This is a genomic window from Streptomyces sp. NBC_01445 (assembly GCF_035918235.1).
GTDB lineage: Bacteria > Actinomycetota > Actinomycetes > Streptomycetales > Streptomycetaceae > Streptomyces.
In genome coordinates, this window is record NZ_CP109485.1 from 2,516,332 (window position 1) to 2,747,017 (window position 230,686).

Annotated in this window: 189 protein-coding genes, 1 tRNA gene, 4 pseudogenes and 1 riboswitch (2 of these 195 running past the window's edge); of the genes and pseudogenes, 95 read left to right on the forward strand and 99 right to left on the reverse strand. The window is 70.6% G+C overall.

Annotated features, from left to right (window positions below; translation table 11 throughout):
- The 5 genes and pseudogenes from OG574_RS11745 to OG574_RS11765 all read left to right on the forward strand — a co-directional run.
- A protein-coding gene (locus tag OG574_RS11745; RefSeq protein WP_326773154.1) for an alpha-mannosidase crosses the window boundary here: on the forward strand, window positions 1-540 show its 3' end. 2,490 nt of this gene lie to the left of the window's left edge; 540 of the gene's 3,030 nt are visible here — the last part of the coding sequence; its start codon lies beyond the left edge, outside the window; its stop codon occupies window positions 538-540.
- Between the two features lie 148 nt (window positions 541-688).
- Window positions 689-1,097: pseudogene (locus tag OG574_RS11750) on the forward strand (helix-turn-helix domain-containing protein); the annotation flags it as partial.
- Between the two features lie 64 nt (window positions 1,098-1,161).
- Window positions 1,162-2,256 (forward strand): annotated as a pseudogene (locus OG574_RS11755) (integrase core domain-containing protein).
- Window positions 2,257-2,265: 9 nt separating this feature from the next.
- Window positions 2,266-2,487: a transposase domain-containing protein gene (locus OG574_RS11760; protein ID WP_326778438.1), complete on the forward strand. Its 222-nt coding sequence runs from the start codon at window positions 2,266-2,268 to the stop codon at window positions 2,485-2,487.
- Window positions 2,488-2,586: 99 nt separating this feature from the next.
- On the forward strand, window positions 2,587-4,272 hold the full coding sequence (locus OG574_RS11765) for a ribonuclease J (protein ID WP_116507058.1): 1,686 nt from the start codon (window positions 2,587-2,589) through the stop codon (window positions 4,270-4,272).
- Between the two features lie 343 nt (window positions 4,273-4,615).
- Here the strand turns inward: OG574_RS11765 and OG574_RS11770 are convergent, their stop codons facing one another.
- The 11 genes from OG574_RS11770 to OG574_RS11820 form a co-directional block, all read right to left on the reverse strand.
- The gene (locus OG574_RS11770) at window positions 4,616-5,368 is read right to left on the reverse strand and encodes a cysteine hydrolase family protein (protein WP_326773155.1); all 753 of its coding nucleotides are present in this window, start codon (window positions 5,366-5,368) and stop codon (window positions 4,616-4,618) included.
- Window positions 5,361-6,977, reverse strand: a complete 1,617-nt coding sequence (locus OG574_RS11775) for an amidase (protein ID WP_326773156.1) — start codon at window positions 6,975-6,977, stop codon at window positions 5,361-5,363. Before OG574_RS11775 ends, OG574_RS11770 begins: the two co-directional genes overlap by 8 nt.
- Window positions 6,974-7,402, reverse strand: a complete 429-nt coding sequence (locus tag OG574_RS11780) for a cupin domain-containing protein (RefSeq protein ID WP_326773157.1) — start codon at window positions 7,400-7,402, stop codon at window positions 6,974-6,976. The genes OG574_RS11775 and OG574_RS11780 overlap by 4 nt, the downstream gene beginning before the upstream one ends.
- Window positions 7,403-7,441: 39 nt before the next feature.
- Window positions 7,442-8,215, reverse strand: a complete 774-nt coding sequence (locus tag OG574_RS11785) for a creatininase family protein (RefSeq protein ID WP_326773158.1) — start codon at window positions 8,213-8,215, stop codon at window positions 7,442-7,444.
- 2 nt (window positions 8,216-8,217) lie between these two features.
- Window positions 8,218-9,615, reverse strand: a complete 1,398-nt coding sequence (locus tag OG574_RS11790) for an FAD-binding oxidoreductase (protein WP_326773159.1) — start codon at window positions 9,613-9,615, stop codon at window positions 8,218-8,220.
- Window positions 9,615-10,781 (reverse strand): hypothetical protein, encoded by a 1,167-nt coding sequence (locus tag OG574_RS11795; RefSeq protein WP_326773160.1) that lies wholly within the window; start codon window positions 10,779-10,781, stop codon window positions 9,615-9,617. The genes OG574_RS11790 and OG574_RS11795 overlap by 1 nt, the downstream gene beginning before the upstream one ends.
- Window positions 10,782-10,836: 55 nt before the next feature.
- Window positions 10,837-11,847: an ABC transporter permease gene (locus tag OG574_RS11800; protein WP_326773161.1), complete on the reverse strand. Its 1,011-nt coding sequence runs from the start codon at window positions 11,845-11,847 to the stop codon at window positions 10,837-10,839.
- Window positions 11,844-12,590 (reverse strand): ABC transporter ATP-binding protein, encoded by a 747-nt coding sequence (locus tag OG574_RS11805; RefSeq protein ID WP_326773162.1) that lies wholly within the window; start codon window positions 12,588-12,590, stop codon window positions 11,844-11,846. The genes OG574_RS11800 and OG574_RS11805 overlap by 4 nt, the downstream gene beginning before the upstream one ends.
- 101 nt (window positions 12,591-12,691) lie before the next feature.
- Window positions 12,692-13,894 carry an amidohydrolase family protein gene (locus tag OG574_RS11810; RefSeq protein ID WP_326773163.1) on the reverse strand — a complete coding sequence of 401 codons (1,203 nt, stop codon included), beginning with the start codon at window positions 13,892-13,894 and terminating at the stop codon, window positions 12,692-12,694.
- Window positions 13,891-14,778, reverse strand: a complete 888-nt coding sequence (locus tag OG574_RS11815; protein ID WP_326773164.1) for an MBL fold metallo-hydrolase — start codon at window positions 14,776-14,778, stop codon at window positions 13,891-13,893. The genes OG574_RS11810 and OG574_RS11815 overlap by 4 nt, the downstream gene beginning before the upstream one ends.
- Window positions 14,775-15,278 carry a flavin reductase family protein gene (locus tag OG574_RS11820; RefSeq protein WP_326773165.1) on the reverse strand — a complete coding sequence of 168 codons (504 nt, stop codon included), beginning with the start codon at window positions 15,276-15,278 and terminating at the stop codon, window positions 14,775-14,777. Before OG574_RS11820 ends, OG574_RS11815 begins: the two co-directional genes overlap by 4 nt.
- A 105-nt stretch (window positions 15,279-15,383) precedes the next feature.
- On the opposite strand from OG574_RS11820, the gene OG574_RS11825 reads away from it, so the two are divergent.
- Window positions 15,384-15,974, forward strand: coding sequence for a helix-turn-helix domain-containing protein (locus OG574_RS11825; protein ID WP_326773166.1), 591 nt, complete (start codon window positions 15,384-15,386; stop codon window positions 15,972-15,974).
- Between the two features lie 61 nt (window positions 15,975-16,035).
- Here OG574_RS11825 and OG574_RS11830 read toward each other — a convergent pair whose 3' ends face one another.
- Together OG574_RS11830 and OG574_RS11835 are read right to left on the reverse strand one after the other, a co-directional pair.
- Window positions 16,036-17,400 (reverse strand): nucleobase:cation symporter-2 family protein, encoded by a 1,365-nt coding sequence (locus tag OG574_RS11830; RefSeq protein WP_326773167.1) that lies wholly within the window; start codon window positions 17,398-17,400, stop codon window positions 16,036-16,038.
- 13 nt (window positions 17,401-17,413) lie between these two features.
- Window positions 17,414-18,436 (reverse strand): isopenicillin N synthase family dioxygenase, encoded by a 1,023-nt coding sequence (locus OG574_RS11835; protein WP_326773168.1) that lies wholly within the window; start codon window positions 18,434-18,436, stop codon window positions 17,414-17,416.
- Between the two features lie 416 nt (window positions 18,437-18,852).
- On the opposite strand from OG574_RS11835, the pseudogene OG574_RS11840 reads away from it, so the two are divergent.
- The 16 genes and pseudogenes from OG574_RS11840 to OG574_RS11915 all read left to right on the forward strand — a co-directional run bounded on the left by OG574_RS11840 (window position 18,853) and on the right by OG574_RS11915 (window position 41,391).
- A pseudogene (locus OG574_RS11840) lies at window positions 18,853-19,921 on the forward strand (integrase core domain-containing protein).
- 294 nt (window positions 19,922-20,215) lie between these two features.
- Window positions 20,216-20,845 (forward strand): LysE family translocator, encoded by a 630-nt coding sequence (locus OG574_RS11845; RefSeq protein WP_326773169.1) that lies wholly within the window; start codon window positions 20,216-20,218, stop codon window positions 20,843-20,845.
- A gap of 463 nt (window positions 20,846-21,308) precedes the next feature.
- Window positions 21,309-22,784 carry an amidohydrolase family protein gene (locus tag OG574_RS11850; protein WP_116507060.1) on the forward strand — a complete coding sequence of 492 codons (1,476 nt, stop codon included), beginning with the start codon at window positions 21,309-21,311 and terminating at the stop codon, window positions 22,782-22,784.
- The gene (locus tag OG574_RS11855; protein WP_326773170.1) at window positions 22,781-23,893 is read left to right on the forward strand and encodes a M20 family metallopeptidase; all 1,113 of its coding nucleotides are present in this window, start codon (window positions 22,781-22,783) and stop codon (window positions 23,891-23,893) included. The genes OG574_RS11850 and OG574_RS11855 overlap by 4 nt, the downstream gene beginning before the upstream one ends.
- 130 nt (window positions 23,894-24,023) lie before the next feature.
- Window positions 24,024-24,875 (forward strand): GNAT family N-acetyltransferase, encoded by an 852-nt coding sequence (locus OG574_RS11860; protein ID WP_326773171.1) that lies wholly within the window; start codon window positions 24,024-24,026, stop codon window positions 24,873-24,875.
- Window positions 24,872-25,978, forward strand: a complete 1,107-nt coding sequence (gene menC / locus OG574_RS11865) for an o-succinylbenzoate synthase (RefSeq protein WP_326773172.1) — start codon at window positions 24,872-24,874, stop codon at window positions 25,976-25,978. Before OG574_RS11860 ends, menC begins: the two co-directional genes overlap by 4 nt.
- Before the next feature lie 76 nt (window positions 25,979-26,054).
- Window positions 26,055-27,710, forward strand: coding sequence for a PucR family transcriptional regulator (locus tag OG574_RS11870; protein WP_266850917.1), 1,656 nt, complete (start codon window positions 26,055-26,057; stop codon window positions 27,708-27,710).
- Window positions 27,711-27,850: 140 nt separating this feature from the next.
- Window positions 27,851-29,143: an MFS transporter gene (locus OG574_RS11875; RefSeq protein ID WP_326773173.1), complete on the forward strand. Its 1,293-nt coding sequence runs from the start codon at window positions 27,851-27,853 to the stop codon at window positions 29,141-29,143.
- Window positions 29,144-29,212: 69 nt separating this feature from the next.
- Entirely contained in the window at window positions 29,213-30,106 is an 894-nt protein-coding gene (locus tag OG574_RS11880) for a serine hydrolase (protein WP_326773174.1), read from the forward strand.
- 140 nt (window positions 30,107-30,246) lie between these two features.
- Window positions 30,247-31,638: a serine hydrolase domain-containing protein gene (locus OG574_RS11885; RefSeq protein ID WP_326773175.1), complete on the forward strand. Its 1,392-nt coding sequence runs from the start codon at window positions 30,247-30,249 to the stop codon at window positions 31,636-31,638.
- Window positions 31,635-32,534, forward strand: a complete 900-nt coding sequence (locus tag OG574_RS11890) for a serine hydrolase (protein ID WP_326773176.1) — start codon at window positions 31,635-31,637, stop codon at window positions 32,532-32,534. Before OG574_RS11885 ends, OG574_RS11890 begins: the two co-directional genes overlap by 4 nt.
- Entirely contained in the window at window positions 32,531-34,120 is a 1,590-nt protein-coding gene (locus OG574_RS11895) for an ABC transporter substrate-binding protein (protein ID WP_326773177.1), read from the forward strand. The genes OG574_RS11890 and OG574_RS11895 overlap by 4 nt, the downstream gene beginning before the upstream one ends.
- Window positions 34,120-35,112: an ABC transporter permease gene (locus OG574_RS11900; protein ID WP_326773178.1), complete on the forward strand. Its 993-nt coding sequence runs from the start codon at window positions 34,120-34,122 to the stop codon at window positions 35,110-35,112. The genes OG574_RS11895 and OG574_RS11900 overlap by 1 nt, the downstream gene beginning before the upstream one ends.
- Window positions 35,112-37,043: a dipeptide/oligopeptide/nickel ABC transporter permease/ATP-binding protein gene (locus OG574_RS11905; RefSeq protein ID WP_326773179.1), complete on the forward strand. Its 1,932-nt coding sequence runs from the start codon at window positions 35,112-35,114 to the stop codon at window positions 37,041-37,043. The genes OG574_RS11900 and OG574_RS11905 overlap by 1 nt, the downstream gene beginning before the upstream one ends.
- A complete protein-coding gene (locus tag OG574_RS11910; RefSeq protein ID WP_326773180.1) occupies window positions 37,040-38,038 on the forward strand; it encodes an ABC transporter ATP-binding protein in 999 nt (332 codons plus the stop codon). Before OG574_RS11905 ends, OG574_RS11910 begins: the two co-directional genes overlap by 4 nt.
- Window positions 38,035-41,391, forward strand: coding sequence for a serine hydrolase (locus OG574_RS11915; RefSeq protein ID WP_326773181.1), 3,357 nt, complete (start codon window positions 38,035-38,037; stop codon window positions 41,389-41,391). The genes OG574_RS11910 and OG574_RS11915 overlap by 4 nt, the downstream gene beginning before the upstream one ends.
- A gap of 107 nt (window positions 41,392-41,498) precedes the next feature.
- Here OG574_RS11915 and OG574_RS11920 read toward each other — a convergent pair whose 3' ends face one another.
- A complete protein-coding gene (locus tag OG574_RS11920) occupies window positions 41,499-41,729 on the reverse strand; it encodes a helix-turn-helix domain-containing protein (RefSeq protein ID WP_326773182.1) in 231 nt (76 codons plus the stop codon).
- A 743-nt stretch (window positions 41,730-42,472) separates the two neighbouring features.
- On the opposite strand from OG574_RS11920, the gene OG574_RS11925 reads away from it, so the two are divergent.
- Window positions 42,473-42,958, forward strand: coding sequence for a hypothetical protein (locus tag OG574_RS11925; RefSeq protein ID WP_326773183.1), 486 nt, complete (start codon window positions 42,473-42,475; stop codon window positions 42,956-42,958).
- A 113-nt stretch (window positions 42,959-43,071) separates the two neighbouring features.
- Here OG574_RS11925 and dacB read toward each other — a convergent pair whose 3' ends face one another.
- Genes dacB through OG574_RS11940 form a run of 3 tightly spaced genes read right to left on the reverse strand, consistent with a single transcriptional unit; the run spans window position 43,072 to window position 46,881 of the window.
- Entirely contained in the window at window positions 43,072-44,853 is a 1,782-nt protein-coding gene (gene dacB / locus OG574_RS11930) for a D-alanyl-D-alanine carboxypeptidase/D-alanyl-D-alanine endopeptidase (protein WP_326773184.1), read from the reverse strand.
- A 7-nt stretch (window positions 44,854-44,860) separates the two neighbouring features.
- Window positions 44,861-46,201, reverse strand: coding sequence for an FtsX-like permease family protein (locus tag OG574_RS11935; RefSeq protein ID WP_326773185.1), 1,341 nt, complete (start codon window positions 46,199-46,201; stop codon window positions 44,861-44,863).
- Window positions 46,198-46,881, reverse strand: coding sequence for an ABC transporter ATP-binding protein (locus OG574_RS11940; RefSeq protein ID WP_240654141.1), 684 nt, complete (start codon window positions 46,879-46,881; stop codon window positions 46,198-46,200). The genes OG574_RS11935 and OG574_RS11940 overlap by 4 nt, the downstream gene beginning before the upstream one ends.
- A 454-nt stretch (window positions 46,882-47,335) precedes the next feature.
- On the opposite strand from OG574_RS11940, the gene OG574_RS11945 reads away from it, so the two are divergent.
- On the forward strand, window positions 47,336-48,238 hold the full coding sequence (locus OG574_RS11945) for a sensor histidine kinase (RefSeq protein WP_326773186.1): 903 nt from the start codon (window positions 47,336-47,338) through the stop codon (window positions 48,236-48,238).
- Between the two features lie 34 nt (window positions 48,239-48,272).
- Window positions 48,273-48,938, forward strand: a complete 666-nt coding sequence (locus OG574_RS11950; protein WP_116507097.1) for a LuxR C-terminal-related transcriptional regulator — start codon at window positions 48,273-48,275, stop codon at window positions 48,936-48,938.
- A gap of 334 nt (window positions 48,939-49,272) precedes the next feature.
- Here the strand turns inward: OG574_RS11950 and OG574_RS11955 are convergent, their stop codons facing one another.
- Complete coding sequence (locus OG574_RS11955) at window positions 49,273-49,767, reverse strand: hypothetical protein (RefSeq protein ID WP_326773187.1); 495 nt, start codon at window positions 49,765-49,767, stop codon at window positions 49,273-49,275.
- Between the two features lie 18 nt (window positions 49,768-49,785).
- The gene (locus tag OG574_RS11960; protein ID WP_326773188.1) at window positions 49,786-51,252 is read right to left on the reverse strand and encodes a hypothetical protein; all 1,467 of its coding nucleotides are present in this window, start codon (window positions 51,250-51,252) and stop codon (window positions 49,786-49,788) included.
- Window positions 51,253-51,470: 218 nt separating this feature from the next.
- Here OG574_RS11960 and OG574_RS11965 point away from each other — a divergent pair, with 218 nt between their 5' ends.
- The 6 genes and pseudogenes from OG574_RS11965 (at window position 51,471) to tgmC (ending at window position 55,359) form a co-directional block, all read left to right on the forward strand.
- A complete protein-coding gene (locus OG574_RS11965) occupies window positions 51,471-51,965 on the forward strand; it encodes a hypothetical protein (protein ID WP_326773189.1) in 495 nt (164 codons plus the stop codon).
- An 8-nt stretch (window positions 51,966-51,973) separates the two neighbouring features.
- A complete protein-coding gene (locus OG574_RS11970) occupies window positions 51,974-52,474 on the forward strand; it encodes a hypothetical protein (protein WP_326773190.1) in 501 nt (166 codons plus the stop codon).
- A 106-nt stretch (window positions 52,475-52,580) separates the two neighbouring features.
- Window positions 52,581-52,832, forward strand: coding sequence for a hypothetical protein (locus tag OG574_RS11975; RefSeq protein ID WP_326773191.1), 252 nt, complete (start codon window positions 52,581-52,583; stop codon window positions 52,830-52,832).
- A 92-nt stretch (window positions 52,833-52,924) separates the two neighbouring features.
- Window positions 52,925-53,218 (forward strand): putative ATP-grasp-modified RiPP, encoded by a 294-nt coding sequence (gene tgmA, locus OG574_RS11980; RefSeq protein ID WP_326773192.1) that lies wholly within the window; start codon window positions 52,925-52,927, stop codon window positions 53,216-53,218.
- Window positions 53,215-54,182 (forward strand): annotated as a pseudogene (gene tgmB / locus OG574_RS11985) (ATP-grasp ribosomal peptide maturase). The gene tgmA and the pseudogene tgmB overlap by 4 nt, the downstream one beginning before the upstream one ends.
- Entirely contained in the window at window positions 54,169-55,359 is a 1,191-nt protein-coding gene (gene tgmC, locus OG574_RS11990; RefSeq protein WP_326773193.1) for an ATP-grasp peptide maturase system methyltransferase, read from the forward strand. The pseudogene tgmB and the gene tgmC overlap by 14 nt, the downstream one beginning before the upstream one ends.
- Window positions 55,360-55,936: 577 nt before the next feature.
- On the opposite strand, the gene OG574_RS11995 is transcribed toward tgmC, so the two are convergent.
- Window positions 55,937-56,010 (reverse strand) — tRNA-Pro (locus tag OG574_RS11995).
- 150 nt (window positions 56,011-56,160) lie between these two features.
- Between OG574_RS11995 and OG574_RS12000 the strand changes: the two genes are divergently transcribed.
- Window positions 56,161-56,874 carry a transketolase gene (locus OG574_RS12000; RefSeq protein ID WP_326773194.1) on the forward strand — a complete coding sequence of 238 codons (714 nt, stop codon included), beginning with the start codon at window positions 56,161-56,163 and terminating at the stop codon, window positions 56,872-56,874.
- 59 nt (window positions 56,875-56,933) lie between these two features.
- A complete protein-coding gene (locus OG574_RS12005; RefSeq protein ID WP_326773195.1) occupies window positions 56,934-57,848 on the forward strand; it encodes a transketolase in 915 nt (304 codons plus the stop codon).
- Here the strand turns inward: OG574_RS12005 and OG574_RS12010 are convergent.
- Together OG574_RS12010 and OG574_RS12015 are read right to left on the reverse strand one after the other, a co-directional pair.
- Window positions 57,814-59,232 carry an MFS transporter gene (locus OG574_RS12010; RefSeq protein WP_398378010.1) on the reverse strand — a complete coding sequence of 473 codons (1,419 nt, stop codon included), beginning with the start codon at window positions 59,230-59,232 and terminating at the stop codon, window positions 57,814-57,816. The two genes, OG574_RS12005 and OG574_RS12010, sit on opposite strands and share 35 nt — an antisense overlap.
- 110 nt (window positions 59,233-59,342) lie before the next feature.
- Complete coding sequence (locus tag OG574_RS12015) at window positions 59,343-59,705, reverse strand: MmcQ/YjbR family DNA-binding protein (protein ID WP_100591733.1); 363 nt, start codon at window positions 59,703-59,705, stop codon at window positions 59,343-59,345.
- 619 nt (window positions 59,706-60,324) lie between these two features.
- Here OG574_RS12015 and OG574_RS12020 point away from each other — a divergent pair.
- From OG574_RS12020 to OG574_RS12045, 6 genes are all read left to right on the forward strand, one after another.
- Window positions 60,325-63,798 (forward strand): ThuA domain-containing protein, encoded by a 3,474-nt coding sequence (locus OG574_RS12020; RefSeq protein WP_326773196.1) that lies wholly within the window; start codon window positions 60,325-60,327, stop codon window positions 63,796-63,798.
- A 15-nt stretch (window positions 63,799-63,813) separates the two neighbouring features.
- A complete protein-coding gene (locus OG574_RS12025) occupies window positions 63,814-64,659 on the forward strand; it encodes a sugar phosphate isomerase/epimerase family protein (RefSeq protein WP_326773197.1) in 846 nt (281 codons plus the stop codon).
- A gap of 438 nt (window positions 64,660-65,097) precedes the next feature.
- A complete protein-coding gene (locus OG574_RS12030; RefSeq protein WP_326773198.1) occupies window positions 65,098-65,346 on the forward strand; it encodes a hypothetical protein in 249 nt (82 codons plus the stop codon).
- 240 nt (window positions 65,347-65,586) lie between these two features.
- Window positions 65,587-65,772, forward strand: a complete 186-nt coding sequence (locus OG574_RS12035; RefSeq protein ID WP_326773199.1) for a hypothetical protein — start codon at window positions 65,587-65,589, stop codon at window positions 65,770-65,772.
- Window positions 65,769-66,083, forward strand: a complete 315-nt coding sequence (locus tag OG574_RS12040; RefSeq protein WP_326773200.1) for a hypothetical protein — start codon at window positions 65,769-65,771, stop codon at window positions 66,081-66,083. Before OG574_RS12035 ends, OG574_RS12040 begins: the two co-directional genes overlap by 4 nt.
- Window positions 66,084-66,274: 191 nt before the next feature.
- Window positions 66,275-66,445: a hypothetical protein gene (locus OG574_RS12045; protein ID WP_326773201.1), complete on the forward strand. Its 171-nt coding sequence runs from the start codon at window positions 66,275-66,277 to the stop codon at window positions 66,443-66,445.
- A 518-nt stretch (window positions 66,446-66,963) separates the two neighbouring features.
- Here the strand turns inward: OG574_RS12045 and OG574_RS12050 are convergent.
- The 3 genes from OG574_RS12050 to OG574_RS12060 form a co-directional block, all read right to left on the reverse strand.
- Entirely contained in the window at window positions 66,964-67,785 is an 822-nt protein-coding gene (locus tag OG574_RS12050) for an ABC transporter ATP-binding protein (RefSeq protein ID WP_326773202.1), read from the reverse strand.
- Window positions 67,786-67,822: 37 nt separating this feature from the next.
- Window positions 67,823-68,851, reverse strand: coding sequence for an ABC transporter substrate-binding protein (locus tag OG574_RS12055; RefSeq protein WP_100591729.1), 1,029 nt, complete (start codon window positions 68,849-68,851; stop codon window positions 67,823-67,825).
- 61 nt (window positions 68,852-68,912) lie between these two features.
- The gene (locus tag OG574_RS12060; RefSeq protein WP_326773203.1) at window positions 68,913-69,776 is read right to left on the reverse strand and encodes an ABC transporter permease; all 864 of its coding nucleotides are present in this window, start codon (window positions 69,774-69,776) and stop codon (window positions 68,913-68,915) included.
- Between the two features lie 260 nt (window positions 69,777-70,036).
- On the opposite strand from OG574_RS12060, the gene OG574_RS12065 reads away from it, so the two are divergent.
- Entirely contained in the window at window positions 70,037-71,050 is a 1,014-nt protein-coding gene (locus tag OG574_RS12065) for a LacI family DNA-binding transcriptional regulator (RefSeq protein ID WP_326773204.1), read from the forward strand.
- Between the two features lie 20 nt (window positions 71,051-71,070).
- On the opposite strand, the gene OG574_RS12070 is transcribed toward OG574_RS12065, so the two are convergent.
- The 8 genes from OG574_RS12070 to OG574_RS12105 all read right to left on the reverse strand — a co-directional run bounded on the left by OG574_RS12070 (window position 71,071) and on the right by OG574_RS12105 (window position 81,985).
- Window positions 71,071-71,970: a LysR family transcriptional regulator gene (locus OG574_RS12070; protein WP_116507520.1), complete on the reverse strand. Its 900-nt coding sequence runs from the start codon at window positions 71,968-71,970 to the stop codon at window positions 71,071-71,073.
- Between the two features lie 189 nt (window positions 71,971-72,159).
- A complete protein-coding gene (locus OG574_RS12075) occupies window positions 72,160-73,374 on the reverse strand; it encodes a glycine C-acetyltransferase (RefSeq protein WP_326773205.1) in 1,215 nt (404 codons plus the stop codon).
- 49 nt (window positions 73,375-73,423) lie between these two features.
- On the reverse strand, window positions 73,424-74,452 hold the full coding sequence (gene tdh, locus OG574_RS12080; protein ID WP_326773206.1) for an L-threonine 3-dehydrogenase: 1,029 nt from the start codon (window positions 74,450-74,452) through the stop codon (window positions 73,424-73,426).
- A gap of 212 nt (window positions 74,453-74,664) precedes the next feature.
- Window positions 74,665-76,890 (reverse strand): right-handed parallel beta-helix repeat-containing protein, encoded by a 2,226-nt coding sequence (locus tag OG574_RS12085; RefSeq protein WP_326773207.1) that lies wholly within the window; start codon window positions 76,888-76,890, stop codon window positions 74,665-74,667.
- An 8-nt stretch (window positions 76,891-76,898) separates the two neighbouring features.
- A complete protein-coding gene (locus tag OG574_RS12090) occupies window positions 76,899-78,341 on the reverse strand; it encodes a M1 family metallopeptidase (RefSeq protein ID WP_326773208.1) in 1,443 nt (480 codons plus the stop codon).
- Window positions 78,338-80,011: an extracellular solute-binding protein gene (locus tag OG574_RS12095; RefSeq protein WP_326773209.1), complete on the reverse strand. Its 1,674-nt coding sequence runs from the start codon at window positions 80,009-80,011 to the stop codon at window positions 78,338-78,340. The genes OG574_RS12090 and OG574_RS12095 overlap by 4 nt, the downstream gene beginning before the upstream one ends.
- Before the next feature lie 65 nt (window positions 80,012-80,076).
- Entirely contained in the window at window positions 80,077-80,937 is an 861-nt protein-coding gene (locus tag OG574_RS12100; protein WP_326778440.1) for a carbohydrate ABC transporter permease, read from the reverse strand.
- 91 nt (window positions 80,938-81,028) lie between these two features.
- The gene (locus OG574_RS12105) at window positions 81,029-81,985 is read right to left on the reverse strand and encodes an ABC transporter permease (protein WP_326773210.1); all 957 of its coding nucleotides are present in this window, start codon (window positions 81,983-81,985) and stop codon (window positions 81,029-81,031) included.
- Between the two features lie 298 nt (window positions 81,986-82,283).
- Here OG574_RS12105 and OG574_RS12110 point away from each other — a divergent pair, with 298 nt between their 5' ends.
- From OG574_RS12110 to OG574_RS12135, 6 genes are all read left to right on the forward strand, one after another.
- On the forward strand, window positions 82,284-83,270 hold the full coding sequence (locus tag OG574_RS12110; protein WP_398380248.1) for a hydroxyacid dehydrogenase: 987 nt from the start codon (window positions 82,284-82,286) through the stop codon (window positions 83,268-83,270).
- Window positions 83,271-83,395: 125 nt separating this feature from the next.
- Window positions 83,396-84,490 carry a LacI family DNA-binding transcriptional regulator gene (locus OG574_RS12115; protein WP_326778441.1) on the forward strand — a complete coding sequence of 365 codons (1,095 nt, stop codon included), beginning with the start codon at window positions 83,396-83,398 and terminating at the stop codon, window positions 84,488-84,490.
- Window positions 84,491-85,008: 518 nt separating this feature from the next.
- On the forward strand, window positions 85,009-86,382 hold the full coding sequence (locus OG574_RS12120) for a M60 family metallopeptidase (RefSeq protein WP_326773212.1): 1,374 nt from the start codon (window positions 85,009-85,011) through the stop codon (window positions 86,380-86,382).
- A gap of 57 nt (window positions 86,383-86,439) precedes the next feature.
- Window positions 86,440-88,875 carry a polysaccharide lyase 8 family protein gene (locus tag OG574_RS12125; RefSeq protein WP_326773213.1) on the forward strand — a complete coding sequence of 812 codons (2,436 nt, stop codon included), beginning with the start codon at window positions 86,440-86,442 and terminating at the stop codon, window positions 88,873-88,875.
- A gap of 95 nt (window positions 88,876-88,970) precedes the next feature.
- Window positions 88,971-90,887 (forward strand): DUF2264 domain-containing protein, encoded by a 1,917-nt coding sequence (locus OG574_RS12130; protein ID WP_326773214.1) that lies wholly within the window; start codon window positions 88,971-88,973, stop codon window positions 90,885-90,887.
- A 162-nt stretch (window positions 90,888-91,049) separates the two neighbouring features.
- On the forward strand, window positions 91,050-92,243 hold the full coding sequence (locus tag OG574_RS12135) for an RNA-guided endonuclease InsQ/TnpB family protein (protein ID WP_326773215.1): 1,194 nt from the start codon (window positions 91,050-91,052) through the stop codon (window positions 92,241-92,243).
- A 29-nt stretch (window positions 92,244-92,272) separates the two neighbouring features.
- Here OG574_RS12135 and OG574_RS12140 read toward each other — a convergent pair whose 3' ends face one another.
- The 4 genes from OG574_RS12140 to OG574_RS12155 form a co-directional block, all read right to left on the reverse strand.
- Window positions 92,273-92,869, reverse strand: a complete 597-nt coding sequence (locus OG574_RS12140; protein ID WP_100591715.1) for a GTP-binding protein — start codon at window positions 92,867-92,869, stop codon at window positions 92,273-92,275.
- A complete protein-coding gene (locus tag OG574_RS12145; RefSeq protein WP_100591714.1) occupies window positions 92,847-93,218 on the reverse strand; it encodes a DUF742 domain-containing protein in 372 nt (123 codons plus the stop codon). The genes OG574_RS12140 and OG574_RS12145 overlap by 23 nt, the downstream gene beginning before the upstream one ends.
- A 2-nt stretch (window positions 93,219-93,220) precedes the next feature.
- Window positions 93,221-93,655, reverse strand: coding sequence for a roadblock/LC7 domain-containing protein (locus OG574_RS12150; protein ID WP_100591713.1), 435 nt, complete (start codon window positions 93,653-93,655; stop codon window positions 93,221-93,223).
- Between the two features lie 114 nt (window positions 93,656-93,769).
- On the reverse strand, window positions 93,770-95,791 hold the full coding sequence (locus tag OG574_RS12155) for a sensor histidine kinase (RefSeq protein WP_326773216.1): 2,022 nt from the start codon (window positions 95,789-95,791) through the stop codon (window positions 93,770-93,772).
- A gap of 343 nt (window positions 95,792-96,134) precedes the next feature.
- Here OG574_RS12155 and OG574_RS12160 point away from each other — a divergent pair, with 343 nt between their 5' ends.
- The gene (locus tag OG574_RS12160) at window positions 96,135-96,914 is read left to right on the forward strand and encodes an aminoglycoside phosphotransferase family protein (RefSeq protein WP_326773217.1); all 780 of its coding nucleotides are present in this window, start codon (window positions 96,135-96,137) and stop codon (window positions 96,912-96,914) included.
- Window positions 96,915-97,083: 169 nt separating this feature from the next.
- Here the strand turns inward: OG574_RS12160 and OG574_RS12165 are convergent, their stop codons facing one another.
- Entirely contained in the window at window positions 97,084-98,301 is a 1,218-nt protein-coding gene (locus OG574_RS12165) for an MBL fold metallo-hydrolase (protein ID WP_326773218.1), read from the reverse strand.
- A 387-nt stretch (window positions 98,302-98,688) separates the two neighbouring features.
- Between OG574_RS12165 and OG574_RS12170 the strand changes: the two genes are divergently transcribed.
- The 4 genes from OG574_RS12170 to OG574_RS12185 are packed head-to-tail and all read left to right on the forward strand — an operon-like array spanning window position 98,689 to window position 104,829.
- On the forward strand, window positions 98,689-99,846 hold the full coding sequence (locus OG574_RS12170) for an acyl-CoA dehydrogenase family protein (RefSeq protein ID WP_326773219.1): 1,158 nt from the start codon (window positions 98,689-98,691) through the stop codon (window positions 99,844-99,846).
- A complete protein-coding gene (locus OG574_RS12175) occupies window positions 99,843-101,471 on the forward strand; it encodes a 5-guanidino-2-oxopentanoate decarboxylase (RefSeq protein WP_326773220.1) in 1,629 nt (542 codons plus the stop codon). The genes OG574_RS12170 and OG574_RS12175 overlap by 4 nt, the downstream gene beginning before the upstream one ends.
- Entirely contained in the window at window positions 101,468-102,655 is a 1,188-nt protein-coding gene (locus tag OG574_RS12180) for a glutamate dehydrogenase (protein ID WP_326773221.1), read from the forward strand. The genes OG574_RS12175 and OG574_RS12180 overlap by 4 nt, the downstream gene beginning before the upstream one ends.
- The gene (locus OG574_RS12185) at window positions 102,652-104,829 is read left to right on the forward strand and encodes an acetate--CoA ligase family protein (protein WP_326773222.1); all 2,178 of its coding nucleotides are present in this window, start codon (window positions 102,652-102,654) and stop codon (window positions 104,827-104,829) included. The genes OG574_RS12180 and OG574_RS12185 overlap by 4 nt, the downstream gene beginning before the upstream one ends.
- Here the strand turns inward: OG574_RS12185 and OG574_RS12190 are convergent.
- Complete coding sequence (locus tag OG574_RS12190) at window positions 104,770-105,609, reverse strand: helix-turn-helix domain-containing protein (protein ID WP_326778442.1); 840 nt, start codon at window positions 105,607-105,609, stop codon at window positions 104,770-104,772. The two genes, OG574_RS12185 and OG574_RS12190, sit on opposite strands and share 60 nt — an antisense overlap.
- 130 nt (window positions 105,610-105,739) lie before the next feature.
- On the opposite strand from OG574_RS12190, the gene OG574_RS12195 reads away from it, so the two are divergent.
- Together OG574_RS12195 and OG574_RS12200 are read left to right on the forward strand one after the other, a co-directional pair.
- Complete coding sequence (locus tag OG574_RS12195; RefSeq protein ID WP_326773223.1) at window positions 105,740-106,180, forward strand: hypothetical protein; 441 nt, start codon at window positions 105,740-105,742, stop codon at window positions 106,178-106,180.
- 141 nt (window positions 106,181-106,321) lie between these two features.
- Entirely contained in the window at window positions 106,322-107,980 is a 1,659-nt protein-coding gene (locus OG574_RS12200; RefSeq protein WP_442816811.1) for an IS4 family transposase, read from the forward strand.
- Here the strand turns inward: OG574_RS12200 and OG574_RS12205 are convergent.
- Window positions 107,977-109,236, reverse strand: a complete 1,260-nt coding sequence (locus OG574_RS12205) for an RNA-guided endonuclease InsQ/TnpB family protein (RefSeq protein ID WP_326773224.1) — start codon at window positions 109,234-109,236, stop codon at window positions 107,977-107,979. The two genes, OG574_RS12200 and OG574_RS12205, sit on opposite strands and share 4 nt — an antisense overlap.
- 266 nt (window positions 109,237-109,502) lie before the next feature.
- Window positions 109,503-111,071: an APC family permease gene (locus OG574_RS12210; RefSeq protein WP_326773225.1), complete on the reverse strand. Its 1,569-nt coding sequence runs from the start codon at window positions 111,069-111,071 to the stop codon at window positions 109,503-109,505.
- Between the two features lie 192 nt (window positions 111,072-111,263).
- On the opposite strand from OG574_RS12210, the gene OG574_RS12215 reads away from it, so the two are divergent.
- A complete protein-coding gene (locus OG574_RS12215; protein ID WP_326773226.1) occupies window positions 111,264-111,896 on the forward strand; it encodes a TetR/AcrR family transcriptional regulator in 633 nt (210 codons plus the stop codon).
- Window positions 111,897-112,034: 138 nt separating this feature from the next.
- On the opposite strand, the gene OG574_RS12220 is transcribed toward OG574_RS12215, so the two are convergent.
- Window positions 112,035-112,826 carry an SGNH/GDSL hydrolase family protein gene (locus OG574_RS12220; RefSeq protein WP_227298375.1) on the reverse strand — a complete coding sequence of 264 codons (792 nt, stop codon included), beginning with the start codon at window positions 112,824-112,826 and terminating at the stop codon, window positions 112,035-112,037.
- A 205-nt stretch (window positions 112,827-113,031) separates the two neighbouring features.
- A complete protein-coding gene (locus OG574_RS12225) occupies window positions 113,032-113,838 on the reverse strand; it encodes a M23 family metallopeptidase (RefSeq protein WP_326773227.1) in 807 nt (268 codons plus the stop codon).
- 3 nt (window positions 113,839-113,841) lie between these two features.
- Window positions 113,842-114,022, reverse strand: a riboswitch (cyclic di-AMP (ydaO/yuaA leader).
- A gap of 408 nt (window positions 114,023-114,430) precedes the next feature.
- On the opposite strand from OG574_RS12225, the gene OG574_RS12230 reads away from it, so the two are divergent.
- Window positions 114,431-115,228 carry a tyrosine-protein phosphatase gene (locus OG574_RS12230; RefSeq protein ID WP_326773228.1) on the forward strand — a complete coding sequence of 266 codons (798 nt, stop codon included), beginning with the start codon at window positions 114,431-114,433 and terminating at the stop codon, window positions 115,226-115,228.
- 30 nt (window positions 115,229-115,258) lie between these two features.
- On the opposite strand, the gene OG574_RS12235 is transcribed toward OG574_RS12230, so the two are convergent.
- The 20 genes from OG574_RS12235 to OG574_RS12325 form a co-directional block, all read right to left on the reverse strand.
- Window positions 115,259-115,432 carry a DUF6126 family protein gene (locus OG574_RS12235; protein ID WP_199841643.1) on the reverse strand — a complete coding sequence of 58 codons (174 nt, stop codon included), beginning with the start codon at window positions 115,430-115,432 and terminating at the stop codon, window positions 115,259-115,261.
- Entirely contained in the window at window positions 115,429-116,070 is a 642-nt protein-coding gene (locus tag OG574_RS12240) for a helix-turn-helix domain-containing protein (RefSeq protein ID WP_326773229.1), read from the reverse strand. The genes OG574_RS12235 and OG574_RS12240 overlap by 4 nt, the downstream gene beginning before the upstream one ends.
- Window positions 116,071-116,184: 114 nt before the next feature.
- Window positions 116,185-117,570 (reverse strand): aspartate aminotransferase family protein, encoded by a 1,386-nt coding sequence (locus OG574_RS12245; protein ID WP_100591702.1) that lies wholly within the window; start codon window positions 117,568-117,570, stop codon window positions 116,185-116,187.
- Window positions 117,567-119,480, reverse strand: coding sequence for a 1-deoxy-D-xylulose-5-phosphate synthase (dxs, locus tag OG574_RS12250; RefSeq protein ID WP_326773230.1), 1,914 nt, complete (start codon window positions 119,478-119,480; stop codon window positions 117,567-117,569). The genes OG574_RS12245 and dxs overlap by 4 nt, the downstream gene beginning before the upstream one ends.
- 25 nt (window positions 119,481-119,505) lie before the next feature.
- Window positions 119,506-120,672 carry a flavodoxin-dependent (E)-4-hydroxy-3-methylbut-2-enyl-diphosphate synthase gene (gene ispG, locus OG574_RS12255; protein WP_326773231.1) on the reverse strand — a complete coding sequence of 389 codons (1,167 nt, stop codon included), beginning with the start codon at window positions 120,670-120,672 and terminating at the stop codon, window positions 119,506-119,508.
- A 7-nt stretch (window positions 120,673-120,679) separates the two neighbouring features.
- On the reverse strand, window positions 120,680-121,702 hold the full coding sequence (hpnH, locus tag OG574_RS12260) for an adenosyl-hopene transferase HpnH (protein ID WP_100591699.1): 1,023 nt from the start codon (window positions 121,700-121,702) through the stop codon (window positions 120,680-120,682).
- Window positions 121,703-121,707: 5 nt separating this feature from the next.
- Entirely contained in the window at window positions 121,708-122,367 is a 660-nt protein-coding gene (locus OG574_RS12265) for a phosphorylase family protein (RefSeq protein WP_326773232.1), read from the reverse strand.
- On the reverse strand, window positions 122,367-124,376 hold the full coding sequence (shc, locus tag OG574_RS12270) for a squalene--hopene cyclase (protein WP_326773233.1): 2,010 nt from the start codon (window positions 124,374-124,376) through the stop codon (window positions 122,367-122,369). The genes OG574_RS12265 and shc overlap by 1 nt, the downstream gene beginning before the upstream one ends.
- Before the next feature lie 104 nt (window positions 124,377-124,480).
- On the reverse strand, window positions 124,481-125,611 hold the full coding sequence (locus OG574_RS12275; RefSeq protein WP_100591696.1) for a polyprenyl synthetase family protein: 1,131 nt from the start codon (window positions 125,609-125,611) through the stop codon (window positions 124,481-124,483).
- A complete protein-coding gene (gene hpnE, locus OG574_RS12280; RefSeq protein WP_326773234.1) occupies window positions 125,608-127,023 on the reverse strand; it encodes a hydroxysqualene dehydroxylase HpnE in 1,416 nt (471 codons plus the stop codon). The genes OG574_RS12275 and hpnE overlap by 4 nt, the downstream gene beginning before the upstream one ends.
- The gene (locus tag OG574_RS52755; RefSeq protein WP_442816816.1) at window positions 127,020-127,169 is read right to left on the reverse strand and encodes a DUF6380 family protein; all 150 of its coding nucleotides are present in this window, start codon (window positions 127,167-127,169) and stop codon (window positions 127,020-127,022) included. Before OG574_RS52755 ends, hpnE begins: the two co-directional genes overlap by 4 nt.
- On the reverse strand, window positions 127,169-128,119 hold the full coding sequence (gene hpnD, locus OG574_RS12285) for a presqualene diphosphate synthase HpnD (RefSeq protein ID WP_100591694.1): 951 nt from the start codon (window positions 128,117-128,119) through the stop codon (window positions 127,169-127,171). Before hpnD ends, OG574_RS52755 begins: the two co-directional genes overlap by 1 nt.
- Window positions 128,116-129,021, reverse strand: coding sequence for a squalene synthase HpnC (gene hpnC, locus OG574_RS12290; RefSeq protein WP_100591833.1), 906 nt, complete (start codon window positions 129,019-129,021; stop codon window positions 128,116-128,118). Before hpnC ends, hpnD begins: the two co-directional genes overlap by 4 nt.
- 426 nt (window positions 129,022-129,447) lie before the next feature.
- Window positions 129,448-130,245, reverse strand: a complete 798-nt coding sequence (locus tag OG574_RS12295) for an ABC transporter ATP-binding protein (protein WP_227298363.1) — start codon at window positions 130,243-130,245, stop codon at window positions 129,448-129,450.
- Entirely contained in the window at window positions 130,238-131,167 is a 930-nt protein-coding gene (locus OG574_RS12300; RefSeq protein ID WP_326773235.1) for an ABC transporter permease, read from the reverse strand. Before OG574_RS12300 ends, OG574_RS12295 begins: the two co-directional genes overlap by 8 nt.
- A 96-nt stretch (window positions 131,168-131,263) precedes the next feature.
- Entirely contained in the window at window positions 131,264-132,136 is an 873-nt protein-coding gene (locus tag OG574_RS12305) for a glycosyltransferase family 2 protein (protein ID WP_383081764.1), read from the reverse strand.
- An 8-nt stretch (window positions 132,137-132,144) separates the two neighbouring features.
- A complete protein-coding gene (locus OG574_RS12310) occupies window positions 132,145-132,924 on the reverse strand; it encodes a CDP-alcohol phosphatidyltransferase family protein (RefSeq protein ID WP_326773236.1) in 780 nt (259 codons plus the stop codon).
- The gene (locus OG574_RS12315) at window positions 132,902-133,966 is read right to left on the reverse strand and encodes an iron-containing alcohol dehydrogenase family protein (protein ID WP_100591691.1); all 1,065 of its coding nucleotides are present in this window, start codon (window positions 133,964-133,966) and stop codon (window positions 132,902-132,904) included. The genes OG574_RS12310 and OG574_RS12315 overlap by 23 nt, the downstream gene beginning before the upstream one ends.
- Complete coding sequence (locus OG574_RS12320; RefSeq protein WP_326773237.1) at window positions 133,954-134,706, reverse strand: phosphocholine cytidylyltransferase family protein; 753 nt, start codon at window positions 134,704-134,706, stop codon at window positions 133,954-133,956. The genes OG574_RS12315 and OG574_RS12320 overlap by 13 nt, the downstream gene beginning before the upstream one ends.
- Window positions 134,703-136,529: a DUF5941 domain-containing protein gene (locus OG574_RS12325; RefSeq protein WP_326778443.1), complete on the reverse strand. Its 1,827-nt coding sequence runs from the start codon at window positions 136,527-136,529 to the stop codon at window positions 134,703-134,705. Before OG574_RS12325 ends, OG574_RS12320 begins: the two co-directional genes overlap by 4 nt.
- Window positions 136,530-136,800: 271 nt before the next feature.
- Between OG574_RS12325 and galE the strand changes: the two genes are divergently transcribed.
- The 4 genes from galE to idi all read left to right on the forward strand — a co-directional run bounded on the left by galE (window position 136,801) and on the right by idi (window position 141,043).
- Window positions 136,801-137,784, forward strand: a complete 984-nt coding sequence (gene galE, locus OG574_RS12330) for a UDP-glucose 4-epimerase GalE (protein ID WP_326773238.1) — start codon at window positions 136,801-136,803, stop codon at window positions 137,782-137,784.
- Between the two features lie 156 nt (window positions 137,785-137,940).
- Window positions 137,941-138,873 carry a cation diffusion facilitator family transporter gene (locus tag OG574_RS12335; RefSeq protein ID WP_100591687.1) on the forward strand — a complete coding sequence of 311 codons (933 nt, stop codon included), beginning with the start codon at window positions 137,941-137,943 and terminating at the stop codon, window positions 138,871-138,873.
- A 207-nt stretch (window positions 138,874-139,080) separates the two neighbouring features.
- Window positions 139,081-140,334, forward strand: a complete 1,254-nt coding sequence (locus OG574_RS12340; RefSeq protein ID WP_326773239.1) for a bifunctional class I SAM-dependent methyltransferase/N-acetyltransferase — start codon at window positions 139,081-139,083, stop codon at window positions 140,332-140,334.
- Window positions 140,335-140,449: 115 nt separating this feature from the next.
- Window positions 140,450-141,043, forward strand: coding sequence for an isopentenyl-diphosphate Delta-isomerase (gene idi, locus OG574_RS12345; protein WP_116507592.1), 594 nt, complete (start codon window positions 140,450-140,452; stop codon window positions 141,041-141,043).
- A gap of 9 nt (window positions 141,044-141,052) precedes the next feature.
- Here the strand turns inward: idi and OG574_RS12350 are convergent, their stop codons facing one another.
- Both OG574_RS12350 and OG574_RS12355 read right to left on the reverse strand, forming a co-directional pair.
- Window positions 141,053-141,559 (reverse strand): ATP-binding protein, encoded by a 507-nt coding sequence (locus OG574_RS12350; RefSeq protein WP_442816923.1) that lies wholly within the window; start codon window positions 141,557-141,559, stop codon window positions 141,053-141,055.
- A gap of 174 nt (window positions 141,560-141,733) precedes the next feature.
- On the reverse strand, window positions 141,734-142,366 hold the full coding sequence (locus OG574_RS12355; protein ID WP_326773241.1) for an HdeD family acid-resistance protein: 633 nt from the start codon (window positions 142,364-142,366) through the stop codon (window positions 141,734-141,736).
- A 65-nt stretch (window positions 142,367-142,431) separates the two neighbouring features.
- Here OG574_RS12355 and OG574_RS12360 point away from each other — a divergent pair, with 65 nt between their 5' ends.
- Window positions 142,432-143,190 (forward strand): enoyl-CoA hydratase/isomerase family protein, encoded by a 759-nt coding sequence (locus OG574_RS12360; protein WP_326773242.1) that lies wholly within the window; start codon window positions 142,432-142,434, stop codon window positions 143,188-143,190.
- Window positions 143,191-143,262: 72 nt separating this feature from the next.
- On the opposite strand, the gene OG574_RS12365 is transcribed toward OG574_RS12360, so the two are convergent.
- Window positions 143,263-143,898 carry a DJ-1/PfpI family protein gene (locus tag OG574_RS12365; RefSeq protein ID WP_326773243.1) on the reverse strand — a complete coding sequence of 212 codons (636 nt, stop codon included), beginning with the start codon at window positions 143,896-143,898 and terminating at the stop codon, window positions 143,263-143,265.
- A gap of 14 nt (window positions 143,899-143,912) precedes the next feature.
- The gene (locus OG574_RS12370) at window positions 143,913-144,920 is read right to left on the reverse strand and encodes a GlxA family transcriptional regulator (protein WP_326773244.1); all 1,008 of its coding nucleotides are present in this window, start codon (window positions 144,918-144,920) and stop codon (window positions 143,913-143,915) included.
- Window positions 144,921-145,081: 161 nt separating this feature from the next.
- On the opposite strand from OG574_RS12370, the gene OG574_RS12375 reads away from it, so the two are divergent.
- The gene (locus OG574_RS12375) at window positions 145,082-145,951 is read left to right on the forward strand and encodes an SCO6745 family protein (protein WP_326773245.1); all 870 of its coding nucleotides are present in this window, start codon (window positions 145,082-145,084) and stop codon (window positions 145,949-145,951) included.
- A 100-nt stretch (window positions 145,952-146,051) separates the two neighbouring features.
- Window positions 146,052-148,538 carry a Tex family protein gene (locus OG574_RS12380; RefSeq protein ID WP_326773246.1) on the forward strand — a complete coding sequence of 829 codons (2,487 nt, stop codon included), beginning with the start codon at window positions 146,052-146,054 and terminating at the stop codon, window positions 148,536-148,538.
- A 142-nt stretch (window positions 148,539-148,680) separates the two neighbouring features.
- Here OG574_RS12380 and OG574_RS12385 read toward each other — a convergent pair whose 3' ends face one another.
- Both OG574_RS12385 and OG574_RS12390 read right to left on the reverse strand, forming a co-directional pair.
- Window positions 148,681-150,324, reverse strand: coding sequence for an ABC-F family ATP-binding cassette domain-containing protein (locus OG574_RS12385; protein ID WP_326773247.1), 1,644 nt, complete (start codon window positions 150,322-150,324; stop codon window positions 148,681-148,683).
- 68 nt (window positions 150,325-150,392) lie between these two features.
- Window positions 150,393-151,418, reverse strand: a complete 1,026-nt coding sequence (locus OG574_RS12390; protein WP_326773248.1) for an oxidoreductase — start codon at window positions 151,416-151,418, stop codon at window positions 150,393-150,395.
- A 66-nt stretch (window positions 151,419-151,484) separates the two neighbouring features.
- Here OG574_RS12390 and OG574_RS12395 point away from each other — a divergent pair, with 66 nt between their 5' ends.
- Window positions 151,485-152,444, forward strand: a complete 960-nt coding sequence (locus tag OG574_RS12395; RefSeq protein WP_326773249.1) for an FAD-dependent oxidoreductase — start codon at window positions 151,485-151,487, stop codon at window positions 152,442-152,444.
- 24 nt (window positions 152,445-152,468) lie between these two features.
- Here OG574_RS12395 and OG574_RS12400 read toward each other — a convergent pair whose 3' ends face one another.
- The 3 genes from OG574_RS12400 to OG574_RS12410 all read right to left on the reverse strand — a co-directional run bounded on the left by OG574_RS12400 (window position 152,469) and on the right by OG574_RS12410 (window position 157,456).
- Entirely contained in the window at window positions 152,469-154,082 is a 1,614-nt protein-coding gene (locus tag OG574_RS12400) for a BCCT family transporter (protein WP_326778444.1), read from the reverse strand.
- Window positions 154,083-154,190: 108 nt separating this feature from the next.
- Complete coding sequence (locus OG574_RS12405) at window positions 154,191-155,492, reverse strand: M14 family metallopeptidase (protein WP_326773250.1); 1,302 nt, start codon at window positions 155,490-155,492, stop codon at window positions 154,191-154,193.
- Window positions 155,489-157,456, reverse strand: a complete 1,968-nt coding sequence (locus OG574_RS12410; protein ID WP_326773251.1) for a Xaa-Pro dipeptidyl-peptidase — start codon at window positions 157,454-157,456, stop codon at window positions 155,489-155,491. Before OG574_RS12410 ends, OG574_RS12405 begins: the two co-directional genes overlap by 4 nt.
- A gap of 204 nt (window positions 157,457-157,660) precedes the next feature.
- On the opposite strand from OG574_RS12410, the gene OG574_RS12415 reads away from it, so the two are divergent.
- Window positions 157,661-159,151 carry a M1 family metallopeptidase gene (locus OG574_RS12415; RefSeq protein ID WP_326773252.1) on the forward strand — a complete coding sequence of 497 codons (1,491 nt, stop codon included), beginning with the start codon at window positions 157,661-157,663 and terminating at the stop codon, window positions 159,149-159,151.
- Window positions 159,152-159,188: 37 nt separating this feature from the next.
- Here OG574_RS12415 and OG574_RS12420 read toward each other — a convergent pair whose 3' ends face one another.
- From OG574_RS12420 to OG574_RS12430, 3 genes are all read right to left on the reverse strand, one after another.
- Window positions 159,189-160,052, reverse strand: coding sequence for an oxygenase MpaB family protein (locus OG574_RS12420; RefSeq protein ID WP_326773253.1), 864 nt, complete (start codon window positions 160,050-160,052; stop codon window positions 159,189-159,191).
- 67 nt (window positions 160,053-160,119) lie between these two features.
- Window positions 160,120-160,440 (reverse strand): hypothetical protein, encoded by a 321-nt coding sequence (locus tag OG574_RS12425; RefSeq protein ID WP_326773254.1) that lies wholly within the window; start codon window positions 160,438-160,440, stop codon window positions 160,120-160,122.
- A 165-nt stretch (window positions 160,441-160,605) separates the two neighbouring features.
- Complete coding sequence (locus OG574_RS12430; protein WP_326773255.1) at window positions 160,606-162,078, reverse strand: amino acid permease; 1,473 nt, start codon at window positions 162,076-162,078, stop codon at window positions 160,606-160,608.
- A 345-nt stretch (window positions 162,079-162,423) separates the two neighbouring features.
- Here OG574_RS12430 and OG574_RS12435 point away from each other — a divergent pair, with 345 nt between their 5' ends.
- Window positions 162,424-163,155 (forward strand): MerR family transcriptional regulator, encoded by a 732-nt coding sequence (locus OG574_RS12435; protein WP_326773256.1) that lies wholly within the window; start codon window positions 162,424-162,426, stop codon window positions 163,153-163,155.
- 25 nt (window positions 163,156-163,180) lie between these two features.
- Here the strand turns inward: OG574_RS12435 and OG574_RS12440 are convergent, their stop codons facing one another.
- From OG574_RS12440 to OG574_RS12465, 6 genes are all read right to left on the reverse strand, one after another.
- On the reverse strand, window positions 163,181-165,352 hold the full coding sequence (locus tag OG574_RS12440) for a 3-hydroxyacyl-CoA dehydrogenase NAD-binding domain-containing protein (RefSeq protein WP_326773257.1): 2,172 nt from the start codon (window positions 165,350-165,352) through the stop codon (window positions 163,181-163,183).
- Window positions 165,353-165,393: 41 nt separating this feature from the next.
- On the reverse strand, window positions 165,394-166,608 hold the full coding sequence (locus OG574_RS12445) for an acetyl-CoA C-acetyltransferase (RefSeq protein WP_326773258.1): 1,215 nt from the start codon (window positions 166,606-166,608) through the stop codon (window positions 165,394-165,396).
- Between the two features lie 66 nt (window positions 166,609-166,674).
- Complete coding sequence (locus tag OG574_RS12450) at window positions 166,675-167,817, reverse strand: acyl-CoA dehydrogenase family protein (RefSeq protein ID WP_100591666.1); 1,143 nt, start codon at window positions 167,815-167,817, stop codon at window positions 166,675-166,677.
- A 19-nt stretch (window positions 167,818-167,836) separates the two neighbouring features.
- Window positions 167,837-168,862, reverse strand: a complete 1,026-nt coding sequence (locus OG574_RS12455) for an LLM class F420-dependent oxidoreductase (RefSeq protein WP_326773259.1) — start codon at window positions 168,860-168,862, stop codon at window positions 167,837-167,839.
- The gene (locus tag OG574_RS12460; protein WP_100591664.1) at window positions 168,862-169,998 is read right to left on the reverse strand and encodes a CaiB/BaiF CoA transferase family protein; all 1,137 of its coding nucleotides are present in this window, start codon (window positions 169,996-169,998) and stop codon (window positions 168,862-168,864) included. Before OG574_RS12460 ends, OG574_RS12455 begins: the two co-directional genes overlap by 1 nt.
- A gap of 191 nt (window positions 169,999-170,189) precedes the next feature.
- Window positions 170,190-170,510, reverse strand: coding sequence for an MmcQ/YjbR family DNA-binding protein (locus tag OG574_RS12465; protein WP_326778445.1), 321 nt, complete (start codon window positions 170,508-170,510; stop codon window positions 170,190-170,192).
- A gap of 211 nt (window positions 170,511-170,721) precedes the next feature.
- On the opposite strand from OG574_RS12465, the gene OG574_RS12470 reads away from it, so the two are divergent.
- On the forward strand, window positions 170,722-171,924 hold the full coding sequence (locus tag OG574_RS12470; protein WP_326778446.1) for a saccharopine dehydrogenase family protein: 1,203 nt from the start codon (window positions 170,722-170,724) through the stop codon (window positions 171,922-171,924).
- 302 nt (window positions 171,925-172,226) lie between these two features.
- Here the strand turns inward: OG574_RS12470 and OG574_RS12475 are convergent, their stop codons facing one another.
- Entirely contained in the window at window positions 172,227-172,931 is a 705-nt protein-coding gene (locus OG574_RS12475; protein WP_326773260.1) for an endonuclease V, read from the reverse strand.
- Window positions 172,932-172,986: 55 nt separating this feature from the next.
- Between OG574_RS12475 and OG574_RS12480 the strand changes: the two genes are divergently transcribed.
- The gene (locus OG574_RS12480) at window positions 172,987-173,286 is read left to right on the forward strand and encodes a YciI family protein (protein ID WP_326773261.1); all 300 of its coding nucleotides are present in this window, start codon (window positions 172,987-172,989) and stop codon (window positions 173,284-173,286) included.
- 16 nt (window positions 173,287-173,302) lie between these two features.
- On the opposite strand, the gene OG574_RS12485 is transcribed toward OG574_RS12480, so the two are convergent.
- Complete coding sequence (locus tag OG574_RS12485) at window positions 173,303-174,397, reverse strand: WD40/YVTN/BNR-like repeat-containing protein (protein ID WP_326773262.1); 1,095 nt, start codon at window positions 174,395-174,397, stop codon at window positions 173,303-173,305.
- 264 nt (window positions 174,398-174,661) lie between these two features.
- Between OG574_RS12485 and OG574_RS12490 the strand changes: the two genes are divergently transcribed.
- Window positions 174,662-175,078: an SsgA family sporulation/cell division regulator gene (locus tag OG574_RS12490; protein WP_326773263.1), complete on the forward strand. Its 417-nt coding sequence runs from the start codon at window positions 174,662-174,664 to the stop codon at window positions 175,076-175,078.
- 21 nt (window positions 175,079-175,099) lie between these two features.
- Here the strand turns inward: OG574_RS12490 and OG574_RS12495 are convergent, their stop codons facing one another.
- Window positions 175,100-175,945, reverse strand: coding sequence for an isocitrate lyase/PEP mutase family protein (locus tag OG574_RS12495; RefSeq protein WP_326773264.1), 846 nt, complete (start codon window positions 175,943-175,945; stop codon window positions 175,100-175,102).
- Between the two features lie 90 nt (window positions 175,946-176,035).
- A complete protein-coding gene (locus OG574_RS12500; protein ID WP_326773265.1) occupies window positions 176,036-176,725 on the reverse strand; it encodes a GOLPH3/VPS74 family protein in 690 nt (229 codons plus the stop codon).
- A 366-nt stretch (window positions 176,726-177,091) separates the two neighbouring features.
- Between OG574_RS12500 and OG574_RS12505 the strand changes: the two genes are divergently transcribed.
- The 3 genes from OG574_RS12505 (at window position 177,092) to OG574_RS12515 (ending at window position 180,777) form a co-directional block, all read left to right on the forward strand.
- Window positions 177,092-178,726: an ABC-F family ATP-binding cassette domain-containing protein gene (locus OG574_RS12505; RefSeq protein WP_326773266.1), complete on the forward strand. Its 1,635-nt coding sequence runs from the start codon at window positions 177,092-177,094 to the stop codon at window positions 178,724-178,726.
- Window positions 178,727-178,858: 132 nt separating this feature from the next.
- The gene (gene ddaH, locus OG574_RS12510; protein WP_326773267.1) at window positions 178,859-179,635 is read left to right on the forward strand and encodes a dimethylargininase; all 777 of its coding nucleotides are present in this window, start codon (window positions 178,859-178,861) and stop codon (window positions 179,633-179,635) included.
- A gap of 164 nt (window positions 179,636-179,799) precedes the next feature.
- Window positions 179,800-180,777, forward strand: a complete 978-nt coding sequence (locus tag OG574_RS12515; protein WP_326773268.1) for an acyl-ACP desaturase — start codon at window positions 179,800-179,802, stop codon at window positions 180,775-180,777.
- Window positions 180,778-180,819: 42 nt separating this feature from the next.
- On the opposite strand, the gene OG574_RS12520 is transcribed toward OG574_RS12515, so the two are convergent.
- Together OG574_RS12520 and OG574_RS12525 are read right to left on the reverse strand one after the other, a co-directional pair.
- A complete protein-coding gene (locus OG574_RS12520; protein ID WP_326778447.1) occupies window positions 180,820-181,059 on the reverse strand; it encodes a WhiB family transcriptional regulator in 240 nt (79 codons plus the stop codon).
- A 184-nt stretch (window positions 181,060-181,243) separates the two neighbouring features.
- Window positions 181,244-182,035 (reverse strand): VOC family protein, encoded by a 792-nt coding sequence (locus OG574_RS12525; RefSeq protein WP_326773269.1) that lies wholly within the window; start codon window positions 182,033-182,035, stop codon window positions 181,244-181,246.
- 311 nt (window positions 182,036-182,346) lie between these two features.
- On the opposite strand from OG574_RS12525, the gene OG574_RS12530 reads away from it, so the two are divergent.
- Window positions 182,347-183,573: a glycoside hydrolase family 64 protein gene (locus tag OG574_RS12530; protein WP_326773270.1), complete on the forward strand. Its 1,227-nt coding sequence runs from the start codon at window positions 182,347-182,349 to the stop codon at window positions 183,571-183,573.
- Window positions 183,574-183,585: 12 nt separating this feature from the next.
- Here the strand turns inward: OG574_RS12530 and OG574_RS12535 are convergent, their stop codons facing one another.
- Both OG574_RS12535 and OG574_RS12540 read right to left on the reverse strand, forming a co-directional pair.
- Complete coding sequence (locus OG574_RS12535) at window positions 183,586-185,175, reverse strand: GMC family oxidoreductase (protein ID WP_326773271.1); 1,590 nt, start codon at window positions 185,173-185,175, stop codon at window positions 183,586-183,588.
- A gap of 91 nt (window positions 185,176-185,266) precedes the next feature.
- Window positions 185,267-186,241 (reverse strand): multicopper oxidase domain-containing protein, encoded by a 975-nt coding sequence (locus OG574_RS12540; protein ID WP_326773272.1) that lies wholly within the window; start codon window positions 186,239-186,241, stop codon window positions 185,267-185,269.
- Between the two features lie 206 nt (window positions 186,242-186,447).
- On the opposite strand from OG574_RS12540, the gene OG574_RS12545 reads away from it, so the two are divergent.
- Together OG574_RS12545 and OG574_RS12550 are read left to right on the forward strand one after the other, a co-directional pair.
- A complete protein-coding gene (locus tag OG574_RS12545) occupies window positions 186,448-188,964 on the forward strand; it encodes a ThuA domain-containing protein (protein ID WP_398374866.1) in 2,517 nt (838 codons plus the stop codon).
- The gene (locus tag OG574_RS12550) at window positions 188,964-191,171 is read left to right on the forward strand and encodes an OmpL47-type beta-barrel domain-containing protein (protein WP_326773273.1); all 2,208 of its coding nucleotides are present in this window, start codon (window positions 188,964-188,966) and stop codon (window positions 191,169-191,171) included. The genes OG574_RS12545 and OG574_RS12550 overlap by 1 nt, the downstream gene beginning before the upstream one ends.
- Window positions 191,172-191,211: 40 nt before the next feature.
- On the opposite strand, the gene ligD is transcribed toward OG574_RS12550, so the two are convergent.
- Complete coding sequence (gene ligD, locus OG574_RS12555; protein ID WP_326773274.1) at window positions 191,212-192,237, reverse strand: non-homologous end-joining DNA ligase; 1,026 nt, start codon at window positions 192,235-192,237, stop codon at window positions 191,212-191,214.
- Window positions 192,238-192,317: 80 nt separating this feature from the next.
- On the opposite strand from ligD, the gene OG574_RS12560 reads away from it, so the two are divergent.
- On the forward strand, window positions 192,318-193,379 hold the full coding sequence (locus OG574_RS12560; RefSeq protein WP_326778449.1) for an ATP-dependent DNA ligase: 1,062 nt from the start codon (window positions 192,318-192,320) through the stop codon (window positions 193,377-193,379).
- Window positions 193,380-193,490: 111 nt separating this feature from the next.
- A complete protein-coding gene (locus OG574_RS12565; protein ID WP_326773275.1) occupies window positions 193,491-194,438 on the forward strand; it encodes a DUF3048 domain-containing protein in 948 nt (315 codons plus the stop codon).
- Window positions 194,439-194,467: 29 nt separating this feature from the next.
- Here the strand turns inward: OG574_RS12565 and OG574_RS12570 are convergent, their stop codons facing one another.
- Entirely contained in the window at window positions 194,468-194,929 is a 462-nt protein-coding gene (locus OG574_RS12570) for a MarR family winged helix-turn-helix transcriptional regulator (RefSeq protein WP_100591650.1), read from the reverse strand.
- 198 nt (window positions 194,930-195,127) lie between these two features.
- Between OG574_RS12570 and OG574_RS12575 the strand changes: the two genes are divergently transcribed.
- Genes OG574_RS12575 through pcaDC form a run of 7 tightly spaced genes read left to right on the forward strand, consistent with a single transcriptional unit; the run spans window position 195,128 to window position 201,598 of the window.
- Window positions 195,128-195,910, forward strand: coding sequence for a CoA transferase subunit A (locus tag OG574_RS12575; RefSeq protein WP_100591649.1), 783 nt, complete (start codon window positions 195,128-195,130; stop codon window positions 195,908-195,910).
- Complete coding sequence (locus tag OG574_RS12580) at window positions 195,910-196,554, forward strand: CoA transferase subunit B (RefSeq protein ID WP_100591648.1); 645 nt, start codon at window positions 195,910-195,912, stop codon at window positions 196,552-196,554. Before OG574_RS12575 ends, OG574_RS12580 begins: the two co-directional genes overlap by 1 nt.
- Window positions 196,551-197,753 carry a thiolase family protein gene (locus OG574_RS12585; protein ID WP_326773276.1) on the forward strand — a complete coding sequence of 401 codons (1,203 nt, stop codon included), beginning with the start codon at window positions 196,551-196,553 and terminating at the stop codon, window positions 197,751-197,753. Before OG574_RS12580 ends, OG574_RS12585 begins: the two co-directional genes overlap by 4 nt.
- Window positions 197,754-197,770: 17 nt before the next feature.
- Window positions 197,771-198,541 (forward strand): protocatechuate 3,4-dioxygenase subunit beta, encoded by a 771-nt coding sequence (gene pcaH / locus OG574_RS12590; RefSeq protein WP_100591646.1) that lies wholly within the window; start codon window positions 197,771-197,773, stop codon window positions 198,539-198,541.
- Complete coding sequence (gene pcaG, locus OG574_RS12595) at window positions 198,538-199,116, forward strand: protocatechuate 3,4-dioxygenase subunit alpha (RefSeq protein ID WP_326773277.1); 579 nt, start codon at window positions 198,538-198,540, stop codon at window positions 199,114-199,116. The genes pcaH and pcaG overlap by 4 nt, the downstream gene beginning before the upstream one ends.
- Complete coding sequence (pcaB, locus tag OG574_RS12600) at window positions 199,113-200,447, forward strand: 3-carboxy-cis,cis-muconate cycloisomerase (RefSeq protein WP_326773278.1); 1,335 nt, start codon at window positions 199,113-199,115, stop codon at window positions 200,445-200,447. The genes pcaG and pcaB overlap by 4 nt, the downstream gene beginning before the upstream one ends.
- Entirely contained in the window at window positions 200,444-201,598 is a 1,155-nt protein-coding gene (gene pcaDC / locus OG574_RS12605) for a bifunctional 3-oxoadipate enol-lactonase/4-carboxymuconolactone decarboxylase PcaDC (protein WP_326773279.1), read from the forward strand. The genes pcaB and pcaDC overlap by 4 nt, the downstream gene beginning before the upstream one ends.
- Before the next feature lie 19 nt (window positions 201,599-201,617).
- On the opposite strand, the gene OG574_RS12610 is transcribed toward pcaDC, so the two are convergent.
- A complete protein-coding gene (locus OG574_RS12610; protein WP_326773280.1) occupies window positions 201,618-204,290 on the reverse strand; it encodes an ATP-binding protein in 2,673 nt (890 codons plus the stop codon).
- 174 nt (window positions 204,291-204,464) lie between these two features.
- Between OG574_RS12610 and OG574_RS12615 the strand changes: the two genes are divergently transcribed.
- Window positions 204,465-205,526, forward strand: coding sequence for a DUF2510 domain-containing protein (locus tag OG574_RS12615; RefSeq protein ID WP_326773281.1), 1,062 nt, complete (start codon window positions 204,465-204,467; stop codon window positions 205,524-205,526).
- 191 nt (window positions 205,527-205,717) lie between these two features.
- Here OG574_RS12615 and OG574_RS12620 read toward each other — a convergent pair whose 3' ends face one another.
- On the reverse strand, window positions 205,718-206,338 hold the full coding sequence (locus tag OG574_RS12620) for a TetR/AcrR family transcriptional regulator (RefSeq protein ID WP_100591641.1): 621 nt from the start codon (window positions 206,336-206,338) through the stop codon (window positions 205,718-205,720).
- A 149-nt stretch (window positions 206,339-206,487) separates the two neighbouring features.
- Here OG574_RS12620 and OG574_RS12625 point away from each other — a divergent pair, with 149 nt between their 5' ends.
- Together OG574_RS12625 and OG574_RS12630 are read left to right on the forward strand one after the other, a co-directional pair.
- Window positions 206,488-207,543, forward strand: coding sequence for a phosphatase PAP2 family protein (locus OG574_RS12625; protein ID WP_326773282.1), 1,056 nt, complete (start codon window positions 206,488-206,490; stop codon window positions 207,541-207,543).
- Window positions 207,540-208,598 carry a hypothetical protein gene (locus OG574_RS12630; RefSeq protein WP_326773283.1) on the forward strand — a complete coding sequence of 353 codons (1,059 nt, stop codon included), beginning with the start codon at window positions 207,540-207,542 and terminating at the stop codon, window positions 208,596-208,598. The genes OG574_RS12625 and OG574_RS12630 overlap by 4 nt, the downstream gene beginning before the upstream one ends.
- 52 nt (window positions 208,599-208,650) lie before the next feature.
- Here OG574_RS12630 and OG574_RS12635 read toward each other — a convergent pair whose 3' ends face one another.
- A complete protein-coding gene (locus OG574_RS12635) occupies window positions 208,651-209,241 on the reverse strand; it encodes a TetR/AcrR family transcriptional regulator (RefSeq protein WP_326773284.1) in 591 nt (196 codons plus the stop codon).
- Between the two features lie 320 nt (window positions 209,242-209,561).
- Between OG574_RS12635 and OG574_RS12640 the strand changes: the two genes are divergently transcribed.
- A complete protein-coding gene (locus tag OG574_RS12640; protein ID WP_326773285.1) occupies window positions 209,562-211,046 on the forward strand; it encodes an MFS transporter in 1,485 nt (494 codons plus the stop codon).
- 27 nt (window positions 211,047-211,073) lie between these two features.
- On the opposite strand, the gene OG574_RS12645 is transcribed toward OG574_RS12640, so the two are convergent.
- The 4 genes from OG574_RS12645 to OG574_RS12660 all read right to left on the reverse strand — a co-directional run bounded on the left by OG574_RS12645 (window position 211,074) and on the right by OG574_RS12660 (window position 218,900).
- Complete coding sequence (locus tag OG574_RS12645) at window positions 211,074-212,003, reverse strand: phospholipid scramblase-related protein (RefSeq protein ID WP_326773286.1); 930 nt, start codon at window positions 212,001-212,003, stop codon at window positions 211,074-211,076.
- A 152-nt stretch (window positions 212,004-212,155) separates the two neighbouring features.
- On the reverse strand, window positions 212,156-214,213 hold the full coding sequence (locus tag OG574_RS12650) for a phosphocholine-specific phospholipase C (RefSeq protein WP_326773287.1): 2,058 nt from the start codon (window positions 214,211-214,213) through the stop codon (window positions 212,156-212,158).
- Window positions 214,214-214,385: 172 nt separating this feature from the next.
- Entirely contained in the window at window positions 214,386-217,466 is a 3,081-nt protein-coding gene (locus OG574_RS12655; RefSeq protein WP_326773288.1) for an alpha-mannosidase, read from the reverse strand.
- A gap of 105 nt (window positions 217,467-217,571) precedes the next feature.
- Window positions 217,572-218,900 (reverse strand): 6-phospho-beta-glucosidase, encoded by a 1,329-nt coding sequence (locus tag OG574_RS12660; RefSeq protein ID WP_326773289.1) that lies wholly within the window; start codon window positions 218,898-218,900, stop codon window positions 217,572-217,574.
- A gap of 57 nt (window positions 218,901-218,957) precedes the next feature.
- On the opposite strand from OG574_RS12660, the gene OG574_RS12665 reads away from it, so the two are divergent.
- From OG574_RS12665 to OG574_RS12675, 3 genes are all read left to right on the forward strand, one after another.
- Complete coding sequence (locus OG574_RS12665) at window positions 218,958-219,797, forward strand: hypothetical protein (protein ID WP_326773290.1); 840 nt, start codon at window positions 218,958-218,960, stop codon at window positions 219,795-219,797.
- A 51-nt stretch (window positions 219,798-219,848) separates the two neighbouring features.
- The gene (locus tag OG574_RS12670; RefSeq protein ID WP_442816817.1) at window positions 219,849-221,204 is read left to right on the forward strand and encodes an MFS transporter; all 1,356 of its coding nucleotides are present in this window, start codon (window positions 219,849-219,851) and stop codon (window positions 221,202-221,204) included.
- Window positions 221,205-221,305: 101 nt separating this feature from the next.
- Window positions 221,306-222,445: a lactonase family protein gene (locus OG574_RS12675; RefSeq protein WP_326773292.1), complete on the forward strand. Its 1,140-nt coding sequence runs from the start codon at window positions 221,306-221,308 to the stop codon at window positions 222,443-222,445.
- Window positions 222,446-222,542: 97 nt separating this feature from the next.
- Here OG574_RS12675 and OG574_RS12680 read toward each other — a convergent pair whose 3' ends face one another.
- Window positions 222,543-223,157, reverse strand: coding sequence for a hypothetical protein (locus tag OG574_RS12680; RefSeq protein WP_326773293.1), 615 nt, complete (start codon window positions 223,155-223,157; stop codon window positions 222,543-222,545).
- 398 nt (window positions 223,158-223,555) lie between these two features.
- On the opposite strand from OG574_RS12680, the gene OG574_RS12685 reads away from it, so the two are divergent.
- The 5 genes from OG574_RS12685 to OG574_RS12705 form a co-directional block, all read left to right on the forward strand.
- Window positions 223,556-223,783 (forward strand): type A2 lantipeptide, encoded by a 228-nt coding sequence (locus OG574_RS12685; protein ID WP_116507716.1) that lies wholly within the window; start codon window positions 223,556-223,558, stop codon window positions 223,781-223,783.
- Between the two features lie 101 nt (window positions 223,784-223,884).
- Entirely contained in the window at window positions 223,885-224,688 is an 804-nt protein-coding gene (locus tag OG574_RS12690; RefSeq protein WP_326773294.1) for an HlyD family efflux transporter periplasmic adaptor subunit, read from the forward strand.
- Window positions 224,673-226,928 carry an NHLP family bacteriocin export ABC transporter peptidase/permease/ATPase subunit gene (locus tag OG574_RS12695; protein ID WP_326773295.1) on the forward strand — a complete coding sequence of 752 codons (2,256 nt, stop codon included), beginning with the start codon at window positions 224,673-224,675 and terminating at the stop codon, window positions 226,926-226,928. Before OG574_RS12690 ends, OG574_RS12695 begins: the two co-directional genes overlap by 16 nt.
- Window positions 226,929-226,995: 67 nt before the next feature.
- Complete coding sequence (locus OG574_RS12700) at window positions 226,996-229,785, forward strand: NHLP bacteriocin export ABC transporter permease/ATPase subunit (protein ID WP_326778450.1); 2,790 nt, start codon at window positions 226,996-226,998, stop codon at window positions 229,783-229,785.
- 252 nt (window positions 229,786-230,037) lie between these two features.
- Window positions 230,038-230,686 carry the beginning of a glycoside hydrolase family 31 protein gene (locus OG574_RS12705; protein WP_326778451.1) on the forward strand. Its footprint extends 1,976 nt past the window's final position, so the window shows 649 of its 2,625 coding nt (coding positions 1-649); it begins with the start codon at window positions 230,038-230,040; its stop codon lies off the right edge, out of view.

The window sequence follows — 230,686 nt, forward strand, 5'->3', positions numbered from 1 at the left end:
TGGGGTGTCACCCTGGTGACCGCTTCGACGTACGGCCACGACGTGACCCGTACGGTGCGTGAGGACCGAGGGACGACCACGACCGTGCGCGCCTCGCTGCTGCGGGCACCGCGCTTCCCCGACCCGGAGACGGACCAGGGAACCCATCGCTTCCGGCACGCCCTGGTACCGGGCGCGGCCCTCGGGGACGCGGTCCGCGAGGGCGCGGCGCTGTCGCTGCCGGAGCGGGAGGTGACGGGCACGGCCCGCGCCGAGGTCGCGCCGCTGGTACACGTCGACCACGAGTCCGTCGTACTCAGCGCGGTCAAGCTGGCCGACGACGGCTCGGGCGATGTCGTCGTCCGCTTCTACGAGACGCGGGGCGGCCGGGCGACCGTGCGCCTCACTCCCGGGTTCGACGCGGCCCGTGCGGTCCGCTGCGATCTGCTGGAGCGTCCGGTGGCCCCGGCGGAGCCGGACGTCGCGGATCTGTCGTTCGCGCTCCGCCCCTTCCAGCTGGTCACGCTGCGGCTGGCACGGGCGGCCCTCACGGAGTCCTGAGCGTGCGGGGCGCCGTGGCGCCCCGCACCTGGTCGTCAGCGTGAACCGGCGAACCGCTCAGGTGGCTATCGTGTGCCGTTCGGAAACTCATCGCTACTGCTCGGAGGCGGTCTGGCGTGGCGCCACTGTCTGCTGGAACCCTGTCCGAGTGATCGCTTCACTGGAGTACCAGGTGGCGCGGAAACGGCCCGCGGTTCCGGCGGTGCTGCTGCGCCGGGACGTGGCGAAGGACGGGGAATTGCTGGTGCCACGGCACGAGAACGCGGTGCTGCGCAGGCAGCTCACGAAGCCGGTTCGCTACGAGCCAGCGGATCGGCTGTGGTTCGCAGGGCTGTCCTCGTTGATCCCCCGGCGCCAGTGGGCGCAGGTGTTCCCGGTGGCGCCCACGACGGCTGCTGGCGTGGCACCGCAGGCTGCTCGCCCTGAGGTGGGACTACAGCAAGCGCCGGAACAGGCCCGGCCGACCTTCGACCGGGCCTGCAGTGAAGGCTCTGGTGCTGCAGCTCGCCAAGGAGAATCCGCGCTGGGGCTGCCGACGGATCCAAGGGAACTCTGCGCCTGCCGAAAATGTCGTCTATGCAGCTCAGAAGCGTCTTCGACGGTGCGGCAGGATAAGCACTCGTGCTGCTTTCTCTCGCCTATTTAACCGTCACCAACCTGTTCGGCGCGCTGCGGTTGCTGCCGATGAGCGACCGCGACAAAGACGCGGAGATCCTCGCCCTGCGCCACCAGCTCACCGTCCTTGAGCGACAGCTCGGTACGGACCGGGTGAGACTCGCTCCGGAAGACCGGGCGTTGCTTGCCGCTCTGCTAGTGCCGCTGCCCCCGTCAGGTCCTACCCCGGTTACGGCTCCTGATACGGCTTGACACCGTGCTGCGATGGCACCGCGATCTGATGAAGCGGCGCCATGCCCGCACATGCCGGCCGAAATGGCCGGGCCGACCGCCCACGGCCCTCTCAATTCGCGCGCTGATCCTCCGCCTGGTCCGAGAGAACCCCTCGTAGGGCTACCGCAGGGCGCACGGCGAACTCACCACCCTCGGCATCCAGACCGCCGCCTCCACCGTCTGGGAAATCCTCACGGCCGAGGGCATCGACCCCGTACCCGACCGGGCCGGCACCACCTGGGGCGACTTCCTTCGCTCACAGGCCGACGCCCTCCTGGCCTGCGACTTCATCAAGACCGTCACCCTAACCGGCAGACGCCAGTACAACCTCGCGGTCATCGAGCACGCCACCCGCCGCGTCCGAATCCTCGGCGCCACCGCGCACCCCACCGCGGCCTGGTTGACTCAGGCCGCCCGCAACCTGGCCACGGACCTGACTGACACTAACTCCACCGTCACGTACCTGATCCGGGACCGGGACGCGAAGTACCCCCGCCCTCTTCGACGAGACACTGAGCGACGCTGGAATCCGAGTCGTCCTCACCGGCGTCCGGATACCACGCATGAACGCCATCATGGAACGCTGGGTCCAGATTTCTGCCACGAACTCCTGGCCCGCACCCTCATTTGGAACGAGCACCACCTGCGCCACGCGCTCCGCCGGTTCGAGTTGCACCACAACCTCCACCGGCCTCACCAAGCGATGCACCAGGCAGCACCCCTGCGCGCCGTCCCCGAACCGCTCCCCCTGCACAGACCTCCCACCTCGACGGACGCCGAAGAGACCGCCTCGGCGGAGTCCTCCACGAATACCAACATGCCGCCTGAACAGCATGGATAGACTTTTCGCCAGGCGCAGAGTTAACGCAGGTCGTCCCGCCAGAGTTGCTAGACGCCGTATTGGAGGAGACCGGGGCACGTGAGCAACGATTGCGGAGCCTCTCCTCTCCCGTCGGGGTGAACTTCGTGCTCGCGCTCGGGCTGTTCGAGCATCTGGGCGCCGGGCTGGTGTGGGGCAAGCTGCGCCTTCACCACTCCCTGTACCAGCCGCCGGCGTAATCCGATTGACCCGCGGCAGCCGCTGCGGGTGCCCCGCTCCGTCGGGAAGAAGAGATCACACAGGCAGTGGATCACCCCCGCCCCGGGTAACGTCAAGGTATGAGTCATCCGCACCCCGAGCTGAAAGCCGCCCCGCCCCTTCCCGAAGGAGGGCTGCGGGTCATCGCCCTGGGCGGCCTAGGTGAGATCGGCCGCAACATGACCGTCTTCGAGCACGCCGACAAGCTGCTCATCGTCGACTGCGGCGTGCTGTTTCCCGAGGAGACCCAGCCCGGCGTGGACGTAATCCTGCCGGACTTCACCTCGATCCGGGACCGGCTGGACGACATCGTGGCCGTGGTACTCACCCACGGCCACGAGGACCACATCGGCGGCGTGCCGTACCTGCTGCGCGAGCGGTCCGACATTCCCGTCGTCGGCTCCAAGCTGACGCTGGCGTTCCTGGAGGCCAAGCTCAAGGAACACGGCATCCGGCCGCGCACGGTGCGGGTGCAGGAGGGCGACCGGCGCGGCTTCGGGCCCTTCGACTGCGAGTTCGTGGCGGTCAACCACTCCATCCCGGACAGCCTCGCGGTCGCGATCCGCACCGGCGCCGGGATGGTGCTGCACACCGGCGACTTCAAGATGGACCAGTTCCCTCTCGACGACCGCATCACCGATCTGCGCGCCTTCGCCCGCCTCGGCGAGGAGGGCGTGGACCTGTTCCTCACCGACTCCACCAACGCCGAAGTACCCGGCTTCACCACCTCCGAGCGTGAGCTGAACCCGGCGATCGAGCAGGTGATGCGCACCGCGCCGCGCCGGGTCATCGTCTCCAGCTTCGCCAGCCATGTGCACCGCATCCAACAGGTCCTGGACGCCGCCCACCAGCACGGCCGCAAGGTCGCCTTCGTCGGCCGGTCGATGGTCCGCAACATGGGCATCGCCCGTGAACTGGGCTATTTGAAGGTCCCGTCCGGTCTGGTCGTGAGCACGAAGGAGCTGGAGAAGCTCCCGGACCACAAGATCACTCTGGTGTGCACCGGCTCCCAGGGCGAACCTATGGCCGCGCTGTCACGGATGGCCAACCGCGACCACCAGATCCGCATCGGCAAGGGCGACACCGTCCTGCTCGCCAGCTCCCTCATCCCCGGCAACGAGAGCGCCATCTACCGCGTCATCAACGGACTTACCCGGTGGGGCGCCCACGTGGTCCACAAGGGCAACGCCAAGGTCCACGTCTCCGGGCACGCCAGCGCTGGCGAACTCGTCTACTGCTACAACATCGTCAAACCCCGCAATGTCATGCCCGTGCACGGCGAATGGCGCCACCTGCGGGCCAACGGCGACCTCGCCATCCGTACCGGTGTCGACCCAGACCGGGTCGTCATCGCCGAGGACGGCGTCGTCGTCGACCTCGTCGACGGGCGCGCGTCCATCACCGGCAAGGTCCCCGCCGGCAACGTCTACGTGGACGGCATGGAAGTCGGCGGCGCCACCGAAGCGTCCCTCAAGGACCGCCTCACCCTCGCCGCCGAAGGCGTGGTCACGGTGGTGGCGATCGTCGACGCAGACACCGGCGCCCTCGCCGAGGCCCCCGACTTCCTGGCCCGCGGCTTCGTCCACGACGACACCACCTTCGAGCCGGTCGTCCCCGTCATCGAGAAGACCCTGTCCACCGCGGCTGAGGAAGGCGTCGGGGACGCGCGCCAACTCGAACAGCTCCTCGCCCGCGCTGTGGCGAACTGGGCGTTCCGCACCCACCGCCGCAAGCCCCTCATCATCCCCGTCATCATCGACGCCTGAGCCCCGGCAGCACGGTCCCCGGTTCCGGTCGCGGCCCCGCGAGCATCGAGGTCGGGCACGGAAGTCAGCAGCCACCGGAGCAGCCGGAGTGGCAACGCAGATTGCGCCGATCGGCAGCTCCCGAGCGGCGACAGTCGCCAGCGGCACGCTCGACTTTTGCTGGGCCGACCTGAACAAGGCAGAGATGCGGTTTGCCGATGGTGTCGAGGCTGACGATCACGCCAGAGGGGACCGAAAGGGCCGGCTTGGAGTGGGCATTGTGAAGCAGACCCCAGTGGGCCGCGGCTGGGTCTGCGGGCGGTATTGGTCGCCGTCGACGGGGCCCGGTGGGGTTGGAGGAGGGTCACAGGGCTTCCTCGAGGTCTGTGGCGGTGAGGGTGAAGCCGAAGCACTGGCGGACGTTGTAGACGGTGGCGTCCATGCAGTACGCGGGTGAGGTGGTGGCCACCGCGTCCTCCAGCATCAGCACGTCGTAGCCGAGGCTCGCTGCGTCCATGAGGGTGGCGAGGACGCACTGGTCGGCGTTTACTCCGGCGAAGAGGAGTGTGTCGGCGCGGAGATTGCGCAGGACGCTGTCGAGTTCGGTGTCCTGAAAGCCGCTCATGCGGTACTTGGCGATGTGCAGGTCACCGGGTACCGCGAAAAGGGGGGCGGTGATGTCGGCGGACTTGCTGTCGCGTTCCAGGACCTTTTCCCCCGTGGGCAGTTGGGATCCGAGGCCGCTTCCGGTTCCGTCCTGGTCGTAGACGTGGAGGACACCGGGCGGGAGGTTCGCGCGGTCGGGGCGGTTGCCCCAGTTGAGCCAGACGACAGGGACGTCGGCCGCCCGGAGGGCGGGGAGGAACCGCTGGAGTACGGGGATGGGGGCGCGGGCCAGGGACACGTCCACGCCGATCGAGGCCAGCCAGCCGTCGGGCGAGCAGAAGTCGTTCTGCATGTCGATGACGACGATCGCCGTTGAGGCCAGGTCGAGCGTCAGGATTTGGGGCCGAGCCTCCACGGTCACGGGGCGGGCCGGGCGTTGCAGGCGGCGGAGGTCGACGTGTGTGACGTCCGCGCGCCAGGAGTTGCGGGAGTTGGGGCCGATCTCATGCATGGGTCAGCTCCAGGAGGGCGTGGTCCGTGCCCGGTGCGCCGATCGCGCAGAGGCCGACCGGGAAGTCGCGGACCCGCAGCCGAGGCATGGTGACGGCGGGCAGCCCGGCGAGCGAGGCAAGGCAGGTGAGGCGGAGGGTTGCGGCTCGTACGGTCTCGACCTCAGCCGGCGTCGCGTCGGGGCGGGGGGCCGGGCTGCTCGTGGCGGGGAGAAGGAGCGCAGTACCGGGCGGGAGGGCTTCGACGATGACCGAACGGGCGGACAGGAGCCCGGAGGTGGCATCATGCAATTGACCCTCCGCGACCTGGCTCCCCCCGGCGAACCGGGCCTCGATGTCGGCCTCCAGCGCGCCTGGGTGCTTCTCGATCCACTCCCCGTGCGCGGCCCATGCCTCGGCCGCCTGGACGGTACGGAAGGCGGGCAGCCACTCCTCCAGGTGTGGGGCCACGCCGGTGTCGATCCGTACGAGGTCCAGGCCGATACGGAGGGAAAGCGCCCGGCATGCGGCCTCGAAGGATGCCTGGACCTCGGGTTCGGCGAGCGCGGTGAGGGCGTCGTCGACCAGAAGCGTGGTCATCTGGGCTTCGTCGTCCCGGGGCAGGAGCACCGTCGCCGCTGTACGCAACAGGTAGGGGTCCCGGGCGAGCAATCCCGCCGTGTCGAAGGACGGGGCCAGCGGGAGCAGGCCGCCGGTGGGGACGGCTCCGTGGGTGGGGCGCCAGCCGTAGAGGCCACAGTAGGAGGCGGGGACCCGGATCGAGCCCGCGGTGTCCGTGGCCAGCCCCAGATCCACCCAGCCGCGGGCGACCGCTGCCGCCGGGCCGCTGCTGGAGCCGCCGGTGATCCGGCCGGGGGCGGCGGGGTTGACGGGGGTGCCGTAGTGGATGTTGGTCCCCGCGAGGCTGAAGGCGAGTTCGTCGGTTTGGGCGATCCCGGCGAGCTGGGCGCCCGCGCCGATCAATTCCCTTACTGCGTCGGCATGTCGGTGCTCCACCGGCGCATCGGCCAGCCACTGCGGGTTGCCCCCGCCGATCCGCTGTCCGGCAACAGCGAAGAGGTCCTTGACGGCAGTACGTACACCGGCGAGCGGCCCCTCCTGCGCCCCGGCGACCAGCGGCTCGCCCACGACCCGCCACACCGCAGGGTCCGGAGCCTCGTCCGCCACCGGATCTGGCACCGCGCTGACGTGAGCGGCCGCGATCCGCCAGCCCTCCCCCGTCAGCCGCCACACCTGTGTCTGCATCCCGCGCGACCCTCCGGCCCGCAGCGTTTCGGCGGTCAGTACGGCGACGTCCTCGGCGATCCGCACCTCATGGACGCGCTCGACCGTTCGGGCCGGGGCTCCTCCGCTGCGGCCGCGACGGAAGTCCGAGATGGCCGCATGCCCGCTCAGCACCATGGAGCCCTCGGCGCGCACCGTGTCCGGGGCGTCCAGGAACCAGTGGTCGAGGCCCGCCAAGTCATTGGCGGCGAGGGCCTGTTCGTAGGACCAGAAGGCCTCGAGCAGATCGCTGTGGTTCGCCCCGTCAGGGGGCTGGGGCGTGGCGGTCCGGCCTGCTTGTCCGGCCGGAGGTCCGGGGGTTGCCCCCCGGGAGGGCACATAACTCATCGGACGGCTCCGAGGACGGCCAGGTCCGCGTCGTCGAGCACCACGAAGGGGCCGCGCTGGATCAGGTCGGCGAAGCCCTCGTCGGGGGACATGATCGTGAGGGTGTAGAGCCGCTCGGTGGCCGAGGTGTTGGTGATCCGATGCTTGGAGCCGACGGGCAGGACGAGTACATCACCCGGTGCGAGGTCGCGTTCGTGCTCATCGCTGACCGCGCGGCCCTCGCCCGCGAGCACCACGAAGGTCTCCACGGACTCGGGGTGCCAGTTGAGCGGCTGGGCGCCGCCCGGCTCCCACACCTCGAAGACGACGGTGGTCGGTGAGCCGTCAGCCGGTCCGGTGAGGACGGCGAGCTTGACCGTGTCGCCCGCGGTGATGTGGTGAGCGGTGATCTCGCTGAGCGGCTTGTGGAGCGGGGGGATGGCCATGGCAGGTGTCCTCGACGTCAGGCGTTCAGGAAGAGGCGGTCAGGCGGAAGGCAGGAAGCGGGCGCATTCGCGCAATGCGGCCGCGTTGTCGGCGATCGCGGTGTCCACGAGCTTGCGGCCGAGTTCGGGGGTGGCTCCGGTGGGGTCGCCGATGACGCCGTTGCCCGTACCGAAGTCGTCGCTCGTCCAGCCGAAGGAGACGGACTTGCCGAAGCCGATGTGCTCGTAGGCGGTCAGATGCTCGGGAACACTCCGCTCGGCCAGCGACATGTCCACAGTCTCCGGGTGGAGGTGGAGCATCGCCGCGGTCTCGTTCAGCCCGCCGTGCACCCCCAGACCCAGCTCGCCGGACGGGGACGCGCCGCCCTGGTCCGCGGGGAGCGCGGCGTGCAGCAGGAAGGTGAACAGACCGTATTTGGTGCGGAGTTCGCGCAGAGCGACTCCCAGCAGCGCACTGTTGCCGCCGTGTGCGTTGAGGAACGCGAGCCGCCGGACGGGCCCTTTGTCGAGGGACCGTCCGAGGTCGTCCAGTACCGCGAAGAGCGTCGAGGCACTGAGCCACAGCGTCCCGGGCGACCAGGCGTGTTCGTCGGACTTGGCGTACGCGAGGCCCGGCAGCAGCGTGATGTCGCAGCTGTCGGATGCGGCCAGGGCGGCGCCCTTCGCTATCGCCTCCGCCATGAAGTAGTCCGTGGCGACGGGAAGATGGGGCCCGTGCTGCTCGATCGCACCGACGGGAAGGACGGCCACGGTGTCGGCGGACAGGTCGGTGACCGACGGTCCGCTGAGGTCGGTGAAGCGGGTGAAAGTCACGGTCAGCGCGCTCCCAGGAGGTGGCCGGGGTTGAGGAGCCCCAGCGGGTCGGCGGTACGGGCGGTGGCACGGACGAGGTCGAGGCGCCGGTCGACGTACCAGTTGTGGACGTCATGGACGCCAACGCCCAGTGCCTCCAGAGCAGCGATCCCCTCGTACACGGTGGCTTCGTCCTGGTAGTGCGCCATCAGCATGCCGACCGTCCCCGAGCGCATCCCCTCCAGGTGCAGCACCGTGCCAGGGAAGACGGCCTTGACCGCCGCCGGGTCGCCGAGCAGTACGTCGCCGCCGATCTCCAGGTGGAAGTAGCCGTCCTGGGCCTTCATCAGGTGATACGTGGGGTGGTTGAAGGAGAGCGAGGAGATGAGGGCGGGACCGCGCGGCGCGGGACGTACCTCCGTCACCCGGCCGCCGTGCTTCTCGATGATCGCCCGAGCGTCGTCCCCGGCCTGCTCCTCTATGATCGCGCGGACGCTCAGCGCGGCCGGGTCGAGGGCCGGGTCCGCCTCGAAGGTCTCGACGAGGCCGCGCTCGTCGAGGGAGACCAGACGTGGGGCGGGCTCCAGGCGTACGAGGTCGCTGAGCGCGGCGGTGGCGGAGGTCCAGGTGTCGAAGGAGGCAAAAAGGCCGGTCCAGACGCGAGCCGGCTGAAGCGCGACGGTCGCGGTCGTGGTGATGCCGGTGGTGCCGTAGGTGTGGATGTACGGGAGTGCTTCCTCGCCGCGTACGGTGAAGGGCTCGGCCTCCGCTGTGCACGGGACGACAGTCAACTCTTGTACGAAACCGTCCCCGTTGGTGCCATTGGCGAGCGATCCCGTGCCGCCGTTCCCACCGGAGAGGAAGCCGCCGAGCGATGTCCCGAAGGTGGAGGGGAACATCCACAGCTCCTGGCCCAGCGTGCGCGCATGCGCCTCCAGATCGGACATCTTCGCGCCCGCCTCGGCCCGGATCCACCCGTCGCCCGCGCCCAGGATGCGTCCGCATCCGGTGAGGTCGAGGACGGCGCCGCCGTGCAGCGGGATCGCCTGGCCGTAGTTGCCGGTGCCTTTGCCGCGCGGGGTGAGCGGGATGCGCAGGCGATGGGCGAGGGCGACGAGGGGCTGGATCTGCTCATACGAGGACGGGCGCAACACCACCTCGGCGCGACCGGCAGGGAGCTTGGCGGCGAGGATCGGCGACATGTGCGCCCAGTCGCGGGACGCCTTGTCGAGGGCGGAGTCCTCGCGTACGACGGCATTCTCACCCAGCAGTGCGGCAGCCTCTGTACAGAATTCGTCGATGCCGGGGGTGCGGTGCGTGGCACCTGTGTCGGCGCCCAGCATCGCTTCGTCTGCGACAAGTTCGGTCATCCGGCGCAGTTCGGCGGCGGACAGGGTCGTGCCCTTGGGGTCGACGGCCATCACTTCATTCCGATCTTGGTGTCGATGAATTCGTTGGTCGCCAGGTCGTCGGCGCTCAGCCCGGCCGGGATCTTGACGCCGCCCTTGGTGAGGATCGGCCCGAAGGTCTTCAGGGAGTCGGCGACCCGCTTCTTGTCGAAGCTCGCGATCGATCCGTCGGCCTCGTTGCCGAGGATGCCGAGCTTGACCATCTCCTTGGCGGCGTACCGGCCGGTGCCCTTGGAGTAGACCCAGCTCGTGCCGTACTGCTTGACGATGTCGTCGATGAGCGTGATCGCTGTGTCCGGTGCGGCGGCGAAGTCGGCGGCCGACTGCTGGATGACGGGGACCAGCTTCTTCAGGCAGGGGCTGAGCTTCTTCAGTGCGCCGGTGCGGACGGAGAGTGCCTGCGGGTAGACGGTGTATCCGACATCGGCCAGCAGCCGGAACCTGACCGGCTTCTTCCAGGCGGCGATCTCGTGCTCGTAGAGGTACGGTTCCGCAGTCGCGAAGCCCTGCTGGGCGATGGACGGGTCGGCCACGAAGCGGGACGGCGCGCTGTCGTAACTCCCGTCCAGCTGGCTCTTCTTGATGAGGCCCTTCGACACCAGCATCGGGGCGAAGATCTCGCCGTCGCGGTAGACGACCTTGGCACCGCTCTTGCCGATATCGGCGACGCTCTGCCAGTCCGGGTGGGTCTTGGGGTCCCACATCAGGACCTGCGGGCTCTTCTTCATCAGCGCGGCAACCGCGGTGACGGGTTGCTTGCCGGACGCCTGGATGGCGCTGTCGGTGGTGACCATGCCGAGGGTGATGGACTGGTCGATGTACATCTGCGAGGCGGGGCTCTGGAACCCGACGGCCGAACCTCCCGCCCGCACCTGGATCTTGACGCCGGTGTCCTCGCCGCCGATGACGAGGGGGCCGGTGACCCGCTTCTTGTCGGTGTCGACGGTGTAGCCGGGACCGACCAGGTTGTAGATCGGACCGTGTTCGGCCTCGGGCTCCCAGTCGGCCTGGACGACGACGGTGGCGGGACAGACCTTGTCGAGGCGCTGGGCAGCGGGAGCAGGCTTGAGGTCGGCGGACGAACCGGCGGTGGTGGCGCCGGCGCCGCAGCCGGTGGCGGCGAGAAGGAGCGAGGCGCTCAGTCCCGCAACAAGGCTTCTTCTGGCGGCAATTGGCATGGCTGTCTCCCGGAAGGGGCTCTGACGAGGAAGCGGAGAGGGGGTGGGGGCCGGCTCAGCTGCGGCCCGACGCGTGCCAGGAACCGACGGCGAGGCGGGACAGGAGGGTGAAGAGCGCGAAGACGGCGACCCCGAAGAGGGAGGCGAGGATGATCGCGGCGAAGAGGTCCTCGGACTGGAGCCGTGAGCGGTAGACGTCGAGGAGGGTGCCGATGCCGGGCGCGCCCTGCTTGAAGAACATGTCGCCGACGATCGCGCCGATGACGGAGAGCCCGGAGGAGGTACGCAGTCCGGTAAAGATGGCGGGGAGTGCCGCGGGCAGTTCGAGCTTGCGCAGGCGGGCCCCGCCGCTGGCCTTCTGGAGGGTGAAGAGGTCGTGGTGGGCGCGGTCCACGGACTGCAGTCCGAAGAGGGTGTTGGCGATCAGCGGGAAGAGGGCGATGAGGACGCAGACGACGACCCGGCTGGTGAAGCCGAAGCCGAACCAGAGGCCGATGAGGGGGACGATGGCGAGGATCGGGACGGTCTGCAGGATGACGGCGTACGGATAGAGGGAGCGCTCCAGCCAGCGGGCGCGGCTCATCACGACGGCCCCGGTGATGCCGAGGACGGCGGCGATGGCAAGCCCCGCGAGAGCGACCTGCGCGGTGAGGGCGAGGGCCTGGAGCATGGGTTGCAGGTGGGTCCAGTCGAGGACGGCGACCTGGAGGACCTGATGCGGTGGCGGTACGAGGAAGCGGCGGGCGGGGGCGAGGAGCAGGTAGCTCACCGCGTACCAGAGGCCGATGGCGATGGCGAGCGAGCCGATGGGGGCGAGCAGGGCGACGGGGCTGCGGCGGGTGCGGGCGGGCGCCTCGGCGGCCGGGAAAATCTCGACTGTGGCGGCGGCAGCAGCATCGGACTGGCGCCCGGAGGCCTTCCCCTCGTGGGACGGAGCGGCAGCGCTCGAACCGGTGACGACCGGCTCGGAGGCGGCAGACGGTTCACAGCTCGAGCCGACTGTGACCGAAGCGGCAGGGGTTGCGTGGGCAGTCGGCACGTCGGCGGCCGGGGTGTTCGTGGTCACTGGGCGTCTCCTCGCAGGGCTGCGGAGACCGCGCCCGCGATCGCGGCGAACTCCGGTTCGTAACGGAGCGATGCAGGCCTGGGGTGAGCGAACGGCACCTCGAACTCGGCGGTGATACGTCCAGGTCGGGCCGACATCACCACGACCCGGTTGGCCAGGAACACCGCCTCGGTCACCGAGTGTGTGATGAAGAGACCCGCGAATCCCGTCTCCGCGAAGATCCGCTGGAGCTCCTCCTGCATACGAAGCCGAGTCATCTCGTCCAGCGCGCCGAAGGGTTCGTCGAAGAGGAAGAGCGCGGGGCGCATCATCAGCGCGCGGGCCAGCGAGACCCGCATCCGCATCCCGCCCGAGAGCTGTCCCGGCAGCTGCTTCTCGAAGCCGTCGAGGCCGACGAGACGGATAGCGTCCATGGCGCGCTCGTGCCGTTCGTTCTTGGGGCGGCCGGCCAGTTCGGCGGGCAGCGCCACATTGGCGAGGACGCTGCGCCAGGGCAGCAGGGTGGCATCCTGGAAGACGTAACCGACGTCCCCGCCCGGGGTGTCGATCTCCCCCGCACTGGGGGCATCCAGCCCAGAGGCGAGCCGCAGCAGTGTGGACTTCCCGCATCCGGAAGGGCCCACGACCGCCACGAACTCCCCTGCCCCGACGCGGAGATCCACACCCGAGAGCGCGGTGGTCCCGCTGTCGAAACGCTTGTCGACGGCTGCGAAACTCAGCGCCGTCTGCACTGCTGTCGCCACGTCGGCTCCTTCCGTCAGGACTGTGATGCGTTCACTGATGTTCGTAGCATCAACATTCATTGTTTCGCGGGGATGTCTCGGGCGTTTACGCCCTGGACCAGTCAGAGCGCTTCGCGGATCACCGTGGTACAGCTCACCGCTCGCCCGCCCTTGAAGACGATCCGGTCCGGGTACGAGGCCCCGACGGCCCCGGAAAGCGAGTCAGCCCGTACGGCGAGGAGGTCGGCGATCGCACCCTCGTACGGCCCTGCGGCGGGTAGCCCGAGGACCGTGCGGGCGCCGGCGGTCACCGCATGGACGGCCTCGCGCAGCGTCAAGTGACCTGCCGTGACGAGGAGTCCGGCGGTCTCCAACGGGTCGGCCCTGCCCACCGGGTTGAAGGGGTCGCGGATGTTGTCGCCACCCCCGGCCAGGGGCACGCCCGCGTCCAGGAGGGCGCGTACGGCGGTCAGACCGCGCGGGGTGCGGGCAGGGGTATCGCGGCCCTGGAGGTAAAGGTTGGTGAGCGGCAGTGCGACGACCCCGATCCGGGATGCCGCCGCCTCCTTGGCGATCCGGGCGGCCTCGGCAGGGTCCAGACCGCCCAGTCCCACGCAGTGGCTGGCGGTCGCACCGTGGGCGAAGCCCCGGTCCCGTACCTCCTGGGCGAGCAGCAGCAGATCCTTCGGGTCCGGACGGAGATGCTCGTCCGCATGCAGATCGACACCGACGCCATGCCGCTCGGCGATGGTCAGGGCCCGGGCGACAGCGGCCTGCGGGTCGTCGGAGAGGTGCGGGCAGCCACCGAGCAGGTCGGCCCCCAACTCCAGCGCCTGGTTGAGGACTTCGTCGGGCGCCTCGACGTGCAGTACGGCGATCTGCAGCGCGACCCGCTCACTCAGCTCCGCGCGCAGCCGCAGCAGCGCCCGCAGCCCTCGGAGCGGATCGGGGCCGGGCAGGACGTCGGCGTGGGTGCGGACGGCAGTCGCACCATTGGCGACCAACTCGTCCAGGGCATGGCCGGCTCTGACCAGCACGCCCTCCTCCGTCACCTGCTCCGCATAGCCGTGCCAGGCGGCGACCGCCCCCGGCAGGTCGCAGGGCGGTGCACCGGCCAGGTCCCAGGTGAGGGCCTTGTCGAGGTGGGCGTGGGGTTCGGCGGGGGCGGCCAGCAGCAGGAAGCCGGAGAGGTCCATCTCCTCACCCGCGGAAGGGAGTTGACCGGCCCGCGCAACGGCCGAAACCCGCCCGTCCTCGATCAGTACGTCCCGGACCTGCCCTTCGGACAGCCGCGCCCCGCGCAGCAGCAGTGCCGTCGCCGTCATCGCCCGTCCCCATTCTCCGGTGCGGTGAGTACCGCGAAGCCATCGAAGGCGTGCCACATCGCGGGCGCGCCGAACATGTCCTGGCGACGGACCGGGCGGGTCCGTCGGCGTGCCACCTGATCGAAAGCCTCGGCGACCCGTCCCACGAAGTAATGGCCCTCACGGTGGCGGAGGTTGTGTCCCAACAGGGCTGTTCTGACCGGGAGCTCGGCCAGTCGCCGAGTCGATGCGGCGAATGCGGGCACATCGGCGCCCGGCACATGGGCGAAGAAGGTGCCGCTGATCAGGGTGTCGCCGGCGAGGAGCTGGCCGCTCCCGGGCTCCCAGAGGCAGATGCCGTCGGGCGAGTGCCCGGGGGTATGCAGGACGTGCAGCCTCCGGCCGCCCAGATCGAGCTCCTCCCCTTCCCTGAGCAGCCGGGTCGGGCGCACCGCGTCGATACGCCACTGGGTCAGTTCGGGGACGGGCCGCACCTCGATCCGCGAGTCGGTGAGGAAGAAGCCCTCGGCGGAGAGTGCGCTCAGCTCGATGTAGCGCTGTCGCATGTCCTGGGCTATGTGCTCGTACGTCTCGAGCCACTCGCGCGGCGCGGGCTCGCCGTGCAGGTCTGCACCCGCCTCGTGGACGGCGAATTCCTTGGCCTCGCCCACGAGCGAGGCGTTGCCACCCCGGTGGTCGTAGTGGTGGTGGGAGTTGACGACGAGCAGCGGCAGCGAGGTCAGCGCGCGCACCTCGCGCCCGATGTCCCCGATGCCCATCCCGGTGTCGTACAGCAGGGCGAGGTCGTCGCCCACGACGAGATAGCTGTTGACGTGCCCGGGCTCGGCGATGAGGAAGGTCCCGGGTCCGGTCTCCCGTACCGAGAACCAGTCGCGCCCGCTCATGCGCCGATGCCGTGGTAGCGGCGGGCTTGGTGGACGAGAGCGCTGAACCCGCCCTGGCCGGGGATGATCTCCTCGATGTCGGCTATCAGCAGCAGGTGGTCCCCGGCCGCCACCTCTTCCCGTACACGGCACAGCACGGCGTACGCACTCTGCGCGAGCAGCAGCGGCACACCTCCCTCTCCCGTCGTCCACTCCAGCCCGGCGAATCGGTCGACGGCCGGATCGGCGAACCGCCGCGAGACGGGTTCGCCATCCGCGGCAAGTATGTTGAGGGCGAACCTGCCGCGGCCATGGAGCAGCGGCAGGGTGCGGCTGCCGCGCTGGACACCGATCGCGATCAACTGCGGCGCGCGGCTGAGGCTCATCACGGCGGTGCTGGTGAATCCGGCAGGTGTGCCATCGGCCGCGGCGGCGGTCACGACGCAGACGCCGCCCGCGAGGGCGGCCATGGCATCGAGGAACCCGGCCGTGGCGGGTCGGTCGGCGGTGGTCGCGGTCATTCGGGCTCCTCGCCTAGAATGTTCGTCACATCAACATCGAGCGTAAGAGACATGTGTTTCGCGGGAGTAAATCCCACTCCGAAGTGACCGCTTAGGATTTCCGCCATGGCAGACCGCCCCACCGAAACCCCCGCCGATCCGGACCAGCAGCTCGGCAACGCGATCCGTCGGCTACGCAAGAAGCGCGGCCTCACCCTTGTCCAACTCGCGGGCAGCGCAGGCCTTTCGCACCCCTTCCTCAGCCAGCTGGAACGCGGGCTGACCCGCCCGAGCATGCCCTCGCTGCACCGGATCGCCCAGGCGCTCGGCACCACCCAACAGGCCCTGTTGGCGCACTCGGCAACCTTCCCCGCCGACATCCATGTCGTACGGGAAGGGACCGGCACCCCCGTCGCCAACAGCGGCGGCTCGGCCCGGATGCTCGGAGCACCCCAATTCGCCGTCCATCCGGTCGAATACACGGGAGGACCCACCGACTTCGAGGAGTACTACGACCACCCGGGCGATGAGTTCCTCTATGTGACACACGGCGCGATCGAGGTCGACCTACTGGGCCCCGGCGGCCGCGAACTGCACCGCCTCCACACCGGTGACAGCCTGCTCTACCCAGGCGGAACCCCGCACCGCTGGCGGGTTCTGGAGGATCAGGACCCCTCCGGGGTGCACATCCTCACCGTACAGAACGCCCCTCGCTAGAACGCCGAGCAAAGAGCGACAGTTGTAGAGGTCGTTCAGTCGGCTCGACCACGGACCTGCGCTATGGGACGTATTCCGCCGGGGTGGTGGACGTCGGCCGAGTCTGCTTCTCTGCCACTGCCTCGTCGTGCGCCGTGCGTGCCGGGCGGGTCCGGTTGAAGGCCAGGTTCAGCCCGAACGCGATCAGGGTCGCGCTCGTCACCGGTGAGCCCAGCACGATGCGCACACCGTCCGGGAAACGGGAGTAGAGGTCCGGTGCCACATCGGGCGCCAGGCCCACGCCGATCGACACGGCGACGATCAGCAGATTTTGCGTTCCCTCGAACTCGACCTTCCGCAGTGTGCTGATGCCGACGGCAGCGACCGTGGCGAACATGACCAGTCCCGCCGCGCCCACGACCGGTCCGGGCAACCCGGCCACCACCGCCCCCAGCTTGGGAACAAGGCCCAGGACAACCAGGATGGCGCCCGCGACGGTGGCCACATGGCGGCTGCCCACCCGGGTCATCGACACCAGGCCCACGTTCTGGGCGAAGACGGTGTCGAGGAAGGCGTTCATCACTCCGCCGAGCACCCCGGACAGGCCGTCGGCGGCCAGCCCGCGTGCCATGTCAGCGGTCGTCAGCTCCTTGCCGGTGAGTTCGGCGACCGCGATCAGGTCCGCGGTCGACTCGGCGAACAGGACCAGCATCACGACACACATGGAGATGACCGCGACGGGCGGGAACTCGGGCGCGCCGAAGTGGAACGGAGTGCTCACCCCGATCCAGTCGGCGCCACGGGCGGCGGACAGGTCCACCAGACCCAGCGGTACCGCGACCGCCGTACCGGCCAGCAGCCCGAGCAGGACGCCGGTCTGGGCCAGAAAGCCCCGGCCGAACCTCGCCACCAACAGGATCACGATGACGACGAGGGCGGCGAGTGCGAGGCGCGACGGCGCCGCGTAGTCCGCCGCTTTGGGATCGCTGCCGACGACGAGGTTTACGCCGACACCGATCAGCGCCAGGCCGACCACAGTGATCACCACACCGCTCACCAGCGGCGGGAAGAAGCGCGCTGCCTTGGCGAACGGCCAGGCGACGAGCAGACCGAAGATCCCGGCGGCGAGCATCGAACCGTATACGGCCTGGAGCCCGTACTCACCGGCGATCAGGATCATCGGCGTCACAGCGGTGAAGGCCGCGCCGGCCATCACGGGCATGCGGACGCCGAGCACCCTCCCGACGCCCGCGCCCTGAATCATCGTGACGACGCCCGCGACCAGCAGGTCCGCGTTGATGAGCAGAGCAATGGTCGAGGCATCGAGCCCGGCGGCCGCGCCGAAGACGAGCGGCACCGTGACACAGCCCGTGTACATCACCAGAACGTGCTGGAGACCCAGCACCGCGAGCCGCCCGAACGGCACCCGCTTCCTCGCGGACATCATCACAAGAGAACCTCTATCGTGTGAAGTTGGCGGCGATGCGCTGCTGGATGTACTGCTCCGCCGTGATCGGCGGATATCGGCCGTCCGGCCCCTCGATCACCACGTCGCGGTCGGCCTGGGCGAAGAAGGCGATGCTGTAGCGGGCGCCTCGGTCCTCGCCGGGACCCGGTGACTTGACCCGGTGGAAGTTGGACGGAAGCCGGTCGTCGCTCCACCGCATCAGCATGTCGCCGATGTTGCAGGTGATGGCGTCGGCCGAGGGCGCCACGGGCGTCCACTCCTGGGCCTCGGCCTCTTTTCCCGGGCACACCTGCAGGCCGCCCTGCCCGTCCCGCTGGAAGAGCAGCGTCAGGCAGTCGAAGTCGGTGTGCGCACCGGCCCGCCACACGTTCGGGTCGGGCTCGGCCTCCTCGGGGATCGCGAAGTAGTGCAGCATTCGCAGGGTGGACTGGTGGTGCCTGCTCCGAGGGTCATGGGCGCGGATGAAGAAGTCGCCGGCGAAGCCCAGCTTGTCGGCGAAGCAGGACAGGACCCGCATCGCCACCTCGCGGCAGCACGTCTCGAAGTCGAGGGCGCGCAGCCGGAATTCGGGCAGGACGTCGTCGGGCCACAGCCCCTCCATGTGAGGGCGGGTGACCTGGTACGACTCCTTCTGGTCCGGTGTCCCGACGGACGGCCTGACCTGGGTCATGGACTCCCACCCGGAGTTGAGGCCCTTCTTCAGCCCATGCCGGGCCTTGTGGGCCTCGGGCAGCGCGAAGAATGCCTCGGCGTTCGTGAACGCCTCGTCCACCAGGGCCTGTTCGATGCCGTGGTTGACCAGCTGGAAGAACCCGATGTCCGTGGCCGCCGCCCACAGCTCCTCGGTGATCTCGGCCTTGCGGGCCTCGAAGTCGGAGAGGTCGATGCGGCGGATCTCCCGGGCCGTGGTCTCGGTTCCGGCCCCGCCCATGCGGGTTTCCTTGTCGAGTTCGGCGAGGCCGTACGTCGATCGGGGCCTCGTGTGCGGCACAGCACGCGTCGTGATGTCGTTCATCGCGGCAAGTACTCCTGAGTACGTCGAAGTGGTGTTCTCCGAGTCCTACGAGGTGCAGTCACCGCCCCTGCACCCCCACCGCGGACACTCAGAGGTCCGCGGGCACGGTCGGCCTCGGACCCGTCCGTGGGCCCGGCGCCGTGGGCTGGCATACGCCCCGTCGACAAGGGCCATGCGCGATGAAGTCAGCCTGGCGGCACCGTGTTTCATCCGAGAACCAGTTCTGTTACTGCGGCAGCACGTCCACGACGAACGGCGACGTGGGTGTGGCGGCAGTACGGCCGAAGTCGGGGCCATACCCCAGATGCTGTGCTCGGCGCCGCCCGCCTGTCCCGCTCGCAAATACGATTCCGGCTCTGGCGTGCAGCTTCTCCACGCGGGGCAACGGCCTCCACGGCGCTTGGGATGATCCTTCGATGTCGCTGTCGATCGTCACCACGCTGGTCCGGAATCTGATCAAGGTGCCCGCTGCCGTGTTCCGCAGCCACCTGGCCAAGGATGCGGAGGTGTTGGCGTTGCGGCACAACAACGCCGTGCTGCGCCGCCAGATCGCCCGGGTCCGCTACGAGCCCGCCGACCGGATCTGGCTCGCCGTCCTCTCCCGGCTCGTCCCGCGGGAGCACTGGCGTCAAGCCTTCGCAGTCACCCCCACCGCACTGCTGCGCTGGCACCGACCACTCGTTGCCCGGACGTGGACTTTCCCCCGACACTGCCGCCCGGGCAGACCCTCCACCGCATCCACCGTCAAACAGCTCATCCTGCGCCTGGCTCGGGAGAACAACAGCTGGGGCCACCGCCGGATACAAGGCGAACTCGCCCGCCTCGGCCACCGTATGGGAGATCCTGCATTCCTCGGGAGTTGGCCCCGCCCCGCAGCGCTCCGGCCCCACCTGGCGTCAATTCCTCACCACCCAGGCCCACGGCATCATCGCCGCCGACTTCCTGCACCTCGACACCGTGGCGCTCAAGCCCCTGTACGCCCTGATCTTCATCGAACACGGCACCCGCCGCGTCCACCTCGCCGGCGTCACCGCCCACCCCACCACCGCGTGAACCGTCCAGCAGGCCAGGAACCTTGCCATGACGCAGGGGCACCGGATGGACTCCCTGCACTTCCTCCTCCGGGACCGGGACAGCAAATACACCCGCACCTTCGACGCCGTCTTCGAAGCCAACGACGTGGAGATCCCGCTCAGCCCGCCGCAGGCGCCCAAAGCGAACGCGATCTGCGAGCGAGTCGTGGGCGCCCTCCGCCGCCAGCTCCTCGACCGCATGCTGATCTACAACGAGGCCCATGCTCGCGCAGTCCTGGCCGAATACATCAGGCACTACAACGGGCACCGCCCCCACCAGTCCCGGCAGCAACTGCCCCCGGACAGCGCCGAACCGGCCACCCCGGCCACCGTCACCGACCTCCAGGCCCACCGGATCCGGCGTCAACGCCTCCTCGGAGGCCTGATCAACCAGTACCAGAGAACCGCCTGACCTAAGGCCTCGCCGCAGCTCACAGCACCGGATCATATTTTCGAGCGGCGCAGGACCCGGCTCGAGCTGACGACCGCGGCCGAATGACTCTTCGGTCTTCGTGGTGGACCTGCTGGACTCGTATTCCAGCACAACCGGGTGGAGCAGCGCCTGGTGACCTTGGCCGCTCCTCCCCTACGACGTGCTGCGTCGTGCCCCGGGGTTGGCGCCGCAATGCTCCTCACTGCCGCTCCTGCTTCCGCCTCCGCAGCGTCCGAACGGTTCCGCTGCGACTCAGTGACCGCCGAAGGCCACATGCTGACCCATGTCGCAGCAGCGGTCGGTGTACTTGGCCTGCTGACCGTCGTGCCCGGCCCGGACATGGCCGTGGTGACCCGGCGCGCTCTCTCGGCGGGGCCCGCGGACGCATTGCGGACCGTGGGCGGGATCGCGTCCGGGCTGCTGGTCTGGGGCGCGCTCACGATGGCCGGACTCGCCGCCGTGCTGGCCGCCTCGCCCTCGACATATCTGACCGTCAAGCTCCTGGGCGCCGGCTTCCTGGTGTTCCTGGGCGCGCAGGCACTGTGGCAGAACCGCCCCGCCGCGCCCGCCATCGCAACCCGTCCCGGCAGTACCGGGGCCCGGCCCACGGGGAGCCCATGGCGGACGGGACTGATCAGCAACGTTCTCAATCCGAAGATCGCCGTCTTCTACACCGGGTTGCTCCCCACGCTGGCGCCGCCCCGACTTCCGGCAACCTTGGCCATGACGCTCCTCGTCGTCCTCCACGCCGCACTCACGCTCGCCTGGATGGGCAGCTACGTGTTCCTGCTGTCCAAGGGCGAGCGGACCCTCGAGAAGCCGCGGATCCGCCGCGCTCTGGGGCGGACCACAGGCGTCGTGCTGATCGGCTTCGGCCTCGCGGTCGCGACCGCCTCCGTCTGAGCTCGGACCGGGGTTTCCCCACCCTGTACCGGACTGGAGGAGCCGAGCACGATGCGCTGGGAAGCACTCCTGGTGGCCGCCACTGGTCTCCGGCTCGGCGCCGGCATCGCCTGGACCACGCTCATTCCCCTCGCCCGCGGCCTCACCGGTGCCGCACCTCAAATCTCCGCCGGCGCGGCGGTCGCCTTGGTGGCCGACACGGTCTTCCTCGGCCTGGCTGCCACCGGTCTGCCCACGCGTGCGCTGCTCCGCGGCCACCCCACGGAAGCGGCGGCCGGACGGCAGTGGCCGTTTACGTGCGACCCGGGGCATTCGCGGTGCTCCGGGCCGGGTTCGTCGGCGCGTATGAACAGGCGGCCACGGATTCGTCGGCATGGACCAACAGCGGTGCCTGATCCCCCTCCTAGGGTCGCACTGGAGACCAGCAGGTGCTCCAGTGCGTCCTCGACGAGGAGACGAAAGCGTGCAGACACTTTTGCGTGGCGGCCGTGTCATTGATCCGGGAACAGGGTTCGACGGCATCGCCGACGTCCTCGTGTCCGACGGCGTGGTCAGAGCTGTGGCCGCGGGGCTCGACGTGCCACCGGGATGCGAGGTCGTCGACGTCACGGGGTTGGTCGTCGGTCCGGGGTTCGTCGACCTGCACAGCCACGTGCACTCCGTCGCGGGGCAGCGGCTGCAGGCCATGGACGGTGTGACGACGGCCCTCGACCTGGAGTCGGGCCTCATGCCCATCGGGCGTGCGTACGCCGAGGCCGCCGCGGACGGACGCCCGCTGCACTACGGCTTTTCCGCCTCGTGGGGCGGCGCCCGGGCCCAGGTGCTCGCCGGTATTCAGCCCGACGCACAGATCGGGAGCGGCCTCGCGGTGCTGGGAAACCCCGCATGGCAGCGCTCCTCCACCGATCGTGAACTCGCCGAATGGCTGGCCCTGATCGAGGGTGAACTGGCCGCAGGAGCGCTCGGTATCGGAGTCCTCCTCGGGTACGCGCCGCACAGTGATCCGGCCGAGTTCCTCGCCGTCGCCCGGCTCGCCGCGAAGGCCGGTGTGCCGACGTACACCCACGTCCGTGAGCTGGTCGAGGTGGATCCCGGCACTCCGGCGGACGGCTCCGAGGAGATCGTCATCGCCGCGGCCGAGACCGGCGCCGCGATGCACCACTGCCACGTCAACAGCACGTCGGGCCACCACATCGACCGGGTACTCGGCGCGTTGGACGGCTCACGGCGGTCGGGATCCCGGGTGACGGTCGAGGCCTACCCCTACGGGGCGGGCAGCACCGCGATCGGCGCGGCCTTCCTCGACGCCGAACGCCTGCGGATGAAGGGCCTGTCCCCGTCGAGCGTCGTGATGCTCGAATCGGGGGAACGCATCGCCGACGAGGGGCGCCTGCGGCAGTTGCGCAACACTGACCCCGGGGCGCCCTGCATTCTGGAGTTCCTCGACGAGGGCAACTCGTGCGATCTCGCGATGCTGCACCAGGCGCTGGCCTTCCCAGACGCGATCGTCGCCAGTGACGCGATGCCGGTCTACTGGCCCGACGGCAGCAACGACAGCACCGAGTGGCCGCTGCCGCCCGGGGGAACGACGCACCCACGCACCGCGGGAACGTTCACCAAGACGCTGCGCGTGATGGTGCGGGAGAGCGGCGCCTGGGACTGGCCGGAGGCGTTCCGGCGCTGTGCCCACCTGCCGGCGCGCGTCCTCGACGACGTGGCGCCGGGCGCGCGGGGGAAGGGACACCTCGGCGTCGGCGCGGACGCCGACATCGTCGTCCTCGACCCGGTGACGATCACCGATTGCGCGACCTACTTCGACTCCACGCGGCCGTCCGTGGGCGTGCGGCACCTGTTCGTCGGTGGTGTTCCGGTGGTCAGTGCGGGGGAGCTTCAAGTCGACGCGCTCGCCGGACAGCCGCTGCGAGGTGAGCCGCGATGACGGCGACGCGTTCCGAAGCGACGGTGGAGGCGCTCCTCGCCGACATCGAGACCCTGGTGCGGTGCGAGTCGCCGTCCTCCGATCACGAAGCCGTCGCCCGCAGCGCAGACGTCGTGGCGGCGCTGGGGCGCAGGCTGCTGGACGCGGAACCGGACCGCGTGGTGATCGACGGGTGTACGCATCTGAGGTGGCGCTTCGGCGAGGCGCCGCGTGTGCTGCTGCTCGGGCACCACGACACCGTGTGGCCCGCCGGATCGCTGGAGACGCACCCGTACTCCGTCCTGGACGGAGTGCTGCGCGGGCCGGGCTGCTTCGACATGAAGGCGGGCGTCGTGATGGCGCTGCACGCCGCCGCGGCCGCCGGGAACCGCTCGGGTCTTTCGGTCCTCGTCACCGGCGACGAGGAGATCGGCTCCCCGTCGTCGCGGCGCCTGATCGAGGATGAGGCTCGCGGCTGCGAAGCGGTCTTCGTGCTGGAGGCGTCGGCCGACGGCGGAGCGCTCAAGTGCCGCCGCAAGGGCGTCTCCCTGTACCGGATCGACGTGGACGGCCGGGCCGCGCACGCCGGGCTCGAACCGGAGAAGGGTGTGAACGCCGGAGTGGAGGTGGCGCACCAGATCCTCGCCGTCGCCGCACTCGCCGACGCCGAACGGGGTACGACCGTCGTGCCGACGGCCCTGTCCGCCGGTACCACGACCAACACCGTTCCCGCGCGTGCCGGCGTGGCGGTCGACGTACGTGTGTGGGACGAAGCGGAACAGCGGCGGGTCGATCAGGCCGTGCGGGACCTGAGGCCCGTACTCGACGGCTCGCGGATCCGGATCTCGGGTGGCATCAACCGCCCGCCGCTGCAGGCGGACGCGTCCTCGGGGCTGTTCGACCTCGCCGCGACGCTCGCTGCCGAACTCGGTCTCGGAAATCTCACCGCCGCCGCTGTCGGCGGTGCCTCGGACGGGAACTTCACCGCCGGACTCGGGGTCCCCACCCTCGACGGCCTCGGTGCCGTGGGCGGCGGTGCGCACGCCGACGACGAACATGTCGTCGTCGCCGAACTGCCGCGGCGCACTGCCCTGTTGACCGCCCTGATCGACGCCGTGTCGGCGAAATGAGCTCCGTGCGCCACGACGAACGCGGCGGACAACCCTGGCGCGGCACCACCGTGGCCCGCCAGGCAAGCCCGGAAAGGACAGTCCCGTGACCCATCTTGCGACACATGAGTCAGCTCTGGTTTCCCCGGCTGTGAGTGCAGCCGCGCTGGCCGCCGCGACCGCTGCGGCCGCCGCCTCACGTGTGGAAATCCGGGACCTGACCGAGGTGTCCGACCTGACCGAGGTCTGCCGGCTCTTCGCCTCGATCTGGCAGCCGGGCGCCGGTGCCCAACCGGTGACGACCGAGCTGCTGCGGGCGATGGCCGCGGCGGGGAACTATGTCGCGGGGGCGTATGAAGGGGACGAGCTCCTGGGAGCCTGCCTCGGCTTCTTCGGTAGCCCGGCCAAGGCGAGCCTGCACAGTCACATCGCCGGGGTCGCGCCGCGAGGCCTCGGCCGGGGGATCGGGTTCGCCCTCAAACTGCACCAGCGCGCCTGGGCGTTGCGCCAGCACGTCTCGCTGATCACCTGGACGTTCGATCCCCTGGTCCGGCGGAACGCGCATTTCAACCTGGCCAAGCTCGGCGCCGGTCCGGCGCGCTACCTGCCCGACTTCTACGGGCCGATGCGCGACGGCATCAACGGCGCCGGTGACACCGACCGGCTGATGGTCCGTTGGGACCTGTCAGGCCCGGTGGCCTCCGCCGCCTCGCTCGGTGAGCCCGCCCGGGTCGATGCCGACGCGCTGCGGGAGCACGGTGCGGCAGCCGCCCTGTCCGTCGCACCTGACGGGGGCCCGCTGACCGCAGTGGCCGACGGGCCGGTCGTCCTGGTCGGTGTGCCGTCGGACATCGAGACACTCCGGCGCACGGACCCGGGCCGGGGCCAGGCGTGGCGCGTCGCGCTGCGGGAGGTGTTGGGAGGCCTGATGGCGGAGGAAGCCAGGGTCGTCGGATTCGATCGTGCCGGATGGTACGTGGTCTCAAGGGAGAAGCCGTCATGAAGCCCAGTGGTGTGGAACTTCTGCGTGTGCAGATGCCGTTGGTGGCACCGTTCCGGACGTCATTCGGTACGCAGGACGTACGGGAACTGCTGCTCGTACGCGTCGTGACGCCGAACGGCGAGGGCTGGGGCGAGTGCGTCACCATGGGAGGGCCGCTCTACTCCTCGGAATACGTCGACGGTGCCGAACACGTGCTGCGGAACTTCCTGGTCCCGGCCCTGATGGAGGCGGGCGAGGGCACCGCGAGCCGGGTCGCGCCCCTTCTGGCCAGGTTCAAGGGTCACCGGATGGCGAAGGCCGCGCTCGAAATGGCCGTGCTCGACGCCGAACTGCGAGCACACGACCTGTCCTTCGCCGCCGCGCTCGGGTCCGCACGGGACTCCGTTCCGTGCGGGGTCTCGGTCGGCATCATGGACTCCGTCCCCCAACTCCTTGATGTGGTGGGCGGCTATCTCGACGCCGGCTATGTGCGGATCAAGCTGAAGATCGAACCCGGTTGGGACGTCGAGCCGGTGCGAGCGGTGAGGGAGCGTTTCGGCGACGACGTGCTGCTGCAGGTCGACGCCAACACGGCGTACACCCTGTCCGACGTGTCCCAGCTCGCCCGTCTGGATCCCTTCGAGCTCCTCCTCATCGAGCAGCCCCTGGACGAGGAGGACCTCCTGGGCCACGCCGAGCTGTCCCGTCGCATCCGCACGCCGGTCTGCCTCGACGAGTCGATCGTGTCCGCCCGCTCCGCTGCCGACGCGATCACGCTCGGCGCCTGCCGCATCGTGAACATCAAGCCCGGCCGGGTCGGCGGGTACCTCGAGGCGCGGCGGGTGCACGATGTCTGCGCCGCCCATGGGATCCCCGTGTGGTGCGGTGGCATGATCGAGACCGGGCTCGGCCGGGCGGCCAACGTCGCGCTCGCCTCGCTGCCCGGGTTCACCCTGCCCGGAGACACCTCGGCGTCGGACCGGTTCTACCGGACCGACATCACCGAACCGTTCGTCTTGAAGGACGGACACCTGCCGGTGCCCCAGGGGCCGGGCCTCGGTGTCACGCCGATTCCCGACCTGCTGGCGGAGGTCACGACCTCGAAGGTGTGGCTCGGTTCGTAGCACGCGACGAATTCGCCGTGAAATCCGGTCGGATCCGACCAACAGGTTTCGGTGCGCCCGGAGTTACCTTTGGGCGGTGCTGACACCGACGTCTGGCAAGCCACACACAAGCCTGGCGCGCGTCCTCGACGACCTCGGGGACGTGCTGCTGGAGTCGATCGCCGGCGGCGGGAGCACGCGCCGGCAACTGAGCGGCGTAGTCATCCACGACCCGCTCGACGAGGCGCAGTTCCCGGCGCGGGCAGTCGTCCTGGGTGTGGGCGTCCACGAACCGGACGACGTGGTCCGCCTCCTGTACGACCTCGGCAGCAAGGGCGCGGCAGCGCTCGTCGTCCGGTCACCGTTCACCGCGACCGTGGAGATCCGGCGGGCCGCCGACGAGTCCGGCGTCGCCCTGCTCGGACTCACCCGCGGAGCCTCCTGGGCGCAGGTCGCCGCCATGCTCCGCACCCTGCTCGTCGAGGGAGACATCGGCGACATCTCACCGCAGACGCTGGGCGGCATGCCGTCGGGCGACCTGTTCGCGCTGGCCAACGCCGTGGCCGCGCTCCTGGACGCGCCGGTCACCATCGAGGACCGCAGCTCACGCGTGCTCGCCTTCTCCGGCCGCCAGGACGAGGCGGACCAGTCCCGCGTGGAGACGATCCTGGGGCGCCAGGTACCGGAACGGTTCACCCTGGGCCTGGCGCGCAACGGCGTCTTCGAGCGACTTCATCGCGGCCATGCGCCCGTGTACGTCGATCCGCTCCACGACGAGTCGATGACCGTTCCCCGGGTGGCGCTCGCTGTGCGGGCCGGCGACGAGATCCTCGGCTCGATCTGGGCCGCGGTGCCCGGGCCCCTGTCCAAGGAGCGGACGCAGGCGCTGATCGACGCCGGAAAGCTCGTCGCGCTCCACATGTTGCGCCTGCGCGCGGGCGCCGATGTCGAACGCAGGCTGCGCGCCGATCTGGTGAGCACCGCGCTGGAAGGCGGCACCGGGGCACCGGAGGCGATTGCGCGGCTCGGGCTCGTGGGACAGCCCGCGATCGTGCTCGCCCTGGGGCTGTTCGGCGGATCGGAAGCCGATCCGTCGACGGAGGACGGTCTGCGCCGGGTCGCGGACCGCCAGCGCGTCGCCGACGCGCTGGCCATGCATCTGAGCGCGGTCCAGGCGCGCTCGGCCGTGGCGCTGGTGGGCGACGTGGCCTACGGCATCGTGCCGATGCCGGGGAGCCAGACGGACTGCCGGGAGCGGTCGGTCCGCGTCGCGTCGACCTTCCTCGAGCGCACCGGGCAGCGCGTGGACGCGGCGATCGGCATCGGCCCGCCCGCTCCCGACGGCTCCGTGCTCAGCCGCTCGCGTGACGGCGCGGACCGCGCGCTGCGGGTGCTGCTCGCCAACGGGGGCGCCCGGCGCGTGGCCACGGCGGAGGAGGTCCACGTCGACGCACTCATGCTGGACCTCGCCGACCTGGCCGCCGCGCGCGGGGACGTGGCGACCGGGCCCGTCGCCCGCCTGCTCGACTACGACGCCCGGCACCAGTCGCAGCTCGTCCACACGCTCTCGTGCTGGCTGGACGCCTTCGGCGACGTCGCCGCCGCTTCCGCCGCGGCGTACGTGCACCCCAACACCTTCCGGTACCGGCTGCGACGGGTCGCGGAGGTCGGTGAGATCAATCTGGACGACCCCGGCGAGCGGTTCGCGGCGATGCTGCAACTCCGGCTCCACCCTGCTCGCCACCACGAGTAGAAGCCGGAGGCCGCACCAGGACAACGTTCGTCCGCACCGCCCGAACACCACCTGAAGGTTTGTGGAACTCCACGAACCCGCTGCGTCACCTGATGTCCAGGATGGGCCATCAACCCCGACGCAACGGTACGGAGGTAGCCATGACGGCGGTGATCACCGAGGACACCTGGACACCGAAGCGGGTCAACCGGACGGCAACGATCACGATGGTGGTCATGCTGTGCGCCTGGTCGATCGACTACATCGACCGTTTCTCGATCAGCATGGCTCTGCCGTCGATCGGAGAGGAGTTCCAACTCGGCAAGACGGCACAGGGCTCGCTCGTCACCGTCTTCGCGCTGGTCTACATGATCTGCCAGATACCCGCCGGTTTCCTGGCCGATCGGTACGGCTCCCGCGGACCCATGCTGATCACGCTCGTGCTGTGGTCGCTGTTCACCGCGCTGACCGGGATGGCCGGCACATTCGGTCTGCTCCTGCTGTTCCGCGGTCTGTTCGGTGCCTGTCAGGGCGCTTTCCCAGCGGCGTCGTTCAAAGCCATAGCGGAACGGACGACACCGGCGAGACGGGGGACCGCCACGAGCGTGATGCTGTCCGCCAGCGGGATCGCCGGCCTCGCGCCCCTGCTCATAGCCCCGCTGCTGACAGGCATCGGCTGGCGGCACACCTTCCTCTGGATGGCGGGTTGCGGCGCGGCCATCGGTATCGGTTTGTGGGCGCTTTTGCCCAAGGCGTTGCCGGACCGGCTGAGCCGGCTCCCGCAGACGACGGTGACGACGCCCGCAGTCTCGCGCGCACAAGTACTCAGGTCACCGGCGGTGTGGAAGTTCGCGGTGCTGTTCTGCGCGATGAACATGCTGGGCTACGGCCTGACCACCTGGGTGCCCAGCTATCTGCTCGAGGCCAGACACCTGTCGCTGAACGAGACCGGGGTGCTGTCGGCGATCCCGAGTCTGGTGGGCTTCGCGACGACCATCTTCGGCGGCTGGCTGTTCGACCGGTACTTCCATGACAAGGCCAGGTGGTACCTGGTGTCCATCGCGACGGTGACCGCGGTCCTGCTCGTTCTGATGGTGTCGGCGGGCAGCGCGGCGACGTTCACTCTCTACGAGACCTTGGCCGTCGGAGTGTTCGGGATGGCGACGATGTGCGTCTTCGGCCTTCCGCTGCGGGTCCTTCCCACGGCGGTGGCCGGCCTCGGCGCCGGAATGACGAACTTCGGCGGCCAGGTCGCCGGCGTGATCGCGCCGCTGGCGATGGGCTGGCTGGCGGACGCGTTCTCCTACACCGCCGCGTTCGGCTTCCTGATCTGCACCACGCTGCTCACCGCGGTGATCGCGTTCTGGGTCCCGCAGCGAGCCGAACAGTTCAACTTCCCGCCGGCCGGAACCAAGGAGTCTGCCGGCACCAAGGAGTCGACCGGCACCAAGTAGTCGACCGGTGTACCCGGGAAACAGATCCCGTCCGGACAGAAATCCACCCCGACAGAGAGAAGGGACCCCATGGTCACCGAATCGGAACTGGTCGAGACAATCACCGGGCGGGCGGCGGAAGCCGGCGTCCAGGTATGGCTGCACGCGGCCGATCTGGACAGCCCGCGACACGTGGGCATCGACGCCGACGAGCCGGTGGTCACCGCGTCCGTGTTCAAGGTTCCCGTAGCAGTGGAACTTGCCCGGCAGGCGGCCGACGGTGAACTCGACCTCGCCGAGCGGATCACGGTGCCACCGGGACATCCGACCGCCAGTCCGTACGGCCTCGCGACGTTCCGCCACGACGTCACGATGTCCTGGTACGACCTCGCCGTCCTGATGATCGGCATCAGCGACAACGTCGCCACGGACCTGATCCTCGGGAAGGTAGGAAAGGCCGCGGTCGCCGGGACGCTGCGCCGGCTCGGCCTCCCGCACACGGCCGTCCCCCACGACTGCGGGGACCTGTTGCGCACGATCGGCGAGGACCTCGGGATCGACTACCAGGACGACGAACGGATCCTGGCCGCGATGCCTGCCGAACAACTCGCCAAGCTGCGCGCGTTGACACCCGAAGAGACCTGCCGGACCACCGCCGCGGAGAGCACCCGCCTGCTGGGCCTGATCTGGCGTGACGAAGCGGCACCCGCGACGGCGTGCGCCGACGTCCGGCGCTGGCTTGAACTGCAGGTGTGGCCGCACCGGCTGCGCTCCGGCTTCGCGGACGACGACGTCACGATCAGCGGCAAGACCGGCACGCTGCCCTCACTGCGCAACGAAATCGGCGTGGTGGAGTACCCGGACGGTGGCCGGTACGCGGTCGGCGTCTTCACCAGGGCCGTCGACGCCCGTTCGAGGGTTCCCGAGCGTGACGCCTTCATCGGGTTCGCCGCCGCCCGGGCGGTGGACTGGCTCAGGCGGTAACCCACAGCGGCGGCCGGGCGTTTCGTCGGTCGCGATGAAGGTTTCGGCAATTCTCGTCGTTTCTCACGAATCGGCCATGAGCGCACAGGTCATACCCTCCCGGAATCACCCGTTCTCCCTCGCCGAGACAAGAGGTGCACATGTCCGAACTCAATGAACTCCGTGGCTGGTTGGAAAGTCGCCTTCCCGAGTTGCTGGCCGAACACAAGGTGCCGGCCGCGTCGATCGCCGTATACGCGCACGGCGAGATGATCGACCGTGCGGCCGGAGTGCTGAACAAGAACACCGGTGTGGAGGCCACCGCGGACTCCGTCTTCCAGATCGGTTCGATCACCAAGGTCTGGACGACCACGCTGGCGATGCAGCTCGTCGACGAGGGCGCGCTCGACATCGACGCCCCGGTCCGGGCGTACCTGCCCGAATTCGCCGTCGGTGACGAGACGGCCTCCGCGAAGATCACCGTACGCCAACTGATGTGCCACACCTCGGGGTTCGAGGGCGACGTCTTCCTCGACACCGGTCGCGGGGACGACGCGGTGCACAGGCTCGTCACCCTCCTCGCCGACGTGCCCCAGCTGTTCGCGCCGGGCGAGATGTTCTCGTACAACAACGCCGCTTTCTGCGTACTCGGTCGCATCGTCGAGGTGCTGCGCGACAAGTCGTACGACGACTGCCTGCGCGACCACCTGTGCACGCCGCTGGGGCTGACCCACGTCGCCCCCAGCCCGTACGAGGCCGTCAGGTTCCGCGCCGCGTCTGGGCACCTCACGCCCGACCCCGACACCGAGCCGCAACCCGCGCAGGTCTGGGCGCTGCCCCGGTCGAACGCGCCCGCCGGATCGATGCTGGCGATGCGGCCGCGGGACCTTCTGACGTTCGCCCGGATGCATCTCGACGGGGGCAGGGGGCCCGACGGGACGGCGGTGCTCACTCCGGAGAGCGCGCTCGCCATGCGGCGCCGCGAGGTGGAACTGCCGGATCTCGGTCTGATGGGCGACGCCTGGGGACTGGGCTGGTCGCTCTTCGACTGGCCCGGCGGCACGGTGGTCGGCCACGACGGAGGCACGCTCGGCCAGTCGGCCTTCCTACGGGTGGCTCCCGAACACGACATCGCGGTGGCGTTGCTGACCAACGGCGGCAACCCGCTCCCGCTGTACGTCGAACTCGTCGGACGCGTGCTGCGCGAGCTGGCCGGAACAGAGATGCCGGCGCTCCCGGTGCCGGACGCCGACGCCCCCCGTGTCGAGACAGCGAGGTTCGTGGGCACGTACGCGTCGTCCGTCGGCGACACCGTCGTCAGCGAGGACGCCGACGGCAGGCTGTGGGCCGTGCGGACCCCGAAGGGAGTGTTCGCCGAACTCGACGGCGGTCCGCCGGAAAGGATCGAACTGGTCGCGTACGACGGCGACAGGCTGATCCCCGTGAAGCCGCAGCGCGGCATGCACATGGTGCACGCGTTCGTCGGGGACGACGGGACCGGGCGGGCGCGGTTCCTGCACACCGGCCGGGCCGATCGGCGGGTGAGCCGGTGAACGCCATCGCCGAAGAGATCGCCGCGGTCTTCGCCGAGGCGGGAGCGCAAGGGTTCCTGCACGCCCGTGAGATCGGGGTGACCGACGGCCCCGAGGTCGCCGTCGGCGCGGACGCCCCGGTGGTCCTGGCGTCGGTCTTCAAGATCCCGGTCGCGGTCGCCTACGTCCGCGAGGTGGCCGCCGGACGGCTGGACGAGACCGAACGGACCCGGGTCACCGCGCGCTACCGCGTCGGCGGGATCGGCACGGCCGGGTGCGTCGACGACGTGGAGATGAGCTGGCGCGACCTGGCGCTGTTCATGCTGACCATGAGCGACAACGCGGCCACCGACGTCGTGTTCCACCGGGTCGGACAGGACGCCGTGGACCGCGTGCTCACCGACCTCGGGCTGTCCCGCACGCGTATCCGCGGCTGCTGCGAGGACCTGTTCGCGTCGTTGCTGTCCGACCTCGGTGCCGGCGAAGGCGACGACGCGGAGGCCGTGCTCGCCGCGGCCGCCCCGGAACAGCTGTGGAAGCTGGCGGTGCTGGACCCGGCCAGGACGACGTCGTCCACCCCGCGGGAGATCACCCGGCTGCTCGACGCGATCTGGACCGACCGCGCGGCCGATCCCGGGGCCTGCGAGAAGGTCCGCGCGATCATGGGACGGCAGATCTGGCCGCACAGGATCTCGTCCGGCCTCGACACCGGGGTCCAGGTGGCGGCCAAGACGGGCACGCTTCCCGCGATCCGCAACGAAGCAGGTGTGCTGACCTACCCGGACGGCAGGCAGTACGCCGTCGCGGTGTTCACCCGCGCGGACTCCCTGGAGGACCGCCGGCCCGCTGTCGATACCTCGATCGGCAGGGCCGCCCGGCTCGCCGTGGACCATCTCCGCCACGGAGTGACGTCATGAGGCGCCGGGTCGTGCTGCTCGGCGCGCTGGCGCTGACGGTCAGCGCGTGCGGGGGAGTCTCGCAGTCCACACAGGGGCGGACCGCACACCAAAAGCTGGCGGACGGCAGGACCTTCACGCAGGCGATCGCGTCCGACCCCGGAAGCCTCGACCCGCAGATGACGGTCCTCTCGGTCGCCATCCAGACCGATCGCTACCTCTACGACTCGCTGCTCAACGTCGACGCCGCAGGAAAGCCCGTGACGGGACTGGCGGAGAAGTGGCGCGCCACGACGACGAAAGCCACCTTCAGCCTGCGGCGCGGCATCACCTGCGCCGACGGCTCGCCGCTGACCGCCGCGGACGTCGCGGCGAACATCAACTTCGTGGGCGACCCGGCGAACAAGTCCCCGTTCGCGGGGGTGACCATCGCGCCCGGAACGAAGGCGACCGCCGACAACGCGAGCCGCACCGTCACGCTCACCAGCGGAGCGCCGGACGCGTTCCTGCTGCGCAACGCGGGCCGGCTGCCGATGGTGTGCGCCGCGGGCCTGCGGGACCGTTCGCTGCTGGCCAAGGGCGGCGCGGGCACCGGCATGTTCACCGTCACCGAGGCCGTACCCAACGACCACTACACGCTCACCCGGCGCAAGGACTACACGTGGGGGCCGGGCGCGTGGAAGACCAACCAGCCGGGGCTGCCCGACAAGGTGGTCGTGCGGGTGGTCCCGAACGCCACCACCTCGGCGAACCTGCTGCTCTCCGGCGGCCTCAACGCCGCGGCCACGGTCGGGCCGGACAAGAAGCGGCTCTCCGCGCAGAAGCTGTTCCACGCCGACTACCTCGCTCCGATGGGAGAGTTGTTCTTCAACGAGGCTCCCGGCCGCGCCGGCCGGGACGAACGCGTCCGCCGCGCCCTGGTCCAGGCACTCGACCTGACGCAGCTCGGCAAGGTGCTCACCAGCGGCACCGGCACACCGGCCACGGGGATGGTCACGGCCGAACCCCGGGCCTGTACGGGCGACACCGTGAAGGGCAACGTTCCCGCGCACGACCTCGCCGCGGCCAGAACTGCGCTCGACGCGGCGGGCTGGCGCGTGGGCCCGAGTGGCGTGCGCGTCAAGGACGGCAAGCGGCTCGCCCTCACCATGATCTACGCGACGCAACTCGGGCCGACCATGGCGCCCACCGCCGAGCTGGCGCAGCAGACCTGGAAGAGCATCGGAGTCGACGTCAAGCTGAAGGGCGTCGACAGCTCCGGGCTCAACCAGGCGCTGTTCACCACCGGAGCGTGGGATGTCTCGATGACTCCCTTCGGCTTCGAACTGCCCAGCCAGGCAGTGCAGTTCATGTCGGGCAGGACGCCGCCGCAGGGCACCAACTTCGCGCACATCGAGAACGCCGGGTACGACTCTCAGGTGCGCCGGGCGTCGGCGCTGGTCGGCGACGACAGCTGCCGCGCGTGGCTCGCGGCCGAGACGTCGCTGATCAAGCGCGTCGACGTCGTCCCCTACGTCCACTCGGTCATCCCGTTCTTCGGCACCGGAGCGCGGTTCGAGGTCAGCGCGGGCTCCATCACGCCGTCGTCGATACGGATGTACGGCTGATGGCCACCGCTGCAGTGGCGGCCGCCTCGCGTGCCGGAATCCGGGGCGGCCCGTGGCTGCCGTTCGCACGGCGCAGGCTGCGGCGATTCCTCGTCGCGCTGTGGGTGCTGCTGACCACGGCATTCCTGATGATCCACCTGGTCCCGGGCGACCCGGTCCGGGCGGCGCTGGGAATGACCGCACCCACCGACCTGGTCGAGGCCCGGCGCCAAGCACTCGGCCTGAACGACCCGTTGTGGGTGCAGTACGGCCACTACCTCAGCAACCTGTTCACCGGCGACTTCGGTACATCGATGACGAGCAACCTGCCGGTGGCGCAGGTGATCGGCGACCGTCTGCCCGCGACGCTCGCGCTGGCCGTGCCGGCGTTCGTGGTGGTGGTCGCCCTGGCGATTCCGCTCGGCGTGCTGTTCGCGGTGTTGACCAGGGGCGGCAGACGGCGGGGCGTCGAGCTGGGATTCACCTCGGTGAGCGTGTTCCTGGCCGCCGTCCCTGAGTTCCTCGTCGCCGTCGGCCTCGTCGCGTTCTTCGCCGTGCGCCTTGGCTGGTTCCCGGTCGCCGGGAGCGGCGGCGCGAGCACGTTCGTGCTGCCGGTGACGGCACTGGCGACCGGGGCGACGGCGGTGCTGGCGCGGATCGTACGGGTGGAGATGTTGTCTGTGCTCGGCGACGACTTCGTCCGCACCGCCCGGGCGAAGCGGCTGCCCGCCCGGCTCGTGTACGTCCGGCACGCCCTGCCGAGCGCGCTGACCGCCACGCTGACGTTGGGCGGGCTGATGCTCACCGCGATGGTCGCCGGGACGGTGCTGGTGGAGAACGTCTTCGCCTGGCCCGGGCTCGGCTCGACGATCGTGCAGTCGATTCTGGCGAAGGACTATCCGACGGTGCAGGGCATCGTGCTCGTCTACGGCATCGGGGTGCTGCTGGTGAACCTGGCGGTCGACGTGCTGCTGGCGCTGCTCGACCCGCGCTCGACCATCCGGGAGAGCTGATGACGTCGACATCGCAGTGGAGAAGGCGCGGCTCGGCCTGGTCGGCGGCCGCGCGCACCCCGATGGGGGCGTGCTCACTGGCGCTGTTGGTCGCGTTGGCCGCACTCGCCATCCTGGGACCGGTGCTGTGGGGCGAGCAGGCGGCCGCGGTCGACACGAACGCGATCGGCCAAGGCCCCTCCGGGGCACACCTGTTGGGCACCGACTCGCTCGGCCGCGACATCTTCTACCGCACGCTCGTGGCCACCCGGTTCTCGGTCGAACTCGCGGTGATCGCCACGGCGGTCGGCGTCACGGTCGGTCTCCTGCTGGGTACCTTGCCGTCGGTGCTGCCGCGCCGGGCCGGCAGGCTGATCACCTCCGCCGTGGACATCGCGGTGGCGTTCCCGGGGCTGCTTCTTGCGTTGTTCTTCGCGGTCATCTTCGGCGTGGGCACCCGAGGCGCGGTCCTTGCGATCGCGTTCGCGACGGCGCCGGGCTTCGCCAGGCTGGCGCAGACACTCGCCGCGTCGGTGGCAGGGCGGGACTACGTATCGGCGGCGCGCATCGCGGGCGTCGGCCGGCTCCGGCTGCTCGTCCGGCACGTCCTGCCCAACATCGGCGAGCCGCTGCTGGTGAACGCCACCATCAGCGCGGGCGGGGCACTGCTCGCCTTCGCCTCGCTCTCCTTCCTCGGCATCGGCGTCCAGGCACCCCGATACGACTGGGGGCGGCTCCTGGGCGAGGGACTGGACGGGATCTACGTGAACCCGGCGGCCGCGCTCGCTCCCGGCGCGGCGGTGGTGCTCGCCGGTCTCGCGTTCAACCTGGTGGGCGAGACCGTCGCCGCGGTGGTCGGCGTACGCACCCCGACCACGCGGATCCCCGCCCGGCCGGCGCCGCCCGCCCGTCCCGCCACGGCCGAGGAACCCACGGCGAAGCCGGTGCTGTTGGTGGAGAACCTGCACGTGGCGTTCCCGCGTGCGGACGGGTGGACGGTCCCGGTGCGCGGCGTGAGTTTCACCGTGCGCGACGGTGAGGCGATCGGTGTGGTCGGGGAATCCGGATCGGGCAAGAGCCTGACCGGACTGGCGGTTTCGCGGCTGATCGAGACGCCGGGTGTCGTGACCGCGGACCGGCTTGAGTTCGCGGGGACTCCGCTCCTGACGACCCCGGAGCGGGAGTTGCGCGAGTTGCTCGGCACGTCGCTGGCGATGGTCTTCCAGGATCCGACGAGCTCGTTCAACCCGACCCGGCGGATCGGCCGCCAGCTGGCTGAGGCATCGGAGCAGCACCACGGCCTCAACAGGCGCGAAGCCTTCGCCAGAGCCGTGGACCGGTTGCGCGAGGTGCGCATTCCCGCCGCGGAACGACGTGCCCGGCAGTACCCGCACCAGTTCTCCGGCGGGATGCGGCAGCGCGCGATGATCGGCATGGGGCTGATGGGCGAGCCGAAACTGATCATCGCCGACGAGCCGACGACGGCGCTGGACGTCACCGTGCAGCGCCAGGTGCTGCGCCTCCTCGCGCGGACGAGGGAGACCGAGAACGCGGCCATCCTCCTGATCAGCCACGACATCGCGGTCGTCGCGCAGACCTGTGACCGTATGCTCGTCATGTACGCGGGGCGCGTCGTCGAGGACCTCCCCACCGCCGACCTCATGTCTGTACCGAGACATCCCTACACCCGGGCGTTGCTGGCCGCGACGCTGGAACTGGACACCGACCGCGACGAGCCGCTGGCCGTGGTCCCCGGCCGCCCGCCCGAGCCGGACCAGGTGCCCGAGGGGTGCGCGTTCGCCGCCCGCTGCCCGGTGGCGACGGACCGGTGCCGGAGCGAGGACCCGGTACTGGAGCGGGTCGACCGGGCACACCGGGTCGCCTGCTGGCATCCGAAAGGCGCCGTCGCGCGGGAGTCCGGCCGGGAAGCCGCCTACGGAGGTGCCGAATGAGCGCGCTGGTGTTTGACGAGGTGAGCGTGCGCTACGGCGCCCGGCGCGGAGGCCTGACCGCAGTGGACCAGGTCAGCCTGACCGTGCCCAAGGGACAGGTGGTCGGGCTGGTCGGGGAGTCGGGATCAGGCAAGTCGACGCTGGCACGGGCCGCGGTGGGCCTTGCACCGGTGAGCGCGGGCCGCGTCCTGCTCGGCGGCGTGGACGTGAAGAGCCTGCCGCGAAGACGGCCGCTGCAGATGGTGTTCCAGGACCCGTACTCCTCGCTGGATCCGCGGATGAGCATCGGTGAGTCGATCACCGAGGCCCTGCCGCGCGGCGCCCACGCCGGGGCCGCGGGCCGGCGGGCCGAGGTGGCGAGACTGCTCGAACTGGTCAACCTCGACCCGGACCGGGCGGGGATGCTGCCGAAGCACCTGTCAGGCGGGCAGCGGCAACGTGTCGCGCTTGCCCGCGCGTTGGCCGGGCAGCCGCAGGTACTGATCGCCGACGAGATCACGTCCGCGCTCGACGTGTCGGTGCAGGGCGCCGTGCTCAACCTGGTCCGCGCACTGCAGCGACGACTGGACCTGTCGATGCTGTTCATCTCGCACAACCTGGCCGTGGTGCGCTATCTCAGCGACGTGATCGCCGTGATGTATCTCGGCCGCATCGTGGAGATGGGCCCCGCCCAGCAAGTCCTCGACGACCCGCAACACCCCTACACGCGCGACCTGCTCGCCGCGGCCCCGTCCGCCCGCACCGACCTGTTCGACGACCCCGGTGACGGCGACGGCATCGGAGACACGGAACCGCCCGACCCGCACCACCCACCCACCGGCTGCCGCTACCACCCCCGCTGCCCGATCGGCCCGCTCACGCACACCGAGCGCACCCTCTGCCTCAGCTCCGACCCGGCCGACGACGCGGTGACCCGCCGGCACCGAGCGGCCTGCCACTTCTCCCCGAGCGTCAGCGAACAGCCCGCAATCCCACGAGGAGGCCTCCTGCGATGACCCGACGCCTTGGCATTGATGATCTGTACGAGTTGACAGTCCCCGAGCAGCCGAGTGTTTCGCCGGACGGAAGCCGGATCGTGTACGTGCTGCGCGCCGCCGACCGCGACGGCGACCGGGACGTGCGGGCGCTCTGGCAGGTCGCCGCCGCGGGCGGCGAGGCGCGGCAGCTCACCCGGGGCACGACCGACACAGCACCGACATGGTCGCCCGACGGCACGCGTATCGCGTTCCTGCGTGCCCGGGACTCGGCCCCGCAACTGTGGTTCCTGCCCACCGCCGGGGGCGAGGCCGAGCAGGTGACAGAACTCCCGCTGGGCGCCGGCGCACCGGTCTGGAGCCCGGACGGCAACAAGGTCGCCTTCGCGGCGCCGGTCGACCTCGCCGCGGCGGACGGCGAGGACGCAACCGCACGCGCACGCTGGGCGCATGCCCCGGTCGTGGCGGACAGGCTGGACTTCAAAGCCGATGGCACAGGTCTGGTACGGACCCTGCGCAGGCACGTGCACGTCCTCGACGTAGGCACACGGGAGATCCGGCAGGTCACATCGGGGGACTGGAACGCGGGCGATCCCGCCTGGTCCCCCGATGGCACCCGGCTGGCGTTCCCCGGCGCCCGCGAGCCCGACGCCGACCTCACGCTGCGGTCCGCCGCCTACGTCCTCGACCTGAGCGAGCGCGCCGCCGAACCGCAGGCGACGGGCTCCGGCGACGGCACGGCAGCCACGGTCACCTGGACCCCTGACGGTCGGGCGCTGCTGGTCGTCGGGCGGGGGGACACCGAGATCGGGAACACCAAACTACTGCTGGTGCCGCTGGACGGCGGCGACACCATCGACCTGACGGCTGCCCTCGACCGGAACGTGATGCCGGGCGGCCCCGGCTATCCCGGCGCGGCGCCACGCCCGACAGCGGACGGCCGCGTGCTGTTCTGCGTGCGGGAGCGCGGCTGCACCCACCTCTACTCGGTCGACCTCGACGGCGGCGCGCCGCGACCAGTCGTCGGGGGCGCGGGGAACACCGTCGGCGACCTGGCCGTCGCGGGCGACACCGTGGCGATCCTCCTCGCCACGCCGTCCTCGTTCGGCGAGATCGCGACGGTCGGCCTCGCCGACGGGACGGTCGAGGCGCGCACACACCACGGCGAGAGCGTCGCCGACGTCGAGCTGTTCGCCCGTGAGGAGCGGGAGTTCACGATCTCCGACGGCACCGTGGTCCATGGCTGGCTGATGCGCGACCCGGCCCGTACCGGCCCTTCGCCTCTGCTACTGGACATCCACGGCGGCCCGCACAACGCATGGAACGGCGCGGCCGACGCCACCCACCTCTACCACCAGGTGCTCGCCACGCGCGGCTGGGCGGTGCTGCTGCTCAACCCACGCGGGAGCGACGGCTACGGCGAGAAGTTCCTCACCGCGGCGCTCGGCGCGTGGGGACAGGCGGACGCGCCTGACTTCCTCGAACCACTGGATCACCTCGTCGCCGAGGGGGTCGCCGACGCCGACCGGCTGGCCGTGTCCGGCTACAGCTACGGCGGCTTCATGACCTGCTACCTGACGAGCCGCGACAACAGGTTCGCGGCTGCGGTCGCGGGCGGGGTGGTCAGCGATCTGACCAGCATGGCGGGCACCTCGGACGCAGGCCACTACATGAGCGTGCGCGAACTGGGCGGCACCCCGTGGGCCGAGGAACAGCCGTACCCGCAGCAGTCGCCGCTCACCCACGTCGACCAGGTCCAGGTACCGACGCTCATCGTGCAGGGCGCCGACGACGTGCGCTGTCCCGTGGGCCAGGCGGAACAGTGGTTCACCGCGCTGCGTGAGCGGGGCGTCCCGGCCCGGCTGGTGCTGTACCCCGGCAGCTCGCACCTGTTCATCCTCGACGGCAGGCCCTCGCACCGGGCCGACTTCAACCGACGCGTCGTCGACTGGGTGGAGCGGCACGCAAGGCCCAAGGGAAGCGCGGCGCGGGTGCCGATCGACGCCGCGCACTGGCAGCGGCGGCTGAGCGAACTGGCTTGCGCACATCGGGTACCCGGAGCGGCGCTCGGCATCCTGCGCATCGGCGGCGACGGCGCCGACGAGCTGGTGCAGGCGAGCCACGGCGTCCTGAGCAAGAACACCCGCGTCGAGGTCACCGACGACTCGCTGTTCCAGATCGGCTCGATCACCAAGGTGTGGACGACGACCGTCGTGATGCAACTGGTCGACGAGGGGCTGCTCGACCTCGACGCGCCGATAGCGGACGTCCTGCCCGAGCTGCGACTGGCCGATCCGGGGGTGGCGAGGCAGGTGACCATGCGCCATCTGCTGACCCACACCAGCGGCATCGACGGCGACGTGTTCACCGACACCGGCCGTGGCGACGACTGCCTGGAGCGCTACGTCGACCAGCTCGCGGGCGTCGGACAGAACCACCCGCTCGCGGCGACCTTCTCCTACTGCAACTCGGGATTCGTCCTCGCCGGCCGGGTCATCGAGAAGCTGACCGGCAAGACCTGGGACCTCGCGATGCGCGAGCGGCTGTTCACCCCGCTCGGCCTGAGCCACACGATCACGCTGCCGGAGGAAGCGCTGCTGTTCCGCGCGGCGGTCGGCCATCTCTCGCCCGGCGGCGGCGAGCCGACGTCCGCGCCGGTCTGGGGGCTGCCGCGCTCGGTCGGTCCCGCCGGTCTGGTCGGCGCGGCGACCGCGGACGTCCTGGCGTTCGCCCGGCTGCACCTGACCGGCGGGCTGGCACCCAACGGCGAGCGCCTGCTCGCGCGGGCGTCGGTGGACGCGATGGCCGACAGGCAGACGAACCTGCCCGATCCGCACAGCATCGGCGACTCCTGGGGCCTGGGCTGGATACGTTTCGACTGGGACGGGCACCAGGTCATCGGCCACGACGGCAGCACGATCGGCCAGGCGGCGTTCCTGAGGCTGCTCCCCGAGCAAGGACTCGCGGTGGTGCTGCTCACCAACGGCGGCAGTCCACGCGACCTGTACGAGGAGCTGTACCGGGAGATCTTCTCGGAGCTGGCCGGGGTGGCCATGTCGCGTCCACTCGAGCCGGCCGCCGAACCTCCCGCCGTGGACGCGCGGCGGCACGCCGGTGTGTACGAGCGGGCCGGGGTGCGCGCCGAGGTTCTGCTGACCGGGGAAGGGCTGCGCCTGCGCCAGACCCTCACCGGTCCCCTGGCCGAACTCGCGCCGGATCCGACGCAGGAGTACGACCTGGTACCGGTCTCCGACAGCCTGTTCGCGTTCCTCGCGCCGGAATCACGGACCTGGACCCCGGTCACGTTCTACACGCTGCCCACCGGCGAGCCGTACGTGCACTACGGGGTGCGGGCGGCCCCGAAGGTGGCCTGACCGTTCACGGCCGGCGTCTGCGGCTGCGATGTGGAAGGGCCCGCTCGACCAGCCGTCCTGTCGACTGGTCGAGCGGGCCCGCGCGGACGCCCTGGGAGGAGGTGAACTCATGGAGAGTCCGCTCGCATGACGCGGAGTTCGAGCATCGCGGCGAAGCGTTTCCCGGGGTCGTTCAGGTCCGTCCCGGCGATCTCCGCGGCCCGCCGCAGCCGGTATCGGAAGGTGTTCGGATGCACGTCGAGCGAGGCGGAGGCGCCCAGAACATTTCCGAGACTGTCCAGCAAGGCGGTCAGAGTCTCGACCAGGGCGGTGCCGTTTTCTCGGTCGTAGGTGCGCACACACGTCTCCGACCAGAGCCGCCACGGATCCCGGGGTCACGACCGAGAGATGGAACGAGAGCGCGTCGGCAGTCCGCTCCAACAGTTGGCGGCTCGTCGGTGCGCCCGCAGCGGAGGCGGCGGTCATCCCGGAAACGGCCATGGCCATCACGGTGACCGGTCGGCCCGCCAACCGGAGGCGCTCGATCGCCTCCGGCGCTGCGGGACCTTCGGCGAGAGCGGTGGCGATGAGAATCGTGGGAGGGCTGGACGAAGCCGGGCCGCAGCGCGTACCCGTTGTGGAAGGCGGCGATGACCGCGTTCTTGGTGCGGCCCTTGACTCTCGTCCAGCGGCTGCGGCCCTTCTCGCTGCTGTCGGTGCCGCCGCCAGAGACGTAGCCGAACGTCAGCGCCGGATTGATGGCGGCGAGGGTGTGCGCTGCGGCCACGGTGTAGTCGTAGGTGCTGCGTTCGTAGTCCTGCGGGCTCAGACCGGCGGAGGAAACACCGAGGCCCCAGAAACAAGCATCCGCTCCGCTGAACTCCTCTGTGATAGCGCTGAAGTCGAGGAAATCGGCGTGCAGGACCTGTCACGGGCCCGCCACCCGCGTCGGCGTGATGATCAGTGGCGGCGGCTACCAGGGCAAGACGGAGACCACGTGCGAGGCCGTCGCCGCGTTCGAGGACTCCTGGCGCGAACTTCATCACCACCTGCTCCCGAACCGGCTCCGGGCGCCCGCGATGTGTGGGTGCCCGTCGCCTAAGTGCAGACGCCGGTGACTGCGAAACCGAAGCGCACCTGCAAGGCTATCCTCGACTTCTACGGTGCCCCCACCTGGCGCATGGACGTGCCCGACCTGATGCGCCAGACCGCGGCCTCGCTCGCCGATCACGGCACCAAGGTGCTGGTCCTGGATTTTGGCGATTGGTCGCGATGGGGTGAGACGGCCTTGATCGGGTGTCTCGCGGACTTCGTTCTTCTGCAGATGATCGAGGACCTCTGTAAGTATCCGCTCACCCTCCGCATTACCCGGTCTTACGAGCACAACGCCGACGCGGTCGCCAATGACATCGCCACACACCGGGACATCGTTCAGGCCGCGAGCGAGGGCGATCCGGACCGGCTGGCGGAACTCGTGACCGCCCACTGGCAGGGGCTCACCGAGTCCCTCCTGCGAGGCCGAGAAGCGGATGAGGTAACCCCAAGGCCGGATAGTCAGCGTTTCCGCCCGGGGCACAAGGGCTCGTAGCACGTATCTGTCAGGCCCAGAACATGAGCAACGCGGCTCCGTTGAGACAGGTAGTCAACCAAAACGTCCCTGCCGATGGAGCCGCGTTGTCCACTTGAGTTGGGTCGTGCTTCTCAGGGATTGGGGTTCCGGTAGATGCTTGCGGCCATGGCGCCCAACTGCTTGTTGGCTTTGAGTGCCAGGTCGATGGCACCGTTCACGGTGTTACCCGGTGCGGGGATGTCATTGACGTAGACGGCGAAGGCGTAGCGGCGGCCGTTCTCCGCATCGACATATCCGGCGAGTGCCTTGGTGGTCAGGGCCAACTTCCCGTTGACGGCACCGATCAGGGTGCCGGTCTTGGCTCGGATGTGGCCTGCGGCCGGGTCGGTGGGCTTGATGACGCCGGCCAGCGAGCCGTCTACGCCCATGGTCGGCATGGAGTCGTGCAAGACGCCGAAGTAGTTCTTCCCGGAGAGATTCCGCAGTAGTTGTGTCTGGGCGGCCGGTGTGGCCCTGTCACTGGTGAGGCCCTGGGCGTCCACGAGATCGAAGGAATCACGGTCGATGCCGGCACGCGTAAGAAATTCTCGTTCGGTCTTCATGCCGTCGGCGTAGGTGTGCTTGCCGTTGTGGACGGCCATCAGGGGCGGCAGAAGGTTGGCGCCGAGGTTGTGACTGACCTTGTTGATCAGTTTTGCGTATTCCTTGAAGGGGGGTGACGTGTAGCTTGCGGAGACGGGCAGCCTTTTGACCTTCTGCACCGGCGGGAGTTTGCTGCTGGGATTGTCCCCCAGGGTTGGAGAGGCGACGGAGACGCCATGCTTGGCGAGTGCTTCGATGAGTACCGTGCGGGCGAACGCGGCCGGGTCGGGCACTTGGTACGTCGCGATGAAGGGCGCGGTGGCGTCCGCCGGCACGGAACCCCGTATCCGGATGCGTCCGGCAGCGGGAGAGTCGGTCTTCACGGCCGGCTTCGTCCCGGCGGGAGTCGTGGTGACGCGCGAGTCGACGGTGAACGCGGCGGTCTTGGGGCGCCAGTCGACGGTTGCCTGCCGGCCGGGTGCTGCAGGGGTGATCAGCAGGTCAATGAGGTTGTCGTTGACGACTGTTGGCGTGATGGGTGTGCCTCCGATCGTCACAGGGGCCCAGAGGCGGTCGTCGATGACCACGTCTCCGTCGATGTGCCGGATACCGCTCGCCGCGACCTGTCGGGCGAGGTCATTGATGCCGGCGAGGGGGTCTTCACGCGTGAGGGTGGCCATACCAGGCACGGCATTTGCATCGGTGTGGTCGAAATCCGGGATGTCGACCTTTCCGAGCGCGTTGGTCCGCCCGCCGAGTGTCAGATCGCCGCTTCCCACCATGATGAGGTTTCCGGAGAGGCGGCCGTCGTGCGATACCGAACCGGAGCGAACAAGGGGGGTGCGGAACCGATGGCTGCTCCCGAGTGTGTCGAGCGCGGCGCCGACGGCGAAGGTCTTGGCGGTCGAGCCTGTCACGAACTTGGACGTGGCGTTCTTGGACTGCACGACCTTTCCGGATTTCAGGTCGGTGACCTGAAGACCCCACTGTCCCGAGGACCATGGGGCACCTCGCATGAGTTTCTGCAGCTCTGCGCTCACTCCAGCAGCGCTCGATGATCCTGGAGCCGAAGGATGCTTGTGGGTTGTGTCGGTGTGGCACGCGGAAGCGGTGAGCGCAGCGACCGTCGAGGCGGCGACAACGGCTACGGTGCGGGGCCGTCGGCGTCGTGCCTTCAGCTTGACGGCGTGTGCGCCGTTCATGAGAGTGCGCTCCTGCAAGGCGACGCCTTGGCGGTCCGACGGGGTATGACGGCGCACGAAGCCAGTGATCCTGGAGAACATTTGGGGTTGATCCTCATCTTGTTGCGCGGCGGTGACGCGAGTGGTCATGCCGGAGTTACGAACGCAGGGCCCGGGCAGCGACCGTGCGTGATGTACGGGCAGCCTGGAGGGCCAGGGCGAGGCAGGTGGTCAGGAGGGTCACAGCGGCGAGTGCGCCGAGCGTTTCCCACGGGAGACCGTTCAGAACGCGGGCGATACTGATCCTGGCTCCCGCGGCGATGGTGGCACTCGTGACGGCGATGGAGATCGCGCCGAAGAGGATTGCCGTCCCGGCGTAGATGGCTCCCTCATAGATCGTTGACCGGGTGACCACGCCCGGTCGTGCGCCGGCGACGGTCACGACGGCAGAGTCACGGGTGCGCTCCCGCCCGACCAGGGCGATCACGGCGAGGCCGCCGACCCAGGACACGACGAAGACCCAGCCCAGAACGACCATGACGTCACCCAGCCCGGCGGTGCTTCCGGGCATGACGTTCCCCATCACCATGAAAAGCCCGACAAACGACAGGGAGAGCGCGAAGGGCAGCACCGTAGTGACGCTTCGAGCTGCCCGTGCACGGCACGATTGCACGGCAAGGTGCCAGGTGACGCTGCGCGACGGTACGAGTGCGGTCCAGAGCTTCATCAGAGGCGTGAGAACCCACGGCCCCATCAGCAGCGCCAGGCAGATGAGGAACAGGTCGCCGGCGAAAGCGAAGGCCGTCCGCTGTTCGACGCCGCCTTCGAGTTCCAGTCCCAGCCCGGGAATCCACATGCCGACCACTCCGGCGAGGAGACACAGGGCGAGAACGCTGCGTGCGGCACCCGGCCGGGCCGGCGGATCCGAGAGGTCCCGGAAGGCGCGCATCTCCGGTGTCTTGGCGGCGCGGCGTGTGACTCCCCAGCCGCCGAGCAGACACGGAACCACCCCGAACAGCACAGCTACACCCACGTGCCAGAACTCGAAGCCGACCGTCGCTCCGTGCAGATCGAGTCCCGTGGCCGTCCACTGATCGAGGGCGATACCCGCGACCAGAGGAGCCAGCGGCACCGCCAGCGCACCGGCAATCGTGCCGAGCACCATCAGTTCGGTGCGCAGGATGCGCCTGACTCGATTGCGGGGGATCCCGAGGATCACCCACAGGGCGTGTTCGCGTCGCTGGGTCTTCAACGTCAGACCGACCGCGGACGCGACGATGCCCACGGCGGCGAACAAGGTGAAGAAGACGATGTTTCCGCCCAGCGCGATCGACGCCGAGGACATGCGTGTATCGCCTGCTGCGCGCGCCGCCGAGACAGCGGTGAACATGGCAATGACCGAGCCGGCTGAGCATGCCGCGCCGACCGCCGCACACACGAGCGTCCACAACCACATGGATGCCTGCATGCGGATGTCCGACAAGACGAGTCGCATCATGCTGCTTCGTCACCTGCCTCATCCACGGACTGCGCCGCGAGGACGGCATCGCTCACTGCGCGGGAGTCGCCGCCGGGAATGACGGCGTGAATGCGCCCGGACCCCATCACCACGACCTGGTCGGCCCGTGCGGCCGCGTGAGGGTCGTGCGTGACCATGAGAACCGTGGTCCCCTGCGCGGGGAGCGCCTGGAGCCAGTCGAGCACGACATGACCGGACTTGAGGTCAAGCGCCCCGGTCGGCTCGTCGGCGAAGACGATCCGCGGCTGATTCGCGACGACCCGGGCCACTGCGACGCGCTGGCGTTCCCCGCCGGAGAGGCGGTCGGGACGTCGCCGGGCGTGCTTGGCGATGCCGAGCCGCGTCATCGCGTCGTCAACACGGGACTTGGGCACACGGTGGCCGGCCAGCCGCGCCGGAAGGGAGATGTTGTCCTCGACGGACAGAGAGCTGACGAGGTTGTACTCCTGGAAGATGAAGCCGACGTTCTCGCTGCGGAATGCAGCCTGCTTGCGCGGCGAGAGCGAAAGGATGTCCGTCCCGAGGATCTCGATGGAACCTGCGGTCGCTCGCTCCAGGCCGGCCGTGCACAGCAGGAGCGTCGACTTGCCGGACCCGGACGGGCCGACGACGGCAGTCAGCCGGCCTTCTGGAACGTCAAGGTCGATAGCGTGCAGCACACGTGTTGTCTCGCGTCGACGACCCGGGACCGGAAAGTCCATCTGAAGGCCACGCAATCGAATACACGGAGCAGAAGAGGAAGCTGAAAAAAGCATGTCTCAAGCCAAGCAGGGCGCGAGGGCCGATGCACGGGTGCCTGCACTGCTTGAAGGTAGACCTGGGTCTACCTTCTGGCGGTGTGCGACAATGCTCGCCATGGCGCAGATTCGCTTGGTCCGGAGGGTACTGACAGAATTGGTCGCAGCAATAACCTTCCCGATTCTGCTGCTTTCTCTCCTCTTTGTTCCGGTAGCGGCCCCAGTGGTGGCAGAGGTAGACCGTTCACGAGCCCATTTGTGTGGCGCTGAGGCACTGCCCCTGAGGCCCGCTGCTCAGAGCTGGACGCGATGGGTGACACTCCGGCTGCGTTCAAAGTCAGTATGGAGAACCGATCTCCCTGTTTTCCTCGCCACGTTGCTCCTGTCCGCGCTGTCACTGTTGATCTCCTTCTTCGGATTCATCGGCGCCGCCGCCTTGGTTTTCTCTCCCGTACTCTGGGCCTTCGGTATCGCAGCGCAGGTCGGCCCGTTCACGCCGAAATCAGTACAGCAAACCCTTCTGGCCGTGCCCGCAGGAATCGCTTTGGGTGCAGTTACCGTGAGTTCGTTGACCGGAGTGTCCCTTCTTCGTGACCTTCTCCTGCGCGCTTTCTCGAGAAGCCGGGACTCGGACCTGCTGGCGAAACTTGAGGAGCTCCGCAGCAGCAGGGCGTCCCTGACCGCGGCCTTCGAGATTGAGCGACAGCGAATCGAACGCGATCTGCACGACGGAGCCCAGCAAGAGCTCGTCGCCGTCGTCATGCGCCTTGGGATGCTGGAGGCGCATGACGACGGCGACGAGCGAACCGTGCAGCTGGCACGCCAGGCACAGGCCCACGCGGAACGCGCCCTGGAACGGCTGCGCGAAACAGTGCGTGACATCCACCCCCGTGAGCTGAGCGACCTCGGCCTCATCGCAGCTGTCCGGGAACTGGCTGCGCGATCACCCCTGCGCGTCGAGTTGACCAGCAATGGCGACGACTCTCAGCTTTCGTCGCCAACAGCGACGGCGGTATACTTCACGGTCTCCGAAGCTCTGACAAACATCGCGAAACATGCAGGTGTGGGCACGGCGCAGATCGACATGAAATGCGCGAAAACTGGCGTGAAAGTGCGTGTTCGTGACGACGGTGCCGGCGGTGCGAGGCTCGACGCGGGTTCCGGACTCGCAGGACTGCGTGAGCGAATGCGGAGTGTCGGCGGGGATCTCGAAATCCTCAGCCCGGCCGGTGGCGGAACGAAGGTTACAGCGTCCGCCCCCAGCCAACCCCCATGGTAAAAGAAACAGATTGAGCAACCCGATAGGGGCGGGCATGAGAATTGTCCTGGCGGACGACAGTGTGCTGATTCGTGCGGGTATCCGAGAAATCTTGACCTCCAACGCCCATGACGTGATCCGCGAATGCGAAGACGCCGATGAGCTGGTGGCCGCTGTCGATGCATTGGCACATGCCGGGACCGCTCCAGACATCGTCATTACGGATGTTCGCATGCCACCGGGAAACACAGATGACGGGCTCCGTGCTGCAATCGATCTGCGCTCCCGGTACCGGGATCTGCCGGTGGTGGTCCTTTCCGCATATGTCACGGGACCATATGTGCGAGAGCTCCTCAACGGGCCAGGCGCTGACGGAGCCGTCGGGTACCTGCTCAAGGAGAAAGTGGGAAGAGTCGCAGACTTCCTACGGGCTCTCGAGACGGTCTCCAGGGGCGGAGTAGTGATCGACCCCGAGGTCGTCCGCCACGTCACGCGCGCTCACTCCCCTCAAGGGCCGCTTGCCCGACTCACCGCCCGCGAGCGAGAGGTGCTCGCCCTCATGGCTGAGGGGAGCTCCAACGCGGAGATCGCATCGAAGTTGTTCCTTTCGGGCGCTGCTGTCAGCAAGCATGTGGCGAATGTTTTCGCGAAGCTCGGCATGGCTCCCGGCGAAGACAACAGACGAGTCAAGGCCATTCTGACCTGGTTTGAATACAATTAACTCGACGGGTTGATTCCGACCTCGACCGGAATTCCCCTCGGCTCAGAGGGTGACGCGCGGACACATGGCACGGGCGCGGTGCGGTGGCCAGGCGGGCCAGCTACGACGCTGCCCTTGCCGATAACCTCATCCGCCCTGGTGGAAGTAGCTGTGCCACGACGCGTGGGATGTCGGCCGCGTCGCCCGACCCGGCGCTCTGGCAGGGCCGAAGATCACTGCGCCATGATGATCGGCTGTGCTGCTACGACTGGCGTACCGGGGTGTGACGAACGCGTTCGCGATGCTGCGACTGCTGCCGATGAGTGAACAAGAGAAGACCGTCGAGATCCTGGCGTTACGCCATCAGCTCTCGGTGCGCGCCTTCGGGCCACACCACGTCAACAGTGAGACCGCGGGCGCGAGCGTCCTCGACGACGTCGGCCGTTCCCCCGCCCTTGCCGGACGGCGGCCCACCGTTCCATACCGCGACGAGCCGGTCGGCGCGTTCGAGCACGGCCGTGTTCGCCGTCTCGTACGCCTGCCGGTTCGCAGTCTCGTGCGGCATCACGATTACCTCGTCGGCCGCCTCGACAAGCCGGTCGAACAGTGCGGCATGATCGGGCTTGACCTTGTTCTGCCGGTAGTCCTGTGACGGCAGCACGACGACGAGGCGGCCGCCCGCGTTCAACAGTTCCTCGGCGAAGATCGAATCCGAGCCCTTCGCGATGCACGAAACGCCGACGAGGCTGCCGTCGGAGTGCTCGGCGAGCAGTTTTCGCAGTGCCTCACGAACGAGCCCGACACTCTCGTCGGTGAGGTCCATATGCCCGGTAACGGCAAGAGTCGTCACGCTTGTCTCTCACTCTCGTCAGCTCGCCAACAACCCGCGCAGCCTATCCCGTGCCTCCCTAACTGCCGGAGACGCCGAGTGCCCCACCGTGTACGGGTAGAGGCTCCCGAGTTGCGTGCGGACACGGCTTGATTGCGTCTCCTGCGCCGCCTCGACCGCGCGGTGCGTCTGGCCTACCGCCTCGGCCAGATCCCCTTGCAGGAACGAGCACTCGGCAAGCCCGATCCAGTCCAGTGCATGACTGCGCCGCGCGTCCGCCCCACGCGTGGCGATCGCCGTCCGGATCTCGTCGGCGGCCGATTCCGCGTGGGCGCGAGGGTCCTTGCGGGCAAGGTCGAGCAAGCGCCCGCCGGTGACCCCGGCGAGCTCGGCCTCATCGAAGTACGCGATCCAATAAGGCTCTTCACCCGGAACGGCTTTCGTGAGTTCCTCGGCCGCCTGCGCTGTTGCACGACCGAACGCGGCCGACCGCCCGGTCGCGGCCAGTGCCCACGCTTCCCGTGTGTGCAGCATCGCGCGGACGCGGGGTCCGGCATGGCCGCGGGAACCGTCCTGCGCCAACCGCACGAGGTCGAGCGCATCGTGCGGACGGTCGCGGTAGAGCATCTGTCGAGCCATTCCTGCAAGGACGTTGGCTCCGAACGCCAGGTCGCCACCGGCGTGGGCGGCCCGCAAGGCAATGCGGAAATAGTCCTGTGCCCGGCGCTGCAACCCCGAATCCCATGCCATCGTGGCTGCAGTCCCGGCGAGTTGGGCCAGGACCCGATAGAGGCGTTCCTCGATCTCGGGTCGCTGATGTTCTTCGAGGGCGGCCGCAACTTCGTTGAGCTGCCCGACGACCGCCTTTCGGCGAAGTCCACCCCCAAACTTGTGATCCCACGCGCGGAACGCCCGTGCTGTTGTCTCCAGTTCCGCGACTTCCGCCTTACCTAGACGTCCTCGAAGCGGTTGCGATTCACCTGCGGCGGAAGGCTGCAACCAGCCTTCGAGCGGATCGAGCAGCCCGGCTCCCGTGGCCACAACGGCCGCAATCGCGCGGGATGCCGCGCGCCGATCCATCACTAGGTCACTCCTCGTCACGCGAGCGGCCATCGACACCGCTGTGCCGCGGTACCACGGGACTGCCGCCGACTCATCCTCGTTGGGTGAGTCGGCGGCCCTGTCTGTGTCCGGGTCGCCGGCGTCGTCCTCGCCGCTCCGCTCCCACGGGCGGCGTGCCAACCCGAGCATGTTTCCCGGGATGCGTAGACCGTCGGAGACTCGGCAGATCACCTCGAAGCTCGTAATCTGCTGCTGCCCGCTGACGATGTTGGAGACCTTGCCCGGTGTGAGTTGACATGCCGCCGCGATCTTGTTCTGCGACAGTCCGCCGTACTTCTTGATCAGGCCAAAAGCGGCGGTGAAGTCGTGCTCTGCAAGGGCGCGCCTCACGTCGTCCCGGTCAAGGATCTCGGAGGTCAGCGGTCCAGCGCTTTTGGCGTTCATGCAGGCCAACTCTCGCATCAGGATAAGCAGTTGACGTGGCGCTTAGCGCAACGAGTGTATTACCGCCTAGGTAACACCTGCCGGTCATCCCGCTATCTGGTTCGCCCCGCCAATCTCAAAGGGTGACAAGACCGAGCGGGCCCCAGGCCGAGTGGAGAACTGATGTGACCGACAGCAATGCACCTTTGCGGAACTCTCCGAAGCCGTCGACGCCTTACATGAACGACGCAGCGAACTCCCTGTACGAGGCGAACCCCGCCGATGCGTACCCGGTAATCGAATGGATCAAGCGCACCGGCGCGAGCGTCGACGAAACCCTCGCGGCGTGGAAGGACGGGAGGCTCGCTGAATTGCCCGTCGGCCGCGCATGGGACGTCGTCCGCATTCCCACGTTCGAAGGCTGGGAGGTGGTGCGGCAACTGTGCGCGCTGCGCGTGGCTCTCGGGCCTGTCCTGCACACGCAGCTCGGCGTCGAGGTACTCGTGCCCGTCGGGTCGGCCGAGGACTGGGACTGCCCCGGCTCTACCGTCCTAATCGTCGGTGACACGATCGATGTGCCGCACCCCGCGGTCGTCCCTCCGCACACGCAGAACGCAAGGTCGTGGATCAGTGCCCCGCGTAGTGAACCGACCCTCACCGATGCCGCTGACCTGTACGGCGCTTACCTGTCCGCCACGGCGACGATGACGCGCGCGAACAGGTCCGGCCGATGAGAACGTCCATGCCTGTCTCCACACCCTCCACGCCGCGGGTGCCGACACCTGGCCTGATTGCGTCGCTCTCGGTCCGCCCGTGGATCGACCACACCAGCGACGGAACCGGGTCCGCCCCGGTACTGATCACGCATCCGCCCGCGCGCCGGGACGCCGACACTGCGGCCGCGATCGGGCAGCGGATGCTCGGCGTCGCGCGAGCGCTGGGCGCCATGCCGCCGCGCGCCACGCTGCCGAACGTGGGCGCACGGGTCGCAGTGCACAACGGCGTCGTCCTCGTCCGCCTCGACGGCAGCGGGCACATGCTCACGATGCGCGCCGGTCGATGGGCGCAGGTGATCGTCGAGCTCGGGCAAGTGCTGCTCGCCGTCGGCCTGGACCCGCTGTCGCCGGGCGCGTGCGGCGCCGACGTCGACGAGTACATCGAGTGTTCGGGCAAGGCCGGCCGCCTGTACTTCGCGATCGCCGAAGTCGCCGAGTCGCCACGACACATGCAGGCGACCCCTTAGGCAGGGTCGACCGGCGGTCGAGTCTCCCCCGTGGCTCCCGCCGGGCGGCCCGATACAACGCCCCCTCATTGAAGGGCTTTTGCTGGTGCTCGCTGCATCCGAGTTAGTGACCCAATCGTGGTATCCGACCGCACAGACCAGCGACGGAAACGAGTGGATCACCGGCCGGTGCTGGCTGTACTGCCGCCGCGAAGGCATCCGCGTGACGTGGATCGGCCCCGCATGCACCCCCAACGGCGAACGGCCGATGTACGCCTGCGCCGTCTGCATTGCGGAGCTCGACTACATGGTGCGCGACGAGCAGCGTCGCATCGACCTCGGCGAGCCGCCCGCCCGGCCGGACACCGGCCACCCCTGAACCCCGTCCCCGCGGACTGAAAGAACGAGCAGTCGGCGGGGCGGTGCTCCATCGCACGATCCGACCGAACCCAACGAGAGGAACGACACGCGATGTTCAACCACGCAGACCGAATCCCGACCGGCAGCCCGCTCCCGCAGGGGCACCTCACGCCCGCCCCGTGGGGGCTGCGTCGACTGGCCGCGTACCCGACCGGCGAGACTCCGCAGCACAGCCGCGTCGAGATCGACCCGGTCACGCAGACCGGCCGCTACCTGAACGCCGACGGCGTCGTCGTCATGTCCCCCGGTCACGGCACGAGCAGCGGCACCAACCCGTCGACCGGCACGTCTCCCGACGGCCAGGGCGGCGGCGACACGGACACCGGGAACGACACCGACCAGTGACACACGATGCCCGCCCGGTCGCGGTCGTCACGAACGACGACGACCCGACCGCCGATTTCGTGATTGCCGAGCTGCACGGCCGGGGTGTTCCGGTCGTGCGATCGACTCCGGTCACTTCCCCGCGACCCTGTCGTGCTCCGCCCGCATCGGCGGCGGCACGGCACGGTGGCAGGGAAGCATCGCGACCCCAACCCGCGTCGCCGATCTCGACGGCATACGGGCGCTGTACTACAGGCGCCCGTCCGGGTTCGCGTTCCCGCACCTCGACGAGCAAGACGCCCGATTCGCTACCGCGCAGGCCCGGTACGGACTCGGCGGCGTCCTCATCTCGCTGCCCGACTGCCTCTATGTCAACCACCCGCACCGCATCGGCGACGCCGAGTACAAGCCAGCCGGGCTCGCCGCCGCGGCCGCGTGCCGGTTCACGCTGCCGCCGACGCTGATCACCAACCGGCCCGACGACGCACAGGCGTTCGTCAAGGAACACGGGCCGGTGATCTTCAAACCGCTGTCGGTGCCGCTGTACCTGGTCGATGGCGAGGCGCAGACCGTGCTCGTCGACCAGGTCGACACCGGCGAGATCGACGACAGCGTCGCCGGGACGATGCACCTGTTTCAGGCCCGCGTCGACAAAGTCGCCGACGTACGGGTAACCGTGATCGGCAGCCGCGCGTTCGCGGTGCGGATCCACTCCGGTCTGCTCGACTGGCGCACCGACTACCGCACCCACACGTATACGCCGGTCGAGACCCCGCCCGACGTTGAGCGCGCACTCTTCGCTTACCTGCGGCACTTCGGGCTCGTCTTCGGCGCGTTCGACTTCACCCTGTCCACCGGCGGCGAGTGGACGTTCATCGAGTGCAACCCGTCGGGACAGTGGGCATGGATGGAACCACCGACCGGGCTGCCCATGACCGCGGCGCTTGCCGATCTTTTGGAACGAGGCACCCATGACCGAACCTGATCTCGCCAAGGTGGCGTACGAGCTGCGGCACGAGCTCGCCGAGCACCTCGTCGGCGAGGGGTGGCTGCGCGCGCCCGAGTGGCGCGCGGCTATCGAGGACGTCCCCCGGCACGAGTTCGTGCCGCGGTTCTACGTCACGAGCGACACCCCCGGCGCGACGACGTACGTACCGATCACGCCCGAGCTCGTCGGCGACGAGGCATGGCTGCGGCAGGCGTACGGCGACGAGACGCTGCTCACGCAGTTCGACGGCCGGGAAATCGACTGGTCGGATCCGCAGCCAATCCGCAATGCGAACCCGACGTCGTCATCGACGCTGCCCTCGCTCGTCGTGCGCATGCTCGAAGCGCTCGAAGTCGACGACGGCATGACCGTGACCGAGTACGGCACGGGCACCGGCTACTCGACCGCGCTGATGTGCCGCCGCCTCGGCGCCGACCGGGTCACCTCGGTCGAGACCGACCCCAATGTCGCCGCCCGAGCCGCGGCCGCCCTCGAACGGTGCGGCCACCGGCCACAGCTCGTCGTCGGCAACGGACTCGACGGCGCCGGCCTCCACAAGCCGGCCGACCGCACGATCGCGACCATGGGCGTGCGGAACATCCCCGAGGCATGGGTACGGGAGACGCAGCCGACCGGGATCATCCTGGCGACGCTGCGCGGCTGGATTCGCTCGCTCGGGCTCGTGCGGCTCGTCGTCGAAGACGAGCAGACAGCGACGGGCCTGTTGATCGCGAGCGAGCCGCATTTCATGATCGCCCGGCAGCAGGACGCGCCCGAGAACCTCGGCATGCTGCCCGGCCTCGAAGACGGGAAGACCCGCGCGACGCCGCACGGGCCCGAGCTGCTGGGCATGCACGACAGCGGGTTCGTGGCGCAGCTCGCCATGCCGAACGCCCGGTTCTTCACCATGCCGGCCGACGACGGCACCGTGAACACGTTCGTGCTCGACTCGACGACCCAGTCGTTTGCGGTGCTGTCCCCGGACGGCGACGGGTGGACGGTCCGTCAGGGCGGCCCGATGCTGCTGTGGGACGAGGTCGAGCGGTCTCTCGCGCTCTGGCATGCAGCCGGAGCTCCGGACCCGTCCGAGTTCGGTGTGAGCGTCACAGCCGGCAGTCAACGGGTGTGGCTCGGTACGCCTTCCGGGCCGAGTTGGAGCCTGCCGATCGTCTGAGTCCCGCCCACGTCAAACGTCCTCGCCGCCCTGGCCCGCGCCACGGGTCGGGGCGGCGTTCGGCCGCTATCGAGGGATTGGTCCCTTGAAAGCCAACGAAACCCTGCCCACTTACTGCCGCGCCGCGCCCCTCCCACCTTGGTGGCACCTCCCAACCGCGTTCAACTTTTCGATGCCGCGCACAACGGGCCCGGACACGAATCCGGCATATGGGGTCCTGGAAATCGGACATGGGGCCAAGATTTCGCATGGCCCCATACCGTCGGTTCCCGTTATGGGGACGCCGCTCCCACCCTCGCTCCCACCGGGAGCGAGGGTGACCTGCGCGAAGAGCGCTAGCCCATACCCATAAGACCCCCCGAACGACGGGGAGCCAGCAGTCACAAAACGGACACGGATGCGAACGCGCGGGCAGGAAATCGAATATGTGCGCAGCGGCCCGAGTGGGAGCAATTCGTTAAGGGGACTGGGAGCGAGCGTGCTCCCTCCCATCGCTCCCAGGGAGCGGGCCCGGGAACAGAAAAAGGGCCGTTATGAAAACGGCCCTTCACCTGCGACGTTCGATACGTTCGAACTGTCGGGACGACAGGATTTGAACCTGCGACCCCTTGACCCCCAGTCAAGTGCGCTACCAAGCTGCGCCACGTCCCGATGCTCGTCTGACCTGGGCTTTCCCCTGGCCGAACGCGCACGGAAACCATACCGCACTCGGAGCGGTGGTCGCGCACCCCTTTCTTCCGCGGCCAGCGCGCGGCAGGTCAGTCTTGACCTCAAGTTGGCTTGAGGTTGCACGCTCCTGTCATGACAACGACAGCGGCACGTACAGCGGCGGGCTCCCACACCTACGAAGACCTTCCGGCCCTCATGGGACGCATGACCGGCGACGAGAAGCACGGCCCCGCGGCGACCTCCACCCTCGATGTCCTCTGGGTGCTCTACGACCGGGTGCTGCGGGTGGCGCCCGAGGGCGTGCGGGATCCGGAACGTGACCGGTTCCTGCTGTCGAAGGGCCATGGCCCCATGGCGTACTACGCGGTGCTCGCGGCGAAGGGCTTCGTGCCGGAGGAGTGGCTGCCCGGCTTCGGGTCGTACGACTCCCCGCTCGGGCACCATCCGGACCGGGTGCTCGTCCCCGGCGTGGAGATTGCGAGCGGGTCCCTTGGGCACGGGCTGCCGATCGCCGTCGGGACCGCGCTCGGACTCCGCGCGCAGGGCCTTGCGGGACCGGCGGTCTGGACGCTGATCGGGGACGCCGAGCTGGATGAGGGCAGCAATCACGAGGCCGTCGCCTTCGCCGGGCCTGCCGCCCTCGACCGGCTGCACACCGTCGTCGTCGACAATTCCTCGGCCAGCTACGCCAGGCCCGGCGGTATCGCGGCCCGCTTCGAGGCGGCCGGCTGGTCCGCCGCGACCGTCGACGGCCGCGATCACGAGGCCCTGTACGAGGCCTTCACCGCGCCGCACCCGGGAAGGCCGCGCGTGGTCGTCGCCCGCGTGGAGCCCAAGAGCGCCTGAGCCGCGCGCCGCCCCTCTCTCCTGTTCTCTTTTCTTTTCCCCGGAAGGACACCCGCGTCATGGACACCATGCGTGATCGATTCGCCCCTGTCGTCTCCCGGCTGCTCGACGAGGACCCCCGGGTCGCCGTCGTCCTCGCGGAGATCGGCAGGGACCGCTTCGTCGAGGCCGAGCGCCGGCACCCGGACCGGGTGATCAACGTGGGCATCAGGGAGCAGCTGCTCATCGGAACGGGCGCGGGGCTCGCGCTGACCGGGCTGCGGCCCGTCATGCACACCTTCGCCAGCTTCCTGGTGGAGCGCCCCTTCGAGCAGGTGAAGCTGGACCTCGGGCATCAGGACGTGGGCGGGGTCCTGGTGAGCGCCGCCGCCTCCTTCGACTGGCCGTCCGGCGGCTTCACCCACATGGCGCCGGGCGACGTGGCGCTGCTCGACACCCTCGACGGCTGGACCGTGCATGTGCCGGGCCACCCGGACGAGGCCGAGACTCTGCTGCGGCACGCGGTCGGCGCCGGTGACGACCGGGTGTACGTCCGCCTCTCGGTGCAGTCGAACAGGGAGGCACTCGCCGTCGACGGGGAGCGTTTCCTGACCGTCCGCGAAGGCCGGGGCGGCGTCGTGGTCGCGGTCGGGCCGATGCTCGACGCGGTCCTCGCCGCGACGGAGGGCCTCGACCTGACCGTGCTCTACGCGACGACAGTGCGTCCCTTCGACGCCGGGGCGCTGCGGCGTGCCGCGGGGGCGGCCGACGTCGCCGATGTGGTGATCGTCGAGCCGTATCTGGCGGGTACGTCGACGGCGGCCGCCAACGACGCGCTCGCCGACCTGCCGCACCGGGTGCTGGGGCTCGGTGTGGGCCGCCGTGAGCTGCGCCGCTACGGACAGATCGAGGAGCATGTGGCCGCGCACGGCCTCGACCCCGCGTCGCTGCGGGAGCGGATCAGCGGCTTCCTCGGCGGGCGGGCTCGCGGCTAGCGGGGGCCTTGCGCGGGCTCCCGCCGGGCACGGTGCTGTCGACCCGTATGAGGCCTCTGATCGCGGGTACGGAGAGCAGGGCCGCCGCCACGAGGACGGTCGTCACGCCGCCGGCGAGCAGTACGTGGCGGGTGCCGAAGACTCCGGCGGCGGGTCCCGCGAGGGCCTGGCCGACCGGTGTCATCGCGAGGGAGCCCGCGACGTCGTAGGCGTGTATGCGGTTGAGGACGTCGCGCGGGACCTGGGTCTGGATGCTGGTCGCCCACATGACGCCCCAGAACGACATCCCCGCGCCCGCGACGACCGCGCCCGCCGCCATCCACTCCACGCTGAGCCCGGCGCCCACCGTCGCCGGGAACAGGCTGAACCCGAAGAGGGCGACGGCCCCGGCGCGCAGCATCCGGCGGGGGCGCAGCCGCAGGGCGAAGACGCCGCCGATGACGGTGCCGAGGCCGAGCGCAGAGTTGACCAGGCCATAGACGCGCGGGCCGTGCTCCTGGACGACCTGCGTGGCGATGAGCGGGACGGCCGGGCCCCAGGCGGCGATCATCAGCACGCACCAGATCGCTATGACGCCCCAGAGCCAGGTGCGCGATCTGAACTCCCGCCAGCCCTCGACGAGATCGGCCCGGAACCCGCTGCCGCGAATCGCCTCGGTGCCGGGCTGGGCCGCGGGCAGCCGGAGCAGGAGCAGGCACAGTGCGCTCAGCCCGTACGTGCCCGCGTGGGCCGCGAAGACGACGCCCGGCGAGGCGAACGCGACGAGCAGGCCGGCGACGGCCGGGCCGGCGAGCTGCGCCACGGACTCGGCGACGCGTATCGCGCCGTTCGCCGCCTGTACGTCGGCGGCGAGGCGCGGGACGGTGCTGGCGACGCCGGGCTGGAAGAGGGCGGACGCCGCGCCGTTCACCGCGCCGATCACGCAGATCTCCCAGAGCACCACGTGCCCGGAGAAGAACATGACCGCGGCGAGGGACTGGGTGACGAGGCGCGTGACGTCGGCGCCGATCATCAGCAGTCGCGTGCTGAACCGGTCCGCGAAGACACCGCCGAAGATGACGAGCCCCGCGAAGCAGGCCACGGAGGCGGCCATCGCGAGCCCGACGGCGCCCGCGCCGTACCCGTGCTGGAGCAAGCCTGCGGCGAGCGCGACCGGGAGCATGGTGTCCCCCAGCTTGGCCACGGCACGCGCCGAGAAGAACAGTCCGAAGTCCCGCGACCAGATACCGCCGCGCGGCCGCCTCGATTCACCGGGACCAGGATTCGACCCCCCAGCCGAATCCCGCGGCCCCCTCGATTCACCAGGACCAGGAATCAGCCCCCCGGCCGAATCCCCGGCCCGCTCCCGCTCCTCCCCCGACCCCCGTGGCCCTTCCTTCGACATTCCGCCCATGCCTGCCCGTACCCTCCCCGGCGGCGCGGCGGCCCCAGCGGCTCCGCGTCCCCCACCCCCGCCGGATCATGCCACGCAGCACCGACATCGCCCCGCGAATATCAGTCCGTCGGCTCCGGGGGGCCCAACTCCGGGTGGGCGTCCAGGAGCCGGCCCGGGGCGGCCTGACGCCAGGAGTCCGTGAGGATGTCACGCAGCTCGTCACCGTCGTCGAGCGCGGCGAGCCTCACCCGCACCCACGCGAAGCCCGCCTCGTGGTCCGCGATCCAGAACTTCTTCGGCTCCGCGAGAACCAGTTCGTCGCGCTCCACCTTGGGGCAGCGCACCGCGATGGAGGTCTCCTCCTCGGGCATCGTGGCGAACATCTTCCCCGCGACCCGGAACGTCGGCATGCTCCAGGCGATCTTCTCCGTCACCTCTGGCAGGCCAAGTGCGATGGAACGTACGTCGTCGGCGTCTTGCATGGAGGAACCGTAACCAAGCCCACTGACAACCCGCCGGTCGGAGCGCATACGCAGGACAGCCGGCCCACCGGTTCGATTGTGAGGACGCCGGGTCCCCGCGAACAACGGCCAGCCGGCCCACCAGTTCAGGCGCCACCGGCGCCGGGCCCCCGCGAACGACTGCCGGTCGACCCACCGGTTCAAGCACCCCCGGCGCCGGGCCCCCGTCCCCGCGAACGAAGACCGGCCCGCCCACCCGTTCAAGCGCCACCGCCACCAGGCCCCGCGAACAACGGCCAGTCGGCCCACCACTTCAGGCGCCACCGCCGCCCCCGCGATCGGCAGCCAACCGTTCCACCGCTTCGACGGCGACCGCCACCCGATCCCCCGCGATCGCGCCGCCCTCTCCCCACCCCCTGGCCCGTTCCGACCCATTGCCCCCTCTCCGCCCGGAACCTACGCTGTGCGATGCCATCGGGAAAGCGCTTTCTAAGCTTCGGCTTCCAGGCGCTCCGGCATTCCCGCAGCACTCACCGCACGCCCGAGTCGGCCACCGGCCAACAGCCCAGGGAGCGCCATGAGTTCTACGAGTTCCGCCACACCCGTACCGTCCGGGAGACACGGTCCTCCCGCGCTCGCCATGCGAATCCCCCGCGGGCGACGCCGTCCATGCTCGCCCTGGACCGTCCTCCTCGCGCTGATCGCGCTCGTCGTCGGCCTCGGTCTGGCGGCCCCGCCGCGCGCGGAGGCCGCCGCCTCGTACCGCGTGCTCGTCTTCTCCAAGGTCACGAACTTCGCCCACGACTCGATTCCCGCGGGCATCGACGCGATCAAGAAGCTCGGCAGCGAGAACGGCTTCGAGGTCGAGGCGACCGACGCCGCCGCCGCGTTCACCGACGAGAACCTCGCCCGCTTCAAGGCGATCGTCTTCAACAACACCAACTCGACGACGGAGACGGGCGATCTGCTCGACGCCGACCAGCGCGCGGCCCTCCAGAAGTACGTCCGTGGGGGCGGCGGCTGGGTCGGGCTGCACTCCGCGTCGGCCAGCGAGCGGGACTGGGGCTGGTACGAGGGGCTCGTCGGAGCCATCTTCGACCAGCATCCCGCCGTGCAGACGGGCCGGATCAAGGTCCTCGATCACGCGCACCCGTCCACGAAGGGGCTTCCGGAGCTCTGGGAGCGTACGGAGGAGTGGTACAACTGGCGCACCAACCCCACCGGGAAGGTGCACACGCTCGCGCAGGTCAAGGTGCGCGACGGGGTCACCGGCCTCGACGAGGGCGTCGATCACCCGTGGTCGTGGTGCCAGAACTACGACGGCGGCCGCTCCTGGTTCACCGCGGGCGGGCACGCCAAGTCGGCGTTCGAAGAAGCCGGTTTCCTCCAGCACATCCTCGGCGGCATTCAGTGGGCGGCCGGCGACAAGCCGGGTGACTGCTCGGCGACCAGGACCGGCAGTTTCCAGCGCACCCCGTTGGCCACGGCCGATCTCGCCGACCCCTTCGAGCTGGCCGTCGCGCCGGACCGGCGTGTGTTCTTCATCCAGCGGACCGGCAAGCTGAAGATCATCGATCAGGAGACGCTGAAGGTCACCACGGCGCTCGACCTCGCCTACACGCCCGAGATGACGAGTCAGTCGGACGGTCTGCTGGGGCTGGCGCTCGATCCGAAGTTCGGAGACAACCACTGGATCTATCTGTTGAACTCCGACAAGACCGAGAAACGGATCAACCTCTCGCGGTTCACCGAGTCGGGCGGCAAGGTCGATCCGGCGTCGGAGAAACGGCTGCTCACTGTGCCGACCTGGCGGGGCGAGGGGCGCGCCAACTCCCATATGGCGGGCTCCATCGCCTTCGACAACAAGGGTGACCTCTACATCGCGACGGGCGACAACACCGACCCCTTCGCCTCGGACGGGTTCAACCCGATCGATGAGGGCGAGGGCCGTCGCGCCTGGGACGCGCAGGGCACCGCGGGCAACACGAACGACCTGCGCGGCAAGGTGCTGCGGATCACCCCGAAGGCCGACGGGACGTACGGCGTCCCCGAGGGGAACCTGTTCGAGCCCGGCACCGACAAGACGCGCCCGGAGATCTACGCGATGGGCATGCGCAACCCGTTCCGGATCACGACCGATCCGGTCAGCGGCGCGCTGCTCGTGGGTGATTACGGTCCCGACGCGCGCAACGCGGTGGCCGACCGCGGGCCTGAGGGAACCGTCGAGTTCAACCGCATCACCGAGGCGGGGAACTACGGCTGGCCGTACTGCATCGGCGACAACACCCCGTTCAACGACTACGACTTCGAGTCGAAGAAGTCCGGGGCGAAGTTCGACTGCGGCCACCTCGTGAACGACTCGCCGAACAACACCGGCCTGCGCGACCTGCCGCCCGCGCACGCGGCGTCGGTCTGGTACGCGTACTCCGCCTCGGAGCAGTTCCCGGAGCTCGGCACCGGCGGCGGTGGCCCGATGAGCGGTCCCGTGTACGCCTACGATCCCGCGAACCCCAACAAGGCCAAGTTCCCCGAGTACTTCGACGGGAAATGGTTCAACTACGAGCTGACCAGGCAGTGGTTCAAGACCTTCTCGATCCAGGAGAAGGACCAGACGTTCACGGATCCGCGGTTCGCGCCCGCCAAGGCCGGTGACCTGCAGTCCATCAACTCCGTGTTCGGCGACATGAAATGGAACCAGCCCTTCGACGCGGACTTCGGTCCCGACGGGGCGCTGTACGTCATCGACTTCGGGCTCGGCAGCGGCACGGGCCGCGGCGGCAGCAACGAGGGCGCCGGCATCTACCGGATCGACTACGTCGCCGACAGCCGCCTGCCGGACGCGCGGGCAGCCGCCGCGCCGGACAGCGGCTCGGCACCGCTCGCCGTCACGTTCTCCAGCGAGGGCTCGGGCCTGCCGGACGACAAACCGGTCACGTACGCCTGGGACTTCGACGGTGACGGCACCACCGACTCGACCGACGCGAACCCGAAGCACACGTACACGAAGAACGGCGTGTTCACGGCCCGGCTGACGGTGACCGGGCCGACGGGGCTCACCGGACTGGCCGTGCAGGACATCACTGTGGGGAACACGCGGCCCAAGGTGACGATCCAACAGCCGCCGAACGGTGGGACGTTCAGCTTCGGCGACACGATCCCGTTCAAGATCAAGGTGACGGACCGGGAGGACGGGCGTCCCATCGACTGCTCACGCGTCGTCGTCCAGTCCCAGCTCGGCCACGACTCCCATCTGCATCCGCTGGACAACTACACGGGGTGCGCCGGGGAGATCGTGACGGATGCCGGGGACAGCCACGGTCCCGGCCAGAATCTCTACTACGGCATCAGCGCCCAGTACGAGGACAAGGGCGGGGCAGGCGGCGTGCCCGCGCTGACCGGGTCCGCTTCACTCTCGCTGCGCACGTCGTTCCGTGAGGCCGAGCACTACACGAAGACGGGCGGCGCGCACGACGGTGTCGTGGTCGCGAGCCGCGCGGACGCCTCGGGCGGCAAGCGGCTCACCGAGATCGAGGACGGGGACTGGGTGTCCTTCGACCCCGTGCACCTGAAGGGCGTCGACTCGGTGACCGTGGGCGCCGCGTCGGGCGGGATCGGCGGCGACGTCGAGTTCCGCGTGGGCTCCCCCACCGGCAAGCTGCTCGGCAAGGTGTCCGTCCCGAACACGGGAGACTGGGGCAACGTGGTGTCCCCCACCACCCAACTCGCCGACTACGACGGCACGTTCCCGCTGTACGCCGTCTTCACCAACCCGCAGTGGAGCGCCGACAAGCCCGACCTGTTCGCGGTCGACTGGCTGCACTTCAACGGGCCCGGGGTCGAGAAGCACGCCGGCGCCAAGGTGAAGGTGACCTCGACACCGGAGAGCGGAGCCCCACCGCTCACCGTCGCGCTCAAGGGCACGGTGAAGCTCCCGGAGGGCCGTACCGCGGCCTCGTACCACTGGGACTTCGGGGACGACGTCAAGCCGGGCGGTACGGAGGGTGCCGACGCTCAGCACGCGTACGCGCGCGCGGGTGCGTACACGGCGCATCTGACCGTCACCGACGACAAGGGCGACACGACCACCGGCTCGGTCCGGATCACGGTGAAGTGAGGGGTGAGGAGTGGCATGAGAAGCAGTAGAAGAGCCTTTCTCGGTACGTCCTTGGGGCTCGCGGCGGCAGTCGGTACAGGGCTGCCCGCGTCGGCCGGGCAGCGGCGGCGCATCCCGCGCGGCGGCATCGGCATGCACCTCTACACGATGCGTGACGTCCTCGCGACGGACTTCGCCGGCACCGTGGAGCAGCTCGCGGAGATCGGGTACGCGACGGTCGGTGTGAGCGGGCGGCACGGCTACGGGGCGGCGGACATCCGGCGGATGCTCGACACTGTCGGCCTGCGCGCGGTCCTGGAGCATGTCGCGTACACGACGCTGACCGGCAGCGGCCTGCCGCAGGCGCTGGACGATCTGCACACCCTGGGCGCCAAGTGGCCGGTGGTGCCCAGCCTGCCCGGTTCGATGCACAGCACGGCCGGATACCGGGAAGCGGCAAGGGAGTTCAACCGGATCGGGGCCGCGTCACGCGAGGCGGGTCTCGGCCCGGTCCTGTTCCACAACCACGACGGCGACCACGACGTAATGGACGGGGAGAACCTGTACGACATCCTCGTCCGCGAGACCGATCCCCATCTGGTCGCCTTCGAGCTGGACGTGTACTGGGCGTCGAAGGGCGGCGCGGATCCCGCAGAGTACTTCGTGCGGCACCGGCGCCGCTTCCCCGCCCTGCACGTGAAGGACATGGCGCCCGACGGCGGGTTCGCCGACGTGGGGTCGGGGACGCTCGACTTCCCCGCCATGTTCGACAAGGCGCACGCCGGCGGCGTCAAACAGTGGCTCGTGGAGCACGACACCCCGAAGGACCCGTTCGCGACAGCCCGCAACAGCTACGAGTATCTGGCGGCGCTGCGGTACTGAGAAGGCCGGTGCAGGAAACCAGAAAAGGGACCCCGTGCCCCGTGACGCTTGCGGAACAGCGTCACGGGGCACGGGGATGCCGGCTGCTGGTTGTGCAGGTTGATGAGTGGGCGTAGCCGCGTGGGAGTGGGTGGCGTCACCAGCATGTGAATGGCCGCGGCTTCACGCCGAAAAGCGAGTCCCATTCTGGTGCGGCTGGACTCGTCAGACCACACCTTCACCACCAAGTTCCGCATCCCGCGCCACATGTGGGACGCCAACGCAACTGCCGCCGCACGCAAACGGGTTGATCGCAGTGCAGACCTCGTCGATCATGTACGCGAGTTCATCCGCCGCCCGCGGCAATATGCAGGAACTCACCGAGCTCGAATCGGCGGAGCAGAAACTCGCTGAGCGCCGCGCACGCGAGGGTGGCCGGCCGAAGAGGAAGTCAAACGCATGAGCATCTGGTCGAGCGTGCCGGGGCCGGACATCCTCGCCCTCAACGGGGCGGACGACGCAGCGAACTATCACGCCGAGGGTGAAGCCACGATCAACGTCGACGTGGCCACGAACGGCCTCCATGACCACATCCGGCTCGCCCTGTTCTTCGGCTGCCCCGAGGTGGATGCGCTGCTCTCACCGGCCGCCGCACGCATGCTGCGCGATCGACTGACCGCGGCACTCGGCGACGAATCCACCGCATGACCACGGCCCCGCACGGAACCACCAGGCGGGGCCGCTGCGTGAGGCCTCGCTACCCCTGCGTCGAGTCGTCCGTGATCTCCACAGACACCTTCGCACTCGCCATCGCCGTACTGATCACGGACGGCGTGTAGTTCAAGCTCGTCCGATCCGACAGCTCGGCAGTCTCGATAATCGGGCCGGACTCGTCGCCGTGGATCTCGTGCGGGCAGACGTTCCCGGGGTGTCGACCGCGATCAGGCGTTGCGCGCGCTCGCCGAGGGCGTCGCCGTCTGCCCGCGCTGCCGGCCGGACACGGAGCTCGGCGTCCTCGATCAGGGCCGTTCCGGCGGGTCACGGGGCCTGCGGAGCTATGGACGTGCGATGCGCCGGGTGCCATCATCACGCTGCCGTCGGGCATGGGCCCGGCACGCAGGGGAGAGACCGTGACGCTGTACATCGCTGTGCCTCTTGTGCTGTTGGCGTTGCTCTACGCTGCCTCCGGCGTTGCGGCGGTTACTCGCGGCTGGGTGCCCCCCATGAACCGCCGCCATGTTCACGCCCCGCGGATCTACGGCTGGGGACAGCTGACGGTGGCCTTCGCGCTGTGCTGGGAGGCGGCCTTTGGGGTGTTGATCAGCGATTCGGGCATTTGGCCGTCGGCACCGCTGGTCGGCAGCGCGATTCTCGTGGCCGGCTTCATCGTCATGATGGTGGGGCAGCGCGCCGGTGGTAAGCGCGAGCGCGGCGGTACGCCGTGAATCTTGTCCGAGCGGTCTCGTCGGGAGTCGGATGGCATGGGCTGCAGCTGTGGCGGTGCCGTTGAAGATGCAGCCGCACATGTCATAGCGGGCGGCTTGGCCCCTGTCATGGGAGAGCCCTTCCGGCGGTGCCCCACGGCCCCTAGGCTCGCCGTCGGATCACGGGGCATAGATGTCAACTGGGGGCGCAGATGGGCTTCTTGATAGGGATCCTGCTGATCATCGCAGGAGCGCCGCTGGTCGGCGTCATCGGCACCTGGATCGAGGACGCCGGACATGTCATGGCAGGCAAGACGATCTCCGTCGGTGGGTACCTGGCGGTGCTCGGCGTCGCGGCATGGCTGATCATCAGCTCTTTCTGACGCCCGTAACGCCGCGACACGTGTGCGGTGCGTCGCTAGGAGAGGCTTGCTCTCTTCGACGACATCGGGGACGGGTGGCGTCGCCGTGGATGCGGTGTGTACCTCCATGTGGGGCGGTGAGTAGTGGCGCAGGCCCCCACTAGCGCAACGCGCATGATGACTCGCTATGACGCCGCTTCGGTGGTGATCGGTAGGCGCGCCCTCGGCTACTCGATCCGGCGGCGGACGACACCGCCCGGCTACGACCGGAGCGATCGTCGTGGGCATCGGACCGTCCAGGCCGATCACCGTGTCTCAGTGCGTGAGGTACCCCCGCCGTCCCGTCATGGAGCGTGCACACGATGCGCCTCGCCTGACCTGGACAACGAGAACGCGGGAGACCAGCGCATCCAACACCGTTCGGGATGGGCGCAGTTCCAGGACATGAGTCCAAGACTCATGTCCTGGATGCTGTTCAGGAACGGTCGCTGCCGTGCGCGTAAGGCGTACGTGCACGTCGTAGGCGTGCCGGTGTGCGCTCAGTCGTGCGCCGAGACCGCCCCCAGGAGCTCGCGGATGCGGCCCGTCGCCGTGCGGAACTCGGGGGTCGCGAGCGTCTGCGCGTAGTCCCGCTCGGCCGGCAGGCCGACGTCGATGATCTCGGTGACGGTGCCGGGACGTGGGCTCATGACGACGACGCGGTCCGCGAGGTAGACGGCCTCCGGGATGGAGTGGGTCACCAGGAGGACAGTGGTGCGGGTCTGGCGCCAGATGCGGTTCATCTCGACGTTGAGCTGCTCGCGGGTGAGCGCGTCGAGCGCGCCGAACGGTTCGTCCATGAGGAGGACGGGCGGCTCGTGCAGCAGGGCCCGGCACAGGGCGACCCGCTGCTGCATCCCGCCCGACAGCTCGTGCGGATACGCGTCCTCGAAGCCGGTGAGCCCCGTCATCCGGATCAGTTCGTCGGCACGCGCGCGTGCCGGTTCGGTGGCCATGCCGCGCATCTCCGCCTGGAGGAGGATGTTGCGGCGCGCCGAGCGCCACTCCAGGAGGGCCGCGCGCTGGAACACGTACCCGATGTCGTGGCGCGGGCCGCGCACCTGCTCGCCGTAGAGGCTGACCTCACCGGACGAGGGCGAAAGGAGGCCCGCGACGAGCTTGAGGAGCGTGGACTTGCCGCAGCCGGAGGGTCCGACGATGGCGACGAACTCGCCCGAGGCGACGTCGAGCGAGACGTCGGTGAGGGCGGTGACGTCCTTCTTCTTCGTCCGGAAGCGGACGTCGACGTCCGCCACGCGCACGGCGGGCCCGACGTGTGCGCTCGCTGTACCGGCCTTCTTCAGTGTCGCGTCCTTCGGCATGGTGCAGCTCTCCTTGTGGGCTGTACGGGACGGGTGCTCAGCCCTTGATCCCGTTGGCCGAATCCCAGTAGTCCGCCACCGGCTTCGCGCTCTTGACCATGCCGGCCTGGGCGAAGACGTCGATGGTCTGCTGCCAGTCGGCCTCGGTGTTGGCGCCGGGCGCCTTGCCCTGCGTCGCGTCCGTGTGCAGGAGGGTCAGGGTCGTCTTGAACTGCTCGGACAGCACGTTCTCCGGCGGGAGTTGCTCGGACGCGCCCTTCATGGAGGCGACGGCCGGCTCGGGGCTCTTCTCCGCGGCGGCCCAGGACTCGCTGACGGCCTCGACCATGCGCTTGGCCAGATCGCCCTTGCCCTGAAGGGTCTTGGGGCCGGCGATGAGCCCGTTCGAGTAGAAGTTCAGGCCGTGCTCGGAGAAGCGGAGGTACGAGACGTCCTTCTTGGCCTTGTCCTGCATGGTGGGGCCCTGGTCGCTCGCGTAGCCGAGGAGGGCGTCGGTCTTGCCCGAGATGACGGCGGCGATCTTGCCGGCGGGGTCGGTGTTCTGGACCTTGACGTCCGACTCGGAGAGACCGTTCTTCTTGAGGAAGATGGGGAACGTCTTGGAGAGCGCGTCGCCCGCCGTCCCCGCGATGGTCTTGCCCTTGAGGTCCGACGGGGACTTGATGTTCTGGCTCGCGAAGGACTGCACCGAGGCGGGCGTCGTCTGGAGGAACACGCCGAGACTCTTCACGTTGACGCCCTGGTCCACGCCCGCGAGCACCGCTGGCGTGTCGGCCCAGCCGAAGTCGGTCTGGCCCGCGCCCGTGGCCTGCACGGTCTTCTGCGAGCCCTGTCCCGCACGGATCTCCAGGTCGATGCCGTGCTTCTCGAAGATCTTCTGCTTCTTGCCGTAGTAGAACGGCGCGTGCTCGCCGTACGGGTACCAGTTGAGCGTCAGCGTGACCTTGTCGAGCTTCTTGCCGGAGTCGCTGGTCGACGTGGAGCCGGAGTCGTCGCCGCAGGCCGTCACCGTGAGGGCGACGAGCGTCAGGGGGACGAGTCCGGTCAGGAGTCTGCGCGCGTGCATGGGGCGGCCCTTCTCGCGACGGTCGGTGAGTGGTCCGGGGAGGTTCCCGGGGTGCCGGCGTTCAGTACGCCGTGGTCGCCGCGACGTCGCGGCGGCTCGCGTGCCACGGCAGGAGCAGCTTCTCGGCGATCTCGACGAGGACGAACAGCACGACCCCGATCAAGGACATGACGAGCAGTCCCGCGAAGAGCATCGGGGTGTCGAGGTTTCCGTTGGCCTGGAGGATGACGTAGCCCAACCCCTCGTTGGCGCCCACGAATTCGCCGACGACGGCGCCGGTGACGGCGAGCGTGACGGCCACCTTGAGGCCGGAGAACAGGTGCGGCAGGGAGGCCGGGAAGCGGATCTTCCGGAAGGTCTGCCAAGGGCTCGCGCCCATCGTCGCGGAGAGCTGGAGCATCTCCGGGTCGACGGCCTTGAGTCCGGTCACCATCGAGATGACGACCGGGAAGAACGCGATGAGTACGGCGATGAGGATCTTCGGCGCGATGCCGAAGCCGAGCCAGACCACGAACAGCGGCGCGATCGCGATCTTCGGGACGACTTGGGCGAAGAGCAGGATCGGATAGAGGGTCTTCTCGACGGTCGACGAGTAGACCATGATCACGGCGGAGAAGATGCCGACGCCCACGGCGATGACGAAGCCCAGCAGCGTCTCGTACGTGGTCACCCAGGTGTGCTGCCAGAGGTAGTCCGGCTTGTCGAGGATGACGTCGAGGGTCCGGCCCGGCGACGGCACCAGATACGGCTCGACCAGCTCAGCCGCGGCGATCACCCACCAGGCGACGAAACAGACGACGAGCAGTGCGACCGGGCGCCAGCTCCGCTCGGCCATGTCCGCGGCACGCCGGCCGAGACCGGGCCCCTGCCGGTCGGCAACTCCCGCTGTTTTGGCGGGAGTTGCTGGCAGTGTGCTCTGACTCACGATGAACTCCTACGGAATCGGGAGGCAGTTGAGGAGAGCTGAGGTAACAGAATTCCCGAGGTAACGGAACAACAGGTGGGACGGTAACGAAGAGGGGAAATCGCTTTCAGAAAGCGCTTTCTGGTACGATGTCAGCCACGCTAATGACTCGTGGAGCACAGGGTCAATAGGCCGTTCCGAAGTTTCCTGCGACCGGTGCCGCGACCGGAATCCGAGGGGGCAGAGTGAGCGAACCGCACGGGCACCCGCAAGAACCGCACGTGACTCTCGACGCGGTGGCCCGCACGGCGGGGGTCTCCCCCGCGACGGCGTCCCGCGCCCTGAACGGAACCACCCGCGTCCGCGACGACCTGTTACGCCGGGTCCGCGCCGCGGCCGACGAACTCGGCTACATCCCGAACGCCCACGCGCAGGCCCTCGCCAGCGCCTCCAACAACACGGTCGGCGTCATCTGCCACGACGTGGGCGACCCGTACTTCGCCGCGATCGCCAGCGGCATCATGGCGCGGGCCGCCGAGCGCGGGCTGCTGGTGATGCTGTCCAGCACGTTCCGCGCGCCCGAGCGCGAGATCGCGTACATCTCCATGCTGCGCGCGCAGCGGACCCGCGCGATCCTGCTCATCGGCTCCGGCTTCCAGGACCCCGCGTGGGAGCGTTCGCTGGAGTCCGAGATCGCTCCCTACCTACGCGGCGGGGGCCGGGTCGCCGTCGTGAGCCGGCACCGCAGTCTGCGCGTCGACACCGTACTGCCGGAGAACCGGGCAGGGGCGGCGGCGCTCGCCCGGGCCCTGCTCGGCCTCGGGCACCGGGAGTTCGGGGTGCTCGCCGGGCCCGCACGGCTGACGACCGTCGCGGACCGGCTGACCGGATTCCGGCAAGGTCTCGCCGAGGCGGGGGTCGAGCTGGCGGACGAGCGGGTCGTCGAGGGCGCCTTCACGCTTGACGGCGGATACGCGGCGGCGAGCGAACTGCTGCGCCGCGCACCCCGGCCCACGTGCGTCTTCGCCGTCACCGACGTGATGGCCGTGGGGGCGCTCGCCGCGTTCCGCGACCACGGGCTGCGCGTCCCTCAGGACATCTCGCTGGCCGGCTTCGACGACATCCCGCTGGTCCGCGAACTGACCCCGCCCCTCACGACGGTGGCCCTCCCCCTGACCGGCATGGGCCGCGCCGCCCTCGACCTCGCGCTGCGCGAACCGCGGGGGCCGCGCTCGCGGGTGGAGCGGATCGTGGGTGAGGTGCGGATACGGGCGAGCACGGGGACACCGGAGTGACCCGGGGCCTGCGGGCCCGCTTACTCCGCCGCTTCCCCCAGCGCCTCCAGTACCGGCCTGATCAAGGGGTGCTCCTCCGCTCCGCAGCGGACCGCCGCGAAGACCCTGCGGGTCGGGGCCACCCCGTCGACCGGGCGGACGACCGCGTCGGACAGGTCCATGCCGCGCAGCGCCGAGCGCGGCACCAGGGCGACGCCCGCGCCCGCCGAGGCGAGGGCGACGACGGCGCGGAAGTCGTCCGAGGAGTGTTCGACCCGCGGCTGGAAACCGGCGTGCTCGCAGGCCAGGACCACCACGTCGTGGCACGGGTTGCCAGGGAAGGGGCCGATCCATGTGTCCTTGGCCAGCTCGGCGAGCGGCACCCGGTCGGACGCCGCGAGCCGGTGCGCGGCGGGAAGCACCGCGTCGAACGGCTCCGCGTACAGCGGTACGCGCGTGAGGCGGGCGTCGTCCGCGCCCGGCGCCCCCCGGTACTCGACGGCGACCGCGACGTCGACCTGCCGGTCGAGGACCATGGGCAGGCTCGCGTCGCCCTCGGCGTCCTGGACGCGGATGCGGATGCCGGGCGCCGTCCGCGCGAGGCGGGTCAGGGCCGGTGCGACGACCAGGCCGATCCCGGTGGCGAACGCGGCGACGGTGACCGTGCCGGCCGCCCCCGAGCTGTACGCGGCGAGCTCGGCCTCCGCCCGCTCCAGCTGGGCGAGGACCGCGTTCGTGTGCGTGAGCAGGATCTCGCCCGCCGGGGTGAGCCGGACGCCTTTCGCGCCCCGCTCGACGAGCCGGTGGCCGGTCTCCTGCTCCAGGGCGGTCAGCTGCTGGGAGACCGCCGACGGGGTCAGATAGAGCGCGGCGGCAGCCGCCGTCACGGTGCGGTGGTCGGCCACCGCACGGAGGATGTGCAGCCGCCGCGCTTCGATCATGCGACCGATTCTCCCAAATGTGCCGCCGATGTCCGAACCGGGGCCCGCCCGGCGGATCAGGCCGGAACCGGGTGGCCGTGAATGTCCGTGCCGGCGAACGGGGTCATGGGGGTCCCGCTGCTCCTCAGGAGCTTGGGGAGGGCGTGCCAGACCCCGTGCGCCGGCATGATCGGCCGGACAGGCCCCAGGTCAGCTCGCCGCCCCGGCGGACTCCCCGTCGAGCTCCGCGCGCGCCGCGACGAAGGCGTCCACGGCCCGGTTCACGTCCTCGGTGGAGTGCGCCGCGGAGAGCTGGACGCGGATGCGGGCCTTGCCCTGCGGGACGACCGGGTACGAGAAGCCGATCACGTACACGCCGCGCTCCAGGAGCAGCTCGGCCATGCGGCCCGCGACGGACGCGTCGCCGATCATGACGGGCGCGATGGCGTGGTCGCCGGGCAGGATGTCGAAGCCCTCCTGCGCCATGCGCGTGCGGAAGAGCGCCGTGTTCGCGGCGAGCCGCTCGCGCAGCTCGCCCGCCGACTCCAGGAGGTCGAGGACCTTGAGGGACGCGGCCGCGATCACCGGGGCGAGGCTGTTGGAGAAGAGGTACGGGCGCGAGCGCTGGCGCAGCAGCGCGACGATCTCGGCGCGGGCCGCGACATAGCCGCCGGAGGCGCCGCCGAGCGCCTTGCCGAGAGTGCCGGTGATGATGTCGACGCGGTCCATGACGCCGTGCAGCTCGGGGGTGCCGCGGCCGCCGGGGCCGACGAAGCCGACGGCGTGCGAGTCGTCGACCATGACCATGGCGTCGTAGCGGTCGGCGAGGTCGCAGATCTCGCGCAGCGGCGCCACGTAGCCGTCCATGGAGAAGACGCCGTCGGTGACGATGAGGCGGCGGCGCGCGGACTGCGCCTCCTTCAACTGCTGCTCCAGGTCCGCGAGATCGCGGTTGGCGTAGCGGAAGCGGCGGGCCTTGGAGAGGCGGATGCCGTCGATGATCGAGGCGTGGTTCAGCGCGTCGGAGATGACGGCGTCCTCTTCGCCGAGGAGCGTCTCGAAGACGCCGCCGTTGGCGTCGAAGCAGGAGGAGTAGAGGATCGTGTCCTCCTGGCCGAGGAACGCGGACAGGCGCGCCTCGAGCTCCTTGTGGACCTCCTGGGTGCCGCAGATGAAGCGGACGGAGGCCATGCCGTAGCCCCAGCGGTCGAGTGCCTCGTGGCCGGCGGCGATGACCTCGGGGTGGTCGGCGAGGCCGAGGTAGTTGTTCGCGCAGAAGTTGAGGACCTCGCCGGGGCGGCCGCCCGCGGTGACGGCGACCGTCGCGGACTGCGGGGTGCCGATGACGCGCTCGGGCTTGTGCAGGCCCGCGGCGGCGATCTCGTCGAGCGTGGCCTGGATGTCTTCGCGTACGGAGTTGAACATGCGTCTTCCTTTAAAGAAGAGGTCGGTCGGGAGGTCGGGGCCGGCCGGGTCAGACGGTCCAGTCGAGGATGACCTTGCCGCCGCGGCCGCTCGCCGCGTCGTCGAAGGCCGCCTCGAAGTCACGGTGGCTGTAGCGGCCCGTGATCACGGGGGCGAGGTCGAGGCCGCCCTCCAGGAGGACCGACATCGCGTACCAGGTCTCGAACATCTCGCGGCCGTAGATGCCCTTGATCGTGATCATCGAGGTGACGATCCGCGACCAGTCGACGGCGAACTCCTCGGCAGGCAGACCGAGCATGGCGATCTTGCCGCCGTGGGTCATGTTGGCGATCATGTCGCGCATGGCGACCGGGTTGCCCGACATCTCCAGGCCGACGTCGAAGCCCTCGCGCAGGCCGAGGGAGCGCTGGCCCTCGGCGATCGTCGACTCGGCGACGTTCAGGGCGAGGCTGACGCCGATCTTGCGGGCCAGGTCGAGCCGCTCCTCGCTGACGTCGGTGACGACGACGTTGCGGGCGCCGGCGTGCCGGGCGACGGCCGCGGCCATCAGGCCGATGGGGCCCGCGCCGGTGATCAGGACGTCCTCGCCGACCAGCGGGAACGACAGGGCGGTGTGCACGGCGTTGCCGAACGGGTCGAAGATCGCGGCCACGTCGAGGTCGACGGGTACCCGGTGGACCCACACGTTGGTGGCGGGCAGGGCGACGTACTCGGCGAACGCGCCGTCGCGTCCGACGCCGAGCCCGACCGTGGAGCGGCACAGGTGGCGTCGCCCGGCGAGACAGTTGCGGCACTTGCCGCAGACGAGGTGGCCCTCGCCGCTGACGCGGTCGCCGATGGCGATGTCGGCGACGTCACGGCCGGTCTCGACGACCTCGCCGACGAACTCGTGGCCGACGATCAGCGGCGCGCTGATCGCCTGCTGCGCCCAGCCGTCCCAGTTGCGGATGTGGAGGTCGGTGCCGCAGATCCCGGTCCTGAGGACCTTGATCAGCACATCTCCGTGGCCGATGGACGGCTCGGGCACGTCCGTCAGCCACAGACCCGGCTCGGACTTCTCCTTGACCAGCGCCTTCAACGCACCGCTCCCGTCGTCGCACCCCGCGTCGCGGCAGGCCGGGACCGACCGCCGTGCGAGGGGAAGAGTGAAATGACAGCACGGGCGGGCGCCTTGGTGCGGCTACGGCGCGCCCTGCTGCCGACGGGGCAAATCTGCCGTACGGCGGCGCTCTTGGTCCATCGAGGATTTCTTAAGCGCCGCCGCAGGTTTCCTTCAGGCCGCCACCGGAGCTACGGGTGGACCAGTACGTGGGCGAGTGCCACGCGTCCCGTTCCCGTGAGCTTGATCCGTACGTAGCGGGCCTCGGTGCCCTTGCCGGCGTCCAGGACGGTGGGCCGCAGGGCCTTGCCCGGGACGTGGAGGGTGGTGGTGTCGGCGAAGTCCGCCGTGCGGGACAGCTGGACGTCGAAGCCGGTCGTGGTCATCGAGATGTTGTTCCAGACCTCGACCTGGCCGACATGCTGGACGGAGCCCAGGTCGACCTGCCACCAGGCGCCCGGCTCGGACAGGGTGCGGGTGTCGGTGGAGGTGTCGCCGTCGGTCGCGGCGGCCGCGGTGGCGGTGCCGTCCGTGGAGGACTGCGAGGCGGTGCCGGTGCGGGCGAGGTCGGGGCGCAGCTGTTCGACGCGGCCGTGACCCTGGGCTCCCGCCGTGGCGGCGACCTTCAGCGCGTCGGCGGGGAGCCGGTCGAGCTTGGTGTGGTTGTCGGTCATCGCCGAGCCGGTGCCGGCGAGTGCGGGGGCGTCGGTGTCGGTCCAGTTGCCGGTGGCGTGGTTGTCGATGCCGTAGTCGGCCCAGTTGGACACCCACTTGTAGCCGAGCCGGGTGAGGACATTGCCCTCGACGCGGATGTGGCTGGACTGTTCGTCGAGGTAGATGCCGTTGCCGTCGCGCTCGGTGTTGCCGAAGGCGCTGCGGTTGATGTAGTTGCCGGAGATGACGGTGCCGGGCTGGGCGCCCTGGGTGTAGATGGCGCCGCCGTCGTGCTGGTCGTGCTCGACGCGCATGACGTTCGTGATCCGGTTGTCCGTGATCCGGTTGTCGCGCAGGACGGACTTCTGCGCCTCGGGCTGGTTCCAGCCCCAGCCGACGGAGATGCCCGAGTAGGGCAGGTCGTCGAGGGTGTTGTGGTCGATGACGGTGGCGGCCTCGTAGCCGGCCCAGATGCCGACGGCGTCGGTGAACTCCACTCCGGTGCGGCGGATGGCGTTGTACGCCACCGTGTTGCGCGCACCCACGAGTTCAGCGGCCGGCATGGGTTCCGTGTCCCCTATGTAGGCGGCTCCGGAGGACAGATCGGTGAACCGGGACCGGGTGACCATCGAGTCCTGCGTACCGGCCTCGAACACCACGCCGGCGCCGCCGAGGTGGCTGAACTCGACCTGGTCGACGGCCACATGCCTGCCGCCGCGCACGGTGAGGGCGGCGGAGGGCTTGGTGTAGTAGCGGCCCGCGTGATCGACGGGGCCGGTGGCGCCGGTGAGCACGAGTCCCGCCTGCATCCCGGCGTAGCCCTCGTCGGTGGAGGGCTGGTGCCAGGCCGCGTACTGAAGGCCGATGCCCTCGACGCGTACGTCGTGGGCGCCGTCGAGGACGAGGAGCCGCTCGGTGGCGGGGGTGACGGCCTTGGCGCGGCGCATGTCCTCGCCCTTGCGCGGCAGGTACGTGAGGGTGCGGGCGTCGGAGTTCCAGACGAACTCGCCCGGCTGGTCGAGGAGTTCGGGCGCGTTCTCGAAGTAGGCGACCTTCGTGTAGCGCGACGAGTCGACCGTGGTGGTGTCCCAGGCGGGGCCCGTGCGGTTCGTTCCGGATGCGGAGTTGGTCCAGCAGGGCTGGGCGAAGGTCAGGACGTCGCCGGTGACGGAGTCGATGCGGCAGTGGTAGTTGCGCCAGCGGACGCTGATGACGGCCTCGGCGTCGGTGGGGCGGGCCCAGGAGGCGATGCCGGTGGCTGTCGCGCCGGTCATGCCGGTCTTGGTGGCGTCGCACACGGAGGCGGCACACGAGGCACCGCGTGCCCGCACGGCTCGTACCCCGTCGACGAAGAGCTGGCGGGGCGTGACGCCTTCGGGGACGTGCGTGGTCCAGGTCCCGTCGGTGTTGTTGTCCCAGCTCTTGAGGGTCCTGCCGCCGGAGAGGACGGGGTGGGCGCCTCGCGCGGCGGTCCAGGTGACCGTGTGCCCGTCGCGCCCGGAGTCGGCCGCGCCGAGCTCCAGGGATCTGCTCAACGCGTAGGTGCCGTCGGCGAGTTCGACGCGCACATCGCGCCCCTCGACGGTGCGGGCGGCGTCGCGGGCGCCGTCGAGGGAACAGGGGCGGCCGTGCGTGCAGGCAGTGCCGGAGCCGTCGGGGGCGGCGTGCAGGACGCGGGGGGACGGGTCGGCGTGTGCGGCGGGGGCGGTGGACAGGAGGGCGGCCGTGGCGGCGAGGGCGACGGCGATGCGGGTGCCGTTCATGGTCGGCGTCAGCTCCAGTCGGGGTGGCCGGGCATGGGCGGGTTGTCCTTGCTGAACAACCAGTCCTCCAGGAAGGGCCGCAGCGACGGGTCGTGTGTGACCCGTACCGCGTTGTCGATGAAGTCCTGGGAGTCGGCGTTGGCGTGCCGGTGCTTCGTGAGCCAGGACTTCATGATCGCGTCGTAGTCGTCCTGGCCGACCTGCTGGTTGAGGGCGTACAGCACGACGGCGGCCCCGTCGTAGATGTTGAACCCGCCGAGTTCGGTGGGCAGTCCGGGCGGCCCGTCGGTCTTGCGGACGGCGTCGAGCTTCCCGTACGCCGCCCTCATCTTGTCCTCCATGGAGGCGGTGCCCTGCTGGTCGGCCCACAGGGCCGCGTAGTAGACGGCGGGCCCCTCGTTCAGCCAGGCGCTCTGCCAGGTGGTGGGCGTGACCGAGTCGCCGAACCACTGGTGGGTCATCTCGTGGACCATGACGTTCGTGTACGTCGTCGACGTGGACGCGTCCTTGAACCAGCCCGGCCCGAACAGTGACAGGGTTTGGTTTTCCAACGCGTCGCTGTAGCCGTCACGGACGATCTGCATCCCGTAGGTGTCGAACGGGAAGCGCACGCCGAGGGTCTTCTCCAGCCACGCGATCTGGCCGCCGGTCTGCTCGACGATCGGCCGGTACGTGGCGACCTGGTCGTCGGGGACGTAGTGGCGCAGTTTCACTCCGTGCGGCCCCTTGCCGGTCAGGAGGGTCTGCTTCTCCACGGAGATGCCGAGGAGTTCGGAGGCCATGGGCGCGTCGAGCCGGAAGTCGGAGGTGGTCTTCCCTGCGCCCGCCGGGCGGGTGCCGGTCGCGGTGCCGTTGGCACCAGGCGTCCAGCCGTCGGGGGCGGTGAGGTGGAACGTCCAGCTCGCCTTGTCCATCGTCGTGTCGTTGACGGGCGCGAACGTGTCGGCGCGGGACGACTGCGCCGCGGAGGCGAACCCACCGTCGCTCATGTAGCGCCAGCCGGGGACGCCGATCGGCTTCGTCTTCCCGTTGCCGTGATAGGTGACGGCGACCTCGAAGGACCGGTTGTCGTGCAGGCCGCCGGCCGGCGTGACCGTCAGCTCCTGGCCGCTCTTGCCGAGCGACACGGCGAAGGCCGCGTCCTTGCCGTTGACCTTCACCGCGTCGATGGCGAGCGAGTCGATGTCGAGGTTGAAGGAGGAGAGGTCCTGGGTGGCCTTCGCGCTGATCTTCATGGTGCCGGTGAAGTCGTACGTCACCGGCGTGAAGTCGAACGAGAGGTCGTAGTGCCGGACGTCGTAGCCGCCGTTGCCGAGCGTGGGGAACAGCGGATCCCCGACGCCGTCCGCGCCGGGCCTCGGGTCGAACGGGTGCGCCTGCGCGGGCGCGGCCAGGGCGAGGGTCGCGGCGGCCGCGGCGGTGGCGATGGCGGCGCGTACGGTGCGGGTCACTTGCCGGTTCCCTTCTGGGCGGCGTCCTCGAATTCGGAACGGCACTGCTCCCCGCCCTTGGCGAGGTAGTCCTTGACCAGGGCGTCGTAGTCCTTCATGGACTTGCGGCCGGAGACGATGTCCTTGAGCCCGTCGAGCTTGAGCGTGTAGAGGCTGCCGTATCCCTTCGAGTCCCAGGTGGGGGACGTGTAGTCCAGGTAGTCGGACTTCTCCAGCATCGGGATGAGCTTCGTGTACGCCTCGTGCGCGTGCGTCACCGCGTCCTTCGACGTCGGCGAGAACAGGGCCGGGACGGCGGAGGCGAGCTTGCCCCAGGGGACGCCGATGTCCTGGCTGCCGGTGGGCGTGAGTACGGGGATGCCCTTGGCGTCGCGCTTGAAGTCGGCGCCCTCCACCCCGAAGTTGATGAGGGTGTACTCCTCGGTGCCGAACGGCGCGGCGATGAAGTCGAGGAGGCGAAGGATCTGCTCGACGCGCGCCTTGGGAGCCTTCTTCACGAAGGACTCGCTGAGCGTGGCGTTGTCGGTCCAGGTGACCGCCTTGGCGCCGATCGGTACGAAGGGCCGAACGTCATAGCTCTTGTCGATGGCGGCCATGGCGTCGACGTAACCGCTGGAGGGCTGGAGGTAGGCGGGCATGCCGTCGTAGACGTACGCGCCCTTGCCGTTCTTGAAGAGGTCCGTGTACTGGGCCTTCTGGGCGCCGGTCATGGCGAGGGTGCCGGGGTAGTAGCAGCCCGCCTTGTAGAGCTTGGCCGCCATCTCCACGGCGGAGCGGTACTCGTCGGTCTCGAGGTCGGCGGTGAACTTGCCGGTCTTCTTGTCCATCGACCAGAAGTAGGGCGCGCCTGCCGACATGGCGAGCATGCTGGTGGCGCCCGCGATGATCGCGTACTGCTTCTTCTTCGGCTGCGTCAGCTCCTTGCAGACCTCGAAGAAGCGGTCCAGGTCGGTGATCTGGTCGAGGCTGTCGACCCCGACCTCCTTGAACAGGTCGTGCCGGTAGAAGCCGGCGCCGGAGGTTCCGTAGCGCGTGATCGGAACGCCGTACAGCGTGTCTCCGTACAGGCCCTGCTGCCACGCGCTCGCCGGGATCTCCGCGAGGTTCGGGTACGCCTTGACCTTGTCGCCGGACAGGAACGGCGTCAGGTCGGCGCACTCGGCGGCGAGGAAGGCCGCCTTGTGGTCGACTCCGCCGGTCTCCGGATACATGAAGACGTCAGCGAGGTCACCGCCCGCGACCATCGTCGAGAACTTCGCCGGGTAGTCGTCGGCGGCCACGGCGGTGATGTCGACCGTGCCGCCGAGCCGCTTCTCGATCGCCTGCCAGGCGGCGTTCCTGGCGCGGGCCGGGGCGGGCGGCGCGTAGGTCTCGGTGAACGCCTTGACGGTCTTGGCGCCCTTGAGCGGAGTGCCCTCGACGGAGCGGACCGGGGTCTTCGGGTAGCTGAAGAAGGCGTTGGGCACACCGGCGGCTGTGCCGGGGAGGTCGGCCTTGACGGTGTTGGCCGTGACGGTGGACGGCAGCACCTTGCGGCTCTTCGCGGCGGACTTCTCGGCGGCGCCGCCGTCACCGCATGCGGTCAGCAGCGGGGCCGCGGCGAGTCCGAGGCCCAGGCCGAAGGACGTCCTCAGCAGGGTTCTGCGATTGATGGGGGTGGAGCGCGGCACGGTGAACTCCTCGGTGACGGAGGGGACATGAGCGCGGGGGGGGTGCGAGCGGGGACTGCGCGGGGTCAGCCCTTGATGGCGCCGGTGAGGACGCCCTTGGTGAAGTAGCGCTGGAGGAAGGGGTAGACACACAGGATCGGCACGACGGCGATCACCAAGACGGCCATCTGCACGGCCTGCTGGGGCGCGAGGGCCTCACCGGCCGAGGCGCCTTCGAGGGACTGGCCCTGGAGGACGAAGGTGCGAAGCACCATGGAGAGCGGCCACTTGTCGTTGTCGCTCAGGTAGAGCATCGCGTTGAAGAAGGCGTTCCAGTACGTCACCGCGTAGAACAGGCTGATCACGGCGATGACGGCCTTCGACAGCGGCAGCACGATGCGCACCAGGGTGCGCAGGTCGCCCGCGCCGTCCACCTTCGCGGCGTCGTACAGCTCCTCGGGCAGGTTCATGAAGAAGGAGCGCAGGACGACCAGGTTGAACGCGCTGACCATGGTGGGCAGCACGAGCGAGGCCAGGGTGTTGTACAGGCCGAGTTCCTTGATGGTGAGGAACTTGGGGATGATGCCCGGGTCGAAGAGCATCGTGAACAGGGCCGTCATGAGGATGAAGCGGGAGCCGGTGACCTCGCGGCGCGAGAGCCCGTACGCCATCCCGATGGTGACGAGGACGCTGGTCGCGGTGCCCACGAGGGTCACGCCGACGGAGACGAGCAGCGCGTGCGTGACGACGCCGCCGCTGAAGACCGTGCGGTACGCCTCCAGGGTCGGGTGGTCGGGCCACAGGACGAGGCCGGGGCTGCGGATGATGTCGGACTGCGAGGCGAAGCTCGTGCCGATCACTCCGAGCAGTGGGTAGGCGACGGCCGCGACCACCAGGACCAGCACAAGTCCCTTGAGGAGCAGGCCGGTTCGGGTGGGTTTCTCCATCCAGGGCGGACGGCCGTCGGACACCCTGATGCCGGTTTCGGCAGGAGCGGCCGGCTTGCGATCGCGGCGTCCGGCGGCCGCTGTCTGCGTCTCAGCGGTCAGCACCGCGGTACACCCCTTCGTGGCCGAGCCGGTGGGCGAACTTGTTCGCGCCGAGTACGAGGACGGTGCCGATGACCGCCTTGACCAGTCCTACGGCCGCCGACGTGCCCCAGTCGTTGTTCTTGATCCCGTGGAAGTACACGTAGGTGTCGAGGACTTCACCGGCGGCGGGGCCGACCGCGTCGCGCTGGAGCAGGATCTGCTCGAAGCCGACGGAGAGGATCTGCCCCAGGTTGAGGATCAGGAGCAGGATGATCACCGGGGAGATGCCGGGCAGCGTGACGTGCCACAGGCGCCGGGCGCGCCCCGCCCCGTCGATCGCCGAGGCCTCGTACAGGCCCCGGTCGATGTTGAGCAGGGCGGCGAGCATGATGATCGTGCCCCAGCCCGCGTCCTTCCAGGCCACCTGGAGAGTGAGGAGCCAGGGGAAGGCGGCCGGGTCGGTCGTCATGTCGTAGCGCGGCAGGCCGAGCTGGCCGAGGAGGTCGGGCAGGACGCCGGCGCCGCCGAGGATCTGCTGGAAGATCGAGACGATGATGACCCAGCCGATGAAGTGCGGCAGATAGACGACGCTCTGCACGAACCGGCGGACCTTGTCGCTGACGATGCTGTTGAGCAGCAGCGCGAGGGCGATGGGGACCGGGAAGAAGAACACCAGCTGGACGAGCGCGATCTTCAGCGTGTTGCCGGTCGCCGACCAGAACGCCGGGTCGGCGAAGGCGGACGTGAAGTTCGAGACGCCCGCCCAGGCGCTGCGCATGTAGCCCAGGTACGGCTGGTAGTCCTGGAACGCCACCACGTAGCCGAGGAGCGGCACGTAGTGGAACACGCAGAAATAGAGCAGGCCCGGCAGGGTCAGCAGCAGCATGACCTTGTCCCGCTTGAGCCGCTGCCCCAGCGAGAGGCGGTGAACTGCCCGCGGCGGGGAGGGCGTTGTATCAGCCATGGGGCGGCAAGTTAGTAATCGGTTACCCCTCACGTCAATAGGTCTGGGCAACACCTGGGTTAAGCGAGTTTTTCAACTGCCCGTTCCTGACGGGTATTTGGCACTATTTCGGGCTAAGACGGCCGAGGGTCAGGGTCGGCATGCTTGACGCTCACCCCTCGTGATCCCTAGCGTGCGGTGACTTCATAGAACACGTTTACTGTCCGGAGGCAGGGTGCGTACCACTGACGAGTCGCCGGTCCAGGCCGACTCCGCCGGCTCCACACGGCCCCCACGCAGGCCCCGTACCGTCCTGGCGATGGACGCGGGCCTGCTCGACGATGTCTTTCCGCCCGCCGTACGGCTGCGGCTCGAGGAGTCCGCGGACATCCGGCCGCCACAGGTGGTGGGCGAGTTCGGGAGCCCCGAGGCGGTGGCCGCGCTCGCCGAGTGCGAGGTCCTGCTGACCGGCTGGGGCTGCCCGCACATCGACACGGACGTGCTCGACCGGGCGCCGCGGCTGCGCGCGGTGATCCACTCGGCGGGCACGGTCAAGACGTTCCTGACCCCCGAGGCGTACAGGCGCGGCATCGCGGTGTCGTCGGCAGCGGCCGCCAACGCCGTACCCGTCGCGGAGTTCACTCTCGCGGCGATCATCATGGGCGCCAAGCGGGCCTTCCCGCTCGCCCAGCTGTTCCGCTCCCGCCGCTCCCACCGCACCGCGGCCGACCTCGACCGCCACCACTGGCTCGGCACGCACGGCATCACCGTCGGCGTGGTCGGCGCGTCACGCACCGGCCGCAGGGTCATCCAGCTGCTGCGCTCCATCGACGCCGACGTCCTGCTCCACGACCCGTACGTGAGCGCCGCCGAGGCGGAGCTGCTCGGGGCCACCCGCACCGACCTCGACACCCTCGTCGCCACCAGCGACGTCGTGACCCTGCACGCGCCGTCCACCGCCCTCACGCATCATCTGCTCGACGAGCGGCGCATCGCGCTGATGCGACCGGGCGCCCTGCTGATCAACACGGCGCGCGGCCCGCTCGTCGACACCGAAGCCCTCACCTTGCACCTGGTCAGCGGCCGGATCGATGCCGTGCTCGACGTCACGGACCCCGAGCCGCTGCCCGCCGACCACCCCCTGTGGGACCTGCCCAACGTGTTCATCACCCCGCACATGGCGGGGGCGCAGGGCAACGAGGTGGGACGGCTCGGCGCCCTCGCGGTCGACGAACTCGCCCGCTACGCGCGCGGGGTGCCGCTCAACCACCCCGTACTCCTGGAGGAACTGGAGCGCATCGCGTGAACGGGCGCCCGGCGGACGCCATAGGCTCTGCGCACGGAACGGTCGCGGGACGGGTCGCGGGACCCGCCGCGCAGACCGGTGACCAGGACGACCATGACGACCGCGACGACCAGGGGGAGGTCCGGATGCCCAGGCAGGGCTCGACGGCGAACGGACGGCGCGCGACCGTCGTGGACGTGGCGCGTCTCGCGGGCGTGTCGACCGCGACCGTGTCCCGCGTGATGAACCGCAACTACCCGGTCGCGGCCGCCACCCGCGAGCGCGTCGAGGAGGCCATGCGGCAGCTGGGCTATGTGGTCAACGCCCATGCCCGCGCCCTGGCCGGTGTCTCCGGACGCACGGTCGGCATCATCATCAGCGACGTGGTCGACCCCTTCTACGCCTACATCGCGCGCGGCGTGGAACGCGAGGCGACGGCGGGCAGCCGGCTCTGCCTGGTCTGCAGCACCCAGGGCGACCCGCAGCGCGAGCTGGCCTTCATCGAGCTGATGCACGAGCGCCGTGCCGACGCGGTGATCCTCGTCGGCGGCAGCGTCGCCGACCGGGGCTACCGCACGGAACTCGCACGCCGCGCCCGCGAACTGGACGCCGGCGGCTCGAAGCTCGTGCTGTGCGGCCGACCCTCCCTCGGCAAGGACGCGCCCACGGTCGGGGTCGAGTACGACAACGAGGGCGGCGCCTTCGCGATCACCGACCACCTCCTGACCGAGGGCCACGAGCGGATCCTGTACCTGGGCGGGCCGCCGGGGCTCTCCACCACCAAGGAACGGATCGCCGGCCACCGTCGCGCCCTGGAACAGCGCGGGCTGCCGCGCGATCCGGCGCTCGTACAGCCCGGGGCGTTCAGCCGCCAGTTCGGCCATCGCCGGATGACGGAACTGCTGCGCGACGGGCCGGAGTTCACCGCCGTCTTCGCGGCCAACGACATCGTGGCGGCGGGCGCGGCCCAGGCCCTGGAGGAGGCCGGATTGCGGGTGCCGCAGGACGTCTCCCTGGTCGGCTACGACGACGTGCCCGTGGCGCAGGAGCTGCGACCGCGCCTCACCACCGTCCACATCCCGCTCGAGGAGATGGGCCGCCAGGCCGTCCGCGTCGCCCTCGCGGGCGGCGACGAGGACGACTGGCGGGCCCCGACGACGGGCACGCTGCGCCTCGGTACACATCTGGTGGTACGCGAATCCGTGGGGGCACCGCGTGGGGGGCGGCGGCGCCGGGTGTGAGCCGTTGGGTGCGGTGGCGCCGGGTGTGAGCCGCGCGCCGGCCGGCGTTCCGCTCTGGGCTCCGGGTGGCGGTCCCCTTGGAGGCCCGCCTGGCGGTCCCCCTTGGAGTCCCGCTCGGCGGTCAGCTCGGCGGTCCGCTTGTCGGTTCGCTTGGCGTTCCGCTCAGGGCTCCGCTTGGCGTTCCCCTTGGAGCCCCGCCTGGAGGTCCCCTTGGAGTCCCGCTCGGCGGTCCGCTTACCAGTCCGCTCGGCGTTCAGCTTGCCAGTCCGCTCGGCGTTCAGCTTGCCGGTTCGCTCGGCGTTCAGCTTGCCGGTCCGCTTGTCGGTCCGCTCGGCAGCGTTCGACGGCTCTCCGCCCGGGCGTTGTTCACCGGTTTCGCCCTCAGGTCGTAGTAACAGACAGAAACTTGCCGGGCCCCCTTGCGGCGGGATAGCAAACGCTTACATGCTGGCGCGCAGCCCGCACATCACTCCGATGCTGTTGATCCCCATGGGAGTCTCTGGATGCGCCCTGCCCGTATGCCTTCCGCCGCCTCGGCCGACGCTGCTGTCCCCGCCGGCACCCCCGCCACCTCGGGCTTCTCCCGTCGTGGGGTGCTCGCCACCCTGGCCGGCGCGGGAGCCGCCACGCTGCTCGGCACCGGCACCGCAAGTGCCCACTCCGTGCGCGCTGCCGGCCTCACCGTCCCGCTCATCGCACGCCCCTCCGCCGAGACGGAGCGCCTCCGCCTCGGACAGGCCCTGCGCGCCACCGAGTTCCAGCCGACCGGGCAGTACGTCCCCGCCGGGGCCGCACTGCGCTTCGACGTGCTGCCCCACGACGGCCTCGTGCCCACGCTCTGGATCGGGCAGTGGGACTACTACGGCACAGTGACGGAGCCCCGCAGCTATGCGCTGAAGCCCGGCGCCAACACGGTCACCGACCCGCACGGCGGTCCCGTCTACTTCTCCCTCGAAGGCCACGGCGAGCGCGCCGCCGTGAAGTTCAGGTCGGGCGCCACCTCGATGCCCGTCTTCACGCTCGGCCGCACCTCCGAGGCCGACTACCAGCGGCAGTTGGACACCCTCACCGACGTGCCGGTGGTCGAGCTGCACGCGCCGCGCACCATCATGACGCTGACGCGCGACGGCGCGCTCCTGTACCGCGACCAGGACCACGCGGCGCTGCTCCGGCTCGTCGAGCAGATCATCGAGGCCGAGTCGCAAATCAGCGGGCTCGACGGCTCGAAGCCGGTGCACCGGCCGAAGGCGGGCGGCTACCACTTCACCGAGGTGTCGGTGGTCCCGTCCGGAGTCGGCGCCTACGCCACGCACGGCTACAACGGCTTCCCGCGCGCCTATCTCGACCGCGCCACCACCGTCGACGGGCTGCGCACCCGGGGCTGGGGCCTCTACCACGAGCTCGGGCACCTGCATCAGCAGATGGCGTACAAGCCGACGGGCCTGACCGAGGTCACGGTCAACATCTACTCGCTCGCGGTGCAGCGGGCCCTTGGCCAGCCGTCGAACCTTCTGACCGTCGACCCGAAGACCGGCCTCAACCCCTTCCAGTCCGCACGCGCGAAGTTCGGCACGGACGGGCTGACGTACGAGAAGTCCTTCGGCGCCTACGAGAAGCTCGTGCCGCTGCGGCAGCTGGAGCTGGCCTTCGGTGACGACTTCTGGCCGCGGTTGCACCGGCTTGTGCGCGAGGAGAACCCGCAGTCCGACTACACCGAGACCGCCAAGCGGTACCGCGCCCTGTCGACCTACGCCAGCCGTGTCTCCGGCCGCGACCTCACGGACTTCTTCGTCCGCGACTGGGCCTTCCCCATCGACGCCACCGGACTGGCCGAGATCGCCGCGCTCCAGCTGCCGAAGCCGACCGTCGAACCGGCCACGCTGACCGACTGACCCGACCGACGCGACTCACGCGACCGACGCGACCGACCCGGAGGGGACCCACCGAACATGGACCTCACTCGCAGACAGACCCTGACCCTGGCGGGCGCGACCGCCGCGGCGGCGCTCCCCCTGACAGCGGGAGTCGCGTCGGCAGCGGACGCCGCAGAAGCGGCGGACGCCCCTGCCGCCGACACGTTCGACGAACTGCTGGCGCGCGCCGAGGAGCAGCTCACCGGCGGCGCGTTCGACACCGCCGACCCGGACTTCGCCGCCGCCGTCAAGGCCCTCGACACGCAGGCGTCCGCCTGGTGGAAGGACCTCGACCGGAATGCGGGCAGGAAGGCTCTGTGGGCCGACCTTTCCCCTGCGTCGGACCCCGGAATGTTCGGGCAGAGCTATCCGCGCCTGCGCACCCTGGCCACCGCCTGGGCCACCCCCGGCACCTCGCTGACCGGCAGCCCGGAGGTCGCCGACGCACTCGTCGCGGCCCTGAGCTTCCTGGGCACCACTGGCTACAACCCGGCCCGCGGCGAGTCCGGCAACTGGTGGTTCTGGGAGATCGGCGCGCCCCGGGCGCTGATGGACACCTGCGTACTCATGCGGTCGAAGCTGCCTGCCGCGGATCTGGCCGGATACGTCGCGACCGTCGCGAAGTTCTGCCCGAACCCCGACCGCCGCACCAACTCCCCCTCCCTCTCCGAGACCGGCGCGAACCGCGCCGACAAGGCCGTCATCGTGGCCCTGCGCGGGCTGCTCGCCCGGGACGCGGCCACGGTCGCGCTGGCCCGCGACGGCCTGTCGGACGTGCGGGACAACGGGCGCCGCAGCCTCTTCACCTATGTCACCTCGGGCGACGGCTTCTACGAGGACGGGTCGTTCGTCCAGCACGACAGCGTCGCCTACACGGGGACGTACGGCAGTGTGCTGCTCGGCAGCGCGGGGCAGCTGATCGCGCTGCTCGCCGGGTCGGACTGGGCCGTGAACGACCCGAAGGTGTCGGTGCTGTACGAGGCGGTGGAGCGGTCCTTCTCGCCCGTCATGTTCGACGGGCTGATGATGGACGCGCTGCGCGGGCGGGCGATCTCGCGCGAGCGGGCCCGCGACTACAACGACGGTGCTGTCACCCTCACTTACATCCTCCAGCTCGCCGCGGGCGCCCCGGCCCCGTACGCCGACCGCTGGCGTGCGCTCGCCAAGGGGTGGATCAGCCGTAACAAGGCCAATCCGTACGCGAGTCTCGTCGGCATCCCGGCTCTGGCGCGCGCAAAGGCCGTCCTCGACGACAAGGCGATCCCGGCGGCAGAGCGTCTCACCGGTCACTTCTCGTTCGCCGACATGGACCGCGTGGTGCACCGGCGCCCCGGCTGGGCGCTCGCCCTGTCGCTCTCCTCGAAGCGCATCGCCGCGTACGAAGCGGGCAACGGTGAGAACCTGCACGGCTGGTACACCGGCGACGGCATGACCTATCTGTACGACGGTGACGACCTCGGCCAGTTCGGCGACGGGTTCTGGCCGACCGTCGACCCGTACCGGCTGCCGGGCACGACGGTGGACACGCGCGCCCGTGCGGACCTCGGCACGGGCGCCGGCACCGGCACGTACCGCCCGAAGAACGCCGTGGCGGGCGGCGCCGTCCTCCAGGACCAGTACGGCGCGGCAGCGATGGAACTCATCGCCGACGGCAGCACCTTGCAGGCGCGGAAGGCGTGGTTCTGCCTGGACAACGCGGTCGTCTCGCTCGGCGCGGGCATCACCGCGAGCGACGGCCGCGCGATCGAAACCGTCGTCGAGAACCGCAGTCTCCGCACTGGCGGGGCGCAACGCCTCCTGGTGGACGGGCGGCGGCAGCCTGGCGAGCAGGGCTGGTCCGCATCGCTGTCCCGCGCCGACTGGGCGCATCTGGAGGGCACGGGCGGCTACGTCTTTCCCGACCATCCAGGAAGCGCGCCCGACGGCGTCACCCTGAGAGCGCTGCGGGAGGAGCGCACCGGCACGTGGGGCGCCCTCAACTCCGGTGCGGACACCGGGGGCGGCACCGACCCGGTCACCCGCCGCTACGTCACCCTGTGGTTCGACCACGGCTCCTCCCCCACCGACTCCTCGTACGCCTACGTGCTCCTGCCGGGTGCGAGCGCCGTGGCGACCGGGATCTGGGCGCACTCGCGGCCCGTGCGGATCGTGGCGAACAACGCCACGGTCCAGGCCGTCGAGGCGCGCCGCCTCGGGCTCCTCGCCGCGCACTTCTGGGGTCCCGGCAGCGCCGCCGGACTCACATCGTCCGGTCCCGGCACCGTCCTGGTGCGGCGGCACGGCGACGCCATCGCGGTCGCCGTGGCCGACCCAAGCCGCACCGGGTCGACGCTCACGGTCGAACTCCCCTTCCCCGTACGCAAGGTGACCCGTGCCGACGACACGATCACACTCACCCCGGGCCGCCGGCCCGTCCTGACGATCGACGTCGCAGGCTCACGCGGGCACAGCCACACGGCGGAACTCGCATGAGGTCATGTCTGTCGGTTCCGACCGTCGACGTCCGTCCCAGGCACGCATAGGGTCACCCCGGCCCGCCACTTCCGATCAAGGAGCGACACGCCCCCATGCCCGCACCACACCTCTCACTGCCGCCCACCGACCGTGTCCTGTCCCCGCTCACGGGCTGGACGCGGGCCCACTGGGAGGCGCTCGCCGACCGGCAGTTGGAGGCGCTCATCCCGTACGCGACGCCCGGGTTCGCGCAGTACCGGCTGCCGGGGCGGGCCAGCTGGTCGGGCGTCGTGTCGGACGGGCTCGAGGGGTTCGCGCGGTCATTCCTGCTTGCCTCCTTCCGCATAGCGGGCGCGGGCGGGGACGTCGATCCCCGACTCGTAGAACGCTACGCGGAGGGTCTGACAACCGGCACGGACCGCGGGCGCGGCACGGGCCTCGACGGCGAGGCGTGGCCCGAACTCACCGACTGCTCCCAGCAGATGGTGGAGGCGGCGTCCATCGCGATCGGGCTGCACGAGACCCGCCCCTGGATCTGGGACAAGCTCGACTCCCGGGTCCAGGAGCGGATCGTGGACTGGTTCTCCGGATTCGTCGGCGGCCGCACCTGGGACAACAACTGGCGTCTCTTCCAGGTGGTTTCGGAGCAGTTCCTGGCCTCGGTCGGAGCCCCGTACAGCCAGGACGACATCGACGGCGGCCTCGACCGCATCGAGGACTGGTATGTCGGCGACGGCTGGTACACGGACGGGGACGGCCGCAACTTCGACTACTACATCGGCTGGGCCATGCATCTGTACCCGCTGCTGTGGGCGCGGATGACGGGACCGGACGGCGACGGCGGCCGCGCGAAGGTCTACCGGGAGCGCCTGTCGCAGTTCCTCACCACCTACCCGCACTTCTTCGGCGGTGACGGCGCACCCGTGCACCAGGGCCGCTCACTGACGTACCGTTTCGCCGCCACCGCGCCGGTGTGGATGGGCGCGCTCGCGGACTGCACCCCACTGGAGCCGGGGCTCACGCGACGCCTCGCGTCGGGCACCGCGCGGCACTTCGTGGAGCGCGGCGTCCCCGACGAGCGGGGCCTGCTGCCGCTCGGCTGGTACGGGACGTTCCTGCCGACGACGCAGGCGTACTCGGGCCCCGCCTCGCCGTACTGGGCGAGCAAGGGGTTCCTCGGACTGCTGCTGCCCGCCGACCATCCGGTGTGGACCGAGCGCGAGGCGCAGCTCCCCGTCGAGAAATCCGAGCGGGCCATCCAGTACACCGCGCTGCCCGCGCCCGGCTGGCTGCTGCACGGCACGCCCCACGACGGGATCGTGCGGCTGATCAACCACGGCAGCGACCACAACCCGCTCGAAGGTCCCGCCACGGACGATCCGCACTACGCGAAGCTCGCCTACTCCACGGCGACGGCGCCCGAGTCGGCGCCGCACGCCTGGAAGCGGACCGTCGACAACCATGTGGCGCTCGTCGCGGAGGACGGCACCCCGTCGCGCCGGCGCCGCATCCACCCGATCTCCTGCGAGGGGCGCGCCGCCTCGTCCCGCCATGACGCCCAACTGCCGGGATTCGACGAGGAGTTCCCGATCGAGTCGACGACCGTCCTGCACGGTCCGTGGGAGATCCGCGTGCACCGGGTGCAGGCACCCGCGGGCGTGACGGTCCGCGAGGGCGGCTACGCGGTCGCCGACGAGACCAGCGTCCACGCCGAGCGGGGCCCGGGCTGGGCGCTGACGCGCACGGAGGCCGGGGTGACCAGCGCGGTGGTGGCGCTGCACGGCTGGGACGAGGAGTCCGGTATCGCACGGGAGGTCGAGGCCAATGCCTACGGCCCGCACTCGGCGACGCCGTACCTCCGCTCGACCGGCCACCCCGGAGGATCCAGCGTGCACGTCACGCTCGCGGTCCTGACGCGCGACGTCGTGCACCCACGGGCCCTGCGCGAGTCGATCTCATGCGTGGCGGACCCCGGGGACGGCGGACAGGTGCGGATCACGTTCCCCGACGGCGGGACGGTCACCGTCTGACGCCCGTCATCGGGTTCCTTCGTGGATACCCCTGCCTTCAGGCAGGCGAGGAAGCGGACTCCTGCGGAGCAGGGCAAGGTGCGGTCTTTCGCCCCCAGGGTGAAAGACGTTGTTCTGACCCGCAGGTTTGGTCTCAAGTAGCGGTCACACTAGTTTGTGAGCGTGGCCACGACCTGTGTGAAGCGGGCGTTCAAGTACCGCTTCTATCCGACCGATGCGCAGGCAGCCGAGCTGTCGCGCACGTTCGGATGCGTGCGCAAGGTCTACAACCTTGCGCTTGCCGCCCGCACCGAAGCGTGGGCGCGGCAAGAGCGGGTCAACTACAACGCCACCTCGGCCATGCTGACCGCATGGAAGAAGACCGGGGAACTAGCGTTCCTCAACGAGGTTTCCTCGGTGCCGCTCCAGCAGTGTCTGCGACACTTGCAGACGGCGTTCAGTAACTTCTTCGCCAAGCGGGCCAAGTACCCGCGCTTCAAGTCGAAGAAGAAGTCCCGGAAATCCGCCGAATACACCACCAGCGGTTTCCGGTTCCGCTCCGGGGAGCTGACTCTGGCGAAGATGGCCCAGCCGCTGGACATCGTGTGGTCGCGCCCGCTGCCCGAGGGCGCATCCCCGTCCACGGTGACCGTGTCGCAGGACGCCGCGGGACGCTGGTTCGTCTCCCTGCTGTGCGAGGACCCGGCCATCCAGCCACTTGCCGCTACCGACTCGGCAGTGGGAATCGACGTCGGCCTGGACCACCTGCTGACCCTGTCCACCGGGGAGAAGATCGCCAACCCACGGCACGAACGCAAGGACCGTGCCGCCCTCGCCCAGGCTCAGCGCCGCATGGCGAAGAAGGAGCAGGGCAGTGCGAACCGGGCCAAGGCCCGACGCAAGGTCGCCAAGATCTACGCGAGGATCGCCGACCGCCGCCGCGACCACCTGCACAAACTGACCACTCGTCTCGTTCGTGAAAATCAAACGATCGTGATCGAGGACCTGACCGTGCGCAACATGGTCAAGAACCGGAAACTTGCCCGCGCCATCTCGGATGCGGCGTGGTCGGACTTTCGGAGCATGCTGGTGTACAAGGCCGCCTGGTACGGGCGGGAAGTGATCGCGGTCGACCGCTTCTTCCCCTCGTCCAAGCTGTGCTCCCACTGCGGCACCTTGCAGGGCACGATGCCGCTCAACGTCCGCACCTGGACGTGTGACTGCGGCACGACCCACGACCGGGACGTGAACGCAGCACGCAACCTTCTGGCCGCCGGGCTGGCGGTGACAGTCTGTGGAGCTGGTGTAAGACCTCAACGGAGTTCTCCGAGCGGGCAGTCGGCGACGAAGCAGAAAACCCCACGGCGCGAGCCGTAGGAATCCCCTCCTACAGGAGCGGGAGCATGTCAAGTGTGGGCCCCGTACGTCGTCTGGGCGGGGGCGTGGGCCAGGAGGTGCCTGACGAGGGTGAGGAGGGTCTGGATGCCCGAGCTGGAGATCCGCGCGTCGCACCGCACGACGGGCACCTGCGGGTCGAGGTCGATGGCCGCCCGCACTTCGTCGGGGTCGTAACGGTAGGCGCCGTCGAACTCGTTGACGGCCACGATGAACCCCATGCCGCGCTCCTCGAAGAAGTCGACGGCCGCGAAGCAGTCCTCGAGACGGCGGGTGTCCGCGAGGATCACCGCACCGAGCGCCCCCTCGGAGAGCTCGTCCCACATGAACCAGAAGCGCTCCTGCCCGGGCGTGCCGAACAGATACAGCACGTGTTCCGGGTCCAGGGTGATCCGCCCGAAGTCCATCGCGACCGTCGTCTCGACCTTGTTCTCGATTCCTTCGAGGTCGTCGGTCTCGGCGCTGACCGTGGTGAGCAGCTCTTCCGTGCTCAGCGGGGCGATCTCGCTGACCGCACCGACGAAGGTCGTCTTGCCGACACCGAAGCCACCCGCGACCAGGATCTTCAGCGCGGTGGGGAAGGCGTCAGAGCTGTCGTCGTAGTCCATCGAGCACTGCCTCCAGTAGGGACCGGTCAGTGGGGTTGTCGTGGAACGTGGGGGGCTTGGTGGTGATCGCCCCGCAGTCGACGAGGTCGGACAGCAGGACCTTCGTGACGGCGGCGGGGAGTTTCAGATGGGCCGCGATCTCCGCGACCGATGTGGGGTGGGCACACAGTTTGAGCGCCTCACCGTGTTCGGGCCCTAAGTAGCCGAGCGGGGTGGCCCCGGTCGCCATCACCAGCGACAGGAGATCCAGCGCAGTGGTCGGCTGCGTCCGCCCGTTGCTCACCGTGTACGGGCGGACGAGGCGGCCGGCCGCTGCGTCGAGCCACGGCCCGTCCTGCGGGGCCGTCATGCTCAGTTCCTCATCGCCGTGGGTTCGGCCGCGTGCTGGCGGGGCGCCGTCATCAGGTACGGGCGCACGCTCTTGACCAGCATGGCCATCTCGTAGCCGAGCACCGCGGCGTCGGCCTCACGCCCGGCGAGCACGGCGAGGCACGTGCCGGAGCCCGCGGTGGAGACGAACAGCAGGGTGGAGTCCAGCTCGACGACGACCTGCCGGACCTCACCCCCGTCCCCGAATCGGACGCCCGCGCTACGTCCGAGGGAGTACAGGCCCGACGCCAGGGCCGCCATGTGGTCGGCGCTGTCGGCGTCGAGGCCGTGGACGGACTTGACCAGCCCGTCGGACGAGAGGAGGACGGCGCTGCGGGTGTGCGGCACACGCTGGACGAGGCCGCTCATCAGCCAGTCGAGATCGGACACATGACCCGTCGGCACATCGCTCGCCATGGGGGATCGACTCCTTGGTGGACTGCTGGGGGTGCGTTGACTGTGGGAAGTGCGGGACTGCTTGCGGCACTTGGCGGGCACGCGCGGGGTGGGCGCACCGGTGGCGGGCGAACGTCATCCGGCCGTATCGCTCCCGTCGTGCCGTGCGTCCGGTTCGTAGGCGGCGAGTGACCCGGTGGCGGGACCGCCGGTCGGCTCGGGACCGGCCTGAGGCAGGTCGCGCACACCGAGGGTCAGGTCTCGCGCCTCGGCTGCCTCCGCGAGCCCGATGCCGCGCTGGAACGCCGCCATCAGACCGGGGTCGTGGAGTACGGGCGCCTCGTTGTCGGGACGCTCCTGCCGCTGCGCCGGGCCGCCCCTCAGCTGCGGCGCGAGGTGTTCCTGGACGCGCCGTTTGGGGAGTTGAGGTCGCCCCATGGTCCCGCGTACGGCGCCGTTGACCGGGGTCGGCTGGAGGGGCGTGTGCTCCACGGTGGCCTGCGGGTCCTCCGAACGGATGCCGGGCAGCGCGTCGGCGGGTGTCCGTCGCTCCTCCCTGGCGGTACGCAGCGGGAGGGGAGGCGCGACGCCGTTCGCCCCGGAATGTCTGCCGTCGGAAGCCCCGCCCTGAGGCTGCCGCGGGACGACGGCCACGCCGGCGTGCGGGGTCTCGCGGGGCGGCGGGGGTTGATGGGGTGCCGGGTACTGCTGGGGGTCGAATGGCTGAAGGTCGGGCTGAGGGGGACGGGGGAGCTGGTTCTGTGGCTGGGGCTGTGGTGGCCGGCGGTGGGACTGCGGCTGAGGCTGCTGTTCGAGCTGGTGCTGCCGTTCCTGCTGGCTCTGGTGTTGCGAGAGTCGCCGTTCATGCGCCTGGTGCCGCTGGTGCATGGTCTGCGCGCTGTCGTCCGTGGCGTCCGCGGCGCTCCGTGGCCTCGGCGCTGGCTCGTTCTCGTCGCCGCCGAGCAGGCTCTGCGGCACGACGAGGACCGCCTGCACACCACCGTAGATATTGCTCTGGAGCCGGACCGTGATGCCGTGTCTGCGGGCGAGCTGCGAGACGACGAAGAGGCCGATGCGCCCGTCCTGGAGCAGGCTCGCGACGTTGACCTGGTCCGGGTCGGCGAGCAGCGTGTTCATCTTGTTCTGCTCGGTCACGGGCATTCCGAGGCCGCGGTCCTCGACCTCGATGGCGAGACCGGACGTGACGGTGTTGGCGCGGAGCAGGACTTGGGTGTGCGGGGCCGAGAACACGGTGGCGTTCTCGACGAGTTCGGCGAGCAGGTGGATGCAGTCGGCGACGGCGTGCCCGCGCAGGGTGCCGTCGACCGGCGGGACGAGTTTGACCCGTGAGTACTGCTCGACCTCCGCTATGGCCGACCGCATGACCTCGGTCATGGAGACCGGGCGGCTCCACTGGCGCCGGGACACGGCGCCGCCGAGCACGGCCAGGTTCTCGGCGTGCCTGCGGATCCGGGTGGCGAGGTGGTCGACGTGGAAGAGGCCCTTGAGCAGGTCGGGGTCCTCGACGTCGTTCTCCAGTTCGTCGAGGATCGAGATCTCGCGGTGCACGAGGGACTGCAGCCGCCGGGCCAGATTGACGAAGACCTCGACCTTCTGTTCGCTGCCCGCGTGGCTGGAGAGCTGGGACGCCTGGACGACGGCGGTGACGGCCACGTCCTGGGCGCGCGTCATGTCCGCGGCCAGCAGGTCGAACTCGTCGGCGTCCGGGGCGGCCGCGGGAGGCTGTCTGCGGGGCGGCGGCCCCTCACCCTTACGCAACTGCTCCACGAGACCGCGCAGTTCACCCTGCCCGCGCGCACTCGCACGGCGCAGGACACCGACCCGTTCGCGTACGGTCCTGGCCGCCCGGTCGGCGGCCACGGCGGCGATCACGATGCCGGCCAGGGTGACGAGGCACGCTCCGGCGAGGACGGCCCAGAGGGCGAGCCCGGGGCGGGCGCCCGTGGAGCGGATGGTGAAGAGAACGGCCGCGCTGGCGCTCAGGGCGACGGCGAGCGGGGGCAGTACGGCAAGGCGCAGAAGCTGGGGCCGTATGTGGGTCTCGGGCTGCGGGGGGACGGACCGGCCGCCCGGCCTGCCGTGCCGACCGCCCTCTCGGCGGTCTGCTCGGGGGGCCGGCGGGCGAAGGTGAGACATTCGGCGTCCTCGTACGTGGGGGCTCCTGCGGGTCGGCGCGAGGCGGGCAGGCGGCATCGCGCTCCCGGCCGGGAGCGGGTGGGAATGCCGCCGCTGCGTCGCTCAGCGAGCACACACGGTAGTCGGGGACGGCTCACATGCGGTGGGCAGTTGCCAAAGTCCGGCGGCCCAGGTCCCGCTCTGGTATGAGGCTTCGTACGACAGACCGATAACAGTTCCGGACGCCCGACCGGTCATGGGTACGGGTGTTCCATCGTCGGAGAGACGTCGCAGCGGAGGCGGAGCCTGTCGGGCGCAGCCGTCGAACTGATGCGGGCGCCGGCCTGCAGATACGCTCTCCGGCGTGATCGAGGACGGCGGAACAGACCAGGGCACCGTGACGACGGTTCAGCGGGTGGGCGACACCATCCGGCGCCCTCCCGGCCGTTGGACCCCGCTGGTGCACGCATTGCTCGCCCACCTCGAGGCGGCCGGATTCCACGGCGCTCCGCGGGTACTGGGCTTCGACGAGGACGGCCGCGAGGTGCTGTCCTTGCTGCACGGCGAGCCGGGGATGAACCCGTGGGGTCCGGCCCTCCAAGGCGCGGTGGGTCTGCGGCAGTTGGGGCGGTGGGCCCGCGACTACCACGAGGCCGTTCGCGGCTTCCGGCCGCCGCAGGACGCCGAGTGGTTTGCGCCGGACGCGCGGTGGCGCCCGGGCCTGATCGTGCGCCACGGCGATCTGGGGATGTGGAACTCCGTATGGAGCGGCGATCGACTGGCCGGGTTCATCGACTGGGACTTCGCCGAGCCCGGCGAGCCGGTCGACGATCTGGCCCAACTCGCCTGGTACGCGGTGCCGCTGCGTGACGCGGGAGTGCAGGCTCGCTGCGGCTTCCCGGACGGCGCTCCGGTGCGCGAGCGGTTCCTCGGCCTCTGCGAGGCCTACGGCGGCGACATCGGGCCGGACGCGGTACTGGCGGCGCTGGACCGCATGCAGGTGCGCGAGGCGGCCCGCATCCGCGAGCAGGGTGGGTGCGGCAGGGCCCCGTGGGACCTGATGCTGCGGCGCGGCGACGCCGAGGAGATCGACGCGGAACGCCGGTGGCTGGCCCGTAACAAGGCGGTTCTGCTGGGCGAGTGAACGCCACCGCGGGTATGACGGCCCCCCAGCGCCGAAAGTCACCAGGCCGGAGATCTGACACGGCTCTTGTGTCCCCCCACGGCCGCAGCGCCAGCCACCCATGGTTGGTTTGCGGCTCAGGTCAGCGAGAGGAGTTCGGGGCCTGAGAGCCCGGATCTCATCCACGCGCTCAAACCGCCGGCACAGCCTCCTGCTCGCCGGAGCCGGCCCCGGCACCCGTGCCACTCGGTGTCGCGCCGGTGTCCGGCCGGTCCGCCGGCTCCGTATCGGGCCATCCTTCCGCCGGCTGCGTGGCGATGCCGCGCCACCACGGCTGGGCGGGCAGCGTCTCGGCCGTGGGTTCGAAGGGCTCGCCCGGGCACGGGAGCGCGACCTTGGCACCGGCCTGCCGCCCCGCCGCGAACGTACCCTCGCCGGGCTCGGCCCACGGGTGCGGCGCCAGATTGAACGTGCCCCAGTGGATCGGGAGCATCGGCCCGCCGCCGGGCCCGCCCTGGAGGTCGAGGTGGGCGCGCATGCCCTCCTCGGGACGCATGTGGATGTCGGGCCAGAAGTCGCTGTACGCGCCGATCTGGATCATCGTCGCGTCGAACGGCCCGTGCTCCGCGCCGATGTCCTTGAAGCCGGGGAAATAGCCGGTGTCACCGCTGTGGTAGACGCGGTGCTCGGGACCGGCGACGACCCAGGACGCCCACAGGGTGTGCTGCTCGTTGCGCAGGCCGCGGCCGCAGAAGTGGCGCGCCGGTGTGGCCGTCAGGGTCAGCCCCGCCACCTTCGTCTGCTCGTTCCAGTCGAGCTCGCGGAGGCGGTCCGCGGGAACGCCCCAGTGCTCCAGGTGCGCGCCGACGCCGAGCGGCACCGCGAACACCGTGTCCGTGTCGGCCAGCGCCCGGATCGTGGGCAGGTCGAGGTGGTCGTAGTGATCATGGGAGATCACCACGACGTCCACCGGGCCTAGCGCGGCGAGCGGCAGCGGTACGGGGTGCAGTCGCTTGGGGCCCGCGAAGTCGAACGGCGAGCAGCGCTCGCCCCAGACGGGGTCGAAGAGCACGCGGCTGCCGTCGATCTCGGCGAGGACGCTGGAGTGTCCCATCCAGGTGAGCCGCAGGCCGCTCGCCGGGGGCTTCGCGAGGTCGGCGAGGGTCGTGGAGTGCACGGGGACGGTGCCCGTGGGCGCCCGGCGGACGCGCCCCTCCTTGGCGAAGAAGACCTTCGCAAACTCGATCATGGAACCCACGGGTCTGGTGCGTGCGCCCACCGGGTTCTGGAAGCTGCCGTCCGCGAAGTTCGGCGACCTCCGGATCCGCTCGAGCCGCTCTCCCGCCGGGTCCGCGCCGAAAGCGGCAGGCCGCAGCGGGCGGAGCCCGGAGCTCAGGGAACGTGACACAGCGCCTCCCGGTGGATCGATCAGGGTTTCCCGATCGGGGATTCCATTATGGGCGGCCCCGCCGACAGTGCCCGATCCGGGACCCGGACACACAGGGAATTCCAAGGCACGCCCCGGACCCGTCGCCCCCACGTCACTCGGCGTTACGGCCGGTAACTCGCCCGCATCCCGCTCGAACCTCCCCGCGAGCCGCGAACCGCGAGCCGGGCACCTCGCCTGCAGTCGCGCCGGAAAGCCGCGTCGGAAAACTGATCCTTCATTCAGTAGCCATTGCGTTGACACCGGTCTTCGCAGCCTCGGATACTGACTGGCGATTCAGTAATCGGGGCAGCGATCCGCGCCGGTCGGTGATCCCCTCGTCGGCATCCGTCAGTTTCTGGAGGCACCGTGTCAGAGCTCCCCATCGAGCTGGTCCCCCTCACCCCGGAGCAGCGGGACATCGTGGACCTCACGAGGACGTTCGCGCGTGAGGAGATCCGGCCGCGCGGGCGCGCCGTGGACGAGGCGGACGTGGAGACGCCCTGGGATCTGTGGCGCGCGGCCGCGAAGGTCGGCATCACCGGGTTCATGCTGCCCGAGGAGTACGGGGGCGGCGGGTTCACCGACGTGTTCACGCAGGTCCTCGTCCAGGAAGAGCTGTGCGTCGGCGACCTGGGCATCGGCAACCTCCTCTGCTCGAACGGCTTCTTCGCCGACCCCGTCATGGAGCTCGGTACCGAGGAGCAGAAGCGCGCGTGGCTGACGCCGCTGGCCGGGGCCGACACCCCGATGACCTCGCTGGCGACGACCGAGCCGGGCTCCGGGTCCGACGCCGCGTCGATCGTGACGACCGCGACGCGCACGGCGGGCGGATACCTCCTGAACGGCCAGAAGGCCTGGATCTCGAACGCGGGCGAGGCCGAGCAGTACGTCGTGTTCGCCAAAACCGACCCGACGCAGCGCTCGCGCGGTGTCACGGCGTTCCTGCTGCGCAAGGGCGCCGAGGGGCTCACGTTCGGTGAGCCGATGCGCAAGATGGGCCAGCGCGCGATCGTGTGCCGCGAGGTGTTCTTCTCCGACGTGTTCGTGCCCGACGCCGACCGACTCGGCGACGAGGGGCAGGGCTTCGCGGGCCTCATGCGGACGTTCGACATCTCGCGCGCCGTCCTCGGCGCGGCCGCCACGGGTGTGGCGCGGGCCGCGTACGAGTACGCGCGTGACTACGCACGCACGCGCGTGCAGTTCGGCAAGCCGATCATCGAGCACCAGGCCGTGGCGTTCCGCCTCGCGGACATGCGGACGCGGATCGAGCAGTCCCGTCTGATGACGTGGCGCGCCGCGCGGCGGCTGGACGCCGGACTCGACGCGACCGCCGAGGCGGCCATGGCCAAGCTGACCGCGTCGGAGACGGCGGCGTACTGCACCTGGGCGGCGGTGCAGACGCTCGGCGGGTGGGGCTACTCGCGGGAGTTCCCGGTCGAGCAGTGGATGCGGGACGCCAAGCTGGAGGAGATCGAGGAAGGCACCTCCGACATCATGCGCCTGGTCATATCGAGGTCGCTGTGACAGAGGAGACGGTGACGGAACAGATGCGGACGTCGACCGGCGGCGAGGCGCTCGTCAGGGCACTCGCCGCCCATGGGGTCTCCACCGCGTTCGGCATCCCGGGAACCCACAACCTGGAGATCTACCGGCACTTGGCGGCGTACGGCATCACGCATGTCGCCCCGCGTCACGAGCAGGGCGCCGGGTACGCGGCCGACGCCTACGCGCGCGTGACGGGCGATCCCGGGGTGGCGATCACGACGACGGGGCCCGCTCTCCTGAACATCGCGGCCGCGGTCGGGCAGGCGTACTCGGACAGCGTGCCGCTTCTCGTGGTGTCGCCGGGCATGCCGCTGCGCCATCCGCGCCAGTCGACGGGTCTGTTGCACGAGATGCGCAGCCAGACGGAGGCACTGCGGAACGTGGCGGCGTTCAGCCATCGGGTGTCCTCTGTGGAGGAGATCGGGGCGGCGGTGGCGCGCGCGTTCAGCCTGTTCCGTACGGAGAGGCCGCGGCCCGTGCACATCGAGGTGCCGCTCGACCTGCTCGAGGCGACGGAGCCCGCCGGGCCGGTACGGCGCGCTCCGCTGCCGGCGCCCCGTGCGGCGGACGGTGCGTCGCTCGACGCGGCGGCCGCCCTCCTCGCCGGCGCGGTGCGCCCCGGCCTGGTCCTGGGCGGTGGCGCACGCGGTGCGGCCGAGCAATGCCGGGCACTGGCAGAGCAGTTGGGCGCTCCGGTGGCGACCACCGCGAACGGCAAGGGCATCGTCGACGAACGGCATCCCCTCGCCCTCGGTGTGTCCCTGCACAGCCCCTCTGTACAGAAGTGGCTGGCCGCCTGCGACGTCGTGCTCGCCGTCGGGACGGAGCTCGCCGAGTCGGACCTGTGGTCCGCGCCGCCCGCGCTCGACGGCAAGCTGATCCGTGTCGACGTCGACCCGGCGCAGATGTACGCGGGCGTCCCCGCGGACGTCGCCCTGGTGGGCGACGCGCAGGCGACAATGCGGGCGTTGAAGGAGCGGCTCGCCAAGGTGCCGGGCCCCGCGTCCACGGACGCGGCCACGCGGACCACGGCCGCCGTGCGCGCCGCCCGCGACGACGAGACACGCACGCGTGACGCTCGTTGGGTGCCGTATCTCGAAGCGATCAGGAGCGTCCTCGCGGCAGATGCCGTGGTGACCTCCGACAGCGCCCAGTGCTGCTACTACGGCGCGCTCCCGCACCTCCCCGTCGGCCCCGGGGGGCGCTATCTGCACCCCACCGGGTTCGGCACGCTCGGCTACGCGCTGCCCGCCGCGATCGGCGCGAAGACCGCCTGCCCCGACCGGCAGGTGATCGCGATCAGCGGGGACGGCGGGCTCCAGTTCTCGGTACAGGAGCTGGCCACGGCCGCGCAGCTCCAACTGCCGCTCCCCGTCGTCGTGTTCGACAACGGCGGCTACGGCGAGATCCGCGACGAGATGGCCGCGCGCGGCGACACACCGGCCGCAGTCGACCACGCACGCGTGGACCTCGCCGGCCTCGCGCGGGCCTTCGGCGGCAGGGGCGCCCCCGCGCACTCCCCCGGCGAACTCGCCGCGCTCCTGACCCGCGCCCTGGCCACCCCCGGACCCACCCTGATCACCGTCCCCGAGGAGACCGCATGACCGCGCCCGCCACCCCCCTGATGTCGCTCACCTGGACCGACCACGTCACCGGCAGGCACGGCTACCTCGTCGTCGACCGGCTGGTGCGCGGCGTGTCCAGCGGCGGGCTCCGGATGCGTCAGGGCTGCACCCTCGACGAGGTCGCGGGCCTCGCGCGCGGGATGACGATGAAGGAGGCCCTGCACTACAACCCTCAGGGCCGCTACATCCCCCTGGGCGGCGCCAAGGGCGGCATCGACTGCGACCCGCAGGACCCGGAGGCCTACGGCGTCCTCGTGCGCTATCTGCGCGCCATGCGGCCCTACATCGAGTCGTTCTGGACGACCGGCGAGGACCTTGGGCTCACCCAGGACCTCGTCGACAGGGCGGCCGAGGAGGCCGGGCTCGTCTCGTCCGTCCAGGCCGTCTACCCGCTGCTCGACGACGAGGCGGCCGCGCGCCGGCGCCTCGCCGACGCCTTCGCGGTCGACGTCGACGGCATCGGCCTCGACGAGCTCGTCGGCGGCTGCGGAGTCGCCGAGTCGGTGCTCGCGGCCCTGGACCGCGCGGGCGTCCCGTACGAGGGCACCCGGGTGTCCGTGCAGGGCCTGGGCACCATGGGCGGGGCGACCGCCCGGTTCCTGGCACGCGCGGGTCTGCGGGTCGTGGCCGTCGCGGACGTGAAAGGCACCGTCGCCAACCCCGAAGGCCTCGACGTGGACGCGCTCCTCGCCGCCCGTGACGCCTACGGGACAGTGGACCGCTCCGCGCTGCGCGAGGGCGACCGTGAACTGCCGGGCGACGCCTGGCTGTCGGCCGACGCCGAGGTCCTCGTACCCGCCGCCGTGTCGTACGCGGTGGACGCGGCGAACCAGGAACTGATCACGGCGCGCTGGATCGTCGAGGCCGCCAACATGCCCGTGCTGCCCGAGGCGGAGGAGCTGCTCGCACGGCGCGGCATCACCGTCCTACCCGACGTGGTCGTCAACTCCGGTACGAACGCCTGGTGGTGGTGGACCCTGTTCGGGGACATCGAGGCCGACGCGGACGAGGCGTTCGCGTACACGCGGCGCTCCATGCGCGCGCTGATCGACCAGATGCTGGCGCGGGCCGAGGCCGACGGGACGACGCCGCGCGCCGCCGCGCACGCGATCGTCGCGGACCGTCTCCCGGTGATCGCGGAGCGGTTCGGGTGGTACAGGTGACCCCACCCCCGCCGGACGCCGGTGTGCACGCGCGCGTGGGCCTCGACGCGCTCTTCGACCCTCGGTCGGTCGCCGTCGTCGGGGCGTCCGACAACCCGGAGAAGTGGGGCTACTGGCTGGCGTCGGGAGCCCTGTCGGGCCGTGACCGCCGGACCGTCCACCTCGTCAACCACCGCGGGGGCGCCCTGGACGGTGAACCGTTCCTGCCGGATCTCGCGTCGCTGCCCGTACCGCCCGAGCACGTCGTCGTCGCCGTGCCGCCCCGCCATGTGCGGCCGGTGGTCACGGACGGTCTCGCGGCGGGCGCCCGGTGTTTCACCGTGATCACGTCGGGCGGCGCCACCGCCGAGGAGGAGCGGGCGCTCGCCGATCTCGTCACGGCCCGGGGAGCGCGACTGCTCGGCCCGAACTGCATGGGCGTGGTGGACACGACGAGCCAACTGCGGCTCAGCTGGGGCGAGTTCCCCTCGGGCGGCCTCGGCCTTGTGTCCCAGAGCGGGAATCTCGCCCTGGAGATCGGCCGACTCCTCGCGCGCTCCGGGCAGGGCTTCTCCCGGTTCGTGTCGCTGGGCAACCAGCGGGACATCGACGCGGCGGACGCCTTGGAGTCGCTGATCGCGCACGGGCCCACGAGAGCGCTCGCCGCGTACATCGAGGACTTCCGCGACGGCCGGCGGCTCGCACAGGTCCTGGCGGCAGCGCACGCCGCCGGGAAGCCCGTCCTGCTCCTGACCGTGGGACGCAGCGCCGCGTCCGGGCGCGCTGCCGCGTCCCACACGGGCGCCCTGGTGAGCGCGCGCGCCACGGTGGAGGCGGTGTGCCGCGACGCCGGCGCCCTGCTGCTCGACACGGCGGGCGAACTGGTGGACACGGCGGTGTACCTGCTGGCACAGGGCGTACGCCACCGGGGTGCGGGTCACGCGGCGGCCCGCACGTCTCCTCACCTGCGCAGCGTCGCCGTGGTCGGGGACAGCGGCGGCCAAGGCGCCCTCGCCGCCGACGCGTTCGCCGCACAGGGCCTCGACGTTCCCGCCCTCGCGGACGGCACGCGCGAGGCGGTGGCGGAGCAGCTGCCGGGCGGTGCCGGGTGTGACAACCCGGTCGACCTGGCGGGCGCGGGTGAGGCCGATCTCGGCAACTACGCGCGCGTGGCGGGCACTCTGCTGCACTCGGGAGACACCGACGCCGTCGTCCTCACGGGCTACTTCGGCGACTACGCGACCGCCAACCCGGCCCAGGCGGAACGCGAACGCGAGGTCGCACACGCCCTCGCGGACGCCGCCGTCGCATCCGGGCGCGCCCTCGTGGTGCACACGATGGCCCGTGACACCCCCGCCCTGACGGTTCTGCGGCAGCGCGGTGTGCCCGTCTACGAGCGCATCGAGCAGGCCGCGTCCGCCGTCGCCACGGCGGCCCGCCTCACGGACCCGCCGCCCGCCCGCGAGGATCCGCCGGCCCCGGCGACGTACCGGCTGGCGGACGGCGGTTACCAGAGCGTGCGGGAGCTGCTCGCGTCCTATCAACTCGCCTTTCCCGCAGCCGAGTTCGTGACCGACGCGGACGGGGCCGTGGAGGCGGCGGAGCACCGGACGGGGTATCCGCTCGTCCTCAAGGCGATGGGGCTCGCGCACAAGACCGAGGCGGGCGGGGTCGCCCTCTCGATCGCCGACGCCGACGCCTTGCGGGCCGCTTTCGCTCGCATGAAGGCGGCGACGGGCGCGGACCGCTACGCCGTGGAGGCCATGGCCACACCACCGTACGGACACGAACTGATCGTCGGCGTACGGCGCGACCCGTCGTTCGGGCCCGTCGTCATGGTCGGCATCGGAGGGGTCACCGCCGAACTGCTCGCCGACACGGCGCTGGCCCTCGCGCCCCTGACGCCGGCACGCGCGCGTGCACTGCTCCTGCGGCTGCGGCACGCGCCGTTGCTGACGGGTTGGCGCGGCGCGCCCGGAGCGCATCTGGACGCGGCGGCCGCCGCCGTGTGCGCGGTCGCACGAGCCGCCGTCGACCATCCGGAGCTGGCCGAACTGGAGGTCAATCCCCTGCTCGTGCACCCGGGCGGTGCGATTGCGCTGGACGCGCACGGGGTGCTCGACCAGCCCGGCACCTCACCGGCGCCCGTCCATGGCATCGGCGAGGAGGGCGGCAGTCTCCTGGTCGAGCGGTAGGAACGCCTCCAGTTTCAGCTCGGCGAGCGTGACGTCGACCGCCGTCCCGAAATGGGTGAGCGTACTCAGGAGGCGCAGCTCGCCACGCTCCGTACACAGCCGCAGCGGGACGGCGAAGCCGAGGTAGTCCGGACCGGCCTGTCGGGGCCGGTCCGGCACCATGCCCTCCAGTTCGGCGACCAGCTCCGTAAGAGCTCGGTTGGAATTACGGACGGACTCGTCGTGCAGTCCGTCGATGACGTGCCAGGCCCACTCGTCCAGGTTCACGATCCGCGGCGCGAGGCCCCGCGGATGCAGCAGCACACGCGCGATGTTCACCGGCGCCGAGAGCAGCGCCGGATCGACACCTTCGGTCAGCGCGCCGAAGGCCTCGTTGCGCGAGACGAGATCCCCGCACCGGTCGATGATGACCGCCGGATACGGCAGGTGCGCGTCCATGATGCGCTCCAGTGCCGTACGAACGGCGGACAGCTGCGGGCCCCCGAAGTGCGACTCCTGGTACGCGGGTGCGTAACCCGCCGCAAGGAGAAGGGCGTTGCGCTCCCGCAGCGGCACCTGCAGCGCCTCCGCCAGGCGTACGACCATCGCGCGGCCCGGCACCGAGCGGCCGCTCTCCACGAAGCTGACATGCCGCTGCGTGGTCCCCGCGCGCGTGGCCAGCTCCAGCTGGCTGACGCGCCGCCGCACACGCCACTCACGCAGCGCGTCACCGAGCCCGCCCTGCGCCGCCCTGTCCGAGGGCCCTGCCCCTGTCCCCGCCTCAACCGGTTCCGCCTGCATCGTCACCGGACCGTGTCTACCCGACGGCGGGTCTACGGGCCATTCCCTGCGGGGAATTGTCGCGCCGCACCCCGCCGCGCACAGTTCACCCATCACCGACAGCCATCAGGGACAGGAAGAGAGCGAGTCCATGCCGCACATCGACGCACAGGAGCTGGCCGGCCGGTACGCGGCCGTCTGGAACGAGCGGGACCCCGAGCTGCGCCGCAAGGCAGTGCACGCCCTGTGGTCCCCGGACGGCGTGCACGCCCTCCTGCCGCCACAGGAGTTGCAGGAGACGGCCGTACGCCTCGGCTTCCCCACGGCCGCCTTGGAGGCGCGCGGACACGACGAGCTGGAGGCACGGGTGGCGCGGGCCCACGAGGAGTTCGTGGCGACCGGCGAGTACACCTTCAGGGCGACGGCCGCGCACGCGCAGCAGTTGAACGACGTCGTCACGTTCCGCTGGGAGTCGGTCCTCACGCAGAGCGGCGAAGTGACGGGCGGAGGGCTGGAGTTCGTCGTCGTGGCGGAGGACGGACGCATCGTGCGCGACTATCAGTTCGTGGGCGTGTCAACGACCCGGGACTAAAAGCAATGCCGCGTAGTTAAGAAGCCGCGGGTGGCGTCAACTTGATCAGCTCGGTGGGTCTTGCCTGGGCGGGCATGGAGAACGGGACCTCTGCTACAGCAGTGAAGCCGTCCAAGGTCTTCACGCTGAGCAGGGGTCCCGTTGTCCGAGCAGTCTGCCATGACCAGTTTCGTCCGCACCATCACCGTGGCGAGGGGCGTCTTCGCACCGGGGCATCTCGGGGAGTTGACGCAGTATCTGCCCTTCGAGCTGGTCGATGACGTGCTGGCGAGGTCGCGGGCTGTCCAGGGCAGGTTGCGTCTACTGCCTTCCCGCGTGGGGGTGTACTTCGTGCTGGCCCTGGCTGTCTTCCCGGCCGTCGGCTACCTCGGGGTGTGGGGCAAACTGGTCGCCGGGCTGGGCCCGCTGGCTCCGGTCCGGCCTTGTGAGAAGGCCCTGCGTGACCTGCGTCGCAGGATCGGAGCCGCGCCGCTGCAGATGCTGTTCGAGACCGTGGCCGGCCCGATCGCCCAGCCCCGCACCCCGGGGGTGTGCTACCGGAAGTGGCGCACGGTCGCCTTCGACGGCTGCAGCTCGCTGCGGGCCCCCGACCAGCCGCGCGTCCGCGCCTGGCTGGGCAAGATCCTGAACGCCGGTTACGGCCCGGAGGGCTACCCGCACCTGCGACTGATGGCCCTGTGTGAGACCGGCACCCGCGGCCTGCTCGGCGCCGTCTTCGGCCCCACCAGCAAGGGCGAGACCCACTACGCCCGCCGACTCCTTCCCCTGCTGAACGCCACGATGCTGGTGCTTGCCGACCGCGCCTTCGCCGGGAACGACTTCCTCATCGACACCGCCGACACCGGCGCCCAACTGCTGGTCCGGCTCAACTCCCGCCGTCGGCCGACCGTCTTCACCGCGCTGCCCGACGGCTCGTTCTTGACCCGGTTCCAGGACCGGACGTTCCGCATCATCAACGTCGACATCACTGCCACCTGTGACGACGGCACCCGGATCAGCGACCACTACATGCTGATCACCACTCTGCTCGACCACAGCACCGACCCCGCTGAGCGACTGGCCCGCCTCTATCACGAGCGCTGGGAGGTCGAGTCGGCCTTCCTCGCCCTGCGGCACACCCTGCTCACTGGCCGAGTCTTGCGCTCCTGCGACGCTTGCGGTCTGGAACAGGAACTGTGGGCCTGGCTCACCGTCCATCAGGTCCTGCGTCGAGCGATGTGTGACGCGGCCGAGTCCCGCCCGGGCACCGACCCCGACCGGGCCAGCTTCACCATCGCCCTGCAGGCCGCCGCCGACCAGATCGTCGACGCTTGCGGCATCACCGGCGACGACAGCGACGGCGGCGGCATCGCCCGGGCTGTCCTGGCCGGGCTGCTGCCGGCCCGCCGACCCCGGATCAGTGCCCGCAAGGTGAAGTGTCCGATGTCCCGCTACGGCACCACACAGAACGAGACCCGCCCACTGAGCAGCCATTCCTTCAACCGCCTGGACATCACCGTCCTCGCCGCCACCGAGCAGCCCACAGCCCTGCCACCGTCCCCGGCGAACACCGATCGACGCTCCCACGTCTTCCGACTCCTGGCGGCAGCCGATCCCGGCCAGGACTGGACTCCCCGGCAGATCGCTGACGCCCTCAAAATCGACCACATCCGCAGCCTCTCGGCGCAGATGGGGCAATGGATCACGCAGAAGTTCCTCATCAGGTCAGGTCATGGCCGCTACCGACTCCATCCCCAATGGGTCAAGACACCCCAACCACCAGCGGGTTCACGAGACTCGACAGCTACCATCCCGGCTTAACTACGCGGCATTGGGACTAAAAGTCCCGGGCTTGCACAACGGGCGCCACTGGCTGTGGTGCTGCGTTTGCGTCCTGTCCCACCCCCGGAGTTCCGGGGCGGGTCTGGGGCAGTTGACTGCACCCCGCGTCGCCACAACTCTTCCGCACGGTGGCGGATGTTGCGGGAGCCGTTCCAGTCCGCGTGTGCAACGACACCGCAGGACCGGCATACGAAACGGGCCTGGGAGACCCGGTTCGCCTTGTCGATGTGCCCGCACTGGGCGCAGGTGCGGGAGGTGTACGCCGGATTGACGTGCACCACCGGCACCCCCGCCTTGCGGGCCTTGTACGCGATGAACTCTCCGAGCTGGGCAAAAGCCCAGGAGGAGTGGGTGGCCCGTTGGGGCTTGCGAAGCCGTACCCGTGCGCGGATGCCCGTGAGGTCTTCCAGGGCGATTCCGCGACCGGTGCGTTCTGCCTCGGCCACCACATGTTTCGCGATCTTGTGGTTGATGTCCCGCACCCGCCGCGCCTCCTTACGGCGCCGCTTCTTCAGGCGCCGTTTGGCGGACGGGGTGTTCTTGCGCTGGAGTTTCATACGCAGGGTGCGTTCGCGCAGACGCCCGCGATTCAGCCGGCGCCCGGCCATGATCTGACCGTCCGAGGTGGTCGCGATGTTCACGATCCCCAGATCGATCCCCAGGAACTGGGTGACGGTGGTGTTGAGTTCGGCCTCGGGGACCTCGCAGGTGGCGATCAGGAACCACATGCCGTCGCGGAACAGCAGGTCGGACTCGCCCCTGCGGCACAGGGCCAAGCGGGCCAAATGATCGGGGGCGGCAGTGAACGCCACCTGCTTCATCCGGCCCGACAGCGTCCAGAGCGACACCGTGCGCTGCGTGTACTGCCAGGACAGCATCCGGTCGTCATACGGCTGCGCGCCCTCAGGCCGAAAGGCGATCGACTTCTCGACTGCCCGCCGGTAACGCTGCGAGCCCGGCTTGCCGAGATTCCCGGCCGTCAGGTTCGCCCTCAACGTGCGGTAGGCATCGCAGGTCTTCTTGATGACGTGCTGGGCGGCCTGCGCTCCCAGGCTCCAGCGGTCCTTGACCGCCGTGTAGGTGTGCTCGCGCAGGGCGAAGTTGCGCTTGATGTCCTTCTCGAACGCCACGGACGACACCCACGTCGCGGCCTCGTTGCAGGCCTTCAGGGTTGCCTCAAGTGCCGCCGCCTGCACGGGCGTCGGCAGGAGTTTCACCTGCACGGTCAACTTCACGGCCGTGACGTTACCTGCCGCCTGACGTACCGGCATTCGAACAGCGCGCATTCCTCACCGGGCACTCCGGCCCAGTTCCTTGCGGGCGCTCCGCGCCCGCTGCCGTGGCGATGCTCCGCATCGCCATCACCGGATGCGATTCCTCCCGGGGGGACCCCCGGGGTTCCTCACAAGAGCACACTGACGCGACAAATTCGTCCGTCGGGACCCGACACGCCGCAGGGCCTTCCCCGCCACGGGGAAGGCCCTCCCTTGCGCCGAGCGCGCTACTGGCCCACGCGCCTGCGCGTCCTCGCCCCCAGGGCGTAGAAGACGAGCCCGATGCCGACGAAGAGCGCCAGGGGCACCACCTGGCTCAGTGTGTACTGGGCGCGCTGGCCGGCGAACGACTCCGGCAGCGAGTCCGCCGCGCTGCCCGCCGAGCCGAACCAGCCGACCCCGAAGCCCGGCCAGATCAGCACGATCACGGTGAACGCCACGAACCCGGTGGCGAGGACGCTCACGACCCACGCGCCCACGCGTCCGCCCGGAACGGCGTACGGGCGTGGTGTGTCCGGGTACTTGCGGCGCAGCACGGCGAGGCTGGGGAACGTGATGACGTACGAGATGAAGGTGGTGCAGATCGTCAGGCCGAGGCCCGCCGCGAAGTACTTCTCGCCGTTGCCGCCCGTGAGGTTGAGGGCGACCACGAAGAGGATCGAGCCGAGCACCGCGGAGAGCAGGTTCACCCGTACCGGCGTCCCGTGCTTCTCGGAGATGTGGCCGAGCCACGCCGGACCCGCGCCGTCCGCACAGGCGACGGCCTGCGCGCGGTGGGCGCCCATGGCCCAGGTGACGCCCGAGGTGAGCAGGCCGATGATCAGGCCCGCCGCGGCGATCCCGCCGAATACGGAGCCGAGGCCGGTGAGCGTGACGGTGCCGTCGGCCGCGATCGAACCGCCGTAGACCGTGAACACGGCCTTGCAGGCGTCGATGAAGCCGCCGAGGCTGCCGATCTCCTGGCTGGGCAGCACGAAGAGGATGCCGAGGATCGGGCCGCCGTAGAGGAGGACGGCCGCGAGGCCGGAGCGCAGGATCGACAGGGGGATGTCGCGCCGGGGGTTCGTCATCTCCTCGGCCGCGGAGCTGGGCAGTTCGAAGCCGACGTAGTTGAAGATCAGGACCGGGACCAGTGCCACGAATCCGGCGTACGTCGGGACGAACTCCCCCGCGGGCAGCGCGTGTACGCCGTGCTGGACGGCGAACACCACCACGGAGATCAGGAAGAACCCGAGGAGCACGATCCTGGCGACGGCGCCGGCGATGGGCACCCACTTGCCGATGCGCACGGACTGTACGACGGCCAGCGCGCCGCCCCAGATGAAGACGAGGCCGGCCGCGTACTTCCAGAGTCCCGGCAGCGGGGTGAAGAACTCCTCCCACGTGGTGAGCGCGATGATGCACAGGCTGCCGCCCACCCAGACGGGGTTGGAGATCCAGTAGAGGAGCTGGTTCACACCGGCGACGAGCCGTCCGAACGCCAGGCGCGTCCATACGTAGGGGCCGCCCTGCACGGGGAAGGCCGAGCCGAGTTCGGCCACGAGCAGTCCGTACGGGAGGAAGAACGCGAGGGCGAGGATCGCCATCCAGGTCAGGCCCTGGGGACCCTGTGCGGCCACGGAGCCGATCGTGTCGAGGCCGACCAGGGTGCAGATCAGGAAGAACAGCACGTCCAGCCTGCGCAGGTCCTTCTTGAGCCTGGAGCGCTGTTCGCCCCAGCCCTCTGACAGGTCAGGCAGGTCGGGCGCGCCCGTGGCGGACGGCTCGGTCGGCGGTATCGGCGGCGCTTGGGTCACGGGGAGACTCCTGCTGCACGGCTGGGCACGGGCGTGACAGTTGTTCTTGAGACGGCCTATTGACTGAACGGCCAGTCAGTAAGCGAGACTGTGACGGGCACCACTGGGCACTGTCAAGAGTCGTGCACGAGGCGTTCGCGCCGGGTTGGCCGCCCGGCGCCCACCGTCGGCGCCCGTGTGTAGGGTTACCGCGTGGCAAGAGTGCGGTTGAGCGTGGCCGAGCGGCGCGAAGAGTTGCTGCGGGCCGCCATCGAGCAGATCGAGGCGCGGGGCGTGGCAGCCGTGCGCATCGCCGACGTCGCCGCAGCGCTCGGGGTGAGCAACGCGCTGGTTCTGTACCACTTCTCGACGAAGGAAAAGCTCGTCGCGGCCGCGTTCGCGCACGCCGCCGAGGGTGACCTGGCGCATCTGCGCAAGCTGCTCGGCAAGCGCACGACGGCGCTGCGCCGGCTGCGCTCGGCCGTGCGGTGGTACGCGCCGACCGGGCAGGCCAAGGGGTGGCGGCTGTGGATCGAGGGCTGGTCCGCGGCGCTGCGCGAGCCCGCGCTGCGGGAGGTCACCCGCGACCTGGACAAGCAGTGGAAGGCGGCACTCACCGAGGTCGTCGCGGAAGGCGTGGCGGCGGGCGAGTTCCGCTGCCCGGACCCGGCCGGCGCCGCGCTGCGCCTGACGGCGCTCCTCGACGGGCTCGCGGTCCAGATGACCGCGTACACGGGGACGGTTTCGCGGACCCGCATGCAGGAGTGGGTGGACGACGCGCTGGCCCGCGAGCTGGGACTTGAGCGGGCGGACCTGACGGCAACGACGCCGGCTGCGACGAGCTGACGGCGGCGCGACGTCGGGCTCCCCATAGGGGGAGCACGGGGTGGCCCCCGGAGACAGGGAGCACGGGGTGGCCCCAGGGGAAATGCGCGGGGGAGCCGCCCCCAAAGGCAAGCTCCCCCATGACGCGCGCCGTTCCCGTCAGAGCGGCAGCAAGTCCGGCCGCTTCGCCGCCACATGATCCCCGGACGACTCGCCCCGCAGCCGTCGGCCGATCCACGGCACCAGGAACTCCCGTGCCCAGTGGATGTCGTCGCGCCGCACCTCCAGCGTGCCGCGCGGCGGCTGCGCCGGCCACGGCTGGTCCGGGTCCGCCGGCACCTCGACGCCGAGCGCCTGCCCCGCCCGCAGCGCGACCCGCGTGTGCCCCTCGGGCGAGAGGTGCAGCCGGTCGTCGTCCCAAGCACGGCGGTCCTGGACGGTCTTGAGGGACCACAGGTCGAGCACCGGGCAGCCGTAGCGGTCGGCGACCGCGCGCACATGCCCGTTGTACGTCGCAATCTTGCCGCGCAGATGCTTGAGGACCGGGACGTCCCGGGTGTCGAAGCCGGTGGTCACCATGACCGTGCCGACGGCGGAGGTCAGCCGGGCCACGGCCTTCTCGAAGCGCTCCGCGACGTCGTCGGGGTCGGTGCCGGGACGGATGATGTCGTTGCCGCCGGCGGCGAAGGTCACCAGGTCCGGGGCGAGTTCCACGGCGCGCGGGAGCTGGTCCTCCACGATCTGGTCGAGGAGCTTGCCGCGCACGGCGAGGTTCGCGTACCGGAAGGAGTGCTCGGGGGTCCGGTCGTCCAGGAGGACGGCGAGACGGTCGGCCCAGCCCACGAAGGCCCCGTCCGGACCGGGGTCCCCGACGCCTTCGGTGAAGCTGTCCCCCACCGCCGCGTAGGACCGAATCGTGCCGCCGCTGAGTGATCTCGATTCGTTTGCCACGACCACACATCTTTCACCCTGCGATGTGACCTACGCGACCGTAGGAAGGGGTTGACGGGGCGTGATATAGCCCACCTGGTCAGTTTCGCGATTTCAGGAATACGACGGGGATGCGGAGGAGGCTGCGCCGAAGGGGCGGGCCCGGAACCGGACCCGCCCCTTCACGTCACACCGTCAGGGTCGGAACGACGTCACATCGTCGGAGTCAGAGCGAGACCCCGTGCGCACGGAGGTACGCGACCGGGTCCACGTCCGAGCCGTAGCTCGGGGTGGTGCGGATCTCGAAGTGCAGGTGCGGTCCCGTGACATTGCCGGTCGCGCCGGAGAGGCCGATCTGCTGGCCCTCGGTCACGGTCTGCCCGGACGAGACGGAGAGGGACGACATGTGGGCGTACTGCGAGTACTTGCCGTCGGCGTGCTGGATGACGACCTCGTTGCCGTACGCGCCGTCAAGGCCGGCCGACACGACGGTACCCGCGGCGATGGCCTTGAGCGGGGTGCCCGTCGGGATCACGAAGTCGACACCGGTGTGGTAGCCGCTGGACCACATGGCGCCCGCGGTCTTGTACGCCGTACCGATGGAGGCGCCCTGGACGGGCAGCGTGTAGCCGGCACCAGTGGTGGTCGCCGCCGCGGCCTTGGGCGCGGAGGCCTGAGTGGCGGTGGCCGCGGCCTTCTGGCCGATCGTCAGCTTCAGGCCCGGGTGGATCACGGACGGGTCGCCGCCGATGACCGAGCGGTTGTCGGAGTAGAGCTTCTTCCAGCCGCCGCTGACGTTCTGCTCGTCGGCGATCTTCGAAAGGGTGTCCCCGCCCTTGACGGCGTAGGTCTTGGCAGCGGCGGGAGCGGCCGCGGCCTTCACGACCGAGTGAGCGGCCGCGGGAGTCGCGGCGTGGGCGCCGGTGGCACCCATCAGCGGCAGCGCGAGCGCGGCGCCACCCACTCCGGCAACGACGATCACGCGTGCGAAGCCCTGGGACTTGGGACGGCGGTGCTTACCCTTCGCGGGCATGGGGATTCCTCTCCGTCGCCTGCGAGGTGAGCTGTCGGGTTCGGGCTGGAGCTGCCCGGCCGTGCCCCTTTCGGGCACGGCTTCACCCCGAGCCGTGGCCGGTGTGCCGGATACGGCGGTCTACCTGGGTCCCCCGCTCCTGCCGAGCACGGATCGATGTGCGGATTCCGGGCGGCGGCAGGATGAGGCGGTCCGTCCGGATTGCGCTGAACGTAAGCGAGCGGGGAGCGCGGGGACAAGGCGCGAAATCCCTTGGACAGCCCGGTTCTTGATCCTTAAACGGCGTTTTCCGGAAAAGGACGTCACGCTCCGTCTATTTACGATCTTTGCGACTGCGATACCTGCTGGAAATACATTCGGCTCCGCCGCCACACACGGTCACCGCTATGACCCTGCTCACCTATCGGCTACCATATGGTGCCATTTCAGAGTTAGTTACCCCGTACGCCATGATTGCCTATCTATCGGTTCATTTCGGGCATTCGATACGCAATCGCCTGCCGCCTCTCACATGGTTGCCCCTGGCAGCCATGTCGTATCGTCGAAGGCGCCCGCAGGCGAGCAGCGCCGCGGCCGACCGGGAGGAGCCCCCGTGACGCAGCAGGTCCCGTCCACCGAGCCCGAGTTGGCCGGAGTGCGCAACTTCCGCGATGTGGGTGGCCTCCCGACTGTGGACGGCCGTCGGGTCAAGCAGGGCGTGCTGTTCCGCAGCGGTCACCTCGCGCACGCCACGGATGAGGACGCCGCGTTCCTCTCCTCGCTCGGGCTGCACACGATCTTCGACTTCCGCAACGCCGCCGACCAGCGCCTCGAAGGCCCTGACGTCACGCTGCCCGGCGTGCGGAACGTGAACCTGCCGCTGACCGACCCCGCGGACGGGGCCGAGTTCTGGCAGATGGTGCGCGACGGCAACCTCGACGAGCTGCGCGCCGCCCTCTCCGAGGGCCAGGCCGCGGACCGCATGATCACGTCGTACCGGGCGATCATCGCGGAGCGCACCGCCGAGCACAGCCAGGTGCTGCACTCCCTCGCCGAGGACAGCGTGCCCGCGCTCATGCACTGCGCGGCCGGCAAGGACCGCGCGGGCCTCTCGATAGCGGTCACGCTCCTGGCCGTGGGTGTGGAGCGCGACGCCATCGAGGCGGACTACCTGGAGTCGAACGCGGCACACCGCCGCTACAAGGTGCACCGCAGCAGCGCCTCGAAGGACGCGATGTCCCCCGAGGTCATGGAGCTGCTGAGCCCCCTGTTCGACGCCCGCGCCACATACCTGGCCGCCGCCTTCGAGACGGTCGCAAAGACGTGGGGTTCCACCGACCGCTACCTGGAGGAGGGCCTCAAGCTGTCCCCCGCCCAGCGCGAGCGGCTGCGCGAGCGCCTTCTCGACTGAGGCCGGGACCGACAGGCCGAGTGAGGGGCGTCACCCTCGTGACGCCCCCAGCGTGAAGAGCAGATAGATGAAGCCCGCGACGAGGTGCCCGGCGAAGACGTAGACGAGCAGGCGCACCCAGATGCCGCGCGGGAGCTTGTCCTCGATGTCACGCCGGGCGGGCTGCCGCTCGGGCTCGGTCACGTCGTTGGGCTCTGCGCTCATCGAGGGCCTCCCTGGGGCCGTTCGCCGCCGCCCGCCGCCGGGCCGAGACACAGCGCGGCGGACGGGCTCTGCAGCAGGGTGTGTACGAAGAGGAGCTCGGCGCCGTCGCGGTCGGCGGCGGCGATCCGGTGCGGGGTGAGCGAGTCGAAGTGCGCGCTGTCCCCGGGCGCGAGCGCGTACGCGGTGTCCCCGAGCCGCAGCCGCAGCCGCCCTTCGAGGACGTACAGCCACTCCTCACCGGGGTGGACGCGCACGATGTCGCCCTGGGCGCCGAACGGCACATGGACGCGCAGCGCCTGCATGCCGCGCCCCGGGGCGCCCGCCTGCCGGTAGATCCAGCCGCCCGCCTCGGTGGCCTCCATGTCTCCGGAGCGCACGACCGCGTCCCTGTCGGCGGGCGTCTCGCCCAGGAGTTCGGAGACCGTCGTACCGTAGGTGCGGGCGAGAGCGAGCAGCATCGGGAGCGAGGGCTGACGGCGGCCCGTCTCCAGACGGGAGAGGTGCGCGGGCGAGAGCCCGGCGGCACGGGCCGCGGCCTCCAGGGTCAAGGCGGCGCGGCGCCGTAGTTCGCGCAGCTGCGGGGCGACGGCGGGCAGCTCCGTGGGTTCCGGAGCCGGCTCAGGAGGGGCAGGGCTCATACCGTCGATTGAGCCAGAGTCGTACCTCTGGGGCAAATTTATTGCCCCAGAGGCAAACAGCGTCGCCCTTCCAGAGGCACCCGGACGAATCCGAGCGGTGCCCCTACGAAGCGGTCAGCGGTTGGCGACCGCCTGCTTCACCAGCGTCTTGCCGAAGTCCCACATCAGCCCGCCGCCCGAGTGCGCGTCGTCCATGACGGCGGTGAACGCCTCGACGAAGCGGTCCACCTCGTGCTCCCCGATGATCAGCGGCGGGATCAGCTTGATGACCTCCAGATGGTCGCCGGAGACCTGCGTGAGGATCCGGTGCTTCTGGAGCAGCGGCACGACGACCATCTGCGCGAAGAGGCCCTTGCGCGCGGCCTGGAGCATCGTCCAGCGGCTGCGCAGCTTCAGCGACTTCGGCCGCCCGAACTCGATGCCGATCATCAGGCCGCGGCCGCGTACGTCGCTCAGCAGCTCGTAGCGGTCGACGAGAGCGGCGAGCCGGGACTTCAGGAGCTCACCGGTCGCCCGGGCGTTCGCGACGACCTCCTCGTTCTCCATCACGGAGAGCACGGCAAGGCCCGCGGCCATGGCCTGCGCGTTCGAGCCGAAGCTGGCCGAGTGCACGAGGACCCGGTCCATGGACGAGTAGACCTTCTTGAAGATCCAGTCCTTGCCGAGGGTGGCGCCGACGGGCACATAGCCGCCGGAGAGCGCCTTCGCCACGCAGACGAGGTCGGGTTCGACGCCCTCGTCGTGCTGGTAGGCGTAGAAGTCGCCCGTCCTGCCGAGGCCCGTCTGCACCTCGTCCGCGATGAGCAGAGCCTTGTGCTGGTGGAGCAGCTCCTGGGCGGCGCGCAGATAGCCGGGCGGCGTCCCGTGGACGCCCTTGCCCTGGATGGGCTCGACGATCAGCCCGGCCACGTCGCCCTTCGCGAGCTCCGCGCGCAGGGCGTCGAGGTCGCCGAGCGGCACGGCGGTGTCCGGCAGGAGCGGCGCGAAGCCGTCCCGGAATCCGGACTCGCCGTTCACGGACAGAGACCCGGTGGTCAGCCCGTGGAAGGCGTGTCCGCAGTACAGGACCCTGGGCCTGCCCGTGGCGTACCGGGCGAACTTCAGCGCCGTCTCGACTGCCTCCGTGCCGCTGTTGCCGAAGAAGACCCGGTCCAGGTGCGGGCTGTGCGCGAGGAGCCGTTCGGCGAGCAGGCCCGGCAGCGGCTGGCAGTCGAAGCGGGTGAGGTCGGCGAGTGAGGCGTCGAGGACGTCGTGCAGCGCCTTGCGGACGACGGGGTGGTGCCGGCCGAGGCCCATCACACCGAACCCGGCGAGCATGTCCAGGTAGTCGTTGCCGTCCTCGTCCCAGAAGTAGGCGCCTTCCGCCCGCTCGTAGACCTTGTCGAAGCCGATGGTGTGCAGCATGCGCGGGAGCTGGTGGTTGAGGTACTTGGCGTGCAGCTCGTAGCGCTCGGCGCCGCGGTCGGCCAGGAGTCTTGCGAGATCGAACTCCTTGCTCATACGTCGTCGCTCTCCTTGCCGGCCACGAGGGCCGCCGTCTCGGCCCTGCGGGCCATGCTGGTGCCGATCCGCCCGGCGATCTCGACAGGCGTGAGCCCGATGTCCGCGAGCACTTCACCGCGCTTGGCGTGCGCGAGGAACTGGTCGGGGATCCCGAACCGCCGTACGGGTACGTCGACTTCGGCCTCGCCGAGCGCGAGCGCCACGGCGGAGCCGACGCCGGCCGCCTTGCTGTTGTCCTCGACGACGGCGACGAGCCGGTGCCGTGCCGCGAGCGGCGCGAGGTCCGGGTCGACGGGTTTGACCCAACGCGGGTCCACGACCGTGCAGTTGATGCCGCGCGCTGCCAGGAGTTCCGCGACCTGGAGGCACACCGGCGCCATCACGCCGACGGAGACCAGGAGTACGTCGGGGTCGTCGGCCCGGTGCAGTACGTCGAGGCCGCCGATCCGGTCGACCGCCGGGATCTCGGGGCCGACGGACTCCTTCGGGAAGCGGATCAGTGTCGGGGCGTCGTCCACGGTGACTGCTTCCCGGAGCTGGGCCCGCAGTTGCTCGGCGTCGCGGGGTGCGGCGATGCGCAGGCCCGGTACGACCTGGAGGACGGACATGTCCCACATGCCGTTGTGCGAGGCACCGTCGACGCCGGTCACGCCCGCCCGGTCGAGGACGAAGGTCACGCCGCAGTTGTGCAGCGCCACATCCATGAGGAGCTGGTCGAAGGCACGGTTGAGGAAGGTGGCGTAGACGGCGACGACCGGGTGGAGGCCACCCGTCGCGAGTCCGGCCGCCGAGACCGCCGCGTGCTGCTCGGCGATCCCCACGTCCCACACCCGGCCGGGGAACTCCTCGGCGAACTTGGTGAGTCCGACCGGGTGCAGCATCGCCGCGGTGATCGCCACGACGTCGTCGCGCTCCCGTCCGATGCGGGCGATCTCGTCGCCGAACACCGAAGTCCAGGAAGGGCCGTTGGACGGTGCGAGCGGCTCGCAGGTGAGCGGGTCCATCACGCCGACGGTGTGGAACCGGTCGGCCTCGTCCGCGAGGGCGGGCTCGTAGCCGCGGCCCTTCTCGGTGAGGCAGTGCACGAGCACGGGCCCGTGGAACCGTTTCGCACGTCGCAGCGCGGACTCGACCGCGCAGAGGTCGTGCCCGTCGATGGGCCCCACGTACTTGAGACCCAGGTCCTCGAACATGCCCTGGGGCGCGAAGGCGTCCTTGAACCCCTTCTTGGCGCCGTGCAGGGACTCGTACACGGTGTGTCCGATGACCGGGGTGCGCAGGAGGACGTCCTTGCCCCAGGCCAGGACCTTCTCGTAGCTGTCGGTGGTGCGCAGGGCCGCCAGGTGGTTGGCGAGTCCGCCGATGGTCGGGGCGTACGACCGTTCGTTGTCGTTGACGACGATGATCAGCGGGCGGTCCTTGGCGGCCGCGATGTTGTTGAGCGCCTCCCAGGCCATGCCGCCGGTGAGCGCCCCGTCTCCTATGACGGCGACGACGTGGCCCCGCTCGCCCAGGACCTGGTTGGCCTTGGCGAGGCCGTCCGCCCAGCCGAGCGCGGTGGACGCGTGGCTGTTCTCGATGACGTCGTGCTCGGACTCCTCGCGCGAGGGGTAGCCGGACAGGCCCCCCTTCCCGCGCAGCTTCGAGAAGTCCTGACGACCCGTCAACATCTTGTGCACGTAGCTCTGGTGGCCGGTGTCCCACAGGATCCGGTCGACCGGCGACTCGAAGACCCGGTGCAGGGCCATCGAGAGCTCCACCACCCCGAGGTTGGGTCCCAGGTGGCCGCCGGTCCTCGCGACCGCGTGGATCAGGAACTCCCTGATCTCCGCGGCCAGTTCGCCGAGCTGTTCCTCGCTCAGCGCCTTCAGATCGCGCGGCCCCCGGATGCTTTCCAGAATTGTCACGCTCGGGCCCCCTCTCCGGTTGTCCTCAGCTCACGGTGACGTCGGGAGCGCCCGAGGCCACCCCGGCGTCCGTCATCTGCTCGGCGATCTTCATCGCCTCTTCGATGAGGGTCTCGACGATCTTCGACTCGGGGACGGTCTTGATGACCTCGCCCTTCACGAAGATCTGGCCCTTGCCGTTGCCCGACGCGACGCCGAGATCCGCCTCGCGCGCCTCGCCGGGACCGTTCACCACACACCCCATGACGGCGACCCGAAGGGGCACCTCCATCCCGTCGAGGCCCGCGGAGACCTCGTCGGCCAGCTTGTAGACGTCGACCTGCGCCCGCCCGCACGACGGGCACGACACGATCTCCAGGCGCCGCTCACGCAGCCCCAGCGACTCCAGGATCTGGATGCCGACCTTGATCTCCTCGACCGGCGGCGCGGACAGCGAGACGCGGATCGTGTCGCCGATCCCCTCACTCAGCAACGCGCCGAACGCGACGGCGGACTTGATGGTGCCCTGGAACGCCGGGCCCGCCTCGGTCACACCCAGATGCAGCGGATAGTCACTGGCAGCGGCGAGCTGCCGGTAGGCGTTCACCATCACCACGGGGTCGTTGTGCTTGACCGAGATCTTGATGTCGCGGAACCCGTGCTCCTCGAAGAGGGACGCCTCCCACAGCGCCGACTCGACGAGCGCCTCGGGCGTCGCCTTCCCGTACTTCTTCAGCAGCCGGGCGTCCAGGGAACCTGCGTTGACCCCGATACGGATGGGGGTGCCGTGGTCCTTGGCCGCCTGCGCGATCTCCTTGACCTTGTCGTCGAACTGCTTGATGTTGCCCGGGTTCACCCGGACCGCCGCGCAGCCCGCCTCGATGGCGGCGAAGACGTACTTCGGCTGGAAGTGGATGTCCGCGATGACGGGGATCTGCGACTTCCTCGCGATGGTCGCGAGCGCGTCGGCGTCGTCCTGCGTGGGGCACGCCACCCGCACGATCTGGCAGCCGGACGCCGTCAGTTCGGCGATCTGCTGCAGCGTGGCCCCGATGTCCGAGGTCCGTGTCGTCGTCATCGACTGCACGGACACCGGCGCTCCGCCCCCCACTGCCACCGGCCCGACGTGGATCTGCCGACTCGTTCTGCGGTCGGCGATCGGTCGGACCGGCAGCGAAGGGAGCCCCAGTGAGACGGGCTCTCCCGAGGTCATGTCCGTGTCACCCGCGGTTTCCGGAGACGGTCTCGCGGGCGGCGCGGATGGACTCCTTGAGCGAGCCCATCGTGGCGAGGACGGCCGTCGGCTCGTAGCCGCAGTGCGCCATGCAGTTGTTGCAGCGCTCGTCCTTGCCACGCCCGTAGGCGTCCCAGTCGGTCTTCTCGATGAGGTCCTTGTACGTGGTCACGTACCCGTCCGCCATCAGGTAGCAGGGCTTCTGCCAGCCGAAGAGCGAGTAGTTCGGGATCGCCCACGCCGTGCACGGGAAGTCGACCTTGCCCTCGAGGAAGTCGAGGAACAGCGGCGAGTGGTTGAGGCGCCAGCGGCGCCTGTTGCCGCCCGCGAAGGCCTTCTTGAAGAGTTCCCGGGTCTGCTCGACGCCCAGGAAGTGCTCCTGGTCGGGCGCCTTCTCGTAGGCATAGGCGGGCGAGAGCATCATCTCGTCGACCTCGAGGTCGTCGTTGAGGTAGTTCAGGACCTCGATGATGTTCTGCGGGGTGTCCGTGTTGAAGAAGGTGGAGTTCGTGGTGACGCGGAAGCCTCGCTTCTTGGCCTCCTTGATCGCCTCCACCGCCTCGTCGAAGACGCCTTCCTTGGCGACGGACTCGTCGTGACGCTCGCGCATCCCGTCGATGTGCACCGTGAAGGCGAAGTACGGCGAGGGCGTGAACTTGTCCATCTTCTTGCGCATGAGCAGCGCGTTCGTGCAGAGGAAGACGTACTTCTTCTTCGCCACCAGCTGCCGGACGATCTCGTCGATATGCGGGTGCATCAGCGGCTCGCCGCCGGCGATGGACACCATCGGCGCGCCGGACTCCAACACGGCGCCCACGGCCTGCGCCACGGGCATCCGCTGCTTGAGCACTCCGGCGGGGTGCTGGATCTTTCCGCAGCCCTCGCACTTGAGGTTGCAGGCGTACAGCGGCTCCAGTTCGACAATGAGCGGGAACTTGTCGCGCTTGCGAACCTTCTGTTCAATGAGGTACGTCGCGACCTTGATGGACTGACGAAGCGGCATGGCCATCTGGCTCACCTCCGGGGGAGCAGCAAAGAACGGTGCCATTCGAAAAATGCGGGAAGCACGGCACGAAGAACGCGGAAAGCCGATATTCCACCGCGCACCGTGCTGATACGGACGAGTTCATGTTCTGGAGCGTCCACGACCACCCGTACGGCCGCAACCGGGCGCGGGCCCCGCGCGGCCGCCGTGCGCAGCGTGGCCGCCGACTCCATGTCCACGGCGATCGCGCCCGTGGCGAGCAGGTCGCCGCGCTCGTGGCCGCGCACGACATGGTCGGAGCCGGTGAGCGGGCCGGTGTGCACGGTCCGTCCCGGTACCGCCCTGACCAGCTCCTTGACGAGAAGTTCCGTGCCGGTGCACGGCGTGGGGCCGTACGGGTCGCGGGTCTCCTCGGCGACGACCAGGTCGCCCGGGTGCATGCCGGGGGCGAGGCCGGCGCAGAAGCCGGTCGCGACGACGGCCGCGTCGTGCAGGACGGGGTCCTCGAGGGCCTTGGCCACGGACCGCTCGGCCGCCCTGGGTCCCATGCCGGTGCGCAGCACGGTGACGTGGGCCGGTGCTCCGGTGCGGGCGCCGGTGCGCAGGGCGAAGTACTCGATGCCGAGCGCGCAGGCGACCAGCAGCGGGGCGGCGTCCGGCGGGCGCGGGGCCGCCGGTGATCCGGTCATCAGCTCCCCTTGCCCGTCAAGGCCGCCTGATCGGCGAACGGCTCCCCGTGGACATACCGGCCGAGTGCCGTGAGCGGGAAGACGTGGCGGTAGAGGTGGTAGTTGATCGAGAAGTCCCATGGGAAGCCGGTGCCGGTGAAGTACGGCTCGTCCCAGGTGCCGTCCTCCAGCTGGGTCTCGGTCAGCCAGGCGACTCCTCGCTCGACGGCCTTGGAGTCCCGCTCCCCCGCCGACAGGAGCGCCATCAGCGCCCAGCCGGTCTGCGAGGCGGTCGAGACGCCGTGGCCCTTCCAGTCCTCGTAGCGGTAGGAGCGCAGGTCCTCGCCCCAGCCGCCGTCGTCGTTCTGGACAGATTCGAGCCAGGCGACGGCGCGGCGGACGGCGGGGTGTGAGGGGGGCAGCCCGGCGGCGGTCAAGGCGGGCAGCACCGACCCTGTCCCGTATACGTAGTTGACGCCCCAGCGGCCGAACCAGGCTCCGTTCGGCTCCTGTTCGGCGAGCAGCCACTCGATGCCGCGCCGGGTGCGCGGGTCGTGCGACATGCCCTCGACGGCGAGCATCTCCACCACGTGCCCGGTGACGTCCGCGGACGGGGGGTCGATGACCTCGCCGAAGTCGCAGAACGGCAGCCGGTTCGGGAACGGGCTGGTGTTGTCGACGTCGAAGGCGGCCCAGGCGCCGTTCTTCGACTGCATGCCGAGGTTCCAGCGCACCCCCCGCTCGATGGCCTTCTCCATGCGCGTCCGGTCCGGGTGCCGGACGCGGCGCAGCGCGAGGACGACCTCGGCGGTGTCGTCGATGTCGGGGTAGTTGTCGTTGTGGAACTCGAACGCCCAGCCGCCGGACGCTAGTTGGGGCCTGCGGACGGACCAGTCGCCGGGCCGGTCGATCTGCTCCCGGAGCATCCAGTCGGCGGCCTTGACGAGCCGGGGGTGGTCGGCGGGCAGGCCGGCGTCGGCGAGGGCGATGACGGCGAGACAGGTGTCCCACACGGGCGACTGGCAGGCCTCGATCATCCGGGCCCCGTCCTCGCGCCACACGGCGAACCGGTCGAGGGACTCCAACCCCGCCTTCATCACGGGGTGTTCGAGGTCGTAGCCGAGGAGGTGGAGGGCGATGACGGAGTACACCGCCGGGGGCTGGATGCCGCCCCAGCAGCCGTCGTTCTCCTGGCGCTCGATGATCCAGCGGGCGGCCGAGTTCATGGCCGCCTTGCGCAGCCTGCGCGGCGCGACCTTGCGGTACAGGTGCATCGCCTTGTCGAGCCGCTCGAAGGCGCCGTCCCAACTCGCCACGGGGGCAAGGGGCTTGGCCGGGTTGGGGTTCCGCGCGTCGGTGTGGAGCTCGTCGAGCGGGAAGGGCGCGGGCCGTACCGGGCGCTTCGCGGAGACGACCGTGAGCGGCACGATGGTCTGGCGGGCCCAGCAGCCGAAGTCGTAGATGTTGAGCGGCATCCACTTCGGGAAGTAGAGGAGTTCCGGGGGCAGTTCGGGCAGGTCGTCCCACTTCCACCAGCCGAACAGGGCCAGCCAGATGCGGGTGAAGACGCGGCTCGCGGCGATCCCGCCCCGCTCCCGGATCCAGGCGGAGGCCTTCGCCATGTGCGGCTCGTCGGGGGCGTCCCCGGCCAGGCGCAGGGCCACGTACGCCTCGATGGTGGTGGAGAGTTCGCCCGGGCCGCCGTGGAACGTGGCCCAGGTGCCGTCGTCGCGCTGTTCACCTCGGATGAAGAGCCCGGCGGCGCGGGTGGTCGCCTCGTCCCCGATCCCGAGGAACTGGCGCAGCAGCAGGTCCTCGGCGTCCATCGTGACGTTCGTGTCGAGGTCCCCCTTCCACCAGCCCTGTGCGTCCTGCCGGGCGAGCAGGAAGTCCGTGGCGCGCTGGACGGAACGGGTGGCGGCGTCGTGCGTCCCGGCCGCCCCGGGGCTCGTGTCGGTCAATTGGGCAGTGGTGGCCGAGGTCGCGCCGGGAGCTGCCGCTCCGCTGCTTCCGTCGGTCGTCGCTGTCATGGCTTCCCCTTCGTGCAGTGCTCGATCTCTGCTGGGTCCGCCGTCGGCCGATGCCCTGGATGGACACCGGCCGGCGACTGCGAGTCATATGCGGCCGATAGTGATCATCTCTTTCGTACGACGACGAAGTCCGCGAGCGCGACGAACTGCGCCCGTACCTGATCCTGCATCTGGACGGAGTCCAGGGCCTCGATGGCGACGGCGTACTGCCGGCGCGCCTCCTCGGCGGTCCAGTCGCGGCCGCCGGCCTCCTCGATGAGGGCGGCGCGGGCCGCGAACTCCTCCTCGGAGAAGGTGTCGAAGTCGCTGCTCTTGGCGTCGGCGGCGAGGAGTTCACCGAGCCGCTCGGACGCGGGGCCGCCCGCGGCGAGCGCGGCGACGACGGGCAGTGACTTCTTGCGCTGGCGCAGATCGCTCCAGGTCTGCTTGCCGGTGGCCTCCGGGTCGCCCCAGATCCCGAGCAGGTCGTCGACGGCCTGGAAGGCGAGACCGAGGTGGTAGCCGTACTTCTCCAGCTGGTCCGCGGTCCGGTCGTCGGCGCCGCCGAGCACGGCGCCGATGGAGGAGGCGCAGGCCAGCAGGGCGCCGGTCTTGTTGCCCTCCATCTCCAGGCACTCCTCGACGGTGACCCGCTCGCGGTGCTCGTAGCTGATGTCCTGCGCCTGCCCGTCGATGAGGGCGCGCGAGGCGGAGGTCAGGCGACGCGTGGCACGGCCGGCCTCGACGGTGCCGAGTTCGAGGAGCACCTCGTTGGCGAGGGCGAAGAGCGCGTCGCCGACGAGGATGGCCTGCGCCGGGCCGTGCACCTTCCAGACGGTGTCCCGGTGGCGGCGCTGTTCGTCGCCGTCCATCAGGTCGTCGTGCAGGAGCGAGAAGTTGTGCACCAGCTCGACGGCGACCGCGCCGGGCACACCCACCTCGGGTGCCGCGCCCGGGACCTGGGCGGACAGCACGGCGAGCGCGGGGCGTACGGCCTTGCCGCCGTCGCCCTCGGATGGATTGCCCTGCGCGTCGATCCAGCCGAAGTGGTAGGCGGCGACGGTGTCCATCGGGTGTGCGAGGCGGTCCACGGCGGCCCGCAGCACCGGGGTGGCCAGGGTCCGGCCGCGCTCGAGCAGCGCGGTCACGTCCACCGCGTCGGCAGCCGGTTCGGCCGAGGGCACAGCGGGCACAGGGTCTCCTTTTGTTGCGTCGCCGGGGGCCGGATGGTCCGCCCCCTGGAGATCGAGCTTCATGCCGCCTCCCGGAACAGATGACCGCGTGGGCGGTCGAGTGCGGCGAGAGCGGCATCGGCGGCGCTGACACCGCTGCGTACCGCGCTTTCCATGGTCGCGGGCCACCCGGTGGCGGTCCACGCGCCGGCCAGGTACAGGCCGGGGGCGTTGGTGCGGGCCGTGGGCCGCAGCGCGCCGACGCCGGGGGCCGGCGCGAAGGTCGCCGTGCGCTCCCGGGTGACGAAGAAGTCGAGTACCTTCGCGCCCCGGGCGGCGGGCAGCAGCCGCTCGAACTCGGGCAGGTAGCGCTCGCGGAGCACGGCGACGGGCTCGTCGATCTCGTCCTGCGCGGCGGACTGGGACACGGCGAGGTACTGCCCCTCGGTGAGTCCGGAGGCTTCCGTGCGGTCGAAGACCCACTGCACGGGCGAGCCGAGCGCAGTGAAGAAGGGCCGCTTGAGGACCTTGCGGTCGTAGACGACGTGCAGGTTGAGGATCGGCGCGGTCCCGATGGCGAGCAGCCGCTCGGCGTCGTCGAGCGCGCCGTCGGGCAGCAGGTCGTACGTCTCGCGCTGGGGCACGGCGAGGACGACGGTGTCCGCCGTGATCCGCTCGCCGAGAACCTCCACGCTCCAACGTCCGTTCTCGGTACGGGAGATGGAGGTGACGCGTGCACGGAGTTCGGTGCGTACGCCCGCGGAGTCGAGCGCCTTGCGGGCGAGAGTGTCGTGGAGGTCACCGAGGGGGACGCGCGCCCAGCCGATGTCGGCCGCGCCCGGTTCGGACAGCAGCCCCGTCTTGAACACCATGGCGGCGAGCCCGAGCGAGGACTCGCCGGCGACGGCATTCAGGGTGGCGACGCCCACCAGGTCCCAGAGGGCCTCGATGGCGCGGCGCGACTGGCCGTGCTCGGCCAGCCAGCTGCCGAAGTCCCGTTCGTCCAGGGCCGGATCGCCCAGGTCGAGCCCCTTGAGGGCGAGCGCGGCACGCCCTACGTTGGCGCGCTCGGCGAGCGAGAGATGCGGATACGTGGCGAGGCTCGCGGCGAGATGCAGCGGCACGGGCAGCGCGGTGCGGCGCAGTCTGCCGAGCCGGTTCCTGTCGGCGTCGAGTACGGGTACGTCGAGACGTTCCTGCAGGGGCGACAGGGCCGTGCCGTCGATGCGGTCGAGGAACCAGCGGTAGGCGGTGCAGCAGCGCAGGTACACATGCTGGCCGTTGTCGATGGTGAGGTCACCGCGCTTGAAGGAGAACGCGAGGCCGCCCAGCCTCGGGCGTCCTTCGAGCAGGGTGACGTCGAGGCCCGCGTCGGCGAGCGCGAGGGCGGCCGTGGACCCGGCGAGACCTCCGCCGACCACGACCGCGGTCTGCCGTCCGGTGCCGCCGGCGGTGTTCGCTCCCGGCCCGTCGGGCCGCATGTTCCCGTCGCTCATGCGCCCTCCCCTTCGGCCGCTCCGTCAGTGTGCGCGCGATGGTTGAAAGACGCACGGCAGGCCGCTGAAGTCATGGACGCCGCGTCGGCGTGGAGGGTTGCCCGCCGTTTCCCGTCGGTGCGGACCGCTCTGTCGGACGCGCTCATCAGACACGCCTCCTGAGGGACTGCCGGGAGACGCTGCGGGCGTCGAGTCCGGACAGGCCGCGCACGGCGACGTAGGCCTTCTCGCGCCCGGGGAGCGAGACGCGGCCGCGCAGGACGGCCTCGGGCTCGCGTTCGATGCGGTCGAGCAGGCGCCGGTAGATGCCGGCCATGGCGGCGACGCAGGCGCCGCTGCGCCGGTCGAGAAGCGGAAGCAGCCGGTATCCCTCGGCGAACAGGGCGCGGGCGCGGCGCACCTCGAAGTGCACGAGGCCCGCGAAGTCCGAGCCCGCCGGGGGCGTCGGGGCGTCGAAGCCGGCCGAGCAGCCGAACTTGGCGAGGTCGTCGGCCGGCAGGTAGGTGCGCCCGTCCGCCGCGTCCTCCCGCACGTCGCGCAGGATGTTCGTGAGCTGGAGCGCGAGCCCGAGCGTGTCCGCGTACTCGGAGGCGCGCTCGGCGCCGCGCGCGCCCGGCTCGGTGCCGAAGATGCCGAGCGAGACCCGGCCGATGGCGCCGGCGACGCAGCGGCAGTAGACCTTGAGGTCGTCCCAGGTCTCGTACGTCTCGCCGCGCAGGTCCATCAGGACACCGTCGATGAGCTCGTCGAGGCCGCCGAGCGGGATCGGGAACCGGTGCGCGGCATGCGCGAGGGCCACGCCCACCGGGTCGGTGTCGTCCTCCGCCACATCGCCGTCACGGACCCGGGCGAGCAGCGCCCGGGTCTCGTCGAGCCGGTCGGCCTTGACGTCCGGCGGCAGCCCTCCGTCGCCGATGTCGTCGACACGGCGCGAGAACGCGTACACCGCCGACATGGCCCGCCGCTTGGCCGTCGGCAGCAGCCTGATGCCGTAGGCGAAGTTGCGCGCCTGCTGTCCGGTCACGGTCTCGCAGTAGCTGTATGCGGCGAGTACCGCTGCCGACACGTGCTGGTCTGACTCCACGGTCCGGCTCACCCCTCTCCTCGCAGAGTCGCTCCCACCTCACGCAGCAACCGGAGCTTGGTGGGCTTGGGCGGTCCAGGAAGTACGTCGTACGAAACGGCGGCGATCGCGGTGACCGCCGCCTTCCCCCCTGCCACGAACCCGGCAAGCAGCAGCTTCAGCCTGCCGTGGACGCTACCCACGAGGGGGGTGCCTTCATTCAGGAGACCGAGGGCGCGTTCGGCCTCGAACGCGACCAGGGCGCGCACCGATGCGCCCGCCGTGGGTGCGGCGAGATCGGACTCCTGGACGTGGAACTGTTTCATGTCTTCGGCGGGCAGATAGATCCGCCCCTGCCGTAGGTCCTCGCCGACGTCCTGAAGGTGTTCGACGATCTGCAGGCCGGTGCACACGGAATCCGAGAGGCGGATGCGCTCGGGGGTCGCCGTGCCGGTGATCGCGAGGACGAGGCGGCCGACCGGGTTGGCGGAGAGCTCGCAGTAGGCCAGCAGGTCGTCGTACGTCTCGTAGCGCGTGACCAGCTGGTCCTGGCGGTTGGCCTGGATGAGGCCGAGGAAGGGTTCGGGGGTGAGGCCGCGGCGGTGCACGGTGGGCTGCAGGGCGCGCAGAAGGGGATGACGGGGGGTGGAATCGAACACCCGGTGAAGGTCAGCCTCGAAGGCGTCGAGCAAAGCCAGTCGGTCGTCATCGGCCCGTTCGGGTGACACGCCCAGGAGGCGGGCGTCGGCGCCGCCGGGAGCGAGGTCGCCGTCACCGATGTCGTCGACGAGGCGGGCGAAGCCGTAGACCGCCATGAGGTCGTCGCGCCAGTCCCGGGGCAGGAAGAAAGGGGCCACCGGAAAATTCTCGTCGGCGGCCTTGTCGAGTGTCGCCCCGGCCGGGGACCCGGCGGGCGCTCCCGATGATCCCGTCACCACGCGCTGCCCGGTACTAGGACGGCGAGAGCATCGTGGAGCTGGAGAGTTTCCATAGCCATTGCCGTCACATCTCCCGTTCTACACTGCTGACCCAAAACATCCCATTTCGGACACGCCGCCCAGTCTCACGCGCGGCAGACCGACCCCCGAGTCAGGGTGTCGCGCATTATCGCCCCTTTGCCGCGAATCGGCACCGGTACAGCTTACGTTGTACAACCGGCCCCGCCCCGGCGGGGTTTCCCGCAGATCACAACAACACACCGATCGGCCCCAAGATTCCCTGCACGCAAGGAAGTTGACCTCCGCTTGACCTCAGCGGGAATTAATTGCCATCTACATGCATGCCAAGGCCCCGCCGAAGATATCCCGGCGGGGCCTTGGACGCGAAAACGGGTGCGAAGGGTTGCCCGGGGGGCGCCCGGACTACTTGCCCGTGAACTTCTCGTACTCCTTGAGTACCTCAGCTGTCGGTCCGTCCATACGCAGCTCGCCGCGCTCCAGCCAGAGCACACGGTCGCAGGTGTCGCGGATCGACTTGTTGTTGTGACTGACGAGGAAGACCGTGCCGGCCTCCTTGCGCAGCTCCCGGATGCGGGCCTCGGAGCGCTTCTGGAACTTGCGGTCACCCGTGGCCAGGGCCTCGTCGATCATGAGGACGTCGTGGTCCTTCGCGGCCGCGATGGAGAAGCGCAGCCGCGCCGCCATACCGGAGGAGTAGGTGCGCATCGGGAGCGTGATGAAGTCGCCCTTCTCGTTGATGCCCGAGAAGTCGACGATCTCCTGGTAGCGCTCCCGGATCTGCTCGCGGGACATACCCATCGCGAGCCCGCCGAGTATGACGTTCCGCTCGCCCGTCAGGTCGTTCATGAGCGCCGCGTTCACACCGAGGAGCGAGGGCTGGCCGTCGGTGAAGACCTTGCCCTTCTCCGCCGGCAGGAGCCCGGCGATGGCACGCAGCAGGGTCGACTTGCCGGACCCGTTCGAGCCGATCAGGCCGATGGCCTCGCCGCGGTACGCGGTGAAGGTGACGCCCTTGACGGCGTGCACCTTGCGGACGCCGCGCTCCTCGCCGCGCTTGACGATGCGGCTCAACGCGGAGGTCGCGCTGCCCTTGCCCGTCTTGGCGCCGTTGACGCGGTACACGATGTGCAGCCCGTCCGCGATGACGGTCGGGATGTGTCCCTTGCCTGCGTTCTTGCCCAGGATGTCTTCGTCAGCCACGGCCGTACCGCTCCTCGGACTTCCAGAAGTAGACGAAGCCGCCGGCGGCGACCAGTACCGACCAGCCGACCGCGACCGCCCACACGTGCGGCGGCAGGTTCCCGGAGTCGTATCCGTCGATGAGCGCGAAGCGCATCAGGTCCATGTAGATGGCGGCGGGGTTCCACTGCAGGATGTCGGCGACCCACGCGGGCTTGTCGGCCAGCATGATCGGGATGGAGAACATCACGCCGGACGCGTACATCCACGTACGCATCACGAACGGCATGAGCTGTGCCAGGTCCGGGGTCTTCGAGCCCAGCCTCGCCATGATCAGCGCGAGTCCGGTGTTGAAGAGGAACTGGAGCGCGAGCACCGGGATGATCAGCAGCCAGGACAGACCCGGGTAGCTGCCGAAGCCGATCGCGACGATGAACAGGACGATCATCGAGAACAGCAGCTGCTGGAGCTGCTGGAGCGCGAACGAGATCGGCAGCGAGGCCCGTGGGAAGTGCAGGGCGCGCACCAGGCCCAGATTGCCCGAGATCGCCCGCACGCCCGCCATCACCGAGCTCTGCGTGAAGGTGAAGACGAAGACGCCCGTGACCAGGAACGGGATGTACACGTCCATCGACATGCCCCGGCTGGCGTGCAGGATGAGGCCGAAGATGAGGTAGTACACGGCCGCGTTCAGGAGCGGCGTCGCCACCTGCCAGAGCTGGCCGAGCTTGGCCTGGCTGTACTGGGCGGTGAGCTTCGCCTGTGAGAAGGCGAGGATGAAGTGACGCCGGCCCCACAGCTGGCTGACGTACTCGAACAGGCCGGGCCTGGCGCCACTGACGGTCAGACCGTACTTGGCGGCCAGGTCGGCCGGGGAGAGCCCCTCATCGGGCGACGGACGCGCGGTCACCGCGACACCGCCGTCATGCGTTGTCTCACTCACTAGTGGAAACTTTCGTCTTCAAAGTGCGCAGCCGGTCGGGCATAGGCAGGAGCCAGGGACCGGGGTACGGGCCGAATGCTCTCAGACACGAGCTTGTCAGATAATGGGAGGTCGGCCCAGTCGGGTCAGGCGCCACACCGTACGCCACTTCATGGGACGCCTGGGGCCGCACGGGCTCGTCCAGCCTTCCTTGAACCCGCCGAACCAGGCCTTCAGCGCAGGTCCGGAGGGTCGGCGGGCGAGCGTGAGGAGCAGCCAGACGCCGAGGTAGACGGGGACGATGAGCGCGGGCAGATTGCGGCGCGCGAGCCAGACCCGGTTCCTGGCGACCATGCGGTGGTAGACCGCGTGCCGGGAGGGGGCCGTCGTCGGGTGGTGCAGCACCATGTCCGCGCGGTAGTCGATCATCCAGCCCGCGTCGAGGGCACGCCAGGCGAGGTCGGTCTCCTCGTGGGCGTAGAAGAACTCGTCGGGCAGGCCGCCGACCTCCGCGATCACGCGGGTGCGCACCGCGTTGGCGCCGCCGAGGAACGTGGTGACGCGCGAGGAGCGCATCGGGTCGGCGGCGCGCAGGCGCGGGACGTGGCGGCGCTGGGTGACGCCGGTCTCCGGGTCGGCGATCCGGAAGCTGACGATGCCCAGCTTCGGGTCGGACTCGAAAGCCTCGCGGCACAGCTGAGCGGTGTCCGTCTTCGGCAGGAGACCGTCGTCGTCGAGGAAGAGCAGCACGTCCACGTCGGAGCCCGAGGGCCCGAAGGCCTCGATGCCGACGTTGCGGCCGCCCGGGATGCCGAGGTTCTCGGGCAGTTCGACGGTGCGCACACCGGCGGGGACGTCCGGGACCGGGGAGCCGTTGCCGACCACGACCACGTCGACCCGGTCGCCGTCCTGCTTGGCGACGGAGTCGAGGAGGGCGCGCAGCTCCTCGGGGCGGTTGCCCATGGTGATGATCACCGCGCCGACCTTCATCGCCGTACTCACTTGAGCCTGCTCGACGCCAGGATGGACACCAGGTGCAGCACGGTCTGGAGCAGCGCGATGCCGGCCAGGACCGCGACACCCAGGCGCGTGAAGAACAGGTCGCCCCGGATCTGGTCGACGATCGCGAGGACCAGGATCAGCAGCGATGCCTCGATGCCGAGGATGAGGCGGTGGAACTTCAGCGCGGACGCCGCCTTGCGGGCAAGCGCCATGCCGGAGGCCTTGATCTCGGAGGCGGACTCCTTGACCTGCTCCCGGCCGTTCTGTGCGCGGGCCACGCCGACCAGGTCCGTCTCGGCCTTGATCAGGATGGCGCCGAGCGCGGCGAGCGTGCCGAGGAAGGCCCACAGCCAGTCGATCCGGCCGGAACCCCACAGGTCGGCGGCGCGCAGACCGAAGCCGACGAGGACCGCTGCGTCGGTCAGGTACGCGCCGACGCGGTCCATCCAGACGCCGGCGAGCGAGTACTGCTTGCGCCACCGGGCGATCTCGCCGTCGACGCAGTCGAGCAGCAGGTACAGCTGGACCGCGACGACGCCGAGGACGGCGCCCCAGATGCCCGGGATCAGCAGCGCGGGGGCCGCGAGGACACCGCAGACGGACATCAGGTAGGTCAGCTGGTTAGGGGTGACCTTGGTGTTCACGAGGTGGCGGTCCACACGCAGCGAGATCTCGCGCATGTAGAGCCGCCCGCCCCAGTGCTCGCCGCTCCGCCGGTCCTTCACCCCCGCGGGGTGAACGACCGGGCGGAGCTCAGCTACCGATGGCTTTTGCATAGTCGGCGTAGGCGTCCCTGATCTGGTCGGTGGACAGATTGAGGTGCTCGAGGATCGTGTACCGGCCCGGACGGGTCTGCGGCGCGAACTCCACGACCTGGACGAACTCGTCCACGGTGAAGCCGATCTCCTCGGGGGTCACGGGCAGGCCGTGCCTGCGCAGGACCTCGACCATGTACAGCGACTCCTCGCGCGCTCCACGGAGGAACATCGCGAAGGCCGCGCCCAGGCCGCACTGCTCGCCGTGGCTCGCGGCGCGCTTGGGGAAGAGGAGGTCGAAGGCGTGGTTGATCTCGTGGCAGGCGCCGGAGGCCGGACGGGAGTCGCCCGACACCGACATCGCGATACCGGTGAGGACCAGGCCCTCGGCCAGGACCTGGAGGAACGCGTCGTCCCCCACGCCGCCGGGGTGGCGCAGCACGGCCTCGCCGGCCTGGCGCGCCATGGCGGCGGCGAGGCCGTCGATGTCCTCGCCACGCTCACGCGCGGCCAGCTCCCAGTCCGCGATCGCGGAGATGTTGGACAGGGCGTCGCCGATGCCGGAGCGCACGAAGCGGACCGGGGCCTCACGGATGATGTCGAGGTCGATGACCACGGCGATCGGGTTCGGCACACCGTACGAGCCGCGGCCCGCGTCGTTGTCGAGCGTCGCGACCGGCGAGCACAGACCGTCGTGCGACAGGTTCGTCGCGACGGCGACCAGCGGCAGGCCGACGCGCGCCGCGGCGAACTTGGCGCAGTCGATGATCTTGCCGCCGCCGAGGCCCACGACCGCGTCGTAGCGGCCCTTCTTGATGGCATCGGCGAGCTTGATCGCGTCGTCCAGCGTCCCGCCGCCGACCTCGAACCACTCCGCACGGGGCAGCTGCGGCTCGAGGCGCTTGCGCAGGACGGCGCCGGAGCCACCGCTGATCGCGATGGCCAGGCGTCCGGTGGACGAAGAGATCCGCTGGTCGGCGAGAACGGTCGCCAGGTCGTCGATCGCCCCCGCCCGGATGTCGACGACAACCGGCGAGGGGATGAGCCTCGTCAGTACTGGCACGCGATAACACGTCCCTTGGCGAGGTCGTCGTGGTTGTCGATCTCGACCCACTTGACGTCGCCGATCGGGGCCACATCGATCTTGAAGCCGCGGTTCACGAGCTCCTGGTAACCGTGCTCGTAGAACTGCTGCGGGTCCGTCTCGAAGACGGTCTTGAGCGCGTCGGCGAGCTCGTCGGCCGCCTCGCCCTCGATGAGCGTGACGCCGATGTACTCACCGGTCGCCTCGGCCGGGTCCATCAGCTTGGTGATCTTCGTCATGCCGCCCTCGGGGCCGACGACGACCTTCATCTCCTCGTCGGCGAGGGACTTCACCGTGTCGAGGGCGAGGATGATCTTCTTGCCGTCGCCGCGGGCGGCGAGCAGCGTCTTCTCGACGGAGACCGGGTGCACGGTGTCGCCGTTGGCGAGGATCACCGAGTGCTTGATCGCGTCACGGCCGCACCACAGGGAGTAGGCGTTGTTCCACTCCTCGGCCTTGTCGTTGTCGATCAGGGTGATCTTGACGCCGTACTTCTGTTCGAGCGCCTCGCGACGCTCGTAGACGGCCTCCTTGCGGTACCCGACGATGATCGCGACCTCGGTCAGACCGATCTCGGCGAAGTTGCCGAGCGTCAGATCGAGAACCGTGAGGCTCTCCTCGTCACCCTCGGGGCCGACCGGCACCAGGGCCTTGGGCAGGGTGTCGGTGTAGGGACGCAGACGCCGTCCGGCGCCGGCAGCCAGCACGAGGCCGATCATGCGGGTTCTCCTTCATCGTGTACGGCGGGTGCGCCGCGCCTGTGGGCGGTCACCCAGTAGCGGATGCTCTCGACGAGCACCACCAGTGCCACGGCCACGGCGCAAGCCGTGAGCGCGACAGTGAAATCTGTGTTGGTGAGCAGTGCGGCGATCACCGTGACCACCAGCGTCCTGCCCTCGTGCCCGCCGATCGCCCGGACCAGCCAGCGCGGGGGCGCGCCGGTGCCGCCGCGGATGCGGTACACCGTGTCGTAGTGATGGTAGGCGACCGCGGCCACCAGTCCGAAAGCCGCCGGCAACGCTCCGTTTACGTCCGCTTTCGCTGCGATCAGCAGGATCGTGCCGTATTCGGCGGCGCGGAAGACGGGCGGGACCAGCCAGTCGAGGGGGCCCTTGAGGGGGCGCGAGACGGCCGCGGCGGAGGTCAGCGCGTAGACGGCGGCGCCGAGGACGGGCCACCAGCTGCCGTAGTCCGACAGCGCTGTGGCGAGTACGAGGACCAGGGCGCCGAGCGCGGCGACGGCCGGGGCCGTGTGACGAGGCACACCGCGCACCGCGCGCTGGAGGAGTTCGCTCAGCGGGCCGCCGTCGGAGAGCTCCGCGAGGGCCTGCGCGGCCCGGTCCGTGCGGGTGGCCCGGCGGGTCAGCGAGCGCAGGACGCGGCCGGCCGTGGTGTACGTCGCCGCGAGGGCGCAGCCGATCAGCAGGACGATGAACGTGACGCGCGGCGTCGTCAGCGCGGTGAGTACCGCGATCAGGGCCCAGCGTTCGCCGATCGGCAGAACTATCATCCGGCGCACCCAGACCGTCCACCCGACGCTGTCGAGCTTGTCCGAGAGGGCCGCGGTGGGGCTGGTGTTCGCCGTCGCGTCGTGGTTCGCCTCGTTGAAGGAGAAGTCCACGACATGGCGGCAGGTCTGCAGGACCATCGCGCCGAGCGCGAGCGCCCACACGTCGTCACCGCCGCGGGCCGCGCCGAGCGCGAGGCCCGCGTAGTAGGCGTACTCCTTGGCCCGGTCGAAGGTCGCGTCGAGCCAGGCGCCGAGCGTCGAGTACTGCAGGGAGTAGCGGGCGAGCTGCCCGTCCGTGCAGTCCAGGACGAAGGAGAAGAGGAGCAGCAGGCCCGCGGCGACGAAGCCGGGGCGGGTGCCGGTGGCCGCGCAGCCCGCCGCGATCAGCGCGGTGACCAGGGAGGCGGTCGTCACCTGGTTCGGGGTGAAACCGCGCCGGGCGCACCAGCGCGCGATGTAGCGGGAGTACGGGCTGATGCAGTAGGTCGTGAAGAAGCCGTCGCGCGCCTTGACCGCCGTACGCAGCCGGATCGCCTCGTCGTCGACGGCGGCGACCGCCTGGCGGGCCTCGTTGCGGGCCTGCGGGTCGGCGGGCACGGCGGCGACGAGCTCACCGAGCTCGGGCCGGTGCACGTCGGTGCCGTACGCCGCTGCCAGGCGCTCGGCGACGCGGTCGGCGAGCACACCGGCCAGGGTGCCGGCCCGCGCGCCGAAGTCCGCCGCGGACGGCCCTTCGGCGGTGTCACGCAGGGCGCCGGTCAGCGCCTCGCGAGCCGCGGGCTGTACGGAGACGGCTCCGGGAACGGCCGAGGCGGCGAAGCGGGGGTCGGTGAGGCCGAGGCGCAGGGCGTGGGTGTGGCCCACGAAGCCCGCGTCGACGAGCGCGACCCGCTGTCCTGCCGGGACCGCGGCGAGCGCCGTCCCTGCCTGTGCGGCGTCCGGGGCGAGCCGCACGTCGAAGCCGAGTGCCCGCAGCTCGCCCTCGAGCGACGACCCGGGTACCGGCTGACCGGTGACGATGGCGGTCGACAGACGAACTCACTCCTTGGATTGCCTGCACGCCGGCGCAGCGGGCACAGGCGTGATGGGGGCGCCCCGGGCCTGGTGCGGCCGGGCGGCACGTCGGCAGAGGCTATCGGATGATGAGAAGCGGACGTTCACCGCCCGTTCATGGCCCGATAAGAGCGGTCTGCGTGTGCCCGACCGCCCCGTCATCATTGTCGATCAAGGCCCCGCCCCACAAACCGCTGCTCGTGCGAGGGCCCGGGAAGGCACGTAGGGACACGCCCTAGGGTGGTCGACCATGACATGGCTGATCACAGGTGGAGCGGGTTATATCGGGGCACATGTGGCGCGCGCGATGGCCGCCGCCGGGGAGGACGTGGTCGTCCTCGACGACGTCTCGACCGGGGTGACCGAACGGCTGCCGTCGGACATCGAGCTGGTCAGGGGCTCGGCCCTGGACCCCGAGCTGGTGAAGCGGGTGTGCGCGGAGCACTCCGTGACCGGTGTGGTGCATCTCGCGGCCCGCAAACAGGTCGGCGAGTCCGTGGAGCGGCCCGAGCTCTACTACCGCGACAACGTGGGCGGCCTGGCGGTGCTCCTGGACGCGGTCGCCGAGGCTGGCGTGCGGCGCTTCGTCTTCTCCTCGTCCGCTGCCGTGTACGGCAACCCGGATGTGGACCTCATCACGGAGTCCACCCCCTGCGCGCCGATGAGCCCCTACGGCGAGACGAAGCTGGCGGGCGAGTGGCTGGTGCGCGCGGCCGGCCGGGCGCACGGCATGGCGACCGTGTGCCTGCGCTACTTCAACGTGGCGGGCGCCGCAGCCCCCGAGCTCGCGGACACCGGCATCTTCAATGTGATCCCGATGATCTTCGACCGGCTGAGCCGCGGCGAGGCCCCCCGGATCTTCGGTGACGACTACGGCACGCCGGACGGCACCTGTGTACGTGACTATCTGCACGTCGCCGACCTCGCCGAGGCCCATCTCGCGGCCGCGCGGCGACTGACCGCGCCGGGCGCGACGGGCGACCTGACGGTGAACATCGGCTCCGGCGAGGGCGTCTCCGTGCGCGAACTGGTCGACCTGATCTCCGAGGTCAGCGGCGACCCGCGGGCGGCAGTGGTCGAGCCGCGCCGCGCGGGCGACTCCCCGCGTGCGGTGGCCTCCGCGGAACTCGCGGCGAAGGAACTCGGCTGGGCGGCGAGCCGTGGGGTGCGCGAGATGGTCGAGTCGGCGTGGGCGGGCTGGCGGCTGCGGCATCCGGAGAGCACCGCCAACTGACTCGGGCGACGCCCTGACCTGCGGCCATTTCCGCAGGTCAGGGCACATGACAACGGTGTTCAGTGCAGTGTTTGCAGATACCCCCTACCCGTAGTTCACTGTGATCGCGGGGGCGGCCGGCCAGGCGCGCCGACGAGCGGACGGAGGGCGGTTTCCATGGGGGCCGGACACGATCACGGGCACAGCCACGCGCCCACGGGCACGGTCTCGGCCGCGCATCTGGGCCGGCTGCGCATCGCGCTCGGCATCACGCTGACCGTGATGGTGGTCGAGATCGTCGGCGGACTCCTCGCCGACTCGCTCGCCCTGGTCGCGGACGCCGCCCATATGGCGACCGACGCGCTCGGCCTCGGCATGGCGCTGCTCGCCATCCACTTCGCCAACCGCCCCGCGAGTGAACAGCGCACGTTCGGCTTCGCCCGCGCCGAGATCCTGGCCGCGCTCGCCAACTGCCTGCTGCTGCTCGGCGTCGGCGGCTATGTGCTGGTCGAGGCGATCCAGCGGTTCCTGGAGCCGGCCGAGACCGAGGGCGGGCTGACGATCGTCTTCGGCGTGATCGGTCTCGTCGCGAACATGATCTCGCTGTCGATCCTGGTGCGCGGCCAGAAGGAGAGCCTCAACGTGCGCGGCGCCTTCCTCGAGGTGGCCGCCGACGCACTGGGCTCGGTCGCCGTGATCATCTCGGCGACGATCATCCTGGCCACCGGCTGGCAGGCCGCCGACCCGATCGCGTCGATCGCGATCGGCCTCATGATCGTCCCGCGGACCGTGAAGCTGCTGCGGGAGACGCTGAACGTGCTGCTCGAAGCGGCACCGAAGGGCGTCGACATGGCGGAGGTGCGGGCCCACATCACGGAGCTCCCCGGCGTCCTGGACATCCACGACCTGCACGCCTGGACGATCACGTCGGGCATGCCCGTCCTGTCCGCACACGTGGTCGTGAGCTCGGAGGCCCTCAACGCCATCGGCCACGAGAAGATGCTGCACGAGCTCCAGGGCTGCCTCGGCGTCCACTTCGACGTCGAGCACTGCACGTTCCAGCTGGAGCCGGTCGGTCACGCGGAGCACGAGGCGAAGCTCTGCCACTGACTGCCCGCTCTCTCGTGCCAGGCGTGCACGCTGCGTGCTACGTTGGCCATGAATCTTGAGGAGGTGGGTTGATGACTGTCGTCGCGGTGAGCGCTGCCCCGCGCAGCGACAGGTGCATCCCCATCTTCCGGGCCCACGCCTGACCCTTCCCGCTCACCCAGCAGGAGTGCGCGTCGGCGGGGCCCTCTCACCCAAGGGTTCAAACCGTTGACCGACAACGTCGTACGTGACGCCTTCTTCGCCCTGCACCACGGACTTCCCCGGCAGGGCCCCGGCTCCGACTCCACCACCCTGCGGCTCCTCTCCTTCGTGGGGCCGCTGCCCGAGCGCCCGCGCGTGCTCGACCTCGGCTGCGGCCCCGGCCGCTCCGCGCTGCTCCTGGCCGCCGAGACCGGCGGCGAGGTCACCGCGGTCGACCTCCACGAGCCGTTCCTCGACGAGCTGCGCGCCGCCACGGAGGCGCGGGGCCTCGCGGACCGAATCCACCCCGTCAACGCCGACATGAGCGAACTCCCCTATCAGGATGCTTCGTTCGATCTGATCTGGGCCGAGAGCTCGGCGTACTCCATCGGCTTCGACAACGCGCTGCGGCGGTGGAAGCGGCTGCTCGCCCCGGGCGGCACGCTCGTGCTCACCGAGTGCGAGTGGACCGCCGCCGACCCGTCCACCGAGGCGCGGGCCTTCTGGGAGCCGCAGTACGCGCTGCGGACGGGCGAGGAGAACGTCCGGGCCTGCACCGGCGCCGGGTACTCCGTGCTCGGCGTCCACCGGCAGCCCGAGTCCGACTGGGACGAGTACTACGGCCCGCTCGCCGAGCGCGCCGACGCCACGGACCCGCAGGCACCCGGCATGGCCGAGGCCCTCGCGGGCTCCCGCGCCGAACTGGCGATGCGGCGCGACCACGGCGGGGACTACGGTTACACCGGCTACGCGCTGCGCCCCGCGGCGTCGTGGCCCACGCGGCCGGAGTCGGCCGCCGACATCACGGCCGTCCACGCCGTGAACGCCGCCGCCTTCCCGACGGAGGCGGAGGCCGACCTGGTGGACGCCCTGCGGGCGGACACCGACGCGTGGCTGCCCGGCCTGTCGTACGTCGCCGAGGCGCCGGACGGCACCGTGGCGGCGCACGCGCTGATCACCCGCTGCCTGGTCGGCGGCGCGCCCGCGGCGGCCCTGGCACCCGTCGCGGTACTTCCGCGATACCAGCGCCGGGGCGCCGGTTCGGCCGTCGTCCGCGCGGTGCTCGACGCGGCACGCGCGCGTGGGGAGCGCCTCGTTCTCGTACTGGGACACCCGGCGTACTACCCGAAATTCGGCTTCACCCCGGCCTCCGGGTACGGCATCCGGCCCGGATTCGAGGCGCCGGACGAGGCGATGATGGCGCTCGTCCTGGGCGCGGCGGACGGTTCCTGGCAGGTGCCGCAGGGCACGATCACCTACCCGGCCCCTTTCGGCGTCTGAGCCTGTGCGTGTCCCGCCCGGACCTCCGGGCGGGACATGCGGGCGCTGCCAAGTGCCGGGACAGTCTGCCCGGTACGGCAGACTTGGGGTTCGAGGACCGAAGCGAAGGATGGGTATGCCGACCACACCTGCGACCGCGGCGAACAGTTCGTCGAACGGCACCGGAGAAGCGATCTTGCTGGAACTCGTGGACGAGGACGGCAGGACGATCGGCACGGCGGAGAAGCTCTCCGCGCATCAGGCGCCCGGACAGCTGCACAGAGCGTTCTCCGTGTTCCTCTTCGACGAACAGGGCCGGCTGCTGCTCCAGCAGCGCGCGCTCGGCAAGTACCACTCCCCCGGCGTGTGGTCGAACACGTGCTGCGGGCACCCGTATCCGGGCGAGGCGCCGTTCGCCGCGGCCGCCCGCAGGACGTTCGAGGAGCTGGGGGTCTCGCCCTCGCTGCTCGCGGAGGCGGGGACGGTGCGCTACAACCACCCGGACCCGGACTCGGGCCTGGTGGAGCAGGAGTTCAACCACCTGTTCGTCGGGATGGTCCAGGCGCCGCTGCGGCCGGATCCCTCCGAGGTGGGCGAGACCGCGTACGTGACGGCGGAGGAGCTGGCCGTGCGGCACGCCCAGGGGCCGTTCTCGGCGTGGTTCATGACCGTGCTGGACGCGGCGCGGCCGGCGATCCGGGAGCTGACGGGACCGTCCGCCGGCTGGTGAGTCCGCCGCTCAGGCGCCGGCGGGCTTGAGGGGCAGGGCGGCCCAGATCACCTTGCCCCCGCTCGCCGTGTGCTCGACGTCGCACACCCCGCCCGCCTCGCGGGTGACCTCGCGTACGAGGAGGAGGCCGCGCCCGCCCGTCTGCCCGTCGGTGGCCTCCAGGGCGGTCGGGCGGTAGGGGTGCTCGTCCTCCACGGAGACGCGCACCCACTCGGCGCCGACGGCGACCTCCACCGCGAGGACGGGTGAGAGCAGGGCCGCGTGCCGCACGGCGTTGGTGACCAGCTCGGAGACGATGAGCAGCAGTCCCTGAACGAGGTCGTCGGAGGCGGGTACGCCCTGACGGACCAGCAGGTCACGGACGGCGTGCCGGGCCTGCGGCACGGAAGCGTCGACGGCCTGCGCCGTGAAGCGCCAGACCCCCTCGTAGGGCAGCGGACTTCCCGGTTGCTGGTCGGGGGGCGCTCCCCCAGTGTCTTGAGGACTCGGGCGGGACCCCCACCCCTGGTCGCTCATCGTCCGGTCGCCGCCCTTGCGCTCGATTGTCACCACACATCGAGTGTTGGGAATCCACTGGTCCATACCGAATGACTGACCAGAAGTCAGCGAGTATCGACGTAATTTGACCGTTGGCGTATGACAGCGTCAGGTGTGCGACCGATCCTGCCGTTCTAGTTCCCTCTTCCATGGCTATTCAGGTTGTACGTGTTTGGACTCGTCATCGGCCGTCATGAGCCCCACGACGCGTCGGCCGCCGAGCCCGGTGGCGAGCAGGCCCAGGCCGTCGAAGAGCAGCGCGAGCGAGAAGAAGCAACCGATGACGTAGCGGCTGCTGCTCGGCCAGTTACCGAGGACGAGGACGCCGAGCAGGATGCCGAAGGCGCCCTGCACGAGCGTCCAGCCGAACTGGGGCCCACGCACCACGAGCCCGCCGACCAGCCGGAACACGCCACCGGTGAGGAACAGCAGCGCCGCGAACATGGTGAGCGCCTCGGCCGTGCCCTCCGGGTGACGGATCACCACGACGCCCGCGGCGAGGTTGAGCGCGGCGACGACGACGCCCAGCCAGAAGAAATTGGTGCCCCTCGACTGGATGGCGTGCAGGAGGCCGACGACACCGCCGATGAGCAGCAGCCAGCCGAAAAGGAGCATCGACGTCAGCGTGGCGACACCGGTGTAGACGAGGCCCACGAGTCCGGCGATCACGAGGACGCCGCCGAGTCCGGCGATCCAGCCGAATCCGCGCCGCAGCTTCTTCGAGCCCGTCGCCGGATCGGCCCCTTCGTGATGGGACCGTGCGTCTCTGTGGTGTGACCGTGCCATGACGCCTCCTCGCCGGTCACCCCTTCTTGATCGTACGTTCGAGGCATGCGGATAGCATCCGGCGCATGTCGCACACACCGCCGCAGCTCACGCACTCGGTCACCGACGGCATCGCCACCGTCGTCATCGACCACGCCGCCAAACGGAACGCGATGACGGACGGCATGTGGCGCTCGCTGCCGCCGCTGCTCGCTTCCCTCGACGCCGATCCTGCGGTGCGGGTGCTTGTGCTGACCGGGGCCGGCGGGACGTTCTGCGCGGGCGCCGACATCTCCACGCTCGGCGGCTCGGGGTCGCGGGCGCAGGAACTCGCGGTCGCGGCCGAGGAGGCGCTCGCGGCCTTCGCCAAGCCGACGCTGGCCGCCGTGCGCGGGTACTGCGTGGGCGGCGGCTGCCAGCTGGCGGCGGCCTGTGACCTGCGGTTCGCGGCCGAGGACGCGCTGTTCGGGGTCACGCCGTCGAAGCTGGGGATCGTGTACCCGGCGGGCTCGACGCGCCGCCTCGCCTCTCTGGTGGGCCCCGCGACGGCCAAGTACCTGTTGTTCTCGGGCGAGTTGATCGGTACGGAGCGTGCCCTGCGGACCGGGCTCGTGGACGAGGTGCTCGCCGGGGACGAACTGGACAAGCGGGTCGGCGAGTTCGCTCGGATTCTCGGTGAGCGCTCGCAGCTGACGCAGGCCGCGGCGAAGGATTTCGCCGACGGCCACGTGGAGCGGGCCGCACACTGGGCCGAGCAGGCGCGCGGGAGCGGCGACACCGCGGAGGGCGTCGCCGCGTTCCTGGAGCGCAGGAAGCCGCGCTTCACCTGGACCACGTCGGGATGAAGCGGGTCGCCTCGACCGCGTCAGGATGAAACGGCTGTCCCGGCCTACGCACGGAGAAGGCGGCTCTCTGCACTACGCCTGGAGAAAGCGGCTCTCCGCGCGGAACTTCTCCACGAGGTGCGCGGGGGCCTTCTCGGGCGAACCCGCGTCGTACGGCGGCTGCGGGTCGTACTCGGTGAGCAGCTGTACGGCCTGCGCGTGCTCGTCGCCCGCGATCGTGCCGACGAGGGTCAGGCCCATGTCGATGCCGGAGGAAACCCCGGCGGCGGTGACGTACTTGCCGTCGACGACGACCCGTTCGCCCGTCGGCTCGGCGCCGAACTTCTTCAGGGCGTCGAGCGCCAGCCAGTGCGACGTCGCGCGCCGGCCGTCCAGCAGACCGGCGGCGGCGAGGAGCAGCGACCCCGTGCACACGGAGGTCGTCCAGGTGCTGGTGGCGTCGGCGGCACGCAGCCAGTCGAGCAGGACCTCGTTCTCCATCTGCGCGCTCTGGCCCGGCCCGCCGGGGACGATGACGATGTCCGGGTCGGTCAGCTCCGAGAGCGTCTTGTCGGCAGTCAGGGCGAGCCGTCCGGTGTCCGACCGCACGGGTCCGGTCCGCTCGGCGACGAAGGTGAGTTCCGCGTCGGGGAGCCTGCCGAGCGTCTCGTAGGGGCCGACGGCGTCGAGCGCGGTGAAGCGGTCGAAAAGGACGATGGCGATCTTCATCGGGTGCCTTTCGGTCAGGAATGGGTGGGCTCGGACGGGCGCCGGCCCGTTGTGCGGGTTCCAGGTGCGCAGAAGCGGCGGCGGTACTCGGCCGGGGACGCGCCGAGCGCTCTGGTGAAGGCGCGGCGCATCGCCTCGGGGGTGCCGTAGCCACAGGTGCGGGAGATCTCCTCGACGCCGTCGGAGGTGTCCTCCAGGAGGCGGCGTGCCTGTTCGAGGCGGACCAGGTCGACGTACCGGCCCGGGGTCATGCCGGTCTCGGCCTGGAAGGCGCGGGCGAAGTGGCGCGGCGAGAGGCGGGCGCGGGAGGCGAGCGACTCGACGGAGAGGTCGTCGTCGGGGTGCTCGGTGATCCAGTGCTGGACCTCGCGCAGCGGTTCGCGCCGCGCGGTCTGGGCGGAGAGCTGGGCACTGAACTGGGCCTGGTTTCCCGGGCGTCGCAGGAACACGACGAGGTGGCGGGCGACCGTCAGCGCGGTGTCGCGGCCGTGGTCCTCCTCGACGAGCGCGAGGGCGAGGTCGATGCCCGCGGTGACGCCGGCCGAGGTCGCCACGTTCCCGTCGCGTACGTAGATGGGGTCCGGGTCGACCTCGACGGCCGGGTGGTCGCGGGCGAGGCGCTCGCAGTACGCCCAGTGCGTGGTCACCCGGCGGCCATCGAGCAGGCCAGCCTCGGCGAGCAGGATGGCGCCCGTGCAGACGGAGACGAGGCGCTGCGCGCGCGGGCCGTGCTCCCGCAGCCAGGCGGTCAGGCGCGGATCCGGGCGGCGCGTGCCCCGGCCGCCGGGGACGAGGAGCGTGTGCGGGGCGGGCGCGTCGGCGAGTGCGTGGTCGGGAACGAGCGTGAGCCCGCTGGAGGTGCGGACGGGCCTGCCGTCGAGGGAGGCCGTGCGGATGCGGTACGTGTCCCCGGGGCGCGGGCCCCGGCAGAGGGCGGCTCCGGCGAAGACCTCTGCCGGGCCGGTCACGTCCAGGCTCTGGACGTCGTCGAACAACGGGATGAGCACGGTGCGGGCGGCCATACGGCCAGTCTTCGGGTACGGAGGGACGGCCGCAATGACGAGCACCCCACCTTTGCTGCCATCGCGCGCCTGACGTGGTGGGAGCGGTTCGGTGAATGGTCTGGCGAACGGTCCGCGCCCCGCACGTTCCGCCCGTACCAACCAGTCGGTAACGTACTCGCATGACGACCTCCCCGGACCCCCGCGCCGCCCGCCGCTGCCACAACATGCTCAACCCGTTCCACTCGATGCACTACTTCTCGCCCGACCTGGGCAAGGAGCTGGGCGCCATCGGGATCACCCACCGGAGCGCGGCGTACTTCGCGGCCCGCGCGGCGGCGATGGGGGCCGTCGGTGCCGGGACCGTGACGGCGACCTTCTACAACTTCAAGCACGAGCTCGTCGCCGAACACGTGCCCGCGGTGTGGGAAACGGCCTCCCCGGAGACGGTCCTCGCGGCACGCGCGCGTGCCGTCGACTCGACGCTGCGCAGGCTCCTGGGCGACGAGATCGTGGCCTCCCCGGAGATGGCCGAGGCCGCCGCTCTCGCGCTTCGGGCCACGGAGGCCTGCACCCGCCACGCCCGGCCGCTGTACGCCGCCCACGCCGACCTGCCGGTCCCCGAGGAGCCGCACCTCGCGTACTGGCACGCCGCCACGCTGCTGCGCGAGCACCGCGGCGACGGGCATCTGGCCGCGCTGCTCGCCGCTGACCTCGACCCCGTCGAGGCGCTGGTGAGTCATGTCGCGACCGGCAAGGGCATGGCCCCGAAGTGGCTGCTCGCCACGCGCGGCTGGACCCGCGAGGAGTTCGACGCGGCCGCCGACCGGCTGCGGGAGCGCAAGGTGCTCGACGCGCAGGGCGAGTTGACCGAACTCGGTGCGGCGCTGCGCCACGACCTGGAGGCGCAGACCGACCGGCTCGACCGGGAGCCGTACGCGCACCTGGGCGAGGCGGGCGTGGCCCGGCTCACGGAGCTGGCGGGCGGTTTCATGGGCACCGCTCTCGGCGCGGGCGCGTTCCCCGCCGACCTGATCGGCAAGGCCGCCTGAACGGACACCCGGCGCCGGCAGGCCGGTGGGCTGCCCCCCGTTGTCGGCGCCACCTGCCACAATTGCCGCGCACCCTCAGTTGAGAAGGCGGTACGGCATCGTGGCAACACCCAGCGCAGGTCCCATCACGGGGTCCATCGAAGGCAGGATTGCCGAGGAGCTCGGCGTACGGGAGCGGCAGGTGAAGGCCGCCGTCGAGCTGCTCGACGGCGGTTCGACGGTCCCGTTCATCGCGCGCTACCGCAAGGAAGCGACCGAGATGCTCGACGACGCGCAGCTGCGCACGCTCGAGGAGCGGCTGCGCTATCTGCGGGAGCTGGAGGAGCGGCGTGCGGCGGTCCTCGACTCGGTCAGGGAACAGGGCAAGCTGACCGACGAGTTGGCGGCGCAGATCATGGCCGCCGAGACCAAGGCGCGCCTCGAGGACATCTATCTGCCGTTCAAGCCGAAGCGCCGCACCAAGGCGCAGATCGCGCGCGAGGCGGGGCTGGAGCCGCTGGCGGACGGGCTGCTCGGGGACCCCACGGTGGAACCGGCCGCCGCGGCGGCCGCGTTCGTCGACGCCGACAAGGGTGTCGCGGACGCGCAGGCCGCGCTCGACGGCGCCCGCGCCATCCTCACCGAGCGCTTCTCCGAGGACGCCGACCTGATCGGCGAGCTGCGTGAGCGCATGTGGGGCCGGGGTCAGCTGGCCGCCAAGGTCCGCGAGGGCAAGGAGGAGGCGGGCGCCAAGTTCGCCGACTACTTCGACTTCTCGGAGCCGTTCACCGCGCTGCCCTCCCACCGGATCCTCGCGATGCTCCGCGGCGAGAAGGAGGACATCCTCGACCTGGCCCTGGAGCCGGAGGAGCCGGGCGACGTCGCCGGTGGCCCGTCCTCGTACGAGCCGATCGTCGCGGACCGGTTCGGGATCAGGAACCAGGGGCGGCCCGGGGACAAGTGGCTGTCCGACACGGTGCGCTGGGCCTGGCGGACCCGCATCCTGGTGCACCTCGGCCTCGATCTGCGGCTGCGGCTGCGCACGGCCGCGGAGGACGAGGCCGTGCAGGTCTTCGCGGCGAACCTGCGGGACCTGCTGCTCGCCGCCCCGGCGGGCACGCGCGCGACGCTGGGCCTCGACCCCGGCTTCCGTACGGGCGTGAAGGTCGCGGTCGTCGACGCGACGGGCAAGGTCGTGGCGACGGACGTCATCCACCCGCACGTGCCCGCGAACCGGTGGGACGAGGCGCTGGCCAAGCTGGCCCGCCTCGCGGCCCAGCACTCGGTCGACCTGATCGCGATCGGGAACGGCACGGCGTCGCGCGAGACCGACAAGCTCGCCGGTGAACTCATCACCAAGCACCCGGAGTTGAACCTCACCAAGGTGATGGTGTCGGAGGCTGGCGCGTCGGTGTACTCGGCGTCGGCCTTCGCCTCGCAGGAGCTGCCCGACATGGACGTGTCGCTGCGCGGCGCCGTGTCGATCGCCCGCCGCCTCCAGGACCCGCTGGCCGAGCTGGTGAAGATCGACCCGAAGTCGATCGGTGTCGGCCAGTACCAGCACGACCTGTCCGAGGTGAAGCTGTCGCGCTCCCTGGACGCGGTCGTCGAGGACTGTGTGAACGGCGTGGGCGTGGACGTGAACACGGCGTCCGCTCCCCTCCTCGCCCGCGTGTCCGGCATCGGCTCGGGCCTCGCGGAGAACATCGTGGCGCACCGCGACGCGAACGGCCCGTTCACCTCCCGCAAGGGCCTCAAGGACGTGTCCCGGCTGGGCCCGAAGGCGTACGAGCAGTGCGCGGGCTTCCTGCGGATCCGCGGCGGCGACGACCCGCTCGACGCGTCGTCCGTGCACCCGGAGGCGTACCCCGTGGTCCGGCGCATGGTGAAGACGACGGGCGGCGAGGTCGCGTCCCTGATCGGGAACGCGGCGGCGCTGCGCGGGCTGCGGCCGGCCGAGTTCGTGGACGACAAGTTCGGTCTGCCGACGGTCTCGGACATCCTGAAGGAGCTGGAGAAGCCGGGGCGCGACCCGCGTCCCGCCTTCAAGACGGCGACCTTCAAGGACGGCGTCGAGAAGATCTCCGACCTGGCCTCCGGGATGGTGCTCGAGGGCGTCGTGACGAATGTGGCGGCGTTCGGCGCGTTCGTGGACGTCGGTGTGCACCAGGACGGGCTCGTGCATGTGTCCGCGATGTCGAAGACGTTCGTGAAGGACCCGCGGGACGTCGTGAAGTCGGGCGACATCGTCAAGGTGAAGGTCCTCGACGTGGACATCCCGCGCAAGCGCATCTCGCTGACGCTGCGTCTCGACGACGAGGCGGCGACGGGCGAGCCGGGCGCCGGTGGCGGGGCCGGTGCTGGTGCCGGTGGCGGCCGCCGGGAGCGTGGCGGACGCCCGCCGCAGCAGCGAGGGCAGCAGCGCCAGGGGCAGGGCGGCCAGGCACAGGGCAGCCAGGGTCAGGGCGGCCAGGGCCGACGCCAGCAGGGCCAGGGCCAGCAGTCCCAGGGGCAGCGGCGCGGTGGCGCGTCCGCGCCGGCGCCCGCGAACAGTGAGATGGCCGAGGCGCTGCGCCGCGCGGGCCTGCTCGACCCGAAGGGGCGCTGACACACCCGGGGCCGGTCACCACGCAGGTGACCGGCCCCGGGCAGCGCGTCAACGCGGGCGGCCCATGCAGACGCGGCCCGCACACATCGGCCCGGCGCCGCGCGTCTGCCCACGCGGCACCCGTCGGCCCATGCGGCGCACCTCAGACCGACAGCTCCGTCACCTTGCCGTCGGCGACCTCGAGACGCCGCTGCGTCCTGACGGCGTCCAGCATGCGGCGGTCATGGGTGACGAGCAGGAGCGTGCCCTCGTACGAGTCGAGCGCCGACTCCAGCTGCTCGATGGCGGGCAGGTCGAGGTGGTTGGTCGGCTCGTCCAGGACGAGCAGGTTGACGCCCCGGCCCTGGAGCAGCGCCAGCGCGGCGCGGGTGCGCTCGCCCGGCGACAGCGTGGCCGCCGACCGCAGGACGTGATCGGCCTTCAGGCCGAACTTCGCGAGCAGAGTGCGCACCTCGGCCGGCTCGGTGTCCGGCACGGCCGCGCAGAACGCGTCGAGCAGCGACTCCGAGCCGTGGAACAGGGCCCGCGCCTGGTCGACCTCGCCGACGACGACACCGGAACCGAGCGTCGCGTGCCCCGCGTCCAGCGGCACCCGGCCCAGGAGCGCGCCGAGCAGCGTCGACTTCCCGGCGCCGTTCGCCCCCGTGATCGCGATGCGGTCGGCCCAGTCGATCTGGAGCGAGACCGGACCGAGCGTGAAGTCGCCGCGCCGCACCTCCGCGTCGCGCAGCGTGGCGACGACGGCGCCGGAGCGCGGCGCCGCCGCGATCTCCATGCGCAGCTCCCACTCCTTGCGCGGCTCGTCCACGACGTCGAGGCGCTCGATCATGCGCTGCGTCTGCCGGGCCTTGGCCGCCTGCTTCTCGCTGGCCTCGCTGCGGAACTTGCGGCCGATCTTGTCGTTGTCCGTGGCCTTGCGGCGGGCGTTCTTGACGCCCTTGTCCATCCAGCCGCGCTGCATCTGGGCGCGGCCTTCGAGCGCGGCCTTCTTGTCGGCGTACTCGTCGAACTCGTCGCGCGCGTGCCGGCGGGCGACCTCGCGCTCCTCCAGGTAGGCCTCGTATCCGCCGCCGTAGAGGTTGATCTCCTGCTGGGCGAGGTCGAGCTCCAGGACCTTGGTGACGGTGCGGGTCAGGAACTCCCGGTCGTGGCTGACGACGACCGTGCCCGCGCGCAGCCCGCGCACGAAGGACTCCAGGCGCTCCAGGCCGTCCAGGTCGAGGTCGTTGGTCGGCTCGTCGAGCAGGAACACGTCGTAGCGCGACAGCAGCAGCGAGGCGAGGCCCGCGCGCGCGGCCTGGCCGCCGGAGAGCGAGGCCATCTCCTGGTCGAGCCCGACGCCGAGGCCGAGGGAGCCGCTGATCTCCTCGGCACGCTCGTCGAGGTCGGCGCCGCCGAGGTCGAGCCAGCGCTCCAGGCTCACGGAGTACGCGTCATCCGCCCCCGGGGCCCCGTCGACGAGGGCCTGGGTGGCCTCGTCCATGGCGCGCTGCGCGGCGTCGACGCCGGTGCGCCGGGCGAGGAACTCGCGCACGGTCTCGCCGGGGCGGCGCTCCGGCTCCTGGGGCAGGTGCCCCACGGTCGCGCCGGGCGGCGAGAGCCGCAGCTCGCCCTGCTCGGGGGTGTCGAGGCCGGCGAGGAGCTTGAGGAGCGTGGACTTCCCGGCGCCGTTGGCGCCGACGAGCCCGATCACGTCCCCGGGCGCGACCACGAGGTCGAGCCCGGAGAACAGGGACCGGTCGCCGTGCCCGGCGGCGAGGTTCTTGGCTACGAGAGTGGCAGTCATCAGACCGCCGATTTTAGCGATCGGACGGACCGCCCACGCCCGCCGCTCCCCGGCGGCGGAAGCCCACCTCACCGGGCCATCGGCGCCACCAGCACGCTGCCCGTGGTGCGGGCCACGACGAACGACTCGCCCCTGGTCGCCTTCGGGTCGAGGGCGATGCGGTGGCGGCCCGGTTCGAGTACGGCGTCGAAGACGTCCTGGGCGTGGCTGCGGTAGAGCCGGTCGAGGCGGTACGCGGTGAGGCGGACCCGGCAGGCGGAGGTGACTTCCAGGCCCGCCTCCCCGTCGGCGGCGACGAGGCGGGTGAGGCGGCGCTGCGGGACGGCGCGGCGGTCCAGGGCGCTCTCTATCTGGGCGACGAGGAGCGGGATGATCGGGGCGAGCCCGTCCACGTAGGCGGTCTCGGCGCCCGCCCGCTCGAACTGTTCGCGCACCGCGGCCCGGTCGGACTCGCTGACGGCGCGGCCGAAGGCGACCGCGCCGTAGGTGCGCAGTTCGTCGGGCGGCACACCGGTCGCGTCCTGGGTGATCTCGGCGCCGATGCCGATGGTGCGCAGCGCGGCGGCGAGCTTGGCGAGGACGGCGACGCGGGCCCCGATGAGCAGGACGCGGCGGGCCGGGGCGGGCTCCGCGCCGCCGTCGAGCAGCGGCCGCAGGGACTCGCGGTACGCGGCGCCGTGGAAGCGGAAGGGGCCTATCCCGTGGTAGCCGTTGAGCTCCAGGTCGGCTCGTTCCTCGGTCTGCCAGGCGAAGTCCCGCCAGATGACGTCGGGCCCGTCCGCCTCGATGACCGCGGTGACGGCCCCGCATTCGAGGCCCTCGCACTCGGGGCACCCGTAGACGACATAGCGGCCGTCGGGGAGCGGAGCGTCCGCTTCGAGGAGCAGACTGCGGACGTGGTCCGTGAAGATCGCCGGCGGGATGTCGGAGGCGAGCGGGGAGACGGCGTCGAGGTCGGAGAGCTGGAACAGCAGCGGCGAGCCGTTCACGATGAAGTCCAGGAACTCCCGGTGGACTTGGTAGTCCCCGTTCGTGAGAACTCCACCGGCGCGCATGGCCGGTGCCAGGCCGAAAGTCGCGTACTCGGCAGACATGCCCTGAGTATTCCCACCCGCGACCTGATGTGAGCACGGCATGACCCATTCCGCTACGGTCCGTTCGTGGACAGTGACGCGAGCAGCGATGTGATCGTGGTCGGCGGCGGGGTCATCGGCCTGACGACGGCTCTTGAACTCGTACGCATGGGGCGGCGCGTGCGGGTCTGGACGCGGGATCCCACCGCACTGACGACGTCGGCGGTCGCGGGCGCGCTGTGGTGGCCGTACAGGATCGACCCGGTGGAGCGGGTGAGTGACTGGTCGCTGCGGTCCCTGCGCGTGTACGAGGAGCTGGCGGCGCAGCCCGGTCCTGCGGGCGTGCGCATGGCGGAGGGCCTGCAGGCCGACACCCTCCTTGAGGGTCTTGGCCCGTGGGCGGACGGGGTGGCGGGGCTTCGTCCGGCGACCGCGGCGGAGTACGGGGGCGGCCCGGGCCTGTGGGCGCGGCTTCCGCTGGTGGACATGCCGGTGCACCTGGAGTGGCTGAAGGAGCGCTTCCTGGCGGCGGGCGGGCGCGTGGAGACGCGGGAGGTCACGGACCTCGCGGAGGCGGGCTCTCAGGCGCCGGTCGTCGTGAATTGCACGGGCTCCGGCGCCCGGGCGCTCGTGCCGGACGATGCCGTACGCCCCCTGCGCGGGCAGCTCGTCCTCGTGGAGAACCCGGGTGTGGACACGTGGTTCGTCGGCGGCGGCGACTCCCCCGACACCTCGACGTACTTCTTTCCGCAGCCCGGTCGGCTGATCCTCGGTGGCACGGCACAGGAGGACGACTGGTCGCTCGAACCCGACCTCGCCGTGGCGGAGGCGATCGTGGCGCGGTGTGCGCGGGTGCGGCCCGAGATCGCGGGGGCGCGGGTCATCGGGCATCGGGTGGGGCTGCGGCCGACGCGGCCCGAGGTGCGGGTGGAGCGTGAACGGGCTTCGTGGGGCGGGGTGTTGGTGCACAACTACGGGCACGGCGGGGCCGGGGTGACGGTCGCGTGGGGCTGCGCCCAGGAGGCGGCAGGGCTCGCCGTCTCCTGAGCGGTTCGACCGAGTGACAGCAGGTCAGCCGATCGGGCCGTCCTCCCCCTCCGTGCCCTGGCCCGGCCCGATCCGGATCTCGAAGTCGCCGTCGTACTGCTCGTGGCCGGCGATGACCGCCGCCTCGACGGCCTCGTCGCCCCTGTCACTGCGGACGATCAGCGGGTCGTGGCGCAGGTCCCGCATGAGGGCCACGCACATCCCGATCATGACGAGGGTGAAGGGCGCTGCGACGAGGATCGTCAGGTTCTGCAGTCCCGTCAGCGCGTTGCCCGAGCCGTTGCCGATGAGGAGCATCACGGCGGCGACGGCTCCGGTGACGACGCCCCAGAAGATGACCACGAAGCGGCCGGGTTCGAGGGCGCCCTTCTGCGAGAGGGTGCCCATCACGATGGAGGCCGCGTCGGCGCCGGACACGAAGAAGATCCCGACGAGGATCATCACGAGCAGGCTCGTCGCGGTGGCGATGGGGAACTCGTCGAGCACGCCGAAGAGTTGGGCCTCGGGAGTGGTCGCGCCGCGGAGGGCTCCGTGCTCCTTCAGGTCCATCGCCGTGCCGCCGAAGACCGCGAACCAGACGAGGCTGACGGTGCTGGGGACGAGGATGACGCCGCCGACGAACTGGCGGATCGTACGGCCCTTGCTGATCCGGGCGATGAACATGCCGACGAACGGCGTCCAGGAGATCCACCACGCCCAGTAGAAGACCGTCCAGCTGCCCAGCCAGGCCGCGACGCCCTTGCCGCTGGACGCCTCGGTCCTGCCGATGAGCTGCGGCAGGTCACCGAGGTACGCGCCCAGCGAGGTGGGCAGCAGGTCGAGGACCAGGATCGTCGGCCCGGCGATGAACACGAACACGACCAGGATCAGCGCGAGAACCATGTTGATGTTGGACAGCCACTGGATGCCCTTCTCGACCCCGGACACCGCCGAGGCGACGAAGGCGACGGTGAGGACCGCGATGATGGTGACGAGGAGGCCCGTGCTCGCCTTGTCCATCCAGTTGAGGACCTCGAATCCGCTGCCGATCTGCAGGGCGCCGAGGCCGAGGGACGCGGCGGAGCCGAACAGCGTGGCGAAGATCGCGATGATGTCGATGACGCGGCCCCAGGCGCCGTGCGCGTGCCGCTCGCCGATCAGCGGTACGAAGACGGAGCTGATGGTCTGCCGGCGGCGGCGCCTGAACGTGCTGTAGGCGATGGCCAGTCCGACGACGGCGTAGATCGCCCAGGGGTGCAGCGTCCAGTGGAACAGGGTCGTGGCCATGGAAGTCTCCATGGCCTGGGCCGAGTCGACGGGCTGGGTGCCCGGCGGGTGCCTGGTGTAGTGGGCGAGGGGCTCGCTGACTCCGTAGAACATCAGGCCGATGCCCATGCCGGCGCTGAACATCATGGCGACCCAGGAGACGGTCCTGAACTCGGGAGTCTCGCACTCGTCGCCCAGCGTGATCTTCCCGTACCGGCTGATGGCCAGCCAGAGCGCGAACACGACGAAGCCGGACGCGGCCAGCATGAACGCCCAACCGCCGTTGTGGATCAACCCTTTGAGGAGGCGTGTCGAGACGTCCTCGAGGGAGTCGGTGGCGACGGAGCCCCAGATGACGAACGCCACGGTGAGTGCGGCTGTCACGCCGAACACCACCCGGTCGGTCGCCGGACTCCGTCGCCCCGTCGCCTCCGCGGCAGGTTTGATTTCGGGATTATTCACCCCTCAGGACCTACCACAAACGACGCGAACGCCCCGGTTTCAGCACGTGGTGTCGGGCTCCCCCTCGATGAGGTGGTACGGGGCACGCGCGTCGAGGAGCAGGGTCACGAGCGCTCGTTCGGACTGGCGCAGCGGCACGAACACCCCTTCCCCTGTCCGGTCCTTGCGCACGGTGATCCCGTGCAGCGCCAGCTTGTCCTTGACGGACGCGTACTGCGACGCGTCGAGGCGGTAGCCGCACGGCGGGTTCTGGATGATCTCCGTGGGCTCGGCCGGGTCGTTGTCCGCGCCGCCGACGTAGACGGGTCCGCGGTCGCGGTATCCGGCCACGCGGGCGGCGCCGGTGGCCGCCTCGATCTTGCCGCGATGCTGGTCGGTGAACGTGAACAGGCCGCCGAGCGCGGAGAGTTGGCTCTTGACGCGGCGCCGGTTGTTGAGCGCCGGGTCGGCCTTCTCCGCGTCGGTCTGAGGGTCGACGCGGCTCTCTATGAGCAGTCCGACCGCGTGCTTCACGCCGGAGACATTGCGCAGGATGCGCTCCTGCCCGTCCCCCGCGGTCTGCTTGACGGGCTCGCCGGTCACCGGGTCGGTCCAGATGCCGTACGTGCCGGTCGAGTATCCGCCCGCGTTGGCGGCAGGACGGACGTACGCCGTGGAGAGGGTCTCCGCCTCGTCGTGGACCTGGGTGTCGGTGTTGAGGTTGCGCGGCCAGAGGTCGAAGAGGTCCTTGTCGTAGTACTTGGGTGTGGCCCCGTACTCGTGGAGGTCGTAGATCACGTCGGGCTTGCGGTCGCGGATGACGGCGGCCATGGCCCGCGCCTCGGCGGTCTCCAGGGCGATGTGGTCGCGGTTGATGTCGATGCCGTCGGAGTTGCCGCGGGTGTTCGCGGCGCGGCCGTCGGGGTTGGCGGTGGGGACGACGAGCAGGGTGGTGCGGGACAGGAAGGCCTTCGACTTCCTGTCCTTGGCGTAGGCGAGGTCGCGGATCGTGGTGAGACACGCCTCGCGGCCGGACGGTTCGTTGCCGTGCTGGCTGCAGATGAGCAGCACGGTGTTCGCGGTCCGGTGCTCGCCGATGCGGACGAGCTGGACGGGCCTGCCCTGTTTGGTGGTGCCGGCCGTGTCGACGGAGACGCGGTCACTGCCCTTGTCGACCGCCGCGAGGAAGTCCTGCTCCTCGGGCTGACCGGTCCAGCGGGCGCCGTCGCTCTGCTCGAAACCGGTCCTCGGTGGCGCGGAGCTGGCCTGGGCCGGGGCCGTGAGCAGGGGCGCGGCGAGGGCGGCCGCCGTCGCGGCCAGGGCGAGGGTACGGATACGGGGTGTCGTCGAGCGCGGTGTCATCGAGTGCTGCCTCCCGGGACGGGGCGGAACGGGCGGGGGTCGGACAGGCGCTCGGGTGCCGACGTGCGCGGCGCGGCGGTGTGGGTGCCGGCCGTGGCGGACGCGAACGCGTGGGCTCCGCCGACGAGCGGGACGCGCGCGGACGTCCTGGCCAGGTCGAGGGTGAGCGTGGGCCTGGTCGACGGCGGGTCGATGAGGTCCTTGTCGGTGCCCGCGACGATCAGCGCGAGGCGGTGGCCCGCCGGCACGACGTGGTCGCTCGGGGCCAGGTCGAGGGTGATCGTGTAGGGCTTGCCCGGGGTGAGCGGCTTGCCCGTGCGCTCCGAGGCGTAGTTGCCGAGGTCGGCCCAGCCGCGGCTGAAGACGGTCCGGTCGACGTCGGCGGTCTTGGCCTCGGTCCGCAGGAAGCAGGAGCTGTCGCCGGCCGTGCTCGCGCCCCAGCAGGTGCGGTCGGTGAGCGTGGTGATGCCCTCGCCGCCGTCGGCGTAGTCGCGGATGGTGGCCGGGCCGAGGTCGACGAGTACGGCCGAGAGGTGGGCGGTCGTGGTCGACGGGGTGGCGGTGACGGTGACCTTCGACGAGCCGGACAGGCGCAGGTCCTTGCCGAGCGGCTCGGTGATGAACCCGGCCTTGTCGGGCGTCGACTTGTCGATCTGCGCGGCCCAGTCGGTCTCGCTCAGCTTCGGGTCGTCGGTGAACGCCTCGGTGCCCGAGCCGTGCTTGAGGCCGAGTTTGCCGACGCCGGCCGCGCTGCCCTTGGCGGGGCTCAGGCGCACCGAGTCGGTGGTGCGGGGCGGCCAGACGCGGTCGGTGGTCCAGTGGTCGGGGGTGCGCTCGATGTCGGCCATCGGTTCGCGGTCCACGCCGTTGTCGTAGCCGAGGAGTTCATGGTCGAACCAGCGGTGGAGGGTGTCGACCCAGGCACTCCGGCGGGAGTCGAAGGGGTCGACGTGGCCGGTCTGCGCGAGCCAGATCTTGCGGTCGACGCCCGCCTTCGCGAGGGCGTCCCACCACTGGCCGAAGTGCTTGGCGCGGACGTTGAGGTCCTGCATGCCGTGCACGACGAAGACGCTGGCCTTGACCTTGCCGGCGTCGGGCACATAGTTCCGCTCGTCCCACAGGCCGGTCCAGTCACCGGTCCTGGGCGCCTCGTCGACAAGTCGCTTCTGTACGGCGGCGCAGCGGGCGCGGGCCTCGGGGCTCTCGACGTAGTCGGACAGCCACTCGGGTCCGCTGTCGTACAGGGGCGCGCCCTGCTGGAAGTAGTAGTCGTACCAGGAGGAGATGCCGCCGATCGGGACGATCGTCTTCAGGCCCTCGACTCCGGTCGCGGCCACGCCGTTGGCGATGGTGGCGTCGTAGCTCTTGCCGATCATGCCGGTTCTGCCGTTCGTCCAGCCGGCCTTGGCGCGTTCGGTGCCGGTGCGGCTGGTGTAGCCCTTGCCGCGGCCGTTCAGCCAGTCGACGACGGCCTTGCCGGACTGGATGTCGGAGCGGCCGCCGACGTCGACACAGCCGTCGGAGCGGTTGGTTCCCGCGAGGTCCACGGCGACGAAGGCGTAGCCGCGCGGCACGAAGTAGTTGTCGTAGTACAGCGGGAACTGGACGACGTTCCCGTGCTCGTCATACGTCTTCAGCTGGCTCTCGTTGCCGCGGCCGCAGCAGGAGTAGTACGGGCTCGCGTCCATGATCACGGGGACTTTGCGGCCCTGCTGCGCGGGTTCGCGCGGCCGGATGATGTCGACGGCGACCCGGTCGGTCTTCCCGTCGCCGTCGCCGTCGAGCCGGGTGTCGACCCAGACGGATTCGCGGATGGCCTTGTCGTACGAGTAGACGGGCTTCGACTCACGGGGCGTGGCGCTCTGGGCGGCCCCGGGAGAGACGAGGACGGCAAGGAGTGCGGCGGTGGCCGCTGTCGCGAGCGTCCTCCACAGGGGGCGCGTGCGTCTCTCAGGTATCGGCATGGGGCGGAAGCTACCCCGGTGAACTCCCTTGCAAAAGAGGGCAGTCCTTGGTGATGAAAGGCGCGATGAAAGGTCCATGGGACGGATTGGCACATGTCGGCCGAATGGCGATCGTGTGACACGAGGGGCCATGGACATGACCGGGGCGGGAGGGGCTGAATAGGGTCGGCAACAACGTTCACAGCCCTACGACTTGGAGCTTTCGTGTACCGCAGACTCATCGCCCCGGGCGCACTGGCGGCCGCTCTCATGCTGGCGATCCCGGCATCGGCGGCGGACTTCTCCCCTGGGGCTTCGGGCATCGGCGACCCCTACTACCCGGACTACGGGAACGGCGGCTACGACGTCTCCCACTACGACCTGCGCCTGAAGTACCAGCCGAAGACGGACCTCCTGGAGGGCACGGCGACGATCCTCGCCACGTCCACGCAGGACCTCTCGCGCTTCGACCTCGACTTCGGCCTCAAGGTCAGCGAGGTCCTCGTCAACGGCAAGAAGGCCGAGTTCGCCACGTCCGGCGTGGAGGAACTCGAGGTCACTCCGCCGGCGGGCCTGCCCAAGGGATCGACGTTCACCGTCGTCGTCCGCTACGCCGGCAAGCCGTCCGAGGTGAAGCTGTACGGCTTCACGTCCTGGCAGCGCACCCCGGACGGCGGCATCGGGGCCAACGAGCCGGAATCCGCGGCCTGGTGGTTCCCGTCGAACGACCACCCGCGCGACAAGGCGACGTACGACGTGTCGGTGGCCGTGCCGGACGGGACGCAGGCGATCTCCAACGGCGTGCTCCAGTCGCAGTCGTCGAAGCTCGGCTGGACGCGCTTCAACTGGCGTTCCAACAAGCCGCAGGCGACGTATCTGACCACGCTCGCGGTCGGCAAGTTCGACATCACCACGGACAAGACGGCGGACGGCCTGCCGGTCGTGAACGCGTACAGCAAGGACCTGGGCGACAACTACGGCGCGGCGCGCGCCAGCGTCGAGCGGACCACCGAGGTCGCCGAGTGGCTGGAGACGAAGTTCGGGAAGTACCCGTTCAACGCGCTCGGCGGGTACGTCCCGAACGTGCCGTCCAGCTTCGCCCTGGAGACACAGACGCGGCCGTTCTACAGCCCGAAGCAGTTCGCGAACGGGTCCAACGTGTCGGTGATCGTGCACGAGCTGGCGCACCAGTGGTACGGCGACAGTGTCTCCGTCGACGGCTGGAAGGACATCTGGATCAACGAGGGCTTCGCCCGCTACAGCCAGTGGCTGTGGTCGGAGAAGGAGGGCGAGGGCACGGCGCAGGAGCTGGCGGACTACACCTACGCGCAGCACCCGGCCGACGACGCGTTCTGGAAGGTCAAGCCGGGTGACCCGGGCGCGGAGAACCAGTTCGACATCGCCGTGTACGACCGAGGGGCGCTGGCCATCCAGGCGCTGCGCAACGAGGTCGGCGAGAAGAAGTTCGCCGCGATCCTCAAGGGGTGGCCGCAGGAGCACGCGTACGGGAACGCGAAGGTCGCCGACTTCGTGAAGTTCGCCGAGAAGGTCTCGGGCAAGCCGCTCGCGGCGCTCTTCGACACGTGGCTCTACCAGCCGTCGAAGCCGGGCACGGCCGCGGCGCAGCGGGACCGGGTCGCGCGGGCCGGGGTGGCGCCGGCGCAGCCGAAGTCGTGGAAGCAGATCGCGGCGACGAACTCGGTGCACGACCACTGAGGCGCAGTGGCCTTTCGGGGTCAGTGGCCTTTCGGGGTCAGCGGGCGCGGGCTGTTTCGGCGGCTCGCGCCCGTCGCGCCATCGGCAGATAGCGCAGGCGCTCCGGCAGGAGCGGCACCACCCGCCGGACGACCGCGCCGAACCGTCGCAGTCTGCGCTCCTGGACCGGGGTCCACGGCAGGCCGATGGCCTCCCGCGCGTCGGGCGGCATCAGTCCGATCGTGAGGAAGCGGCGGAAGCGGGCGAGCGGGGGCAGCAGCAGCGGCCACAGTGCGCGCAGCGCGAGCCTGACCGGCAGCGGCCCGCGATCGGGCGGCGGGACCGCTGCGTCGACGGCGACGAGTTCGCGTACGACGGCCGTCAGCTCGATCTCGTCGGCCAGAACCTTGCGGTAGTAGGGCCAGAACTCCTCGACGGTCTGCGGCATGTCGCGGTCGTGCAGGCCGAGGATCCGGCCGACCTGGAGCCACTCCGCGTAGAGCCGGCGTTCCTGCGCCTCGGTGAAGGGGCGGCGGCCGAGGTAGCGCTGGGCCTGCCGGTACACGGGGAAGCCGGTGGCGTGGACCCAGGCGTAGTACGCGGGAGTGAGCGCGTGGTAGCCGCGGCCCCGGGTGTCGGTGCCGCGGATGGTCCGGTGGAGCCGGCGCAGCCGGCGGCCTTCCTGTGCAGCGTCCTCACCGCCGTAGACCCACAGCATCACCGAGCGCAAGGAGCGCTCGCCGCGGCCCCAGGGGTCCGTGCGGAACACGGAGTGCTCGTCGACGCCCGCGCCGACGGCCGGGTGGGCGACCTGAAGGGTGAGCGCCGCGGGGAGGGCGAGCAGGGAGCGCACCTCACCGGCGATGTCCCACAGGATGCCGCCGGGCGGAGGGGGCTCGGGATCGAGGTCGTGCTGCTTCATACGGCTCCCCAGCGGTTCCCGGGTGATACGTGATCCAGTATGCGGCCCCGGGTTCCTGTGGTGCGGCTCAGGGGTGTGCCATGCCGCCGCCCTGCGACTCACTGCCCAGGCGGGACGCCAGGTCGGACGCGAGCTCCGAGACACAGGTGCGCAGGTCCGTCTCGGCGGCGGCGACCGGGCCGCGCGGCACGGCGGCGAGGTCCGCGCGGGGCCGGACGGGAGCGCACTGGCAGGGCTGAGGCGGTTGCTCGCTCCCCGGGGCGGCCGCCTCCTGATCCCCGGCCCACCGCCGCGCCCGGCCGAGGACCCCCGCCGCGAACAGGGCGACGGATGCGCCGAGTTGACCCACCTTGAGGTGGAATTCCAGGGGCAGGGATACGAGGGCCATGCCATGGACCTACCCGACCACCCGCCACTCGCAACGTGCGGCTCAGTCCCCGTGGTCGTACACCGTCACCGCTATGCCCAACGGCACGGTGGCGTCACCTCGGACATACGTGATCTCCGACATGACGCCACCGTAGGGGCTGCCACTGACAGTGGGGGGCCGGCGTTATTCGCCGTCGGTCAGCTTGGCCAGTTCCTGGGTCGACTCACGCTGGATGCGGCGGCGGGCGGCGAACCAGCCGGCGACGAGCATGACCGCGATGACCGGGATCAGCATCAGGGTCTTGCGACCCGTGTCCGGGTCGTTCCACATGAGGCCGAGCACGAGCAGCAGGAAGACGATCGTGACGATCTCGGTGACCGGGGACCAGGGCAGGCGGAACGACGGCCGCTTGATCAGGCCCTGCTTGGCCCGCCGGACGAACGCCAGGTGGGCGACCATGATCATGACCCAGGTGCCGATGATGCCGATCGAGGAGACCTCGATGACGATCTCGAAGGCGTCGTGCGGGAGGAGGTAGTTGAGGCCGACTCCGAGGACGCCGACACCCGCGGTGAGCAGGATGCCGCCGTACGGCACCTGGCTGCGGTTCATGCGGGCGGTGAACTTGGGCGCGGAGCCCGACATCGCCATCGAGCGCAGGATGCGGCCGGTGGAGTAGAGGCCCGAGTTGAGGCTGGACATGGCCGCGGTGAGCACGACCAGGTTCATGATGTCGCCGATGCCGCCGACGCCCAGCTTGCTGAACAGGGTGACGAACGGGCTCTCGTTCGAGGAGTACACCGAGGACGGCAGCAGCAGTGCGAGCAGCACCACCGAGCCGCAGTAGAACAGGCCGACGCGCCACATGATCGAGTTCACCGCGCGCGGGACGACCTTCTGCGGGTCGGCGGTCTCGCCTGCCGCGACACCCACCAGCTCCAGGGCGGCGTACGCGAAGACGACACCCTGCATGACGAGGATCACCGACATCGTGCCGCTCGGCATGAATCCGCCGTGGTCCGTGATCATGCTCAGGCCCGGGGTCTGGCCGTCGATCGGGTGCTGCGTGGCGATCAGGAAGACGCCCACGAACAGGAAGGCGACGAGCGTGGCCACCTTGATGATCGCGAACCAGAACTCCATCTCGCCGAAGTACTTCACCGAGATCAGGTTCACGCCGAGCACGACCGCGAGGGCGATCAGCGCGAGGACCCACTGCGGAATGGTCGTGAAGGCACTCCAGTACTGGGTGTAGAGGGCGATCGCGGTGATGTCCGCAATGCCCGTCATCGACCAGTTGAGGAAGTACATCCAGCCGGCGACGTAGGCGCCCTTCTCACCGAGGAACTCGCGCGCGTACGACACGAAGGAACCTGAGGACGGCCGGTACACGACCATCTCGCCGAGGGCGCGCACGACCAGGTACGCGAAGACTCCGCAGACGAGGTACGCGACGGCGAGTGCGGGGCCCGCCGAATGGAGGCGGCCGCCCGCTCCGAGGAACAGTCCGGTACCGATCGCGCCACCGATCGCGATCATGTTGACGTGGCGGGCCTTGAGGTCCTTGCTGTAGCCGGCGTCACCCGCGTCGGCGGGCGCCTGGGACGCATCTGTGGGGGATGCGTCCAGAGCCGTGTTGGCGGCTTCCTTGCTCACGTGGGGGGATCCCTCTGTGGTGCCCGGATTGCTCCGGGGTCCGGATGTGCTGCGGCCCGCGACATTCCTGACATGGCGCGGACCGACTGTGCACCTTCCCCCACCAGGCAGGGAGCACGCGGTGGCGGAGATCACATAGCGGCACTTCTCACATGATGATCAGCCTCTGTACAGCGGGTTCCGCGAGGCGTATAAGCGCTCGCTCACACCCCAACAGCCCCTTCACACCCGCCCTTTCCACCCCGCGGCGCTTTCACAACTTTGGTGTCTCAGCAATACTGTTGAACCTGTCCGGGTGCGGAACCGGAGCACGCAGGACGCGGGACCCGAGAAGCGAGGCGCAGCATGACGACGGACACCGGGGAGCCGACGCTCACGGTCGACGAACTGGCCGCGCGCGCGGGCGTCACCGTCCGTACGATCCGCTTCTACAGCACGAAGGGCCTGCTCCCGCCGCCCGTGATCGGGCCGCGCCGGGTCGGCCACTACGGCCGGGACCACCTCTCCCGGCTCGCGCTCATCGAGGAGCTCCAGCACCAGGGCATGACACTCTCCGCGATCGAGCGGTATCTGGAGCAGCTGCCGACGGACCTGAGCGCCGACGATCTGGCGATCCACCGCGCCCTGGTCGCGAGCTGGGCCCCGGACGCGGCGGAGGACGTCACGCGGGCGGAGCTGGAGCGCCGGGCGGGGCGGCCCCTGTCCGGGGAGGATCTGGACCGGCTCGCCGCGATGGGCGTCGTCGCGTACCTGGAGGACAGCGACACCTTCCGCGTGGACCCCGGTCTGCTGCGGCTCGGGGTGGAGCTGCTCGGAGTGCCGATCGCGCACGAGACGATCCTCGCGGCGCGCACCGTCCTCATGAAGCACACGAGGGACGCCGCCCAGGAGCTGACGCGGCTGTTCCGCGACGAGGTGTGGGGGCCCTACCGGGAACGGGAGTCGGACCCGGAGCACGTGGCGGCGATGAAGTCGCTGTCGGCCCATATGCAGCCGATGGTGGTGCAGGCCCTGGTGACCGCGTTCCAGCGGTCGCTCAAGGAGCAGCTGCGGGAGGCGTTCCGCGCCGAGGGCTGACCCCCGGCGCGGAACCCCGTGACCGTCAGGCGTCGGTGAAGGTCTCGCCCTTCTCGGCCTTCTCGACGAGCAGCGCGGTCGGCTGGAAGCGCTCGCCGTAGCGCTCGGCCAGTTCACGCGAGCGGGCTACGAAGCCGGGCAGGCCGCCCTCGTAACCGTTGATGTACTGCAGGACTCCGCCGGTCCAGCCCGGGAAGCCGATGCCGAAGATGGAGCCGATGTTGGCGTCGGCGACCGAGGTCAGGACGCCCTCCTCCAGGAGGCGCACCGTGTCGAGCGCCTCGGAGAAGAGCATGCGCTCCTGCATGTCCTTGAACGGGATCTCGTGCCCGGGCTTGGTGAAGTGCTCGCGCAGGCCCGGCCACAGGCCGGCGCGCTTGCCGTCCACGTACTCGTAGAAGCCCGCGCCGCCACTGCGTCCGGGACGGTCGAACTCCTCGACCATGCGGTCGATGACGATGTCCGAGGGGTGGCCGGCCCAGGTGCCGCCCGCCTCCTCGACGGCCCGCTTCGTCTCGTTACGGATCTTGCGGGGCAGGGTCAGCGTCAGCTCGTCCATCAGGGACAGGACCTTGGCCGGGTAGCCGGCCTGGGCCGCGGCCTGCTCGACGGAGGCGGGCTCGATGCCCTCGGCGACCATCGCGACACCCTCGTTGATGAAGTGCCCGATCACGCGCGAGGTGAAGAACCCGCGCGAGTCGTTCACGACGATCGGCGTCTTGTTGATCTGGCGGACCAGGTCGAAGGCGCGGGCGAGCGCCTCGTCGCCGCTGCGCTCGCCCTTGATGATCTCGACGAGCGGCATCTTGTCGACGGGCGAGAAGAAGTGCAGCCCGATGAAGTCCTCGACCCGCTCGACGCCCTCGGCGAGGAGGGTGATCGGCAGGGTCGAGGTGTTGGAGCACAGCAGCGCGTCCGGCTCGATGACGTGCTGGATCTCCTTGAACACCTTGTGCTTGAGCGCCGGGTCCTCGAAGACGGCCTCGATCACGGCGTCGCAGCCGGCGAGGTCCTGCGGTTCGGCGGTGGGCGTGATGCGGGCGAGGAGCGCGTCCGCCTTCTCCTGGGTGGTGCGTCCGCGGGAGACGGCCTTGGCGCAGAGCTTCTCGGAGTAGCCCTTGCCCCGGGCGGCGGCGTCGGCGGTCACGTCCTTGAGGACGACCTCGATGCCCGCGCGGGCGCAGGAGTAGGCGATGCCCGCGCCCATCATGCCGGCGCCGAGGACGGCGACCTTGCGGACGGTGCGCTTCTCGATGCCCTTGGGCCGGTTCGCGCCGGAGTTGACGGCCTGGAGGTCGAAGAAGAACGCCTGGATCATGTTCTTCGCGGTCTGGCCGGTGACGAGCTCGGTGAAGTAGCGCGCCTCGATGGTCAGGGCCGTCTCGAAGTCGACCTGGGAGCCCTCGACGGCCGCGGCGAGGATGTTGCGCGGGGCCGGGTAGGGGGCGCCGTTCAGCTGCTTCTTGAGGTTGGCCGGGAAGGCGGGCAGGTTCGCCGCGAACTTCGGGTTGGCCGGGGTGCCGCCCGGGATGCGGTAGCCGGGCTTGTCCCAGGGCTGCTGCGACTCGGGGTTGGCGTCGATGAAGGCGCGCGCCTGGGCGAGCATCTCCTCGGGGGTGGCCGCCACTTCGTGGACGAGGCCGTTCTCCAGGGCGCGCTTCGGCGTGTACTGGGTGCCCTGGAGGAGCACCTTCAGCAGGGCGTCGGTGATGCCCATGAGGCGTACGGCGCGGGTCACGCCGCCGCCCGCGGGGAGCAGGCCGAGCGTGACCTCGGGAAGGCCGATCTTGGAACCGGGCGCGTCGAGGGCGATGCGGTGGTGGGAGGCGAGCGCGATCTCGTAACCGCCGCCCAGGGCCGCGCCGTTGATCGCGGCGACGACGGGCTTGCCGAGCGTCTCGATGCGGCGCAGGGAGTTCTTGATGCCGGTGCCGGTCTCGAACGCCTGCTGGGCGTTCTCGGGGCCGACCTTCATCATGTCCTTCAGGTCACCGCCCGCGAAGAAGGTCTTCTTGGCGGAGGTGTAGATGATGCCGCGGATCGAGTCCTTCTCGGCCTCCGCGCGGTCGGCGATCGCCGCGATGGAGTCCTTGAACGCCTGGTTCATGGTGTTCGCGGACTGGTTGGGGTCGTCGAGGACGAGGGTGACGATTCCGGTCTCGTCCTGTTCCCAGCGGATGGTGGTGCTCTCGGTCATTTCTGCTGCTCCGTAGATGCCAGTGCGGGAAAGGACGGGGGTCAGAGTCGCTCGACGATCGTGGCGATGCCCATGCCGCCGCCGACGCACAGCGTGGCGAGGCCGTAGCGCTTGTCCTGGCGCTCCAGTTCGTCGATGAGGGTGCCGAGGATCATCGCGCCGGTGGCGCCGAGCGGGTGGCCGAGCGCGATGGCGCCGCCGTTGACGTTGACCTTGTCGAGGGAGAGGCCCATGTCCTTGACGAAGCGCAGGACAACTGCGGCGAACGCCTCGTTGATCTCGACGAGGTCGATGTCGTCGATGGTCAGACCGGCCTTGGCGAGAGCCTTGCGGGCGGCCGGCGCGGGTCCGGTGAGCATGATGGTGGGCTCGGAGCCGGAGACCGCCGCGGAGACGATCCGCGCGCGCGGGGTCAGGCCGTGGCGCTCGCCGACCTCCTTGGTGCCGATGGCGACGAGGGACGCGCCGTCGACGATGCCGGAGGAGTTGCCCGCGTGGTGGACGTGGTCGATCTTCTCGACCCAGTGGTACTTCTGCAGCGCGACGGCGTCGAAGCCGCCGAGGTCACCGATGTCCGCGAACGACGGCTTCAGCTTGGCGAGCGAGTCGGCGGTCGTGCCGGGGCGCAGGAACTCGTCGTGGTCGAGGACCGTCAGGCCGCTGCGGTCCGTGACGGGCACGACGGAGCGGGCGAAGCGGCCGTCCTTCACGGCGGCGGCCGCGCGCTCCTGCGAGAGCGCCGCGTACTCGTCGACGTCGCGCCGGGAGAAGCCCTCGATCGTGGCGATCAGGTCGGCGCCGATGCCCTGCGGCACGAAGCCCGTCTCGTAGTTGGTCATCGGGTCGGCGAACCAGGCGCCGCCGTCCGAGGCCATCGGGACGCGCGACATCGACTCGACGCCGCCGGCGAGGACGAGGTCCTCCCAGCCCGAACGGACCTTCATGGCCGCCAGGTTGACCGCTTCGAGGCCCGAGGCGCAGAAGCGGTTCTCCTGCACACCGGCCACCGTGTCGGGGAGGCCGGCCGCGATGGCCGCGATCCGCGCGATGTCGGAGCCCTGGTCGCCGACCGGTCCGACGACGCCGAGCACGATGTCGTCGATGGCGGCGGGGTCGAGATCCGGGAAGCGCCGCTGGATCTCGTGGATCAGTCCGACGACGAGGTCGATCGGCTTGGTGCCGTGCAGGGCGCCGTTCGCCTTGCCGCGTCCGCGCGGGGTGCGGATCGCGTCGTATACGTACGCTTCGGTGCTCACTCGCTTGCCTTTCAATGAGGGTGGGCCGGGCGATGAGGTGGGCCGGGCCGGGAGGTCGGTGGGGAGTCAGCCGAGCAGGGAGCGCCCGATGATCTCCTTCATGATCTCGGTCGTGCCGCCGTAGATCGTCTGGATGCGTCCGTCGGTGAAGGCCTTGGCGACGCGGTACTCCGTCATGTAGCCGTAGCCGCCATGGAGCTGGAGGCAGCGGTCCGCGACGCGCTTCTGGAGCTCGGTGGCCCACCACTTGGCCATCGAGGCATGCACCGCGTCGAGTTCGCCGTTCGAGTGGTCGACGATGCAGCGGTCCAGGAAGGTCCGGGTGACGGCGCACTCGGTGGCCATCTCGGCTATCTCGAACCGGATGTGCTGGAGCTTGGCGAGCGGGCGGCCGAAGGCCTCGCGCTCCTTGACGTACGTCGTGGTGATCTCCAGGAGGTACTCAGCGGCGGCGATCCCGGCGACGGCGATGCCCATGCGCTCCTGCGCGAGGTTCGTCATCAGGTGGACAAAGGCGCCGTTGAGCTCGCCGAGGAGATTCTCCTTCGGGACGCGGACGTCGTTGAAGAAGAGCTCGGCCGTGTCCTGCGACTTCTGGCCGATCTTGTCGAGGTTGCGGCCGCGCTCGAAGCCCTCCATGCCGCGCTCGACGACCAGGAGGGACAGACCGTGGGCGCCGCCGTCGGGCGTCGTCTTCGCGACGACGATCACGAGGTCGGCGAGGATCCCGTTCGAGATGAACGTCTTGGAGCCGTTGAGCACCCAGTGGTCGCCGCGGTCCTCGGCCGAGGTGCGGATGCCCTGGAGGTCGGATCCGGCGCCCGGCTCGGTCATCGCGATGGCCGTGATCAGGGAGCCGTCGCAGAAACCTGGCAGCCAGCGGCGCTTCTGCTCGTCCGTGGCGAGCGACGTCAGATACGGCCCGATGATGTCGTTGTGGAGGCCGATCGCGAGGCCGGCGGCTCCCGCGCGGGTGAACTCCTCGGCGATGACGGCGCTGTAGCGGAAGTCGGCGTTCCCGCCGCCTCCGAACTCCTCGGGCACGGCGAGCCCGAGGAGGCCCTGCCGGCCGGCCGCGAGCCAGGCCTCGCGCGAGACGATGCCGTCCTTCTCCCACTGCTCGTAGTGCGGGGTGACCTCCTTGGCGAGGAAGGTGCGGACGGTCTCGCGGAACGCGTCGTGCTCCTCGGTGAAGATCTGCCGTTCCATTGCCATCGTGGTGCCCTCCCTACAGCCAGTTCTTGACGGTCTCGACCAGCCGGGCGGGGTCGGGGCCGACCGGGATGACGTTCAGCATGGTGACGCCGGCGGCGCGGAAGGCCTCGACACGCCCGCGCACGTAGCTCTCGGGCCCGCACAGGCTCATGAGCTCGCAGAACTCGTCCGGGACGGCGGCCTCGGCCTCCTTCTTCTTCCCCGAGAGGTAGAGCTCCTGGATGAGCTTGGCCTCCTTCTCGTAGCCGTAGGCCACGGCGAGGTCGTTGTAGAAGTTCTTGCCGACCGCTCCCATGCCGCCCACGTAGAGGGCGATGTTGGGGCGGGCGAGGTCGCGAGCGGCTGCCGCGTCCTCGCCGATGGCGAGCAGTCCGCCGGCGACGACCTGGAGCGGCCCGAGCTCGGGGGCGCGCTTGGCGGCGCCCTCGGCGAGCGGGGTGCCCCACACCTGGTGGGCCTTCTCGGGAATGAAGAGCGTAGGCAGCCAGCCGTCGGCGGTCTCGGCGGTCATCCGCACGTTCGCCGGGCCCAACGAGGCGACGTACAAAGGCACTTCGGGGCGTACCGGCTTGGAGAGGATCTTCAGGGGTTTGCCGAGCCTGCCGCCCTTCTCCGGGGGCAGCGGCATGTCCGTGATGCCGTGGTGGTCGATGACCTCGCGGCGCAGGATGCGGCGGGTCAGCTCGATGGTCTCGCGGGTGCGGCCGAGCGGCTTGTCGTACGCCTTGCCGTGCCAGCCCTCGACGACCTGCGGGCCCGACGCGCCCAGGCCGATGATGGCGCGGCCGCCGGAGACGGCGTCGAGTCCGGCGGCGGTCTGGGCGATGAGGGCGGGGGTGCGCGAGTAGACGTTGAGGATCGCGGCGCCGATCTTCATGCGCTCGGTGCGGGCGGCGAGATAGCCCATGATCGTGGGCGAGTCGAAGCCGTAGGCCTCCGCGACCCAGACGGCGTCGAGGCCCGCCGACTCGAGCGCGGCGGCGTCGTCGGCCGCCTGCCGGGGGTCGGCTGCGTAGGCGAGGGGTGCGGACAGCTCCATCAGTTCTCTTCCTTCGTCAGGCTCGGTACGTCCCAGTCGCGGGCCACCCCGGCGGTGTCGGCGCCCGGCTGGGCGGGGCCGCTGCGGACGGCGGTGGGGGTCGCGGAGAAGCGGGGGGCGGGGGCGGGCTGGGTGATGCCGCCGTGGTCGGTGAAGGTGCCGCGCGCCGCCAGGTGGGGGTGGCCGGGCGCCTCGCGCAGGGACAGGACCGGCGCCACACACGCGTCGGACCCCTCGAAGACGGCGGTCCACTCCTCGCGGGTACGGGTCTTGAAGCGGGCGGCGACGGCGTCGCGCAGCTCGCCCCAGCGGGCGAGGTCCTTGCGGGCGGGGGCCGTGTCCCCGATGCCGAGGAGCGCGCTGAACTCGTCGTAGAACTGCTGCTCAAGGGCGCCGACCGCCATGTACTGGCCGTCGGAGGTCTCGTACGTCCCGTAGAACGGGCAGCCGCCGTCGAGGAGGTTGCTGCCGCGCCGGTCCTGCCAGCCGCCGGCCGCGAGCATGCCGTGGATCATCGCGGCGAGGTGCGAGGCGCCGTCGACGATCGCGGCGTCCACGACCTGGCCCGCGCCGGTGTCGCGCGCGTGGTGGAGGGCGGCGAGGATGCCGACGACGAGGTAGAGCGAACCGCCTGCGTAGTCCCCGACGAGGTTCGCGGGGACGGTCGGCGGCTCGTCCGGCTTGCCGATCATTCCGAGGGTGCCGGTGAGGGCGATGTACGCGATGTCGTGCCCGGCGCGCTGGGCGAGGGGGCCGTCCTGGCCCCAGCCGGTCATGCGTCCGTAGACGAGGCGCGGGTTGCGGGCGTGGCAGGCGTCGGGGCCGACGCCGAGGCGCTCGGCGACGCCTGGACGGTAGCCCTCGATGAGGACGTCCGCCTTGGCGACGAGGTCGAGGACGCGCGCGGGGCCGTCGTCCGCCTTGAGGTCGATGATCACGGAGCGTTTGTTGCGGTTGGTGATGTCGTACTCGGGGTTGATCGCGAGCCCGGCGCCTCCGGGGCGGTCCACGCGCACGACATCGGCGCCCAGGTCGGCGAGGAGCATCGCGGCGAACGGGCCCGGGCCGATGCCCGCCAGTTCGACCACGCGCACCCCGGCGAGCGGGCCGCTGTCCGTCATCCCTGCCACTGCCATCGAGCCCCCAGCACTGTGACACAACTGATGTAACACCAGCGATGCTAAGAACGTGTTCCACTCAGCACAACCCCTGGCGAGCAAGCGCTTAGTAATTTACGACGCACTGCTGCGGTGTTGCCAGGAGGCACGTATGGATTCGGGGTAACTCGCCTGAAACGGGATTCCGTCACGTCCGGCCGGGGCGGCGCTCATCGCGCGTCCAGTTCGGCGACGAGCTTCTTCGTGGCCACCGTCCGGTAGCTCTCCTCCACCCAGTCGCAGAGCAGCGCCGCGCCCGGGGCGCCCTTCACGTCCAGGGGGATCCGCACCCAGCCCGCCTTGCCGAGGCCGTATCCGGCGGGCTCGGCACCCGGGGTCGTGAGCGCGTGCGCGTGGGCCTCCTCGTCCCTGAGCTTGACCGTGAGCCCCATCGGACAACTGCCGTCGTCGACGCCGAGGAACACGAACACCTTCTTGTTCACCTTCGCGACCGTCTCGCCCCACGGGAAGTCCTCCGTGGCACCCGGCATCCCGAGTGCGAACTCCCGTACGCGCGCCCACGTCTTGAGCGCCCGCTGCGACGGCCTCTTCGGCTCGGCCACGACGACCTCCCGCTCCGGGCGGGGCCCCTGAACCTCCGCTCACCCCTCACGCTAGCCTCGGCCACCGACAACGGCGCGGGGCGCAGGGCTGAGGGGTGTCATGACCAGGCAGGACAGCGGGCACGGCAAGGATCGGGACATGCGGGACAGGCCCGGCAGAGCCGACAGGACAGGCCGCGAGTACGACATCGTGCTCTTTGGGGCGACCGGGTTCGCCGGTGCGCTCACCGCCGAGTATCTGGCGGCGCACGCCCCCGAGGGGCTGCGGTGGGCCGTCGCGGGGCGCGACACGGGGAAGCTGGAGCGGCTGCGCGAGCGCCTCACCGCGATCGACCCCGCGTGCGCCGTGCTGCCACTGGTCCGCGCGGACGTCGCCGACCCGGCGTCCCTGCGCGCCCTCGCGGCACGCACGCGCGTGGTGGCCACGACCGTCGGCCCCTACGTCACGTACGGCCAGGACCTGGTGGCGGCGTGCGCCGAGGAGGGCACCGACTACACGGACCTGTGCGGCGAGCCCGAGTTCGTCGACGTCACCTACGTCCGGCACGACGCCCGCGCGCGGGAGACCGGGGCCCGTCTCGTCCACGCGTGCGGCTTCGACTCGATCCCGCACGACCTGGGCGTGCTCTTCACGGTGGGTCAGCTCCCCGAGGACGTGCCGCTGCGCATCGACGGGTTCGTGCGGTCGAACGCGACGTTCTCGGGCGGCACGTTCGCGTCCGCGCTGACGCAGTTCTCGCGGGGTCGGCAGATGCTGGCCGCGCAGCAGGACAGGCGGCGGCACCAACCGCGCCTCGTCGGCCGCAGGGCGTACGCGCCGACGGGCGCGCCCCGCTACGCCAAGGAGGTCGACGCGTGGGCGCTGCCGCTCCCGACGATCGACCCGCAGATCGTGCAGCGGTCCGCGCGGGGCCTGGAGCGCTACGGTCCCGACTTCCGCTACCGGCACTACGCGGCGGTGCGGCACCTGCCCGTCGCGTTCGGCGGCGTCGCGGCTACGGGTGCGCTGTTCACCGCCGCCCAACTGCCGCCCGCACGCAGGTGGTTGTCTGATCGGCTCAAGCCGGGTGACGGCCCGGACGAGGCACGGCGTGCGGCGAGCTGGTTCTCGGTGCGCTTCGTCGGCGAAGGCGGCGGCCGCCGCGTGTACACGGAGGTCTCGGGCGGGGACCCCGGCTACGACGAGACGGCGAAGATGCTCGGCGAGTCCGCGATGTGCCTGGCGCTCGACGACCTGCCCGAGACCTCGGGCCAGGTCACGACGGCCGTCGCGATGGGCGACGCCCTGACGGCGCGCCTGCGGGACGCGGGGATCAGGTTCCGGGTGGCGGCTACGCGGTAGGCGGCTACGCGCGCGGCGGTGCCCACGCGACACGGGGAGGCCGGCCCGGCTGGCGACTACGCGCGCGTGGCGCTCTCCCGGGCCTCCGGCGAGTGCCTGTGGCCGCGACGCGGTACCGGTGGCCACGCGCGCGATGCCGCGCCCTCGGCTTGCTCACCGAGGACGCGGCAGGTGGCTACGCGCGCGTGGCGCTCTCCCGGGCCTCCGGCGAGTGCCAAATGCCCGTGCCCGCGACGCGGTACCGGGTGGCCACGCGCGCGAGGCCACGCCCTGGGCTTGCTCACCGAAGAAACGGCAGGTGGCTACGCGCGCGTGGCCCCCTCCTGGGCATCCGCCAGCGCTCGCCTGCACAGCGCGTCCGCTCTGCGGGTCGTTTCCGGCTGGCGGTACTGCGGCGTGAGGTGCAGGGTGTGGGCGCACGCGGTGTCGAGGCTCGTGCGGTGGCCGACCGAGACGTAGACGGGCTTGACGCCGTCGCGGGTGCGCAGGGCCCGGCCGACCACCTCGTCGCCGTCCAGCAGGGGCGCCGTGCTGCCGCGCGGCGCCGCCGGCTCCTCGTGCGTGAAGGTGAACGGGTTCTTCGCGACGCCGATCGTGGGCAGCCCCGTCAGGACGCCGAGGTGGCTGGCGAGGCCGAAGCGGCGCGGGTGGGCGAGGCCGTACCCGTCGCAGACGACAAGACCGGGGCCGGAGTCGAGGCCCTCCAGGGCGGCGACCACGGTCGGGATCTCGCGGAAGGCCAGCAGGCCCGGCACGTACGGGAAGGAGATCCGGCCGACGGCCGTGGACTCCTCGACGACGTCGAGGGTCGCCGCGTCGAGCACGACGGCCGCCGCCGCGACGAGGTCGCGCTCGTCGTCGTAGGCCACGTCGACACCGGTCACGAGTCCGGTGCCGGGTGGGGGCCCCGGCTCGTCGAGGACGACGCGGGCGCGCAGTTCGTCCTGGACCGCGCGCGCGGCGCGCTCGTCGGTGGGCCAGTCGGCGAGGATCTGTTGGTGGCTCATGATGGCGACCACCATAGGGCCGGGGCGCCGGCGGGCCACGGGTAGCCTGGCGATCATGTTTGTACTTGAACTGACCTACACGGCCCCGGTCGAGCGTGTCGACCCGCTGCTCGAAGCGCACGTCGCCTGGCTCGACGAGCAGTACGAAGCCGGGGTCTTCATCGCTTCCGGCCGCAAGAACCCGCGCGACGGCGGGATCATCCTCGCCGTCGGGGACGACCGCACGCAGATCGAGAAGATCACGGCGGCCGACCCCTTCGTCACCGGCGACGTGTGCGCGTACCGCGTCACGGAGTTCATCGCGACGAAGACGGCACCCGAACTGGAGCGATTCCGGCAGCAGTTGGCCGGCTAGACGGCCCCGCCGCAGGTCAACGTTCGAGCCGGGCGATGCGTCCCTTCTCGCCCGAGGCCCAGCACGCGCCGTCGTGCGTGCAGTCCGCCGTGTCGTACGAGCCCGTGTCGACGGTGCGCCAGGTGCGGCCCGCGTCGAGGGTGAGGTCGGTCCCCGTCGGGCCGACCGCGAGGGCGCTCGTCCGGCTGTGCGGGAGCCAGGTGACGCCCGAGCGGTAGGCGGGGACGGGCTCGGCGGACTGCGTCCAGGTGCGGCCGCCGTCGCGCGTCGTGGCCGAGGCCCGGGGAGACGCCTGGTCAGCGCGGTAGTCGCCGCCGACCGCGATCCCGTGCGTACGGTCGCGGAAGGCGAGGCCGAAGACGCCGCGCGCCGGGTCGCCCGCCGGGACCGGGGCGTCGGTCGCCCGCCACGTCAGGCCACGGTCCGACGAGTGCAGCACACGTGCGCGTGCGCCGCCGCCCGTCGCCAGCCACACATCGCGCGACCCCGAGCTGACCAGGCACTGGCCGCTCGCCGCGAAGCCGGCCTCGCCCTCCTGCGCCGCCGGCATGCCGTCGCCGGGCAGGACGTCCCAGGAGCGTCCTCCGTCGCGCGTGGACAGGATCCGGTACTTGCCGTCGACGGGGTCGCTCATCGCGAGGCCGTGGCGCGTGTCGAAGAACGTCAGGCAGTCGTAGAACGCCTTCGGGTCGGGGTTGCGGAAGGACTCGGTCCAGGTGGCCCCGCCGTCGTCCGTGCGGAAGACCCGCGAGGCGTCGCCCTCACCGATCGCGAGGACGACCGCGCGCCGGCTGTCGAAGGCCTCGATGTCGCGGAACTCCAGCGCGCCCGCGCCCGGCGGCGACACGTTCCGCCAGTGGGCGCCGCCGTCCGAGGTGCGAAGGACCGTGCCCTTGGACCCGGCCACCCAGGCGGCGTCGCGGTTCACGGCGGCAAGTCCCCGGAACCGCGCGTCGGTACCGGATCCCTTCAATGCCCAGTGCGGCTTCGCCTGCGCGTGCCCTCCGTCGGCCTGCGCACCCGCGGCCTGCGCCGGACCCGCCGGAGCGAACGCGAGGGCGAGTGCCGCCCCGGCCAGCCCCATGGACACCCTGCGTCGCGACTTCCCCATGCCCCTCATGGCGGGCGAAGCTAGCCCACTCCCCCGGCTCCGTCCAGATGGCCCGCGCCGCGGGGAGCAGCGAGCGGAGACCGGTGACAGAGGTCACTCACCTTTCCTCGGCCGTCCGGTGCACGGATTCCCTCGTTCCGCCGTCTCTTCAAGTGGCGGGGAGTCCTACCCGCCGACCCACCCGTCGTCCGACATGCCGTCCGACTCGCCGTCCGAGCTGTTGCCCGAACCGCCGTCCGTTCAGCCGTCACAAGGGAGCAGGCGTTGTCCACCGTCATCGAGCAAGCCGTAGAGGCCCGTCTCGTCGCCGCCGCGCCGCGGATGTCGACCATTCCCGCGACGTTGCGCTACGACATGCGGGACCCTTTCGCCGTGCGCATGTCGTTCCCCGCGCCGGCCACGCTCGAGGGCGTCGACGTCAGCTGGACGTTCGCCCGCGAGCTGCTCGCGGCCGGGGTGCGCGAGCCGGCCGGTGCGGGCGACGTCCGGGTACGGCCGTACGGCTACGACCGCACGGTCCTGGAGTTCCACGCCCACGAGGGCACCGCGATCGTGCACATCCGGACCGGCGAGCTGCGCCGCTTCCTCAGCAGTACGGCCGCGATGGTGCCGGTGGGCGACGAGCATCTGCACGTGGACCTGGACGGCGATCTGGCGGAGCTGATGCGGGACGCGTACTGACGAGAGTCCCCCCCACCGGGCTCAACTCCCGTCACCGAGCAGGGCGTTGAGCTCTCCGTATTCGAGCCCGCCGGCCAGACTCCCGTACGTTCCCTCGGTGAGCAGCTCCCGGGCCGCCCTGCGGACGAGGGCGTGCGCGGCCTGCGCGATGCCCGCGCCGACGCTGATCCGGGCGACCCCGAGCGCGGCGAACTCGGCCACGGACGGCGCCCCGGGCCAGGCCATCACGTTGAGCGGCCCCTCGACACCGGCGACGAGCGCCTTCACGGTCACCGGGTCGACAGCCCCGGGCACGAAGATCCCGTCAGCACCCGCCGCGAGGTAGGCCGCGGCCCGCTCCAGCGTCGCCGCGAGCCGCTCCTCCGGCTCCCCCGCGCCCATCAGATACGTGTCGATACGCGCGTTCACGAACAGCGCCACGCCCTCCGCGTCCGCCGCGGCACGGGCCACCGCGATCCGCTCCGCCTGTGCCTCGACGGGCCGCAGCGGCGCGCTCCCGCCGTGCCAGGCGTCCTCGATGTTGACGCCGACCGCTCCGGCGTCGAGCACGGCGCGCACGGTGACGGCGACGTCCTGGGCCGCGTCGGCGTAGCCGCTCTCGATGTCCGCCGTCACCGGCACGTCCACGGCGGCGGCGATCCGCGCGACGGCGTCGAGCGCCTCGTCCCTGCCGAGCCGGTCCCCGTCCGCCGAGCCGAGGTCCCAGGACAGTCCGGCGCTGGTGGTGGCGACGGCGGCGGCTCCGGCGTCCGCGACGATGCGGGCACTCGCGACGTCCCAGGCGTTGGGCAGGACGAGCGGGCGGCCGGCGACATGCTGTGAACGGAAGGCCAGGGCCTGGTCATTGAGGTGCGTACGGTTCGTCATGCCGTACAGCCAACCACCTGGCTCCCGCGTACAGCTGGCAGGAATCCGACACGTACGTGTGACCCACGCTCAACCCTGCGCACCCCCTGTTCAGCCCCCGCCGCCCCCGCTCGCCGAGGCCCGCGACGCCTCCGCCGCCTTGACAGCCGCGGCGAGCGCGGCGCGGATGTCGCCCAGGCTCTGCCGCAGTTCGGGGGAGATGCCGCCGGCGCGCGCGGCGAGGTGGTCGAGGCGGTCCTTGTGCGTGCGCCTGGCCTTGCCCGGGATCAGCCGGCGCAGCTTGCCCGTGGCGGCGAGCACCGCGAGTACCGCGTCGTCCTCGTCCACCCGGCCGACCGGCTCGCCTCCCTCCAGCGCGCCGAGCACCTCGGCCCGCAGCACCTCGACGTAACCGGCGCGCTCCAGCCCGTACCGGGTGACGGGGAAGAGCCCGAAGACGCGCTTGCGCTCGGCCGACAGATAGCCCTCGGAGGCGAGTTGGCGGCGCACGGTGTCGAGGGTGGCGCGGGCGCGGTAGCCGATCCAGGCGCGCCAGGCGCGCGGCCTCGACTCCTCGGCGAGCTCCATCAGTTCGTCGAGGACGGGGTCGCCGGTGCGCGCGTCGAAGACCGGGGTGACGATCCCGTCCACGTCGCTGATGATGCGGCGCCGGGCCAGTTCGACGAGGGCGGCGGCGCGGACCGCGAGCTCGATGTCGGGGGCGCCGGAGACCCTGCCCTTCTCCGTGTCGAAACCCAGCAGCAGGAGCCGGGCGGGCAGCGAGAGCGAGCCGTGGGGCACGGGGGTCTCCTCCTGCGGGGTAGGGGCGAGGGCGTGAGGGCGTGAGGGCGTGAGGGCTCACGATAATTCGTTGACGGCCCACAGCCACCTTCGTACGGTGGACAGCGTTCCCGTTGATCCTGTTGTCGTCGATCGGAGTAGGACGTTGCTCTTCTGAGGTTCTCAGACACCGCGTCACGCGGCCGCACCTCACCGGTGCGCCACGTGTCTTGCGTGTGCGACCTCGGACGACCGAGCCGTCCTCCCGCCTGAATCCGGCACAGGACTGTCCTTCGCGCCCTGTGCGCTCTCGTTGCTTCCGGCTGTGGTCGTCCGCGGTGTCCCCATGCGCTGCCCACCGTTCCCACCGAGCGACCGCGAGGCCGTATGTCTACCTCCCCCACCTCCATCACCTGTACCTCCCTCACCTACGCCTGGCCCGACGGCACTCGGGTCTTCGACGGTCTTCAGGCCGCGTTCGGCCCCGGCAGGACCGGGCTCATCGGCCTCAACGGCGCAGGAAAATCAACGCTGTTGAAGCTGATCTCCGGAGAGCTCGCCCCGGCGGACGGCGCCGTGAAGGTGGCGGGCGAGATCGGCTATCTGCCGCAGAACGTCACCCTCGAAACCTCGCTGCGCGTCGACGAGGCCCTCGGCATCGCCGGTGCGCGCGCCGCGCTGCACGCCATCGAGGCGGGCGACGTACGCGACGAGCACTTCGCCGCGGTCGGCGACGACTGGGACGTCGAGGAGCGCGCCGTCGCGACCCTCGACGGGCTCGGTCTCGGCCGCATCGGTCTCGACCGCACCGTCGGCGAGCTCTCGGGAGGCGAGTCCGTACTGATCCGCCTCGCCGCGCTGCTCCTGCGCCGCCCCGACGTCCTGCTGCTCGACGAGCCGACCAACAACCTGGATCTGGCCGCCCGCAGGCGCCTGTACGCGGCCGTCGAGGCGTGGCCGGGCGTCATGGTCATGGTCAGCCACGACCGCGAACTCCTCGAACGGGTCGACCAGATCGCCGATCTGCGCGCGGGCGGCCTCGTTCGCTTCGGCGGGAACCTCTCGGCGTACGAGGAGGCGCTCGCGACCGAGCAGGAGGCGGCGGAGCGCATGCTGCGGGTCGCCGATGCCGACCTGAAGAAGCAGAAGCGCGAACTGGCGGACGCCCAGGTCAAGTTGGCCCGGCGCAAGCGCTACGGACAGAAGATGTGGGACACCAAGCGCGAGCCGAAGGCGATCATGGCCCAGCGCAAGCGGCAGGCCCAGGTCTCGGCGGGCAAGCACCGCCAACTGCACGAGGGCCGGCTCGCCGAGGCGAAGGAGCGGCTCGACGAGGCGGTGGAGGCCGTGCGCGACGACGACGAGATCCGCGTCGATCTGCCGCACACAGCCGTGCCGCCCGGCCGTTCCGTGTTCACTCTGTGCCGGCTGAGGATGGCCTACGGGGCGCGCGTGGAGGGCGAGTTCGAGGTGCGCGGCCCTGAGCGGATCGCGCTCGTGGGGCGCAACGGTTCGGGCAAGACCACGCTGCTGCGCACGATCGCCGGGGACCTCGAACCCGTCGCGGGTGAGGTGGTCGCGCATGTTCCGCTGCGGTTCCTGCCGCAGCGGCTCGACGTGCTCGACGAGGGCCTGACCGTCGCCGAGAACGTGGCGCGGTTCGCTCCCGGAGTGACGAACAACCGCGTCAGGGCGCGGCTCGCCCACTTCCTGTTCAAGGGGGCACGGGCCGATCAGCCGGCGGCGACCCTCTCGGGCGGCGAGCGGTTCAGGGCGACCCTCGCGGCGCTGATGCTCGCCGAGCCGGCACCCCAGCTGCTGATGCTCGACGAGCCGACGAACAACCTCGACCTGGCGAGCGTCCGGCAGCTGACCACGGCCCTGGAGTCCTACGAGGGCGCGCTGCTCGTGGCCAGCCACGACCTGCCGTTCCTGAAGTCCATCGGGGTCACGCGGACGCTGCTCATGGAGGGTGGGCGGCTGCGGGACGTCACGAAGGGGGAGGCCGGATACGGCGGGTAGCTGCCGCGTCGGGCGGGCGGGGAGAAACGGGGCGCGGGCCGGGGATTCCGTCACCGGCGCCGGGCTGTGCATGATGTGCGCGCCGGACCATGAACCCGCCCACGAGCCGTCCAGCCCCGAGGAGAGCCGCCCGTGCCCAGCCAGAAGGCCCTGATCCGCCGCCCCGGACCCCGCCTCGCGGACGGGCTCGTCACACACGTCGAGCGCACGCCCGTCGATCCGGAGCTGGCGCTCACGCAGTGGGAGGCCTACGTCGCGGCGCTCGGGGAGCACGGCTGGGAGACGGTCGAGGTCGGGGCCGCCGACGAGTGCCCCGACGCGGTCTTCGTCGAGGACGCGGTCGTCATGTACCGCAACGTCGCGCTGATCACCCGTCCCGGCGCGGCGTCCCGGCGTGCGGAGACGGCCGGCGTCGAGGAGGCCGTGGCCCGGCTCGGCTGCTCCGTGAACCGAGTGCGGGAACCCGGCACCCTCGACGGCGGCGACGTCCTCAAGGTCGGCGACACGATCTACGTGGGCCGTGGCGGGCGCACGAACGCGGACGGCGTGCGGCAGTTGCGAGCCGTGTTCGAGCCGCTCGGGGCACAGGTCGTCGCCGTACCGGTCAGCAAGGTGCTGCACCTGAAGTCGGCGGTGACGGCCCTGCCCGACGGCACGGTCGTCGGGCACGAGCCGATGGTGGACGCGCCGTCCCTCTTCCCGCGCTTCCTGCCCGTCCCGGAAGAGGCCGGTGCGCATGTGGTGCTCCTGGGCGGCGGGAAGCTCCTCATGGCGGCGAGCGCGCCGAGGACGGCGGAGCTCTACGCGGATCTCGGCCTGGAGCCGGTTCTGGTGGACATCGGCGAGTTCGAAAAGCTCGAGGGCTGTGTGACGTGCCTCTCAGTCAGGCTCCGCGAGCTGCATTCCTGAGGCGCAATGAAGCCTTGGAGGCCACTGAGACCGGAGGGGCCGGTTCCGGGGGGCCCTTTACAGAGGGTTTAACCTACGGCAACGTAACCTACGACACCGTAGGTACAACCGCTCGTGCCTGCGAGTCGTCCCCTCGCACTACTCCCGTCCCCCCTGGAGCCCTCGTGACCATCACCTCTCCCCACCTCGGCAGCTCGTCCTCCACCTGGACGGACGCCCAGCTGCTGTACGCGCTGGAGGAAGTGGTCGAGAAGGAACTGAACCGGCACCTCAAGGTGGCCAAGGACTGGATGCCGCACGAGTACGTGCCGTGGGCCGACGCCCGCAACTTCCCCGGTTTCTTCGAGGACGGCGAGGCCTGGGCGAAGGACCAGTCCAAGGTCACCGAGATCGGCCGGATCGCGCTCGTCGTCAACCTGCTGACCGAGGACAACCTCCCCAGCTACCACCACGAGATCGCCTCCCTCTTCGGCCGCGACGGCGCCTGGGGCACCTGGGTGCACCGCTGGACCGCCGAGGAGGGACGCCACGGCATCGTGATGCGTGACTACCTGCTGGCGTCGCGCGCCGTCGACCCGGACCAGCTCGAGCAGTTCCGCATGGCGCACATGGCCGAGGGCTTCGAGTCCGACAACCGGCACTCGATGCTGCACTCGGTCGCTTACGTCGCCTTCCAGGAGCTCGCGACCCGCGTCTCGCACCGCAACACCGGCCACCAGTCGGGCGACCCGGTCTGCGACCGCATGCTGTCGCGCATCGCCACCGACGAGAACCTGCACATGGTCTTCTACCGGAACCTGCTCGGTGCGGCCTTCGAGCTCGCCCCCGACCTCACGATGCAGGCCGTGCGCGACGTCGTCGTCAACTTCCGCATGCCCGGACACGGCATGCCCGGCTTCGAGCGCGCCGCCGCCCAGATGGCCATCGGCGAGATCTACAACATGCGCATCCACCACGACGACGTGATCCAGCCCGTGCTGCGCTACCTGAAGGTCCTGGACATCGACGGGCTCGGCCCGGAGGGTCTCAAGGCCCAGGAGGAGCTCGGTCTGTACATGGGCGGCCTGGACAGCGAGGCCTCCAAGTTCGACGAGAAGCTCGCCGCCCGCAAGGCCCGCATGGCGGCCCGCGCCGCGGGCTGAGCCTCGCGCGGTAAACCCCGCACACCGAGCGCCGCGGCTGGTTCAGCCGCGGCGCAGCTGGTGGCGCTCCTTCTCGGAGAGGCCTCCCCAGACGCCGAAGCGCTCATCGTTGGCGAGCGCGTACTCCAGGCAGGCGGAGCGCATCTCGCACCGGCCACAGATGCTCTTCGCCTCGCGTACCGAGCTGCCGGGCTCGGGAAAGAAGAAGTCGGCGCCCGTCTGGGCACACAGCGCCTCGTCCTGCCAGGAGGGGACGGACACTGCCGCGCCCCCCGGGTTCATGGCCTGCCGCGCGGAGGTGGGGGCCCCGGGAGCGCTCGTGACGGGGCGCAGCGTGTGGTTCGAGTACATGCCACTGATCGTGCCGCGCGGCGAAAAACAGACGATCAACGACTGATCAACGCGGCGCGCCGGGCGGATTCGGCCTGAGCCCGCCCGGCCCTTCCGGGACGTGCCCGGACCCGGCTCAGGTCTGGTTCGGGTCTCCCTTGATCACCGCGAAGCGGGCGCCCTGCGGGTCGGTGAGCTTGGCGATGCGGCCGACGCCCGGCAGGTTCGTGGGCGCGAAGCGCACCTTACCGCCGAGCTCCTGCGCCCGGGCGGCGATCGCGTCGACGTCCGGCACATGGAAGTACGGCGACCAGTGCGCCCCGATGTCGGACTCCGCCGGGTCGTCGCCCAGTGTGACCATGCCGCCGAACATGTCGTCCTCGCCCGTGCCCGCCGGGTTCACCGTCACGTAGGTGCCGCCGGGGAACGGCACGTCGAACGTGCCCCAGCCGAGCACCGAGCCGTAGAAGTCCTTCGCCACCTCGACATCCGGGGTGTACAGCTCGATCCAGTTCAGCGAGCCGTCCTCCGTGGCGAGACCCAGGCCCTTGTTCTGACCGGGCTGCCAGAGGCCGAACGTCGCCCCAGCGGGATCGGCGATGATCGCCATGCGGCCCAGGTCCGTCACGTCCATGGGCCGGAAGGGCGCGGATCCGCCGGCCTGCTCCGCGGCCTTCACCGTCGCATCCGCGTCCTGCGTCTGGAAATAGACGGTCCAGGACGGCGGCGCCTGGTCGGGCGTGACGGTCATCCCGCCGGCGACGGTCTTGCCGTCCAGCTGGAACAGGCCGTAACCGCCGACCTCGGGGCCGCCCGACTGGAACTGCCAGTCGAAGAGCCCGGTGTAGAAGGAAACGGCGGCGTCGAGATCCGGGGTTCCGAGATCCAGCCAGTTCGGCGAGCCGTCGACGAAACGGGTGGTGAGCATGGTGCCCTCCTCGTTGAGGGTGCCCCCCCTTGGGGGTCCCGTTGTCTGCCTCACCGAGTCTGGCACCGCGCACTGACAATCGCCGTTCCACTCGCCGTCACCACGCGGCCGCCGCTCCGGACCGGCGCCGAGCCGCCGATGAGCCGCCGACCGTGCCACCGCGCAGCCAACACCCGGCATCACCAAGCCATCGCCAAGCCATCGCCAAGAGTTGAACGGTCCACAGAAATGGGAGCGCTCCCCGTCACAAGTCTTGACCCGTCGCGCCGCACTCGCAACAGTGGGGCTCCCCCACATCTCAGGAGTCCTCCGTGATATCGCGCAGACTGTTCCTGACCGGCGCCGCCACGGCCGCCACCGCACTGACCTACCCGGCCTGGGGCAGCTCCCTCAGCCCGGAGGCCAAGGCAGCACCCGCCACCTGCGAACTCGCCCTGCAGAACAAGTCGTTGCCCGGCACTGTGCGTGCCTATGTCACGGGCCACGAGCAGGGCACCGACCGCTGGGTGCTGCTCAAGCCCGACGGCGGGGTCTACCACCCCGACTCGCCGTCAGCCCCGCAGACCCCGCTGCCCGTCGACTGTGCCATCCCGCTGGGCGCGGCGGGTTCGGCACCAAAGGTCCTGACGCTTCCTCAGATGTACGGCGCCCGCGTCTACTTCGTACGCGACAGCACGCTCGACTTCTTCCTCAACCCGGGCCCCGCGCTCGTCGAGCCGGCCTTCGCGACCTCCACCGACGCGAACTACGGGAAGACCTGGTCGTTCTGTGAATTCACCTTCAACTCCGATCAGTTGTACGCGAACATCAGCTACGTCGACCTGGTGACGGCCCTGCCCATCGGCCTGACCCTGGAGGGCGATGCCACGCACACCGTCGCGCCGCTCCCGGACGGCGCGGTGGACAGGATCGCCGCGGATCTCGCGGCCCAGACCGCCAAGGACGGGCAGCCCTGGGACAAGCTCGTCATCCGCGGAGGCGACGGCAAGGTCCTGCGCGTCATCTCACCGCAGAACCTGATGGCCCCGTACTTCGACCGCCCCGACGAGATGCCGTTCCGGGACGTCTGGGACAGCTATGTCGACCAGGTCTGGGAGAAGTACCGCACGACGGACCTGAAGATCGATCTCCAGGGCGGCCGGGGCGTGTTCACGGGCCGGGTCAGCGGCGACACCCTCACCTTCAACGGCGGGCACAGCTTCCCCAAGCCCGCCTCGAAGGACATCTTCACCTGCAACCACGGCCCGTTCACCAACAACCCCGGCGACCCCGACGACAAGAAGGGCCTCCTCGCCCGTCTCGCCGCCGGGTTCAACCGGAGCATCATGCTGACCCACCCCGAGCAGCCGAACGGCACCACGACGGCCGACTACTACCAGGGCGACGTCACCAACCACTGGTCACGGGTCGTGCACGCCAACTCGCCCATCGGGTACGCCTTCCCGTACGACGACGTGCGCCCCGACGGGCAGCCGGACGTGTCCGGCGCGGCGCACGACGGCAACCCGCGGCGCTTCACGGTCAGCGTCGGATCGTAGGTCCCGGACGACTCACGCCCCGGCGTCCTCGCGGATGAGCTCTGCGGCCTTCTCCGCGAGGGCGACGGTCGGGGCGTGGGTGTGACCGCGGGTGATGCGCGGCATCACCGAGGCGTCGACGACGCGCAGGGCCTCAACACCCCTGACCCGCAGGCGCGGGTCGGTCACCGAGCCCTCGTCGGCGCCCATGCGGCAGGTGCCGACCGGGTGGTAGAGCGTCTCGGCACCCGAGCGGATCACCTGCGCCAGCTCCTCGTCGCCGACGGCCCCCGGGTACGGAGCGAGGGGCCCGTCGGTGTACGGGGCGAGCGGCTCGGCCGCGAGGAGTTCCTCGGCGCGGCGCACTCCGGCCATCAGCGTGCGCAGGTCCTCTTCGCGGGCGAGATAGCCGGGGTCGATCAGCGGCCGCGCCGACGCGTCCGCCCCGCCCGGGGTGATGCGGCCCTCGCTCGCGGGCTGGAGCAGGACGACGCCGATCGTGATGCCGTGCTCGACGGGCGGGGTGAGCCCGTGGTTGACGAACGGCACGGGAGCGTAGATCAGCTCGATGTCAGGGGAGGTCAGTTCGGGGCGTGTCCTGATGAAGGCGACCGCCTCGCCGACGTTCGACGTGAGCGGTCCGCGCCCGGCGAGAAGGAAGCGGCCCACATTGGTGAGGGAGTCCGCGCCGGTGAGGGTGACGGGCCGGGGGCAGCGCATCGTGACGGCGAAGGAGAGATGGTCCTGGAGGTGACGGCCCACGTCGGGGGACGCGACGCGGACGTCGATCCCCGCCTCGGCGAGCTGCCCGGGGTCACCGACGCCCGCCTGCTGGAGCAGCTGCGGTGAACCGATGGCGCCCGCGCTGAGGATCACCTCGCGGCGGGCGCGCAGGATGCCGGGGACTCCTTCGGCGACGACGCCGGCCACGCGGGTGCCGTCGAAGTCGAGGCGCGTGACCCGGGCGTCGGTGTGGATGTGCAGGTTGGGCCGGCGCGCGGCCGGTTTCAGATAGCCGTCGGCCGCGCTCCACCGGCGGCCGCGGCGCTGGTTGAGCGGGGTGAGCGCGAAGCCGCCGTGGTCCTCGTGGTTCAGCTCGGTCAGCTCGCGCAGACCGGCGGCGCGGCAGGCGTCGAGGAACGCCGACGTCGTCACGTTCGGGTCGCGCGGCGGGGAGATCCAGAGCGGGCCCAGGGTGCCGTGCGGCGAGTCGGCGCGCCGGGTGCCCGCCCAGCGTTCGGCGCGCTGGAAGTAGCGCGCGAACTGCTCGTACGACCACTCCTCGCCGGCCGCCTCGCCCCACGCGTCGTAGTCGTCCCGGTGGCCGCGCACCCACATCATGGCGTTCATCGAGGAGGAGCCGCCGAGTGTGTGGCCGCGCGGCCAGTACAGCTCGCGCCCGTCGAGCGCGGACTGCTTGGACGTCGAGTAGTCCCAGTCGTACGGCGTCCTGAACAGCTTCGGGAACGCCGCCGGTATGCGGATCTCGGCTTTGCGGTCGCGCGGGCCCGACTCGACGAGCGCGACGCGTACGGCCGGATCCTCCGACAGCCGCGCGGCCAGCACACAGCCGGCCGACCCGGCCCCGACGATGACGTAGTCGTACTCGCTGTCCTTGCTCAACTCGACTCCCGGGGTGGGTGGTTGAGGACCAGGTGATGATCCGCTTCCTCCCCGGAGGTGTACACCCGTGGCGCACCCCTGCGAAAGCCCCCTAGCCGGTGTGCCCCGCCGGGTGGTGCGGCTCGTAGCCCGGGATGGTGCCGTCCTCCTTCTTCACCAGGAAGAGCCCCACCATCCCCATGTCGGAGTGGCTCTGGACGTGGCAGTGGTACATCCAGGCGCCCGCCCCGACGCCCTCGCCCGCGATGATCTGGAAGCCGAACGAGTCCGCGGGGCCGACGATCTTGTTGTCGACGACCTGGCTCGGGTCGTCCGGGCCGGTCAGCATGCCCGTGCGGTTGTCCGCCCAGCGATGACCGTGCATGTGGAAGGTGTGGTAGTACTCGCCGTGCGTGATCATGACGATCTCGACGCGATCACCCACCGTGGCCTCGAAGTCGGGACCTGAGTGCGCCGGCATGTTGTTGATGGTCATGTCGTTGAAGACGATCGTGAACGTGGTGTCCGGGAGGACGTCGCCCTTGCGCCGGACGATGACCGGCCCGTACAGGCCCTTGCGGATGCCACCGGTGCCGTGTTCCGTGCCGACGACGTGGTCGTGGTAGTGCCAGTACCCCGCGCTGCCCGCGCGCCACGTGCCGTCCTTGCGCCGGCCGGGAACGTGCGTCCGCCAGGTGTAGGTGCGCTTGCCGCCGGGCTCGACGTCGCTCTTGTTGAGCTTGGTGCCGTCGCTGGAGACCTCGTAGTCGAGGCCGTGGACGTGCAGGCTGGCCGCCACGTCCATCGTGTTCTCGAACTCGATGTGCAGGGTGTCGCCCTCGTTGAGCTCGATCAGAGGGCCGGGTACGGAGGCCTTGCCCTTCTCGAACCCGTAGCCCATCTGCCCGTCCGCGAGCTTCTCCGCGTACATCTTGATGCGCTTGACCTCACCGCCGGCCGGAGCCGTGCGCACCGGGCCTTCCGCGGGGGCGGCGTCCGTCGCCGCGATGAGCGACAACGATGTCGCGGTCGTCGCGACGGCGGCCCCGCCCATCAGCACCCGCCGGTTGAAGCTGCGCCTGTCCATGCCGAACTCCCCACCCTCGTACGGGATTTGCGGACGTGCCACCAGTGCCTGCCGTGACGACCAGAGAGACGGTAACCGGGTGATCTTCGTTTATCCACACTCAGGACAAAGTTCGTGCCATTGCGGCCATACCTATTGGCGCGTCGCGAAAAGAGGTCTAGCTTCGTCCGCGCCGTACCTGTGACCGACGAGGGGTGGGTGAACTCATGCGGTCCACGCCGCATCAAAAACCCTTGGGCGTAAGAGGGTTGGACAGAGACAGACGCAGACGACGCCGTGCAGTCGCCGCGGTCCTGGCGTCCGGGGCGGTCGCCGCCGGACTCCTTACCGGGCCCGCCGCCAGCGCGCGTCCGGGTCCCGAACCATCCGTGACAACGATGTCCCTGCCGTCGCCTCCCGGCGGCTCGAATGTGCGCGTCCTGGTGTACTACGGCTCCGCCGCGGGCGGCGACGAGTCACCGGTGGTGAACGCGGGAATCGCGGCCATCGAGAAGATCGGCCAGAGCGGCCCCGCCGCCCAGCGCTTCAAGATCACGGCGACGGACGACGCGTCCGTGTTCACCAACGCCACGAAGCTGGGCCGCTACAACGCGGTCGTCTTCCTGACCGGCGGCGGCGATGTGCTCGACCCGGACCAGGAGGCGGGGCTCGAGTCGTTCATGGAGGCCGGCGGAGGGTTCGTCGGCATCCACGACGCGGCCCGCGCCGAGCCGTACTCGGACTGGTTCACCGGCCTGATCGGCGCGCGTCCGGCCGACTCCAGCCCGGCGAACGTCCAGCGGGCCACCGTCGAGGTCGGTGACCGCCAGCATCCGGCCACCAAGGACCTTCCCGTGCAGTGGAAGCGGCCCGACCAGTGGCTGAACTGGGTGAAGAACCCGTCCGGCTCGGTGCACACAGTGGCCCGGGTCCGCGAGTCGACGTACCAGCCGGGCGCGAGCGCCAACGGCGCGGACCACCCGGTGTCCTGGTGCCGTGACTACGACGGCGGCCGCTCCTTCTACACGGGCATGGGCGGCACGGCCTCCAGCTACGACGAGGTGGACTTCCAGTCGCATCTGCGCGGCGCCCTGCTGTGGACGAGCCGCATCGTGCGCGCCGACTGCAAGGCCGCGATCGACTCCAACTACAAGGCTGAGCGACTCACCCAGCCCAACCAGGCGGGGCAGAACGACCAGATCGGCGAGCCGCACGGCCTGGTCACCGCGCCCGACGGACGCGTCCTGTACATCGGCCGCGGCGGCGCCGACTCCTCGCAGCCGGTGATCACCGACTGGAACAACCCCGACGTCGGCAAGGGCAAGGGCGAGATCCACGTCTACGACCCGAAGACCAAGAAGGTCACCCAGGCCGGGGCGCTCACCGTCTTCGGCAACAAGGGCGGCGGCGACGAGCTCACCAAGGTCGAGGAGGGGCTGCTCGGCATCGAGCTCGACCCGAAGTTCGAGCAGAACGGCTGGGTGTATCTGCACTACACGCCGCACTCGGGGCTCGACCGCGACAAGCAGATGGCCGAGCGGCAGGTCTCCCGCTTCACGCTCGACCTGAACACCAACAAGCTGGACCTGAGCAGCGAGAAGGTGCTGCTCAAGTGGCCGGTGCAGGTGCACAGTTGCTGCCACGCGGGTGGCGGGATGGCCTGGGACTCCAAGGGCAACCTGTACATCGCGACCGGTGACAACAACTCCTCCGGCTTCAGCGACGGCTACTCGGGCAACAACCCGCAGCCGAACTACAAGGGCGTCTCCTTCGCGGACGCGCGCCGCACCGCCGGCAACACGAACAACCTCAACGGCAAGATCCTGCGCATCCACCCGGAGGCCGACGGCACGTACACGCTGCCGGAGGGCAACCTCTTCACGGGCAAGGAGACCGCGGAGGGCGGCGGCAAGACCCGCGGCGAGATCTATGTGATGGGTGTCCGCAACCCGGCGCGCATCTCCGTCGACAAGAAGACCGACACGCTGTACGCGGGCTGGGTCGGCCCGGACGCCGGTGAGCCGTCGACGACCTGGGGTCCGGCGAAGTACGACACGTTCGCCGTGATCACCAAGGCGTCCAACCGTGGCTGGCCGTACTGCATGGGCAACAAGCAGCCCTACCGTGACCGCAATCTGCCGGACCCGACGAAGCCGCTCGGCTGGTACGACTGCGACCACCCGAAGAACGAGTCGCCGAACAACAACGGCCTGGTCAACCTGCCGCCGGTGACCGGCAACAACATCTGGTACTCGCCGCAGGGCGGGGGGCCGGACTACCCGCGCGACGCCAACGGCATCCCCTCGTACAAGAAGGAGGAGGCCAAGTACCTCCTGCCGTGGCTGAAGGGCGGCGGGCAGGCCGCGATGGACGGGCCCGTCTACCGCTACGACGCGTCGATCCCGAACGCGGACAAGTGGCCGAGCTACTGGGACGGCAAGTGGTTCGTCGGCGACTTCTACGACGCCACGCAGCCGCGGCACGCGGTGATCACCGACCCGAAGACGGCCGGTGACGGCGGCATCCCGGTGCACGCCGAGAACCTCAAGAAGATCGTGCCGGTCGGCAACGACGGCATCAAGAACCTCATGGACTGGAAGTTCGGCCCCGACGGCGCGCTCTACGTCCTCGACTACGGCCGCGGCTTCTTCACCTCGGATGCCAAGTCGGCCCTGTGGAAGGTGACTTACACGGGCGGCGAGGCGACCCCTGCGGCCGGTGACCTGGCCAGGAAGGCGCAGTGATGAGGATCCGCACCAAGAACCGGCGAAGACTGTGGACGGCGCTGTTCGCCGCCGTGCTGCTGATGCTCGGACTCGGCTCCCCCGTCGCGTTCGGGCAGGACGCCCCGGTCGCCGCGGCCCAGCAGGTCCTGAACTGGACCGGCAGTGACGACATCACCAAGTACGCCTCGGCGCCGACCACTGCGGTGGCGGGCGCGACGACGATCGTCTTCGAGAACAGCGCGGCGACCGGCAACACCATGGGCATGCCGCACACGCTGACGTTCGACACGTCGGACCCCGAGTACAACAACGACGTGTCGGTGAACATCCTGGCCAACCCGAACGACAGTGAGGGCGGCAAGCACTCGGTCGAGGTCACCCTGACCCCGGGCCGTTACCGCTACCACTGCTCGATCCCCGGCCACGAGGGCATGCAGGGCATCCTCGTCGTGACCGAGGGCGGCGGCGAGGACACGGCCGCACCGGAGACCTCGGCGAAGGTCGAGGGGCAGAAGAACGCTCAAGGGGAGTACGTCGGTTCGGCGTCGGTCAGTGTGACGGCGACGGACGCGGGCTCCGGGGTCGACAAGGTCGAGTACGCGGTCGGCGCCGACGGCGCCTGGCAGCCGTACACGACCGCGGTGGTCGTCGACCAGGTCGGTACGCACAAGATCCGCTACCGGGCGTCCGACAAGGCGGGGAACGTGGCGGCGGAGAAGTCGGTCGACTTCACCGTGGTCGCGCCGCCGACGGACGACAAGACGCCTCCGGAGACCTCGGCGACGGTGAGCGGCGAGAAGAACGACAAGGGCGAGTACCTCTCGATGGCGACGGTCACGGTGACGGCCTCCGACACCGGATCCGGCGTCAACTCCATCGAGTACGCGGTGGGTTCGGACGGCGCCTGGCAGCCGTACACCTCCCCTGTGATGGTGCACGAAGTGGGCGCCCACACCGTGCGCTACCGGGCCGCGGACAAGGCGGGGAACGTGGCGGCGGAGAAGTCGGTCGACTTCACCGTGGTCGCGCCGCCCGTCCAGGACAAGACGCCGCCCGAGGTGTCGGCGAAGGTCGACGGCGACAAGAACTCCGACGGCGCGTACCTCAAGAGCGCCAAGGTGACGGTCTCCGCGACGGACGCCGACTCGGGCGTCGAGAAGATCGAGTACTCGCTCGACGCGGGCCCCTACCTCGCCTACACCGCGCCGGTCGTGGTGGACCGGGCGGGCGCGCACACGGTCGCGTACCGAGCGAGCGACAAGGCCGGCAACACGTCGGCGGCGAAGTCGGAGGCCTTCACGGTCACGACGGGCGGCGGGGTCCCGGCGCCCAACTGCGCCGAGTTCGACGAGCGGTTGACGGTGATCGTCGGCACGGTCGACACGGGCATCCCGAACCGGGTCACCAACAACCGGTGCCGGATCAACGAGTTGATCGAGGACGAGCGGGAGTGGACCTCGCAGGCCCTCTTCCTCAAGCACGTCAAGACCGTCACCGACAAGCTCCTCAAGGAAGGCGTGATCGACCAGCGCGAGTACAACAAGATCAACCGCGCCGCCAGGCAGTCGGGGATCGGCAAGCCCGGCCAGACCGAGGGCTACCGCAAGATCTTCGACGGCACGCAGGGCTCGCTCGACAAGTGGGAGCAGGTCGGCGGCGGCAAGTTCGGCCTGAACGCGGACGGCTCGATCACGTCGAGCACCACCGTCGAGGGCATGGGCATGCTGTGGTTCCCGCAGCGCAAGTACGGCGACTTCTCGCTGAAGCTCCAGTGGCGGGACGACGCACCGGGCACCGGCAACGCCAACGGCGGTGTCTTCGTGCGCTTCCCGTGGGTCCACGACCACCCGGAGGAGTCGCGGCCGGAGTGGGTCGCCATCAAGTACGGGCACGAGGTGCAGGTCCTCGACCGTCCTGACGGCGACATGTACAAGACCGGTTCGATCTACGGCTTCGACCGCGTGGGTCTTGCGGGCGCGGGCGTCACCCAGAAGGGCACGTGGAACGACTACGAGATCCGTGTGGTCGGCCAGCACTTCTCGATCCTGCGCAACGGCGTCCTGATCAACGAGTTCGACAACACCGGCGGCCAGGTCTTCGAGCCCCCGCGCGGGGACGACCCGGGCACGGACGGCCGGCGGTACTCCTCCGGCTATGTCGGGCTCCAGGTGCACAGCACGACGGACGTCATCTCGTACCGGGACATCCGCGTCAAGGAGCTGTAACAGGCAGTATCCGTAGGTGAGTTGAGCGAGTCGAGCCGGGTCAGTCCTCGTGTCTGGCCCGGCTCGGCTGTACCCGCTTGGGCTCGCCCGGCATCTTCGGGTACTCGGGCGGGTACGGCATGTCGCCGAGGCCGCGGTCCCGTTCGTCCCGGTCGGCGAGTTCGAGGAGCGCGTCGAGCCGGAAGGCATGCTCGTCCATGTCCTCGTGGACGTCGCCGAGTTCGGCGTAGCGGGACGGCATCGACCCGATGTCGAAGTCGGCCGGGCGCGCGTCGTCGACCTCGTCCCAGCGCAGCGGCGCGGAGACGGGGGCGTTCGGCCGTGGCCGTACCGAGTAGGCGGAGGCGATGGTGCGGTCGCGTGCGGTCTGGTTGAAGTCGACGAAGATGCGCTCGCCGCGCTCCTCCTTCCACCAGGCCGTGGTGGCACGGTCGGGCATACGGCGCTCCAGCTCGCGGCCGCAGGCGATGGCCGCGCGGCGCACCTCGACGAACGTCCAGTGCGGGGCGATCGGCACGAAGACGTGCATGCCGCGGCCGCCGGACGTCTTGGGCCAGCCGCGCAGACCGCCGAAGTCATGGAGGACGGAGCGCAGCTCGTGGGCGGCGCGGACGGCGTCGGTGTAGTCGGTGCCGGGCTGCGGGTCGAGGTCGATGCGCAGCTCGTCGGGGTGGTCGGGGTGCGCGCGCCGGACGGGCCAGGGGTGGAAGGTGAGGGTGCCGTACTGGGCCGCCCAGATGACGGCGGCGATCTCGGTGGGGCACATCTCGTCCGCGTGGCGCCCGCTGGGGAAGGTGATGGTGCCGGTGGGGATCCAGTCGGGCAGGTTCTTGGCGGCGCGCTTCTGGTAGAAGGACTCGCCGTCCAGGCCCTCGGGGTAGCGCTGGAGGGTGGTGGGGCGGTCGCGCAGGGCGCGCACGATGCCGGGGCCGACGGAGAGGAAGTAGCGGGCGAGGTCGAGCTTGGTGTAACCGGGCTCGGGGAACATGACCCGGTCCGGGCTGGACAGGCGTACCGTCCGCTCCCCCGCCTCCAGCTCCACGGCCGCACCGTTCGACTTGCCCATGCGGGCCACGCTAGGCGCATCGGCCTCCGTGCGCATACCGGGCGGGTGACGGCGTATCGCGACAGAATCGGCTCATGGTCATGGATCTGCCGGTGATGCCGCCCGTGAAGCCGATGCTCGCCAAGTCCGTCGCGAAGATCCCGCCGGGGATGAGTTACGAGGCGAAATGGGACGGCTTCCGCGCGATCGTGTTCCGTGACGGCGCGGACCTGGAGATCGGCAGCCGCACGGGCAAGCCCCTGACCCGCTACTTCCCCGAACTGGTCGCCGCCCTCCTCGACCGGCTGCCGGAGCGCTGTGTCCTCGACGGCGAGATCGTGATCGCCAGGGACGGCCGGCTCGACTTCGACGCGCTCACCGAACGCATCCACCCGGCCGCGTCCCGGGTGAAGACGCTGGCGGAGCGCACCCCGGCGTCGTTCGTGGCGTTCGACGTACTGGCCCTCGGCGACGAGTCGCTGATGGACACGCCCCTGGTGGACCGCCGGTCCCGCCTGGCCGAGGCGCTGTCCGGCGCGACGCCGCCCGTCCACCTGGCCCCGTCGACGACCGACGCCGAGCTGGCGCAGACGTGGTTCGAGCAGTACGAGGGCGCGGGCCTCGACGGGGTGATCGCCAAGCCGTTCGACCTGCGCTACCGCGAGAACGAACGCCTGATGTTCAAGATCAAGCACGAGCGGACCGCGGACTGTGTCGTGGCCGGCTACCGCTTCCACAAGAGCGGCCCGGTCGTCGGCTCCCTGCTGCTCGGCCTGTACGACGACGAGGGCGTTCTCCAGCACGTGGGCGTGTGCGCGGCGTTCACGATGAAGCGGCGTACGGAGCTGATCGCGGAGCTGGAGCCGCTGCGCCTCGAGTCGGCGCAGGACCATCCGTGGGCCGCGTGGACCGAGGAGTCGGCGCACGAGAAGGCCCGCCTGCCCGGGGCGACGAGCCGCTGGACCGGCAAGAAGGACCTGTCGTGGGTGCCCCTCGAACCGCGGCTCGTCGCCGAGGTGGCGTACGAGCACATGGAGAACGGCGCGCGCTTTCGCCACACGGCCCGCTTCCGCCGTTGGCGCCCGGACCGGACGCCCGAGAGCTGCACGTACGCGCAGCTGGACGAGCCGGTGCGGTACGACTTGGCGGATGTCCTGCGCTAGCCGGTACGAGCGTCGGCTCACGCGAGCTCCGCCAAGTATTTCGAACATGTTCGACCGGAACTGATCGATCCGCCCCTGGGCGGGTATCACCCACAGGTGCGAATACGACGGATGCGGGTGACACGCGTGCGGCGGGCCGCGATCGTCGCGGCGGTCCTGGCCGCTACGGCCGCCGGGTGCACGGTCGGCGACGGACACCCGCCGGACGGCCACTCCGCGAGCCCCACCGGAGGGGGAAGCCGTGGCCCCGTTCTCGCCGTGAAGATCGACAACGTGGGTCCGGCCCGCCCGCAGACCGGCATCGGCCGGGCCGACATCATCTACGCGGAGCAGGTCGAGAGCGGTCTGAGCCGGCTGATGGCCGTGTACGCGACCCGGCTGCCGCCCGTGGTCGGCCCGGTACGCAGCGCCCGCGAGACCGATCTCGAACTGCTGCGGCAGTTCGACCGCCCCACGCTCGCGTTCTCCGGCGCCCAGTCGAAACTGCTGCCGCTGATCGCCGAGGCCCCGCTCGACGCGCTCCCGCCCGGCAAGGCCCCGGCGGCCGCCTACTTCCGCGGCAGCGACAAGCCTGCGCCGCACAACCTCTACCTCCGACCCGGCAAGCTGGGCGTGACGCCGCAGGCGGGCGCGCTGGCGGCGGCCGGGGTCACGTTCGGGGCGCGCCCGGCGGGCGGGCAGGCGAAGAACGCCCTCACCGTGCGCTTCCCGGCGGCGCGCTTCACCTTCAACTGGTCGGCCCAGAGCCGTAGTTGGCAGGTGTCTATGGACGGCACCCGGGCACGCACCACGGACGGCGGGATGCTGAACGCCTCGACCGTCGTCGTCCAGTACGTCGATGTCCGAAGCTCGCGGTTCCACGACCGGTCGGGGAGCACGTCACCGTTCTCCGACACCGTGGGTTCGGGCAAGGCGACGGTACTGCGGGACGGGCGGGCGTACGACGTCCGGTGGGAGCGGCGCTCGGCGGCCGACGGCACACAGTTCACGATGGCGGGCGGCGGCAAGCGCATGACGTTCGCGCCCGGGCAGGTGTGGGTCCTCTTCGCCCAGCGGTGAGAGCCCCGGCTCGCACCGGGACACCGCCGTCAGGCCTTCGCGAGCGGCTCCGTCGGATTGCGAAGCCCCTCCGCCGCGTCCGAGACGCGCTGGATCAGGTCGAAGAAGACGGCCTGCTCGTCGGCGGACAGCGGCGCGAGGAAGATCTGATTCATCCGGGCCGTGCGCACGGTCAGCTTGCGGTGGACGCGCGTCCCGTCGTCGGTGAGGCGCAGCAGGGAGCGGCGGCCGTCCTGCGGGTCGCGCACCTTGTCGATCAGTCCGCGGCGGCTGAGGCGGCTGATGACCTCGGCGATGGTCGAACGGTCGAGGCCCACGCGCTCGCCCACGGTGCGCTGGTCGAGGCCGGGCTCGGCGACGAGCGCGTTCAGGACGGCGAACTGCGGTGAGGTGATCTCCTCGGAGACCATCGTGTTCCACAGCAGGTAGTGCGCCTGCTGGAGGCGCCGGGCCAGGTGCCCCGGGTGGGTGGTCAGATCCACCGCGGCCATCGCGGACCTCCGGTCTTTTTCGGGTGTGTACTGACCAATACTCGACCATAGGGCGGCTCATGTCGAGTCGACTCCCCTGCCTACAACCACGCTAACCCTGGGCTATTGACGGTACGGGCATGCGGTGGCACCGTAAGCGCCAGTTACATAAATGCTCAGTGTGCTGAGCATTTCAGGTTCGTGGAGAGGCTGGCTCGGATGGACAAGGTGGTGGCGACGGCCGCGGAAGCGGTCGCCGACGTGGGGGACGGGGCGTCCCTCGCGGTCGGCGGGTTCGGCCTGGTCGGCGTCCCGAACGTGCTCATCGGCGCGCTCCACGAGCGCGGCACCACGGGCCTGAGCGTGGTCTCCAACAACTGCGGGGCGATGGACTCGGGCCTGGCCGTGCTGCTCGCGGCCGGGCGGATCGCCCGGGTCACCGGGTCGTACATCGGCGCCAACAAGGAGTTCGCCCGCCAGTACCTGTCCGGCGAGGTCGAGGTCGAGATGATCCCGCAGGGCACGCTCGCCGAGCGCCTGCGGGCCGGCGGCGCCGGCATCCCCGCGTTCTACACGCCCGCCGGCGTCGGCACCCAGGTCGCCGAGGGCGGACTCCCCTGGCGCTACGACGGCCAGGGCGGCGTCGCGCTGGCGTCCCCGCCCAAGGAGGTCCGCACCTTCGACGGCACGGACTACGTCCTCGAGCACGGCATCCGCACCGACTTCGCCCTCGTGCGCGCCGCCAAGGGCGACCGCCACGGGAACCTCGTGTTCAACAAGTCCACCCGCAATTTCAACCCCCTCGCCGCGATGGCCGGACGCGTCACCGTCGCCGAGGTGGAAGAACTCGTTGAACCCGGCGACATCGACCCCGACGCCGTGCACGTGCCCGGCATCTTCGTCCAGCGCGTCGTGCCCCTCACGCCCGAGCAGGCCACGGACAAGCAGATCGAACGGCGCACCGTCTCCGCGCCTCCGGCACGAGGAACGGTGAGCAGCTGATGGCCTGGACCCGAGAAGAGATGGCCGCGCGCGCCGCCCGCGAGCTGCGCGACGGCCAGTACGTCAACCTCGGCATCGGCCTGCCGACGCTCATCCCGAACCACCTGCCGCCCGGCGTCGAGGTCGTCCTCGAATCCGAGAACGGCATCCTGGGCGTCGGCCCCTACCCGGCCGACGACGAGGTCGACCCCGATCTCATCAACGCCGGCAAGGAGACCGTCACCGTCCTGCCCGGCGCCTCGTACTTCGACTCGGCGCTCTCCTTCGGCATGATCCGCGGCGGTCACATCGACGTCGCCGTCCTCGGCGCGATGCAGGTCTCCGCCCGCGGCGACCTCGCCAACTGGGCCGTCCCCGGCAAGATGATCACCGGTATCGGCGGGGCCATGGACCTCGTCCACGGCGCGCGGAGGGTCATCGTCGCCATGACCCACACCGCCAAGGACGGCACACCCAAGATCGTCGAGGACTGCACTCTGCCGCTGACCGGCAAGGCCTGCGTCAACCGCGTCATCACCGACCTCTGCGTCCTCGACGTCACCGCCGAGGGGCTCGAACTCGTCGAGCTGGCCCCCGGCGTCACCGCCGACGACGTCACCGCGAGGACCGCCGCCAAGGTCCGCATCCCGGAGGAAGCCCGATGAAGGACGTCTATGTCGTCGATGCCGTCCGCACGCCGGTCGGCAGGTACAACGGCTCCCTCGCCGCCGTCCGCCCGGACGACCTCGGCGCGCATGCCATCCGTGAACTGCTCGCGCGTACACCGGAGTTGGACCCGGCGCTGATCGGCGACGTGTACTTCGGCAACGCGAACGGCGCGGGCGAGGAGAACCGCAACGTCGGCCGCATGGCGGGGCTGCTCGCCGGGCTGCCCACCTCCGTGCCCGGCGTCACCGTCAACCGGCTGTGCGCCTCCGGCCTCGAAGCCGTCATCCAGGCCGCGCGGGCCATCGCGCTCGGCGACATCTCCATCGCCCTGGCCGGCGGTGTCGAGTCGATGACCCGCGCTCCCTACGTGCTCCCCAAGAGCGACCGGCCGTTCCCCGCGGGCAACACGGAGCTGTACTCCACGACCCTGGGCTGGCGCATGGTCAACCCGCGGATGGAGCCGCAGTGGACGGTGCCGCTCGGCGAGTCGGCCGAGCTGATCGCCGACAAGCACGGGATCACGCGTGAGCAGCAGGACGCGTACGCGCTCGCCTCGCACGAGAAGGCGTCCGCCGCGCAGAAGAACGGACTGTTCGACGCCGAGATCGTGCCGGTGGCCGTCCCGCAGCGCAAGGGCGACCCGCTCGTCGTGGCGCGCGACGAGTGCGTGCGCGAGAGCGCCTCACTGGAGGCCATGGCCACGCTCAAGCCGTCGTTCCGCAAGGAGACCGGGACGGTGACCGCGGGCAATGCGTCGCCGCTCAACGACGGCGCCGCAGCGCTGCTGCTCGTGGACGACGAGGGCCTGAAGGCCACCGGCCGCGAGCCGCTCGCCCGGGTGACGGCCTCCGGGGTCGCCGCGATCGACCCGCACTACTTCGGGCTCGGCCCCGTCGAGGCGGTCCACCGCGCGCTCGCCAGAGCAGGCAAGGGGTTCGGCGACCTGACCACGCTCGAACTGAACGAGGCGTTCGCCGCGCAGGTCCTCGGCTGTGTCGCCGAGTGGCCCGAGTTCGACCCCGCGATCCTCAACCCGCGCGGCGGCGCCATCGCGATCGGCCACCCGCTCGGCGCGTCCGGCGCGCGGCTCGCCGGATCCGTCGCGCACCAGCTCAAGGCCGCCGGTTCCGGCACCGGCGTCGCCACCCTCTGCATCGGCGTCGGACAAGGCCTCGCCCTCGTCCTCGAACGCTAAGGACTCAGGAACCCACCATGGCACTCACCCAGTCGGACATCGACATCGAGGTCGCGGACCTCCAGAGCGCGTACGACAAGGCGCGCGCGGGCGGCGCGCCCGCCCAGCACCACCCGCCGCGCGACTACGCCCCGTACCGCAGCTCGCTCCTGCGTCATCCGAAGCAGCCGCTCGTCGCCGTGAACGGCGGCGACCCGGAGACCGTCGAGCTGTCCGGGCCCGTCTTCGGCGCCACGGACATCACCGACATCGACCAGGACCTGACGCGTCAGCACGCGGGCGAGCCGCTCGGCGAGCGCATCACCGTCTCCGGACGGCTCCTCGACAGCGACGGCCGCCCCGTGCGCGGCCAGCTCGTGGAGATCTGGCAGGCCAACGCGTCGGGCCGGTACGCGCATCTGCGTGACCAGCACCCTGCGCCGCTCGACCCCAACTTCACCGGTGTGGGGCGAACGCTGACCGATGATCAGGGACGCTACTCCTTCACCACCGTGAAGCCGGGCGCGTACCCGTGGCGCAATCACACCAACGCGTGGCGCCCCGCGCACATCCATTTCTCCCTGTTCGGTGACGCCTTCACGCAGCGGCTCGTGACGCAGATGTACTTCCCGAACGACCCGCTGTTCCGCTACGACCCGATCCTGCGGTCGGTGACGGACGACGCGGCGCGCGACCGCCTGGTCGCGGCGTACAACCACGACCTGTCCCAGCCCGAGTTCTCCCTCGGCTACGAGTGGGACATCGTCCTCGACGGTCCCTCCGCCACCTGGATCGAGGAAGGCCGATGACCTCCGTGCCCGAGAAGCTCCTCCCCACGCCGTCGCACACCGTCGGCCCGTTCTACGGCTATGCCCTGCCGTTCCCCGAGGGCGAGCAGGTCGCGCCGAAGGGGCATCCCGACACGATCGCCCTGCACGGCTACGTGCTCGACGGCGAGGGCGCCCCGGTACCTGACGCCATCCTGGAGTTCTGGCAGGCCGGACCCGACGGCTCGCTCGACGGGGCACCCGGCTCGCTGCGCCGCGACCCCACGACCGGCGGTCATCTAGGCCGCAACGGCACGGACTTCACCGGATTCGGCCGGGTCGCCACGGACGCCGACGGGCACTACGCGCTCTTCACACTGCCGCCGGGCAACGCGGGAGTGCCGTACGTCAGCGTGTGCGTGTTCGCGCGCGGTCTGCTGCACCACCTGTTCACCCGCGCCTACCTCTCCGACGGCGCGGACCCGCTCCTCGACGCCTTGCCCGCGGAGCGGCGCGCGACGCTGCTCGCGCAGCCGCAGGAAGACGCGCACCGCACGTACCGTTTCGACATCCGCCTTCAGGGCGAAGGCGAAACGGTCTTCCTGGAGTTCCAGTGACACACGTCGATCCCGACGCCGGACTGCTCGCCCCCGGCCGGGCGGGCTCCCCCGCCGAGTCGGCCACCTCGGACGCGGCGGTCCTGCGCGCCCTGCTCGACGCGGAGGCGGGGCTCACCCGGGCGCAGGCCGCCCTGGGCCTGGCGCCCGTCGCCGCGGCGGACGCGGTGACGCGCGCCGCCGCGGACGAGGGGCGCTTCGACCCCCGTGACCTCGCGCTGCGCGCCCGCTCCGGGGGCAACCCGGTGATCCCGCTGGTCGCCGACCTGACGGCAGCGGTGGCCGGGGAGCACGCCCCGTACGTCCACCGGGGCGCCACCAGCCAGGACATCCTGGACACGGCGCTCATGCTGGTCGCGGCCCGGACGCTGGACGGGCTGCTCGGCGACCTGACGCGCACGGAGAGCGCGCTCGGTCGACTCGCGTCGGCGCACCGCGACACCGTCATGCCGGGCCGCACGCTCACGCAGCACGCCGTGCCGACGACGTTCGGCCTGAAGGCGGCGGGCTGGCGCTCGCTCGTCCTCGACGCACGCGACCGGCTGAACACCGTGCGGGCCGCTCTTCCTGTCCAACTGGGCGGCGCGGCAGGCACGTTGGCAGCGTTCGGCGTGTTCGGCGCCACGAACGCCGGTGAGCTGACCGAGGCATACGCGGCCGAACTCGGCCTGGTCGCGCCCGTGTTGCCCTGGCACACCCTGCGCACCCCGGTCGCCGACCTCGCGGGCGCGCTCGCCTTCGCGGCCGGGGCCCTCGCCAAGCCGGCGGCGGACGTGCTCACGCTGTCCCGTACGGAGATCGGTGAGCTGTCGGAGGGGGCGGGCGGCGGTTCCTCCGCGATGCCGCACAAGGCGAACCCGGTCAGGGCCACGCTCGTCGCGGCGGCCGCCCGCCGCGCACCCGCGCTCGCCGCGACGCTGTACGCGTCGATGGCGGCCGAGGACGAGCGCCCCGCCGGTGCCTGGCACGCGGAGTGGGAGCCGCTGCGCGACCTCCTGCGGCTGGTGGGCGGCGCGGCGCGCGACGCGGCCGAGCTCGCCGAAGGGCTTCAGGTCCACGCGGACGTGATGCGTGAACACCTCTTCGCCACCCATGGGTTGATCGTCTCGGAGCGCCTGGCGGCCGAACTGGCGCCCCTGCTCGGGCGTGCCCGCGCGAAGTCCCTGCTCACCGAGGCGGCGCGGCGCACCCGCGCCGAGGACAGGCCCCTGGCCGAGATCCTGGCCGACGAGCCCGATCTCAAGGGCGTCGACCTGGCCGACCTCACCGACCCCGCCCGTTACACCGGCTCCGCCGGAGCCCTCACCGACCGTGCCCTGGAGCGACGTTGAGCACTGCATCCCCCGACCGCGGCACCCTTCTTCACCACCGCGCCGAAGGCCCCGCCACCGCTCCCCCGCTCCTCCTGGGCCCCTCGCTCGGCACCTCCACCGCCCTGTGGGACGCGGTCGCGCCCGAACTGTCCGCCACCCACCGTGTGGTGCGCTGGGACCTGCCGGGACACGGAAAGTCCCCGGCAGGCCTGATCGGCCCGGGCGCGACCGTCGCCGATCTGGCCGGGCTCGTCCTGGACCTCGCCGACTCCCTCGGCATCGAGCGCTTCGCGTACGCGGGGGTGTCGCTCGGCGGCGCGGTGGGCCTGCACCTCGCCGTCCACCACCCGGACCGGGTGACGAGCCTCGCGGTGATCTGCTCGTCGGCGCACTTCGGCGGCTCGAAGCCCTGGGAGGAACGGGCCGAGCTCGTACGCCGCGAGGGGCTCGGCCCGGTCGCCGAGACCGCCGACCGGCGCTGGTTCACGCCCGGATTCACCGTCCCCGCCCTCATCGAGGACCACCGCACCGCCAACCCGGAGGCGTACGCGGCCTGTTGCGACGCCCTCGCCGCGTTCGACATCCGCGAGGAGCTCGCCTCGATCACGGCTCCCACGCTGCTGATCGCGGGCCGCGAGGACCCGGCGACGCCGCCCGCGCATCTGCGGGAGATCGCCGATGCGGTGCCCGGCTCGTCGCTCGTCGAGATCGCGGGTGCCTCGCACCTCGCCCCCGCCCAGTGCCCCGAACCCGTGATCACGGCGCTGCGCGCCCAGCTCGGCGGGGGTGCCGGACGCGGCATGGAGGTGCGCAGGCAGGTGCTCGGCGACGCGCACGTCGACCGCGCGCAGGCCCGGCAGAGCCCGTTCACGGCCCGCTTCCAGGACTTCATCTCGCGCTACGCGTGGGGCGAGATCTGGACCGACCCGACGCTGACGCGCCGCGAACGCTCCATGATCACGATGACGGCACTCGTGGCCCACGGCCACTACGACGAGCTGGCCATGCACGTACGCGCCGCGCTGCGCAACGGCCTGACGCCCGACGAGATCGGCGCCGTACTGCTGCAGTCCGCGGTGTACTGCGGTGTCCCCGCGGCCAATTCGGCGTTCGCGGTGGCTCAGCGGGTCCTCGCCGAGGAGAGCGGAGAGGACCCGGCCGCGGACTGAACCTCGCGCACGCCGACGGTCAGCGCAGGCCGCGTCCCGTGTCCAGGACCTCACGGGCGCGGGCGGCCAGGCCGTCGGCGCCGCACGACTTGGCCAGGGTGAGGCCTCGGGTGAGTTCCGCGACCGAGCGGGCGGCGATGCCGTACTCGACGCGGGCCACCGCGTGTTCGTACGCGCAGGGCGACGCCTCGAGGTACGTGACGGACTTCGCGTAGAGCGTCAGGGAGCGCTGGCCGGTCTCCAGGGCGGCTTCGCAGCGCAAGGCCTCCCCGATCGCCGTGTCCGTGCCGAAGCGCTCGGCCTGGAGCCGGGCGTCGGCGGCCAGTTCCCTGGAGCGCGTCGGGTCCTCGGTGGCGAGCGCGCGGGCCAGGTCGCAGGCCCAGGGCGCCATGATCGTGTTGTGTCCGCCGCGGGCGGTGGCCGCCTTGGCCGCCGCCTCCAGCTCGTTGACGCCCTCCTCGGTGCGGCCCGCGGCGATCAGCAGGCGTCCTCGGACGGAGTGCGCGTCGGGCAGGACGATCGTGGAGGGGTAGGGCGGGCCGAAGGAGTAGCGCTCCGCGATCTCCATCGCCTCGCCGATCCGGCCCCGGGCCACGAGCGTGTCGATGAGCATGCACGCGGCGTCCCAGTGCATGGGCAGGCCGCGGCCGACGCGGTCGGCCAGGCGCAGGCTCTCGCGCAGGACGGCCTCGGCGTCGGTGAGGCGGCCGCGCCTGCGGTGGACGTAACCGACGAAGGCGTGCGCGAGCGCCAGATGGCCGCCGCTCCAGCGCGCCGTCTCGTAGGCGCGTACGGCCTCGGTGAACAGGCTCTCCGCGCGGTCGAGCCGGTCGGCGAAGAGATAGGCGCTGCCGAGCATGGCGAGGAGTTCGAAGCCCCACTCGGGGTCGGTCCAGCCGAGGCCCGGCGCGAGGCGTTCGTTGACGAGGGAGCGGTCGCAGAGTTCGACCACCTCCTCCGCGTTCTCGCCGCGCGTCATCGCGTCGAAGGCGCGCAGGACGAGCAGGACCCGCTCGGGGTTGTCCCGGCCGGTGAGGGAGCCCGCGAGCGCGGCGAGATTGCGGGAGCGGCCCGGGGAGTCCTCCTCGCCCGCGTGGATGCCCTCCCACATGTAGCGCATGGCCTGGAGGCGGAGACGGGCCGGACCCGGGTCGAGCCGCGCGGCCTCGGCGTCGATCTCGCGCAGCGCCACTTCCAGCTGGTTGTTGTGGACGAGGGCCTGGGACAGCCGGCACACGGCGTCCACGCGCGCGTCCCCGTCGAGGCCCGGGTTGGTGTCGAGGGCCTGGCGCAGGTAGCCGATGGTGACGGCGGGCGAGGTGAGGAGGGTGGCGCAGCCCAGCTCGTAGAGCAGTCCGGACCGTACGTCGGGCAGCGGCGGTTCCTGGAGGGCGCGCTCCAGACAGCGGCGGGCGGCCTCCGGGGCGCCGACCGCGAGGTGTTCGCCGGCCGCCGCGCGCAGCTGCTCGACGAGTTCCGGGTCGTCGTCCGGGTGGACCTGGAGCAGATGCCGGGAGGCGGCCGCGGCGCCGTGGCCCGAGGCGGTGACGGCCCAGGCGGCCTGCCCGTGCATGGCGGTGCGGGTGGCCGCCGGGATGGAGCGGTACACGGCGCTGGCGATCAGCGGGTGGACGAACTCCAGCCTCACGGCGCCGTCTTCGTACGTCACGTCGGTGAGGATGCGGGCGGCGCGCAGCCGCACGGCGCAGCGGCCGGCCTCGCCCGGCGTCATCCCGGCGAGGCGCGCCGCGAGGTCGTGGGCGATCCGGGTGCCGAGGATGGCGGCGGCCCAGGCGAAGCGCGTCGCGTCGGTGCCGAGGCCTTCGAGGCGGTCGACGAGGCCGCGGCCGCGCGCCGACTTGTTCAGGGCGCGCAGCTCGCCGGCCGAGCCCTCCGCGGGTTCGAGTTCGCTGTCCTGGACCTTGGCCAGGAGCTCGACCGTCTCGTACGGGTTGCCGCCGGTGACGGCCCACACCTCGCGGCAGAAGGGGGCGTCGGCGTGCTCGCCGAGGGTGGCGCGGGTGAGTCCTGCGGTGGCGTCGGGGGTGAGGGCGTACAGGGTGGTGCGGGGCCGGGCGGCGGCGCCGACGGCTTCGAGGTGTCCGGTGGAGGCGGCGGTCGCCTCGCCGTCGCGGTGGGCGACGACCACGAGGACGGGGAGGTCGTCGAGGCGTTCGGCGAACGCGGCGAGCCAGTGGAGGGTCTCCTCGTCGGCCCATTGCGCGTCGTCGACGAGCAGGACGAGCGGCCAGTGCAGCCGGGCGAGCCGGGACACGGCCGCGACGAGTCCGTCGCGCACACCCTGCGGGTCGGCCTGGCGGCCGCCCGGTTCGGCTATGCCGAGGGCGGGGCCGGCGATCTCGTACCAGTCGCCGAAGTACTCGCGGGCCTCCTCCTGCGAGAGCACGAGGAGGGCGGGCTGCAGCAACTGGCGTACGACGTTGAAGGGGACGGAGGTGACGGTCTCACCGCCGCGGGCCGACCAGACCGTGGCCCGTCCCGCCGCGATGCGGCGCACCTCTTCGAGGAGGGCGGTCTTGCCGATGCCCGCTTCGCCCCTGAACACGACGAGGCTGCCCGACGACGCCGCGTCCCCGCAGAGTTCGCCGAGCGCCCGCTCGACGTCCGCGATCTCCTTGTCCCGCTCCCACAGGGCGGCCGAGGCGGCTCCTTCAGGCCGACTCCGCGTCATCCCGCACCCTCCCGAAGTCGCTCAACCGACGTACAGATGTCGAGAGTAGCCGGAGGCGGGGGGTTGTGGGTGGGGGTCTGCGCAGGTCTTCGCCGTAAGTGAGGAGGTGCCCTTCCGGAACCGGACCTGCCCCCTCTCATGCCTCTTTCACGCACGCCTCATACTGTGGCGCCCATGACCCAGGTGACTCCCCCCGGCTGGTACCCCGATCCCGGCCAGAAGCCCGAAGGCCCCCGCACCGAACGCTGGTGGGACGGCAGTGTGTGGACGGAGCAGACCCGTGCCGCCGGGGCCGGCGCCACGCCCGCCCCGCCCGCGTACGCGCCGACGGCTCCCGGCGCGCATCCTCAGGCGTACGGCTATCCGCAGACCTCCCAGCCGCAGGGGCAGTTCGGCCATCCCGGATACCCGGGCTACCCCGCGTACCCGGAGCCGAAGCCGAAGCGCGGCCTCAAGATAGCCATCGCCGCCGTTGTCGCTGTGGTGGTGCTCGGCGGCATCGTCGGCGGCGTGTACGCGCTGACGTCCGGGGACGGCAACGGCAAGAGCGACCGGGCCGGCTCCTCGCCAAGTCCCTCTGCTTCCCCGGGACTTCCTCAGGGGCCGGAGGGCGGGACGGGCGGTAGCGGGGGCAGCGACGGGTCCGGTGGCTCCGGTGGCGAGAGCGGCGCTCCGCAGGCGCCGGGTTCCGGCGACGGCTTCGCCGCCGACCTGGTCAACGGGGTGTCGATACCCGTGCTCGACGGCTGGACCGGCGGCACGACGAAGGGCGGCAACGCGGGGGTGACGACCGGCCCGTACGCCTGCCCCGGCGACACGAAGCAGCAGTGTGTGCGCGGCGGCGCGTTCTCGGCGTCGGCCGAGGCGCTGAAGCTCAAGGCGACCGGCGCGGAGGCCGCGGCCAAGGAGGACATCTCCAAGAACGCGCAGGAGTCCTACGGCGGCGCGATCTACGGGAAGATCACCTCGCACAGGGAACTGGCCTCCCAGGCCGTCACCGTGGCGGGCCGGCAGGGCTATCTGGTGCGCTGGCAGGTCGTCACGGCCAAGGGCGACGACGGCTACGTCGAGTCGCTGGTCGTCCCCGCGCCGGGCAACCCCAAGTCGCTGGTCGTCGTCCGCTTCGGCATCGACGTGAACGACAAGGCGCCGGACGTGACCTCGATGGACAAGATCACCAAGGGCATCAAGAAGTCCGCGATCGCCGAGGGCGGCGGCAACGGGCAGGACGTGTAGGGCTCCACGCAACACGTGCAGGACCCCGTGACAACCCGTCGGGCGCCACAGGGGAAAGCCCAGGGGCCGGGCGGGTCCCACTCCGCTCAAGGAGGGACCCGCCCGGCCCGGGGGTGCGCGCCGCGCCCGTCCCCACGGTGCGGCGCGGGCAGACCGCCGTCCGGTCATCCCGACAGACGGCGGCCTCCCGTTCAGGTGGCTTCGCTCAGGCCGAGTGCGGGCAGCACCACGGCGTCGACGAAGCGGGTGAGGTAGTCCGCGTCCGCGTACCGGCCCTCGAGGACCGGGCGGATGCGCTGCACCCCGAGCAGCTGGGCGGCCAGGAACTCGACGGCCGGATGGTCCGCGGCGATCTCGCCGCGCGCCACGGCCCGGTCGACCATCGCCCCGAGCGCGGCCAGCTCCGGCTCGACCAGGGCCTCGCGCAGCGCCCCCTGGAGTTCCTCGTCACTGAGGACCGCGTGGCCGAGGGCCTGGACGAGCTGAGTGTCGCGTCCGGCCTGCTGCGCCGCCGCGCGAGCGGCCGAGCGCAGGTCCCCGGCGAACGTACCCGTGTCGACACTGGCGAACTTCACGCAGCGTCCCGCCCGCAGTGCGGCGGCCACGAGCTGCGGCTTCGTCTTCCACTGCCGGTAGAGCGTGGACTTGCTGCAGCACGCCTGGGCCGCGACGCCCTCCATGGTGAGCGCCTCGTAGCCGTTCTCGCGGAGCTGGTCGAGGACCGCGTCGTAGAACTCCCGCTCGCGCTCCGGAGTGATCTTGGAGCGGCGCGAAGTGGTCACTGATGTGCCTGCCTGCTCCTGGGACTCCATGGCTCTTCTCCTCGCGATCTCCGCTATCGATACGCCAGTGTACCGGTACGCCAGCGTTTCGGTACACTGGCGTATCGATGAGCTCGGTTCACGCCGTGCTCACCTCCGCATCACCGCACCACCCAGTCGTCATGAAAAGGGGCCGGGGGATGAATTCCCTTACCGAGCCTGCCGAACCGGAGCCGGACACAGCCGGCCGCGAGACGGACGCCGTCGGCCACCAGCCGGATGTCGTCGCCCGCCCGCCCCTGGTCCGGGAGCTCCTGCTGGTCGTCGGACTGTTCCTCGTCTACAAGTTCGGCAGGCAACTGGCCAATGGCCACACCGGCGAGGCGTTCCACAACGCGCACCGCGTGTGGGACCTCGAACGCGCCGTCCATCTGCCGGGCGAGGGCGCCGTGCAGCATGCCCTGCTGCACAGCGACGGCCTCGTCCACATCGCGAACACGTACTACGCGACGGTGCACTTCCCGGCGACGGCGGCCTTTCTGATCTGGCTGTATCTGTGCAGGCCCCGGCACTACATATGGACGCGCCGGGTACTGGCCGCCCTCACCGCGGCGGCCCTTGTGCTGCATCTCACCTTCCCGCTGGCCCCGCCCCGGATGCTGGCCGCCGCGCACCTCGTGGACACCGGGCAGGTGTACGGGCCGACCGTCTATGGCGCGACGCCGCAGACCGACTCGATGGCGAACCAGTTCGCCGCGATGCCGTCGCTGCACTTCGGCTGGGCCCTGATGGTCGCCGTCGGCCTGATCGCCGCGACCCGCTCCCGGCTGCGCTGGCTGTGGCTCCTGCACCCGGCGCTCACTCTGTTCGTCGTCGTCGGCACGGCGAACCACTACTGGCTGGACGCGATCGTGGCGACGGCCCTCCTGGGCATCGCGCTCGCGGCGATCCGGCTGCCCGGCACCACTCAGGCCGCGAAGCCCGGTCCGTCCATCGGCCGGCACCTGCTGCCCGCCCCGCGCACCGCGTCCTCGCTCACGGCGACCGCGGAGACCATGGGCGCGGCGATCCCCGCCCCCTGGACCCCGGCGCATCAGCGCGGCGGCTCCCTCTCCGCGTCCGAAGTGCTCGCGCGCATCCCGGTGTCGGTGACGGCGGGCTCTGCGTCCGCCGTCGACGCGCCGGTCGCGTCGGTCACCTCGGGAGCGGCACGTCCGGGGCGCGAAGTCCTCACGGCGTCAGGAGCACACCGGTGAACGCCACCCTCCTCTCCGTCGCACTCTCCCTCGTCTCGGCGGTCGCCTACGCCGCTGCCGCCGTCGCCCAGGAACGCCTCGCGTCACGCACCGCGGGGACCGACTCGGGCGTCCTCGGCCTGCTCGGCACGGGCGCCTGGTGGGGGTCGGTCCTGCTCAACGCGTCCGCCGCGCTCCTGCACGTGGGGGCCCTCAAGTACGGCCCCCTCACCCTCGTACAGCCCCTCGGCGCGCTGACGCTCGTCGCGGCCGTGCCGCTCGGGGCGCGGCTGGCCGGGCGGCGCGTCCTGTCCATCGAATGGCGCGGCACCGCGCTCACGCTCGCCGGACTCGGCGCGCTCCTGCTCACGGCCTCGGGCCCGGCCCCCGACGACACGCTCAGCCTCGGCGAGGCGCTCGCCGTCGCCGGTGCCACGGCCGCCCTGATCGGTCTCCTGTCGCGGCGCGGCGCGAAGCCCGGGCTGCGGCACGCGACGGCCTCCGGTCTCGCCTCGGGCATCGCCTCGGCGCTCGCCCAGACCGTGACCGTCGCGGTCACCGACCGGACGGGGCCGCTGCTCAGCGTCAAGGTGATCGTCGTGGCGCTGCTGATCGCGGCGTTCGCGGCGGGCGGCCTGCTCCTGTCCCAGATCGCCTACCGCGGTGGCCTCGGCGCTCCGCTCGCGATGGTCACCCTCTCCAACCCGGTGGCCGCGGCGATCATCGGCGTCACACTGCTCGGCGAGCGGCTCCAGGGCGGGATCACGGGGATTCTGCTCGCGGCGGCGGGGGCGACGCTCGCGGCCCGCGGCGTCCTGCTCCTCACGCGCACGTCACCGGAGACACAGGAGACCCAAGAGGCTCCGGAGGCCCGACCGCAGCCGTCGCTCACGGCGGCGGAACCGCTGCCCGAGCTGCCGCCCCGCGTGACGGAGCCGGGCCCGGTCGCGAGCCTGCCCGGGCTGCCGGGCCTGCAGAGCCTTCCGCCGATGCCCGTACTGCCGGGCACGGTGGTCATCCTGCCGTCGGTCCCGCCCCAGCCGGAACCGGCACCGGGCGCACTCCAGGCGTCCTGAGAGCGACCCCTTCACGGCCCCGCATCACGCGATCCGCTTTACGGGTCCCGCGTCACGGCTTGCGAGGCGCGGGACCCGTCCTCATCCCGTCGAGCGTGATGCCGAAGACCCGGTCGCGCTGCTCGGTGTCCACGTAGGCCGCGCCGGTGACGCCGGAGATCAGGCGGAGCAGGTCATCGAAGGACATGTCCTCGCGGACCTCCCCGGCCGCCTGCGCGCGCAGCAGCAGCGGTTCACCGGCGTCGATCATGGCGCGGCGGCAGGAGACGAAGATGTCCGACTCACCACTGAGTGCGTCCCTGATGGCGCGCTTGGTGACGGTGTAGTCCACGAACCGGCGCAGCCACGCGGCGAGCCCGTCCCACGGCGGGGCGTCCGCGAGTTCGTCCGCGAGCCGGCACAGGGCGTCGACCTCTTCCGCGTAGACCGTCTCGAAGAGGTGCCTGCGCGTGGGGAAGTTGCGGTACAGCGTGCCGATGCCGACGCCGGCCTTGCGGGCGATGTCCTCGAGCGACGCCTCCGCGCCCTTCTCGGCGAACGCGTCGCGGGCCGCGGCGAGGAGCGCGTCGAAGTTGCGGCGCGCGTCCGCGCGGCGCGGACGCTGGGCCGCGACGATCCCGCCGACGAGTTCCCTGTCCGTCATGCGTGCCACTCCCGGGGTGAGGCAGCGCGGGCTGCCGAGGTTGTACCGGAGGCAACCCTCCGCTATCGTTATCCAAGTCGAGGGATGCCTCCACTTTAGCAGTCGGCGCACCCCACGCCCCGCCGCACAGTGCTGCGGTCAGACCGGCCGAAACGGCCGGATCCCACCATCCTCCCAGCTCGCGCGCACCGGCGGACCGCGGCCCTTGCCGCAGGTCACGCCGGTGTGCCTGGCCACCTTCCGTTCAGAGAGACACCGCCTTGAACCGGAATCTCACGACGTCCCCTCGCACGACCCGGAATCCCATGTCCCGGAATCCCATGTCCCGGAGTCCCCAGGCGCCGAGCCCGGCGCCCAGAAGCTCCAACCGCCTCACCTTCGCGGTCCTCGCGACGGGTGCCGGCGTGTTCTCGATGATGCAGTCGCTGGTCGCCCCGGCCCTGCCCACCGTCCAGCACGCGCTGCACACCAGCCAGGCCACCTCGACCTGGGTGATGACCGCCTATCTGCTGTCCGCCTCGATCTTCACGCCCATACTCGGCCGGGTCGGCGACCTCGTCGGCAAGAAGCGCACCATGGTCGCCGCGCTCGTCGCGCTGACCGTGGGCTGCGTGCTCGCGGCCCTCGCCCCGAGCATCACCGTGCTCATCGTCGCCCGCGTCGTCCAGGGCATCGGCGGCGCGCTCTTCCCGCTGTCGTTCGGCATCATCCGCGACGAGTTCCCCGGCCACCGGGTCAGCCCCAGCATCAGCAACCTGTCCGCCGTCATCGCGGCCGGCGGCGGTGTGGGCATGGTCGCGGCCGGGCCGATCGTGGGCGCGCTCGACTACCGCTGGCTGTTCTGGCTGCCCGCCGCCGTCGTCGCGGTGACGGCTCTGATCGCGTACCGCTACGTTCCCGAGTCGCCGACGCGCGGCACGGGACGCGTGAACTGGCTCGGCTCCGTGCTGCTCTCCGGCTGGCTCGTCGCCCTGCTGCTGCCCATCAGCCAGGCCACGTCCTGGGGCTGGGCATCGATCAAGGTCGTCGGTCTGCTGGCCGCCGCCGTGGTCCTCTTCGCCGCGTGGGTGCTCGCCGAGGCACGCTCCGCGAGCCCGCTGATCGACCTGCGCGTCATGCGGCTGCCCGCCGTGTGGACGACGAACACGGCCGCGCTGCTCTTCGGCGCGGGGATGTACGCGGTGTGGTCGTTCCTGCCCGGGTTCGCCCAGACACCCTCGTCCGCCGGGTACGGCTTCGGGGCGAGCGTGACGGGCGCGGGGCTGTTGATGCTCCCCATGCTCGTGGCGATGTTCCTCGCCGGGGTGCTCAGCGGCCGGCTCGAACCCGCCGTAGGGGCGAAGACACTGCTCACCACCGGCGCCGCGCTGGGCGCCGTCTCCTGCGCGATGCTCGCCGCCTGGCACTCCGAGCAGTGGCAAGTCGCCCTCGCGGCAGGCGTGTTCGGACTCGGCATCGGGCTCGCGTTCGCGTCCATGGCGAACCTGATCGTGCAGAGCGTCCCGGCGGCGCAGACCGGCGCGGCCACCGGCATGAACGCCAACATCCGCACCATCGGCGGCTCGATCGGCGCCGCCGTGATGAGCAGCCTGGTCACGGGGCACCTCCAGGCGTCGGGACTCCCCTACGCCTCCGGGTACACCCACGGCTTCACGCTGCTCGCGGCGCTGTGCCTCGCCGCCGCGCTCGCGGCGCTGCTGGTCCCGGCCGCGCGCCGGGCGGGCGGAACGCGCGTCCCGGCCGCGCACGGGACGACGGCCGGGGCGGACGAGCAGGCGGTCCTGGAGCAGCCCACGTCGCGGTGAACCGGCGCCCGCCGGGCGCCGGCCCGGTCAGCCGAAGCCGCGTGCGTCCTGCTTGAGGGCGGTGTCCACCGTGAGGGCGGTCGCCACGACGAGGCTCAGGAGCGGCTCGGGCAGCTGGTAGTGGATCTGGAGGACGTAGTTGTCCGCGGTCGTGAACATCGTCTTGGCGAGTCCCTCCCACGTCTTCGTGATGCGGGCGACCTCGTTGTCGGCGTGGTCGACGATCGAGAAGTTCCAGGCCCGCCAGTTCTCGGCCTTGATCGCGCCGATCTGCTGGCCGTTCACGTTGATCCCGAAGTTGATCTTGCCGATCATGTTCTGCTGGACGATCTCGCCGACGGGCGAGCCGTCCGGGCGCTCCACGACGACACGCGACTTCATGAACTTCGCGGGCCGCGTCATGACGAGCTGCGGCTGCCCGTACGCGTCGCGGATCTCCAGCTTGTGGGTCATGAACTGGTCGAGGCTGGAGACGAAGCGCGCGACCTTCTTGAGGGTGCTCTGGCCGACCTGGACGACGGAGCCGATCTGCGCGCCGTTCTGATCCATGACGGTGTACTCGTTCGTCAGCTCGATCAGCTTGGCCTTCTGGTTCACCACCAGGACCGGCTCGGTGAAGAGGCTGCCGCCGCCCTGCGCGGTGGGCGCGACACCGGCCTGGTGCTGCACCTGGCGCTGCACCTTGGCGGGGTCGACGTAACTCTGCTGCTGCGGGGCCTGCTGCCCGTACGGGCCGGCCGCGTGCTGCTGCTGCTGCGCGAACTGGCCCTGGACCGGCTGCTGCACTTGCTGCTGTTGAGGCTGCCGCTGCGCCTGCTGCGGGACCTGCTGGCCCGCGGGCTGCTGCACAGGGCTGGTGTGCTCGGTCCACTGCGCGCCGTCCCACCACCGCAGGGTCTGGGGCGCGCCCTGGGGGTCGGGGTACCAGCCTGCCGGGGTGTTCGAATGCGTCGTCACCCGGGCACACTACCGCGCCATCCTGTGGTGGCATCCAGGCCGGACAGATGTGACGTACGCCGCCGCCCGAACCGGTACGGAACGGGCGGCGGCGCGATTTTCGAGTGTCCTGGAGGTCTTGGAGGTCTTCGAGATCGAAGCCCCCTGCGGGGTCAGACCGTGAGGATCCCGGGGTCGCTCACGCCGGCCTGTCCGTTCTCGACATGGCCCGCGAGGCGGCGCAGGTACGTGCTGTCGCTGTCGGCGGTCACCTTCAGGTCGTACCAGCGCTTGGTCGCACGCAGGTCGACGGTCTGCGTGACAGTGGCACCGGCCCGCACGGTGTACGTCTGCGGCGTTCCGCCGTAGGCGTTGGTCACGGTGAGGTGGACGTCGGCGCCGGTGGGGTTCGTCAGCGTGAGCGTGAGGTTGCCCGTGCTCGCGTCGTGGCGGGCCGTGAGTCCGGGCTCGGCGACGGTGTTGGTGCCCTTGAAGGCGCGCAGGAATCCGTTCGGGCCGTGCACCGTGAGGTCGTACTTCCCGGCGGAGTAAGTGGAGTTCCAGGCGTCCGAGATCGACTTGCCGGCCTCGGTGGAGTACGTCCAGGGGCCGTCGGTCCGGTTGAGCGACCTCACCTGGAACGCCGCGCCCGCGGAGGGCCCGCCGCTGAACGTGAGCTGGAACTTGCCGGTCGACGGTGTGGAGACCCCGTCGACGTAGGGCGCGTACGGCAGCGGGCGCGCGGGACGGGAGCCCGACTCCTGCTTGGGCAGCACGGGGCTGGCCGGCGGCTTCGGCACGTAGCTGTTGTGCCGGTCGTGGTCCGGCGGCAGGTACCCGGCGGTGCTGGGCAGTTGCGCCGGAGTCGTGTTCGTGAGGGAGAAGTCGAAGGCGGTGGAGAGGTCGCCGCAGATGGCGCGGCGCCACGGCGAGATGTTGGTCTCCTTGACGCCGAAGCGCTTCTCCATGAACCGCAGGATCGAGGTGTGGTCGAGCGTCTCCGAGCACACGTAACCGCCCGTGGACCACGGCGAGACGACGATCATGGGGACGCGCTGCCCGAGGCCGTAGGGGCCCGCCGAGTAGCTCGCGTTGCCCTTGAAGTAGTCGAGGGTGGTGTCGGCGGTGGACAGGCCCTGGTTCGCGGAGGCGGGGGCGTACGGCGGCACCACGTGGTCGAAGTAGCCGTCGTTCTCGTCGTACGTGATGAACAGCGCCGTCCTGCTCCACACGTCCGGGTTGGACGTGAGCGCGTCGAGGACCTGCGAGATGTACCAGGCGCCGTAGTTCGCGGGCCAGTTGGGGTGCTCGGAGAACGCCTCGGGCGCCGCGATCCAGGAGATCTTGGGGAGCTTCCCGGCCTTGACGTCGGCCTTCAGGACGTCGAAGTAGCCGTCGCCCGCCTTGGCGTTCGTGCCGGTGCGGGCCTTGTCGTAAAGGGGGTCGCCCGGCTTTGCGTTGCGGTAGTTGTTGAAGTAGAGGAGCGAGTTGTCGCCGTAGTTGCCGCGGTAGGCGTCGTCGATCCAGCCCCAGCTCCCGGCGGCGTCGAGGCCGTCGCCGATGTCCTGGTAGACCTTCCAGGAGACCCCGGCCTTCTCCAGGCGCTCGGCGTACGTGGTCCAGCCGTAGCCGGCCTCCTGGTTGCCGAGGACGGGCCCGCCGCCGGTGCCGTCGTTGCCGACGTGGCCCGACAGCATGTAGTAGCGGTTGGGGTCGGTGGCCCCCATGAACGAGCAGTGGTAGTCGTCGCACACCGTGAACTTGTCGGCGAGCGCGTAGTGGAACGGGATGTCCTGGCGCGTCAGATACGCCATCGTGCCCGTGCCCTTGGCGGCGATCCAGTTGTCGTACTTGCCGTTGTTGAACGCGCTGTGGCCGCCGGCCCAGTCGTGGTCGAGGCCTGCGATGAACTGCATGCCGAGGTCTGCCGCGTCGGGGTGGTAGGGCAGGACGTCCTTGCCGCCGCTCGCCTGGTTCCACACGGGCTTGCCGCTGGGGAGCGTCACCGGTCGCGGGTCGCCGAAGCCGCGGACGCCCTTCATCGTGCCGAAGTAGTGGTCGAAGGACCGGTTCTCCTGCATCAGGACGACGATGTGCTCGATGTCCTGGACGGTTCCCTTGACGCGGGCGGCCGGAATGGCGGCGGCGCGGTCGATGCTGTTCGACAGGGCGGTGAAGCCCGCGGTCGCGCCCGCTATCTGCAGGAAGCGCCGCCGGTTGAGTTCAGGCATGGGTGTGGGGCCTCTTGGGTGTGTGGGGACAGAAGCGAACAGAGTGTTCCAAGAGGACCGGTCGGAGGGGAAGGGGTGATGACACTTGCATGAAAATTCGCCGTATGCGTCAGAAACAATCACGGAGCCGGGATCAGTGGGGAGGTCCAACCGGCCCTCCCCACTGACGACTTCAGCCCCGGCCGCCCACCGCGAGCCGCAGCGTCACGATCTGGAACGGCCGCAGCGCCACCCGCACCGCGTCACTGCCGTCCGCCGACGTCCGCACCTCTTCCGGCTGTTGTGCGAGCGGACGTTCCAGGAGATCGGTGACCTGGACGCCGGCGAGCGGGAAGCCCGTGCGCAGCGTGCCCGCGGCCCGGCCGCCGAGGGACTCGTAGAGCCGGACGACGACATCGCCCGAGCCGTCGTCGGCGAGCTTCACCGCCTCCACCGTCAGGCCGTCGCCGTCCACCGACACCACCGGCTCCGGCGCACCGCCCGAACCGGCCACCCGTAGCGGCAGGTTGAGCGCGTACCCCTCGGCGACCGCGTCGGCGACACTCGCGCCGGGCAGCAGGGAGTAGGTGAAGCGGTGCGTGCCCTGGTCGGCCTCCGGGTCGGGCACTCGCGGGGCCCGCACTAGGGAGAGGCGGACGGTGGTGGTCGTGCCGCCGTCGTCCCGGGTCGTGCGCGAGACGTCATGGCCGTACGTGGAGTCGTTGAGGACCGCGACGCCGTAGCCGGGTTCGCCGATGTGGACCCAGCGGTGGCCGTACACCTCGAAGCGGGCCGCCTCCCAGCTGGTGTTGGTGTGCGTGGGGCGCTTGACGTGGCCGAACTGGATCTCGGCGCTGGAGTGGTCGGCGCGGACGTCGACGGGGAACGCGGCCTTGAGGATCTTCTCGGTCTCGTGCCAGTCGATCCCGGTCTCGACGTCGACGCGCTTGCTGCCCGCGCGCAGGGTGACGGTCTGCGTGATGCGGGAGCCCTTGCCGAAGGCGCGCTCCACACGGACGGCGGCACGCAGCGGCCCTTCCTCGGTCACCGTCACGGACTCGGCGTCGAGGAGGTCGCGGTAGTGGTTCTTGTAGTGCTTGTCGATGTCCCAGGCGTCCCAGTAGTTGGGCAGGTCGCTGTGGAGGCGGAGCAGATTGCCGGGGCCGGCGAGGACCTCGCGTTCCGCGGTCAGGTCGTACACGGAGGCCAGCGTCCCGTCGGGGCCGATGACGACGCGCACGAGCCCGTTGTCGAGCGTGCGGCCGTCCGTGACGGTGACGGGGTGGTCGGGGACGGCGCGGGCCAGAGGCGCCGACCCGTGGGCGGGCACGTGGGTGCGGGCCAGGTCCCCGGCCGGGGTGCGGATCACTTCGGTACGGGCGTACGGGCTGGTGTTGAACACGTGCGGCCCACCCTCGCCGCCCCCCAGCGCACCGACCGCCTCCGCCGTGATCGCTTCGAGTTCGACCGCCACGCGCGCGTACTCCGCCTCGGCCTCGCGGTGCACCCAGGCGATGGACGACCCGGGCAGGATGTCGTGGAACTGGTGCAGGAGCACCGTCTTCCACAGCCGGTCGAGCTTCTCGTACGGGTACGCGTACCCCGGCGCGCGCAGGGCCGCGGCCGTGGCCCACAACTCGGCCTCGCGCAGCAGGTGTTCGCTGCGGCGGTTGCCCTGCTTGGTGCGGGCCTGCGAGGTGTACGTGGCGCGGTGCAGCTCCAGATAGAGCTCGCCCGACCACACCTGGTCCTTGGGGATCTCCTTGCTCGCCTCGGCGAAGAAGGCGTCCGGGTGCTCGACCCTGACCTTCGCGGAGCCCTCCAGGTCGGCCAGGCGGCGGGCGCGCTCCAGCATCTCGCGGGTGGGTCCGCCGCCGCCGTCGCCGTGCCCGAAGGGCGCGAGGGAGCGGGTGCCTCGCCCCTTGTCCTGGTAGTTGCGGACGGCGTGCGCCATCTCCCTGCCGGAGAACTCGACGTTGTAGGTGTCGACCGGCGGGAAGTGGGTGAAGATCCGCGTGCCGTCGATGCCCTCCCACCAGAACGAGTGGTGGGGCAGCTTGTTGGTCTGGTTCCAGGACAGCTTCTGCGTGAGGAACCACTCGTTCCCGGCGAGCCGGGCGAGCTGCGGGTAGGCGGCGTTGTAACCGAACGAGTCGGGCAACCACACGCCCTTCGTCTCGACGCCGAAGTGCTCGATGAAGAAGCGCTTGCCGTGGACGAGCTGGCGGGCGATGGCCTCGCCGCCGGGCAGGTTGCCGTCGGACTCGACCCACATCCCGCCGACGGGCGCCCACTGGCCCTTGGCGACGGCCTCCTTGATGCGGTCCCACACGTGCGGGTAGTTGTCCTTGACCCACTCGTACTGCTGGGCCTGCGAGCAGGCGAAGACGAACTCGTCGTACTCGTCTGCGAGCGCCGTCACGTTCGAGAAGGTGCGGGACGTCTTGCGCTTGGTCTCGCGGATCGGCCACAGCCAGGCCGAGTCGATGTGCGCGTGGCCGACGGAGGAGAGGGTGTGCGCGCCCGCGTGCGCCGGCTTCGCGAGGGCCGGGGCGAGGACGGCGCGGGCGGCGGCGGCCGTGCCGGAGATGTCGTCGAGGTCGAGGGCGTCGAGCGCCGCTTCGAGAGTGTGCGCGATCTCATGGCGGCGCGGCTCGTGCTCGCTCAGCTCCAGCATCAGCTCGCGCAGGACCTGGAGGTCGAGCGAGAGGTGGAAGACGTCCTCGTCGAGGATCGCGAGGTCGGCGCTCCTGAAGGTGTAGAGCGGCTGGTCGCCCGCCGTGCGCGGGTCGCCGAGCGGGGTGGGGTGCGCGAAGCGGTCGGCGAGAATGTCCGGGTTGGAGGCGGCCTCGATGAGGTAGTCGACCTCTTCGCCGCCCTGCGCGGGGCGGGCCACGGGCACGTACTGGTTCTGCGGGTTGACGGCCTTGAGGGGGCGGCCGTCGGGGAGGTGGACGAGGGCCTCCGCCTGGTTGCCGGGCCAGTCGTTGACGAAGCCCAGGTCGAAGACGGCCTCGACGCGGCGGCCTGCCCACTCGGCGGGGACCGTTCCGTGCGCCGTGAACCAGGTGGTGCCCCAGGGCGGGCCCCAAGGGGTGCCGACACTGAACGGCTTGTACGCGGCCGACTTCGCCTCGGCGAAGGGGACGGGCTCGCCGGGCGCGTGCCAGGCCTGGAGGGCGAGCGGGACCCGGGCGCTGTGGACGGCCGGCTTGACGCGCTGGTCGTGGACGCGGGCGACGCGCTGCTCGATGCGGCGGAGTTCGTCGTGCATACGGGCTCCTCTACTCGGGGGTGTCCGGCGGATCACGGGCCGGGGTCGCGACGCCGGCACGGCACCTCGCCGCGACCTACCCGGCCCTGATCCGCCGGACACCCCCTAGCGGGTCAGGTAGGCGAGGCCGGGGTGGGCCGCCGTGTATCCCTCCAGGAGGCGGCGGGCCACGGTCACGGAGTCGACGAGGGGGTGCAGGGCGAAGGCCTTGACGGCGGCGGCGCGCGAGCCGCCCTCGGCCGCTTCGAGCACCTCGCGCTCGACGGCCTTGACCGAGGAGACGAGGCCCGTGGCATGGCCGGGCAGCGGCGCCACGCTGACGGGGTGCGCGCCGTTGGCGTCGACGAGGCAGGGGATCTCGACCACGGCGTCGTCGTCGAGGGACGGCAGGGCGCCGCGCCCGCGCACGTTGAGGATCAGCGTCGCGCGCTCGTCGCGGGCGATGGCGCGCATCAGGGCGAGCGCCACCTTCTCGTAGCCGCCCGACTCCTCCAGGTCGGCCGCGTCCCGCTCGCCCGCGCCGGACGCCTCGCGGTTGTGCGCCATGTACGTGGCCTCGCGCTCGGCGCGGGTGCGATCCCAACTGGCGTACGACGGGTCGGTGTAGAAGGCGGCCTGCTGGTCGAGCAGGAACGCGCCGCGGGTGCGATCGGCCTCCTGGTAGGCGCGGACGGTCTCCCGGTTGAAGTAGTAGTAGTGCAGGTACTCGTTGGGGATCGCGCCGAGCGAGCGGAGCCAGTCCGTGCCGAAGAGGCGGCCTTCCTCGAAGGAGCCGAGCAGCTTCTCGTCGGCGAGCAGGCGCGGGAGCTCGTCGCGGCCGTTCACCTCGAGTCCGCGCAGCCAGCCGAGGTGGTTGAGGCCGACGTAATCGATCCAGGCCTCGCCCGGGTCGGCGCCGAGGACGCGCGCCACACGGCGGCCGAGTCCGACGGGCGAGTCGCAGATGCCGATGACGCGGTCGCCGAGGTGCCGTGACATGGCCTCGGTGACCAGGCCCGCCGGGTTGGTGAAGTTGATGACCCAGGCGTCGGGCGCGAGTTGCCTGACGCGGCGCGCGATGTCGACGGCGACGGGCACGGTCCGCAGGCCGTACGCGATGCCGCCGGCGCCGACGGTCTCCTGGCCGAGCACTCCCTCGGCGAGGGCGACCCGCTCGTCCGCGGCGCGGCCCGCGAGGCCGCCGACGCGGATCGCGGAGAACACGAAGTCGGCGCCGCGCAGCGCCGCGTCGAGGTCGGTGGTGGCGTGCACGGCGGGCGCGTCGGGGACGCCGGTGGCTTGTTCCGCCAGTACGCCGGTGACGGCCCGCAGCCGGTCCGGGTCGGTGTCGTGCAGCGTGACCTCGGTGACGCGGCCCGGCGCGTGGTCGCCGAGCAGCGCTCCGTACACCAAGGGCACTCGAAATCCGCCACCGCCGAGAATCGTCAGCCTCATGCGCCGATCGTAGGGCAGCCTGGTCCGCGACCCGATCTTCGACCGGCGGAGGCCGCGATGAAACCCCCCACGCAACGACGGACAAGACGCCAACTCCTCACTCTGACGGCGACCCTGGGCGCCCTCGCGCTCGGCGCGGGCACGGCGATGGCCGCGCCCACCTGGACCGAGACCGGCACCGCGCGGGTGAGTTCACTCACCGGCAGTCAGGGCCTGGCGAGCCACGCCGACGGCTCCCTGGTGTACCGGGGCCTCGCTTCCGTACCGCTCGATCTGCGTACAGCGGGCTGGTCGCACATAGGCGACCCGGATGTGGCGCAGGGCTACACGTTCGACGCGTACCAGGGCGGCGACGCCACGACGAAGAAGATGTTCGCGGTGACGGCCCCCGACGGGAAGCGCACCACGTACGAACACACCCTGGATCAGGGCGAGTTGCTCAACAACTCGTTCGCGTCCGTGTCGCCCGACGGGCAGTGGCTGGTGGCCGGCGAGTGGGGCACGATGAACCGGCTCCAGGTCTTCCCGGCGCCCGTGCTCAACCCGTCGGCGCCCGCACCCGGCGCGAATCTCCCGCAGGCCGGGCAGATCACTCTCGACAAGCCGGTCGACAACATCCAGGGCTGCGACTTCACCGACGCCACACATCTGGCGTGCTCGTCCGACGGCTCGACGAAGGAGGTCCTGGAGGTCGCCCTGGACCGCCCGCTGGACGGCTCGCCGGTCACCGGGCACGTCACGGTCGCGTTCGCGATCCCCCAACGCAGCATCTGCTCGGGCACGTTCGAGGCCGAGGGCGTCGACTACGACACCGCGAACGGCACGCTGCGGGTGGAGATGGTGCCGCCCTCACCGTGTCTGGTGACGACGACGGTGATCTCGTACCGCAAGGGCTGACCGTGACCTCGGGCCGTAAGACCTGAGGTGTGGGACGGCGGGGTTCGGGGGATGGTCGCGATCATGACAGATCGCACGTCCCCCTCCCCGTCGGCCCCGTCCGGCCCCTCGGACCCGTCGGATCCGGCGGCCGGGGCCCTGAACACCGCTCCCCCGCGCCGCCCGCTGCGCCAGCTCCTCGCCGCCTCGGTCGGCAACGCCGTCGAGTGGTACGACTGGTACGCATACACGTTCCTGGCCACGTACATCGCGGGCCAGGTGTTCCCCAAGGGCTCGGGCAACTCCCTCGTACCGCTGCTCTCCACGTTCGCGGTGTTCGCCGTCGGGTTCTTCATGCGGCCGGTCGGCGGGCTCCTCATGGGAGCGGTCGCCGACCGGCACGGCCGCCGGGCCGCGCTGACCGTGACCATCCTGCTGATGGGCGGCAGCAGCCTGCTCGTCGCACTCACCCCGACGTACGCGGCCGCGGGCGTCCTCGCGCCCGTGGTGCTCGTCCTCGCGCGGCTGCTCCAAGGGCTGTCCGTCGGGGGCGAGTTCGCTGCCTCGACCACCTTCCTCGTGGAGTCGGCGGGCCCGGGGCGACGCGGACTGTTCTCGTCCTTCCAGTACGTGTCGACGTCCGCCGGACAGCTCGCGGCGTCCGGTGTCGCGGCGGCGCTGGTGAGCACGCTCGGCGACGGGCAGATGGACGGCTGGGGCTGGCGCGTGCCGTTCGTCCTCGGAGCGCTCCTCAGCCTGGTCGGCTTCTGGATCCGGCGCGGCGCGTACGAGACGCGCAGCGCCGAGCAGCGTGCGGCCGAGCGGCCGGGCCTCTTCGACGCGCTGCGGCATCACCCGCGCGAGTCCCTCCTGATCTGCGGCATCACCGCAGGCGGCACGCTCGCCTACTACACGTGGACGTCCTATCTGCCCACGTACGCGGAGCTGAACGCGGGCATCGACAAGGCGGACGCCCTCGTCGCGGGGACCATCGCGCTGGCCTTCTTCGCCCTGCTCCAGCCGGTCGGCGGAATGCTCTCGGACCGGTTCGGGCGCAAGCCGCTGCTCCTCTTCTTCGGCCTGGGCTTCGCGCTGCTCAGCGTGCCGCTGCTGCGCTCGCTCGGCAGCTCGTTCGCCTCGCTGCTCCTGGTGCAGTGCGCGGGGATGGTGCTGCTCACCGGCTTCACGTCGATCTCGGCCGCGGTCAACGCCGAGGTGTTCCCCGCGCGGGTACGCGCGGCGGGCATCGGGTTCCCGTACTCGCTCACCGTCGCCGTCTTCGGCGGGACGGCTCCCTATGTCGGCACGCTGTTCAAGGAGACCGGGCACGCCGGGCTCTTCCCCTGGTACGTCGCCGTGCTCTGCCTCGTGTCGTCCGTGGTGTACCTGCGGCTGCCGGAGAGCGCGCACAAGGAGCTCGACCGCTGAGGCGCATTGCACGGAGTGCAACCATGGTTGCGCCTCTTGCCAGTTGAATGGGCACGCACCAGGGTAGGAGCCACGTCACTCTGACCCCGGAGGTACCAGGAATGAGCAGCAGCACCGGCCGCCGCCGCTTCCTCGGCGGGATCGCGGCCGTCGCGGCCGGCGGTGTCGTCACGGCGGCGGCGGGTCCCGCGCAGGCGCGCCCGTCGCGCGCGGGACGGCCCCTGTACCTCGGCACGTACACATCCCAGGACGGCGGTGGCAGCGGCATCGGGCTCGCCACGTACGACGCGAGCACGGGCCGTATCACCGGGACCGGCACGATCGACGGGGTGGCCGACCCCTCGTATCTGGCGGTGCATCCGCGCGGCCACACTCTGTACGCGGTCGACGAGGGGCAGGACGGCGGTGTGACGGCGGTCCGGCTCGCGGACCAGCGCGTGCTCGGCCGGCAGAGCACGGGCGGCGCGGGCCCCTGCCATCTGTCGGTACACCCGAGCGGCCGGTGGCTGCTGAGCGCCAACTACCTTTCGGGCAGCGTCGCCGTGCACCCCATCGCCGACTCCGGGGCACTCGGTGAACGCACCGCTCTCGTCACCCACTCGAAGCCCGCGCCCGGCCCCGGCCAGGAGGGCCCGCACGCGCACCAGATCATCACGTCCCCGGACGGGCGGCACGTGCTCGCCGTCGACCTGGGCAACGACACCGTCTACACGTACCGCCTCGACACGACGGCCGGGACGCTCACGCAGGTGTCGCACGCGTCCCTGCGCCCGGGCGCGGGCCCCCGTCACCTCACGTTCCACCCGGGTGGCCGCTTCGCGTACCTCGCCAACGAGGTGGACAACACAGTGGTCGTCTGCGCGTACGACCCGGGGACGGGACGACTCACGCCCGGCGAACCCCAGTCCACCGGCACCGGTCCGGGCACCAGCTACCCGGCGCAGATCCTGGTCACGGCCGAGGGCGGCTTCGCCTACCTCGCCAACCGCGGGCACAACAGTCTGACCCGGTACGCGATCGAGGCGGACGGCGCGCGGCTGCGCCTGCTCGACACGGTGCCCGTCGGCGGCGACTTCCCGCGCCAGATCGCCTTCTCGCCGGACGGGCAACTCCTGTTCGCCGCGAACCAGAAGTCGGGGTCCGTGACCGTCTTCCACGTCGACCACTGCGGCGGCGGGCTCACCCCGGCGGAGGGTCCCGCGTTCGCCGCACCGATCGCCGTCTGCGCGCTGCCGCTGTAGCGCGGGGTCCGGAAGCCGCAGGTCAGCCGACGAGGACGGCGGGCACGAGGACGGCCGGCCGCGCGTGGGGCCGGCCGTCCTCGTGCCCGCCGTCAGGTCACCGCATGATCCCGGTGAGCGCGTCCCCTTCCTTCGCGCACTCCCACGCGCCGTCGCAACACGCCTGCCAGGACCGGGCGTCGGGTCCGAGGAGCACGACGCGCTGGCCGGCGGCCGCGGGCGTCAGCAGCGACAGGCGCAGTCCCGCGGTCTCGACGACCAGGCCGGTGGCGGTCCGGCCCGCTCCCGCCGCCGGGCCGTCCGGAAGCCGCGTGGCCTCGGGCAGGGCCTCGGCGACCTCGCCCGCCGGGTAGCCGAAGAGGTCTATGTCGTCCCACGCGACCGGCGTCGCGGGCGCGGGGTCCGTGGTGGTGACGTCGAGCCGGGACAGCCGGTCCGCTGCGCCGGGGCCGCCGCCCCGGAAGCCGAGCGTGATGCCGTCGAACTCCGCCTCGAAGGCCCAGTCCGGTTCGTGGAGAAGCCCGTTGAGCCAGGCGTCGTGCGCGTGCCGCAGCTCCGGGTACTGCTCGCGCGTCAGTGTCATGCACTGACGCCTGCGCGTGATCGCGCCCTCGGCCAGACGGGAGAGCACCTCGTCGGGCGTCATCCCGAACTGCACCGCCCCTGCACCGCCGGGCAGCGTCACGCCTGTGTCCTGCGACAACTCCAGCATCGCCCCATTGTTCACGCCCGGGCCCGGGAGACAACCCCCGTGCGGCCCCGCGCACACCTCCAGTAAACCTGCACACCGAATGCGCAGTCCGGTCACCGTGTGCTGTGAATGCGCACAACCCTCAAATGCGACCCCGGCCAAAAATGCGGGAGTGTCCATTTTGCAGAAATTCATGGAGCCCGCTCAGAAATTCGGACCTGTGGATCCTGTGAAGGGTCTGCTCCCACATCGTGAACACTCCTGCACGCGGCGGTAATTCCGTGCCCGCACAGCCTCTGACCGGGGACCTTCCGATTGGATGTGCGAGGCGTCATCGTGCTTTGATCCTCCGCACTGCGGGAGTTACGCAAGTGATTCGCGCATTCTGAGAATTACCAATGAGAAGGGCAGCTCACATCATGAACTCCACCCCCCAGGTTGAGACCCTCGAGATCTCCGACGCCGACCTCGACAACGTGTCGGGCGGCCTCGTCGGCGGTCTCGCCGCCAACCTGACCGGCACGGCCGACTCGATCGTCCCCGTCTCCGGCGTCGTCGGCGGCCTGACCGGCACCGTCGAGGGCCTGACCGGCGTCAACACCGCCGCCGTCACCGGCCTGGCCACCGGCCTGACCGCTGGTCTCTGAGCCACGGCTCTGCCAGGGCCCCGGAACCTCCCCCCGGTTCCGGGGCCCTTGGGCACTCCCGGCACCTCGCCGGACCGGAAGACACGTAAGGGAAGTACGTCGTGCAGTTCCGCCAACAGGCCCTGTCCAAACTGCAGTCGCCCGAGGAACTCGACCTTCCCGTGCGGCTCGCCAGGCCCCAGGGCGTACTTGCGCTGGCCGTGACCCTCGTCGTGATGGCGGCCGCGTCCGTGTGGGCGGTGACCGGGTCCCTCTCCTCGACGCTGCGGGTCCCCGGCGTCCTCACCCACGCGCAGGGCAGTTACGTCCTCCAGAGCCCCGTCACCGGTCAGGTCACGGGCGTGCTCGCCAAGGAGGGGCAGCGCCTCGCCGCGAACTCCCCGCTCCTCAAGGTCAGCACACCGCAGGGCGACCGCTATGTGCGGACCGTCGACGCGGGCCGCGTCACCACGCTCGTCGCCCGGATCGGCGCGGTGGTCACCACCGGTTCCGATGTGGCGACCGTCGAGAAGACCGGCGCCAAGGACCCCCTCCTCGCGATGCTGTACGTCCCCGCGGACCGCGCGGGCACGGTGCCCGTCGGAGCGGACGTCGACCTCACCGTCCAGTCGGCGCCGTCCCAGCAGTACGGCATGCTGCGCGGCCGGGTGCAGGCGGTCGGGCGCGGCGCGCAGAGCAGTCAGCGGGTCGAGGCCTTCCTCGGCGACAAGGAACTGGCCACGCAGTTCACGAAGGGCGGCCCGGCGGTCGCGGTCCTCGTGAAGCTCGTCGCGTCGCCCTCCACCAAGTCGGGTTACGCGTGGTCGTCCAAGGGCGGACCCCCGTACGCGCTCGACTCGATGACCCCCGCCTCCGGCGCCGTGCACCTCGCCGAGCAGCGCCCGATCGATTGGCTGCTCCCGTGAGCCCCTCCCCCGCAGTCCAGCAGCAGCTGCCCCCGGCCGGACACGGCCGCCGCCGCGCGCGCCCCGCGCCGAAGCCACCGCGCCGCCGCCACCGCACCGTCCGCACGCCCACCGTCCTCCAGATGGAGGCCGTCGAGTGCGGCGCCGCGGCCCTCGCGATGGTCCTGGCGCACCACGGCCGGCACGTCCCGCTGGAGGAGCTGCGCATCGCGTGCGGCGTCTCGCGCGACGGCTCGCGGGCCAGCAACCTCCTGAAGGCGGCCCGTAGTTACGGGATGACCGCGCGCGGCATGCAGATGGAGCCGGCCGCGCTCGCGGAGGTCGAGGCGCCCGCGATCCTCTTCTGGGAGTTCAACCACTACGTCGTCTACGACGGCATGGGGCGGCGCTTCGGGCGGCGCGGCGTGCACATCAACGACCCGGACAAGGGCCGCAGGTTCGTGCCCGCCGAGGACTTCGACACCAGTTTCACGGGCGTCGTCCTCGTCCTCGAACCCGGCGACGACTTCCGCACGGGCGGGCGCAGGCCCGGCGTCCTGCGGGCGCTGCCCGCGCGCCTTCGCGGCACGACGGGCACGATGCTCGCGGCGCTGCTCGCCAGCCTCCTGCTCGTCGCGGTCGGCGCGGCGCTGCCCGCGCTGAGCCGCACGTACATCGACATGTTCCTCATCGGTGACCAGACCTCGCTGCTCGGCGCGCTGTTCGCGTCGATGGGCGCGATGGTGGCGCTCACTGCCGTGCTCACCTGGCTCCAGCAGGCCAATCTGCTGCGCGGGCGCGTCATCGCGTCGACGCTGAGCAGCGCCCGGTTCTTCGGCCATCTGCTGCGGCTGCCGGTGACGTTCTTCGCGCAGCGCAGTCCGGCCGATCTGGTGCAGCGCCTCCAGTCGAACGACGCGGTCTCCGAGACGCTCGCGCGTGACCTGACCGCTGCGGGCGTCGACGGCGTCGTGGTCCTCCTGTACGCGGCTCTGCTGTGGACGTACGACCCGCAGCTCACACTGGTGGGTGTGGGCATCGCGCTCGGGAACGTCGTGGCGATGCGGATCGTGATCCGGCTGCGGGCCACCCGTACGCAGAAGCTGCGCGCGGACACGGCACGGCTCACCAACACCTCGTACACCGGCCTTCAGCTCATCGAGACGATGAAGGCGACGGGCGGCGAGAACGGGTACTTCCGGCGCTGGGCGGGGCAGCACGCGACCACGCTGGAGGAGCAGCAGCGGCTCGGGGTGCCGAGCGCGTGGCTCGGCATCGTGGCGCCGACCCTGGCCACGCTCAACAGCGCCCTGATCCTGTGGATCGGCGGCCTTCGCGCGGTCGAGGGTCATCTGTCGGTGGGCCTGCTCGTGGCGTTCCAGGCCCTCGTCACGCGGTTCACCGCGCCGATCACGCGTCTCAACGGTGTCGCGGGACGCATCCAGGACTTCGCCGCCGACGTGGCGCGCCTCAAGGACGTGGAGAGCTTCCCGGCGGACGCTCTGTACACGCGGCCCGACGCGGCGGCGAGCACGCGCCGCCTGAAGGGGCACGTCACGCTCGACGACATCACGTTCGGCTACAGCCCGCTGGACAAGCCGCTCCTCACGGGCTTCTCACTGGCGGTCGGACCCGGTCAGCAGGTGGCGCTCGTCGGCGGCTCGGGCAGCGGCAAGTCGACGGTGTCGCGGCTGATCTCCGGGCTCTACAGCCCGTGGGAGGGCACGATCCGCATCGACGGGCAGCGTCTTGAGGACATTCCGAGGGGCGCCCTGTCGGCGTCGGTGTCCTTCGTCGACCAGGACGTGTTCCTCTTCGAGGGCACGGTCCGTGACAACGTCGCGCTGTGGGACCCGTCGATCCCGGACGAGGCCGTCGTCGACGCCCTCAAGGACGCGGCGCTCTACGACGTCGTCGCGCGCAGGCCCGGCGGTATCCAGGGCCGGGTCGAGCAGGACGGGCGGAACTTCTCCGGCGGTCAGCGCCAGCGCCTGGAGATCGCGCGGGCCCTGGTGCGCCGGCCGAGCATCCTCGTGCTCGACGAGGTGACCAGCGCGCTCGACGCCGAGACGGAGCAGCTCATCATCGACAATCTGCGGCGCCGCGGCTGCGCCTGCGTCGTGATCGCGCACCGCCTCAGCACGGTGCGCGACAGCGACGAGATCGTCGTCCTCGACCACGGCCAGATCGTCGAGCGGGGCCGGCACGAGGCGCTCGTCGCCGCCGGCGGGCCGTACGCCGAGCTGGTCAAGGAGCACTGACGTGACGTACGCAGATCAGGAGTACGCGGCCGGCGACCAGGTGACCGCCTCGTTCGGCTCCCTGGGCATGCCGGTGGACTGCGCCGGCATGCGCAGCCTGAACCTCGAAGGACCGCAGGTCCTGTGGCTGGTCGTCCAGGGCGCGCTCGACCTGTTCGCGGTCGACGCGGCCGCCCAGGGCCACTGGCACTTCCTGGGACGCCTGGAGGCGGGCACCCTGCTGCTCGGCCCGGTCGAGGGACCCCAGCACACGTTGGTGGGCCGCCCGTTGCAGGGCTGCCTGCTGCGCCGCATCGGCCTGCGCGAACTCCAGCGCCCCGACTACGGCGACGCCTCATGGTCGTACGACCAGCAGTACCTCAGCCAGTACGACACCCAGGACGCCGCCCTCAGCCTCCTCGAGCACGCCTTCGCCCTGGGTGTGGGCCGCAGCCAGCGCGTCCTGTTCGAGGCACCCCTCGACGGCCGGACGGTCGGCGACGACTCCGTGGGCGACGACGACATCCTGTGGCTGCCGATCCTGCCGGGCAGCGTGCAGTACGGCGCGTCGTACAGCGCGGACACCGTGGGCGAGCTGCTCGTCGACGGCTCGATGTGGCAGCGCATGGTCAACCAGCAGTTCCGGCTCCTGTCTGCGCTCGACCGGTGGATCGAACGCCTGGAGAGCGCGCACGAGACCCGCACGGCGGCGGGCATCAAGGCGGGCGAGACCGTCCGCGAGGAGGCCGACCGGACGCTCCTCGCGTCCATCGGCCGCCAGAGCAAGGGCAGTTCACGTCGCGGCTCCTCCTCCGGGAACAGTGACGACGCCACGTACGCGGCGTGCAAGCTGGTCGCGGGCGCGGCCGGGATCACGCTCGCGGCGCCCGAGCGCAGCGGCGCCGTCAGCGACCGCGTCGACCCGGTCGAGCAGGTCGCCGTCGCCTCACGGATCCGCACCCGTGCGGTCCGCCTCGACGGGCGCTGGTGGCGCGAGAACGCGGGCCCCCTGGTGGGGCACCGGGCGTCCGGCACCCCGGTCGCGCTGCTGTGGCGCCGCGGCGGGTACGAGGCCGTGCATCCGTCGAGCGGGCGGCGGACCCGGATCGACGAGGACAACGCGGCGGAGTTCGAGCAGCGGGCGGTCATGCTGTACCGGCCGCTGCCCGACCGGGCGCTGAGCCCGCTGCGGCTGCTGCGGTTCAGCGCGCGCGGCACGCGGGCCGACGTGCGCAATCTGCTGCTCGCCGGGCTCGTGACGGTCGCGATCGGAGCCCTGGTGCCGGTCGCCACGGGGCGGGTGCTCGGCGTGTACGTGCCGAACGCCGAGACGGATCTCATCGTCCAGGTCTCCCTCGCGGTCATGGTGACGAGCATCGTGTCGGCCGCGTTCATGCTGCTGCAGAATCTGACGATCCTGCGCATGGAGGGCCGGATCGAGAGCGCGCTCCAACCCGCCGTGTGGGACCGCCTGTTGAGGCTCCCGACGCGGTTCTTCGCGTCGCGGTCCACGGGTGAGCTGGCGAGCGCCGCCATGGGCATCAGCTCGATCCGCCGTCTCATGTCCGGCGTGGGCCCGGTGGTGGTGCAGTCCGGCACGGTCGGCGCGATGAACCTCGTCCTGCTCCTCCTCTACAGCGTCCCCCTGGCGCTGACCGCGCTCGCCATGCTCGCGGTGATCGCGGGCGTGTTCCTCACCCTCGGGCTGTGGGAACTGCGCTGGCAGCGCCGCCTCGTCGTGCTCGGCAACAAGCTCAACAACCAGGCGTTCCAGACGCTGCGCGGCCTTCCGAAGCTGCGGGTCGCGGGCGCGGAGAGCTTCGCGTACGCCTCGTGGGCCGGGGAGTTCGCGCGCAGCCGCGAGCTCCAGCGGCGCGCGGGCCGCATCAAGAACCTGACGACGGTCCTCAACGCGGTCTATCTGCCCCTGTGTTCGCTCGTGATGTTCATGCTGCTCGCGGGCCCCGCGCGGGGCACCCTCTCCGCGGGCGACTTCCTCACGTTCAGCACCGCGGTGACGATGCTGCTGTCTTCCGTCACGCAGCTCACGGGCGCCCTGATCTCGGCGGCGGCCGTCCTGCCGATGTTCGAGCAGATCAAGCCCGTCCTCGACGAGGCACCCGAGGTGCGGGCCGCCAGCACCCAGCCGGGCGAGCTGACCGGCGAGATCGAGGCGCGCGGCGTGTCCTTCCGCTACACGGACGACGGGCCGCTCGTCCTCGACGACGTGAACCTGTCCATCAGGCCGGGCGAGTTCGTCGCGGTCGTCGGTCCGAGCGGCTGCGGCAAGTCCACGCTCCTGCGCCTCCTCATCGGCTTCGACAAGCCGGTCTCGGGCGGTGTCCTGTACGACGGCCAGGACCTCGGCGCGCTCGACCAGGCCGCCGTGCGCCGGCAGTGCGGCGTCGTCCTGCAGAACGCGCAGCCGCTGACCGGGTCGATCCTGGACTGCATCTGCGGCGCCGAGGTGTTCACGCAGGAGGAGGCGTGGGAGGCGGCGGCGATGGCGGGGCTCGCCGAGGACATCAAGCGGATGCCGATGGGCCTGCACACGATGATCGCCGGCGGCGGCGCCATCTCCGGCGGCCAGCGGCAACGCCTGATGATCGCGCAGGCGCTGATCCGCCGGCCGCGCATCCTGTTCTTCGACGAGGCCACGAGCGCGCTGGACAACGAGACCCAGCGCACGGTCATCGACAGCACCCGCGCCCTGAACGCCACGCGTGTCGTCATCGCCCACCGCCTGTCCACGGTGATGGACGCGGACCGGGTGATCGTCATGGCGGACGGCCGGGTCGTCCAGCAGGGACCGCCGGCCCAGCTGCTCGCGGACACGAACGGACGGCTGCACGAGCTGGTGCGGCGTCAGATGGCCTAGGGCCTCCCGTTCGGATCAGGCTGGGCTCGCGGGGACGCGGCCCGTGCAAGGACATTGACAGAACCCCTCAACCCTGTGAACCTTCGTGCTCGAAGTTGCTCGAAATGGCAATAGTTCAAGCACTGGCAAACATCGACCGGCCGGGCTCCATGGGTCACTCGGGTTGAGCGGAGATGCACCTTGCACGGATTGCGAAGACTGCGGCAACGGCGGCTGAGACGGCAACGCCCGTCTCGCGGGGGCACCTTGGCGGTGATCGGCACGGCCGCACTCCTCGGCGCGACCCTCCTCGGGGCCCCCGCCCAGCAGGCGAAGGCGGCGACTCCGGGCAGCGGGGTGCTCGACGACGCCCACAAGAGCGTGACGTGGCAGAGCCCGGTGTACGCCGCGGGGACCGTGGGCGATCCCGGCAAGTGCCCGGCGGCCGCTGACGACCCCGACAACAAGGTGTGCGACCGCTTCGACCTCAAGGTGTCGGTCCCTGACGGCTACTGGGACGACAACCCCGAGGGCGGTGTCCCCGTCTCGATCGAGTGGGCGAAGCAGCCCACCGACGACTTCGACATGTACGTCTTCGACGACGCGGGCAAGCAGGTCGCCGCCAGCGCGGGCACGGCCGACCCCGAGGCCACGGTGATCCCGAAGGCCGACGGCACGTACCACGTCGTGGTCGTCCCCTACGACGTGCACGACAACTCCTTCGTCGGCAAGGCGTATCTGCCCGAGACGACCGACGCGGGCGACCTGACCTCCTTCACGGGCAAGGACGGCAGCTACAGCATCGGCGCCGGCGCCCTGAAGGCGAGGGCCGACTTCCTGGCAGGCGGTCAACTGCGGCTCCAGGCCGACCCGTCCGGCGCGTTCAGCGACCCGGCCGGTTCGCAGATCGTGCGCAAGCAGC

Bases quoted from the DNA above. Each gene is read 5' to 3' on its own strand.
- OG574_RS11765 (WP_116507058.1), top strand. From the start codon at position 2,587: ATGAGTCATCCGCACCCCGAGCTGAAAGCCGCCCCGCCCCTTCCCGAA.
- OG574_RS11770 (WP_326773155.1), bottom strand. From the start codon at position 5,368: ATGCATGAGATCGGCCCCAACTCCCGCAACTCCTGGCGCGCGGACGTC.
- OG574_RS11775 (WP_326773156.1), bottom strand. From the start codon at position 6,977: ATGAGTTATGTGCCCTCCCGGGGGGCAACCCCCGGACCTCCGGCCGGA.
- OG574_RS11780 (WP_326773157.1), bottom strand. From the start codon at position 7,402: ATGGCCATCCCCCCGCTCCACAAGCCGCTCAGCGAGATCACCGCTCAC.
- OG574_RS11790 (WP_326773159.1), bottom strand. From the start codon at position 9,615: ATGGCCGTCGACCCCAAGGGCACGACCCTGTCCGCCGCCGAACTGCGC.
- OG574_RS11795 (WP_326773160.1), bottom strand. From the start codon at position 10,781: ATGCCAATTGCCGCCAGAAGAAGCCTTGTTGCGGGACTGAGCGCCTCG.
- OG574_RS11810 (WP_326773163.1), bottom strand. From the start codon at position 13,894: ATGACGGCGACGGCACTGCTGCTGCGCGGGGCGCGGCTGTCCGAAGGG.
- OG574_RS11815 (WP_326773164.1), bottom strand. From the start codon at position 14,778: ATGAGCGGGCGCGACTGGTTCTCGGTACGGGAGACCGGACCCGGGACC.
- OG574_RS11820 (WP_326773165.1), bottom strand. From the start codon at position 15,278: ATGACCGCGACCACCGCCGACCGACCCGCCACGGCCGGGTTCCTCGAT.
- OG574_RS11825 (WP_326773166.1), top strand. From the start codon at position 15,384: ATGGCAGACCGCCCCACCGAAACCCCCGCCGATCCGGACCAGCAGCTC.
- OG574_RS11830 (WP_326773167.1), bottom strand. From the start codon at position 17,400: ATGATGTCCGCGAGGAAGCGGGTGCCGTTCGGGCGGCTCGCGGTGCTG.
- OG574_RS11835 (WP_326773168.1), bottom strand. From the start codon at position 18,436: ATGAACGACATCACGACGCGTGCTGTGCCGCACACGAGGCCCCGATCG.
- OG574_RS11845 (WP_326773169.1), top strand. From the start codon at position 20,216: ATGCTGACCCATGTCGCAGCAGCGGTCGGTGTACTTGGCCTGCTGACC.
- OG574_RS11855 (WP_326773170.1), top strand. From the start codon at position 22,781: ATGACGGCGACGCGTTCCGAAGCGACGGTGGAGGCGCTCCTCGCCGAC.
- menC (WP_326773172.1), top strand. From the start codon at position 24,872: ATGAAGCCCAGTGGTGTGGAACTTCTGCGTGTGCAGATGCCGTTGGTG.
- OG574_RS11875 (WP_326773173.1), top strand. From the start codon at position 27,851: ATGACGGCGGTGATCACCGAGGACACCTGGACACCGAAGCGGGTCAAC.
- OG574_RS11880 (WP_326773174.1), top strand. From the start codon at position 29,213: ATGGTCACCGAATCGGAACTGGTCGAGACAATCACCGGGCGGGCGGCG.
- OG574_RS11885 (WP_326773175.1), top strand. From the start codon at position 30,247: ATGTCCGAACTCAATGAACTCCGTGGCTGGTTGGAAAGTCGCCTTCCC.
- OG574_RS11895 (WP_326773177.1), top strand. From the start codon at position 32,531: ATGAGGCGCCGGGTCGTGCTGCTCGGCGCGCTGGCGCTGACGGTCAGC.
- OG574_RS11900 (WP_326773178.1), top strand. From the start codon at position 34,120: ATGGCCACCGCTGCAGTGGCGGCCGCCTCGCGTGCCGGAATCCGGGGC.
- OG574_RS11905 (WP_326773179.1), top strand. From the start codon at position 35,112: ATGACGTCGACATCGCAGTGGAGAAGGCGCGGCTCGGCCTGGTCGGCG.
- OG574_RS11910 (WP_326773180.1), top strand. From the start codon at position 37,040: ATGAGCGCGCTGGTGTTTGACGAGGTGAGCGTGCGCTACGGCGCCCGG.
- OG574_RS11915 (WP_326773181.1), top strand. From the start codon at position 38,035: ATGACCCGACGCCTTGGCATTGATGATCTGTACGAGTTGACAGTCCCC.
- dacB (WP_326773184.1), bottom strand. From the start codon at position 44,853: ATGACCACTCGCGTCACCGCCGCGCAACAAGATGAGGATCAACCCCAA.
- OG574_RS11935 (WP_326773185.1), bottom strand. From the start codon at position 46,201: ATGATGCGACTCGTCTTGTCGGACATCCGCATGCAGGCATCCATGTGG.
- OG574_RS11950 (WP_116507097.1), top strand. From the start codon at position 48,273: ATGAGAATTGTCCTGGCGGACGACAGTGTGCTGATTCGTGCGGGTATC.
- OG574_RS11960 (WP_326773188.1), bottom strand. From the start codon at position 51,252: ATGAACGCCAAAAGCGCTGGACCGCTGACCTCCGAGATCCTTGACCGG.
- OG574_RS11965 (WP_326773189.1), top strand. From the start codon at position 51,471: ATGAACGACGCAGCGAACTCCCTGTACGAGGCGAACCCCGCCGATGCG.
- OG574_RS11970 (WP_326773190.1), top strand. From the start codon at position 51,974: ATGCCTGTCTCCACACCCTCCACGCCGCGGGTGCCGACACCTGGCCTG.
- tgmA (WP_326773192.1), top strand. From the start codon at position 52,925: ATGTTCAACCACGCAGACCGAATCCCGACCGGCAGCCCGCTCCCGCAG.
- tgmC (WP_326773193.1), top strand. From the start codon at position 54,169: ATGACCGAACCTGATCTCGCCAAGGTGGCGTACGAGCTGCGGCACGAG.
- OG574_RS12000 (WP_326773194.1), top strand. From the start codon at position 56,161: ATGACAACGACAGCGGCACGTACAGCGGCGGGCTCCCACACCTACGAA.
- OG574_RS12005 (WP_326773195.1), top strand. From the start codon at position 56,934: ATGGACACCATGCGTGATCGATTCGCCCCTGTCGTCTCCCGGCTGCTC.
- OG574_RS12010 (WP_398378010.1), bottom strand. From the start codon at position 59,232: ATGTCGAAGGAAGGGCCACGGGGGTCGGGGGAGGAGCGGGAGCGGGCC.
- OG574_RS12015 (WP_100591733.1), bottom strand. From the start codon at position 59,705: ATGCAAGACGCCGACGACGTACGTTCCATCGCACTTGGCCTGCCAGAG.
- OG574_RS12020 (WP_326773196.1), top strand. From the start codon at position 60,325: ATGCGAATCCCCCGCGGGCGACGCCGTCCATGCTCGCCCTGGACCGTC.
- OG574_RS12025 (WP_326773197.1), top strand. From the start codon at position 63,814: ATGAGAAGCAGTAGAAGAGCCTTTCTCGGTACGTCCTTGGGGCTCGCG.
- OG574_RS12030 (WP_326773198.1), top strand. From the start codon at position 65,098: ATGAGCATCTGGTCGAGCGTGCCGGGGCCGGACATCCTCGCCCTCAAC.
- OG574_RS12045 (WP_326773201.1), top strand. From the start codon at position 66,275: ATGGGCTTCTTGATAGGGATCCTGCTGATCATCGCAGGAGCGCCGCTG.
- OG574_RS12050 (WP_326773202.1), bottom strand. From the start codon at position 67,785: ATGCCGAAGGACGCGACACTGAAGAAGGCCGGTACAGCGAGCGCACAC.
- OG574_RS12055 (WP_100591729.1), bottom strand. From the start codon at position 68,851: ATGCACGCGCGCAGACTCCTGACCGGACTCGTCCCCCTGACGCTCGTC.
- OG574_RS12070 (WP_116507520.1), bottom strand. From the start codon at position 71,970: ATGATCGAAGCGCGGCGGCTGCACATCCTCCGTGCGGTGGCCGACCAC.
- OG574_RS12075 (WP_326773205.1), bottom strand. From the start codon at position 73,374: ATGTTCAACTCCGTACGCGAAGACATCCAGGCCACGCTCGACGAGATC.
- OG574_RS12085 (WP_326773207.1), bottom strand. From the start codon at position 76,890: ATGAACGGCACCCGCATCGCCGTCGCCCTCGCCGCCACGGCCGCCCTC.
- OG574_RS12100 (WP_326778440.1), bottom strand. From the start codon at position 80,937: ATGGAGAAACCCACCCGAACCGGCCTGCTCCTCAAGGGACTTGTGCTG.
- OG574_RS12105 (WP_326773210.1), bottom strand. From the start codon at position 81,985: ATGGCTGATACAACGCCCTCCCCGCCGCGGGCAGTTCACCGCCTCTCG.
- OG574_RS12110 (WP_398380248.1), top strand. From the start codon at position 82,284: ATGGACGCGGGCCTGCTCGACGATGTCTTTCCGCCCGCCGTACGGCTG.
- OG574_RS12115 (WP_326778441.1), top strand. From the start codon at position 83,396: ATGCCCAGGCAGGGCTCGACGGCGAACGGACGGCGCGCGACCGTCGTG.
- OG574_RS12120 (WP_326773212.1), top strand. From the start codon at position 85,009: ATGCCTTCCGCCGCCTCGGCCGACGCTGCTGTCCCCGCCGGCACCCCC.
- OG574_RS12125 (WP_326773213.1), top strand. From the start codon at position 86,440: ATGGACCTCACTCGCAGACAGACCCTGACCCTGGCGGGCGCGACCGCC.
- OG574_RS12130 (WP_326773214.1), top strand. From the start codon at position 88,971: ATGCCCGCACCACACCTCTCACTGCCGCCCACCGACCGTGTCCTGTCC.
- OG574_RS12140 (WP_100591715.1), bottom strand. From the start codon at position 92,869: ATGGACTACGACGACAGCTCTGACGCCTTCCCCACCGCGCTGAAGATC.
- OG574_RS12145 (WP_100591714.1), bottom strand. From the start codon at position 93,218: ATGACGGCCCCGCAGGACGGGCCGTGGCTCGACGCAGCGGCCGGCCGC.
- OG574_RS12150 (WP_100591713.1), bottom strand. From the start codon at position 93,655: ATGGCGAGCGATGTGCCGACGGGTCATGTGTCCGATCTCGACTGGCTG.
- OG574_RS12155 (WP_326773216.1), bottom strand. From the start codon at position 95,791: ATGTCTCACCTTCGCCCGCCGGCCCCCCGAGCAGACCGCCGAGAGGGC.
- OG574_RS12180 (WP_326773221.1), top strand. From the start codon at position 101,468: ATGACCGCGCCCGCCACCCCCCTGATGTCGCTCACCTGGACCGACCAC.
- OG574_RS12190 (WP_326778442.1), bottom strand. From the start codon at position 105,609: ATGCAGGCGGAACCGGTTGAGGCGGGGACAGGGGCAGGGCCCTCGGAC.
- OG574_RS12195 (WP_326773223.1), top strand. From the start codon at position 105,740: ATGCCGCACATCGACGCACAGGAGCTGGCCGGCCGGTACGCGGCCGTC.
- OG574_RS12225 (WP_326773227.1), bottom strand. From the start codon at position 113,838: ATGCCCGCGAAGGGTAAGCACCGCCGTCCCAAGTCCCAGGGCTTCGCA.
- OG574_RS12235 (WP_199841643.1), bottom strand. From the start codon at position 115,432: ATGAGCGCAGAGCCCAACGACGTGACCGAGCCCGAGCGGCAGCCCGCC.
- OG574_RS12240 (WP_326773229.1), bottom strand. From the start codon at position 116,070: ATGAGCCCTGCCCCTCCTGAGCCGGCTCCGGAACCCACGGAGCTGCCC.
- OG574_RS12245 (WP_100591702.1), bottom strand. From the start codon at position 117,570: ATGAGCAAGGAGTTCGATCTCGCAAGACTCCTGGCCGACCGCGGCGCC.
- ispG (WP_326773231.1), bottom strand. From the start codon at position 120,672: ATGACCTCGGGAGAGCCCGTCTCACTGGGGCTCCCTTCGCTGCCGGTC.
- hpnH (WP_100591699.1), bottom strand. From the start codon at position 121,702: ATGGCCATGCCGCTTCGTCAGTCCATCAAGGTCGCGACGTACCTCATT.
- OG574_RS12265 (WP_326773232.1), bottom strand. From the start codon at position 122,367: ATGACCGGATCACCGGCGGCCCCGCGCCCGCCGGACGCCGCCCCGCTG.
- shc (WP_326773233.1), bottom strand. From the start codon at position 124,376: ATGACAGCGACGACCGACGGAAGCAGCGGAGCGGCAGCTCCCGGCGCG.
- OG574_RS12275 (WP_100591696.1), bottom strand. From the start codon at position 125,611: ATGAAGCTCGATCTCCAGGGGGCGGACCATCCGGCCCCCGGCGACGCA.
- hpnE (WP_326773234.1), bottom strand. From the start codon at position 127,023: ATGAGCGACGGGAACATGCGGCCCGACGGGCCGGGAGCGAACACCGCC.
- OG574_RS52755 (WP_442816816.1), bottom strand. From the start codon at position 127,169: ATGAGCGCGTCCGACAGAGCGGTCCGCACCGACGGGAAACGGCGGGCA.
- OG574_RS12305 (WP_383081764.1), bottom strand. From the start codon at position 132,136: ATGAAGGTCGGCGCGGTGATCATCACCATGGGCAACCGCCCCGAGGAG.
- OG574_RS12310 (WP_326773236.1), bottom strand. From the start codon at position 132,924: ATGCAAAAGCCATCGGTAGCTGAGCTCCGCCCGGTCGTTCACCCCGCG.
- OG574_RS12320 (WP_326773237.1), bottom strand. From the start codon at position 134,706: ATGATCGGCCTCGTGCTGGCTGCCGGCGCCGGACGGCGTCTGCGTCCC.
- galE (WP_326773238.1), top strand. From the start codon at position 136,801: ATGACATGGCTGATCACAGGTGGAGCGGGTTATATCGGGGCACATGTG.
- OG574_RS12335 (WP_100591687.1), top strand. From the start codon at position 137,941: ATGGGGGCCGGACACGATCACGGGCACAGCCACGCGCCCACGGGCACG.
- idi (WP_116507592.1), top strand. From the start codon at position 140,450: ATGCCGACCACACCTGCGACCGCGGCGAACAGTTCGTCGAACGGCACC.
- OG574_RS12350 (WP_442816923.1), bottom strand. From the start codon at position 141,559: ATGAGCGACCAGGGGTGGGGGTCCCGCCCGAGTCCTCAAGACACTGGG.
- OG574_RS12355 (WP_326773241.1), bottom strand. From the start codon at position 142,366: ATGGCACGGTCACACCACAGAGACGCACGGTCCCATCACGAAGGGGCC.
- OG574_RS12360 (WP_326773242.1), top strand. From the start codon at position 142,432: ATGTCGCACACACCGCCGCAGCTCACGCACTCGGTCACCGACGGCATC.
- OG574_RS12365 (WP_326773243.1), bottom strand. From the start codon at position 143,898: ATGAAGATCGCCATCGTCCTTTTCGACCGCTTCACCGCGCTCGACGCC.
- OG574_RS12370 (WP_326773244.1), bottom strand. From the start codon at position 144,920: ATGGCCGCCCGCACCGTGCTCATCCCGTTGTTCGACGACGTCCAGAGC.
- OG574_RS12375 (WP_326773245.1), top strand. From the start codon at position 145,082: ATGACGACCTCCCCGGACCCCCGCGCCGCCCGCCGCTGCCACAACATG.
- OG574_RS12385 (WP_326773247.1), bottom strand. From the start codon at position 150,324: ATGACTGCCACTCTCGTAGCCAAGAACCTCGCCGCCGGGCACGGCGAC.
- OG574_RS12390 (WP_326773248.1), bottom strand. From the start codon at position 151,418: ATGTCTGCCGAGTACGCGACTTTCGGCCTGGCACCGGCCATGCGCGCC.
- OG574_RS12405 (WP_326773250.1), bottom strand. From the start codon at position 155,492: ATGACACCGCGCTCGACGACACCCCGTATCCGTACCCTCGCCCTGGCC.
- OG574_RS12410 (WP_326773251.1), bottom strand. From the start codon at position 157,456: ATGCCGATACCTGAGAGACGCACGCGCCCCCTGTGGAGGACGCTCGCG.
- OG574_RS12420 (WP_326773253.1), bottom strand. From the start codon at position 160,052: ATGAAGCAGCACGACCTCGATCCCGAGCCCCCTCCGCCCGGCGGCATC.
- OG574_RS12425 (WP_326773254.1), bottom strand. From the start codon at position 160,440: ATGGCCCTCGTATCCCTGCCCCTGGAATTCCACCTCAAGGTGGGTCAA.
- OG574_RS12435 (WP_326773256.1), top strand. From the start codon at position 162,424: ATGACGACGGACACCGGGGAGCCGACGCTCACGGTCGACGAACTGGCC.
- OG574_RS12440 (WP_326773257.1), bottom strand. From the start codon at position 165,352: ATGACCGAGAGCACCACCATCCGCTGGGAACAGGACGAGACCGGAATC.
- OG574_RS12450 (WP_100591666.1), bottom strand. From the start codon at position 167,817: ATGGAACGGCAGATCTTCACCGAGGAGCACGACGCGTTCCGCGAGACC.
- OG574_RS12455 (WP_326773259.1), bottom strand. From the start codon at position 168,862: ATGGAGCTGTCCGCACCCCTCGCCTACGCAGCCGACCCCCGGCAGGCG.
- OG574_RS12460 (WP_100591664.1), bottom strand. From the start codon at position 169,998: ATGGCAGTGGCAGGGATGACGGACAGCGGCCCGCTCGCCGGGGTGCGC.
- OG574_RS12465 (WP_326778445.1), bottom strand. From the start codon at position 170,510: ATGCCGGGTGCCACGGAGGACTTCCCGTGGGGCGAGACGGTCGCGAAG.
- OG574_RS12470 (WP_326778446.1), top strand. From the start codon at position 170,722: ATGCGGGACAGGCCCGGCAGAGCCGACAGGACAGGCCGCGAGTACGAC.
- OG574_RS12475 (WP_326773260.1), bottom strand. From the start codon at position 172,931: ATGAGCCACCAACAGATCCTCGCCGACTGGCCCACCGACGAGCGCGCC.
- OG574_RS12480 (WP_326773261.1), top strand. From the start codon at position 172,987: ATGTTTGTACTTGAACTGACCTACACGGCCCCGGTCGAGCGTGTCGAC.
- OG574_RS12485 (WP_326773262.1), bottom strand. From the start codon at position 174,397: ATGGGGAAGTCGCGACGCAGGGTGTCCATGGGGCTGGCCGGGGCGGCA.
- OG574_RS12495 (WP_326773264.1), bottom strand. From the start codon at position 175,945: ATGACGAACCGTACGCACCTCAATGACCAGGCCCTGGCCTTCCGTTCA.
- OG574_RS12505 (WP_326773266.1), top strand. From the start codon at position 177,092: ATGTCTACCTCCCCCACCTCCATCACCTGTACCTCCCTCACCTACGCC.
- OG574_RS12520 (WP_326778447.1), bottom strand. From the start codon at position 181,059: ATGAACCCGGGGGGCGCGGCAGTGTCCGTCCCCTCCTGGCAGGACGAG.
- OG574_RS12525 (WP_326773269.1), bottom strand. From the start codon at position 182,035: ATGCTCACCACCCGTTTCGTCGACGGCTCGCCGAACTGGCTGGATCTC.
- OG574_RS12540 (WP_326773272.1), bottom strand. From the start codon at position 186,241: ATGGACAGGCGCAGCTTCAACCGGCGGGTGCTGATGGGCGGGGCCGCC.
- OG574_RS12545 (WP_398374866.1), top strand. From the start codon at position 186,448: ATGCGGTCCACGCCGCATCAAAAACCCTTGGGCGTAAGAGGGTTGGAC.
- OG574_RS12550 (WP_326773273.1), top strand. From the start codon at position 188,964: ATGAGGATCCGCACCAAGAACCGGCGAAGACTGTGGACGGCGCTGTTC.
- ligD (WP_326773274.1), bottom strand. From the start codon at position 192,237: ATGGGCAAGTCGAACGGTGCGGCCGTGGAGCTGGAGGCGGGGGAGCGG.
- OG574_RS12560 (WP_326778449.1), top strand. From the start codon at position 192,318: ATGGATCTGCCGGTGATGCCGCCCGTGAAGCCGATGCTCGCCAAGTCC.
- OG574_RS12565 (WP_326773275.1), top strand. From the start codon at position 193,491: ATGCGGGTGACACGCGTGCGGCGGGCCGCGATCGTCGCGGCGGTCCTG.
- OG574_RS12570 (WP_100591650.1), bottom strand. From the start codon at position 194,929: ATGGCCGCGGTGGATCTGACCACCCACCCGGGGCACCTGGCCCGGCGC.
- OG574_RS12575 (WP_100591649.1), top strand. From the start codon at position 195,128: ATGGACAAGGTGGTGGCGACGGCCGCGGAAGCGGTCGCCGACGTGGGG.
- OG574_RS12580 (WP_100591648.1), top strand. From the start codon at position 195,910: ATGGCCTGGACCCGAGAAGAGATGGCCGCGCGCGCCGCCCGCGAGCTG.
- OG574_RS12585 (WP_326773276.1), top strand. From the start codon at position 196,551: ATGAAGGACGTCTATGTCGTCGATGCCGTCCGCACGCCGGTCGGCAGG.
- pcaH (WP_100591646.1), top strand. From the start codon at position 197,771: ATGGCACTCACCCAGTCGGACATCGACATCGAGGTCGCGGACCTCCAG.
- pcaG (WP_326773277.1), top strand. From the start codon at position 198,538: ATGACCTCCGTGCCCGAGAAGCTCCTCCCCACGCCGTCGCACACCGTC.
- OG574_RS12610 (WP_326773280.1), bottom strand. From the start codon at position 204,290: ATGACGCGGAGTCGGCCTGAAGGAGCCGCCTCGGCCGCCCTGTGGGAG.
- OG574_RS12615 (WP_326773281.1), top strand. From the start codon at position 204,465: ATGACCCAGGTGACTCCCCCCGGCTGGTACCCCGATCCCGGCCAGAAG.
- OG574_RS12620 (WP_100591641.1), bottom strand. From the start codon at position 206,338: ATGGAGTCCCAGGAGCAGGCAGGCACATCAGTGACCACTTCGCGCCGC.
- OG574_RS12625 (WP_326773282.1), top strand. From the start codon at position 206,488: ATGAATTCCCTTACCGAGCCTGCCGAACCGGAGCCGGACACAGCCGGC.
- OG574_RS12635 (WP_326773284.1), bottom strand. From the start codon at position 209,241: ATGACGGACAGGGAACTCGTCGGCGGGATCGTCGCGGCCCAGCGTCCG.
- OG574_RS12640 (WP_326773285.1), top strand. From the start codon at position 209,562: ATGTCCCGGAGTCCCCAGGCGCCGAGCCCGGCGCCCAGAAGCTCCAAC.
- OG574_RS12650 (WP_326773287.1), bottom strand. From the start codon at position 214,213: ATGCCTGAACTCAACCGGCGGCGCTTCCTGCAGATAGCGGGCGCGACC.
- OG574_RS12655 (WP_326773288.1), bottom strand. From the start codon at position 217,466: ATGCACGACGAACTCCGCCGCATCGAGCAGCGCGTCGCCCGCGTCCAC.
- OG574_RS12660 (WP_326773289.1), bottom strand. From the start codon at position 218,900: ATGAGGCTGACGATTCTCGGCGGTGGCGGATTTCGAGTGCCCTTGGTG.
- OG574_RS12665 (WP_326773290.1), top strand. From the start codon at position 218,958: ATGAAACCCCCCACGCAACGACGGACAAGACGCCAACTCCTCACTCTG.
- OG574_RS12670 (WP_442816817.1), top strand. From the start codon at position 219,849: ATGGTCGCGATCATGACAGATCGCACGTCCCCCTCCCCGTCGGCCCCG.
- OG574_RS12675 (WP_326773292.1), top strand. From the start codon at position 221,306: ATGAGCAGCAGCACCGGCCGCCGCCGCTTCCTCGGCGGGATCGCGGCC.
- OG574_RS12680 (WP_326773293.1), bottom strand. From the start codon at position 223,157: ATGCTGGAGTTGTCGCAGGACACAGGCGTGACGCTGCCCGGCGGTGCA.
- OG574_RS12685 (WP_116507716.1), top strand. From the start codon at position 223,556: ATGAACTCCACCCCCCAGGTTGAGACCCTCGAGATCTCCGACGCCGAC.
- OG574_RS12700 (WP_326778450.1), top strand. From the start codon at position 226,996: ATGCCGGTGGACTGCGCCGGCATGCGCAGCCTGAACCTCGAAGGACCG.